Source organism: Priestia sp. 10L35, from assembly GCF_056395685.1.
The window spans coordinates 1-230,686 of record NZ_JBFTKA010000006.1 but is presented as its reverse complement, the minus strand read 5'-3'; the positions used below and the strand labels follow the sequence as shown (position 1 = coordinate 230,686).

Below are 230,686 nucleotides of genomic sequence, written 5' to 3'. Positions count from 1 at the left end.
TCTCCGCGCAGGTTAAGCAGCTGAAGGAGACGCTGTTTATCAATAGAAGATAGATTCAAATCTTTTACATGATTACGATAACCCACGTAATTTTTCTCATATAAAAAGCGGCGAAGCACGTTAGCACGTTCTTCATTTCCGACAATTTCTAAAAAAAGCGAATTAACAAACCCGATGTGGCCAATTGCCACTTTAAATGATTTAAGTCCCGCTCTTTTTAACGCGCCGATCATGAGAGCAATCACTTCAGCATCGCTGCTCATCGTAGCGTCTCCAATTAGCTCAACGCCTATTTGTTCAAACTCCGCCGGGCGGCCGCCCTCACGCTGCTGAGCTCGGAATACATTTGCTTCATAAGCTAAGCGCAAAGGAGAATTATTTAAAAGTTTTGAAGCGGCCACACGTGCAAATGGCGTTGTTACATCCGGTCGCAGCACAAGCGTATGCCCTTCTTTATCTAAAAGTTTAAACAATTGTTGATCTAAAATAGCTGATGCGCTTCCTACCGTCTCGTAGTATTCCACAGTAGGCGTTGCCATATATTGATAGCCCCAGCTGCTGATTTCATCTGCCAGCTGATTGCGAACTTGTTTTTTTCTTTCAAAAAGAGCTGGCAGGGTATCTCTCATTCCAAGGGGTTTTTCAAACATAAATAACTTTGACATTCCGACACGTCCTTTAAGCTTGATTTTATCTATTATTGATAGGTTGATTTCGCTTTATTACGCTAATGTATTAGCGAAATAACAAATTAAAGTTATTGATAGTTTACACCCGATAAAGTCAGCCGTCAACCGCCAGCTGTTCAAATTTACAAAAAAAACCACAGCTTAGTTCTTGCTAAGTTGTGGCTTTAGGCTCTGCTTCCTTGCGCTTTTCCATTTCTTCTTTTGTATAGATGACACGCATAGGGTTACCTCCAACAAAGAAACCGGGTGCTACATCTTTATGAACCACCGTTCCAGCCGCTACAACCGCTCCGTTGCCGATTGTTACGCCTGGAAGGATGGTGCTATTTGCTCCAATCATCACTTCATCCCCAATGATGACATCTCCAAGACGATATTCCGTTATCAGATATTCATGAGCGAGAATAGTTGTATTGTATCCGATAACCGTATTGCGTCCTACTTGTATTTTTTCAGGAAACATAATATCGAGCATCACCATAAGGGCAAAGGATGTTTGAGGTCCTACTTTCATCCCTAAGCACGCTTTGTACAGCCAGTTTTTCATCGAAAGAAAAGGCGTATAGCGAGCGCATTGAATGATTAGGAAGTTGCGCACTACTTTCCAAAAAGGCACGGTCTTATAGACATGCCAAAGGGAATTAGCTCCTTTAACCGGATAGCGCGTCGTTTTTCTCACTGACGTTCTCCTTTTAATATATCAATTAAATCCGTCATATTCTCTAAAATAATATCAGGATTATAAGAAGCGATATGATCTCTTCCTTTTGCGCTCCAAGCAACTCCAGCTGTTTTCGTATAAGCTCTTTGGCCAGAAACGATGTCATGATGGTTATCTCCCACCATCAGCGCTTCTTCAGGTTTAGCATTAAGCAGCTTCAGTGCTTTTTCTACTGGCTCAGGATGCGGCTTTGCATTTGTTACGTCTTCAATTGCAACAATCGTATCAAAGAACTGGTCTAACTTTGTTAACTTAAGCCCCATCATGACCGTATTTCTTTGCTTTGTTGTGACAATGCCTAATTTATAATTCTGCTCGTGCAGCCATTTAACTGTTTCAAGTACGCCTTCAAATTCTTTAACAAGCAAATCATGATTAGCTAGATTATGCGTGCGATACATCTCAATCATTTCGTTTACTTTCGTTTTATCCATTTCTACAAACGTGTCGTATAAAGGAGGTCCCATAAACTGTAAAATATCTTCACGAGTATATTGTTCAGGATAATAGTGATTAAGCGTATGAGTAAACGAAGCAATAATTAATTCATTTGTATCAATTAACGTACCGTCTAAATCAAACAAAACCGTATTAATCGTCATTATTCATTTCCTTCCCTTGCGTCAAATCAAGTTTGTGTAAATCTTGTAGCTTTTCTTCATTTACGCCTTAGATTGTGCTTCTTCATTCTCTAAGTATTTCTGTTTACTCATGCCCGTCACGCGGCGGACAATAATTAAAATAATGGCTATTACAATCAGTGCGAGTGAAACAACTTGAGCGATTCTGAGTGTATGCGTCAGCATTAAACTATCCGTGCGAAGCCCTTCTACAAAGAAGCGTCCAACTGAGTACCAGATTAAATAAGATAAGAAAATTTCTCCTTTTCGCAGACTGGTGCGGCGAAGTACCATCAACAGGATAAATCCGGCAAAATCCCATAATGATTCGTATAAAAACGTAGGATGGTAGTATGTACCGTTAATATACATTTGGTTAATGATAAAATTTGGAAGGTGCAACCCTTCTAAAAAAGCACGGGTAACCGGGCCCCCATGTGCCTCTTGATTCATAAAGTTTCCCCAGCGCCCAATGGCTTGGCCAAGGATTAAACTAGGCGCAGCAATATCAGCCAACTTCCAAAATGAAATTTTTTTTACTTTCGAATACACAATGGCAGTTAATACGCCTCCGATTAAGCCCCCATGAATGGCAATCCCACCTTGCCAAATCTGAGGTATTTCATTTAAATGCTTTGAATAGTATCCCCATTCAAAGGATACATAATAAATTCGTGCACAAATAATAGCTATTGGCACAGCAAATAAGATAAGATCAACAAATGTATCTTTTGATAAGCCTCTTCTTACACTTTCTCTTGTCGCAATATAAAGACCTAATAGAACACCTGCACCGATAATTACGCCGTACCAGTAGACCGTTAGAGGGCCAATTTCAAGGAAAACGCGATCTAACGGCTGAATAGTTGCTTCCACAAGTTAACACCCTTTCTTATAAATCTTCACGATCTCCTTCTTCAATTACATCTGTTAGACGTGCAGAAAATTGTTCTGCTGCGTTAATACCCATACGCTTTAAGCGGAAGTTCATTGCCGCCACTTCAATGATAACAGCTAAGTTTCGTCCCGGACGTACTGGCAATGTAATTTTTGTAACGTCTGTATCAATAATTTTCATTTTATCTTCTTCTAAACCAAGGCGATCATAATGTTTCTGCTGATCCCATGTCTCTAACTGAATAACAAGTGAAATTCGCTTATAGCTTCGTACAGCTCCTGCGCCGAATAGCGTCATCACATTGATGATCCCTAGTCCTCGAATTTCAAGCAAATGCTCGATTAAACCAGGTGCATTTCCTACAAGCGTGTCTTGATCTTCTTGACGGATTTCCACACAGTCATCGGCTACTAGACGATGTCCCCTCTTAACAAGCTCTAGAGCTGTTTCACTTTTACCAACGCCGCTTTTTCCCATGATTAATACACCAATTCCGTATATATCAACTAATACGCCGTGCATGGCAGTAGTAGGTGCTAGCCGGCTTTCAAGAAAATTCGTTAAATGGCTGGAAAGTCGCGTTGTTTTAAAGCTTGAACGCAGCACAGGAACTGATTCACGCTCTGAAGCTTCGATAAGTTCTTTCGGTACATCCATTTCGCGCGAAACAATGATAGCCGGCGTGATATCTGTACACATCTTTTCCATTCGAACTTTTTTTTGTTCATCATCTAATTGTTTAAAAAATGATAGTTCTGTTTTACCTAACAGCTGGATACGTTCTGCTGGGTAATATGTAAAATAACCTGCCATTTCAATACCTGGACGTGAAATATCACTTGTTGAAATAGGGCGGTCGATTCCTTCTTCTCCGCTAATAAGTTCTAATTTAAATTTCTCAATGATGTCTTTTGTACGTACTTTAACCACCGTGCATCCTCCTTTTATGAACAGTCATATACCTGTTCATGTCTACAGTATATCCAACTCTCGCTTTTATGTCGCGTTTGGTTCTAGCCATTTTATTTTATCATTAATACGGAAAGAAAAGAAAAAAAAGATGGCATAGGCTGCATCACCTTACCATCTTTTTTAGAAAATTAAATATTGCAAGAAAGTTATCTTCTATTTTGAAGCGGTTCAACAATCACTCGTTGAATAAGCGCATTTAAAAGCGACATAATTACTGAGGCTAAAAGCGCTGTACCAAACCCGTCAATATTAAAAGAATCTCCCATAACACTTTGTGTAATCATCAGCGTAATGGCATTAATGACGAATAAAAACAGCCCAAGCGTAAGAAATGTCACCGGCAGGGTAAGTAAAATTAAAATCGGCTTAACAAACACGTTCAAAATAGATAGAATCAAGCTCGCGATAATAGCTGCACTGACTGATTCCAAGTGGAAAGTGTCGATATAACCTGCAATTACGATTAATACGAGGGCATTGATTAAAATACTAATGATTCCACGCAATAACATTTTTAGAAATCTCCTTCTTCATTTGGAACTAAAAACACAAAAATCATATATAAGATGACCGGAGTACCTACTGTAAAAAATAAACTGATGATAAACAATACGCGGAGTAGTGAAGCATCTATTCCGATATACTGAGAAATACCGCCGATAACACCCGCAAGCTTGCGATTTGTTCGCGAACGATACAACTTTCGCACGTTAATCATCTCCTTTGTTTTTTTACTAAAACAAGCGTTTTCTATTTTATAACAATTGAGCCCGTTTTGGATTCAGCTAACAATTTATAGCCTTTGGGCGAAGCGACATTTGCTTTGAAACGAAGTTGTTTCATCACCGTTTCTTTTTTCTCATCTACTATTTCCATCTCAGGAAGTGTACAAGTAAAATTCCCAAAGTTAGATTTCAAATCTCCATCAACGGAGAGATGAGGCGGCGTATAGAGCGTAATGCTTCCTGTAGTCGTTTTAAAAAATGCTTTTTCAATGCGCTCTCCTTTTAAATACGTATCAATATCTCCGTTAAATGTCTGAACATCAATCTTTTTTGTATCTCCATCAAATTTAACCGTTCCATTGATTGTTTCAAGCTCACATTTCGAAGCGAGTATTCGAGAAAGTTCCATGTGCCCGTTTGATGTCTCCATTTCGAGAGAATGGCTGTTCACATCGTAAAAGCGGATGGTACCATTAGCTGTTTTGGCTTTCAGGTCTCGTACGCTTAGTCTTTCCCCATCGATTGAACCATTAAACATACGGAGCTTGACGCGTTCATATTCCATTTCTGGAATATAAATAATCGCTTTCACTTTCATTTGCTTTTGCTGAATTGAAAAGCGCAATTTGCCATTTTCAATGGAAAACGCCGTATGCTGCAAGAAAGTGCGGCGTGCTTCATCCGAATTCTCTACTTTGTAGATAGCAGCTTCACACTCTATTCGTACTTCTGTACTTCCCCAAGGTCGGAGTTGGACGCTTCCATTTGCTAAATCTACGTCAATCTCTTGAATATATGCTTCTGATTGTTGAAAGATGTGCTGAACGTCAATCGAAGGACCAAAGTTAAAATCTAAATCTCCTTCTTTTACTTTTTTTACCGTTTGATCTACAAATGTAAATAATTTTTCCTTTAAAGAGCTTTGAGATGACTTAGAAGCGTACGTTTTTTTCTGTTTTCCTCCTACATAAGGGGATAGCTCAGCTTTATCAGGCGTAGCATAGGAAGAATCATTAGCTGAGTCTTTTTCCAATGAATTCAGCAAAGTTAAAGCCTCATCTACGCTAAGTTTCCCTTCTTCTACCATCTGTAAAATTTGTTTACGCTTTTCACTCATACCTTCCATCTCCTCTTTACGTTTTAGTCATTTAACTTTTATCTGCTTAATATTTGTATCCCTTTTACAATATTCCATACAAACACAACAACATTAACTAAAGAAACAACAACTAAAGCTACAATTAAAAGAATAAATACCGTTCCACTAGAGCCAGTAAGAGCAGGAAGCAAGAAAAATAAGAACAAGATCGCTGTAGCGATAGGTAATAAATGTGACAAAAATGCAGTTTTTGCATGTTTCTTTACTTCTATGTTATGAACAACAAAATAAATAATAATAGGTAATAAAAATGGTGCAAAGAAAACGCTAAAATAATTTAAGGAAGATAGTATGCGATTTCCTTCCATAATAATCAGCTCCTTATATCATGTATTACGGTTTAATGAGTTAAAAAGTTTCATTCTTTATAAAAAAGACACCAATGCTGGTGTCTTTTAACGAGTTAATGCCTCTGCTTTTTCAACTTTTTTCTCCATACGCTTGCGGTCACGTTCTAAAATTGGCTTCAAATAATGACCAGTATAGGATTCTTTTACTTTTGCCACTTCTTCTGGCGTACCCGTAGCCACAATTTGTCCGCCTTTATCTCCACCTTCAGGCCCTAAATCAAGCAGGTAATCAGCTGCTTTGATGACGTCTAAATTATGTTCGATCACTAAAACCGTATCTCCATTTTCAACTAAACGCTGGAGCACTTTTAATAATCGTGCAATATCATCGACATGAAGACCGGTAGTCGGTTCGTCTAAAATGTACAGCGTTCTTCCTGTTGAGCGGCGGTGAAGCTCTGAAGCTAATTTTACACGCTGTGCCTCTCCACCGGATAAAGTAGTAGCCGGCTGTCCAAGGGTGATATAGCCAAGTCCTACATCGTAAATTGTCTGCAGCTTCCGCTTAATCTTTGGAATGTTTTCAAAGAAGTGAAGCGCGTCTTCAACGGTCATATCCAACACATCTGAAATGTTTTGATCTTTGTATTTCACTTCTAAAGTTTCACGGTTATATCGTTTGCCGTGGCAGACTTCACAAGGGACGTATACATCTGGCAAGAAATGCATTTCAATCTTGATAATACCGTCTCCTCGACAAGCTTCACAGCGGCCGCCTTTCACGTTAAAGCTAAAACGGCCTTTTTTATATCCGCGCACTTTTGCTTCGTTTGTTTGGGCAAATACATCTCGGATGTCATCGAATACACCTGTATAAGTTGCAGGGTTCGAACGAGGCGTACGGCCTATGGGAGACTGATCAATATCGATGACTTTATCTAAGTGTTCAATGCCTTTGATTTCTTTATGTTCTCCTGCTTTGCTTTTTGCTTTATGCAGCTTTTGCGCCAATGATTTATGAAGGATATCATTTACCAGCGTACTCTTACCTGATCCAGATACACCTGTAACAGCCGTGAACATACCTAACGGAAGCTTTGCTTTTACATTTTTTAAATTATTTTCTTTTGCTCCTATAATTTCAATCATCCGATCTTTATCTATTGACCGTCTTTCCGCTGGAAGAGGAATAAACTTCTCTCCTGATAGATATTGACCCGTTAAAGAGTTTTCATCCTTCATCACTTCCTGAGGCGCACCTTGAGAAACAACAGCACCTCCGTGTACGCCGGCTCCTGGTCCGATATCAATTAAATAATCAGCTGCCATCATCGTATCTTCGTCATGTTCTACAACAATCAACGTATTTCCAATATCGCGCATATCTTGCATCGTGCGAATTAAGCGATCATTATCACGCTGATGAAGACCGATAGAAGGTTCATCTAAAATATAAAGAACCCCCGTCAAACGAGAACCAATTTGAGTAGCTAAACGGATCCGCTGTGCTTCTCCTCCCGAGAGAGTTCCAGCAGAGCGGTTTAATGTTAGGTAATCAAGCCCCACGTTAATGAGAAAGCTTAGACGCTCACGAATTTCACGCAGTATCATATCCGCAATCTTCATGTCTTTTTCAGATAGGCTGAGACTTTCAAAAAAATCATATGCTTCTTTTACGGAGAAGCGGGTTGTATCTCCTATATGCTTTTCGTCAATAAGCACCGCTAAGCTTTCGCGTTTTAAGCGATTTCCTTTACATTTTGGGCAAGCTTGCTGAGCCATGTACTTTTCCATTTGCTCACGGATATAATCTGAACTTGTTTCATGATAACGGCGCTCTACATTCCGAAGCACGCCTTCAAATTCGATATGATTTTCTCTTACTTGGCCAAAATCATTTTCATAGCGAAAGTAAATTTTTTCTTTACCGCTGCCATATAATACTTTATCAAATAAATGTTCCGGGATATCTCGCACCGGCACGTCCATATCGATGCCGTAATGTGTACATACGGCTTCAAGCAGCTGCGGATAGTATTGAGAACTTGTTGGCTCCCAAGGTGCAATTGCGTGCTGACGAAGCGTTAAGTCATAGTTAGGAATAACTAAATCTTTGTCCACTTCCAATTTCGTTCCTAACCCGTCACACGTTGGACACGCCCCGTACGGACTATTAAATGAAAACATGCGGGGCTCAAGTTCTCCAATGGAGAAACCACATTTTGGACAAGCATGATGCTCACTAAAAAGCAGTTCTTCTTCACCTATCACATCAATAATTACTTTCCCTTCTCCGAGGCGAAGAGCTGATTCCAAAGAGTCCGACAAACGAGCGGCTACACCTTCTTTTACAACAACGCGATCAATTACTACTTCAATGGAGTGCTTTTTGTTTTTTTCCAGTTCAATTTCTTCTGTTATTTCACGCATTTCTCCGTCTACTCGAATGCGAACGTACCCTTCCTTTTTAATATCTTCTAACACTTTTACGTGGGTACCTTTTCGGCCAGATACCACAGGTGCCAGTACTTGAAGCTTTGTACGTTCAGGGTACTCTAAAATTCTATCTACCATTTGCTCAATCGTTTGAGATGTAATTTCAATTCCATGATTAGGACAAATCGGCTTTCCTACACGAGCAAACAAAAGGCGCAAATAGTCATAGATTTCGGTCACAGTTCCGACGGTTGAACGAGGGTTTCGGCTCGTTGTTTTTTGATCGATTGAAATAGCAGGCGACAATCCTTCGATTGAATCTACATCGGGCTTATCCATTTGACCTAAAAACTGTCTTGCATATGCCGAAAGCGACTCGACATAACGTCTTTGTCCTTCTGCATAGATTGTATCGAAAGCTAAAGAAGATTTACCAGAACCTGATAACCCTGTTAATACTACTAATTTGTCTCGCGGGATTTCAATATCGATATTTTTCAAATTGTGGGCTCGTGCACCTTTTACCACGATTTTTTCCATCGCCATGTTTTATCACCCTTCCGCTTTTAATTCTAGAATCAAGTCACGAAGCTCAGCTGCGCGTTCAAAGTTAAGCGCTTTGGCTGCTTCTTTCATTTCTTGTTCCATTTCTTCTACGAGCTTTGCTTTTTCTTTTTTGTTGAGCTTATCAAATGCCGGTGCTTCTTCATACGTTTCTGTATCTTCTGCTACTACTGTTGCACGAATTGAGCCTCGAACTTCTTTTTGAATCGTTGTCGGTGTAATACCATGCTCTTCATTGTAAGCTTCTTGAATACTTCTACGACGCTTGGTCTCATTGATAGCAATGTCCATGGAGTTTGTGATGCGATCTGCATACATAATGACATGTCCATTAGCATTTCGTGCAGCACGTCCGATGGTTTGAATAAGCGATCGTTCTGAACGCAAGAATCCTTCTTTATCCGCGTCTAATATGGTTACTAACGAAACTTCCGGAATATCTAAACCTTCACGAAGTAAGTTAATTCCTACAAGCACATCGTACTTTCCAAGCCGCAGCTCTCGGATAATTTCAATACGCTCGAGCGTCTTCACTTCAGAGTGAAGATATTGAACTTTAATGCCGATTTCTTTTAAGTAGTTCGTTAAATCCTCGGACATTTTCTTTGTTAACGTCGTAACGAGTACTCGTTCATTTCGCTTAATCCGGTCGTGAATTTCTCCAATTAAATCATCAATCTGCCCTTCAATTGGTCGAACTTCAATATTTGGATCCAATAATCCCGTTGGACGGATAATTTGTTCAATCACATCAGGTGCCTTCTCAAGTTCATAAGGACCTGGTGTTGCGGAAACATGAACAATTTGGTTAATATGCTGTTCAAATTCATCAAATTTAAGCGGGCGGTTATCTAATGCGGAAGGCAAGCGGAAACCATGGTCCACTAACACTTGTTTACGCGCTTGGTCCCCATTGTACATTCCTCTAACTTGAGGAATCGTAACGTGTGATTCATCCACAACAAGAAGGAAATCTTCAGGGAAGAAGTCCAGCAGTGTATAAGGTGTAGAACCAGCGGGACGAAGCGTTAAATGACGAGAGTAGTTCTCGATTCCCGAACAAAAGCCCATTTCTCTCATCATTTCTAGGTCGTAGCGCGTGCGCTGCTCCAAGCGCTGCGCTTCTAAAAGCTTGCCTGCTTCTTTTAGCTTCTCTAGCTGTTCTTCTAGTTCTTTTTCAATATTTTGAATGGCAACACGCATTTTTTCTTCTCTCGTGACAAAGTGAGATGCCGGGAAGATAGCTACATGTTCACGATCACCAATGATTTCTCCTGTTAGAGCGTCAACTTCTCGGATGCGGTCAATTTCATCGCCGAAAAACTCGACGCGAATACAGTGTTCATCTCGAGACACAGGGAAAATCTCCACAACATCACCGCGAACGCGAAACGTTCCGCGCTTAAAGTCAATATCATTTCTTTCGTACTGTACATCTACTAGCGTACGAAGCAGCTGATTACGCTCTTTTTCCATTCCTACTCGAAGAGATACGACCATTTCTTTGTATTCTTCCGGAGACCCTAAGCCATAAATACAGGATACGCTGGCAATAATAATGACATCTTTTCGTTCAAAAAGAGAAGAAGTTGCCGAGTGACGAAGTTTATCAATTTCATCATTAATGCTTGCATCTTTTTCAATAAATGTATCTGTTTGAGGTACATAGGCTTCAGGCTGATAGTAATCGTAGTAACTGACAAAGTATTCGACTGCATTATTAGGAAAAAACTCTTTAAACTCACTGTACAATTGACCAGCAAGCGTTTTGTTATGAGCCATAATTAGTGTCGGCTTATTTATTTCCTTAATAACATTAGACATGGTGAAAGTTTTTCCCGTTCCTGTAGCACCTAACAAAACTTGATGCTGCTTACCTTCTTTAATTCCTTTCACGATCTTTTCAATTGCCTTTGGCTGATCACCCTGCGGTTGATATGGGGATACTAATTCAAACTGATCTTTCAAATGAAGGCCTCCGTTTCTATTTTCTTGTTTTATCTATTTTTATTACGATATGTAAAAACCGAAAACACGAACTGATATTCGTATTTTATCACTTTATAATCATAAATGAAACTAATGAGTATTAATCTTATATAGTGTTTGTTTGTTTTTATTTTTTACCCTGTTACTTTATTACCCACTAAATTCTTATACTACCCTTTTCGAAGGGAATACAACTCTTTAGATGAAAGCAATAAAAGAAAGTAAGCTGCGTTATTGTTTGAAAAAGATAGGCTTTTGCGCCAATTTCTAAATTATGATACAGTATAAAAAATATGTACCGAGAGGGGTTTAGTATGGCAAGCGTTGATCAAGTTCTTATAAATAACTCCTTTATAACAGTTGAAGAATCAACTTCTTTAGCTAAAGTGACATCTGAACTTTCAAACTATGACTTCGTCGTAGTCACAGCAAGTACCTTTTATGTAATACAAAAAGATGAACGATACCTGTTAACAGGTCATGACGAGGCATCGTCCATAAAAAAAGTAATAGCGGATACAAATTGGCCTTCATCTTCTACTTCTACGTTAGCCAATTTACAAGGCAACACAAACTGGAACAGACCAGTCCTCATTCAAGCAGAAAACCAAGAAACCACAATAGGACTTGTAACACCTTCGCAGTGGATTACACATTTGCATAGCCAAAATGAGATATTAGCTTCCTATTTTGATACATTGGCAGAAACCATTAATGATGCAGTGACAGCGGTCGATAATGAAGGAAATGTAATCTTGTGGAATACTGCTGCGGAACATACGTATAAGATTCAGAGAGATGATATTATTGGTAGAAAAATCGGAGAGCATTTCAAAGATGAATCCATCATTCTACATACGATTCTAAATGAAGGGCGCCCTGTACGCGGAACGTATCATCGTCCTAATGAACAAACTCACGTGCTCATCAATGCATCTCCTATTATAAGAAACAATCGAGTCATAGGTGGAGTCGCAACTGAACATGACATTACCAATATTGTAAGATTAAATGAAGAAATTGATGTGTCTCTTCTCATTCCAAAAGATAATCCATTTTCTTCTTTCGCGGGTATCAGTCCTGAAATTAAGCAAGCCGTTGACATTGCCAAAAAAGTGGCATCTACAGATATGCCTATTTTATTAACAGGAGAACCTGGTTCTGGGAAAGAAATGCTGGCTCAGGCCATCCACTACGGTGGAGCCAAACATAAAGAACCTTTTTTATCTTTAAATTGCGCCACTATTCCATCGGGACTCCTGGAAATTGAGCTCTTTGGTCATCAAAAAGATGTCTTTTCAGAAGATCCAACAACCATTGCGGGAAAACTGGAGCAGGCTCACAACGGGACGTTATTTATTGAAGAAATTGATAAAATGCCTCTTGAAATTCAAGTTAAGTTTCTGCGTTACTTGGAAGAACGATCCTTTTATCACGTTGGAGGCACGGAAGAAATTCAAGTTCAAACCCGAATTGTAGCCTCTACCACGACGCCTTTGGAAGAGTTGCTAAAAGCCGGTGAATTCCATGAAAATCTTTACTATTTGCTGACCGTCATTAACATTATAATTCCGCCGCTTCGAGACCATAAAGAAGACATCGAAGCATTGACACAGCAATTTGTACAGGAATTCAGCAAGAAGTATAAAAAGAAGGCTCCTTTCATTACCTCTGAAGTTCTCGAAGCCTTTATGCAATACGATTGGCCAGGCAATATTCGCGAGCTGAGAAATACGATTGAACGAATGATTTTTCTAAGTGATCAGTCGTTGATTACCCTTACGCACCTTCCTGACAATCTGAAGGATGCAAGTTCTTTCACAGAAGTTCAAAAAGAAGAAGATTCTCTTCAAGAAGCTAGGCTAATAGAAGAGACTCTTCAAAAAACCTATGGAAACAAAAGTGCAGCAGCAGATTTGCTTGGCATTTCACGCGGCACCCTTTACAACAAAATCAAAGAATACGGACTAAACTAATCAAAAAATTCGACACGAAGCTCAGGGTACTTGTGTCGAATTTTTTATGTTTCTTTGACTGAACTTATTTGGAGAAATTTTTTAATACGAACCATACATTGGCGGGGCGTTCGGCTAGGCGTCTCATGAAATAACCAAACCAATCAATTCCGTAAGGAACATACACCCTTACTTTATATCCTTCTTTTACTAGACGGTCCTGCAGCTCTACGCAAATTCCATAAAGCATTTGGAACTCAAATTGGTCATTTGAAATACCATTTTCTCTTACTAATCGTTTTGTGTACTGAATCATTTCTTCATCATGACTTGCTACAGCTGTATAGTGACCATTTAATAAATGCATTTTAATGATTTTTTTATAGTTTTCATCTACGTCTTTCTTTTCTGGAAATGATACTTCTGGTGATTCTTTATAAGCTCCTTTTACTAGACGTAAATTAGCTTGATATTGATGTAAGTCATTCATATCTTGTTCTGTACGATGAAGATACGCTTGAATCACAATTCCAACATTATCAAATTCTTTGCGTAATTCTTTATACATATCAAGGGAGATTTGGCAGTGCAAGTAGTCTTCCATATCAATTCGAACAAAAATATTATTCATTCTGGCCGTGTGTAGAATTCTGCGCATATTTTCCATACAAAGCCCTTTGCTAATATCCAATCCTAAAGAAGTCACCTTTAATGATAAATTTGATTGAACGCCCGATTCTGCAATGGCTTCTAGTGTCTGAATGCACATGGCAGTAGACAACCTGGCTTCCTCTTCTGTAAAAACAAATTCTCCTAAATGATCAAGTGTAACAACTTTTCCACTATTGTTAAGCTCCTTAGATGTGTGAATTGCTGATTCGGTTGAGTCTCCAGCAACAAAACGAGCTGCTCCCATCCTCAATCCATACTTTTTAGCTAATTTGTTTATTGAATGATTTTTGCCAAGCGACTGAAACATCGTTCTCATTAATACTTCCATCAATCCTAAACCTCCTTTTATTTTTTAAAATCAAAAATAAACTAAATTTTCAGATTAATATTTTTTATTTTTCTATACCCTTCTCACATTTCTGTACACTTATTTAAATAAATTTATACATAAGTGTTTAAAATATTTTAAATATAAACATATTTGTCTAATTGATTTGATTATACTCGCTCATTAAATGAACCGAAACAATATTGTTATAAGTTCTAACTCACTTTTTTACACACAAAAGCTCTCCACGTTGTGCAGAGAGCTTTTGTGTACAGTTTAATAATAAGCGATTAACTTATCATCAAACCAAAAGTCTTTATTTTCCAGCTGCTAGCATGCTTTTTGCATATATAAAACCGATGGCTGCTGAAAGTAAATCTATTAAAATAATAAGCGGATAATCTGCGGACCCTTTATATACAGAAACAGCTATCAACAAAAGCGTCAGCGCTGTGGCAACATATAAGTTATATGTTACTCTAGCAAACAGAACAAGCAATATGGCGGGTAGAAAAACTGCGGCAATCGTTTTGACTTCCACAAACATTTCTCCTTTTTATCCGTCTTTTAACCAGCTTGTGAATCACGTTTTGTATAATTGTGTACAAACAAAATACCTAGTTCATGATGTTCGTTGTCATACAATGCTCGCTGAGTAAAGCGAACTTCTCCATTTTCGTCAATAACTTCCAGCTTACAAAAAGCACGGTTATTAACTTGTAATGCTTCATAAAATTTATGGACTTCAGATACAGCGATTCCATTTACCTTAATAATCACTTCTCCTACTTTCAAACCCATTTTCTCTGCCGGAGAATGAGGGATGATTCCTAATACAACCAAACCTTGTGTACGCTTAGTAAACAGTGCGGGCGCTTTTTCATCGCTTCGACGCTGCTGCAAACGAATCCACTCTCTTCCTATGATCGCTAGAATAACAACAGCTACAGCGGCAAGAGGATAAAAAATAGCAGCAATCGTAATGATCGTTAATCCCACGCCTAATGCTAATACACGCTTACCAGTAAATTCAATAGATTTAAACGGCACCATACTTTGAATTCGCTGATAAAAACCGATAGCAAAAGGAACAAAAAACAGGCTAAATGATGTTCCGTCAATAGATAACACAGGCCACCATGGAAACACAGACGTAATGGCGCTGCCTGGAATTAAGACAAAAAGCGGGACAACCCATAATTTTTGAGAGTAATGAGCTCCAATTTCCTGCCCTCTTTTACTTTTCACAATGGCTGGAGACGTACCTTTTGCTCCAAATTTCCAAATTAAATATCCTTCTGCTAATACAAGCAGAGACATTAAAATAGTCAGAGAAGGTAAATCTGCGTTATGAGCTTGCACAGACCACGTTTGAATAAATCCTTCACCGAAACCAGATGCCGGAATAAGCAAGGTTGCAAGCACAGCCAGTCCTACGGTGTAAGAAGGAGAAAGCCATTTAAACGTCCAAGGGCCGCTTATGATAAAAGTTAAAACAGCTACAAGTACAATCATTCCTATAGATACATAGACACCTAGCAACACGGTAACAACGGATAAAATCAACCCAATAATGATACCTGGAAAAAATAAATATTTTGCTTCTAAAATAAAATCAAACACGCGAACATGAAAATTCTGACGCTCTCTCTTGACGCGAGAAAGACCTACAAAAAACGAGACGAGCAGAAATAGATAAGTTAGCGGATGTAAAAACAAACGCCCGATACCTTTTAAGAGCTCTAATGCAAAATCCATTTTTTCACCACCTGTAATTTTTCACATTTTTATTACAACATTTACGATTGATTGTTATGTAACATAGGCTTCTTTATTTTATCAAAATGCATCACTAACCGACAATGTTGTTTTTACTAAAAAAGTTCCGTGCTTTGGAAAAGCACGGAACTTTTTCTACTTCTTATTGACTAGCTAGCTTTAAAGCCGTTTGAAGCTGACGATCTTCATCTTTTGATTTAATTTTTTCTAGAAGTTTTGTTTGTAAAAGCGCTGCTGTATCTTCATCGATTTCACCTGTAGCTTTTTGCTTATTGGCTTTTTGGAATGCAGTTACAGCTGTTTCTGTCTCTTTACTAAAATATCCGTCTGTACGTCCAGGTTCAAAGCCAAGGCCTTTTAGCATCACTTGAGCATTCTTCACTTGGTCACCTGTCATATCACGTGTTAATGGCTTTTTATCAACTTGAATTGGATTTGCATAATAATAATCCGGCTGCTTGACTTCTACTGTTGGTTTTATACCTTTTTCGTTAATCCAGTTTCCATCAGGCGTTAGCCATTTATAGAACGTTAATTTTAAATTACTGCCGTCTTCCATTGGAACAGCTTGTTGAACGGTTCCTTTTCCATAGGATTTTTCACCGACTAGCTTGTATCCTCCTGCTTCTTTTAATGCCCCGGCAAGAATTTCAGAAGCGGATGCACTTCCTCCATCAATCAAGGCCACAATTGGATAATCCTTTTGCTTTTTCATTGAAGAAACCACTTTTTGACGTTCACCGTTACGATCTTCAATTTGGATATATGGCTTTTTATTCGTTACTAATTTATCAAGCATTTTTTCAACGCTCGTTAAATAGCCACCAGGATTTCCCCGAACGTCTAGAACTAAGCCATCAATATTTTTATTTTCAAGTTTTTTCAACTGTTTCGTAAATTCGTCTCCCGTTGATTCAGAGAATGACGTAATTTCCATGTAGCCAATTTTTTTATTGTTTACATTTTTAACAGAAGAATAGACGGTTTCAATTGGAATCTCATCTCTTACAACTTTTACTTTCATCGTTTCTTTCACGCCCGGTCGTTGAACATCTAATGTCACGGTAGAGCCTTTTTTACCGCGAATTTTTAATACTGCTTCATTCAATTCCAGACCCGCGATACTTTTACCATCGATCTTTAAAATCTGATCATTTGGTTTTAATCCTGCTTTTTCCGCAGGAGATTGTTTAAACGGAGCTACGATTGTTACTTTTCCATCTACCATGCTTACTTCAGCGCCAATTCCCTCAAACGATGAATCAAGAGACTGCGTGAATTGCTGTGCCGTTTTCTTATCCATGTAAGATGAGTGAGGGTCTCCTAAGGTTTGTACCATTCCTTGGATTGCGCCATCTAATAATTTTTTGTCATCTACATCTTTGTAATATTTTGAAGATATCAGTTCATAAGCTTGCTTGATTTTGTCTAGCTCTTCCTTTTCCACTTTACTATCATTTGAAGAAGTTGTAAGGGGGGTACTGACCGTTCCAGCATTTGCATACTGAATGCCAAAATATGTACCTGCTGCTCCAACAACTAAGGAGAGTGCCATTAATAGTGCAACGATTTTCCGATTCAAGTTCTTTCATCCTCCTCAACCTTAAGCCATCTCTTCTTATTATAATAGATACAACCAAAACTATGTAATAAAAAGGATGCATGTGTTATTTGTAGCAAAAGGCACCACACAAATCAAGTGCGATGCCTTTTTGTTAAACTATATGTTGAGCTTGTACCACGTATGCTAGGAACTTAAAATTTAATATAACTTTCAGGGTTTACAGCGGAACTTTTACCTTTCCAATCGCCTTTATGCAATTCAAAATGCAGGTGAGCACCAAACGAACGTCCTGTGTTCCCTATATAACCTAATTGTTGACCTTTATTGATAGATTGACCGCTTGAGACGCTGTAGCTCTCTAAATGAGCATAAACTGTAACCCACGTCTGACCTTCTACATTGTGACGAATAAATACGGCATTACCAAAAGAAGAAGAATGATATGCTCTAATTACCTTTCCGCTTGCCGCGGCTACAACTGGCACACTTTCTCCTCGCTTTCCAATATCAATACCGTAGTGTCCTCTTCCAAACGTTTCTCGATACCCAAAATGAGATGTTACCGGGCCCTTTGCCGGCCTCATAAACGACCCGCTTGTAACAGGGGGTGCCTCCTCTGTTGCCCCGGCTTTTTCAATTTCTTGCTGTTGAGCTTGTGCTGCATTTTTTTGATCAGCTAAAATAGAAGCTTGCTCTTCTAATCCAACGGCTTCTTCATTAAATTCTTTTTCCTGATCTTTGAGCGTTTGCATGAGCTGATTCTTTTCATCCACTTGTTTTTGCAGCTGCGCACGAAGATTTTTAAGTTCTTCAAGCGCTTGACTTACTTCCGTTAGCTTGTTTTGAACTTTTGTTTCTTTCTCTTCTTTTGCCTTTTTATCGGCTTCATGCTGCATTAACAAATCACGGTCAGCCTCTACAATTGTCGAAACCGCACTCACTCTGCTAATAAAGTCTCCGAAGCTTTCAGAGCCTAGCAGTACATCTATGTAATCCACAGACCCGCCATTTTCTTGTAAAGCACGAGCACGTTTTTTTAATAGCTCATTTCGTTTTTCAATTCTTTTTTTTACAACGTCAATCTCGCTTTTCAGCTTCTCGATGTCTTGCTTTGCTTTTTCTACTTCAGATTCACGGCTGCGGATATCTGCATTCGTTTGTCCGACTTCTGAATCCAAGCGCGCGATCTCAGCTTCTTCGTTTTTTTGCTTTTCTTGAACCTCTTTTAATTTCTCTTTATTTTGATTAATATTTTGGTTCACATCATCACTTTTTTTCTCTAAATCACTGAGTTTAGTAGTGCTGGCACTTTGTGCATAAGCAATTTTTTCATCACCTATCCAAACCGCACTTAGTCCAACTAAAACTGCTGCTGTCATTACTAATGTCTTACGTGTCATTTGTTTCTCCCCATCTGCACATATTTCCCCGTATAAACGGGCATTAGCAAGACCCCCATTAGCATTTTTTTCTATTTTTATGTGTAATTACACAACAACCTCACATTTGATAAACATCAAATGTGAGGTTGTTGTAATCTATTATGTTAAAAATCTATTCTTATTTTCGCAAGAACTTACGGATGGATAATGTACTTCCCCACATCCCAATTAGACCGCCGATCACTAGTAATAATAGCGACACTTGAAGCACGAATGGAAAGGCAGGTAAAAGTTCAAAGAATCCATCAAACTTAGGTTGAACTTCATTATATAAAACGCTGTACACACCGATAATAACTGCAATTGGCACAATAGAACCAAGCACTCCTAAAAACAGACCTTCAATAAAGAACGGCCAGCGAATAAAGGAGTTCGTGGCTCCAACTAAGCGCATAATTTCAATCTCTTCACGGCGAGCTACAATCGTAATTTTAATTGTATTTGAAATTAGGAACATTGCTGTAAATAGAAGCCCTAAAATCAGCACTACTCCGATATTACGAGCTACTTTCAGCACTTTAAATAACTTTTCAACTTGATCTTGTCCGTATTGAACTTTTGCTGCATACGGATATTTCTCAATTTGTTTAGCTACTTTTGCGACATCAGTCGGCTCTTTTGTTTTAACAACAAATACATCATTTAATGGGTTTTGCTGTTCAAACGGTTCAAAAGCTTGTCCTTCATCACCCATACTATTAATTAAATCTTTTAACTCTTTATCTTTAGAAGAAAACGTCACCGTATCAACTTGCTTAATTGCATCTAGCTTTTCTTTCATTGCTTTTCGATCCTCTGCTGTAGCTGCAGCATCAACGTGAACGCGAATTTCCACATCATTTTCAATCAATTTGGCAATGTGGTTTAAATTCATCATCAACATAAAAAATACGCCTACAAGCAAGAGCGTCACGGTAACAGCACTTGCAGATGCGAATGTCATCCAGCCGTTTCTTCCTAAACTTTTAGATCCTTCACGTAAGTGGCGACCGAATGTCCTAGCCTTCATATCCGTATTCACCTCTTACTTCATCGCGCACAACATTTCCATTTTCAATCGCAATTACGCGCTTTCGAATTGTATTTACAATTTCACGGTTATGCGTTGCCATTAAAATAGTCGTACCGCGTTTATTAATCTCCTCAAAGATATCCATAATTTCCCACGAAGTCTCCGGATCAAGATTCCCTGTCGGTTCGTCGGCGATGACAACCTTAGGACTATTCACAATTGAACGCGCAATAGACACACGCTGCTGCTCTCCTCCAGATAGTTCATCAGGGAAAGAATCCATTTTACCCTTTAACTTAACAAGCTCTAGCACCTTTAGCACTCGCTTTTTAATTTCTTCGGGACTTTGCTCAATTACTTCTAGTGCAAAAGCAATGTTTTCATAGACCGTTAATTTTGGAAGCAGCTTGAAATCTTGAAAGACTACACCAATATGACGTCTAAAGATAGGAACTTTGCTATCTTTTATTTTTGCTACATTTGCACCGTTTACAATGATATTTCCTGAAGAAGGCTTTTCTTCACGATACATCATTTTAATAAAAGTGGATTTTCCTGCTCCACTTGGTCCTACGATATAAGCAAACTCACCTTGATTAATCTTGATGCTAATGCCATTGATTGCTTTTACACCGTTCGGATACGTTTTATATACATTTTGCATTTCAATCATAAGTAATCACCTAATCAAGTGTGTTATTTTAATACTATGTAAAACTTGTCAAAATACGACAAAACTCTACAATTCAAACCAAAAATTCGACTCTTCTCACGCGCTTTCTCATTATAACATCACTCTTCGTGAAAATAAGCCCCAAAAATATTACATTTTTATTTCAAATATGACATAAGTAGGATATTTTTAGCAAGGTATGAGAATTTATCCTTATTTTTAATTCTGTTGTTTTTGCTGTGCATTTTTTTACGAATATCGTTAGACAAAGCACATTCATGTCTACTTTTTTCACAAACAAGGTATGATAAATAAGAAAAACGATGAGGAGAGATAACATGATCACCATTTATGGAAGTTCACGAGAAAACGGAAATACGGAGGAATTAGCTAAAGTAGTGTTAAAAGATATCAATACGGAAGAAGTTTACTTGCGCCGGCATACCATTAACCCTATTACTGATATGCGTCACGATGAACTTGGATTTACCAATCAACAAGATGATTATTATGATATAGCGAAAAAGATGGCAGCGCACGACACTATTTTATTTGTTACGCCTCTTTACTGGTACGGTATGAGCGGATTAATGAAGAACTTTGTGGATCGTTGGTCTGAAAGTCTTAGAGATTCGACAATCAACTTTAAAGAACAAATGAAAAATAAGCGCGTGTATGTATTAGTAGTGGGGGGCACAGGTGCATCTATAAAAGCTCTTCCTCTTATTATGCAATTTCAATACATTGTCGATTTTATTGGCTCTTCCTTTAGCGGATACATCATTGGAGAAGCAAATGCACCTGGAGACATAGCAAAAGATGTCAAAGCTCAAAAGCAAGCCATTGTCTTAAACCAAGAATTAAAGCAGCTTTAACACAAAAATAAGACGGATACCCGTCTTATTTTTTCTTTGCCAGCCAAGCAGCAACTTTTTTTGCATCTTCTTCATTGATTAGTCCTTTTGGCATACCGCCTTGACCATTGTTAATAATGTTTTCAATTTCAGCTTCTGAGTGCTTGCTGCCTACATGCTGCAAGCTTGGCCCATTCGCTCCTCCTAAATCTACTCCGTGACAGCCTGTACAGTTTTTCTTCACAATGTCTTCTGCACTCGCTGAAGATTCACCAGCAGATTCATTTTTAGAGCTTCCTCCGCCGCACGCAGACAAAACAAGCGCTAGACCGATTGTTAACGTCAGTAATACTTTTTTCAAGCCTTCTCCCCCTTGCTGTAGAGTTTTCACTCTATTATAACCTACTCCAGAATGTTTAAAACACTCTGTTTACAAGGACTTTGTTTCAATTTCATGAATTCTCTCATCACACTTATGTATACGATTAAGCAATTGATTCGTTTCCTAAACGTTTTTTGTATACTACGCGTGAAATTGTCACACTGAGCTCATATAAAAGCAGAAGCGGAACAATGACTAAAATATCCGAAATAAAATCAGGAGGAGTAATAAGTACGGATATCACAATTAAAGCAAAATATGATAGCTTCCTTGCTCTAGCTAACCTTAATGGATTTAGAACCCCTAGGCGCGTTAAGAATAGAACAACTAAAGGCATTTCAAATAAAAACCCAAACGGTAAACAAAGATTAAGCATAAAACGAAAATAATGCTCAGCCGTAAACATCAGTGAAAACTGATCATTCGACAAGCCCGTTAAAAATGCTAAAACCATTGGAAATAAAACAAAATAACCAAACCCCAGCCCGCTTACAAACAAAAGAAAAAAGAATGGAATGAAGGTAATCAGAACCTTATATTCTTCCTTTTTTAAACCAGGTGAAACAAACCGAAATACTTGATAAGCAGCTACTGGAAGTGTAAAAGCAAGCGCAAAAACAAATGCAATCATCATATAAATCCATACGATTTCACTTGGTCCAAGTACCGCAAGCTTGCCGTCCAAATCTTTTACTAGCCACTGATAAATATCTTGCACAAATACAAAACTGACAATAAGTAAAACTACAAATGCACAAAGTGTTTTAATAATACGAACACGCAATTCTTCAAGGTGCTCCATCAAGCTCATTTCTCCCATTGTCTTTCTCTCCTTTCTCACAAGTAGAAATAGACGAGTTTCCTCGTCTATTTCCTTACTTACGATGTGGATTCATTCCCTTTTTGTTCAGAAACGGTTGCGGTCTGCTTTTCTTTAACACTTTCATCATCTGATACGAGCCCTTTTGCTGCTCCTTTAAATTCAGTTAATGTTCGTCCAAACGCTCGTCCAACTTCCGGCAGCTTAGACGGTCCAAAAATTATTAACGCAATGACTAAAATAATAACCAAACCAGGGATTCCAATATTAGAAAACATACTTGACCTCCTTTTTCTTACTTAGTTTACTGCTGAACTTTTTCTTTCTTTTTCAACTCTTGTTTTTCATGTGCTTTCCCGTGTGCCCGCATACGATCTTCCTCTACTTCCTTAGAAATCTTTAGTCCACGCGGCACGTTATTTACTTCAACTTCCGTCATACCTTTTCCATCTTTTTTATATTGAAAGGAAGCTCGAGTTGAAATTTCTGCACCAGGCTCTGTTACAAAAGGCACAACGCGATAATCGGCTTGCCATATATCAGGAGTTACCGTACACCTTACATATCCTCTATAATCATTAAAAAATGTGAGGTGTGGATTTTGACTTAAAATTTTATCCGTGTCTGCTCGTTTATCTGCTCCGTTCCCTCCGGAAGTGATGGAGGTGCCGATGAACTCTGCACCAATAACTCTTGAATTAAGGTTAGCAAAATCCGCGTATAAGTTAGAAGCCCAGTTAGCGTGTACATCTCCAGTTAGTACAATGACGTTGTCCAACTTTTTCTTTTCAATAAAATCAATGACGCGCTGACGATTCGCCGTATACCCATCCCATGCATCCATGCTGTATGTAGGCTTAGCAGCCGTTCCAAATTTTCTTGGCGCAAAGAAAATTTGTTGAGCCAGTACGTTCCAATGACACGCTGACTTTTCAAGATTAGTAAACAGCCATTTTTCTTGTTCATTCCCCAATAGCGTACGTTTGGGATCAAGAGATTCTGGCGTTTGTGGCTTTGTTCCGTCTCCGTTTGCTTGATCGTCTCTGTATTGACGCGTATCCAACACTTGAAAAGAAGCTAATTTCCCATATGAAAAGTCACGATATAATCTCATATCCGCTCCGTGAGGCAAGGATGTTTGACGCAAAGGCATGTGTTCGTAATAAGCTTGATAAGCTGCCGCACGGCGTTGAATAAATGCTTCTACTGATTGGCCTTTTTCAGGAATTACATTTGCATAATTGTTTTCTACTTCATGGTCATCCCACGTCACAATCCATGGAAAAACAGCGTGAGCAGACTTCAAATTGGCATCTGCCCTGTACTGAGCATGCCTGTTTCGATAATCTTGCAGCGTTTGAATTTCTGCGCTGCTGTGAGTACGAACGTTTCCGCTTGCAGCCACGTACTCGTTTGGTCCATATTCATAGATGTAATCGCCCAAATGAACGACAAAATCTAATTGTTCTTTAACCATATGCTCATAGGCTGTAAAGTACCCATGTTCATATTGCTGACACGAAGCAAATGCAAACGTCATACTGGCTACTTCTTCATTTGCTGAAGGAAGTGTTTTTGTTTTTCCAACCGGGCTTAACTCATGGCCGCTTTTAAATCGATAATAATAAATATGACTCGGCTTCAATCCTTTTACATCAACGTGAACCGAATGAGCAAGTTCAGGTCTAGCCACTTCTGTTCCTCGTTTGACAATTCGATGAAAGTCTTCATCTTCACTAAGCTCCCATTTTACTGGAATAGGTTGATTAGGCATTCCCCCGCCATTCAACGGGTCTGGTGCTAATCTTGTCCAAAGAACAATGCTATCTGCTAAAGGGTCTCCTGATGCGACGCCTAGAGTGAACGGATAACTTGAAAATTTAGGCGCTGCAGCTGAAACTTCTACTGCATTTAAACCAACAGACTGAGCAATTGTTAAGCCAAGTGATACTCCCGCTACTTTTCCAGCTCCTTGTAAAAAACGCCGTCTATCAAACCCTTTACTCGAAGAAAAGCTATTTTGTTTCACTTGCTCTATTAATTCGTTTAACGATTTATTTTCCACTGCACATGCCCCTTCCTCATGATTTAACTCAAATTATAAATACTGTTTGTAAAAGGAATATAAAAGATTGTAAAGAAGCACTTACTGCAAAACAGGTATTTTTAACCATTTTATTTCATTGACAAAATAAGTGAACTGACGACAGCAACCTTTAAATTTCTATATTTTCTTAATTTTCTTTTTAACAATAGTTCTTTACGCTCGTTTTTCTTCATCCAAATTTTACAAAGTTCAACAACTAAAAAAAGGCAGCATACCTAAGTATGCTGCCTCTTAATTAAATATGAGAACGTAAATACGCATCGATAAACGGATCTAGATCTCCATCCATTACGCTTTGCGTGTTTCCGACTTCCGTATTTGTGCGGTGATCTTTTACTAATGAATACGGATGGAATACGTACGAACGAATTTGACTTCCCCATCCAATATCTTTTTGTTCTCCGCGAATTTCAGCTAGCTGTTCTTGCTGCTTTTCAATTTCTAATTGATACAGCTTAGATTTTAACATCTTCATTGCTTGCTCACGGTTTTTAATTTGTGAACGTTCCGTCTGACAAGATACGACTACATTAGTTGGGAGGTGAGTAATACGAACAGCTGAATCTGTTGTATTGATATGCTGACCTCCCGCACCACTTGCACGATACGTATCAACCTTCAAATCTTCCGTACGAATATCAATTGAAATTTCATCATTAAATTCCGGCATTATGTCGCACGATACGAATGATGTATGACGACGGCCTGATGAATCAAACGGAGAAATACGAACGAGACGATGAACGCCTTTTTCAGCTTTTAAATACCCGTACGCATTATGACCTTTAATTAAAAGCGTTACACTTTTAATACCAGCTTCATCTCCAGGTAAGTAATCAAGCGTTTCTACTTTGAAACCTTTTTTCTCCGCCCAGCGCGTATACATACGTAGTAACATTGAACCCCAATCCTGTGATTCTGTTCCACCAGCACCTGGGTGCAGTTCTAAAATGGCATTATTTTTATCATACGGCTCGCTTAAAAGCAGCTGTAATTCAAAGTCATTCATGCCTGATATAAGCTCTTTTAATTCACTAACTAGTTCTTCTGCTAAATCTTCATCGTATTCTTCTTTTACAAGTTCATGAGACACTTGCAAATTTTCATATGTTTCATCCAAGTGGTTAAATTGATTTACTGCATCTTTCAAACCATTGGCTTCATTAATAACAGTCTGAGCTGCCTGCTGGTCATTCCAAAAATTTGGATCAGCCATAGTCTCATCTAATTCATCGATACGAGCTTGTTTTGTATCGAGGTCAAAGAGACCCCCTAAAGTCCGCTAATCGCTTAGCTGTTTTGTCAAGTTCTTGCTTAATTTCTACTAAATCCATGAGTTGAACACCTCTATTTTATTTTTGACGCACAGGAAGGAAATGAGAAGACTCATTTCCTTCCTGTACTAATTCATTCTATACTAATTGACTCTTACTTTATGATTCTTTACCGCAGCAGTTTTTATACTTTTTGCCACTTCCGCAGATACAAGGATCATTTCGGCCAACTTCTATTGCATTTACTTTTGGCTTCTTCTTAGCCGGCGCGTCTCCTTCTTTTGGATGAACAGCCGCCTGACCTTGCGCTACCTCTTGACGCTCAAGGTTGTTGTTAATTTCTGCTTTCATGATATACTTCGTCACTTCTTCTTCAATGCTTGCAATCATATTTTCAAACATCGCAAAACCTTCCATTTGGTATTCGCGAAGAGGATCTGTTTGGCCGTACGCACGAAGGTGGATACCTTGGCGAAGCTGATCCATCGTATCGATATGATCCATCCATTTAGAATCAACTGCTCTAAGAACAACAACTTTTTCAAATTCACGCATTTGTTCTTCAGGGAGCTGCTCTTCTTTTTCATTATAACGAGCTTTTGCATGATCTACCAGCAGTTCTACCATTTCTTCAGGCTCTTTACGGCGAAGATCTTCTTCTGTGACTTCACCTTCCTCAAGAACATTAGCATTTACGTAATCAATAATCGCTTGTAAATTCCATTCTTCTTCTAATTCTTCACGCGGTGTGTTTACTTCAACCACACGCTGTAGAGTTGATTCAATCATACGTTCTACAATCGCACGCAGGTTGTCTGAATCAAGTACTTCAAAGCGCTGTTTGTAAATAACTTCACGCTGTTGACGAAGCACGTCATCATATTGAAGCAATTGTTTACGCGCATCAAAGTTATTACCTTCAACGCGTTTTTGAGCGGATTCAACAGCTCTTGTTACAATTTTACTTTGAATTGGCTGTGAGTCATCCATACCAAGGCGATCCATCATTGCCATCATATTATCTGAACCAAATCGGCGCATTAATTCATCTTCCATGGATAGATAGAATTGAGATACCCCTGGATCCCCTTGACGTCCAGCACGTCCGCGAAGCTGATTATCAATACGGCGTGATTCATGACGCTCTGTACCAATTACAGCAAGGCCTCCAGCTTCAACGACACCTTCACCTAGTTTGATATCCGTACCACGACCGGCCATATTTGTTGCGATTGTTACCGCACCTTTGTGACCCGCATTTTCGATAATATCCGCTTCACGCTCATGCTGTTTTGCATTTAAAACGTGATGGGGAATGCCTTTTTTCTTTAATAAAGCTGATAAAATTTCAGATGTTTCAATCGCAACTGTACCAACAAGAACAGGCTGTCCTTTTGCGTGGCGCTCGGCAATATCTTCTACTACCGCATTAAACTTGCCTTCCATTGACTTATAAATTAAATCTGCTTTATCATCACGTGAAATTGGCTTGTTTGTCGGAATAACAACAACGTGCATATTGTAAATATTACGGAATTCTTCTTCTTCCGTTTTAGCTGTACCCGTCATACCTGATAATTTTTCATACATACGGAAGTAGTTTTGGAATGTGATCGTAGCTAACGTCATGCTTTCATTTTGAATCTCAACATTCTCTTTAGCTTCGATAGCTTGATGCAAGCCGTCGCTAAAACGTCTTCCTTTCATTAAACGACCAGTAAATTGGTCAACGATTACGACCTGATCTTCATCAATTACGTAATCCACATCATTTTGCATCGTTACATGTGCTTTAAGCGCTTGGTTGATGTGATGGTTTAGCGCTACGTGTGAAATATCAAATAAGTTTTCAATGCCAAATGCGCGCTCTGCTTTTGACATACCTTCTTCGGTTAGCTGAACGCTTTTTGTTTTGATATCAAAAGTAAAATCGGTTTCTTTATCAAGCGTGCGAACGAATGCATTAGCTTGAATATAAAGAGCAGTCGATTTCTGCGCGCTGCCGGATATAATAAGCGGCGTACGTGCTTCATCAATTAAGATAGAGTCAACTTCATCGATTACGGCAAAATGAAGCGGACGTTGAACCATTTGTTCTTTGTAAAGCACCATGTTATCACGTAAATAGTCAAATCCGAGTTCATTATTTGTACTATACGTAATATCCGCTGCATATGCTTCTTGCTTTTCTTCACGCGTTAAATGGTTTAAATTTAAACCTACTTTCAAGCCTAGGAATTCATATAAACGACCCATTTCACTAGCATCACGGCTCGCTAAGTATTCATTGACTGTTACTACATGTACACCTTTTCCTGTAATGGCGTTTAAGTATACAGGCATAGTAGCTGTCAACGTTTTACCTTCACCCGTTTTCATTTCCGAGATATTCCCTTCATGCAGAGAAATACCCCCCATTAGCTGAACTTTGTACGGATACATGCCTAACACACGTTTCGCTGCTTCACGTACAACCGCAAAAGCTTCATCTAATAGGTTATCGAGCGATTCGCCATTTTGGTAGCGTTGTTGAAATTCAGCCGTTTTTTCACGAAGCTGATCGTCTGTTAAAGACGCTATTTCAGGACCTAACGCATCAATTTGGTCCGCCATTTTTTCTAAACGGCCGATTTGGCGCTGATTGCCGTCAAACACTTTTTTAAATAATCCAAGCATATTAAAACGCTCCTCTATTTATAATCAGTACATTTTATACTATTTTCATTCATATCTGTATCTTTCATTATAAAACATTCTGAGTAAAATTGTAACATTGCAGCTAAACAAGTAGCAACTTGTACCCTTTTTCGTCTGTCTCTTTACTAGTACTACTCTATTAACAAGTTATTTTCTATTGTGATTTCCCCTGCCTCACTCTTACAATAAAAAAGGGGAATGTAGAATGAATGTTCAATCGATTACAAAAGAACAAGCTTGGGAAGTCCGACATACCGTCATGTGGCCTGATAAAGATTTCAGTTATATTCAGCTGAAAGATGAGCCATTAGGCATTCACTATGGACTGTTTGAAGAAGGAGAGTTAAAATCAGTTGTTTCCTTATTTATAACAGGTAATGAAGCTCAATTTCGAAAATTTGCTACTCTCAAAGAAGAACAAGGAAAAGGATATGGCAGTCGTCTACTAAAGGAGGTTTTTCTCAAAGCTAAGAACCTTGGGGTACGAAAGATCTGGTGTAACGCACGAGAAAATAAAGTCTCTTTTTATCAGGCATTCAACATGAAAGAAACCACGCGTGTATTCACCAAATCTTCTACGCGCTATGTAGTGATGGAACTATTTTTTTAAGCAGCTAAAAAGCAGCGTGCGGAGGCACGCTGCTTTTACTTTACTGCTCTTGTTTAAGAGAGCCTATAATCTTAGTTTGGTTCAATCAATCCATATCGTCCATCTTTTCTTCGATATACAACGTTTGTAATGTTGGTCTCAGCGTTTGTAAACACAAAGAAACTATGTCCTAACATATTCATTTGCAAAATAGCCTCTTCACTATCCATTGGCTTTAAGTTAAATCGTTTTGTACGAACTAGCTCTAATTCATCTTCTTCAGTTGCAACTGCTACGTTCGCTTCACTTTCTAATGCTGCGAACAGATACTTCTCAGCGCCTTTTTCACGCATTTTTCGATTTACTTTTGTTTTATGTTTACGAATTTGACGCTCTAATTTATCTAGGACAAGATCGACAGCTGCGTATAAATCACTGTGTGTCTCTTCAGCTCTCAATACGAGATCATTCATTGGGATTGTGACTTCTATTTTTTGATCGTTATTGTAGACTTTTAAGTTTACATTTACGTCAGCAGTTGGTGTTTCGTCGAAATAACGCTCTAACTTACCAAGCTTTTTCTCTACGTATTCCCTAATTGCTGGAGTCACCTCAATGTTTTCACCGCGAATGTTATACATCATGTTCGAACTCCTCCTTTAATCCATTGCTATACCTCTACAATTCTACAATACCCGACACAATCCCTTCCTAAACTATTAAAATTTTTTGAAAATTTAGTGAAAATTTATGGAACCTGAGAAAAGTTTATGAAAAAACCAAAAAAATAGACCTTCTTCATAAGAAGAAGGGTTGTATTTTTTTACGCAGGATTAATTTTTTTTATCATAAAACATTCCATCAAACGTTTTTGTTTCGTAAGGGTTTACATAGCTGTTACTATGCTTTTTTTTCGCTTTCAGCAAACGGAGATCTACCATAATTTGATGCCGAATTAAGATGAGCTTTTGATCAATTTCCTTATTCATTTCGACAATTTTCTTACCAATCGATTCATTATCCCTACTTTTTGGCGGCAGTTTCTCTATGAGGTCACGTCTTTTTAATAGAAGATACTCTAACTTTTGAATGCCTTCTTCTCGATTTTTGTCAGAAAATGTTTGAATAAGCCGATAAATCTCATCAGTTAGCTGATATAGGTCGTTAATCATATTTATGCTTGACCGCCGCTTCCATGGACTTGCTGGCGGTGAAGCTGCACAACTTGCTTCCATGTATCGCGGAATTCTGTTACGTATTGTTCCGCTTCATCCAAGCTTGCTGTGTCATTTTTTGTATTTGCTTCAATTAAACACTGGTTAATATAGTCATACATAGCCATCATAGACTTAGCAACTTGCACGTTTGTATCAAGGGTAATCATTAATTCTTGAATAATATTTTGTGCTTTTAACAGATTCGTATTTTTCAGCTCAATATTTTTTTCCTGTATGCCTGTTCGTGCAAGTTTGATAAATTTTAAACACCCGTTATACAGCATAAGCGTTAACTCTCCTGGAGAAGCAGTCTGAACAGCTCCTTGCTGATACGCTTGATATGGATTATTTGCTGCCATAAACGTTCACTCCTTCTTAACTAAAATATTGCGATAACTGCGCGCTTTGAGCATTTGCATTTTGAATGGCTTTTTCCATTGCTGTAAACTGACGATAATACCGGTCCTCCACTTGTGTGAGCCTGCTTTCAAAACTAGTGATTTGGCTATTTACGCTTTTTAAATTCCGCCCAAGCAAAAATTGTTCACTTGTCCATGTTGAACGGCCAGCGCGCTGCTCAACTTTGGATACGGTTTGAGTAATCGTATCTCGTAAACGTCGTACAATCCCTTTTTCACTTGTTGTACTTCCACTTTTCATAAATAAATCCATCACAGACTGCGGATCTTTTTCAATTGCTTCTTTTAATTTAGTTCCGTCGCCTTCTATGACTAGCTTGCCTCGATCGCTATAGTTTGCGCTAGTTGAAATGCCAATGTCGGTTAGTTGCGAAAATCCTCCGCTCACTCCTGATACAGAGGCATACCAGTTAGAACGCATTTGGTTTAGACCGCTTGATAAAATTGAGTCTCCTTTTAACAAACCGCTTTTCGCCTTAACATCCCACTGCTCAGCTTGTTTATCCATTAGTTTTTCTCTTTCTTCATCAGTCAAAGGCTGATAGTTCCGGTCTCTTTCTTCCGTAATCTTTCCGTTAATCTTTTCAATCAGTTCATTGTATTTGGTCACGAAATCTTTAATTGTATCAAATACTTTTTGCGTATCATTGCTTACGTTAACGCGCACATCTCCTGTGAAATTGTTTTGAAGGGTATAGGTAACGCCTCCAGTAGTAAATGTATTGGACTTACGAGTTGTTTCTAGACCGTTTAGCGTAAATTTTGCGTCTGTTCCTTTGGCATCACCGGCGAGCTGTAAAAAGCCCGTCAAAAATCCTCCTGAAAAAACCATGTTTGAACCATCCCCATTATCAGCAGAAGATAAATTTCCTGTATCTTTACGAGTCATGACAACTTTATTTGTTCCTTCATCGAAAAAGGCTGAAATGCCTACTTTTGAATTGCTGATTTGTGTGAGAAGGGTGTTTAATGAGGTGGAACCGTCAAATTCAAATGGCGTACTTCCATCTGTATTATCACCCGTTGCTTTACCGTTGCTGTCATAAGTTGTAATAGAAAACTTCAATACATTTTGCTGATACGAAAATGCTTCAATTGTACTGCCGCTTGTTAGTGTGGTACCAAATGTCATTTCACCTGTGTCTTCGTTAATGAAGACTTCATCAGAACCTAATGTTTCCGCCTTTGTTCCTATTGTCACTTTATACTCTTTACTTGTACCATCCGTGGTAACAGATATAGAGTTTAAAGTGCCTGTATTCTGATTTACAGCAGAAATAGCACCTTTAGCTAATTTCACTGTACTAGTATCCGCACTTAATGTTATGGCAGCTTGTTCCACTGTTTTCTCAGTCCACACACTTGAATCCATCGACCCGCGTTGAGACCACAAGCTTTTCGTCGGATCCATACTAGAATCAATACTAGTGCTAATACTCTGCGCAGCAGTCGCCATTGTCACGTTTGAAAGAGTATAAGAGGCATTTGCTGCTGAGGAAGTAGCTGCTGCTTTTACTTTCGTTTCATCCGATGAAGATACCGTTTTGGATGAATAAGAAGACTGCAAGGTCATATTAAAAGCGAGATTATTAAATTCTGATAACAGCAAGTTCATAGAGCGATAATCATCTCGCTGCCACTCTAACGTTTGCTTTTGTTTTTTCATTTTATCAATAGGCATACGTTCAGCCTTCATTAAATCACTGACGATTTGATCAATATCCATTCCGCTTGCTAACCCACTTACTCTTACCACTTACCATCACCACCGTTTTTTTATTCATCTATTCATCAACTGTTAGCCATGAAATATGAGTGTATTTTTTCGAATCTTCTTATTCGTTCATAGGTTCAACACTTCTCTATTTTGTATCGGTAAAACAAACATTTTTTTCATAGGTCAAATGATGCAAGATAGAAAAAGCTCACTTATTTTTCTACAATAAGTGAGCTTTTTATTATTGGCCAAGCAAGTTCAGTTTCTGGGATAAATTTCTTTGAATATCCTTAGGAATAAGGTATGGTGCTAGATTTATAATATCTCGTAACGAATCAATGGTTACAGAGGCAGATAAATTTATATATTCATCCGTTGTATCTGCTTGCTCAAACGAAATGGAGTCTGGCAAATTATTGAGCAGAGTAATTTCATTCATTTCTTTATCGACCGTGACATCAGAATCCTTATCAATATTTAAGCGATCCCATACAAGAGACATCGGAATCGGCATTCTTCCTAAATGCACGCTATTCACCTTTAAAACAAGCTTTCCATTTTCGGCATTTGGTGTTACGTCAACTACAAACTGTGATTCCATAAAAGATACTACATGTTTATTAATATACAATTTTATATGTTTTGGAAGCAACTCGGCTTCTGCTCCGTCAACCGTTTCATCATTTTCGTAAAGGTAGCTGCGCAAATAATCATTAACATCGCTCTCGCTTAATCGGTATCCTAAAATAGGAGCGCCTCCGTTCAGTTCTAGCGACGTCGCATGAGCGGACTTTTCTTGTGCCAGTGAAGATAATGAAGCAGTCTGATCAAGTTTTTCAATATTTCTCACTGGACTAACGAAAAAGTACAACCCAACTAAAAGGATAATAAATAGAAAAATAACAGCTATAAATTTTCTCAAACACACGCACCCTCTCAAACATTCTTCTTGGAATATAATACCGATTTCTCTTTTATCATACAAGATAAATAAGATGTATGTCGAAAATTTGTATAAAATGTACGTATATACCAGACATCCCAAACGGCGAATAAGTCTACAATGAATAAATCGAGTCTATTCCGACTTAAAAATCGACAATTTTAGTAACTTAAAGTCGATTTTTATAGGAATTTGATAATTGGCACACTTCTTGCTTATTATAAAGGTAAGGGGAGGAATTTCTATTTATATTTTCAGAATTTACTTTATTTTCTAATAGTCTTTCGATAATTTTAAAGGAGTGAATACGATGGGAAACAAAACAGAATCACACGGAAAGTTAAAGCAACGTCACGTTTCCATGATTTCCATTGCAGGTATTATCGGAGCCGGCTTATTTGTAGGAAGCGGATCCGTTATTAATGCAACAGGCCCAGCAGCAGTAGTTTCATATGCAGCAGCCGGACTGCTAGTCGTTCTATTGATGCGTATGCTCGGTGAAATGGCTATGGTAAACCCAGATAAAGGCTCATTCGCAACATATGCTCAGCAAGGAATTGGCGCGTGGGCAGGTTATGCTGTCGGATGGCTTTACTGGTTTTTCTGGCTAATTGTAATTGCGATTGAAGCCACTGCAGGAGGAGCAATTGTTCATGAATGGCTCCCTTCCGTACCAATTTGGCTTTTGAGCTTAATCTTAACCTTTGCATTAACTTTAACAAACTTGTTCTCTGTCAAATCATTTGGAGAATTTGAATATTGGTTTGCTATGATTAAAATTGTGGCAATCGTTGCTTTTATGGGAATCGGTTTAGCTATTATTTTCGGATTAATCCCAGGTACATCTTCACCTGGTCTAGCTAATTTAACGGGCCACGGAGGCTTTATGCCAAAAGGTACGAACTCTATCTTTTTGGGAGTTATTACCGTTATTTTCTCTTATTTCGGGGCTGAAATTGCGGCTATTGCAGCTAGTGAATCAGAAAACCCAGCAAAAGCTATCACAACTGCTATTCGCAGTGTCGTATGGCGAATTTTAATTTTCTATATTGGTTCAGTTGCTATTTTAGTAACTCTTTTACCTTGGAACTCAGCTGATTTACTAAAAAGTCCATATGTAACAATGTTAGAAATGGTCAATATTCCAGCAGCTGCACAAATTATGAATTTAGTCGTATTAGTATCCGTTTTGTCTTGCTTAAACTCTGCTTTGTACACGAACTCACGAATGATTTTGTCATTAGCTCAAAAAGGACAAGCTCCTCGCGCTTTAGCAAAAGTAAGCAAATCAGGCGTGCCGGCAAGAGCTGTATGGATTAGCACAGCTGCTGCATATGTATGTGCTATCTTTAGCTTCGTTTCGCCGGATAAACTCTTTTTATTCTTAGTTAATGCATCAGGAGCCATTGCTCTTATTGTGTACTTAGCTATCGCTATTTCTCATTTACGCCTGCGTAAGAAAATGAATCGAGCAAACCAGCCAATTAAAGGGATGAAAATGTGGTTGTTCCCGTATTTAACATACGTAACAATTGCTATTATTACAGTGATCTTCTTATCAATGGCATTTATTGATTCGATGCGCTCACAGTTTTTCTTAACTCTTGGATTAACCGCTGTGGTTCTTCTTTCATACTCGTTCATCAAAAAAACAAACAACAAGCGACCTGACGATCAATTTTCCGAGTCAGAAAATATTGCAAAATAAAAAAGCCGCAGATGCGGCTTTTTTATTTTGCTTTTGATTATTTCTCAACCGATATGTCACGATGAAGATTTCGAAGCGGCTGAGGAGGGCAAATACGTCGCGTCGCGTAGGAAACGATAAAAATAGTTAACAACCCGCCTACCATCGCAAATGTGCGAAACGGAAACATGACCACTCCGTCTTCAATCATCGGATACGGAAGCAGCGCTTTTAAATGAAGCATCGGTTCTCCTCCACCTATTCGAAGAACAAGAGACACAATAAACCCAGCCAAAGATCCGTACCAGTTAGCTCCTTTAAAGAATAAAGCACAAACCAACTGCGGAAAAAGTATACAATACACGAGGTCCCCTGATAAATACCATAAAGAGTAGACACTCTCAGAGTTCAAAGCAATTAGAGTTGCTCCCGTTCCAATGATAATGATAGAACGTTTAATAACTTTATCTAACTGCGCCTGTGTCGCATTTGGTTTTACAATCGGACGATACACGTTCCAGGCTGCCATCCCCGACGCTGAAAGCAACGAAGCCGCTACTGCAGCCATAACGGCAGCAGCTAGTCCTCCAAGTGCAATCGCTCCTACTAAATCGGGCGTTAGGTATTTAAATACATACGTTAAAATCATGGACGCGCTCTCAGGGCTTGACGCTCCAAATGAAGACCAGTCTGCACTATAACCTATCATTCCTATTAAAGTTGGAGGCAAGGCCGCTAACGCGCAAAAGATGCCGGCTGTAATAGATAGCCACATTGCTGCTTTTTCGTTTTTAGCAGATAACACGCGCTGAAAATAAATCTGCCATGGAATACCACCAAAAATAAGTAAAAATGTGCTATCCCACCATTGCCAATATGTATTTCCCCATTTCGGATCTTCCCAGCCTTTTATTGGAGGAAATAAATGAAGAGAACCAGTCATGCCTTCTGAATAAGTAGAAAAAACGGCTCCCACCCCTCCCGTATTCGAAAATGCAAAGGGAAGCACCAGAAATAGTCCTAAAAACATAATAGAAAGCTGTAAGATATCGGTATGTGCTACTGCCCACAAGCCGCCAATCACGGTGTATGCAATGGCAATAAGTGCGGAAAGAATGATGGAAATTGAAAAACTGAGGCCTAAAATCACACCGAATGTTGTTCCTAAAGCAGTTAAGATAGCTGCGCTCCAAAACAGCTCTCCCAGTATAGCTGGAAAATAAAGAACCGTAGCCATTTTCTTACCAAAACGAGATTCTAGAGGATCGAGCATTGTCATAAACTCAAACCTTCTCATCTTTCTAGCAAAAAAGATACCGCCTAAAATCAAGCTGATTGAATAACACCATGGCGCTTGAGTCCATGTCAGCCCTGAGGAATAAACGGTTTCGGCCGTTCCAGCAATATACCCTCCACCTACCCAAGTGGCGGTCATTGTGAACATTGAAATCCATAGCGGCATAGATCTTCCTGCAACAAGCATATCATCTGATTTTCCTTTTTTACTTGCAGCGGCTCGAGCACCAATAAAATAAATAACACCATACATAATGAACATTAAAATGAGGCCTGGCCAATAGAGATCTGGATTATAGAGAGAATAGATAAATGCGACAACCATAAAGATGGAAAATCCTATAATAGTTGTCCATAAGGGGGTTAGTAGACGGTTGTTCCTGCTTGATTTCCCTGAAAAGTCAGAAGTCTCATTCGACTTTTCAGGCCTGGCTTGTTGTGTGTCTGAACGAAATGGCTTTTTAGCATTTTGCATCGTCTCACATCCTTTAAATTGATAAAGAAATCTAAAGACATAATTGTCCTCTATTCCTTTTTCCTACCAGCATACAATTAAACCTAAAAATAGATTTTTCAGAATAAAATATAAATAGTTGGATTATAAATACCAATGCGAAGGGGAGAAATTACGTTTATATAATTATATTAAAATAATTTAAATTTATTTTTTTTATTATTTTGCTAAGAACTCATAATTATTTTCATCTTCTATCTAAACTCCTTTCTTAATTTCCACATTCAAAATCCTTTGTTTCTCAAGGTTTGTATGCAAGCAGATATAGTACTATGGTTAATATATCTGAATGTTTAGGATATTGTCAAAAAAGTTTGAGTGTTTTCATATAAAAAAAGAATAATATTCTCATAGCTCGTACATAAAAAAACCTTTTGTATCAAGGGACATAGCAATCAGTGATTTTTTATTACTTTTTGTTAAATTTTTTCTTAATATCCGAATGATTAGTCTCTTCCAGAGAAGATAATCTAATAAATTCTGAACATTTGGGTTTTTTGGGTTTGACTAAATTAAATAACCGATGCTATAATTCGAATTGTTAAGAACGTTAAATATAAATTTAACAAATTCTATTATTTGGAGGTCGATGCTATTGGAACAAACACTTACGCTTGAAAAAATGCACATAAACGGCGAATGGGTTGAAGCACGCAGCGGCGAGAAAAGAGAGATTATAAATCCTTTTAACCAAGAGGTTATCGCTGTCGTTACAGAAGGAAATCGTGCTGATACTGTAGAAGCTATTGAAGCAGCTAGAAAAGCTTTTGATGCAGGTGAATGGTCTAAATTTACAGCGGCCCAAAGAGGTTCTTTACTATTTAAAGTAGCGGAAGAAATTCGTAATGATCGTGAAGAACTCGCTAAACTTGAAACCTTGAATACTGGAAAAACCCTCGTTGAAAGCCTGGCAGACATGGATGGAATTGCTGATGTCTTTCAATACTATGCTGGATTAGCAGATAAAGATGGTGGACAGATGATTGAGTCACCTAATCCCGATTCTGTTAGCCGCGTTGTCCGCGAACCTGTAGGTGTATGCAGCCAAATTACTCCTTGGAATTACCCTTTATTGCAAGCCTCTTGGAAATTGGCTCCGGCACTTGCTGCTGGGAATACAATTGTTATTAAACCAAGCGAAATCACCCCTTTAACAACTATTCATATGATGAAAATTTTTGAAAGAGTTGGCTTTCCATCAGGCGTCATTAACATTGTACTCGGCCCGGGTGCGACCGTTGGACAAGAAATGGCAGAAAGTCACTTAGTAGATTTAGTTTCCTTTACAGGCGGCGGTGTATCTGGACGTAAAGTCATGCAGGCTGCCGCAGGCAACTTTAAAAAAATCGCTCTTGAACTCGGTGGGAAAAATCCGAATATCGTCTTTGCTGACGCTGACTTTGACACTGCGGTTGACTATGCATTAAATGCGGTCTTCTTTCATGCCGGTCAAGTTTGTTCAGCTGGTGCGAGATTACTCGTTCAAGATGATATTCACGATAAATTTGTTTCAGCAGTTATTGAACAAGCCAAAAAAATTAAGCTAGGAGACGGCATGGATGAGGCCACTCAAATGGGACCCGTCATCTCAAAAGAACACCTAGCTAAAGTGGAACATTACATTGAACTTGGGAAACAAGAAGGTGCTTCCCTTATTTTAGGAGGCAAACGTCCAACTCAAGAGTCTTTACAAAAAGGTTTATTCATTGAACCAACTATTTTTACAGACTGTCATGGAGATATGAAAGTTGTCCAAGAAGAGTCATTTGGTCCAATTATGACCATTGAGCGCTTCAGTACTGAAGAAGAAGCGGTGGCACTTGCTAACGATACAATCTATGGATTAGCTGGAGCCGTTTGGACAAGTGATATGAATCGAGCTGAACGTGTAGTGAAAGCACTCCGTATGGGAACAACTTGGATTAACGATTATCATCCCTACTTCCCGCAGGCTCCTTGGGGAGGTTATAAGCAATCTGGGATCGGAAGAGAGCTTAGCCACATTGGGCTAGAAGAATATACGGAAATTAAACATATTTATACGAATACAAATCCACAGCCAATGCGCTGGTTTCAATAAAATTCAAGGGGGAATGTAAAGATGTTTATGCGATTTGAAAGAATGGAACGTTTAAAAAGTTTTGAGATGCCAACGGTTGTAAAACATGGAATTGGTGCTGTTAAGCATACTGGAGAAGAAGTAAAAAACCTAGGTGTATCTAAGGTTTTACTAGTAACAGATCCTGGTGTAAAAAAAGTAGGTTTAGCAGATCCTGTAATCGCTAGTTTAAAAGAAGCGGACGTAGACGTTATTCTATTTGATCAAGTAGAAGCCAACCCTTCTATTCACGTGGTAGCAAACGGCACAAAAATGTACAAAGAAAATGGATGCAACGGACTAGTAGCTGTTGGAGGCGGAAGCTCAATGGATACGGCAAAAGCTATTGGTGTAGAAGTAGCTCATAATGCTCCCGTCTTAGATTATGAAGCAGCTGAAGGAAAAAAACCTTTAACAAAACGTATCCCTCCTTTAACAACCATTCCTACAACTGCGGGTACAGGAAGTGAAGTCACACAATGGGCTGTCATTACGGATCCTGTTCGTGAGTTTAAGTTTAATACAGGTGGACCTTTAATTGCTGCCCACTTAACAATTATTGATCCAGAACTTCACGTATCTATGCCTTCACATATTACGGCCGGTACAGGAATTGACGCATTAGCTCATGCAATTGAATGTTATACATGTCATTTTGCACAACCAATGACAGACTCTGTTGCTTTGTTGGCTATTGAGTACGTTGGAAAATACTTACGACGTGCAGTTGCAAATGGACAGGATATCGAAGCACGCTATGGAATGGCGCATGCAGCTATGCTTGCTGGCCTTTCATATGGAAGTGAATCTGCAGGAGCAGCTCACGCGATGGCTCAAACATTAGGAGGCATTTATCCAATTGCCCATGGCCCTTGCGTAGCAGCAATGCTAGGTCCTGTAATGGAATATAACTGGATGGGCGAGCCTGAAAAATTTGCGCGCATAGCTCAAGCTTTAGGAGTTAATACACACGAATTAACGCTTGAAGAAGCAGCTCAAGCAGCTGTTCGTGAAGTATATCAACTAGTTAAAGATGTACAAATCCCTTCTTTAGAAGAACAAGGTGTTCCAAAAGAAGCGGTTTCTCGCTTAGCTCAAGAAGCATTTAATGATCCACAAACAGTTGGTAACCCTCGTGATTTAACTGTAAAAAGTTACGAATGGATTTATAATCGCTGCTTCGAAGCTACACCATTAACTGTATAAAAATGATAAAAAGGCTGTTGATTTTTCAACAGCCTTTTTTATTTACTCTTTCGCTAATTCTTCATTTAAAATATCGATGATTCTTCGGTCGTCAAAAACTTTCACTACTTTTTTCAAGAAATGATAATAATGTTTGGACTCTATAATCTGCGCTAAATTACGCTTTGCTTTTACTGCGATCTCCTCAGGCACATCTTCATCATTTAAGAGAATCTGCAGCTTGTTTTCCGCTTCTTCGATTGCCTCTAAATTAACTGAAATTTCTCTTTGCCACTTCTTACAGAAAAATGAAAAAAAGGACTTAGAAAAATCTTTTTCTGCTTCATATAAGTCTTTTCGAACACCTTTTTTCCACACTTTGTGGACCATATCAATATTTTGCAGTGAACGAATGGATGTACTCATCGTTGGTTTACTCATACCCAATTCTTCACTCATTTGATCTAATGTAACAGGCTCATCCATAAAATAAAGCATGCCATACAGCCTTCCTACTGAAGGTGTGACCCCATATAAATCCATCGTATCAGCTAAAGCGCTGACAACTACATCTTCTGCTTCTTTTAATAAATCATGATACTCTTGAACATCACTCATTTACTCTTCTCCTCTTTTGTTAAATTCATTTGAATTATACTTAATAAATTTAATGATACACGATAAAAAGGAAAAAAACAGAAATTCAGTTCAATTTTTTTGATAAAAAAGAAGCCTTTCTCTTAAAGAGAAAGGCTTAAGACATAGTGGGGAATACTATATGTTTATCTTTCCCGATTTAGATATTATTTATACCGTATATTTTTGATTATTTTCAACCCGATCGTTTTATTTCTTTTTCGGTAATTGTTTCAGCATATCAATAGCATGTAATGTAATTTGAGAAGCACTTTTATTTTCGTTACGTATTTCTTCATAAATCTCTTGTCTATGAATATCTACAGATTTTGGAGCTTGAATTCCTAACTTTACTTGATCACCATTAACTGCAAGGACGGTCACTTCAATTTCATCACCTATTTTGATTGTTTCATTTAACTTTCGTGTTAAAACAAGCATGGACTCACTCCTTATCTTATTCCTCTTACTCAAATAACCTGTGCTTCGTTTCATAAGCTGTATTCATTAAAATCACTTGCTTAGCAAGCTGTTGCTTTGTATTAATAATAACAGGAGCCTGCAAATTAGCCGTTATCTTTTCCATAGAATCTGACATCGTAAGCAATACGTAAACAGCTGCATCTTCCGCTTGTTGTAATTGAAGCTTTTCGATTTCCTGAGGTTCTAGGTGAAAATCATAATCTAAAAAAAACTGAAATGGATCCGTGATAATAAAAGCTAATTCTTTGGTTTGAATAGACTGCAGAACTTGGAAAGCTTCGGCTTCTGGAAGTGGTAAAATAACGAACTCAGTTTCTTCCAAAAAACCTGGAATCCCTTGATTGAATGTCAGTGTTTGCTGATTATCTATTTCTATATCTCCATGATAGCTTGTTGAAATTTTCATCTCATCACACCTTTGCTAATTGATTTTTTCTTGTTATCTTTTTTCATTATAAAAAAGCTCCTTCTGTTTAGAAGGAACTTTTTAACGCAAGAAATCTAGCAGCGTAGGCTGAATAATTTGAGCTCCTACTCCCAAAGCAGCACGATGCACGCTTTCTTGTACGGTTAAATCCGTAATGACTTTTTCAATATCTGCATCTTCATTATTTGAAAGCATCTTAGTAGCCGTAATTTCCTGTGAATCAAGGCGGTTTTCGATCAGCTCAAGCCGATTGCTCCTTGCTCCCAATTCAGATCGCTCCGCTAATAGCGTAGACAGCTGCGTGTCTACCTGTGTAGAGAGATCTTTTAGTGAGTTTACATCGTTTTGTTCAAAAGCTGTTTGAACATTCTTCATTAAGTCGAATGCTCCTTGTCCAAAAATGTTTTCAGGATGAATATTGACTCTCAGCTGGATACCTTTTGATACTTCAACTGAAAAAGGATCCAGGTTAATTTTCGATTCTATCACACCGCTTTCATTCTCACTTATAGGCGGTGCTCCTACATTTACACCGTTAAAGATATAGTTTCCTGCCACCTGCGTATTGCCCACTTGCATATAATCCAGCTTTAACTGTTCGATTTCACGTGCAATCGCTTGGCGGTCATCACTTTCATTCGTACCGTTTAACCCTTGCACGACCAGCTCCTTAGTGCGCTGAAGAATGGAATTGACTTGTTCAAGTCCTGATTCAGAACTATCAAACCAAGACTGTGCTTCTGTTAAATTACGTTTATATTGATTTACTTCAGAAAGATTCGAACGATAAGCCATTCCTTTAGTAGCCACTACCGGGTCATCAGAAGGACGAGTAATTTTCTTTCCCGTCGATAATTGGTTTTGAAGTGTTTCCAGCTTATTATAGCTATTGCTAATCTGTTTTAACGAATTAGCCGCTAACATTCCTTGTGTGACGCGCATCTTTACCTCCCTCCAGTTCCAAGACCGTTTACAATTTTATCAAGCATTTCATCAATCATAGTCACCATACGGGCACTAGCGTTATATGCATGCTGAAACTGAATCATATTGGTCATCTCTTCATCTAATGAAACTGCACTGGTAGACTGGCGCCTTTGCTCTACAGCTCCCTGAAGGGTTTCTGAATTACTTTTTAAGCGGTTGGCTTGTTGGGCATCTACTGACATTTGGCCAATAACAGATTGATAAAAGCCATCTAGGGAAACAGCTTGATTCCCGGAATTAATAAGCACCTTTTGACGAAATTGAGACAATAGCTGAGCATTTTTTCCATCTCCTTTGCGGCCAGTTCCATCATCCCCAGAGGAGGCCGAAGAAGCAGCAGCAATATTGTTTGTGTTTTGTTTAATTTTATCAGCAATAACAATTCCAGTTGCAGCCCCTTCTTTCTGAGAAATCTCATTAAAAAAGGACATACCAGGATCACCATCTAGCGTGACACCTTGTTGGTGCTTATCATTAAACCAATTTACAAATTCATATGCCATTTCATCTAAATCATCAATCATTGAAGCGTAAACACCTGTTTTATTACCACTATTATCTATATATCCAGAAGCCTCAATTAACCCTTTAAGTTTTCCTTGAGGAAATGACTCAGGGTTCCGTATCTCATCCCCTATATGAATTTCCGTCACATAGGAATCTTGATTTGTTTTCAAACTGATGGCATTTACTTGATGAATTTTCCCATCTAAAAGAGTAATAGCCCCCTGAGACGTTTGAAGCTGAACCGTTACCACTCCTTCTGACGTTGCAGAAGCGTTCCCGCTGCTTTTTGTATACTCTAAAGAAACCGGCATAAATTTAGAAATCTCATCTAGCAGCCGATCTCTTTCATCATACAAATCATTAGGCAAATAGCCATTCGGTTCTACGCTTTGTATTTGTTGGTTCACATTACTTATTTGCTCTAACAAAGAATTCACTTGTGTTACCGCTACGTCACGCTCGTTTTGTAAATCACCTTGAACCGTTTTTAAAGAAGTAGATAAATAAGAGAAAGTATCGCCTACTGCTTCAGCTCGTTCAATCATAACAGACCTGGCTCCTGCTTCTGAAGGGTGTGAAGCTACATCTTGAATGGACTCAAAGAATTGATTAAAAACAGCTGAAAGTCCATCTTCAGTAGGTTCATTCATAATTTCCTCCATTTTTTCAAGAGCGCCAGCGCGCGCATCCCAATACCCCACTTTAATGGTTTCATCTCGATACTGGGTATCTAAAAATGTATCACGTATTCGCTCTACCGTGCTGGCTTCTACTCCCATTCCTATTTGGCCCGCAGTTCCAGTCTGATTCATCCCTGGGGCTGGATAAGCTGGGAACGTTTCTAAACTTACTCGCTGACGCGTATAGCCCGGCGTATTTGCATTAGATACGTTATGGCCAATTGTGTAAAGAGCCGCTTGTTGGGCATCCATTCCTCGTTTAGCCACCTGCAAACCATGAAATGTTGAACTCATTCTGCTTTCCTCCGTTCTTTATGCCTTCGAATTAAAAATAGAGTTGGACTGAAACGATCTATTATTTGTTTTTGTGTAATTGAACGAATCCTCTCGTTTCGATGGAACAAGAAGGTCTAGTTCGGTATGAATCAGCTGCAAAGACTGTGTGAGCAGCTGATTGTTTAAGTCATTTGCATACTTTATATCTTGAATTATATCTATTAGCTGTTTTTGAAAGGGTATCAAGATGGAGTACTCAGAGAATGAGCCTGCTATTTCTTCAATGGAGTGAGCAGCATGTCCGCTTTTTTCCATCGCCTCTATACGTTTTGTTTCCAGTGCAGAAATAGCAGCTATATGAGATTGCTCTTTTTGCAAAGAAGCCGTCAATGCCTTTACATCTTGTTTAATAATAAAGTTCGTTTTCTCTTTAACAATAACAGACAAACTTTTGTGAAGCGTTACTTGTTTTTCTAGTATCGTTTGAATTTCTTGCACGTTCAATCAATGTCAGTCCTTTTATTTTTTATAGAAATCTACAATACTTTTAGCAATTTCTTTTCCGTTAATTTCGTATGTTCCGCTGTTAATTTGCTGTTTTAGTTTCTCCAATTTTTCAAGTCTTTCTGGAGATGGTTCATTTCCCTGAAGTTTCTTCGCCTCAGATGAAATATGAATCTGATCTTGTGGATTCTTTTTAGAGACCTGTTCTGTTTTTTCTGATTGTTTTTTGTACGGATTTATTCCAAATAAGTTCGACGGGTTAATCTTCATCTCTCTCACCTCTTTTTATATTTGTATCCGTTATCTCTATTCATTATATCGGAATTTCCGCCTAAACCTTTAGCATCGGCAAGGAAGTTGAGACCATTTTCACAGTCCACCTTAAACATAGGTCTATAGATAGAGAATCTGCAAACACTCCGCACACTTTTACTCTTTTTTCCTTTCGTTAGAACGATAGGTGGGACGCGTCGGCTCTTCATTTGAACGAATTATCTCACGATTATGCTTTTCTAACCCATGTCTAATTTCTTGAGAGCATGAATGACAGAGTTTACCTTCTCGAATCTGAGCGTTGCATTGCATGCATGGATAGCTTATGTTTGGAAAGTTCGTTAGCACTAATCGACCTTGTCGAATAAATTGATGAATTAACGAATCTGAAACGCCCGTTTCTTTCATTACTTCGTAAGTCGTTGCTGTACGATTTGCTCTCTTCTTCAAGAATGAAGAAACACGTTGAAACAGAGCTTCTTCTTTGTCAAAACATGATTTACATATGTTTATTGATCCACTTTTTACAAATAAATGACCGCATTCCCTGCAATTATCTAACGTTCCCATATTCGAAACTCCTCATTTGTTTTTTATTTTACTATCGGTCAAAGTTTTAAATTATACATCTTCATGCACGAATTAAAGTGAGCGAACGAACTGAACGTGCCCCAGCTTCCTGCAAACAATTTGCCGCTTGGCGCACGGTTGCTCCTGTTGTATAAATATCATCAATCAAGAGAAATTCTTGATTCGTAACCATTGAGGAATTGACTACTTTAAATTCCAGTCTTTCTGCCAGCCGACTTCGCCTATTTTTCTTTGATTGCTTTGTTCCTGAACAGCGAACAAGAGGCATTTCTATGTTGTCACTGATCAGTTCAGCTAGCGCTAAAGATTGGTTAAACCCTCTCTCATATAATCTCTCGTCCGTTAAAGGTATAGGAACTAGTATAGCTTTTGGATTACATTCTTTTTTATAGAACTTATACCACTGCTCCTTGAATGCTTGAATAATTTCATAATCTCCTTGAAATTTAAAACGTTCTATTATGCTTTGCATAAAATCATTGTACGTATAAAGAGAACGGTTGAAAAAAGAAGCATCATTCCATTTCTGACAGTCCATACATGTGTCTAGCTCATAATGAGAAGAAGCGAGGTCTGCAAGAGAACGACCGCATCCCCTGCAAATGCTACTGGTGATGATGGGACATTTTTGCAAGCAAACAGTGCAAATTCTGTCCGTTGAAGAAGGTTTTAACAATGACCTCCAATCGAAAGAAGAGACAAGAGGTTCAAAACAAATCAGACATATTGTCATCGATCAACCAGCCCTTCCTTATAAGCTAGAGCATTCATATATTCAATATGCTCTTTTGCTTTTCGCATAGACAGAGACTGCCCATAATGAAAAAAGACCACGTCTCCCGTTGGAAATTGAGCACTCCTCCCCACTCTTCCTGAAATCTGAACAAGAGCACTTTCAGTAAAAATCGTTTCTTCTGCTCCCAATACTGCAACATCTATGTTGGGAACCGTTACGCCTCGCTCTAATATTGTTGTCGTTACTAAAATAACGAGCTGCCCTTCTCTAAATTTCATTACTTTTTCTTTTCGCTGAGAATCTTCAGCATGGACACCGTCTACCTTTTCCGTCAGCTTCCTAATCATGTCTGTGATCGGAGCAATCCACTTAATTTGCGGGACGAAAATAAAGCATTGTTTTCCTTCATTTATTCTTTTTTTCAGCCATTTCTCAACATTAGCAGGCAAAGTATCTGTTTTCATTTTTTTCTTCCAATTGCCACACCATTCAAACCGAGGAACAGGAATAAGCATTCGATGATAGCGGGCTGGAATTTTGACTACTTGTTTTTTCCCTTGCTCAACGTCTTTTTTTAATGATTCATTTGGAGTCGCTGTTAAATAAATCTTTGATGCAGCGTGTTTAGCTGCTTTTGCAACAGCATAGTGCAGCATAGGCTCCGTCGAATACGGAAATGCATCTACTTCGTCAATAATCAACACATCGAATGCTTGATAATAATGCAGAAGTTGATGAGTGGTGGAAATAATAAGAGAGGATTCATGAAAACGGTCTTCGCTGCCTCCGTACATAGCCAGCACAGACATATCCGGGAATGCCGATTGAATTCTTGGCTTTAACTCAATAACTACATCTGTTCTTGGAGTAGCAATACAGACTTTCTTTCCGCTGTTCAACGCTGCTTCAATACCTTTAAATAAAATTTCCGTTTTTCCTGCTCCGCAAACAGCCCAAATTAACAGCTCTTCATCTTTTTTTATAGCTTGAATGAGTTCATTTGAAGCACGTTCTTGAGCTTTAGACAGCATCCCTTTCCAATTCATCACGCTGCTTTTTGGCAGAACATTACTTGTTGGTCCTTCCCAGTTTATAAAAGGTGTGCACTCACTTACTTTCCCCATCACAATACATGCTCGGCAATAGTAGCACTCCTGGTGACATCTACTGCATGGAAATGAAGCAAAATAAAAGGGGCTATCACTTCCACACCGGTTGCATTTATATCCGTTTTCTTTCTGGGTAAGTGCTTTTTGATAGGAAATATATCCGTTTAGATAATGTTCATGAATGAGAGATAAAGGATAGGGAGTCTGAGTTAGTAGAAGCTGCTTTCCGCTTAGAGAGCGCTGAAGATCTAAAGAGTAGGGGTATGAAGGATTTAAAGGCGGAGTTCTCCACGTATCGATTTTTGAGAGAGGAAAAGCAGCTGGGCTAGGTACTTGAACGGGATTTAGCAATTCTTGTTTAACAGTAAAAAGCATATCTTCATTCCTTTCGATGTTTATCGTACACATCTATATACGCAAAAAAAGGTGTTTTTTCCTGCAAAAAAACCAAATCAAATGATTTGGTTTTCGATTACTTTTTATACCACCCTATACCGATGGCACCTTCACCTAAATGCGTGCCAATCACAGCGCCAAAATAAGAAAGACTCCATTCAATATGAGGATATTCTTGTTCTAAGTCTCGCTGAATTTCTTTTGCTTCACTTTCACGATTAGAATGAATAACTACAGCTTTCATAGGTACATTTTCTTTTGCATCCTCATCAAGAAGCTCCGTGATTCGTTTTAACGCTCGCTTACGCGTACGAATTTTTTCAAACGGAACAATTTTTTTAGATTCAAAATGTAGCACTGGCTTTACTTGAAGCAGACTGCCGATAATAGCCTGAGCAGCATTTAGGCGACCTCCACGCTGCAAGTGAGATAAATCATCTACCATAAAATACGCACGCATTGATAGTTTCATCTCTTCAAAACGCGCAATGATTTCGTCAGGATGTTTATTTAATTGGACCATCTCGGCTCCTTCAATCGCATAAAAGCCTTGAACCATACAGCTGATTTCTGAATCAAATACGTGCACGTCAAAGTCTTCTACCATGCTACCTGCCGTCAAAGCACCCTGATACGTTCCGCTAATTCCACTAGATAACGTAATAACGATAGCAGCATCGAATTGATCTCGTTTTAACTGTTCAAACAACTCTACAAATTCTCCGATAGCAGGCTGAGAAGTGGTTGGAAGATTTTTTGCTTCTTTAATTTTTTCAAAATATTGATCTGCAGTCATATCTACTTCTTCACAATATGTTTCTTCACCGAAAATAACGCTTAGCGGCACCATATGTATATGATAGTTTGATCGAATTTCCTCTGATATATAGGCGGTACTATCTGTAATAATTGCTGTTTTCATAAGATAGGGATCCATCCTTTGTTATATAAAATAATTTCACTCTATTCTACAACATTTAGGATTAAAATGCATGTAACGAGAGGTTTACCTATTAGTAAAAGCTCCCTTACGTATACATATTAATTAACAAACCTTGAATTTCTCCAACCCGCTTGAGTAAATTTAAACTGTCTTTTTCTTTTTGAAGGATATCATTTGTCAAGTCAACTAGTTTCGTATCCACTTCTTTCACTAACTTATATACTTTAGTCGTTCCTCTATGATTAAATCCTCTTTCTTCATGAAGTTCAAAGCCATTTTTAACGACTTCGTTCATAAACTGCTTCACAAGCGTCTTGTATTTCCGCAAAGAATCAATAGTTTGACTTTTCACTAACTGCTTTCCCTGTTCTTCAACTTTATTTATCACTTGAGTTAAATGTTCATAGGTTAGTTCTTTTTGTTTCTTGACCATTACTCCTGTAAATGAAACCGAACCACTTACTTCTTTTTCTCTAATGAGATTCATGGAAGAAGAAAGACTGTTAATTCGCTGTACCTCCACTATGCATCTCTCCTTTCTCTGTTAGTATACACTCCATTCAATTTAGACTTTTAGATGTGCTAGCTGAAAGTTTCGAGAGGCATCTGATGCGTGGATATGATGATTACCCTTTAGCTAACAGTGATGCTTATGTGCTGTTCATAAGAAGACAGCTTGTTTTTTCGGAGCGAAGAGGTAACTTTAGGCGTCGCTTTTAACACTTCATTCCAAGCGTTAGAAAGCTTCTTCATCATTTGTTAAACTTCACATAAAATAAACGTATCTTTTTTAAAATTAGCCATAATTAATCGCTCAGACATATAGTTGTACAGGGTATCTAACTGCTCTGCAATGATACCTGCTTGATATGTTAAGCCAATTCCTAGCCGATATAAAATATCGTTGCACTGTTTAATTTTTTCATTCGCTGTAAAATAATCGCTGTGTTGAATTGCTATAACAGCTTCATCAATATTTTGAATGAATTTTTCATACATCATAGCTGTTAGCTCTTGCGGAGATTTATGATAGATTAATTCTTCCGTTATAAAATTCAGCTTCATCACCTTCTTGTCTTCTTTAAATCAGTTTTCTATTTATTTCACTAAAAGCTAACTTATAAATTTTTAAAGGACACCAGTTGAGGTTTGAATAAATTCTTCTAAGACCTCATATGTATCTGAATGTATTAAAGACCTTTTTTTACAAGAGCATGCATCAACTTGATGGACATTATTTTGAGGTATGAATGCTTTCGTCGAAGGTTGTAGGATCCTTAAGATTTCCTTTATGCTTAAGCGAAGTTAAAGGACGAGTAAATGTGTAAAGGTATCACCCTTTTCCTTCCTAAAAGATATTTTCTCCCCTTAACTTATCGGTTGTTTTACTTTCTCATTAAATATGACTTTTTACCTACAATTTCAAAAAAATTTATAAAAAAGAAAAAAAAGTCCGATATACCTAGTTGTATATCGGACTTTTGAACTTATCTTACTTCTACCCAACCGTTTTTGATTGCCACAACAACAGCTTGAGTACGATCATTTACATTCATTTTTTGCAAAATATTACTCACATGGTTTTTAACGGTTTTTTCACTAATATATAATGCTTCTCCGATTCCTCGGTTACTTTTACCATCAGCTAACAGTTGTAGCACTTCGCACTCACGACGTGTTAACAAATGTAGTGGACGGCGAATCTCAATTGGTTCGTGCGGATAAGAAGACGATTGTCCTTGAGCTGCTAGTCGACGGTACTCTTTTACTAAACTATGCGTTACTTTCGGGTGTAAATATGAACCACCTTCTGCAACTACTTTCACCGCCTCAATTAACGCATCCGCATCCATTTCTTTTAGCAGATAGCCTCGTGCACCTGTTTGTAAGGCGTGAGTTACATATGTCTCATCATCATGGATAGATAAGATAATAACTTTAGCGTCCGGATTTACTTCTACAAGCTTTTTCGTAGCTTCTACACCATTTACAGCCGGCATGTTAATATCCATGATTACAACATCAGGTTGATGTTCTTCTACAAGGTCAATAACTTCGCTACCGTCGTCACCTTCTGCAACTACTTCAAAATCTTTTTCGAAATCTAAAATTCTTTTTACTCCTTCACGGAATAATTGGTGATCGTCGATTATGATAATTCTTGTCTGCATGTTTGATTCCTCCCCAAATCGAACAACAAATATTTTACTCTATATTGACCCCTATTTATATACATATCTCTGCCTTTTTAAGCGGCTATAATCGGTACTTTAATCATAACAAGCGTGCCTTGGTTAATTTTTGAATGAACAGAAATAGTCCCATCTAACAAATCAACACGCTCTTTCATTCCTATTAAGCCGAACGAATTCTCTTTTTTCTCTTCTTGATTAAAACCGCAGCCGTCATCTTTGACAAGCAAAATAGCGTGTTCATTGTTGAACTCTATCTTCACTTGGATTTCCGTCGCGTCTGCATGTTTTAATGCGTTCGTTACAGCTTCTTGCACTAGACGAAACAGTGCTACTTCTAATTTTGAAGCAGTTCGCTTCTCTTGTCCAATGGAAATAAACGTAATCCGAGGCTTGCCCTCGTTATAATCTTCGATTGTATCAAGATATTTACGCAGCGTCGGAATTAGACCTAAGTCGTCAAGTGCCATCGGTCTTAAATCATATATAATTCGACGCACTTCGTATAGGGCAGAACGAACCATTTTTCGTAAATCTCGAATTTCCTCCATTGCTTCTTTTGCACTACGTTCCCGGTAAATTCGGTCAATTAATTCCGATCTCATCATAACATTTGCAAGCATTTGAGCTGGGCCGTCATGAATCTCTCTTGACAAACGTTTCCGTTCCTCTTCCTGAGCTTCAATAATCCGAAAGCCAAAATACTCTTTTTGAATGGCATCTTCTACTATTTCCCCTACTTGTTTTAAATCACTTGTTAAATAATTTAACACAACGGAAATTTGACCTACTAGGTGATCTGCACGTTTAATCGTTTCTTCTAATGTAAGCAAGCGTCTTTCTAGTTCATCTCGACGATTACGCAGCTGATATTCGCTTTGCTGATTCATCAGCAGCTTGGTTTGTAATTCGTGTGCTTTTTCATAAGCGTCTTTTACTTCAGGCTCTGAATAAATTTGAAAATGTCGGCTCACATCAGACAAACGCTTTCGAGCCAACCTTGCCTGAGTTTCCAATTTATCGCCTTGCTCTATCGTCTCAAGAACTTTCCCTTTTAACACTTCTAACTCTTCTTTTATTTGCTGATATTCTTGTCTGGCATCTTCAGAAAGACGATAGACTTCATTTTTACTATCTCCCACTGTGCCAATAATCTTCTCAAAAATTTCATCAAGTGCCTTACTTGTTAATTTATGTTTCGACATTTACTCACCCCAAACTATACTCACATTCGGAGAAATGTCTATACGTTCATGCTATATATAGTATTCGTATGACCTATCTGAATTGTGAGGATAAGATCCATATTTTCTCCCTATCTGACTTTTTATATCCAAAAAGTAACGGTTGTTTTTAGTACCCTCAAACTCGACATCAATCGACGCTTGACTCGCGTTATTTGAATAGATTACCATTTACGCTCACTCTTCAACAGTGACTAACTGCCTGTTTAAACCATTTCATTATTTAGCTATACAAGCCTGCACACTCTTTTATTATAACGTATATTCTGTATAGCTTGTTCAAGTGATGTTGAATTTGATTAATTGATGTCTTTTCATAAACATTTTATACTAATAGCAAGTAAACAGTACGTAAATACCCGTTTTTCTTCTATTTATAACGCTAAGGAGGATTTTTTGATTGTTATCACAATATTATACCGTAAAACAAGAAGGTTCACATGAAATCACTATTCAAAAATCTAGATTCATTTGTCATATGAAACGTGTAACAACTGAGGAAGAAGCTCAGCAATTTATTCAAGACATTAAAAAACAGCACTGGAATGCTACTCATAACTGTTCAGCTTACCTAATTGGAGAACGAGATCAATTTCAAAAAGCAAACGATGATGGAGAACCAAGTGGAACAGCAGGCGTACCAATGTTAGAAGTGCTTAAAAAAAGAGGCTTAAAAGATACGGTGGTCGTCGTTACGCGCTATTTCGGAGGCATTAAATTGGGCGCAGGTGGCTTGGTGCGCGCATATGGGAAATCTGTTTCCGAAGCGTTAAATGAACTAGGTACAGTCAAACGAACTCTCATGGCGGTTATGCACACAACCGTCGACTATACATGGCTTGGAAAATTAGAAAATGAGCTTCGCAGTTCCGTTTATCTATTAAAAGAAATCCACTACGCAGATATGGTAGAGATTGAAACATTTGTAGAGGAAGCTCAAACAGAAGCATTTACTGAATGGATGACCGAGCTAACAAACGGCCAAGCAGATATTCGAGCAGGTGAGACGACCTATTTAGAAGAAGATGTAGAATGAATTATTTACTCTTATTAAAAAACATTGTACAATTGATAAATAGCGCAACTATTCTGATGGTTGCGCTACTTGTCAATGAGTAAAAACCTCGTACAGATGCATAGCTTTGACGAGTTTGATTCATACATTCCAATTTATAACACATACTAAGTGTCACAATAAGTGTTCGAATATACGAATAAAAGGAGAAACCGTATGGCTCAATATAGACGTTTTCAAAAAAGAGTAAACAAACGGAAAAGAAAACGAAGGCTTTTTACATTTTTTCTGTTACCTATCCTTATTTTAGGGCTTTCTGCAACCGCTTATGGCTCTTATTTGTTTGTTAAAGCTAAAACAGTAGCTTCTGATTCTTATGAAGGACTCGGAGATCGCGATAACTCCCCTATGCGTGATCGTAAAATCGATCCCAAAAAAGATGATATATCCATTTTATTTATGGGCGTAGATGATAGTGAAACCAGGAAATTCGGAAAATCAGCCCGTACGGATGCTTTAATTTTGGCGACCTTTAACGAAACCAATAAAACCGTAAAGCTTGTAAGCATACCTCGAGATTCGCGGGTTTATATACCTGAAGTGAACAGAAAAGATAAAATTACTCATGCGCATGCTTACGGAGGTCCAAAAGCAACTGTAGAAACGGTAGAACAGCTGTTTAATGTCCCTGTTGATTACTATGTTAAAGTGAATTTTAAAGCTTTCACAGACATTGTAGACTCACTTGGGGGAATCGATTTTGATGTACCTTATGCGATGAGTGAAAAGGACTCAAAAGATCGTCATAATGCTATTGTCTTAAAACCAGGAAATCAACATTTAAATGGCGAAGAAGCGTTAGCTGTTGCTCGAACACGAAAACAAGACAACGATATTGAGCGAGGAAAAAGACAACAGCAGTTGATTGAAGCTATGATTAAAAAAGCTGCTTCCATTGGATCACTAAATAAATATGGAAATCTTATCGAAGCTGTTGGCGATAATATGAAAACGAATTTAATGTTCGGTGAAATGCTTTCGTTTTATGATTATGCTTCGAAAAAAGTAGACATCGAAACCATTAACTTAGACGGCAGCGATGAAAAAATTAACGGCGTGTACTACTTTAAACTAGACAATGATTCAGTGGAAAAAGTAAGTGAAAAGCTCCGCAAGCATTTAGGCATTGAATCAACTTCAGATACAACAGAATAATTAAAAAGACCTCTTGGATATCCAAGAGGTCTTTTTAATTAATTTTTTAAACGAAGTCCACGAACCATGTTGAGAATTGGCCTATATGTCTTATCAACTAGTCCTATCTTTTCAACGATAATTTCAATCGCTACAAGGAGGATAGCTAGTACAAGAAAAGACCCCCACATTGTTTGTACCTTTGAGAAGATAACTGCCGCTAAACCAAATATCGCACTCATTCCATAAATAATTAAAACCGTTTGTCTATGGCTGTACCCTAAGCGCAACAAGCAATGATGCAAATGAGATTTATCAGGAGCCGATAGCGGTTGATTTTTTACGATTCGGCGAATAATAGCAAAGAACGTATCTGAAATTGGTACCCCTAAAATAATAACTGGAACAATGAAGGAAATAACCGCTACATTTTTAAATCCTAACAGAGACAATACAGAAATCATATAGCCTAAAAATAGTGCTCCTGTATCACCCATAAAAATCTTAGCGGGGTGAAAGTTGTAAAATAAAAATCCGAGCGTACTTCCCAATACGATGAAACCCATGCTTGTCACAAACACATTGCCCATCATAATAGCCATACCCGAGATGGTAATCAATACAATAGAGGAAACGCCGGCAGCTAATCCATCCAATCCATCAATTAAATTAATAGCATTGGTAATTCCTACAATCCATAATACCGTAATTGGAATACTTAACATTCCGAATTCTAATTTTCCGCCAAACGGCAAGTTAATGAAGTCAATTTGGACTCCACCGTATACAACAACAATTAATGTCGCTACTAGCTGACCGCCTAATTTGATTTTAGCGGATAGCTCAATCATATCATCTAAGACACCGGTAATGATGATAATGATGCTTCCGATTAAAATCGGCAGCGCATATTTACTGTCAGGCTGTAAAACGAGGTATCCAATAAGAAAACTAAAAAATATCGCCAAACCTCCAAGGCGAGGCATAATTTTTTGATGAACTTTTCGTTGATTTGGTTTATCTGTTGCACCTATTTTAAACGCCAGCTTCTTAACCAGCGGAGTGATCAGAATAGATGTAATAAAACAAATAAACAAGGTCAAATATAGCATGGAGACCCTCCTCAGGTTTATGTTAACCAAAACCATAAAAAATGTATCCAACTTTATATAATTGGATAGTATTTCAAATTGCGTATAACAATAATTACTTACTTATTCCCAAAATGGATTATATCACAATGATTCTACTACTTAAATAGAAATTTATTCTCAAAAATTAGCACATTTACAAACTATCAATAGAAAAGAACTGTATTTTTTGGTGTATAAACAGCTGATTTACTTTATTCTTATGTGGTTATTTTATGTAGAACATTTTCTTTACTATACTTTATTAAAATATATGCGAACTCCCCCCTTTTCGTCTAATTTATTCGTCATCTCTAACTCTTTTTCCTTTTTATTAAGCATATTTAAACCTTTATTTTTATTTCACATGGCCCCACTCATTATATGAACAAACTTTTGACCTATGCATATCCACTATTTCAAACCACATTCACTGAATCGTTGTCCTTATCTTATATCATTTAAAAGTTAAAATATAGTGAAATGGATAGAGATAAAATTAAACAAAAAAAGGAATTTTATCAAAAAAAATGAAACTTTTTTTGATGGGGTTCGTAATACATAGTAGGAACAGCATCAATCATCTTACATAAAGGGGGTGTTGAATGAACTATGTTCGGTCTATCTGTTCAAACAGTGTATTTGTATGGATTAATTATCTGCGGAAGTCTCACCTTCTTATACATTTTATTTAGCGATTTGTTAGATGGATTATCTGAAGCGATACCTTTTTTTAACCCCACTCTTCTTTTTTCTTTTTTAACATTCTTTAGTGCCAGTGGATATTTGTTCGCCTATACGTCATTGCAAAATTATTGGATTATTTCGATTTCCGCTCTTATTGCCCTTCTACTCGTTATTTTGCTCAACGTTTTTGTATTGATTCCTTTATCATCGGCTGAAGAATCTCTTGCTTTTACTGAAGATTCGTTAAAAGGAAGACTTGGTACCATTATTACTTCCGTTCCTGCAGATGGTTATGGAGAAGTATTTATCGAAGGGGTTAGCGGCACTATCTCTAAACCGGCTGCCAGCTTTAAAAACACTGCTATACCTTTAGGCAGCAAAGTGCTTGTTGTAGATATACAAAGGGGCAACGCACTCGTTGTGATTTATGAAGAAGTTATGACCAATCACTCATTATAAATAGTATTAGGGGGAGTTTTATGTTTTCAACACCTATATTAGTTGTCGTTGGAATTGTTGTTTTTTTATTAATTGCGCTGATTGCCGTATTTATTACAAAATACCGTACAGCAGGTCCAGATGAAGCGTTAATTGTAACAGGAAGCTATCTAGGAAATAAAAACGTGCATGTCGATGAATCCGGAAACCGCATTAAAATTGTTCGCGGAGGCGGTACGTTTGTGCTGCCAGTTTTTCAGCAGGCTGAGCCTCTGAGCTTGTTGTCAAGCAAACTGGAAGTATCTACACCTGAAGTATATACAGAACAAGGTGTTCCTGTTATGGCTGATGGGGTATCAATCATCAAAATTGGAGGTTCTATTTCAGAAATTGCAACGGCCGCTGAGCAGTTTTTAGGCAAAGCAAAAGAAGATCGCGAAACCGAAGCTAGAGAAGTCTTAGAAGGTCACCTTCGCTCGATTCTTGGTTCTATGACGGTAGAAGAAATTTATAAAAACCGTGAAAAATTCTCTCAAGAAGTACAGCGCGTAGCTTCACAAGATTTGGCTAAAATGGGATTAATTATTGTATCGTTTACAATTAAAGACGTTCGGGATAAGAACGGCTATCTAGAATCTCTAGGGAAACCTCGTATTGCTCAAGTTAAGCGAGATGCTGACATTGCAACAGCGGAAGCTGAAAAAGAAACAAGAATCAAGCGTGCTGAGGCTCATAAAGATGCCCAAAAAGCGGAGCTTGAGCGAAATACAGAAATCGCGGAAGCTGAAAAAATGAATCAGTTAAAAACCGCTGAATATCGTCGCGAACAAGATATTGCCAAAGCTCGTGCTGACCAAGCATATGATCTAGAAACAGCTCGCGCGAAACAAGATGTAACAGAACAAGAAATGCAAATCCGCATCATTGAACGTCAGAAACAAATTGAATTAGAAGAAAAAGAAATTCTTCGTCGTGAGCGTCAATACGATTCTGAAGTAAAAAAGAAAGCAGATGCAGATCGTTACTCTGTTGAGCAATCCGCAGAAGCTGAAAAAGCAAAACAGCTTGCTGAAGCAGACGCCAACAAATATCGAATTGAAGCAATGGCTAAAGCTGAAGCTGAACGCGTTCGAATTGATGGTTTAGCAAAGGCTGAAGCTCAGCGTGCCCAAGGTGAATCTGAAGCTGAGATTATCCGCTTAAAAGGTTTAGCTGAAGCTGAAGCTAAACAAAAAGTAGCTGAAGCATTCGAGCAGTTCGGTCAAGCGGCTATTTTAGATATGATTATCAAGATGCTTCCTGAATATGCAAAACAAGTTGCAAGTCCTTTAGCAAATATCGACAAAATTACGGTTGTGGATACAGGAAGCAACGGTGAAAACAGCGGAGCTAATAAAGTGACTGGCTATGCAACAAACTTAATGTCTTCTCTTCAAGAATCGCTGAAAGCATCCTCAGGTATAGATGTGAAGGAATTGATTGAAAACTTTTCTGGAAAAGGAAATGTGCGACAAAGCTTGCACGAACTAACGGATGAAATCAAGCAGCAAAACAAGAAAGAAGATATCTAAAAATAAAAAGCATGCGGATTATATCCGCATGCTTTTTTAACCTCTTAACACTCGAAGAAGAAACCTAGGTAATTCTAACTGACGCTTCCATCTCCATGGTTCTTTTAACAGTCGATAAAGCCACTCTAAACCAAACTTTTGAAAAACAGCAGGTGCTCGGTTCAATCGTCCTGAAATAACATCGAACGAGCCCCCTACGCCTTGATAAACAGAAGGATTAAGTTTCTCTTTATGAGCAATAATCCAATTTTCTTGGGCTGGACTGCCTAAAGCCACAAAAACAATTTCTGCTCCTGAATCATTAATCGTACGTTCAATGACTTCTTCATTTTTTTCATAGCCATTTAATGTTCCAACAATTAAAATCCCTGGAAACATCTCTTCCAACTTAGCTTTGGCTTCATCTGCAATTCCAGGCTTGGCTCCGTATAAAAAAATTCTTTTACCGTTATTTGTTGCTTCTTTACACAGCTTCAGCATCATATCAATACCCGTTACACGCTCACGAATACGTCCCTTTTTGAGCTTTGAAGCTAAAATCACACCGATCCCATCTGGAATTTGATAAGTCGCTTGATTTAATAGTGACTTTAATTCCCTGTCTTCTTGTGCTTTCATAATTTTTTCAGGGTTGATTGCTACAATAAATGATTTTCGGCCTTTATCTATATCCTGAAGTAACTTTACCGCTAGCTCATCGTACGTGTCGCTACAAACGTCTATTCCTAAGATGTTTTCCTTCATTAAATCACCCGTATGTTGATTTTTTAGTTTTTTACAAACGAAAGACAGGCTGTTCAGCCCGTCTTTTTATAAAGTAGAAACTTTTGAATCACCAAGTAACACTACGTCAAAGCCTGCTGCTTTCCATTGATCACGCTGAATGCAGTTTTTCGTATCAAAAATAACTTTTGTACGCATGTGATTTTCAACAGCTGATGGAAGAAGCTCTTTGAACTCATTATGATCTGTTAAAATAAGAATCACATCCGCATGTGCAACAGCTTCATCCAAACTTTGCGTCTGACGTTCGATTTTATTCTCTTTGATATGAGGATCAAATGCTGTGTAATCAACGCCCAGTTTTTCTAAATGATGAAGTACATCCGTTGATGGACTTTCACGCATATCGTCAATATTTCCTTTAAAAGCTAAACCTAAAACAGCTACACGTCCATGTTGAATGCCCTTTTCATCTAGTAGGCTTTTCGTTTTCAATGCTGTATATTCAGGCATTGAATCATTTGTATGACGAGAAAGAGAAATAATTTTTGCCAGTTCTGGCTGAAGCTCCGTTAAGAACCAAGGGTCAACAGCAATACAGTGGCCGCCTACACCAGGACCTGGTAAATGAATGTTTACACGTGGATGATAGTTCGCTAACTTAATCGCTTCCCACGCATTTACACCAATTTTTTCACTGATTTTTGCCAGCTCATTTGCAAACGCAATGTTCACATCACGATATGTGTTTTCGATTACTTTCACCATTTCAGCTGTTGTAGCATCCGTTACGTGAATATTTCCTTTTACAAATGTTTTATAAAGCTCAACAGTCAAACGACTAGACTCTTCGTTAATACCACCGACAATACGGTCATTATTTACTAATTCCTCAAATACTTTTCCTGGAATAACGCGTTCAGGTGAATGAGAAACAAATAACTCACTGCCTAATTCTAAACCCGTTTCTTTTAGCACAGGTAGCATGACGTCTTCTACTGTACGCGGAGGAACTGTGGATTCTAAAATTACTAAATTTCCTTTACGAACGTAAGGGACAATCGATTTTGTCGCTTCTCGAACATAGTTCAAGTTTGCCGTTTTATCTTCATTAATTGGTGATGGTACAGCAATAATAAAAATATCCGCCTCTTCAGCTGTTGTGCCTACCGTGAAGTGGCCGTTGTCAACTGCTGATTCTAAACGTTCTTGTAAGCCGTTTTCTTCTATATGAAGTTGCTTATTTTTAATTAATTCTACTGCTTTTTCATTTACGTCGACACCATGTACATATAAGCCGTGATTGGCAAACATAACAGCTGTCGGTAAACCTATATATCCTAAACCAACTACACACAATTTCTTTGTCATTGCAGAAAATCTCCTTTATATGACATGCTTAATAAATAAAACCTATCTGATATTATATCGAAAAATGTCATTTCATGATAGCATTTATATAAAAACATGAAATAATTTCTTTTACTTATTATTATGTAACATTTTATGAGAATTCATCAATAAACGATATAACCATCTTTTGTACAGCGAGCTCTAACCCAAAAGAACTATTGAAAATCTCCTTGATTCCCAATAGTTCCCTTAGTAAATATATTTTACATATGCCCTTCTTTTTCGACAATTTCTCTAAAATAGCTCACTAACTCTTCTCGCAGCGGTTCTCTTTGCAGAGCTAAATCAATTGTTGCTTTAATGAATCCAAATTTATCTCCAACATCATAACGCTTTCCTTCAAAATAGTAAGCAAGAACACGTTGGAATTCATTCAGACGTAAAATAGCATCTGTTAATTGAATTTCTCCTCCTGCGCCAATCTCTTCTCTGCTCAAGATATCAAAAATTTCCGGTGTTAAAATATAGCGCCCCATAATTGCATAGCCTGAAGGGGCCTCTTCTGGATTCGGTTTTTCAACGAGCGTTTCTACGTCTAATAACCCTTTTTCAAGAGGCTCTCCTTTAGGACCTACAATTCCGTACTTTGAAGTTTCTTTTCTAGGCACCTCCTGTACACCAACTACAGCGCATTCATATTTTTCGTATACGTTCATTAACTGTTTCAAACAAGGTGTTTCTGATTGAACTACATCATCGCCTAGCATAACAGCAAAAGGTTCATCTCCGATAAAACTTCTTGCACAGTGAATGGCATGACCTAATCCTTTAGGTTCCTTTTGACGAATGTAGTGAACATTAGCCAAATTCGAAATCCCCTGCACTTCTTCGAGCATGTCCCACTTTTCCTTTGCAGCCAATGTTTCTTCTAACTCATATGATTTATCAAAATGGTCTTCGATTGCTCGTTTTCCGCGACCGCTTACAATTAAAATATCTTCAATACCTGATGCTACTGCTTCTTCCACAATGTATTGAATCGTTGGTTTATCTACAATTGGCAGCATTTCTTTAGGCTGTGCTTTTGTAGCCGGCAAAAAGCGTGTCCCTAATCCAGCTGCTGGAATAATAGCTTTACGAATTTTCACTTACTTTTCCTCCTGTCAATGTCAATCGTGCTTATTGGTTATAGTATAGTAAGTCTGCGATTGAGTATGTACACAAAGTCATGTTGAATCCATTTCTTTTTATAAAGAGTCATGTTGAATCCATTTCTTTTTATAAAGAGTCATGTTGGATTCTGCTTTATCATAACAAAAGATTTTGTATAATTCTATTTTTATCATTTATAATGAAAAGAAAATTAATCACTTATAAATATAATTTTATGCTCCACTTATGTATAGAAAGGAATGGGATTATGAGTTCGTTTTCAGATCACTTACAGCACCAATTTATACAGCATTTCCCGTACAGTGATGCACGCTATCGCACAAATGCCCAAGCAGGGCTAGACCTTTACCGTACCCATTCATTCTTCATTTTGCACAATGATGAACAGATATTAAACGTTAAAATCGATTCGTTTTATGTGGAACTAAACAAGCAGTTGCTCCCTGAAAGTACCTGTTCTTGTCAGCATAACGGATTTTGTGAACACTGCTTTGCAGCGTTTTTTTATATGTACTCATTAATAGAACCGCTTGCGCCTCTATTCAAAGAATGGCGAAACCATGAAAAAGCAGCTTTGACTATGCTATCTGCCAAACAAGTGTTAAAAAAGCCGAAGGCAACTTTTCAAGAGTGGAGACAAACTTTTGAGGAGCAGTATACGCTTTTTATGCAGGGGCGGAACGAAAATGACCGTTCCATTTATCATGAATATTATCAGTACTATTACCGTGCTTTAGTGAAAAAGGCTCCTGAGCACCCATTGCTTTATGCTTTATTTTGTATGTATGGAGCGGTTCATACATTCTATAAACTATCAGCTCAATTACAGGCACATCAGCTTTCTACTAACATCGAGGAATCATTCGTATATAGTCACGTCTACAAAATAACAAATGAAATTTATGCTACCGCTGATTCGTTAAAGCAAATGAAATACGATGGAGATGCATTATCTATTATAGAGGACAGCATTCCATACATCCGAGAATTATTGCATAAAGATATGCCTTTACAATATGAACGTATTGAGATCTATCGCGTTATTTGGCAAAAAATCTTCACGTTAGAAAAGTGGCGAAAAATTGAGGAAAGCAAATTAAAAGCTAAGTACGGTTCTTTTATAAACAATACAGCTCTTTCCTATCTTTTATTCCTTCAAGAAAAAGATGGCGAAGCAAAAGAACGTTTGAGCGATGAAACACTACAAATGATTCCCTATCTTATTCCTTGGTTAAATGATTTATTGCATGAAAAAGAAACTGACCGCTTTGCTCAGTGGGGCTCTTATATAATGACCTATATAGGAGATTACGTACGCACCGTTCCGACTACTTATCAAGGAAGCCGAAACATGGTCTCCATGATTGTAAATTTATTTCAGCACTATAAAGACTTAACGAACGATCAAACTTTGTATACTGAAGCATTGCAAACGTTACTTCCCTATAGTTTTATTGAATACAGTGATTTTCTATATGCTTCTGACCAATTGAAAAAGTGGGTTGAATTACAGGTGCTTCTTCAATATGACAGCATCAAATATGACGAGCAAACGATAGAAGCCTTAAAACAAAAAGATGAAAAGCTGGTTATTCCTCTTTATCATCAAATGATTTCAAAGCTGATTTATGAAAAAAAGAAAAGCAGTTATCAAGAAGCCTATATCTACTTACAAGAATTAAAGAGACTTTATCTACAAATGAATCGCTCTCTACTATGGGAACATTATATGGAAGAATTAGCGATAAAAACAAAGAAACAGCGCTCGTTTCAACAACTATTAGAAAAAGGAGATTTACTGAATGTTTGATTTGTTTCATTTAACACTTGAAGTCGAACCTGTACACGGTGACTTTTTTCTCTACTGTGTATCACCTAGCGGCCAAATTTTGCTCCCTGATACATGGAAAGATGCGCTGTTTCTATGGCATGAACAGACCTATTACGGAAGCGAAGCCACACAGGTTGAGATTAATGGGAAAAAAGGAATTCTTCTTTCTGCATGGCAAATGTTCACTTTCATACAATTACCTATTCAACAGCATGTGTTGAAACCGGCTTTGTCCGCTTCAGCGGAAGCTTATCAGCAAATTGCAGTCGATATGGCAAAGAGGATTATCAAAGGGAAATTTCATTCTCTTCCTTTAAAAAAACAAATGACTGGATCGCTTTCACAAGCTGATGAGCAAGAGTGGCGAGCACAAATTAAAGAGAACCTGTTAAAAAAAGAAGGAAAGGACTTTTTAATAAGCATAGAAGGCGAGAGCTATAATCCTCCCTTTGACCTTTCATTGCGTATTGTAGAGCCAACGACCGATGGAGATGTATGGACGGCTGAAACATTCGTGATTCCCCACGATGAAGCCAAAGAACCTTTTATACTTGGAAGAACGCTTCCTAAAGAGTGGAACCACTACGAATCATATATCGCTTACGAACACGAACGATGGAAAGCATTGGCTCCTACTTTATACCAAAAAGGAGCTTTTATTCAGTCTGTCCTAGCAGATGAGGAAGTATGGGAATTTCTAACTCAAGATAGTGCAGCATTGATTAAACAAGGTGTCTCTATCCATTTGCCAAGCTGGTGGGAATCATTAAAAAAAGCCACCATCAAAGTATCTGGCACTATAGAAAATACTTCATCTGCATTATTTGGTAAACAAGCTATCAGCAGCTTCCGCTGGTCATTTTCTATTGGCGATCAAACTTTCTCAGAAGAAGAGTTTCGGAAATTAGTCGAACAAAAACGCCGATTATTATCTATTAACGGACAGTGGATTCAACTGGATTCTAGATTAATTAAACAAGCGCAGAAAATTGTTAAAGAAGCTAGTAAAAAAGGCGTCTCAATTCATGAAATTTTAAAAACGAAGCTAACCTACATGGCAGACAGTAAAACCGATGAAGAAGAGGTAAAAGTTGAGTTCCAACTACCCGCTTCCTTTCAATCATTTATTACATCCTTAACGGATTTAGAACGGCTGCCGGAAGTGCTGCCTCCCTCTGAATTTAAAGGTACATTAAGACCTTATCAGCAGCAAGGTTTGAATTGGCTCATGTTTTTGAGAAAGTTTAACTTAGGAGGATGTCTAGCAGATGACATGGGGCTAGGTAAAACCATTCAATTAATTAGTTATTTAACAAATATTCATCCGTTACATAGCTCTCCTTCTCTTATCGTTTGCCCAACTTCTTTAATTGGAAACTGGGAAAAAGAATTACAGAAATTTGCCCCTTCTCTTCGTGTTCATGTTCATTACGGGCCGAAAAGAACCAACGGATACGCATTTGAGAAGATATGTGAAAGTACTGACGTTGTGATCACGACTTATCAAGTTGCTCTTTTGGATGTCGAATTGTTGAAAGGGTTTATGTGGAACAGCATTTCCTTAGACGAAGCACAACATGTTAAAAACCCGCAGACTAAACAGGCGAGAGCTATCCGTCAGCTACAAGGAAGACACAAAATTGCGCTTACTGGAACTCCAATTGAAAACCGTCTGCTGGAACTATGGTCATTATTTGAATTCATCAATCCTGGTTACTTAGGAACAATCAATTCATTTAAAAATCGATTTGTAGCAGGCATTGAAAAAGGCGAGAAACCTGAACGAACTGTTGAGCTTAAAGCACTCATTCAGCCTTTCTTATTAAGAAGAACAAAACAAGATAAAAACATCGCCCGCTCACTGCCTGATAAACAAGAACAAAAAGAATATATCCCGCTGACAGCGGAACAAGCTTCACTTTACCAGGAGCTAGTTCAAGGAATGCTTCAAGAAACAGAGGAAAAAACAGGATTTGAACGAAAAGGCATGATTTTGCAAACACTAAATAAGCTAAAATTATTATGCAACCATCCAGCTTTGTACTTAAAGGAAAGTACAGCTAAACAAACGGTACGGCGATCTCATAAAAGTCAAAAAATTATTGAACTCGTAGAGAGCATTCGCACACAGCAAGAAAGCTGTTTAATCTTTACTCAGTATATTGAAACAGGACTCATGCTGCAAAGAACCTTAGAAAAAGAAATCAACGAGCCGGTTTTATTCCTTCACGGAAGTTTGTCAAAAGAACAACGAGATGCAATGGTTGCTCAATTTCAAGCAAGGAAAAAAGCCATCTTTATCCTTTCTCTTCGCGCAGGTGGAACTGGATTGAATTTAACAGCTGCAAATCACGTTATTCATTTTGACCGATGGTGGAACCCAGCCGTTGAAAACCAAGCAACCGATCGCGCCCATCGAATTGGGCAGAATAAATTTGTTCATGTTCATAAGTTTATTACAAGAGGAACGATTGAAGAAAAAATTGATGAAGTAATCAATCAAAAACAACATCTAAACAATGAACTCATCCAAGGAGATCAATGGGTAACAGAACTTTCTAATAAAGAACTACAAGAGCTTCTTGCATACAGAAATGAATAAGAAAAATTATAAAATGTGTTACAACGTTACTAAAAAGAGGACTTTTTTACTTGTCCTCTTTTTTTATTAGATCATTCGACACAAAAAAATAAGTGTAAATCAATCTCCAGCTACTGATAAAGATACAAAAAACGCAATAAATAGCGTTTTTTGAATAAAAAGGTATTTTTATAGCGAAAAAGACCCTTTACTTTCTCTTTAAATTCCAGCATATTTATACATATAATATTTTTGTAATTTAATAGACATATTAGAAAAATAAACACGGAACATTTACATAATTAGGGGGATTTATTAATGAAAAAAAGGCAGCTCGCTTTATCTCTAGGCGCCATTGTTGGCGGGACATTCTTATATCAAGCTTCAGCTGAAGCATCTGCTTCAACTGTTCAAGTAAAAGCTGGAGATACACTTTGGTCATTATCTACCAAATACCATACAACGGTAGAAGCTTTAAAAAGCGTAAATAAGTTATCTTCAAATACAATTCACATAGGACAAACGTTATCGATTCCTTCTGCTTCAACCTCTCAACCATCTAATAAGGAAGAAAAGCCTTCAGCTCCTGCTACTGGTTCGACTTATAAAGTTCAAAGCGGCGATACCCTTTGGAAAGTTGCTACTCGTTTTAATATGAGCGTAGAAGAATTAAAACGTTTGAACGCTCTTTCTTCTAACATTATTTATATTAACCAAACGTTAAAAGTAAATGGAAGCAATAGCGCATCGACTCCAACTACGAGTAAACCAGCAGAAACTCCTTCTAAGGATGCAAACGGAACTTACAAAGTTCAGCGTGGAGATAGCCTATCTAAAATAGCTTCGACATTTCACATGAGCGTGAGTGAGCTAAAACAAATAAACGGATTAACATCTAATACGATTTATGTAAATCAACAATTAAAGGTATCAAAAAGCAGCCAAACAACTACGCCAACAACAAAACCAAGTACATCCACACCTTCAACTTCTAACGGAACATTAAATGTATCGCAAATGATTTCAGATGCAAAACGTTATATAGGTGTTCCTTACAGATGGGGTGGCACAACTCCTTCTGGTTTTGACTGCAGCGGATTCATTTATTACGTAACGAAACAACAAATTTCTACAACGCGCTATACGACGGCTGGTTATTGGAGTGTATCAACACCCGTCAGTAATCCACAGCCTGGAGACTTAGTGTTTTTTAATACATATTCTAGCGGTCCTACACATATGGGCATTTACCTTGGTAATCGTCAATTTATTCATGCTGGATCTTCTACGGGTGTAACCATTGCAAGCTTAGATAACAGCTACTGGAGCAAGCGCTACTTAGGTGCAAAAAGATTTTCTAAATAATTGATAGAAGCTGAAACAAAAGTATTTTAGTTGAAGGAAGATCCGAACGAGTTTGATTCTTGATGGAGAATCAAACTCGTTCGGATTTTTTCATTGGTAGGGTCGACGTAGGTTTCATATATGTAGGTGCTTCTAGCTGTTGAGCGGAGGGCAAAGCGAAGACTCCTGCGAGAAAAGCAGAATAGATGAAACCGCGCGCAAGTGACGAGGAGGCTCATCAGCCGTCCGCGGAAAGCGAAGCCTTGCACGGAAATCAACAGTGGTGTAACAAATGATCCATACTAGCTCACCCCATTTGTTTGTCTTTAGATTGCATTAATTCAGTTATGTCTCAATCTCTTATATACAGAAAAAAACCGTTAAATGATTTAACGGTTGAAATAGAGGAATAGTTCGGGGATAGTGAATACTTTAGTTTTCTCTCTTGAGAACATAGAAAGAGCATTGCTCTTAAAAAGGATCTATCTTCTATTATGATAGATAAGAGGAATTAAAACCTTAGCTGAACTAATCACCCCCTTTCATACTAGATAACTTTATTCTTCTTGTTGATTTGAATCAAATGAAGAAAAACCGGATGGCTTTCCACTTAAAAACTTAACAGCATCAGCCACAACGTCGGTCATATATACTCGTTGCTGAAGATTATTTTCAAATGTGCGCGTTTGTACACGCCCTACTACACCTACAACCGCTCCTTTATCACAGTAAGCAGCCGTATTTTCTGCATTTTTTCTCCACAGAGTAATGTTGACAAAATCAGCATCGTATTCACCTTCAACATTTCGAAACGTTCGATTAATTGCTAAAGTAATAGTAGATACTGCAATCCCTTCATGGGTATATCGAAGCTCGGGTTTTTTTGTCAGTCTTCCTACAAGAACAATATGGTTAATCATAGTCTACCACTCCAACTGATTGAATAATGGGAATCTTTAAGCTCATTCATGTTATAATATGGATAACCTACTATTTACGTAAAGGAGGAAACATCAATGAAAACATTTAAACTTGTGTCATTTCAATTGGTTGATGATCAAGAAAAGCGTCAGTCTGTCTCACTCACTAATGGCCTTATTATTAATAAAGAAGACGGCGAAAATAACTGGATTTTAGAAGCAGTTATCGATAAGAAATGGTACGATGAATTTCATGTTTTGTTGAAAGATAAACAAAAAATGACGGTAGAAGCTAAAATTACGAAAGAAACAAATGATCCGGCTACCTTTATAGCTACCGTGGCTTCCATTACTTCAATTGGTGAAAATCGTATTAGTTTGTTGATGAAAGGTGTTTTAAAAGAACGGAGACTTCATTATGCTGAAATGCTCTTAGAGGATTTAATTAACCAAGGGTTATCAGGTCAAGAATTACTTCAACAGTTCAAACTGCAGCTTCGAAACAGACCGATAAAAAGTACATCTAAAAAATAAGTCAAGTCATCTCAAGGTGTCTGGATTTAAAAGAGAGGATTATTGTTTGCGGTCTTTTTCGTTGGTGCATGAGAAGGGTAAAGAAAAGAGAACTCACTGGAGAGGTACCTTTCTTTTTTTCCTAAAAATAAATGAGCACAATTAGAACGTTTGAAGCGATTATCTCTTATGCGAGCGCCTTGCCTTTTCAAATAAAAATTTGTCATTTTTTCACTCCTTTTTCTTTGTAATTCGTATATTAATGCATTTTCCCCCGTTATTCAACCATTTTTTTCAATATACCGAACAAAAAATAGGATTTTTTTACTATAAAAACCTTTATTTTTGTTCTTTTTTTTATATCCATGCAGAAAAATGAATCTTTTTAGAGAAAAAAAAGAAATAAAAACAGGTTTTATTCCCTTTATTGCAGAAGGTAAAGTGTATATGTTTCATATTGTGCTAATTTAGCATATTACAAAGAATATGAACTACATTCGAACAATAAGACATATATTTATCTTTACGAAATCAGGTGATGCATATGAAGGATTTTGGAGAAAGAATTAAGCAGTTCAGACTAAAAGGAGGGTTTTCACAAGAAGAATTAGCAAATCAGTTGAATGTTTCTCGTACAACTATTTCAAAATGGGAATGTTCAAAACAAACTCCTTCCATTTTTGATTTTTTATCTCTATGTAATTGTTTTCAAATTACGCTGGACCAACTTATTGAGCCTTCCTCTTATAAACAAGATCATTTACATGACTTCCAACTTCTTTACTTAACAAGAAAATGTGAATCGGATTCACACGACGAGACCATTTTAACCCTCATAGATAAACAGCCCTTATTGAAACATGTGCTCTTACAATTTTCATCTCTGTCACCAACACTTCAAAAAGAGTTGCTAACGGATATTATACCTTTATTAAAGAAACTTTTTTCTGCTTTGCAGCGCCAATAAAAAAAGCTGCATCAGCAGCTCTTATGTACTATTCTTTTTTATCGCCTAAAGCAAACATAATATCTGTTTCGCAGACTAACTCTCCATCTACAGTTGCGATACCTTTTCCTTTGCCAATAGATCCACGCGCACGTACAATTTCAACCTCTAAACGCAGTTGATCACCAGGTCTTACTTGCTTTTTAAAGCGGCAGTTGTCAATGCCTGCAAAAAATGCTAAACGTCCTTGATTTTCTTCTTTTTTTAGCATAGCTACTGCTCCTACCTGAGCCAGAGCTTCTACAATTAAAACCCCTGGCATCACAGGATAGTCAGGGAAATGCCCGTTAAAAAATTCTTCATTGGCAGATACGTTTTTTAAACCAACTGCTTTTTTTCCCTCTTCCACTTCTAAAATACGATCGACCAATAAAAATGGATATCGGTGTGGAATAATTTCTTTAATTTGTTCAATATCAAGCATAAATAAGTCTCCTTTCAAACCGCATGTAACATACGATACTATTATCAATATACAGAATGCTCAATTGAGAAGCAACTACTTGCTTAAGCTCTGATCCCATTAACTAAGCCCATCATTTGATCTGCAATTGAAATAGAGCGGGAATTAAATTGATACGCACGTTGAGCAATGGACATATCAGTAAGTTCTTTACTCAAATCTACATTTGACTGTTCCAATTTCCCTTGCTCTACGCCTGCTGTTTCTCGAGCTTTTCCAGTCAAATCTGTAAACATATTCGGTTGGTTCATCCCTGCTGGAAAGGCAAATAGATTTTCTCCTTTAGCTTCGAGCACCTGCGGCTTTTGGACATTTGTTAACCCAAGTGTAAACTGGTCAACACCCTTATTCATAGTAACCGTTATCGTTCCACTTCCATCAATTTGTATATCTTTGAACGCGTTACTGAAAATAATAGCTTGACCATTTTCCCCCAGCACATCCTGACCAGAACCGTTTACTAATTTAACATTGTTCGGGCCTTCAGGGCTAAGATGAAAAGAACCATCTCTCGTATATTGTACAGGCTGTTGGGAATCGTTTACGGCAACTTGAAAATAAACGTTTGGATTTGATGCAGCTACATCTAATAGTTTATCTGTATTCTGAAAAGCACCCTGCGTCATATTCAAGCTCGTTTGATCTAAATAAGCGCCTGTGCCTTGCCGAATTCCAGCTGGCGTAAGCCGCTTTTCTGTTCCCTTATCTTCTTGATTGTTTACTTGTTGATACAGCATATCATTAAATGAAGCATCTCTCGCTTTATATCCTGTCGTATTTGTATTAGATAGATTATGACCAATGACATCAAGCTGCTGCTGCAGCTGTCCCATCGTATTGGCCGCTGTTATCATTGTACGGTTCATCCTTCTCATCTCCCCTGTTGCTTTTAGCGCACACGCCCAATTTCATTTGCCGCTTTATCCATGCTTCTATCGTAAGCTTGCATTATTTTTTGATTTGCCTCAAAAGCTCTGTAAGCCGTTAGTAAATCAGTCATACTTTGAGCAGCATCTACATTGGAACGTTCAACAAATCCTTGCTTTAACTGATAAGAAATGCCTGGATTATTTCTTGCTGAAGGCAAGGGCTGATTGTTCAGCGTTTCATACAATCCATTCCCTGCCTTTTTAATCGTTTGTAAGTCACTAGCATAAGCAATATCGATTTGTGCGACCTGCTGATTATTTTCCGTTACGTTACCTTGTGAATCAACTGTAAAGTTTTCACTTTTTAGTTGAATTGGTTGATTATTTGTATTTAATACATAAGCTCCGGTAGACGTAGTTAAAAACCCTTCCTGATCTAATGTAAAATTACTGTTTCTTGTATATTGAGGCGTATTATCAGGGCTTTGTACCACAAAAAATAGTCCGCCCTCTTTTGTAGGCATATTTTGCTCCATCAATGCAATATCAGTTGATTGAGACGTTTGCTGAAGATCACCTTGTGTAAAATTTGGAACTGTTTCTTGCATATACACGCCCGTATTAATCGTACCTATTTCTTTTTTGTTCTGAACAGAGATGCTACGGTCAGTAGGTAAATCTTCAGATTCCATTCGCTGCAGCAACATATCAGGAAATGCCTTTAACGTACCTTGATCTGCTTTAAATCCTGGCGTATTAGCATTTGCTATGTTATTCGTTAATAAGTCAGTTTGACGCTGTTGAGACAGCATACCCGCCGCTGCCGTGTAAAACCCTTTAAACATACTTCATCCTCCTTACAAGTAAACGTTGCTCGTTATAGCCAGCTCACAGAGTATAATAGATAAAAGAAGAGACTCCTCTGTATGAAACGAGCCAATAGAGGAGTCTTCATTTATTTAAACAATATTGCGACGAGATAGTTTATCAATATTATCGAGCATAATACCTGTTCCAACAGCTACACAACCCATTGGATTTTCTGCAATTAGCACAGGCACCTTTAATTCTTCCGCTAACAGCTGGTCCATACCGTGAAGCAATGCTCCACCGCCAGTTAAAATAACGCCTCTGTCTATAATATCGGCAGAAAGTTCAGGAGGTGTACGCTCTAATACACTTTTCGAAGCTTGTACAATGACGCTGACAGACTCTCTAAGTGCCTCCTCTACTTCTTCAGAATAAACAGTAATCGTACGAGGTAGGCCTGAAACCATGTCTCGCCCTCGAATGTCCAGCTCTTCATTACGAGCTTTAGGAAACACCGTACCAATTTTCACTTTAATTTCTTCTGCTGTACGCTCCCCGATTAAGAGCTTATATTTTTGCTTAATGTACTGCAAAATTTCGGCATCAAAACGATCACCAGCCATCTTAATAGAAGCTGCTGTTACGATATCGCCCATTGAAAGGACGGCCACATCGGTTGTACCTCCACCAATATCTACGACCATATTTCCGCTCGGCTGAAAGATATCCATTCCAGCTCCAATTGCCGCGACTTTTGGTTCTTCTTCCAAATAAATGGTTTTTCCACCGCTCTTTTCAGCAGCTTCGCGAATGGCTTTTTGTTCAACAGAGGTAATATTTGTTGGACAACAAATTAAAATGCGAGGCTTGGATAAAAAACCTTTTACATTTAATTTGTTAATAAAGTGTTTGAGCATAGACTCTGTAATTTCGAAGTCAGCGATAACACCATCTTTTAAGGGACGAATGGCAATAATATTACTGGGCGTTCTTCCTACCATACGTCTCGCTTCTTCCCCTACTGCTAGCACTCTATTTGTATTTTTATCAATCGCCACAACAGACGGTTCATTTAACACAATTCCTTTGCCTTTAACGTGAATTAAGACGTTAGCTGTACCTAAATCGATACCAATGTCTTTTGCTAACATACCTTAAATCCTCCTTCTATTTACATATCTTTGCATGATAACCATTCTTTTTTCCTAATTTACTATTTTATCACAATTTGTATATGTATGTTGTTATTAGCAAAAATATTTATTATATACCTATTTTATCCAAAAAATAAAATGCCCTATACTACCTCTATAAAAAAGGCAATATTGGGCATTTTTTCATTTTACAGTTTCTTCTTCCTTTTTGTACTTTAATTTTGTTGCTTCTCCTCCACGCAAATGCCGAATAGATTTATGATAATCAAGAATTTCTTTTACTTCATTTGCTAACTCAGGATTTATTTCTGGTAGACGCTCTGTTAAATCTTTATGGACAGTACTTTTCGAAACGCCAAATTCTTTCGCAATTACACGAACTGTTTTCTTTGTTTCTACAATATACTTTCCAATCTTGATAGTTCTCTCTTTGATGTAATCGTGCACACTACTCGCCCTCCCCAAATTGGATATGAGAAGTATCCAAGGGAATGTATATATTATCCCTTTTCTAACATTCTCTTTATAGGTTTGTAACAGTTTATTAGCTTGTGTGCAGATATATGCTAGAAAAGTCAGTAAGGACAAGTGATTTCTTATATTTTTTTGAAAATTTAGTGTTTTTTATTTACTTTTTTAACATAATGCATCTCATTTTAGAAAAATTCATAAAAAAAGAAGCTCGATTTTATCCAGCTTCTTTTCGTATTTATGGTCTTGCCTTATGCATTTGGTTTAGACGTATCTGTTGAAGGGTGTTTTGAATCTTTATCTTCTTTAGTCTTTTCATCAGATGATTTTTCGCTATCCTTTGATTCTTCAGAAGAAGAGTCGTCTTTTGGTTCTGTTACTTCAGCTGCTTTGACTTCTTTGATAGAACTGACAGATTTTCCAAAATAACTGCTTGGATTAATTGCTACACCATCTTTACGAACTTCAAAATGTACATGTGTTTTTGCTTCTTGATTATATAAGCTTTTTCCAGCTTTTGCGATCGTTTGGCCTTGTTTAACAATATCTCCTACTTCTACATCAGCTTTCTCAAGAGATTGATACTGTGTGACTAAACCATCTTTGTGATCAATTTCTACTACATAACCTAGTAAAGGATCTTTTGTTGCTTTTGTTACTGTACCGCTAGCTGCTGCTACAACATCAAATGATTTATCTCCCTTAACAGCTAAGTCAACACCTGTGTTTGGATGATACGTATTGTTGTAGAAAACTAGTGCTTCTTCTTGCTGTTTTTCAGATGCTTGATCGTCGTAGAAAGGCTTTTTCACGATAGCTGATGCTTCACTAGCAACTGGCATTTTTAAATTTTCAAGCGAAGCATTTACCTCTACAGCGTCGTCTCGATAAGCCGTACCGTCTTGGCTATAGCCGCTTTTGTCTTCTTTGCTAATATCGTTTCCATTAGCTTGAAACCAAAGGACTGCTGTAAGAATAATTGCTGCACTCGCTAAATAGATAGCCGGGAACACCCAACGCTTTCTAACTAATTTTTGAACTTTCGATTTTGGAGAAGTACGTTTCTTTTCTTCCTCTCTCATATATCATCACCTCAGCAATCAGTCTGAACACAATTGAATGAATATATACACAGCGATAAAAAATTTTTTTCGATTATTTTTCAACAGATGACTCTAAAATATACATTTTATTTAAAAAAAGTGAAAAACATAAAAAAAGACCCTGCTATAAGGGTCTTTGAATTAGCGTTTAGCTGTCAATTGTGCAACAAACTGATCGTTAGGGGTAATCGCAACACCTGTATAATAATGAGTAACAATATCTTTATAGGTTTTTCCTTCTAGTGCCATACCATTTGCTCCGTACTGACTCATCCCAATACCATGTCCATATCCTTTTGTGTTGATGATAATTTCATTACCTTTTTTTGTCCAATGAAAGTCGGCTGACGATAAACCCAGTTTTTCCCGAACATCTTTTCCCGACAGTTCTTTACCGTTTATCTTTACGTAATCTACGCGCTGCCCCGGCGTTCTAGAGACGATTTCACCTACTGATCCACTGTTTAATTTCACTCCAAGCCTCTGTTCAAAGCTAGCAACAGACATTACTTTCTGATTTGTAAATTCAGGGGACTTTTTATCCCATGGACTAGCTACACTTTTTAGATAAGGAATGGAATTCTTCCAATACGCTTCTGAGTTTTCAGTGTAACCATTGCTGGTAGAAAAGAACGTAGCATTAATTGGCTTATTTTTATACGTAAGAATTTGACCTTGGGTGTCCTTCACTGCTTCCTGAATTTTTTTGATTTTCCAATCATAGTCTTTGTTCCATCTGCTTCTTAGCTCATCTTTATTTAAATATACTTGGTACTCTACGGTATCAGTCACATCCGCTCCTTGGGGAAGATGACTATTTCCATTCATCATAGTTTGCACAATATAGGTTCTGGCTGCCAAACTTTGAGCCTTAAGTGCTTCAAGCTCAAAAGTAGCAGGCATTTCAGCTGCTACTACCCCTACAAGATAGTCTTCGAGCGGCAGTTTTTCTACTTTTTTCGTTTCCGTACGATAAACACTGACGTCAAGAGGAGACGTTGTCACTTTTTGTAGTTTTTCGGTTTTTGGGGTCTGTTTGACATTTTCATGTAGCTTTCCATCTGTCTTTTCAGTAAAAGGAACAACGAGAAGTGTTGGGATGAGTAACACAACGAAAAAAAAGATGACTCCTAGTACGACGATTGGCTTTGCTTGTTTCATGAACGCCTAGCCTCCATATCTATTATTTTGACAAGGAACACCTATATCCCTATATCCCATATGTATGGAGGTGGACAACCTTTTATGACAGCAAACCGGCCATAAGGGTCGTCCAACGACAAAAAAAGCATCTCGCTATGAGATGCTTTTTTTATGAAATATTTACTTGACGTCTGAAGCCTGTTGAGTTTGTTCTACTTGCTTTGTTTCGTCATTTACACGTTCAATATCAGCGCCCAAAGCGGCTAATTTATTGTGGAAATTTACATAACCACGATCAAGGTGTTTTAATTCCGTTACACGCGTATAGCCGTCTGCTACAAGTCCTGCTAATGTTAACGCTGCTGCTGCACGAAGATCTGTTGCTGCTACTTCAGCGCCTTGTAGTTGAGTAGGTCCGTTAATAATAACAGAGCGCCCTTCAATTTTAATATCAGCGTTCATGCGGCGAAACTCTTCTACGTGCATAAAGCGGTTTTCAAAAACTGTTTCTGTAATCATACTTGTGCCTTCTGCTGCTAATAATAATGCCATCATTTGAGATTGCATATCCGTAGGGAACCCTGGATGAGGCATTGTTTTAATATCTACTGATTTTAGCTTTTCAGGTCCTACAACACGTAAGCCGTCGCCTTCTTCAGTAATTTCAACACCCATTTCTTCCATTTTAGCAACAAGTGAACTGATGTGCTCTGCTACTGCACCGCGTACAAGTACGTTTCCACCTGTAATAGCTGCTGCTACCATGAATGTTCCAGCTTCGATACGATCTGGAATAATTGCATGTTCTGCACCATATAATTTATTAACACCTTCAATACGGATCGTACCAGTTCCTGCACCGCGAACTTTAGCGCCCATTGCGTTTAAGAAGTTTGCTAAATCGACAATCTCAGGTTCTTTTGCTACGTTTTCCATAATTGTAGTGCCTTCCGCTAATGCTGCTGCCATCATAATATTTTCTGTGGCGCCTACACTTGGGAAGTCTAAATAAATTTTAGCACCTTTTAGTCTTCCTTCAACTTTTGCATCAATAAAACCATTTCCTACTTGAACTTTAGCACCCATTGCTTCAAAGCCTTTAAGATGCTGATCAATCGGTCTTGATCCAATTGCACATCCGCCAGGTAAAGCTACACGAGCCTCACCTGTACGCGCCAATAAAGGACCCATTACAAGTACTGAAGCGCGCATTTTTCTTACATATTCAAAAGGTGCATCTGTTTTTAACTCTCTTGATGCATCTACAACTACACGATTTGTTTCAAAATCTACTTCTGCATTCAGATGTCTTAAAACTTCGCCAATCGTAAATACATCGGAGAGAGCTGGTACATCATTTAGAATTGTTTTTCCTTCACTAGCTAATAAGGTTGCAGTGATAATAGGTAAAACGGCGTTTTTTGCTCCTTCAACTTTAACTGTACCGCTTAATCTATTTCCACCGCGGACGATGATTTTTTCCAAGGTATTCCCCTCCGCGTCCATTTTCTCTATATTAATATTCAGACGTAATGATAGGTGTGCCAACAACTATGGTTGTTTGACCGCCCATTCTTGTCTTGCGTAATGCAATTTGTAAGTTCATTTCCTGCTTTTTCGTTTGAAGAGCTTCTTTCCACAGTCCAGTATATGCTGAAACAGAGGTAAATGACTCTTCCACTAGAGATTCCACTGGTTTAGCATTGAAAGCTCGTAATAGGTCTTGAATTTCAACAGACAAAACACTTTCCATCTTATCATTGATTTCCCCAGTTGCACAAGAGAAAATTATGGGTTCTGATAGGAAAATTTTTTCATAATTTGTCTGAAATACATTTTGAAAATGGGTCATATTTTTTTCTTTCAAACCTTGTCCCGTTACATGATACGATATGTACGCATTGCTGTGTTCATCGATCGCATAAGTTAACAGAATGACTTCGTTCACATCTTCACTTTTGCGTGTACCTATTGCTTTCCATAGGTCTCTTTCCCTCTTCACTTCCCATTTAAAACCTCTAAAATTACTTTTAATACTTTTAGCTTGCGAATAAAAGGTTTTTTGGTCAGTAACAGCTTTTACTTCTTCTCTTGCATACAACGATACTTCAGTTAACGAAACATGCTGCTTATTTAAGGTGTGAACAATCTTCTCAATAGTAGTTTCATTGTTTTGGGCATTGCTCACATAACTTCCATGATATACGAATAAGCCAGTAATGAAAATAGCCAAAAAGACACTAATTTTTTTAAACATTTCGCCACTCCCTCTCCGTACTCATCAGTCTTTCCAGAAGGCGATGATACATACATGAAAAGGGTCGTCATATTTAGACATAGCGACATACATTAGCGTATAAATTCGTATATCTTCAATGAATGAACGCCTATTTTATCATAGACTCATAGCTTGCCAATCATTGAAAAAATGAGGGAATGCGCTGTGACCAAAATAAATAATCCAAAAAGAAATTACTTACTGTTGATGAAATCGTAATGGTCAATAAAATAAGCATTAATTTTGCTTGAAACACATGATTAGGTTTCATCAGCTTTTCAATTTGAAAGCCTTGCAAAGCATACCAAGTAATCACAATAAAAATCAAATGTGAAATCATGGTTAGTAACGTTTGCTGTTCAATTCCTCCAAACAATAAAAGCACTCCTTTTAAACACCATATGAAAAGAAGAGACGATCATCGTCTCTTCTTTTCATATTAAAGCACACTTATGCAAATTCGTAAACGGTAACATGAAAAACATTTATTTTATTCCCTATTTTAAGATCCTTTTCCACTATTGAGCAAAATAAAGAAGATAGATGCGCTTAGTTAAATGGAATATATAATCATAGATCAATGCTATTTGCTCTTCCCTTTTTGTATAATAGAGCAAAAAAGCCCTCTCATTCGTTTGAGAGGGCTTTTTTTAGAACTTACGTTGACTAATATCTAAACGATTGACTGCCCGTTTTAAGGCAATTTCAGCACGCTTAACATCAACGTCATCTTGTTTGCTATCAAGGCGCATTTCAGCGCGCTTTTTCGCTTCTTCTGCACGAGCTATGTCAATCTCTTCAGCTGTTTCAGCAGCCTGTGCAAGAATTGTTACTTTGTCAGGTCTTACTTCAAGAAATCCTCCGCTAACAGCCACAAGTTCTGTACTGCTTGCTTTCTTCAAGCGGACGGCTCCAATTTGTAAAGGAGCAACCATCGGAATATGGCCATGTAAAATACCAAGCTCACCACTCTGTGCTCGGGTACTTACCATTTCCACTTCTGATTCGTAAACTGGGCCATCAGGAGTCACTACACTGACATGGATTGTCTTCATTTAAAAAACCTCCTATGTCCCTTAAATTAAACTTCTACTCCCATACGTTTCGCATTTTCAATAACTTCTTCAATGCGACCAACTAAACGGAACGCATCTTCAGGTAAATGATCGTATTTACCTTCCAAGATCTCTTTAAATCCTTTAACAGTTTCTTTTACAGGAACATAAGAACCTTTTTGACCTGTAAATTGTTCTGCTACGTGGAAGTTTTGAGACAAGAAGAATTGAACGCGACGAGCACGTTGTACAACAAGTTTATCTTCATCAGATAACTCATCCATACCTAGGATTGCAATGATATCTTGTAACTCTTTATAACGCTGTAACGTTTGTTGAACTTGACGCGCAATTGCATAGTGCTCTTCTCCAACAATTTCAGGAGATAAAGCGCGAGATGTAGATGCTAATGGATCTACCGCAGGGTAAATACCCATCTCTGATAATTTACGCTCTAAGTTTGTTGTTGCATCTAAGTGAGCAAATGTTGTCGCTGGAGCTGGATCCGTATAGTCATCGGCTGGTACGTAAATCGCTTGAATCGATGTTACAGAACCTACGCTTGTTGACGTGATACGCTCTTGAAGCTGACCCATTTCTGTCGCTAATGTTGGCTGATAACCTACTGCTGATGGCATACGGCCAAGTAATGCTGATACTTCTGAACCCGCTTGTGTGAAACGGAAGATATTATCAATAAAGAATAATACGTCTTGACCTTGTTCGTCACGGAAGTATTCTGCCATTGTTAATCCTGTTAATGCAACACGTTGACGTGCACCAGGTGGCTCATTCATTTGTCCAAATACCATAGCCGTCTTCTTAATAACACCAGAATCTGTCATTTCATGGTATAAGTCATTACCTTCACGCGTACGCTCACCTACACCAGCGAATACTGAAATACCGCCGTGCTCTTGAGCAATGTTATTGATTAATTCTTGAATCAATACTGTTTTACCTACACCGGCACCACCGAATAGACCGATTTTTCCACCTTTAATGTAAGGAGCTAATAAGTCTACTACTTTAATACCTGTTTCAAGAATTTCAGCTTGTGTAGATAGATTTTCGAACTTTGGTGCTTGACGGTGGATTGGATCACGACGTGCACCTGCATCGATTGGGGCGTCTAAGTCGATTTTTTCACCTAATACGTTAAATACACGACCTAACGTAACGTCACCAACTGGTACTGAGATTGCTGCACCTGTATCTTCTACTTCTAATCCACGAACTAAGCCGTCAGTGGATGACATTGCTACTGTACGAACTGTGTTATCACCTAAGTGAATCGCAACTTCTAATGTTAATTCGATTGCAACTTCACTTGCACTGCTCGGTTTATGTGAAATTTTAAGGGCGTTATAAATTGCCGGAAGGTGTCCGTTGTCAAACTTTACGTCTACAACTGGACCCATGATTTGAGTAACGCGTCCTTTTGTCATCGTGTTCCCTCCTAACTTGCTTTTCCATTAAACTTTCTATTCTAACGCTGCCGCTCCGCCAACAATTTCCGTAATTTCCTGGGTAATTGCCGCTTGACGTGCACGGTTATATGACAATGTAAGATTATTGATAAGATCTTTTGCGTTGTCTGTTGCACTTTTCATCGCTGTCATACGAGCAGCATGCTCACTTGCTTTTCCATCAAGTAGGCCGCCGTAAATTAAACTCTCTGCATACTGAGGAAGTAATACTTCTAAAATCTCTTCTTGTGATGGTTCAAATTCATAACCAACAAGTTTACCAGAAGGTTGAAGATCTGTTAGAGGCAATAGCTTCTTCTCCGTCACTTCTTGTGAAATCGTATTGATAAAGTGATTGTAGTATAAGTAAAGTTCATCAAACGTACCGTCTGCAAACATTTGAACTGTTTGTGAAGCGATTCCTTGAATGTCAGCAAAAGCTGGCTGATCTGCTAAGCCTGTGATTTCAAGCAAAACCGGAATGCCGCGTTTCACGAAGAAATCTCTCCCTACTCGTCCAATTGCAATCACACCGTATTCATCAGGTGATTGATGGCGTTCTTCAATAGCTTGAGATACTTTTCGCAAAATATTACTGTTATATGCTCCTGCTAGACCGCGATCTGAAGTGATTACGATGTAACCAGTCTTCTTCACACTGCGCGCAGTTAGCATTGGATGTGAAGCGCCTCTGCTGCCTAGGGCTACGCTTGAGACTACTTCTTGAATTTTTTCCATGTATGGAACAAACGATTTTGCATTTTGTTCCGCTCTATTCAGCTTTGCAGCTGAAACCATTTCCATTGCTTTCGTAATCTGGCTCGTTTTTTTCGTCGATGTGATTCGAGTTTGTATATCACGTAATGATGCCAAAGGTTTCACCACCTTGTTTTAGAAGATCACGTGGTATGAAAGGTGAACAAATGTTCACCTTCACCTTATTGAAAGATTGTCTTAACATACCATGCTGACAATATATTATTCAGATGCAATAAATGTTTTCTTGAATTCTTCAAGTGCTGATTCGAATACGCCAGCTTCAGGAAGTCCACCAGTTGTACGGATTGATTCAAGTACTTCTTTACGGTTTGACTCTAACCATGTTAAGTACTCGTCTTCAAAGCGCGTAATATCTGATACCGGAACATCATCTAAGAAGCCTTTTGTTAATGCGTAAAGCACAGCTACTTGTTTTTCTACGCGAAGCGGTTTGTGTAAACCTTGTTTTAAGATTTCAACTGTACGCGCTCCTCGATTTAATTTTGCTTGAGTTGCTTGGTCAAGATCAGAACCGAACTGAGCAAACGATTCAAGCTCACGATAAGATGCAAGGTCTAGACGCAGTGTACCTGCTACCTTTTTCATCGCTTTAATTTGTGCAGATCCCCCTACACGTGATACAGAAAGACCAGCATTAATCGCAGGACGCACGCCTGAGAAGAATAGATCTGACTGTAAGAAAATTTGTCCGTCTGTAATCGAAATTACGTTCGTTGGGATATAAGCAGATACGTCTCCTGCTTGCGTTTCAATAAATGGAAGAGCTGTTAATGAACCTCCACCTTTTGCGTCCGATAACTTTGCCGCACGCTCTAATAAACGAGAGTGCAGGTAGAATACATCCCCTGGATACGCTTCACGACCTGGAGGACGGCGTAATAGTAATGAAAGTTCACGATAAGCTGATGCTTGTTTTGTTAAGTCATCGTAAATAACAAGTACGTGCTTACCGTTATACATAAACTCTTCACCCATTGTTACCCCAGCATATGGCGCTAAGAATAATAGTGGAGCTGGTTGTGAAGCTGATGCTGTTACAACGATTGTGTAATCTAGAGCACCGTGTTTACGTAATGTCTCTACTACGTTACGAACTGTTGATTCTTTTTGGCCAATCGCTACATAGATACATACCATATCTTGATCTTTTTGGTTTAAGATTGTATCGATTGCTACCGATGTTTTACCCGTTTGACGGTCACCGATAATTAACTCACGCTGTCCACGACCGATCGGCACAAGTGCGTCAATCGCCTTGATACCTGTTTGAAGCGGCTCATGTACTGATTTACGATCCATAACGCCAGGTGCAGCACCTTCAATTGGACGTGTTTTTGTTGTTTCTACTGGGCCTAAGCCGTCTACTGGCTGACCTAATGAGTTAACAACACGACCGATTAACTGCTCCCCTACTGGAACTTCCATGATGCGTCCTGTACGGCGAACTTCGTCACCTTCACGAATTTCCGTATATGGTCCTAAAATAATGATACCTACATTGTTTTCTTCTAAGTTTTGTGCCATTCCCATGACACCATTTGAAAATTCAACCAGTTCTCCAGCCATGACATTGTCGAGGCCATGAGCACGTGCGATACCGTCCCCAACTTGGATAACAGTACCTACATCACTCACTTTAATCTCAGACTGATAGTTTTCAATTTGCTGCTTGATCAGCGCACTAATTTCTTCAGCTTTGATGCTCATGAATTTCACCCCTATCTACGATCTGTGTGCAAGAAGTCCTCGGTGGATCGTTTCTAATTTGCTGCTAATGCTGCCATCATAGATACGATTACCAATGCGAAGCTTCACGCCGCCGATTAGGCTTTTATCTACTATATTTGAAATATTTAACGTATGTTTTCCAACTTTAGAAGCAAATGATTGTGAGATTGCTCTTTTCTCATCTGCACTTAAAGGTTTGACAGAATAAACAGTTGCATCTGCCACGCCACGTACTTCGTTCGCTAGGAAACGATACTCTTTTACCATCTCGCTAACAATTTGAATGCGGTGACGCTCTAATAATAGAAGAACCGTATGTTGAACAGTTGGTGAAAGTTCAGCAAATGCCTCACTTACAAACTGTTTTTTTCGCTCAATTGTAATTTTTGGATGAGTTAATACATCCATTAATTCAGGTGTTTTAGCAAACACCTCTTCAACGATTTGTAGCTGGTCTTGCATTTCATCGATCATCTGTTTTTCTGTTGCTAATTGAAAAAGAGCTAGTGCATAGCGCTTGGCTACAGCTGGTTGACTCATCGTACATCCCCTACTTCTTGGATATATTCATGAATTAACTTCTCTTGATCTTGTTCAGAAAGTTCTTTTTCAATAACTTTCGACGCAATTAAAACAGATAATGAAGCAACTTGCTCACGTAACGCAGCAACTGCTTGATCTTTTTGCTGTTCGATTTCTTGTTTTGCTGCAGCTTTTAGACGCTCAGACTCTTCGCGTGCTGCCGCAATGATTTCTTCTTTTTTATCTTCTGCAGACTTTCTAGCGTTTTCCATCATTACTTGCACTTCTTGACGAGATTGCTTTAAGATTTCACGCTGCTCTTCAACAAGCTTCTTCGCTTCCTCATTTTGCTTTTCTGCTTCATCAATCTCACCGGCAATATGCTCTTCACGTTTTTTCATGATTCCCATTACAGGACCAAACGCGAATTTTTGAAGTAACGCAAGTAGGATAAGGAACATCACTAATTGGAAAAGAATATCTCCACCATTAATGCCTGCTGCTCCTAACACAAACATGTTCGACACGGCCATGTTCACTCCCTTCAGAGACTCCACATATATAATTTACTTATTAAAGACATAAAGTAATGGCGAAGGTTCTTTTGAATGATCTTCGCCACATGTAACACATTATTATTTACCTTGTACCATGAATGCAATAACTACGGCGATAATTGGAAGCGCCTCAACTAAAGCAACCCCAACGAACATCATTGAAGTTAATGTACCACGTGCTTCTGGTTGGCGAGCTGTGCCTTCAATCGTCTTAGAAACGATAAGACCGTTACCAATACCAGCACCTAGTGCCGCTAAACCAATCGCAATTGCAGATGCTATTAAACCCATTTTATAAAGTCCTCCCTTAATATATATGATTTTGTTTAACTAAGTTTTGTTTTGTCCAAATTGGGTATTACTTGAACAAAGCTTTATAAATTAATGGTCGCTACTCACTTTGTGAGATAAATAAACCATCGTTAACATTGTGAAAATGAAGGCCTGAATTGCGCCTACAAAAATACTGAATCCTTGCCATAAAAGCATTGGAATAGCAGCTCCAATTGTACCTAGGAAGCCTGTTGTTGCTAAACCAGCTAGCAAGCTTAACAAAATTTCCCCAGCATAAATATTACCGTAAAGACGAAGGCCAAGCGTTAACGTATTGGCAAACTCCTCGATAATCTTAAGCGGGAATAAAAATGCCATTGGCTTGAAGTAATCTTTCGTGTATGCAGAGAACCCTCGCATTTTAATACCATAGTAATGTGATAGTACAACTACCATAACGGCTAACGTCAGCGTAATTGCTGGATCAGCGGTTGGCGATTTCCACCATAAGTTATGGTCAATCACGATGGCAAATGGAAGACCCAACATATTTGACACAAAAATGTACATAAGTAAAGTTACACCTAGCGTCAAAAAGCGGCCACCTGTTTTCCAATCCATATTGCTATTAACGAGTCCTTTAACAAAATCTAAGACCCATTCAATAAAGTTTTGTGCACCGCTTGGCTTCATAGCAAGAGTACGAGTACATAAAACTGCAATTAAGAATACAATAACAGAAGCTACGGTAACCATAAGCAAGTTACTTTGACTAAAAGTAAGGCCTAGAAACTCTATAGTTGGTGATTCATGACCCAACTGTGTTCACCTCTCTTTCTATCTTCTACGCATATTTTGAACAACTAAATCTATGATAATGACAACGTAATACGTCATTAATCCCACAACTACACTAATAATATGAAAGGTTTTTGGATAAGAGATGGTAATCACAACTGCGAGAGCAGCTGTTGCAAATCTTACAACAGTCCCAATTGAACGGGGCTTTTTCCCCTCATCCAACGCCTGTCCAAACTGCTCAAACTTTCTTACTAAGTTCCACAAATTATACAAACTCAGGGCGGTTCCTAAAATTAAACCTGCAAAAACAGCCTTATAACTTGTAAATCCCCAGCCGAGAACGTATAATGCTAACAAATACAATATGTATGAACGAAGTCTTGGAAAAACGTGCTGCAAATCCTGCATGAATTATTAATCTCCTGAAAAAAAATGGTGGACTGTCCGCAGCATCATAAAAACACCTGCTGCTAGCCCTGAAAGAAGGCCTAAAATCAAAAATAGTGGTTCGGTGTCAAGCCATTGATCAGCCCATCTTCCAGAGAATAAGCCAATTAAGACTGAACCTGCTAACTGTGATAGAATGATTGACACTAATGCCATCGCTTGCAAAGGATGACGGTTGCGATCTTTCATAAGCTCATACCCCTTTTGCAAAATTTTCTTTTTTCCGAATTCTCTATCGTTTTTATAGCTCAATATATGATAGAAAGGCAAAAAAAATTGCTAAAAAAGGTAAAAACAGCTAATAAAATACGCAGAAATATCAACGGTTTTCACAGATTGAAAACCTTATCATTTATATTCCCTGTAAGCATACAATAGCGTATATTTAATGTCAATGTGTTTAAGCTAAAAACTTCACAATCTCTTCTTATTGTTCACATTTCTGCCACACATAAAACCTCTTCAAATGAAAACATTTAAAGAGGTTCATTCAATCGTTATTGTACTGTTTACAACATGCTCTTGTCCATGCTTTTTCACAAATGCAAATATTTGGTACGCTCCCGGTACAAGCGATTCATCGATCGTTATTTTCCGTTTTCTCATGCCTCTTTCTACATCAACGTCAACATCTAAATACGATATAAACTGTAAAGACTGCTTATCAAAAAGAGCAACGCCTAACTCATCTGCTCCTTCAGGCAAAAACAGTTCATAACTATACGTATTTTTCTCTTTTTCCGCTGCTACTTGCAATCCCATGACACGGGGATAATCTGGAATGCTAACCATGTACATATAAGGAAGCGAAAATGTTTCACGTGAATCATTTATTTCCAAATATCCGTCATATATACCTTTATTTTTAAAACGGGGCTGCACCGATAAAGTGACAGCTATTTCTTTTGTCTGATGGGGCTGCACGGTGACAGGTAATGGAACATCCCAATTCACTCCTTCATCCCTTTTCGGAACGTTCAAGCGATACGTTTTTGCTTTATCAGACTGGTTATCAATTTTAAATGATAAGACTTTCTTTGATGGGCGCGTAAAAATACCGAAAGATAAAGAAGATGGATAAAATAAAGAGTCTGCTGTGACAGCTTTTGCTATTTGAATTCTCCCGGCTCCTTGTTCATATACGTGATACGTTTTACCATTTAGCTGCTGCATTACTTTACTTGTGTTCATCAATGAAGCTTTGACTTGTTCAGGAGACCAGTTCGGGTGAGCTTGTAAAATAAGAGCGCACGCTCCAGCTACATGGGGCGCAGCCATACTTGTTCCATGCATGCGTTCATATCCCCCAGGAACTGTACTATTAATGAAGTAACCAGGTGCGACGACGTCCGGCTTGATTCCCCAAGTAGTCGTTACAGGTCCTCTTGAACTGAAAGATGTGAGCAAGTCTTGCACCACTTGCTTGCCAGTGCGTAAGTATGGCTGTTGAGACTGAATGTATTGATTAATGGTATCACCGTTTTTTTTACTTACCCATATCACTGGAATATTTACTGATTCTTGTAGTTTACCGATTATGTTTTTTTCAGTCGGACTATATAAAATAACGGCTTTTGCTCCTGCCTGTTCAGCTTGTTTAATCTTTTTTTCAACCGCATTTCCTTCTGCTTTTAGCAAAATGACGTTACCCAACGCATGCTTTTGCTCTTTGAAGTATTCTTCATTTATTACACGCAGCGTTTGATTAAACGTCCATGGACGAGACCCTTCTACTGGCGCCATCATAATTTTTTCTTTGTTAAATCCAATTGTTAGAAATTGAACTGTTGTCGGGGAAACAGAAGCGCCAACCGAAATAGCTTTTCCCGCTGTACCTGGAGAGCCCACGGTCCATAAACCTGGACCTGAATTGCCGCTGGATGTAACCGTTACAATTCCTTTTTCAACAGCTCGATCTAACGCTAAGCTTGTTGGTAAATCAGGGCCATTCACATCATTTCCTAATGATAAATTAATAATATCTACATCATCTTGAATTGCTTTTTCGATAGCTAGAATAACACTTTCAGACGTTCCAGCTCCACCAGGTCCAAGAGCTCGGTATGCGTAGATCTCCGCCTGAGGTGCTACACCTTTAATATTTCCATTTGCTGCAATAATACCAGCTACATGAGTGCCATGCAGAGTAGGCTCTCCTTGCTCCCGAGTGGTTTCCATCGGCTCATAATCTTTATCTATTACATCATACCCTCCCCTGTAGGTTTGTTTTAAATCGGGATGAGAATAATCAACACCCGTATCGATGACGCCTACTTTGATCCCTTTTCCTGTTAAGCGCTGATTATGAGTATCAAATAAGCCTCTTACCTGTTCTGAGCCAATGAAGGTTACACTATTTTCTTCTGCAACCTGGTAGTTTTTAATAGAATGTGAACCAATAATAGAAGGATTATGAGATAGTTTTTCCAAATCCGAGATGGAGCCGTTTAATGAAAGTCCTGTAAATACCGTGTGAAATTCGCTCTTAATCTTTATATTAGGATAATTTTTTTGTAGCTGACTTTTAAATTCCGCGAATTTTTCTTTTTCAACCATGACAATTATTGATTTTTCCTGATGATTCATTTCTTGTTTTATAGAAGGAAATGTCGGATTGAGCAACATTTGCCCTCCCCCGCTCCCTAATATAAAGCTAAGCATTAACCATTTAATCCACATAAAAAAACACCTCTCACACTATCGTGTCTCAAAGAGACACTTTTCATGTGAAAGGTGTTTAGAAATCTTACGAAAGCGGATTAAAAGCTTCCGGTCTGTTTTCACGGCGGTTGAAATAGTAGCTAATAGCATCACAAATACGTTTAGAAGCTAAGCCATCTCCGTAAGGATTCGATGCTTGTGACATTTGCTTATATACGTCTTCATCTATTAACAGCTCTTTTGCTAGCGTATAAATTGTTTCTTCTTCCGTTCCTGCTAGTTTGAGCGTTCCTGCTTCAATTCCTTCCGGTCGCTCTGTTGTATCACGAAGTACCAATACAGGTACGCCTAATGAAGGAGCTTCTTCTTGAACACCGCCCGAATCTGTCAAAATAATATGAGCGCGCTCAGCGAAGTTATGGAAGTCAATTACATCTAACGGTTCAATTAAATGAATGCGTGGGTCATTTCCTAAGATATCGTTTGCTGTTTCTCTAACTACCGGATTCAAATGAACAGGATACACAACTTGCACATCTTCATGTTCATCCACAATACGTTTAACCGCACGGAACATGTTTTTCATTGGTTCGCCTAAATTTTCGCGGCGATGCGCCGTTAATAAAATAAGACGATCATCTCCCAATTTCGTTAACACTTCATGCTCATATGTCTCTTTTACTGTCGTTTTTAACGCATCGATAGCTGTGTTTCCAGTCACAAAGATTCGCTCTTCTTTTTTATTCTCTGCTTGCAAATTAGCTGCAGACTTATCTGTCGGAGCAAAGTGCAAATCAGCAAGAACGCCTGTAAGCTGACGGTTCATTTCTTCCGGATATGGAGAATATTTATTCCATGTGCGCAAACCTGCTTCAACATGTCCCACCTGAATTTGATTATAAAAAGCTGCTAGTCCGGCAATAAACGTCGTAGTTGTATCGCCGTGTACAAGTACGATGTCCGGCTTTACTTTTTTCATTACGTCGTCCAAACCTTCTAATCCTCTGGTCGTTACGTCCATAAGAGTTTGGCGATCTTTCATAATGTTAAGGTCATAGTCAGGCTGAATGTCAAAAATGCTCAATACTTGGTCTAACATTTCACGGTGCTGAGCCGTTACCGTCACAATCGCTTCGAACTCCTCAGGTCGCTTTTTAAGCTCTAGCACTAGAGGGGCCATTTTAATTGCTTCTGGTCTTGTCCCGAATATCGTCATTACTTTAATTGGCTGCTTCATGTTCATCACCCGAATCTACAAATTATTTTGTACCGAATAAACGATCCCCTGCATCACCTAAACCTGGAACAATATATCCATGGTCATTTAATTTTTCATCTAATGCCGCAATGTAAATATCTACGTCAGGGTGTGCTTCTTTTACGATTTCCACGCCTTCAGGAGCAGCAATTAAACACATAAATTTAATGTTTTTAGCGCCTCTTTTTTTAAGAGAGTTGATTGCTTCTACAGCTGACCCTCCTGTTGCAAGCATAGGATCTACTACAATAAAGTCACGCTCTTCTACATCATTAGGCAGCTTTACATAATATTCAACAGGCTGTAATGTTTCTGGATCACGATATAAGCCAACGTGTCCAACTTTAGCAGCTGGCATTAGTTTTAAAAATCCATCTACCATGCCGATACCAGCACGAAGAATTGGAACGATACCAAGCTTTTTCCCTGCAATAACTTTTGACTTTGTTTTGCAAACCGGTGTTTCAATTTCAACGTCTTCTAGCGGTAAATCACGTGTCGCTTCAAAAGCCATTAAGCTTGCCACTTCATCAACTAATTCACGAAACTCTTTCGTTCCCGTTTTTACATCGCGTATGTAAGTTAATTTGTGTTGAATAAGCGGGTGATCAAATACGTATACTTTGCCCATTGATATCTCTCCTTATATATAAAGATGTACACATTAAAATACCATTCAACGAATTGAATGGTACGTACTAGTAAAAACATATCTCTTGCTAATTAAATTTATACATTGCATTCATTTTACAGAAAAAAGTTTTTGAGTTCAAGCATTATTCAAAAAATGATTGAATTGCTACCACTTTCTCCATAAAAAAACAGGCACAAAGGCCTGTCTCTCTTACAGTGATTTATACATTTCAAACTTGCTTGTTAAAGCTTCAACGCGTGTTTTAGCTTCAGCTAGCTTTTCTTCATCTTCAATATTTTTAAGCGTTAATCCGATGATAGAAGCAATTTCATCCATCTCTTCTAAGCCAAATCCGCGAGTTGTAACCGCAGCTGTACCAATACGGATACCGCTTGTTACAAATGGGCTTTGCTCATCGTAAGGAATTGTATTTTTGTTTGTTGTAATACCTACATCATCAAGTGCTTTTTCAGCTACTTTACCTGTCAAATTCATTGAACTTACGTCGATTAACACAAGGTGATTGTCTGTTCCTTCAGATACAAGAGCAAATCCTTCTTTCTTTAATCCTTCTGCTAAACGATTAGCATTGTCGATGATATTTTGAGCATAGTGCTTAAATTCATCTTGTAATGCTTCACCAAATGCTACTGCTTTTGCAGCGATAACGTGCATCAATGGACCACCTTGAATACCAGGGAAGATTGACTTATCAATCTTTTTCGCAAATTCTTCTTTACATAAAATCATACCGCCACGTGGTCCGCGCAGTGTTTTATGTGTTGTAGTTGTAACGAAATGAGCATGTGGCACAGGATTTTGATGAAGTCCTGCAGCTACTAGACCAGCAATGTGAGCCATGTCTACCATTAAATAAGCTCCTACTTCATCAGCGATTTCACGGAAACGCTTGAAGTCGATTGCGCGTGGATATGCGCTTGCACCAGCCACAATTAATTTTGGTTTATGTGTACGAGCTTTTTCTAATACATCATCGTAGTTAATGCGATGTGTTTCACGATCTACGCCATATTCGATGAAATTGTACTGAACACCACTAAAGTTAACAGGACTTCCGTGCGTTAAGTGACCGCCGTGCGATAAATTCATACCAAGTACTGTGTCTCCAGCCTCTAAAACTGTGAAGTATACAGCCATGTTTGCTTGTGCACCTGAGTGAGGTTGAACATTCACGTGCTCTGCTCCGAAAATTTCTTTTGCACGATCACGAGCTAAGTCTTCTACTACGTCTACGTGTTCACAACCACCGTAGTAACGTTTAGCTGGATAGCCTTCAGCATATTTATTTGTTAAAACTGAACCTTGTGCTTCCATTACCGCTGTTGTTACAAAGTTTTCTGAAGCAATTAGCTCAATCTTAGTACGTTGTCTTTGTAATTCATCCTTGATCGCATTATAAACTGCTGGATCTTGTTGCATTAGTTGTTTCTCCATCAAAATCCTCTCCTCATTTCGTATTCGCAATGTTCGTTATTTGTTGATTCAACTACATTGTAACATGATTTATTTAGAATAAAAAAGAAAAAATGTGTATTATTTTAATATATTTAATTACGAAAGTTCGTAAAACGCTCTCATTCCACCAATTAGTTTTGGACGCGTCTTTGCTAAAGTAACATGAGCGTGTCCAACTGCGTTTAACGTACAACGAACGGGTACTGCGACATGCTTTAAATGCATACCAATGAATGTATCTCCAATATCAATACCGGCATCAGCTTTAATAAACTCTACCAAAACAGGATCTTTAAGCTGGCCATAGGCCTGTGTAGCCATCGCTCCGCCTGCTTTATGAATAGGCACAACACTAACCATTTCTAAACGCTCTTTGCGAGCTAATTCTCTTTCTACTACCAGTGCTCGATTGAGATGTTCACAGCATTGAAATGCTAAGTGAACACCCGTCTTTTTTCGAAAATCTGATAGTGCATCAAAAATCATTTCTGCGACTTCCATTGCGCCTGCGGTTCCTATTTTTTCACCAATTACCTCGCTTGTACTGCATCCAATGACAAGTGTATGTTCTGAAGACAACTGCACTTGTGCTAAAAAATCAGATAAAACTGTTTCCAACTGCTCTTTCCATTTCGTAAGTTCAGACACGTTTTTCTTCCTTTCTTTCATTGAATACGTTCACATTATACAGTTAATGTTGCATCACTTTGCTGCTCATACTGTTTAATTTTATTCACGCGATTTTCATGTCGGCCGCCTTCAAATTCTGTCATTAACCAAATTTTCGCAATTTCACGTGCAAGTCCCGGCCCAATGACACGTTCACCCATTGCCAAAATGTTGCTATCATTATGTTCTCTTGTCGCTTTTGCACTGAACGTATCATGCACTAGAGCACAGCGAATTCCTTTTACTTTATTAGCTGCTATACTCATACCGATGCCTGTTCCACAAATAAGAATGCCTCGGCTTACTTCTTGGCTCGCCACTTTTTGAGCAACGGGAAGTGCATAATCCGGATAGTCTACGGACGCTGTGCATTCACACCCTAAATCCACATATTCAATATTTAATTCTTCCATTAAAGAGATAATTTCCTGTCGCAAATTTATACCGCCGTGGTCAGATGCAATAGCTACTTTCATCTTTGTTTCCTCCTCATACGTACCTTCGTCTTATATTAAATTTCTGTTCATTTTAAGTCAGCAAAAATTTATGGGACCTTTTATAATTTGTCGACTATTTTGTTAATCATACGCTCTAACTCTTCTAAAGTCTGTTCGTACGTCTGTAATGATCCGCCAAACGGATCAGATACTTCACCTTGCTCGTCGGCAAATTCTTTTAGCGTAAATAATTTATCACTTACGTATGGAGCTTGGTTCAAAATCAGCATTTTATGCTGCTCCGTCATCGTAAAAATATAAGTAGCCCACATCAATTGTTCTTCCGTTAATGCTGCCGAAGCATGAGAACAAGCTATGCCTTTCTGGTGAAGGGCAACTTGTGCATGAACAGAAGCTTCACTTCCATTTGAAGCGAATACGCCTGCAGACTTCACGTTTATTCCATCTATCTCTTTAGCTTTGAGCAACGCTTCTGCCATAGGGCTGCGGCACGTGTTTCCTGTACATACAAATAAGATGTTTTTCAAGATACATCCTCCCTTGCTTTCACTATGTTCGACTATGTTGATATTCCACCCTATTGTATCTCTATTGCCTGCATAAATCCAGTTAGCTTTTTCGGGTATTTTTTATCCATTATCGCTTCATGCATCTCGAAAAAACGACTTCGCTTTGCTTCTTTTATCACTGCAATCTAAAAGAAGCAAAAAAAGACCATAACCTGCATGGTCATGATCCTTTACCTATTTATATATAGTTAAAAAGGTAGTAACAATTTGATTCCAAAAGCTAATAAAATGCTCCCGCCCAGTGCCTCACTATATGAACCAAGCCAACCTTGTACTCTTCTGCCTAACAGCAGTCCTAACCAAGTTAATAGCATACTCACTACGCCAAAAACAATAATGGTCAAAAACGTTCTTGCCCCAAAAATACCTAAGCTAAGTCCAACAGAAAAACTATCTAGACTCACGCTGAGCGCAAAAAATAACAGTCCAAAGCCAACTGGTTTGATAAACGGCGTATCGTCATGCTTAAAGGAGGAATAAATCATCTGCGCCCCAAGAATCAACAATAAAATTCCACCGCCATAGGTAGCAAACATTCCAAGTTTATCAGACAAAAGTCGTCCAATAAACATGCCTAACAGCGGCATCCAAATATGAAATACACCGATAACAACACCAATGTAGAAAATTTGGCGAAAGCGTAAACGAATTAATCCCATTCCCAAACCAACTGAGAAAGCATCCATTCCTAAGGCAAACGCCATAATGACTAACGTGATCATTTCACTAATTAACTGAGATACATTCATCTTTACCCTCCTCGGACGTGCTCCTATTTCAAAATATGCACATTCGAAAAGGTTTAGAAGATGAATTTTATTGCTTAATCACGTGATGTCCTGCAGCTTTCATTAATCGGTTCATAACGGCATGACCGACTCCTTCTTCAGAAAAACTTTCACTAACGATAACATCTACGTCACACTCATTAAATGAACGAAGCGACTCGTATAAGTGGCTAGCAACCGTCTCTAAATTTGAACGAGATCCACATGTGATAACCGCATCCGCTTTATACGCATCTTCATGTTCAGATGTCGTTAATACCCCTACTCGCTTACCCTGATCTTTATAGCGATCGATAATAGATTGGAAAAAATCTGAACTGCCGTCAACAATGACAAGCGGTGCATCAGGTGCGTAATGCGTGTATTTCATACCTGGAGATTTTGGCGCTTCTTTATCACTTAGTAACGCTCGATCTACTTTTACGGGACCAATGACATTTTCCAACTCTTTCTGAGTAATGCCGCCCGGACGTAAAATGATAGGAATCTCTTCGGTACAATCAAGGACAGTCGACTCTACTCCTACCCCTGTTGCTCCTCCGTCTACAACTCCGCTAATACGCCCTTCTAAATCATTCATCACATGATGAGCTAGAGTGGGACTCGGCTTGCCGGAAAGGTTTGCACTAGGAGCTGCGATAGGCAAAGCCACTTTTTTTAATAATGCGAGGGCTACTGGATGTGATGGCATTCTCACTGCAATGCTGCTTAAACCAGCCGTAACCTTATCTGAAACTCGATCTTTTTTGGGTAATATTACTGTAAGAGGACCCGGCCAAAAAGCATCGATCACTTTCTCTGCTTTTGAAGGAATCGACTCTACAAATGTATGAAGCTGCTCTTTATCTCCAATATGAACAATAAGAGGGTTATCACTAGGACGTCCTTTCGCTGCAAAAATTTTATCCACAGCTTTATCCGATGTTGCATCTCCTCCTAATCCATACACCGTCTCTGTAGGAAAAGCAACCACTTCGTGATTGCGCAGCAAATCTGCTGCTTCTTCTATCTGTGGATAAATATCTTTTTCGTTCGTAAAATTATCCACAACCCATAACTTAGTTTCCATCTTCTTCAACTCCTTTTTCTTTCTATATCTAGGTTTTTTTTACTTTAAAAGTACAATATGTATCATAGATAGTAAAATACCTGCATTCATTATATCAACAAACAAGCTTTATCCACAAAATGTGGATAAAGCTCATATTTTTGTGAATAACATTGTGGATACCCCTTTAAAATGATTTATCCACATTTTCTTTTAACTAGCTGCATAAAACATCACATAGACATCCTGAGGGTTTGGTAACTTTTTTAAATAAGAATGTTCTTTTAACAACTCAGGCAGTGCACTGTAAGATGTTTGCTGAAAATTCATCATTTGAAAAAAATGTAGAGAAGATGCCTTATTTGTTAGTAAATATAGTTGCTTCACGCCATGCTTTTGAGCCAGCTGGACGATGCTTTTAAATAGCAGCAGAATATCAGATTGCATTAAAGAAGGAGACACGACAAGGGAGCGGAGAATTCCATCCACACCTTCTTTTTCAAACCCAACTGTTGCTAGCAGCTCGCCTTCTTCATTTTCCATTATGACAAATTGATGAATATGCTCTTCCACACCTGCTGTGCTGATGCCCGCTTTTTGTAAAAACTGCTGAATTCGAATATAATCATTTTCACTGGCAATTTTTAATTGTTCTCTCATTTTAATCACCTCAACTTGTTTTCTAGTAACAAATCTATGAGATGATTAAAAAAAGTAGAACTGAATTTTATTTTTAATGATTCTATTAATTAAATACTGACGATACCCATTCTACTACAAAAAACTTAACTTCTACAGAATCTTCTTTTGATTTAGAATCAGCTTTTTTCTTAGATGAAATAGACTTTTCAGCTTCTTTACTTTCCTTTTTTTCAGCCTTAGCACTTGTTTCTTCCTTTACTGTGCTTGTATCTTTTGCAATTGCTTCTTTAGAAGATACTGTTGGTTGAGAAGATTCCTCAGCTTTCTGCTCAATAGAATCTGATGTAATAGTTGCAGATTGAATTTCTGTTTTCACTGCGGGCTCTTTACTTTCAGCCGATTTGTCATCTGTTTTGTCTGCAGATTTTGATTCAGAAGCTGCTGGTTTCTCTTTTTCTTCCTTTGGCTCTTCTTCAGATGGCTCCGGCGCTTTTACCGCTTCACCGTTTGAGAAATCTAAGAAGCATAAAGGAGGAAATAGTACGCACCACCAGTTTGCTCCCTCTCCTTTGCCAAGAGTAATAAGCACGGCTTCATACTCACCTGCTGGATATAAAAACTGACCGTACAACTTAGTAGGAAACTCTACTTTTCCGAATTTAACATGAACAGATTCATTTACACCTTCTTCTTTTAGCACTTCTTTCGCAATTGTTTCAAGCGCCGGCAAATTTTCTTTAATTGTTTTTCGAGCTACAGTTACAGATGTTAAATCTTTTACCCATTCTGTGATTTGTTCGTTCACGCGGTCACGAATCAGACGTTTTACGTACTGGTCTTTTTCACCGTCGCTGTTTGCTAAAATGCGCAGTCGAATTGCCTCGTCTGGAATGACTGCAGGCTGATCTGCCTGCACTTGGTTATGTGTATATATAAGTTGAGCATTTGCTCCAATAATTAATAAAATAAAATAAATGATAGCATATTTCTTCATTTCGGCCACCGCCCTTTCATAGGAACAGTATGGCCGAAAGCAAGATATCTTAAACTAGTAATTTAGTAAAAAAATGCATGATTTTCAAAAATCAAAGGGAAAATCATTCCCTCTGATTTTTTTAGTTCTCGCGAAGTTGTGCAAAAACCATTCGATCTTTTCCATTAATATCATATACACATTCTACAAAAGCTGTCGGAAACGTTTTTTGCAGCATCTCAGCTACATCTTTTGTCTGTCCGGCCCCGACTTCAAATCCAATAATACTATTTGACTTCGTCACATATGGCAACTCTTCCATGAAACGCCGATAAAAATCCAGGCCATCTTTTCCACCAAAAAGAGCTCGGTTTGGCTCATGATCTTTTACCACTGTGGACAACTCATCATCTGCTGGAATATAAGGCGGATTAGACACAATTACATCAAATTTCTGATTCGATAATAGAAATGGTTGTAATAGATCTCCCTGTATAAACGTGACAGCAGCGTCCAGGTTTTGAGCATTTTCTTTGGCTACGCTTAAAGATTCTATAGCTATATCTGTTGCTGTAACTTCCACTCTGTCAACCTCCAAAGCTAAAGTGATAGCAATTGCCCCACTTCCCGTTCCAATATCTACAAGCTCAATAGGCTGGTGTTGAAATTCTTTTTTTATTCGAGAAATCATTCCGTATACCAGCTCTTCCGTTTCGGGTCTTGGAATTAATACATGTTCGTTTACAATAAATGAACGCCCGTAAAATTCTTCTGTCCCGATTAGATATTGTACAGGCATACCTGCTTTATGAGCATGGACATCTTGTTCAAATCTTTTTAGAATTTCTTCTTCTAGTTCTTCCTGCAGAGCACCTAGCAAATGAGTTCTCGTCATCTGCAAGTGATGGCGAAGCAAGAGTTCTCCCGCGTTTTCATCTCGCTTTGCCTCTTTCAAAAAAGAAGAAGCCCACTTAAGGGCTTCAAATACTTTCATTAGTTCGAATCTTCCATTCGGCGCGCTTGGTCTTCCATGACTAATGCATCGATAATTTCATCAAGCTTGCCTTCTAAGATTTGATCTAGCTTTTGAATCGTCAGACCAATACGGTGGTCCGTTACGCGATTTTGCGGGAAGTTATACGTACGGATACGCTCGGAGCGATCTCCAGATCCAACTGCTTGTTTGCGCGTTGCATCGTACTCTGCTTGTGCTTCTCGCTGGAACTTATCGTACACGCGAGCGCGCAATACTTTCATTGCTTTTTCTTTATTTTTAATTTGAGACTTTTCATCTTGACATGATACCACTGTATTTGTTGGTAAATGCGTTAAACGAACGGCTGACATCGTCGTATTAACACTTTGGCCACCAGGTCCACTTGAAGCAAATGTATCTACACGGATGTCTTTTTCATGAATGTCCACTTCGACTTCTTCCGCTTCAGGAAGACATGCTACCGTTGCTGTAGATGTATGAATACGACCGCCTGATTCTGTTTCAGGAACTCGTTGAACACGGTGTGCACCGTTTTCAAATTTCATCTTTGAGTACGCACCTTTACCGTTAATCATAAAGATAATTTCTTTATAACCGCCTACTCCAGTAGTCGTTGCTTCCATTACTTCTGTTTTCCAGCCTTGTGATTCAGCAAAGCGCGAATACATTCGGTACAAATTAGCTGCGAATAATGCTGCTTCATCTCCACCAGCCGCTCCACGAACTTCCATGATTACGTTTTTATCATCGTTTGGATCTTTTGGAATTAATAAAATACGTAGCTTTTCAACTAGCTCTTCTTGCTGCGTTTCTAACTCGGCAATTTCTTCTTTTACCATGTCACGCATATCTGCATCAAGCTTATCTTCAAGCATCGTTTTCGCTTCTGATAACTGCTCTTTTACATCTTTGTATTCCTGATAAGCTGCTACCGTTTGTTGTATATCTGATTGTTCCTTCGAATATTCTCTCAACTTAGAGGGGTTGTTTACGATCTCAGGGTCACTCAGAAGTTCGTTTAACTTCTCATAGCGCGCCTCTACCGCTTCTAAACGATCAAACACGTCATTCACCTCATTCTTTATCCATAACATTGTAATTATAGTATAGCTTTAAAATAGAGTCAAAACCTTGTTAATACACGTATATGAACAAAAAAACAGAACTGCGCGTTCTGTTTTTATCATCATAAAATTCTTGCTTTATTTTTCGACCATTTCGCTTGAGTCCACAGACACAGCTTGTCCTTTAGACTTTTGCACAACGTGGCAATGACGACATCTTGGTTCGTACGATTCAGACGCACCGACTAAAATAATAGGGTCGTCATAAGAAGCAGGCTCACCGTTAATCAAACGCTGCGTACGGCTCGCAGGAGAGCCACATGAAGCGCACACAGCCTGTAGCTTTGTTACCGACTCTGCAATAGCCATTAACTGCGGCATTTGTCCAAAAGGTTCACCTTTGAAGTCTTGATCTAACCCCGCTACAATCACACGAAAGCCTTGATCCGCTAAAGATTGAACAATTTCTAAAATATTTGTGTCAAAAAACTGTACTTCATCTATCGCTACTACGTCTGTCTCTTCATCTACTCGCTTTAAAATATCGCGCGATGCCGAGATTGAATAAGCCATAACAGATGTACCATTATGTGAAACGACCGCTTCTTCGCTATATCGATTATCGATTGCAGGCTTGAACACTTGTGCTTTTTGTTTAGCAAACTGCGTGCGGCGCACACGTCGAATTAACTCTTCTGATTTCCCTGAAAACATACTGCCACAAATTACTTCTATCCAACCGCTTTGTTTCATTACGTACACCACTGCGGGACTCTCCCTTCTTCTCGTTCCGTTCCTGAGCGAACCGCTACTAACTTAATCTACGTCTTCTATGTAGATCTTATTCCTATGATAAAGTACCCACTTTTTTATCAAGCAGACACTGTTTTTCTACTTTTATAAGCAAAAAAACAGGCAAGAAGTTAAGCTACTTGCCTGTTTGTTTCGACAATGTGATTATTTAAGACCGTATTTTTTGTTGAAGCGATCAACACGGCCACCAGCTTCAGCGAATTTTTGACGACCAGTGTAGAATGGGTGACATTCAGAACAAGTCTCAACGCGGATCTCTTCTTTTACAGAACCACTTTCAAATTCGTTTCCGCAAGTACATTTAACCATAACTGTTTTATAGTTTGGATGAATTCCTGTTTTCATTCGTTTCATCTCCTTCCGCCCTGAATCATTCTGAAACAGAGTTTATTGATAAAGATAGTGATGAAATAATAACTATTTCACTGTGTACTTTATCAACACACATGATGAAATTATAACAAGGGTTGTATGCTTTTGCAACCACATGTTTTATAACTTATCGTTTATTTGCTAGAAGTGTTTTTTTCTCTTCCGTTAACATCGAGAAGAACTCTTCATTTGTCTTTGTTTGACGTAAACGTTTTAAGAATTTTTCTGCAAAATCAGGAGCATCTGCCATTGATTTACGAATTGCCCATAAGTGGTCTAAATGCTCTTTTGGAATTAACAGCTCTTCTTTACGTGTGCCTGAGCGACGAATGTCAATCGCAGGGAAGATACGTTTTTCAGCTAGTGAACGATCTAGATGCAGTTCCATGTTACCTGTACCTTTAAACTCTTCATAAATAACATCATCCATACGAGAGCCTGTATCAATTAAGGCTGTTGCCAGAATGGTTAAGCTGCCTCCATCTTCAATGTTACGAGCCGCTCCAAAGAATCGTTTTGGACGGTGAAAAGCAGCCGGGTCAATACCCCCTGATAGTGTACGACCGCTCGGTGGAATAACTAAGTTATAAGCACGAGCAAGTCTTGTGATGCTGTCCATCAAAATGACAACATCTTTTTTGTGTTCAACTAATCTCATCGCACGTTCAAGTACAAGTTCCGCTACTTTAATGTGGTTTTCTGGCACTTCGTCAAATGTAGAACTGACAACATCACCGTCAACCGAACGCTCAATGTCCGTCACTTCCTCAGGACGCTCATCGATAAGAAGAACAATCAATTCTGCATCAGGATGATTCGTTGTAATGCTATTGGCAATTTCTTTTAATAGCATCGTTTTACCTGCTTTTGGCGGCGCGACAATTAGTCCCCTTTGCCCAAATCCAATTGGTGAAATCAAGTCAATAATACGCGTAGAGAAACTTCTTGGCTGAGTTTCTAGCAGCATTTGTTCATTTGGATAAATTGGCGTTAGCGCTGGAAAATGCACGCGATCTTTTGACGTTTCTGGATCTTCTCCGTTTACTGCTTCTACATGTAATAATCCGTAGTAGCGCTCATTTTCTTTTGGAGGACGAACTTTCCCCGATACCTTGTCTCCATTACGCAGATCGAAGCGACGAATTTGTGAAGCTGAGATATAAATATCTTCTGAACTCGGTGAATAGTTAATTGGTCGTAAGAAACCGAATCCTTCTGATTGAATAATTTCAAGAACGCCTTCCATAAATAAAAGCCCATCTTGTTCAGCTTGAGCCTTTAAAATAGCAAAGACAAGTTCTTTTTTCGTTAATTTACTATAGTACGAAACTTTATACTCACGAGCATGTTCATACAGCTCTTTTAATTTCATATTTTCTAAACTGGATAATGTTAAGTTCATTAGGACACCACGCTTTATAATGAATAATTTTTAACCGTTCCTCCCATATTAAATTCAAATTCAAATATAAAATTGAGAGATGATATGGATGGAATAAATCTGTGAAAATGGAGAATATAACCTTTGAAGTATAATAAGTAGAATCAATTGATTAACTATACACTTTTAGAAGAATAATTCCGACATAAAACCATTTATATTATCTTGATAAATTTAACGTAGCAATTTATATTCTAACCTTTTTCTATCTTTTTAATCAATCTTTTTTTACTTTAGAAGATGAATAAAAAAAAGGAAATTTAATAGCTTACGAGAAGCGAGGAAAACCTTTTCATAATTTCACATTAAAGGAAATAAACTGGACGTTAAAATAAGAAGTGAAATTTACCTTTTAGCTTCCCTTTTTATCTATTTACCCTATTCATAAATATATAAGCTACACAGAGATAGAAGAACGCTCCTACGCCTGTGTAGCTTATTAAAAAGCTCATTTCTAAACTTTGCTTTCATGACTGTGGCACCGATTTGCCTTTATGAATTTTGAAATTGCTCAATTTCCTCTTGAGTCATCTCTTCACGCCAAATCATTGCCCCTAAATCCGATAGCTTGTCTACTAAATGACTGTAACCTCGGTCAATGTGCTCTAAACCCGTTACCTCTGTAATCCCTTTGGCCATTAAGCCAGCGGTTACGAGAGCTGCTCCTGCCCGTAAGTCCGACGCTTTCACACGTGCACCTTGTAAGTGAATGGGACCATTAATAATAGCAGAACGCCCTTCTACCTTAACAGATGCATTCATTCGTCTCAGTTCATCAATATGCTTAAACCTTGCACCATAAATTGTATCTGTCACAACGCTTGTACCAGACGCTCTTGTTAGAAGCGTCGTAAATGGCTGCTGTAAATCAGTTGGAAAACCTGGATATACTAGCGTCTTAATATCTACGGGCTTCAATAGCTGACGAGTCGCTACAAGAATCTGATCTGAGCTTGTTTCGATATGAATACCCATCTCACGCATTTTAGCCGTTAATGACTCCAAATGCTGAGGGATAACGTTGTCCACAACAACTTCTTTTCCCATACTCGCTCCCATGATCATATATGTGCCTGCTTCAATTCGGTCTGGAATGATGGAATGACGGCATCCTTTTAATTGATCTACTCCATCAATTCGAATAACATCCGTACCTGCACCTTTAATACGGGCACCCATACTTGTCAGCAACGTAGCTACATCAATAATTTCAGGCTCTTTAGCAGCATTCTCAATAACGGTACGCCCTTTTGCTCTTACAGCAGCGAGCATAATATTGATTGTTGCTCCTACGCTAACAACGTCTAAATAAATTCGAGCACCAATCAGTTCCTCAGCTCGAATGTAAATAGCTCCTTGTTCATTTGTTACTTTAGCGCCAAGAGCTTCAAAGCCTTTAATGTGCTGATCGATTGGTCTAGGACCAAGGTAACAGCCTCCTGGAAGCCCAACTACCGCTTTTTTAAAGCGTCCCAACATCGCCCCCATTAAATAATAAGAAGCGCGTAATTTTTTTACTTTTCCGTTCGGTAAAGGCATTGCAACCATTCCGGATGGATCTACTGTTAATTCGTCGTTATCAATGGTTACTTTCCCACCAATTTCTTCAACTAAATCCCCTAATAACTGCACGTCTGAAATATCGGGCAGACCTTCAATTGTAACAGGTGACTCGGCTAAAATTGTTGCTGGAATAAGCGCAACGGCACTATTTTTAGCACCACTGACGCGGACGGATCCACTTAAGGTAAAGCCACCTTGTATTTTTAACTTTTCCATTTATAGCTCCCTTCTAGTGAAAGAAAGTTTCTCACCTAGTAATTGAGGAAAATTTTGGTACAAAGAATACCTAAAAGAATGGTTATTTTTCCTATTACCTACTAGTGTACACGAAAATGAAAAAATCATGTATAGTTTCGACAAGATAAAAGAAAAATATGGCATTCACCTGTCAGGATGGTAAACACCACACAAATTTATACATGTTTAGACATTTCGTTTTTCCCAATCTGCCAAAAATTGGTCAATTCCTGCGTTTGTTAACGGATGTTTGAACAATTGCATTAAAACTTTGTAAGGAATTGTCGCAATATGTGCTCCATTTTTTGCAGCTTCTGTTACGTGCATCGGATGACGAATAGATGCTGCAATAATTTCTGATGGAATGTCATGAATCGCAAAAATATCTGCGATATCTGAGATTAAATCGAGACCATTAAAACCAATATCGTCTAATCTTCCTAAGAAAGGCGATACGTAAGTAGCACCTGCTCTTGCTGCCATTAACGCTTGGTTAGCTGAGAAAATAAGCGTAACGTTTGTCTTAATACCTAAACTAGTAAATTCTTTTACTGCTTTTAAGCCATCTGGAGTCATCGGTACCTTGATTGTGATATTCGGCGCAATCGCAGCAAGCTCTTTTCCTTCGCGAATCATGCCTTCTGCATCAAGCGCAATCACTTCTGCACTTACAGACCCTTCAACGAACTCTGTAATTTCACGAAGACGATCTTCAAACGTGATGTTCTCTTTAGCTACTAAACTAGGATTTGTTGTAACCCCCGCTAACAAACCCAATGAATGCGCTTCCTTAATTTCGTCTAAATTAGCCGTATCAATAAAAAACTTCATGAATGCCATCCCCCTGTGTTATGTATTCAGAATGATAAGAAAATTATAGTAAAAATAAAACCGCCTTACAATGAAAATAAGACGGTTTTATTTTTCAGACTCAACTAACTGCAAACAGGCAATCCGAAGATTTCAAATTATGCTTTGTTAGAAGAACCGAATTCACGCATTTTACCTTGAACCGTTTCTTTGATTGCTTCGCGAGCAGGTCCTAAGTATTTACGTGGATCATATTGTTCAGGTTGCGCAGCTAATACTTCACGAACAGCTTTAGCTGAAGCAATTTGGTTTTCAGTGTTTACGTTGATTTTAGCAGTACCTAAAGAAACTGATTTTTGGATATCTTTTGTTGGAATACCAGTTCCACCATGTAAAACTAATGGTAAGCCTGTACGATCTCCGATTTCTTTCATTTCAGCAAAACCTAGGTTTGGTTCACCTTTGTATGGTCCGTGAACTGATCCTAATGCTGGAGCTAAGCAATCGATACCTGTACGGTTAACAAGTTCTTCACACTCGTTAGCATCTGCATAGATAACGCCCTCAGCAATAACGTCGTCTTCTTGTCCACCAACAGTTCCTAGTTCTGCTTCTACAGATACTCCGTGGAAGTGAGCTAGTTCAACTACTTTAGAAGTAATTGCAATGTTTTCTTCAAATGGATGGTGAGAAGCATCGATCATTACAGAAGTGAATCCAGCATGGATTGCTTTTGCACATGATTCAAAGCTTGAACCGTGGTCTAAGTGAATTGCAACTGGTACTTGAACGGCGTAATCTTCGATTAGAGCTTCAACCATTGCTACAACAGTTTTGAAACCGCCCATGTAGCGTGCTGCACCTTCAGATACACCAAGAATAACTGGAGAGTTTTCTTCTTTTGCTGCTTGAAGAATAGCTTGAGTAAACTCTAAGTTATTTAAGTTAAATTGACCTACTGCATAGCCTTGTTCTTTTGCTGTAATAAGCATTTCTTTCATTGATACTAAAGGCATATTGAAATCCTCCTTAAAATCAACCTTAGATTAGATGCTAACCAAAAGGCACACTCAAATAGTATGCTCTTGAATTGAGTGTTTCATGTAGAAACAACGCGCATCTTTACATAATAGATTGTCGAATTATGAATACAGTAATTAGGATACCAACTAACAATGAAAACAGCAACATTTTTAGGTTGATATTCAAAATTTGTTAGGATGAAAACCCTACCAAAACCTTAATTAGACTTTACTGGTATATATTCCCTAACAACTTTTCGGATTTCATCAATATCAAACGGTTTTGCAAAGTGTGTTAATGCTCCTAAATCTTTTGCTTCTTGAATCATATCCAATTCACCATAAGCGGTCATAATAATGACTTTAATCGTTTCATCGTGCTGCTTTAACCTTTTTAAAATTTCAATTCCATCCATTCCTGGAATTTTCATATCTAATAAGACAAGATCCGGTGCTTGCTCTTTTGTAATATCAATCGCCTGGAAGCCGTTCGCCGCTTGAAATGTCGTATAGCCTTCTTTTTGCAGCACTTCCGTTAATAAAATACGTATACCATACTGATCATCAACAATTAAAATTTTCTCTGCCAATATAATCCCACCTTTTATATTCCTCTTCTACAGACAAAACTAACATATGTATTTCGCCTTTAAAACAAAAATCCCTGCTTATTAGAGAAATTGTTACAAAACATAGCTTTTTTTGTCATCCATCCAACTTCATTGCACTTTACTTTCATTGTAGCTCATTTCAAGATAGAATACAGATAGCTTTTTTCGTTATAATGTGTAGATAGACGGCTTTAGCCGCTTAAATCGAAGGGAGATTCTATGCTTAAAATTTTCACAACTCAACTTTCAGGTTTTTTTAAACGAATTGAAGAACAAGAAGAATTCCAATTTGAAGATGCCGCGCGTATTTTAGCACAGGCCTCTGTCGGAGAAGGATTTATCTATATTTATGGTGTAGAAGAAATGCACGCCATTACGCTTGAAGCACTAAGCAGTGCAGAACCTTTAAGTCAGGCAAAAGCTTTGCCTTTACATGAATTAGATCAGCTGACTAGCGTTGATCGCGTACTGCTTGTCTCTCGATTTTCAACAGATAATAAAGCAGTGGAAATAGCTGAACGTTTAAAGAAACGGGATATTCCATTTGTTAGCATTGCTGCTGTTCCTAAAGAGATAGCCGAACCTTCTTTAACAGCACTCGCAGATGCTCATATTGATACAAAATTGTTAAAGCCGCTTATTCCTGGAGAAGACGGCTCAAGATTTGGTTTTCCAGCAATGATGGTCGCTTTATACGCGTACTATGGTTTAACTTTCACATTAAAAGAAATCGTAGAAGAATATGAATAAAAAACACGCTGTCTAAAGACAGCGTGTTTTTTATTTCACTTATTTGTTTTGGCCTGACTCCATTGATGCGCGAATAAATTCTCTGAACAATGGTTGCGGTCTTGTTGGACGAGAAGTAAACTCTGGGTGGAATTGTGAAGCCAAGAACCATGGGTGGTCTTTTAGCTCTACAATTTCAATTAAACGGCCGTCTGGGCTTGTACCAGAGAAGATAAAGCCTTTCTCTTCCATTTGTTGACGGTATTCGTTATTAAATTCATAACGGTGACGATGACGCTCATATACCACTTCATCTTGATATGCTTCATATGCAAGCGTATCTTCAGACAATTTACAAGGGTATAGTCCTAAACGCAATGTACCGCCTAGGTCCTCTACGTCTTTTTGCTCTGGTAATAAGTCAATAATTGGATAATTGGTTCCAGGTGCAATTTCCGCTGAATGTGCGCCTTCTAAGCCTAATACATTACGCGCAAACTCAACTGATGCCAGCTGCATACCTAAGCAAATACCTAAGAATGGAACCTTTTGCTCACGTGCATATTGTGTTGCTACAATTTTACCTTCAATTCCACGATCACCAAATCCACCTGGAACTAAGATACCATCTACATCACCAAGTAAATCTTGAACATTTTCTTTTGTTACAAATTCAGAATTTACCCACTTGATGTTTACATCTGCATCGAATGCATATCCAGCATGTTTCATTGCTTCTACGACAGAAATATAAGCATCTTGAAGCTCTACATACTTACCAACCAATGCAATTTTTGTCGTATTTGAAAGTCCTTTTACTTTCTCAACCAGTGCTTTCCACTCAGTCATTTCTGCTTCTTTGCAATCTAATTTCAAGTGATCGCATGTGATTTGATCTAGGTGCTGCTCTTGTAAAGATAGTGGAATTTCATATAATGTTTCAGCGTCTGCACACTCAATAACCGCTTTTGGATCAATGTCGCAGAATAAAGCTAGCTTGTCTTTCATATCTTCAGAAATTGGCATTTCTGTACGAACAACGATAACATTTGGCTGAATGCCTAAGCTACGTAACTCTTTTACACTATGCTGTGTTGGTTTTGTTTTCATTTCACCAGCAGCTTTTAAATATGGCACAAGTGTACAGTGGATATACATAACATTGTCACGGCCAATATCACTTTTGATTTGACGAATAGCTTCTAGGAAAGGAAGTGATTCAATATCTCCTACCGTTCCGCCGATTTCAGTAATAACAACGTCCGCATTTGTTTCTTTACCTGCACGGAAAACGCGTTCTTTAATTTCATTTGTGATGTGCGGAATAACCTGAACTGTTCCGCCTAAATAATCACCGCGACGCTCTTTTTTCAATACCGTTGAATATACTTTACCTGTTGTTACGTTGCTGTAGCGATTTAAGTTGATATCGATAAAACGCTCATAGTGACCTAAGTCTAAGTCTGTTTCCGCGCCGTCATCCGTTACGAATACCTCACCGTGTTGGTATGGACTCATTGTTCCTGGGTCTACATTAATGTATGGATCAAACTTTTGAATCGTTACGTTCAACCCACGGTTTTTTAATAAACGGCCTAAAGAAGCTGCTGTAATCCCTTTTCCTAGAGATGATACAACACCGCCTGTTACGAAAATATACTTTGTCATCTATACTTCCCCCTCTAAATAATTTGAACTGTACAATATTAAAAGTTTTCACATAAACAATCACAATTCATTCATTGTGCATGCGAAATTATAAGAAACCTTATGAATGTGAAACGTTCAAGAACCAAAAGAAAGTTTCTATCAAGGATTTATAAGAACATATCGGGGTGTAAAACATGGATAGATAAAATAAAAAAATTGCTCCCAATACCAAAACTGGATTGGGAGCAATAGTCTATTTTAAATAAAAACTTTTTAAATGCTTGTTTAAAGAGCCCAAAAAAGATTCTACCTACTTCGCTTGAAAAAGTCAAGAAGGATTATTTTTCTTTTTCGTCCTCATAATCTTCTTCTTCGTCTTCCTCATCATCGTCTAGATCATCTTCTAAATCGTCAAAATCGTCTTCTGCAAGATCTTCTTCATCTTCTTCTAGCTCGTCAATGTCTTCAAAATCTTCTTCTTCGTCTAGATCATCAACATCTTCATAATCCAAATCTTCTTCTAAATCATCAAAATCTTCAACTTCTTCAACAACAGCTTTTTTCGCTTTTTTCTTTTTAGGTTTTGCAACCGGAATAACTTCTTCTTCAGCTTGGTCAAAAGGATACCATCCACGAAGACCCCAGTGGTTGTCCCCTACTGTTAAAAAGCGACCATCAATATTAATATCTGTATAAAACTGAGCTAATCTCGTTTTTAATTCTTGATCTGACATTTCAGCTGCTGCTTTAATTTCAGCAATAATTTCTTGGAATGACATTGCTTGACGATCTGTTTTTTCTTCTAGAAGTGCATAAGCAATCTCAATCATCGACATTTCTTTTAAATCCGTTTTTGAGTACTGTGCTAAACTCAAATCTGGCACATCCTTTCTATGACTATGTATATCGAAAATCTATTAAATCAATTCATCATATGTGTAAATGATGGAAACGAATAAATACATACCATTCATTATAAACAAATTCAATACATTTATGCTAGCCTCGTTTCTAAAATTCTCGAGAATTTCGCATAAAACAACGAAAAAATAGACATTTTATCACTATAATACATTCTATTTAATACGCCAATAACATCCTTTGATCAAAAGGAATTCACCATCAGTTATTCTGACTCCGCTAGGGTTAGGTCTATAAAAGCCGAGATGACCCACAAACGGTCATCTCGGCTTTTAATATATCACTATATACTAACGATACATTATTACATATTTCGGCGATATTGCCCACCGCATTCATATAAAGCTCGCGTAATTTCCCCTAAGCTGGCTACTTTAACGGTCTCCATTAACTCTTTGAAAATGTTCTCTCCTTCTGTTGCAGCTTTCTTTAACCTTTTCAGCGCATCTTCTCTTTTTTCTTCATGCTGCTGTTGAAACTTCTGAAGCTGATTAATTTGATGATTTTTTTCTTCTTTTGATGCGCGGGCTAACTGCATGTCATCAACTGAGGAATTTTCCTCTTCATTTGGATTAATATACGTATTTACTCCTATAATAGGTAAATCTCCCGTATGTTTTTGCATCTCATATTCCATCGATTCATCTTGAATCTTACCTCGCTGATACTGCATTTCCATCGCACCTAAAACGCCGCCTCGATCATTTAAGCGTTGGAACTCAGCCAATACCGCTTCTTCTACCAAGTCTGTTAGTTCATCAATAATAAAAGAGCCCTGTAGTGGATTTTCATTTTTAGTTAATCCATGCTCTTTTGTAATGATTAATTGAATGGCCATCGCTCTTCGTACAGATTCCTCTGTCGGCGTTGTAATTGCTTCATCATACGCATTGGTATGAAGAGAGTTGCAGTTGTCATGAAGGGCCATTAAGGCTTGCAGCGTCGTACGTATATCATTAAAGTTAATTTCCTGTGCATGAAGCGATCGGCCGGATGTTTGAATATGATACTTAAGCTTTTGACTGCGTTCATTCGCGCCGTATTTATCACGCATCACAATTGCCCAGATTCTTCTCGCTACACGTCCAATAACTGTGTATTCAGGATCAAGTCCATTACTAAAGAAAAACGATAAATTAGGAGCAAAATCATCAATGTGCATGCCTCGACTCAAGTAATATTCCACGTACGTAAAACCGTTGGCCAATGTAAAAGCTAGCTGAGAAATCGGGTTAGCACCTGCTTCAGCTATATGATAGCCTGAAATAGAAACAGAATAATAGTTGCGCACTTTCTCGTCAATAAAGTACTGCTGAATATCTCCCATCATTTTTAATGCAAATTCCGTGGAAAAAATACACGTATTTTGTCCTTGGTCTTCTTTTAAAATATCCGCTTGAACAGTTCCTCTCACTTGTTTCAACGTACCCGATTTTACGTCCTCGTATTCCTCTTCTGTTAAAGGGCGCTTCAGCTCCTCTTCCTTCTTTTCCACCTGCTGACTGATAGCTGTATTCATAAACATAGCTAGTAATATTGGAGCCGGCCCATTGATCGTCATCGAAACGGAAGTCGACGGATGGCAAAGATCAAATCCTTTATACAAGAGTTTCATATCATCAAGCGTACAGACATTTACGCCGCTTTCGCCAATTTTCCCGAAGATATCCGGCCTTGGATCCGGATTTTCTCCGTAAAGCGTTACAGAATCAAACGCTGTACTTAAACGCTTAGCCTCATCATCTTTTGACAAATAGTGGAAGCGGCGATTTGTTCGTTCTGGTGTTCCTTCGCCTGCGAATTGACGCTTAGGATCTTCACCTTTTCGTTTGAATGGAAAAACACCTGCTGTATAAGGAAACGCACCTGGCACATTTTCTTTATAAAGAAAACGAAGAACTTCCCCGTATTCTTTAACTTTTGGAAGGGCCACGCGCGGAATACGCAGTCCTGATAGGGTATCAACTTGCAGAGAGGTTTTAATTTCTTTATTTCTTATCTTTGTAATAAGTTCTTCTTTCCCGTACTGACTTTTTAATTTAGGCCAGTTTTCCAGCTTTTCAATCGATTCAGCCGTTAGCTGTTTTTGATATTTCTCCTTTAGCTGAGTGAGCTCTTGCTTGGCTGTTTCTGTTTCCACTTCTTCCAGAGCACCCTCTAGCTGATAAAATTTACGCGCTATTTGTACTTGAACATCCGTATTGCGGTGATAAGAGCGAACGCTGTTTACAATCTCCTGTAAATATTGCTGTTGATCATTAGGAATGATGGTATATTTCTTTTCACTTACGCGCTCTGATGATTTTTCTACGTGCCAAGACGTACGGCATGTTTGATGCAGATGATTTACAAGATCTTCAAATAAAATATTTGTTCCCCCGTCGTTGAACTGGCTCGCAATTGTTCCGTAAATTGGCATCGTAGAGAGATTATTTTCAAACAGCTGATGATTACGCTGATATTGACGCTGCACTTGTTTTTTTGCGTCTTCGGAACCTTTTTTTTCAAATTTATTGATTACAATAAAGTCTGCGTAATCAATCATTTCAATCTTTTCTAACTGCGACGGCGCGCCAAATTCGCTTGTCATTACATACAGAGAGACGTTTGCAATATCTTTGACTTGAGCATCAGCTTGCCCGATGCCGCTTGTTTCGACAATGATAATGTCGAAACCCGCTTTTTTCACGACGGCAATTCCATCTCGAATGGCCGCCGATAGCTCATGTCCAGATGAACGCGTGGCCAAACTTCTCATATACACACGAGGAGACGCAGCGATGTTCATACGAATTCGATCCCCAAGAAGCGCTCCTCCGGTTTTTTGTTTAGTTGGATCGACGGATAAAACAGCTACATGAATATCTGGAATATGTTCAATAAACCTTCTTACTAATTCATCCGTAAGCGAACTTTTCCCCGCTCCTCCTGTTCCTGTGATTCCAATAACCGGTATTTTTTGATCCGTCTCGCTTTCGATTACACTTTCTCGGATTTCTTCAAGAGCAGCTGCGTGCTCTTTTGTGTATTCATAGGCTTCATTTTCAGCGCATGTAATAAGCTGGGCAATTAAACGGTCATTAGCCGGCGTTAAGGTTCGATCCTTCGGCAGTGCAGGGGGATTTGTGTAATAACAATAATCGATCATGAATTGAATCATGCCTTCTAACCCCATTTTTCGTCCATCTTCCGGAGAAAAGATTTTAGAAATGCCGTAATCATGAAGCTCTTGAATCTCACTCGGAATAATGACCCCTCCTCCTCCGCCATAAATTTTAATATGAGAAGCCTGTTGTTCTTGGAGTAAATCATACATATACTTAAAATATTCTACGTGGCCGCCTTGATAAGAAGAAATGGCAATCCCCTGAACATCCTCTTGTATGGAAGCGTTAACAATTTCTTCGACAGATCGGTTATGCCCCAGGTGAATGACTTCTACCCCCTTGGCTTGAAGAATTCGTCTCATAATATTAATGGACGCGTCGTGGCCGTCAAACAGGCTAGAAGCGGTTAAAAAACGAAGCGGTCTTTTGCTTGTATTCAAACTGTCTCCCCCTCACACAGTTGTTGAAATGAAAAATTTTTAAGTAAAAAATCTAACTGCATATTTGTATATTCTTCTAATGAATAATGCTTTTGCAGCCACCATCTGCGAAATGCCCACATCTGACCTTGAACAAATAAATGATGAGCAAACAGCGAAATTTCTTTATCCGTAAGTGCAAATTGATTGTTTTCTACGCAGCCTTCGATAATAACCTTAAACATTTCAACCATATCCAGCTCTTTTTTTAATACATATGGAAGCGCATCTTTAGAAAGCGATTTCGCTTCTTGGTACATGACTAATACTTCATCTTGAAGCTCATCCACAACTTTAAAATAGTGCTGAATCGCTTGTTGAAGCTCAGAGATTGTATAACGATCCACTACCATCTCTTCTAATCGCTCTCTCACTTCATCATAAATATTGTCACATACAAGATATAAAACATCTTCTTTAGACTGAATATATTCGTAAAGCGTACCAATGCTAAACCCAGCGGCTTTGGCAATCTCCCTTGTTGTTGTTCGGTGAAAACCTTTTTCCTTAAATAGCGTGACGGCCCCTTTAATCATTTGATTACGACGCTCTACAATCAGCTTTTCATCTTTAATGGATGTGAGAACTTCTCTCTTTTTCATTTTTCCACCTCTCCTACAACAAGTATTTTATTTAGCAAGATACCTAGAAATGACGAGACGCTGAATCTCTTGTGTGCCTTCATAAATTTGCGTGATTTTTGCATCTCTCATAAAACGTTCTACTGGATAATCTTTTGTATAACCGTATCCTCCAAATACTTGAACAGCTTCTGTCGTTACTTTCATTGCTGTATCCCCAGCATATAATTTTGACATGGCTGATTCTTTGCCATATGGCAGCCCTTGAGACTCCAGCCAAGCAGCTTGATAGGTTAACAGTCTTGCAGCTTCTATACTCGTGGCCATGTCGGCTAGCTTAAAAGCAATTCCTTGCTGAGAAATAATTGGCTTACCAAATTGCTGACGTTCCTTGGCATAAGCTACGGCCGCATCTAATGCCCCTTGAGCAATTCCTACCGCCTGTGCTGCAATGCCATTTCGGCCGCCATCTAGTGTCATCATGGCAACTTTAAATCCTTCTCCTTCATTTCCCAGCAAATTTTCTTTTGGAACACGGCAGTCCTCGAAAATAATTTCTGTGGTAGGTGAAGAGCGAATACCCAGTTTCTTTTCTTTTTTACCAACTGAAAATCCCGGCATATCTTTTTCAATAATAAAAGCGCTCGTGCGTTTTTCATTGGGGTCGATGCGAGCAAATACGACGTAAATATCCGCTTCGCCGCCGTTTGTAATAAAGATTTTAGAACCATTTAAAATATAATCTTCTCCGTCTTTTACAGCGAGCGTTCTCATTCCTCCTGCGTCTGATCCAGCACTCGGTTCGGTTAACCCATAAGCACCTATTTTCTCACCCGTTGCCATAGGTTTCAGGTATTTTTGTTTTTGTTCTTCTGTTCCGAATGTATAGATTGGCCAGCCGGCAAGAGAAGTATGAGCCGACAAAGTAACGCCTGTTGATGCACATACTCTAGACAGTTCTTCAACAGCAATGCAATAAGCTAGATAGTCACTGCCAATTCCTCCGTATTGCTCCGGCCATGGAATACCTGTTAATCCTAGATCAGCCATTTGCGTAAAGATTCCTCTGTCAAAACGCTCTTCTTCATCTCGTTGTGCAGCTGTCGGAGCCACTTCGTTTTTGGCAAAGTCCCGCACCATTTTTCGAATCATTTCGTGTTCTTCTGAAAGTTTAAAAAACATGATTATTCCCCCTATAATTGACTGCTAATGACGATGCGCTGAATTTCGCTTGTACCTTCGTAGATTTCGCATACTTTGGCGTCACGAAAATACCTCTCTACTGGATAATCTTTCATATAACCATAGCCTCCCAAAACTTGAATCGCATCGATTGCTACATTCATGGCCGTTTGGGAAGCAAATAATTTAGCCATTGAGGCTTCTTTTTTACAAGGAAGTTTTTGATCATATAAAAAAGCGGCTCTATACATTAAAAGCTTCGCTGATTCAACAGCCGTTTCCATATCAGCCAGCTTAAAGGCAATACCCTGCTGAGATAAAATCGGTTTTCCGAATTGATATCGTTCATTTGCATAGTTTTTAGCTGCCGTTAACGCACCTTCAGCAATTCCTACCGCCTGAGCAGCAATACCAATTCTTCCGGCATTTAAATTAGCCATCGCAATTCGAAAGCCTTCACCTTCTTCTCCGAGACGATTTTCTACAGGCACCTGTATATTTTCAAAGTGAAGTTGAACCGTTCGAGAACCGTGAAGGCCCATCTTATGTTCATCTTTTCCTATCGAAAATCCCTCCATCGTCTTTTCAACGATAAAAGCGCTCATTCCTCTCGACCCGCGTTCGGGATTCGTTTTAGCAAATACAATATACGTATCTGCTTCGCCGCCGTTTGTAATGAAAAGCTTTGAGCCATTTAAAAGATAGTGGTCTCCTTTTCGTTCTGCCTTTGTTTTTAAGCTTGCAGCATCAGACCCTGCACTAGGTTCTGTTAAACAAAAAGCACCTAAATATTCACCTGTCGCCAGTTTTTTTACATATTTTTGTTTTTGATCTTCCGTCCCAAATACGACAATAGGATTCGTACCTACAGAAGTATGAACAGACAAAATGACGCCGAGGGCTGGACTTACTTTTGATATTTCGTGGATGGCAATCATGTACGACACAAAGTCCAGTCCGCCCCCTCCGTATGCTTGAGGAACGGGAATGCCCATCAGGCCAAGATCAGCCATCTGCTTTAATAAACCTCGAGGAAATTCACCCTTTTCCATGTTTGGCACAGCCGCAGCGACTTCTTTTTCACTAAAATCAGCTACCATCTTTTTAATCATGTGTTGTTCAGACGTAAAAAAGATCATTTCGCCACTCCTTTATGTTTCGTACGTAAAAAATCCTTTTCCTGTTTTTCGACCAAGCCACCCTGCCTTTACATATTTCCTAAGCAATGGACAAGGACGATATTTGTCATCACCAAACCCTTTATGGAGCGTTTCCATAATAAACAAACATGTATCGAGGCCGATGAAATCTGCTAATGTCAAAGGTCCCATTGGATGGTTCATTCCTAGTTTCATCACTTGATCAATATCCTCTTCGCTTGCTACCCCTTCATAGAGCGCAAACACAGCTTCGTTAATCATTGGCATTAAAATTCGATTTGAAACAAACCCTGGAAAATCATGAACTTCCACCGGGGTTTTATTTAATTTTTTCGTTGTTTCATAGACTGCTTGATACACTTCATCGGTAGTAGCCAGCCCTCTAATAATTTCAACGAGTTTCATCACCGGAACAGGATTCATAAAGTGCATGCCAATTACTTTTTCAGGTCGAGTGGTCACAGCTGCAATTTCAGTAATAGGAAGCGAAGACGTGTTGGTTGCTAAAATAGTATGACTCGGGGCTAACGAATCCAACTCCGCAAAAATGGCTTGTTTGACTTCCATCTTTTCCACAACCGCTTCGACGATTAAATCTGCTTTTTGTGCTGCCGTTATTTCATTTGCCAGCTGAATGCGCTCCATAATCCCTTCATGTTCCTTAGCTGAGAGAGAACCTTTTCCCACCTGCTTTTTCAGACGTTTATCAATACCTTCTATTCCTTTTTGTGTATTTTTTTGATCAACGTCATACAAAGAAACTTGATATCCGCTCGCAGCAAATACTTGCGCAATTCCTGCTCCCATCTGTCCTGCTCCAATAACCATAACTGTTTCAATATTCAAGTTGGTATCCCCCTTTTACACTTCTACCATGATGGCATCACCTTGGCCGCCGCCGCTGCAAATAGAAGCAATGCCTAGTCCGCCGCCTCGTCGTCTTAATTCATGAATGAGCGTTACAACAATACGGGCGCCGCTTGCTCCAATCGGATGTCCAAGTGCTACAGCCCCGCCGTTCACATTTACTTTTTCAGCCGGAAGCCCTGCAATTTCCATACTCATCAACGCTACCGCTGAAAAAGCTTCATTGATTTCAAACAGCGCAATATCGTCTACTGTTTTATTTGTTTTTTGCAATAGCTTATTAATAGCAAACCCAGGCGTTTTCGGAAATTCCCTTGGCTCCATCGCAAGAGAAGTATGGTTTACAATCGTAGCCAACGGCTCATAGCCATTTGCTTTTGCCACATCTTCATCCATTAGCATGAGCGCAGCTGCTCCGTCATTCACACTAGGTGCATTTCCTGCTGTAATGGTTCCGCTGTGACCAAATACAGGCCGAAGAGACGAGAGTTTTTCTAACGACGTATCTTTTCTTGGTCCTTCATCTTTTTGAACCGTTATCGTTCCTTTTTTAGACGGAATATCAACTGAAATTCTTTCTGCAGTCCATCTCCCTTTCTCTTCTGACTCTACCGCCAATTGATGACTGCGAAGGGCCCATTCATCCTGCTTTTCTCGGGAAATATTCATTTCAGAAGCGATTTCATTTCCATACGTACCCATTTGAACCCCTGTAAAGCTGCATGTCAAACCGTCATGAACCATCAAATCCGTCACAACGCTATCTCCCATACGGAACCCCCACCTTGCTTTTGGAAGAAGATACGGCGCGTTACTCATCGATTCCATTCCACCTGCAATGATTGTTTTTGCTTCTCCTAATCGAATCAGCTGATCAGCAGTTGTAATGCTGCGCATGCCCGATGCACAAACTTTATTAATGGTTTCTGTCTCTACTTGCCACGGTAAACCTGCATAGTGCATGGCTTGCCTAGAAGGCAGCTGTCCTTGGCCCCCCTGCAGCACGCACCCCATAATAACGGAATCAATTTCTGTACGTCCCTTTGAAGCTGCTTGAATCGCTTTCCCGCCTAGTTCTGCCGCTTTTAGTCCACTTACAATGCCACCTAATTTTCCAAAAGGTGTTCGAACTGCACTCACAATAACTGTTTTCCCCACTATTGTTTCCTCCTTTTTCTTCCTCTTTGTCCTCGCCGATTGAACGCTTGCTCAATTTCCTTTCTGTAAAAAGTAGAGATGAAGACCATCTCTACTTCTCCTTTATGAAACCTGTTCTTGCACGTCGCCATAAATTGACTTTTCAAGCAGTTCTGCTACGTCATACGTATGAACCTTTTCTTCTACTTCTTTTGCTTTTGTTCCGTCACTTAGCATCGTTAAGCAGTATGGGCAACCTGAACTGATAATGCTTGGGTTAACGGCCAAGGCTTGTTCCGTGCGTGCTACATTAATGCGCTGGCCGGTCGTTTCTTCCGTCCACATTAACCCTCCTCCTGCTCCACAGCACATACCATTTTCACGGTTGCGATCCATTTCAATCAAACGAACACCTGGAATCGCTTTCAAAATTTCTCTTGGTGGACTGTATACTTCGTTATATCTTCCTAAATAACAGGAATCATGGAAGGTAATTTTTTCATTAACCGCATGTTTTGGTGACAGCTTACCTTCTTTCACCAACATAGCTAATAATTCTGTGTGATGATACACTTCTCCTTCAAAACCGAAATCTGGATATTCATTTTTGAAGATATTGTAAGCATGTGGATCAATCGTAACAATTTTTTTGATTTCATTTTTTTCAAATTCAGCGATGTTTTTAGAAGCTAACTCTTGGAATAAAAATTCATTGCCCAACCTGCGCGGCGTATCACCAGAATTTTTTTCTTTATTTCCTAAAATCGCAAATGAAACACCCGCTTCATTGAGAAGCTTTGCAAACGATAGAGCGATTTTTTGGCTGCGGTTATCATAAGATCCCATCGAACCTACCCAGAACAAATACTCAAACGTTTCACCGGCTTTACTTACTTCTTTAACAGTCGGAATGTGAACATCTTCTCTTACATGTCGCCATTCTTCACGCTCTTTTCGGTTTAATCCCCAAGGGTTTCCCTGACGTTCAATATTCGTCATGGCACGCTGAGCATCCGCGTCCATCTTTCCTTCAGTTAATACTAAAAAACGTCGTAAATCTATGATTTTATCTACATGTTCGTTCATTACGGGACATTGATCTTCACAGTTTCGGCACGTTGTACATGCCCAAATTTCTTCTTCCGTAATGACATCTCCGATTAAAGCGGGATTATATTCCGCTGTTGCTGCAGCCTCTGCTCCGCCTTGGCCGGCCGCCATCATCGCCAGCTGATTTCCTTTTGTTTTGGAGAATGCATACGTAGGAACCCAAGGTGCCTTAGATGTCACAACCGCTCCTTTTTCTGTTAAGTGATCGCGCATCTTTAAAATTAAATCCATTGGAGATAAAATTTTCCCTGTACCCGTTGCCGGACACATATTCGTACATCGACCGCATTCCACACAGGCATATAAATCAATAAGCTGATGCTGCGTGAATTCTTCAATCTTTCCAACCCCAAACGTCTCCTGGGTCTCGTCTTCAAAATCAATCTTTTCAAGCTTACCTGGCTTAGAAACACGGTTAAAAAATACATTAGCCGGTCCAGCCAGTAAATGAGCATGTTTTGATTGAGGAACATATACTAAAAACGTCAATAATACGGCTAAGTGGATCCACCATGAAACATAAAAAATGGAGATAGCGGCAATATCATTGATTCCCTTAAACAAGATCGCAATCGATGACGCAATCGGTTCTGTCCATGACGGTTCATGATTATGCCAGATGATTGACATACCGTTTCCGACAAGCACTGACAGCATAAGTGCTCCAATAAAAATCAGTACTAAACCAGATTTAAACCCTCTTTTTAAACGCACAAGCTTTTCTACGTAGCGACGGTGAAAAGCCCAGACAACTGCTACTAAAATCAAAAACGTCACAATTTCTTGAAAAAATGTAAAACCGGGATATAAAGGTCCAAGCGGCAAATGTTTACCTGGAAGCAAACCTTTTATAATGAAGTCTAACGCGCCGAACTGAACTAAAATAAACCCATAAAAAAACATGACGTGCATAATTCCACTTTTTTTATCTTTTAACAGCTTCTTTTGTCCAAACACGTTCACCCAAATTTTTTGCAGTCTTTCTTTTAACCGCTGATCAAATTCAACTTTTTTCCCTAATTGAATATACTCAATGCGTGTGCGAATTAAATATACAAACAAAGAAACAGCGTAAGCGGTTACAATAATAAAAAAGAGAAAATTCACCCACAGCAACCCTGTCATCTCGTCCCCTCCTTGAATAGTTTGTTACCTTTCTTTCCTCCTGACGACTAAATTTTCTGATAATATATCTGTTTTCATTGTATATAATGAATGAGCATTCAGTCAATATCTTTTCGTTCTTTTGTTCATATTCTATTTAAACAAGGTGACACTAAGAACAACATAAAATGTATTTACATCGGGAAAAGAGGTGACATGATGAGCGGCATGGTTGTAATTTTACTTTTTATTATTTTTATTGCTTGGCTTGCAATTGACCTTGGCGTTGGAAAGAAAGTATTTTCTCAGGCTGAAAATACTTTTCCAAAGCGCCGTGCTTCTCTTTTTTTGTTCGCAGACGGGAATGTCTTGTATAAAGATTTATTTCAAGAAATAGAAAATGCCTCTTCGTTTATCCATTTATCGTTTTACATCGTACAAAATGATGAAATTAGTCAAGATTTTTTAGATTTACTAGTCCAAAAAGCACAGCAAAATATTGAAGTCCGGTTATTGGTAGACCGTGTGGGAAGCTATAAAATCAAGAAAAACAAAATTGCATTCTTAAAGAAACAAGGTGTTCATTTTGCTTACAGTCGAACGCTACGGTGGCCTTATTTGTTTTATACACTCAACGCACGCAATCACCGTAAAATGGCCGTTATTGATGGGAAAGTTGGCTACATTGGCGGCTTTAATATCGGAAGAGAATATTTAGGGCTCGACGCCAAGCTTGGGGTGTGGAAAGATTACCACCTGCGTATGGAAGGTGAAGGTATCCAAGATCTTCAAATGCAGCTGTTAAACGACTGGTATGCTGCTACCGGCATAGACCTGCGTAAAGTGGAAAGATACTTTCCACCAACCTCTGAAGGAGACTATGTTATTCAGCTTTCTTCAACTGAAGGTTTTTCACTTGAAGAAAGCTTTTTATCGATTATCAACCAAGCCAATAGGGAATTGTACATAGGTACTCCTTATTTTATTCCAAGTGAACCTTTGATGAATGCTTTACTGCAAGCTCGTGCACGGGGAGTACAAGTTCATATTTTGATTCCAATGCGTGCAGATCAACCGCTTGTTCATCATGCTGCATTTGCCTATCTTCCTACATTACTTCAAGCAGGCTGTATGATTTATCAATATTATTACGGTTTTTACCACGCAAAAGTATTAATTGCAGACAATGTTATCTGCGATGTAGGAACGGCTAATTTTGATAAAAGAAGCTTGTTCTTAAACGCTGAAATCAACTGTTTAATCTACGATGCCACATACATTGAAGAGGTAAAGAACAGCTTTAAAGCTTGTATGGGGGAATGCCCAATTTTGTCTTTGGAAGACGTCAAAAACCGAAAATGGAGTGAAAAACTAAAGCAAGGATTTGCAACCTTTATTTCTCCGTTACTTTAATGAACGAAAAGAGGAAAACTTATAATGAAAATTAGATTTGGCTATGTATCACATGCCCTGTCGCTTTGGGACTGCTCACCTGCGAAAACTTTCACGTTTACTAGATGGGAAAAAATGAAAAAAGATGAGAGGCTGGATAAGCTTCATTACGTCACAAAACAAAATTTGAATCATACTAAGCGCGCTTTACATTTTAATATTGCCCATGAAATTATGCTGTATCGATTATCATCTTCTCTTGTCCCTTTAGCTACTCATCCTGAAGTAGATTGGAATTACATTGATGCGTTCCAAGACGATTGGTCAGAGATAGGAGACTTGATTCGGAATCATCAGCTGCGCGTGAGTTTTCATCCCAATCAGTTTACATTATTTACAAGCGACAAAAAACATATTACAGAAAATGCGGTAAAAGATATGGATTATCACTATAGAATGCTTGAAGCGATGGGAGTAGCCGATCAAGCTCTTATTAATATTCATGTAGGAGGAGCCTATGGCAATAAAGAAAAGGCGATCGGTCGATTTCATGAAAACATTCAAACGCTGCCACCTGTCATTAAAAAGCGCATGACTCTTGAAAATGATGATAAAACATACACAACTGAAGAAACATTAGCTGTATGCGAAAAAGAGAAAGTCCCTCTCCTCTTTGATTATCACCACCACAAAGCAAATGAAGGAGAAGAACCTCTTGCATTATTGCTCCCTCGTATCTTTGACACGTGGAAACATATCGGGTTAAAACCAAAAGTACATATCTCTTCTCCTAAATCTGAAAAAGAATTTAGAAGTCACTCTGATTATGTCTCAACTGATTTTATCGCACCTTTTTTGCAAATGGCTAAAGATATTGGACAAGATTTTGACGTAATGATTGAAGCAAAGTTAAAAGATAAAGCGCTGCTAAAATTAGTGGAAGATTTAGCATCAATGAGAGGAGTAAAGCGTACAGGAGGTGCCACACTTGTTTTTTAAATAAAAAAGAGCCAAGAGGCTCTTTTTTTGTTACATTTTTTCAGGTGCTGAAACACCAATTAGTTTTAAGGAGTTTTGAAGCGTTACTTGAACAGCTTTCACTAGTTCAATACGTGCTTTACTTGTTTCTACATTATCGCTGTCTAATACTTTTTCTGCATTATAGAAGCTATGGAACGTAGAAGCAAGATCAAATACATAGTTTGTAATGCGGTGCGGAATACGTTTTGTTGCTGCTTCCGCTACGGCCTGAGGGAACTCTCCGATTTTCTTCAGCAGTTCCATTTCTTTTTCTGCACTAATTAATGAAAGGTCAGCGCCAGATGTTGATTGAATCCCCATCTCTTCACCTTGACGAAGAATACTGCAAATACGGGCATGAGCATACTGCGCGTAGTATACAGGGTTTTCATTAGATTGAGAAACAGCTAAATCTAAATCAAAGTCTAAATGTGTATCTGCACTTCTCATCGCAAAGAAGTAGCGAGTTGCATCAAGGCCTACCTCTTCTACTAGATCACGCATTGTTACTGCTTTACCTGTACGTTTGCTCATCTTCATTTTTTCGCCATTTTGATACAGTTGAACCATTTGAATGATTTCTACTTCAAGCGTATCTTTTTCATAACCAAGCGCTTGAATCGCCGCTTTCATACGAGGAATATATCCATGGTGGTCGGCTCCCCAAATGTTAATTAGCTTATCAAATCCGCGTTGAATTTTGTCTTGGTGATACGCAATATCTGGTGTTAAGTACGTAAATGAACCGTCATTTTTAATTAACACACGGTCTTTATCATCACCAAATGTCGTAGAACGGAACCACGTAGCACCTTCTTCTTCATATACATGGCCTTGTTTTTTCAGCGTTTCAAGTGCAACTGATATTTTATCATTTTTATAAAGAGACGTTTCAGAATACCATACGTCAAATTTCACACGGAACTGTTCAAGATCACGCTTTAATTTAGCTAACTCATAATCTAACCCGTATTGACGGAAGAATTCAAATCGCTCTTCTTCAGAGGCATTTACATACTTGTCTCCGTGCTCTTTTGCTAGCTCTTTTCCGATGTTTATAATGTCAGCACCATGATAGCCGTCTGCAGGCATTTCTTTCTCTAAACCAAGAGCCTGCATGTAGCGTGCCTCTACTGAATAAGCCAGGTTATTAATTTGGTTACCAGCATCATTAATATAGTATTCACGTGACACATCATAGCCTGCTTTTTCAAGAACATTACATAATGAGTCTCCAACTGCAGCACCGCGGGCATGTCCTAAATGTAAATCCCCTGTCGGATTAGCTGAAACAAACTCAACTTGTACTTTTTGTCCGTTCCCTACGTTTGTTTGACCGTAAGCTTCACCAGCTTTTACAATCGTTGGGATAAGCTCTGTTAAATAAGAGTTATTCATATAAAAGTTGATGAATCCAGGGCCTGCAATGTCAATTTTCTCGATAGATGCTTTTGATTTATCGAAGTTTGCTACAAGCTCTTCAGCGATAACACGCGGTGCTTTTTTGGCAATACGAGCTAGCTGCATAGCCATATTGGTAGAATAATCACCATGTGTTTTATCTTTTGGGGTTTCTAATAGAACTTCTGGAAGTTCTGCTTTTTCAGCAAGTCCTGCTTTGACCACAGCATCTTGAATTTCAGCTTTTAATTTTTGCTGCACTTGTTCGACGATGTTCATTTTTTCTCCTCCTTGAATGTAATGGTTAACGCATATTTCCCGGTAGGCTGACCCTGTACTTCTAGATCATACGTTAAAAATAATCGACCCTTTTGAGTCATTTGTTTATATTCAATGTTATGAGCGAATGTCAGTAAATCCATACGTCCATAAGGGCTTATATAAGTTCCTTCGATCTGTACCTTTTTACGAAACGATTGCTTCATTTGAACAGCACCGGTTCGATTAATTGATACTTCATCTTCGCTAATTTTCACCATTGTTCTAATATCTCCGATTTCCTCTTGGCACTCTGTGTATGTAAGATAAATTTTCGATCCTTTTTCATAATACATACCTTTTGCATTTACCGATGTTGTCTCTTTTCGGTGACCATCGCGGATATCCGTCACAATTTTAACTTCAATGGGTTTCTTGACTTCTGAAGCGTTACTCACAAAAGACACTTCCTTATTAAAATGAATACGTTATAACTTAAATAGTATAAACATTCTAAAGAAAGAATTCAATAATACTTCAAAGGAAATATGATAGATACGCCGAGAATTCACCTTTTTACAGTACGTGAAGCATTCACATATTCCAAATAAAAAAGGCAGCCACAGCGGCCGCCTTTTACTTTATTTATTTCTTTTGTACCCAGCCTAAGATCATTTCGCGAATAAGCTTGCTTGCTGTATTAGCTGTTTGTTCAGACGGATCATAAATTGGAGCTACTTCTACTAAATCTCCTCCGACAATGCGAAGATCTGATTTAGCAATTGCGTGAATAGAAGCTAAAAGCTCTTTTGATGTGATACCGCCCGCATCTACTGTTCCTGTACCAGGAGCGTGCGCTGGATCTAATACATCGATATCAATTGTTACATAAACAGGACGACCTGCAAGTGTTGGTAGAATCTCTTTTAACGGCTCTAGAACTTCAAATTTTGAAATATGCATGCCGTTTTCTTTTGCCCATTGAAATTCTTCTTTCATTCCTGAGCGAATACCAAATGAATAAACATTCTCCGGTCCGATTAGTTCTGCAACTTTACGAATCGGAGTGGAATGAGAAAGTGGTTCTCCTTCATACTCTTCACGAAGGTCTGTATGAGCATCCATATGGATAATGGCCAAATCCGGGTATTTTTTATACATAGCTTTCATAACAGGCCAAGAAACCAAATGCTCTCCGCCCATGCCTAATGGGAACTTGTCTGCTGCTAAAAGCTGGTCGATATACTCTTCAATCATATTTAAGCTGCGCTGAGGATTCCCAAATGGAAGTGGAATATCTCCTGCATCAAAATATTTTACTTCCTCTAGCTCTCGATCTAAATACGGGCTGTATTCTTCTAATCCAATTGATACTTCACGAATACGAGTTGGGCCAAATCGTGAACCTGGACGATAGCTAACTGTCCAGTCCATTGGCATTCCGTAAAGAACCGCTTCACTTTCTTCAAAAACAGGGTGACTGCCGATAAATACATTACCTGAATAAGCTTCATCAAAACGCATATTTTGTTCCTCCTTCATTATTCATAGAAAAGATGCCAGCCTTAAACCTCTGGCATCTCACTTGTATGTGGTAACTTATTTAATAAGATCTTGCACAAATTTAGGTAAAGCAAATGCGGCTTTGTGCAATTCTTTTGTGTAATACTTTGTATCAATATCGAAGAAACGATCTTCGCTTACTTCTAATGGATCATGTTTCTTTGAACCCATTGTAAATGTCCATAAACCGCTTGGATATGTTGGAATATTTGCTACGTATAGACGTGTAATCGGGAAGATTTCTCTTACATCACGCTGAACATTTGAGATAAGCTCTGGCGTGAACCAAGGATTGTCCGATTGAGCAACAAAGATACCATCTTCTTTAAGTGCTTTTGAGATACCTGCATAGAATCCTTTTGTAAATAAATTCACAGCTGGACCTACTGGCTCTGTTGAGTCCACTAAAATGACATCGTATTCGTTCTCGCTTTTAGCGATGTGCATAAATCCGTCATCTACTTGTACATCAACACGAGGATCTTCTAGTTTGCCCGCAATTGAAGGTAAGAATTTTTTCGAGTACTCAATAACTTTTCCATCGATATCAACTAACGTCGCTTTTTTTACGCTTGGGTGTTTTAAGATTTCACGGATTACGCCTCCGTCTCCTCCACCTACAACTAGTACGTTTTCTGGATTTGGATGCGTAAATAACGGTACATGCGCAACCATTTCATGATAAACGAACTCATCTTTTTCCGTTGTCATAACCATACCGTCAAGTAGGAGCATGTTACCAAACTCTTCTGTTTCAACCATGTCTAATTTTTGAAACTCCGTTTGCTCTGTATGTAAAGTGCGATTAATTTTAGCTGTAATACCAAAGTTCTTTGTTTGCTTTTCTGTGAACCATAATTCCATTTCAAACTCTTCCCTTCTATTTTGAGAATTAACCTATGCATAGATTACCCTAACATAATTTATACAAACATGAAAAAAGTATAGATGAATTCAGCAAAAAAGCAAGTAAAATTTTTAGCAATGGAGGTTTAAAACCACCTTTTCTATTTCATACTGATGATAGATACAAGCTTTAGAATCTACTTGCATCGCTCTTTTAATAGAATTTTGTTGTGTTGAAAACAACATGTACGGTGCATAGTGACACATATTGGTGGTGAATAGAAATGGAAACGGTATTAACCGAACATTTAAAAAAGGCAAGACGCATCTTCCGAATTCTTCTCGTCCTTGGTATATTAGCGGGGGCTTTATTATTGTTTGCCTACATAAGCATCTTTCTCTACGCCAAAATCGCTGGTCCCCCTCCGCTAAACGTTTCTCAAACAGCTGTTTTCTACTCAGCAAACGGTAAAGTTCTTGATGAAGTTCACAATGGACAAAAGCGCTACTGGGTTTCACTTAATCAAATTTCACCTTACGTAAAAGATGCGACTTTAGCCGTTGAAGATAAGCGCTTCTATGAGCATCACGGCTTTGATATGCATCGAATCGCCGGAGCAGTTGTAGCTGATATAAAAGCTATGGGGAAAGTACAGGGTGCGAGTACCATTACTCAGCAGTATGCACGAAACTTGTTTTTAGAGCACGACAAAACGTGGACTCGAAAGCTTCAAGAAGCTCTGTATACGATTCGTTTAGAAATGAATTATAGTAAAGACCAAATTCTAGAAGGCTACATGAATACGATTTACTACGGCCATGGAGCTTATGGAATTGAAGCAGCAGCTAGGCTGTATTTTGATAAGCATGCCAAAAATTTGACGTTAAGTGAAGCGAGTATGTTAGCAGGTATTCCAAAAGGCCCTAGCTACTACTCTCCTCTTATTCATCAAGAAAATGCAAAAAAACGACAAAATATCATTTTATCTCTTATGAAAGAGGATGGAATTATCACAGCCAAGCAAGCAACAAAAGCGCTTGTAACACCTCTAGCATTCGCAAAGCCTGCCGAAAAAGATCCTAATAAAGAAGATGCCTCTTACTTTATGGATGCAGCGCTAACAGAATTAAAGCAAGATTTAGGCATTGATGAAACCATGATTTACACAAATGGACTTCGCGTTTATACAACGCTGGATGAAAAGATGCAGCGAACAGCTGAAGAAAAAATGAAGGATGTTATCAGCAGCTCTTCAGACGTACAAAGTGCATTTGTTGCGATGAATCCTAAAAATGGACAAGTGAAAGCTCTTATTGGTGGAAGAGATTATGAAAAGAGCCCGTTTAATCGCGCGACTCAAGCAATAAGACAGCCTGGTTCAACGATGAAGCCATTTTTATACTATGCGGCGTTAAAAGATGGTTTTACTGAATCTACTCCAATGAAAAGTGAAGAAACGACGTTCAAATTGGAAGATGGCGTTTCGACATATACGCCTAGCAACTATCACAATTATTATGCGGATGCTCCTATTACAATGGCCCAAGCCATCGCACTTTCAGATAATATTTATGCCGTAAAAACACATTTGTTCATTGGGGAAAACCGCTTAATTGAAACTGCTAAAACACTTGGAATATCATCACCTTTAAAGAAAGTTCCATCTTTAGCTCTTGGAACTTCGCCTGTGAAAGTTATTGATATGGTTAATGCGTACGGCATCTTTGCTAATGGCGGAAAAGAAATTCGTCCAACATTTATTAAACGAATTGAAACCCATGACGGAGAAGTTGTTTATCAAGCTCCTTCCGAACAGAAACAAGTCATTGATAAGCGCTATGCTTTTCTTACTACCCATTTAATGACAGGCATGTTTAATCAAAAGCTAAATGGCTATACAACCGTCACAGGAAAGCCTATTTCTAAATATGTATCTCGTCCTTACGCGGGAAAATCCGGCACAACCTCTACGGACAGCTGGATGATTGGCTACTCTCCGCAGCTCGTTTCAGGCGTTTGGGTTGGATATGATCAAGGAAGAACAATGGATGATGTAGCTGAAAAAGGATACGCCAAAAAAATGTGGGCATTATTTATGGAAGAGGCTTTAAAAGGGAAGAAAAAAGAAAAGTTTAAAGCACCAAACGGATTAATGAGCGTAAACATTAATCCTCAAAATGGAAAGTTAGCATCCAAATCATGCCCTGTTCAATATAAAGCTTATTATTTAACTGGAACACAGCCAAAAACATATTGTACTGATCACATCGATCATGCAGCAAAAACGAAGAAAAAAGAGCGTGAAAAAGAAGATAAAAAGTTTCACTGGTTCCCCAAATGGTTTGATTAAAAAAAAGCTTAAGGCCAAGGCCTTAAGCTTTTTTTAGCATTACGATGTTTGAAGCGCTTCTTTTAAGTCATCATTAGATAACGTCCAAACTTCTTCATTATGAGACTTCAAAAACTCACGAAGCAAATCCTTAGACTTGTTATCCATTTCTTCTACCATAATGCGTCGTTTTAAGGATTTATCCATTTTGTTCACGTGTTCAGGAAGTGACTTATAGCCGCGGCGAATTTCACGATCAACGGTCATTTCACATGCTGTCATACCTGCGTAGTAAGGTCCTTCTTGCTTGCGATCAATCGTTACCCACACAAGCCAATATAACTTGCCGTTTGGCACCTCGTCTTTATTCGGTAAGAACTTAATTCCTTTTTCCACTACACTTCTTGCATGCATCGCACCGATATCTACAAATACTTCTTCGTCGCTCGGACAAACAAAAACGGGTGAAATGTTTTCTAAACTTAACGCTCCAACCCCGTAACCGCCGTGGCCGTCGGTTGAATCGTCTTTTATGATATTAAATCCTATACTTTTCTTTTTTGGCTGAGTCATAGTAAGCCTCCTCTATTCATTAAATCAGTGGTGCTAATATCTGCTGAAAGATATTCATAACAAACGTTGCTGCTCCGTTTAGAAGCGGCCAGATCACAATTCGATCCAGAGGTGTAATCACAAGAATTAAAAATACAAAAATGCCCCAAGACTCATACTGCGTCATCTTGGCTCGCGTAGACGGCGGAACGAGGTCTTCAATCACGCGGTAGCCGTCTAAAGGCGGAAAAGGCAACAAGTTAAATACACCTAGCGTTAGGTTTATTTGAATAAACAATGTAACAAAACGATAAAGCGCATCGTTGTCCACTGCGGCGTTATTCATCAAATAATAAATAAGCAAGCCAATAAATGCCAACACCAAGTTACTAAACGGTCCCGCTATCGATACTAGAATACCAGCTAAACGAGGCTTTTTAAAGAAATAGCGATTAACAGGAACCGGCTTCGCCCACCCAAAACCTGCGATGATTAACAAAAGCGTTCCAAATGGATCTAAATGAGCCAGCGGAGAAAGCGTTAGCCTTCCTTGCTTTTTAGCCGTGTGGTCTCCAAATAAATAAGCCACATACGCATGTGCAAACTCATGCAGCGTGAATGCAACAATAAGAGTCATTACCACGTAAGGAAGGTCTTGCAATGCAAAAGCTAAAAAATGTTCCACTCTTTATCTCCTTTATTTTAAAATAATTTCTACCTATCACATCTACTAGATGAATCTTTTTTTGCGTTAAGAAGGATACAATTTTTTTCAAATATGCCCTAAAAGTTCTCAAAGACCAGCAATGGGCCTCCTTTGGGCACACCTGTTTTTTTATATCGATGTTATTATAAAAGTATACTACAGATTATGTCCTTCATCACTATCTCATACTGTCATTTTATTCAGAAAACGGGTACACTAATCATATAATGATCAAAAAGGAGTGTACACATTATGCCAGTTGTAACTGTTAAAATGCTTGAGGGCCGTACAGATGATCAAAAAAGAGCTCTTGTTGAAAAAGTAACGGATGCTGTGGTGGAAACAACAGGTGCAGCACCTGAAAAAGTATCTATTATCATCGAAGAAATGTCTAAAAACCATTACGCTGTAGCGGGCAAGCGCATAAGCGATCAATAACGCCTACATAAAAAAAATGCCATAGGAGTGAACCTATGGCATTTTTTTAATGGACAGACAGCGTTGCCTGAAGTTTTTCAATATATTTGTATGCTTCTGAAATGTCTTCTTCTGTATAGTTTTGCTTACGCTTTAACGTAAACACTTTTTCTTTTACTTCTTCTTTCGGTAAATTATCAAAATATAAAATCGTAGAGACAAGCTCCAAAAATTTAGAGCTTTGTTCGTTCATATCCTTCATACATTCCTGCAAGTAAGGAAGTTCTAAGTCATAGTGGCTTAAAAATCCTTCCCCCGCTTCTGTTAATACGTAGCGATACTGCATATACCCGCCTTTTTTCTCTTTAATTTCACTTAAAAAGCCTAAGTTACATAGCTCTTCAATTCGAAGCGTTAATTCTTCAGAATAAGGTCCAAAAAAGTGAAAATTATACTTTTCATAAAAAGGAAACTTCAGCTTTTTTCCGATAAATATCATCTTTTGTAACTTTTTTCTGCCAACAACTTCTCCCGCCGCGGAAAATACTTTCACAATCTTTGCGTGATCGTTTAACACAGCCCCTTCAACTCCTATACTATTTAACTCTGATCTCCTTTTAGTAAGTTTATAATCTGATCTTTAACTTTTCGCTTAGACGACAATTGATCAATGAGATCTTGTGGAAAATATAATTTATGATCGGTTCTCTTTTTCCCTGAAATTGCTTCAACAATCTCCGACTGACGTGATAATTCACGCACTTCATTATTTGGCATCAACAGATGAATCGGCAAACGTTCTTCCTCTTCACCCGGTCGATAAAAATCGTATGGTAAGTCGCTTGAAGAATCGACGACTAAATAATAATCTGGGTTAATACCCGCTTTTTTAAATAATGTTGTAAGCTCCATCCACATCTTCATTTGTGAATTCGGATTAAACTCAATGTATTTAAAAAGCTGACGATTCATAAATCTTCGGCATAGATCAGATAAAATTTCATCCTCTTCTTCTTCCCACGCTTGAAAATAAAATAAAATAACAGATTCATCTAATTTCAAATACTCTTTTAGCGATATTTCCTCTTCAAAAATCGAATAAAAATGAGTTGGCTCCTGCTTGAACTCATAGTAATGATGATGGAGCTCTTTTGCACGATGTAAAATTTTTGTCAAAATCACTTCAGCACTTCTCGTAACAGGATGAAAATACACTTGCCAGTACATTTGATAGCGGCTCATAATATAATCTTCAACCGCATGCATACCGCTGTGTTTAATCACGGCTTGGTCTTCCCTAGGACGCATCACGCGCAGAATTCGTTCCATATCAAAGTGACCGTAGCTTACTCCTGTGTAATACGCATCACGCTGCAAATAATCCATGCGATCTGCATCAATTTGACTGGAAATCAAACTAACGACAAGCTTATTTTCATATGTTTTCGCAATTACTTCAGCCACTTTTTTAGGAAAATCCTTTCCTACTTTCGTTAACACTCGATTTACCTCTGTGTCGCCTACGATAATAGCTTGTGTAAATTCTTCATGGTCTAAGTGGAAAACCTTCTCAAACGAATGGGAAAACGGACCGTGACCTAAATCGTGCAGTAAAGCAGCACAAAGACAAAGAAGACGCTCATCTTCATTCCATTCAGGGCGTCCTTGAAAACCGTCATCAATAATACGGCGCACAATTTCATAAACACCTAAGGAATGACTAAAACGGCTGTGCTCAGCCCCATGAAACGTTAAGTATGTCGTTCCTAGCTGTCTAATGCGACGCAACCTTTGAAATTCGGCTGTCCCAATTAGCTCCCAAATAACACGATCTCTTACATGGATATAGCGGTGAACAGGATCTTTAAATACTTTTTCTTCACTGAGTTTTTCATTAGGATATGTCATTTACATACCTCTCTATCTTCACTTTGTTGTTGCTATAATTTTTCGACACTCACTTCCTATTTTCCTATTCAGAATAAAAAATCACCTTGTCAAGCAACCAAGGTGATTTACCTAACAAACAAGGCGATTCTGTTTGTAAGAAGCTCGTTCGACAAATAAGTAGCAGAAAAGCAGCTATTTATTGTTTCACTATCTATTTTTTTACTTTTTTCTCAATCTTCTCGATTAATTCATCCTCTGTTGGCGCTGCTACAGGACGGTTGTTTACAAATGCAAATGACTTTTTACGTCCGGGCCCACAGTAAGACTGGCAGCCGATTTGTACTTCAGCTTGTTCATCTATTTTTTTAAGTCGAGGTAACAACGTTTTGACGTTTGTTGCCTGACAATCATCACAAATTCTAAATTCATTTGCCATGTTGACACAATCCTTTCAAAATTGGTTCATCATTTTGTCTAAGGGGTATTTTACCCCTATTTGAAGTCCGATGCAAGTTAAAGAAGGAAGCAAAATCTATCATACTCCTAGAAGAAATGGTATAAAGTATGGATTTTTTGTACATGATGATACTACAAAACATGATTACTATGAGTCATGGAAAATAGAGGAGTGAAAAAAGTGAAAGATAGACAAGATGCTTGGACAGAAGAAAACGACTTATTATTAGCTGAAACAGTACTGCGCCATGTCCGCGAAGGAAGTACGCAGCTGAATGCGTTTGAAGAAGTGGGAGATGAATTAAATCGCACTTCAGCAGCATGTGGATTCAGATGGAATGCTGTGGTACGCCATCAGTATGAAAAAGCACTTCAGCTAGCCAAAAAACAGCGAAAACAGCGCATGCGTGCACTTGGACAAGAGCAAGGCAAAAAGAAATTATTATATACGCCACCAGCATCTGTAGAGCATGTGGAAAAAATGATGTCTGCACCTACAGCAACATATAGCTTATCTGAAACACAAGTAGAAAAAAGCAGCAGTGAGGAGCTTTCAATGGCTGACGTTATTCGCTTTTTGCAAACAATGCCAAATCAAGCGAGCAATTTACAGGCATTGCAAAGCGAAAACAAACGCTTGATGCAAGAAAATACAGAATTAGCTAAGAAAAACACAGAGTTGGAAAAACAAATCAAACATCTCGAGGCAAATGCTACTACTATTCAAGAAGACTATGAAACATTGATGCAAATCATGAACCGTGCGCGAAAGTTAGCTCTATTCGATGAAGAAGAACGTTCTTCTACTACATTTAAAATGGATCGTAACGGAAATCTTGAGAAAATGGCTGAATAAGCTACATGAACGAAGAAAGAGGGATGTCAAACTTGGCTCTTCTTTCTTCTTTTTCTATTTTACAGCCAATGACACGACGCCTTTATGCTATAATATGTTCGTTTACTGTTTATAAAGGGGTTTGAGATATGCAGCAGAATAGTTTAAAGCTTTTAGCACAGCCCGCTTGGCGTATTATTGATCAATCCAGTCTAGGTCCTCATTTTGATGCCCGTCATTCTTTTGCCATCGATGACACGCTTTGTACAACCGTTGGAAGAGGTGAATCTCCAGCTGTCATGCGCTCTTGGGTGCATCACGATACGATTGTATTAGGCATCCAAGATACAAAGCTACCTCATTTAGCTGAAGGTGCAGCTTATTTACATGAACAAGGATATAAAACAATCGTCCGCAATTCAGGCGGCCTCGCTGTCGTACTTGATCAGGATGTTCTAAACATTTCTTTAATTTTTCCTGATGCAGAAAAAGGAATTGATATTGATCGTGGATATGAAGCCATGTTTGATTTGATTAAGGTCATGTTTGCATCTTACGGGACAGCAATTGAAGCGAAGGAAATCGTAGGCTCTTATTGTCCCGGCAGCTTTGATTTAAGCATTCGCAATCAAAAGTTTGCGGGCATTTCACAGCGACGCGTTCGCGGCGGAGTAGCTGTACAAATTTACTTATGCGTTAAAGGAAGCGGTTCTAAACGTGCTTCTCTTATTCAAGAGTTTTACAAAAAAGGTCTCCAAAACACGGAAACTAAATTTTCATACCCAGATATCGAGCCTCACACAATGGCTTCTCTATCTGAACTATTACAGATTGAGTTAACCGTATCTGATGTCATGCTGCTTTTATTGCAAACACTGAATAGCATGAGCTCTTCTCTTATAAATATGCCTTTAAATGCTACCGAACAAGAGCTGTTTGAGACGCAGCTGCAGCGCATGTATGACCGCAACGAAAAAGCATTAGGTTCATTAGCCGAATAAAAAAAACTCCGCCCGAGGACGGAGTTTTTTTATTACAGTGCTTGAGCTGCTGTGATTAAAGCAAGCTTGTACACATCTTCTTCGTTACAACCGCGAGATAGATCGTTTACCGGTTTGTTTAGACCTTGTAAGATTGGACCTACTGCTTCGAAGTTTCCTAGGCGCTGTGCAATTTTGTAACCAATGTTACCTGCTTCAAGGCTTGGGAATACAAATACATTTGCATCTCCTTTAATCACTGAACCTGGTGCTTTCTTTTCAGCTACAGAAGGAACAAATGCTGCGTCGAATTGGAATTCGCCGTCTAATGTTACGCTTGGTGCTAATTCTTTTGCAATTTCTACTGCGTTTGCTACCTTTTCTGTTTCCGGAGATTTTGCTGATCCTTTTGTTGAGAAGCTTAGCATAGCAACTCGAGGATCGATGTCGAACATTTCAGCTGTACGAGCACTTTCGATAGCAATTTCAGCTAAATCTTGGCTGTCAGGTGAGATGTTGATTGCACAGTCAGCAAATACGTATTTTTGATCACCGCGAACCATGATAAATACGCCAGATGTTTTCTTAACACCTTGTCTTGTTTTGATAATTTGTAGAGCCGGACGTACTGTGTCTGCTGTAGAATGAGCAGCTCCGCTTACAAGACCGTCCGCTTTGTTCATATGAACAAGCATTGTGCCAAAATAGTTTTCATCTAATAAAATTTTGCGAGCATCTTCTTCTGTTGCCTTACCTTTACGACGCTCAACAAACGCTGCTACCATTTCATCAAATTCAGAGTAGCTTTGAGGATCTAGAACCTCAACACCGTCTAATTTTACGTTTAGTTCTGCTGCTTTTGATGCTACAGCGTCTTTGTTTCCAACAACGATAGGCTTTAAGATATTGTCGGCAGCTAAACGAGAAACAGCGCCTAATACGCGCTCATCTAATCCCTCTGGGAATACGATTGATACATCGCTAGCTGATACTTTTTGTTTTAAACCTGTAAATAAATCACTCAAAGTAAATCCTCCTCGATATGTAAAAAACTTTTCTCATAATAGGATACTCCACTTTTTTTAAAAATCAAAGGCATGTCCTTCAAGAATCCATGATTACAAAAAAGTCTTTTAATTCTTAATTTTCCACTAACACCTAAAATGAAACCTGTTTTTACTTTGCGACAATTGTTTAAAGTTTAGTCACAAAATCACAGGTTTTTCATTCCAGTTCTTCGGACAAACTATGATATAGTAGAATTGGAATTTATCATAATCGGACAATAGGAGTGAAACGAAATGGCAGAAGCAGCACAAACATTAGACGGTTGGTATGCACTTCATGATTTCCGTTCAATCGATTGGAGCGCTTGGAAGCAGTTATCAAGCGACGATCGCCAAGCGGCTATCCATGAATTTTTAGGGTTGATTGAGAAATGGAAAGGAACTGAAGCTGAGAAGCAAGGCAGTCATGCTTTATATACCATTGTCGGCCAAAAAGCAGACTTTATGCTAATGCTTGTTCGTCCTACTATGGAAGAACTAAATGAAATTGAAACAGAATTTAATAAAACAAAGCTTGCTGAGTTTACCATTCCTACTTATTCATACGTATCAGTAGTTGAATTAAGCAACTACTTACCTGCTGGGGAGGACCCTTATGAAAATCCTCAAATCCAAGCTAGACTATATCCAACTTTACCAAAAGCTAGTCATGTTTGCTTTTATCCAATGGATAAACGTCGTCAAGGAAATGACAATTGGTACATGCTTCCTATGGAAGAACGCCGCAGCTTAATGCGCAGTCATGGAATGATTGGACGTCAATACGCTGGAAAAGTAAAGCAAATCATTACGGGTTCTGTTGGTTTTGATGATTACGAGTGGGGCGTTACTCTTTTTGCAGATGACGTACTTCAATTTAAAAAATTAGTATACGAAATGCGTTTTGACGAAGTAAGTGCTCGCTACGGGGAATTTGGCAGCTTCTTTGTCGGAAATTTACTAAAAGAAGAAGCTATTGCACGCTTTTTACACGTTTAAACTAAGCCGCAAAAGCGCTCATCGCTTTTGTAACGCCTAGAGCAATAAATATCCATGAGCTTTATCTAAAAAAACCTGTTTCCACTTGGAAACAGGTTTTTTATTTTCTAGCCATGGCATATTCGCACTTACAGGACCATATATATACAACAGTGTCACAAGTAAGCGAGGTGGGATAATGGCAGTCGTTGCACACAACGAAGAAGATGTTAAGCTCCTAGCCAGACTCATTCGAGCTGAAGCTGAAAGTGAAGGAAAACAAGGGATGTTACTGGTAGGAAATGTAGGCGTGAACCGCGCTAAAGCTCCCTGTTTAGATTTTAGAAATATAAGAACCATTCGTCAGATGGTGTTTCAAAACCCAGGCGGATTTGAAGCAACTCAAAAAGGCTACTTTTATCAGCGTGCCCGCCAGTCTGAAATTACACTTGCACGACGTGTATTAAGAGGGGAACGTTTTAATCCCGCGGAAAACTCACTGTGGTTTTTCAAGCCCAGCGGCAACTGTCCTGCTCAATGGTATAACCAAAATAACACAGGACGATTTAAATCTCACTGTTTCTTTGCACCAACTCAAGCTGATTGTCCAGGAGTTTACTAATTTCTTTTTGTTTGAAGGAGGTTCCTATGAAAAAACCAAAATCTAATCAACCGCAACAGCAATATATGCAAAATCCGTATATGAGTCCAAACTACCCTTATTATATGCCTCAGCCGCAGCAGCCCCAGCCAGGCGGCCAGCAGGTTCAAGGGCAAACACAAGGAGGTCCGCCCCCTACCTCTTCTGGAGGCAGCGGTGCCCCGCAAGACCCAAATCAACTGCCCATTGAAGAATCATATATTGAAAATATTTTACGTTTAAATCGAGGAAAAATAGCGACTGTATATATGACGTTTGAAAATAATACACAGTGGAACGCTAAGGTCTTTAGAGGGGAAATTGAAGCAGCCGGACGCGATCATATCATTTTAAGTGATCCACAAACTGGCACTCGTTATGTGTTGCTTATGGTTTATCTCGATTACATCACTTTTGAGGGTCCAATCAAATATAACTATCCGTTTAGCGGTGGAGGCCAGCAGTTGAGCAATTATTCTCCGCGTTAAAAAAACCCCTTTTCAGGGGTTTTTTTATAGCCATTTTACAGCTGCAACAACAATTAAAATCCAAGCTACAATAAACGCAACTCCACCTAGCGGAGTAATCGCGCCGAGAACTTTAATACCGGACGTACTTAATACATAGAGACTGCCCGAAAACAGCACAATCCCCGCGAACATAATCCAGCCCGAAGCTGTTAACAAAGAAGATTGAGGAAATTTGCTTAATAGAAATGCAATGACAAACAGCCCCATTGCATGGAACATTTGGTACTGCACTCCCGTTTTCCATACCTCTAAATACTTCTCTGAAATTTTCCCTTCTAACCCGTGTGCTCCAAAAGCACCAAGAGCAACCGCTAACATTGCATTGATTGCACCGATTATTAAAAATAGTTTCATGTTTTTCTCCTCACTTTAGAAATCAAACAGACTATCGCCGTTTGCATCATCTGATTTCAATTTCGTTCCTTCAAAATTAGGTTTGGATGACTGAATAATCTGTTGCTGCATAATCTCAGGCGATTGCATCATTTCCGGTGAAGACATTACAACAGGTTTTGAAACCGAGACAGGTTTCGATACTGAAACCTCTCCATTTTGATCTAATGCAAGCTCACATAGTGCTTTTATGGCAACCAATTGATCTCGAACGTTCGCACTATTCGAATGGTGCTTTGCTTTTTGTACTTCTGCACTAATTTTATCAAGGAGCTGCGTCATTTTTATATCCATGTAGACACCTCATCTTACATTCAATATGACTTTATACAGCTATTTTATCAAAAGATGAAATAGGAGGCTATGTCTGAAGCTAATCTTCATGAAATGCTCACTTTTACACATCGTCAATTTGCCAATCAATAGATTGACGTCCTTGTTGGAGCAAAAACTCATTTGCTCGTTGAAAGTGATTATTGCCAAAAAAGCCTCGATTAGCCGAAAATGGGCTAGGGTGCGGGCTTTCCAAAATTAAATGGTGCGAATGATGAATAAGCTCTTTTTTAGCTTGTGCATGCTTGCCCCACAGCAAAAACACGACTGGCTCCTCTTTTTGTGCCACTAATTCAATAATACGATCCGTCAGCTGTTCCCACCCTTTTCCTTTGTGAGAGTTCGCTTCTCCTCTTCTAACTGTTAAAACAGTGTTAAGCAAAAGAACACCTTGTTCTGCCCATTTGACTAAATAACCATTATTTGGAATATGATAATCCATTTCACTTTTCAGCTCTTTGTAAATATTCACTAAAGAAGGCGGTGTTTTTACTCCTGGTTGAACAGAGAAGCTCAGTCCATGCGCTTGATTTGGTCCATGATAAGGATCTTGTCCCAATATGACGACTTTTACATTTTTATAATCTGTATAGTGTAAAGCATTAAAAATATCATATTTATCAGGGTAAATGGTGTGGTGATTATATTCATCCACTAAAAACTCTCGAAGCTGTATGTAATAGTCTTTTTGAAATTCTTCTTCTAATAAAGGAGCCCAGTCATTTTTTAAAATACTCATCGCTTATCACCTCATAATAATCTTTTTTGTTATTTTATCGTAAACTCTGCCCCCTGCTCAAACGTTGCCTGCTTTAAATATGCTAAGAGCCTGGGCATATTTTAATATTGTCATGTTCAATGAAACTTTGTATACACTTATAAAGAGTGTATTTTTATATTAAAGGAGGGATTCCATATGATCATTAGCAATCCCCACCAAATAGATGTAACCTACAGCCTGGGTGTTACACCCGTTGAACCAATGATACCAAGAAAATACACCGTTTTCCCAGGTCAACACACTTCTGTTCCTTCCATTCAAATCGGCATTGAATTTGCCTACGATCATATGCAAAAAGAGCGGAACGAATATTTAGCATCCTTCGTCTTTGATAAAGGTTTTTATTCCCTTACTGTGTATTATTACATCGGTGCGCATACATCAACAGATGAAACCATTACACGCTACCTTCACTTTTTAGAACAGCTCCCTGTCATTCTATCGTCCATCTATCACGCTGATGCTTCTTTTTTCGAAAAACATCCACTTTTAATGCACTGTCCTATTTTTATCATCGCCGATAGTCCTGACTTGCCATTTTCAACAAAAAAATCTATCGGTTCCCTGTATCAATATAAATAAATGAGAAAAGCTACTGTTAAAATAACGGTAGCTTTTTCTCCGTATTCGAAACAAAATACTTTTAAACTTGTTAAAAACATGGAATAATAACTACAAATTGTTTTAATCTATTTGCGTTAACCCTTTAAAATCGTTACAATTTATTAGTAGTTCTATACATAAAGGAAAAGGTAAACAAGCAATCATTCGTTTGTTTATAAAGGCCGAGTTTAACGGGCAATGAATCCCCAGATTTCATTTAAGTGTTGTCTGTTAAAGCGGAAAAAAATTGAACGTAACTACGACAAAGTGAGGTCCTAGAAGTAATGACAAATGTACAACCAAAATCCATTATCGTAATTTTTGGCGCTACAGGTGATTTAGCAAAACGTAAGTTATTCCCCTCTATTTTCCGCTTATATAAAGCGAACAAACTATCGGAAGATTTCGCTGTTGTTGGTGTCGCAAGAAGACCTTGGACTAATGACGAATTACGCGAAAATGTAAAAAAATCAGTGAGCAGTTTCAAAAACAGTGACGCTGACATTGAAAAGTTTGCTTCACATTTTTATTACCAACCGTTTGACGTAACAGATGTCGCTTCTTATCAAGAATTAAAAAGCCTAACAGAAAGCCTTGATGAGCAATACAACGTGCCTGGAAATCGTATTTTCTATCTAGCAATGGCACCTGAATTTTTCGGAACAATTGCTTCGAATTTAAAAAATGAAGGTTTAACACAAACAGACGGTTGGAGTCGCCTAGTCATTGAAAAGCCGTTTGGTCATGATTATCCTTCCGCTAAAGAACTAAACGAACAAATTCGCCATGCATTTAAGGAAGATCAAATTTATCGTATCGACCACTACCTCGGTAAAGAAATGGTGCAAAATATCGAAGTTATCCGTTTTGCAAATGCTCTATTTGAACCGATGTGGAACAACCAATACATTTCAAACATCCAAATTACGTCTAGCGAGACGCTTGGTGTAGAAGATCGTGGCCGTTACTATGAATCTTCAGGTGCCCTTCGAGATATGGTACAAAATCATATGCTTCAAATGGTAGCATTGCTTGCAATGGAACCGCCAATTAAATTAACACCGGAAGAAATTCGTAGTGAAAAAGTAAAAGTACTGCGTGCTCTTCGCTCTTTATCAGTAGATGAAGTAGATGATTATTTTGTACGAGGCCAATACGGCAAAGGTGTACTTGAAGGAGAAGAAGTGATCGGCTACCGCGAAGGAAACTCGGTTGATCCTGAGTCTAACACCGCTACATTTGTTTCTGGTAAGCTTATGATCGATAACTTCAGATGGGCTGGCGTACCAATTTATATCCGTACAGGTAAACGCATGAAAGAAAAAGCAACGACAATTGTTGTACAGTTCAAAGACTTACCAATGAACCTGTACTTCAATAAAGATAAAGAAATTCATCCAAACTTGCTTGTCATTCATATCCAACCGGAAGAAGGCATTACGCTTCACTTAAACGCGCGTAAAACGCCGGGTGCAACATCGTCCACACCAATTAACTTGAACTATTGCAATAACTGTGGAGATAAAATGAATACACCGGAAGCTTATGAGCGCCTTATTTATGATTGCATGCTTGGAGATGCAACGAACTTTACTCACTGGGATGAAGTAGCCCTTTCTTGGAAGTTTGTTGATACCATTTCAGAAGCATGGGAAAGCACAAAAGCACAAAACTTCCCGAACTACGAATCAGGTTCAATGGGACCAAAAGAATCAGACGCATTGCTTGCTGAAGACGGTTTCCACTGGTGGCCAGTCGGAGAAGACAACTTCTCACCTAAAGAGTAAATAAAAAAAGCAGCTGTAGTATACAGCTGCTTTTCTTGTTTTTTATTTTAACCACTCAGTATGGAATACGCCCTCTTTATCAACACGTTGATATGTGTGAGCTCCGAAGTAGTCACGTTGCGCTTGTAAAAGGTTCGCTGGTAACGTTTCTGTACGGTAGCTGTCATAGTAAGCTAATGCACTTGAGAAACTTGGTACAGGAATACCTTGTTTAACCGCAATTGAAATAACTTCACGAAGAGCCGACTGATAGCCTTCTACGATATCCTTGAAGTATGGGTCTAATAATAAGTTTGTTAGATCTGCATCGCGATCGTAAGCTTCTTTAATTTTTTGTAAGAATTGTGCACGGATGATACAACCACCACGGAAGATCATTGCAATATCACCGTACTGTAAATTCCAGTCATATTCTTCAGAAGCTGCTTTCATTTGAGCAAACCCTTGCGCATATGAACAAATTTTACTCATGTACAATGCTTTACGGATTGCTTCTACTAATTCGGTTTTATCACCTTCAAATGCAGCTGCATTTGGACCGCTCAATACTTTGCTTGCTTTTACACGTTCTTCTTTCATAGCTGAAATAAAGCGCGCAAATACAGATTCCGTAATGATTGGTAGTGGTACACCTAAGTCAAGCGCACTTTGGCTTGTCCATTTACCTGTACCCTTTTGACCTGCAGTGTCTAAAATAACGTCTACAAGTGCTTTACCTGTTTCTTTATCTTTTTTCGTAAAGATATCAGCTGTGATTTCAATTAAGTAGCTATCTAGCTCGCCTTTATTCCATTCAGCAAATACTTCATGTAGTTCATCTGTTTCTAAACCTAATACGTTTTTCATAATGAAGTATGCTTCACAAATTAACTGCATATCGCCATACTCGATGCCGTTATGAACCATTTTCACGTAGTGACCTGCACCATTTGGTCCAATGTATGTGCAGCAATCATCGCCTTCAACTTTCGCTGAAATAGCTGTTAAGATTGGTTTTACAAGTTCATATGCTTCTTTTTGTCCGCCAGGCATGATTGAAGGTCCTTTTAATGCGCCTTCTTCTCCGCCGGATACGCCTGTACCGATGAAATGGATACCTAATTCTTCTAGCTCTTTGTTACGACGAATTGTATCCTGGAAGAATGTATTTCCGCCATCGATTAAAATGTCGCCTTTTTCTAAGTATGGTTTTAACGAATCAATTGTTGCATCTGTAGCAGCACCAGCTTTAACCATTAATAAAATTTTACGCGGTTTTTCAAGAGAATTAATAAACTCTTCCACACTGTATGTACCTGCAAAATTTTTACCTTCTGCTTCTGTTTTTAGGAACTCTTCTGTCTTTTCAGGAGAGCGGTTATAAACTGAAACAGAATAGCCTCTGCTCTCAATGTTTAGCGCCAAGTTTTTCCCCATAACCGCTAAACCGATAACACCGATTTGTTGTTTTGCCATGTTAAATTCTTCCCTTCATGTGTAATATGAATTGGTCAACCTAATCGTAACTGAACATATCATAAAGAAAGTTACAGATTCAAGTTTGATATAACCATAATCATACGTTTTATTATACACATTTGAAAAGAATCATGCTCACCGAACATTGATTATTTTGAAGAAAATTTCGATAAAATAAGCGAAATGAACGCAGTTACTAATCATCCGTACATTCTTAACTACCTTTAGACGCATTTTAACATTTTCTTAAACAATTACTTTTGTTAAAATATTAAGCAGTTAATCATTTCAATGAATTGATGATCAACACGGTTGTTACCGTTTTACTATATTTATTGTAGCTAAAAAGCTGTACTAGTACTTATTTTGTTTTATGAAGAGGGATTTTATATATGACGAAACCAATCAAAGATCCGTTCAAGGAAAATTTTGATACGCTTGAAGAATTCGCTGATCGCATTAGCGAAGTATTGAACTGTCCTATTACCATTGAAGATGCTAATCATCGCTTATTAGCTTATAGCACCCATGACGAAAGAACGGACCAGGCGCGTATTGCCACAATTATTGGAAGAAGAGTTCCGGAAAAAGTCATCAACAACTTATGGAAAGAAGGCATTATTCCTAAACTGCTTGAGACAAATGAACCTGTGCGTGTGAAAAATATAAATGAAATTGGGCTTGGAGATCGTATAGCTATTTCCATCTGGAAAAATGAAGAAGTTCTAGGATTCATCTGGGCTGTTGAAATTGAGAAAGCCTTAGGCGACAAAGAAGTAGAGCTATTAAAAAAAGCTGCGAATGTATTAAAAAATAAATTGCTACAGCTTCAAATTCGAAAGTATAAACGAGAGGAACGTTCACAAGAATTTTTCTGGAAATTATTAACTGGTCACATTAAGTCTCGCCAAGAAATTTCAGAAGCGTTTTATGAAGCTCAAATTACAGCTCCATCAACATTTTCCATTGCTATCTTCCGCTTCCAAGAAGATATTACGCCTGAAGCTGAACGTCAAATCTCGTATATGCTAAAAACGATGCATCGCTTGAAAATCGTTCTTTATACGATTGATTGCAATGACTTAATCTTACTGCTTTCTTTGGATGCGGTTGAAAACCCTCTTGATGAACAGCGAGATTTTGTAGACTATTTTAGAGGCAACATGTATGAACGCTTTGATGTTACTCAAATTAAAGCCAGCTGCAGCAGTATTTATTCATCGCACGATCATATCGAAAAAAGTTATAAAGAAGCCTTGAACGTATTAGATATGAAAAGTAAGTTTCCAGAAGAAACGAAAGAGATTATTAACTATCAGGAATTAGGTATTTATCAATTTCTTGATGTTATTTTAGAAAAGCGCGTGCAAGATCAATTTGAAAACCATTCTTTAAAGAAGCTAACTGATTACGATCTTCGTCATAATAGCAACTTGGTGGAGACTCTTGAAGTATTTTTAAATAATGATAATAACATTAACGAAGCAGCAAAAGAATTAAATGTGCATATGAATACACTTAGCTATCGATTAAAGCGAATTTCAGAGATTGGTGATATTAACTTAAAGGACGTTAATCAAAAAATGACTCTTTATATTGATATTAAGTTAATGAAATATAAAAAATAACAGATAATGTAACTTCTTTTAACATTGAGCTATTCGTTTATTTTCTAATAAACAAATAGCTCTTTTTTTACTTTTTATTTCCTTATGATGTTAGATGACCTTACATAAAAATTAAAAATTCTGATAAGTAAGCGTTTACATTTGTGTGTTTAAACAAAAACCACTTCTTCAATTCTTCTTTCTAGACAAAGAAATTTCATAAAACTTTCTTTATACTAAAGGTACACAAACGACCAAGGGGGAAATTAATCATGATTATTGGCGTACCAAAAGAAATCAAAAACAACGAAAACCGAGTAGCGATTACACCAGCAGGCGTAGCATCATTTGTTGGTACAGGTCATCGTGTATTAATTGAAAATGAAGCGGGTATTGGAAGTAACTTCACAAACGAAGATTATGTAAAAGCTGGAGCTGAAATCGTTGAGACAGCAGCTGACGTTTGGGCACAAGCTGAAATGGTTATGAAAGTAAAAGAACCATTAGCAAGTGAATACGGCTATTTTAGACCAGGTCTTATCTTATTCACATACCTTCACTTAGCAGCTGAACCAGCACTAGCAAAAGCATTAAAAGATAGCGGCGTAACAGCCATTGCTTATGAAACAGTAGCAGTAAATCGTACATTGCCTCTATTAACACCTATGAGTGAAGTAGCAGGACGTATGGCTGCTCAAATCGGTGCACAATTCCTTCAAAAATCAAACGGTGGAAAAGGAATTTTATTAGCGGGTGTTCCTGGAGTTAGCCGCGGAAAAGTAACGATTATCGGAGGCGGCGGTGTTGGTACAAATGCTGCAAAAATCGCAATCGGTCTCGGTGCTGATGTAACAATTATTGATTTAAGTCCTGAACGCCTACGTCAATTAGACGATATCTTTGGCAACCAAATCAATACGCTAGTGTCAAACCCTTACAATATTGCAGATGCAGTAGCAGAGTCAGATTTAGTGATTGGCGCAGTATTAATCCCAGGTGCAAAAGCTCCAAAACTAGTAACGGAAGAAATGGTGAAAACAATGAAGCCAGGTTCTGTTATTGTTGACGTAGCAATCGACCAAGGCGGTATTGTTGAAACAATCGACCACATTACAACACACGATCAGCCGACTTATGAAAAGCACGGGGTTGTACACTATGCAGTTGCAAACATGCCGGGAGCAGTTCCTCGCACATCAACAATTGCTTTAACAAACGTAACCGTACCTTACGCACTTCAAATTGCTTCTAAAGGTGTTCACAAAGCAATCGCTCAAAACGAAGCGTTAAAATTAGGAGTGAACGTTGCAAACGGAGCCATTACGTACGAAGCAGTTGCACATGATTTAGGTTATGATTACGTATCAGTAGACGTAGCTCTTGAAAAAGAATTAGCTTCTATCTAATAAATAGTGAAAAACGTCCTTAACCCGCTGTTAAGGGCGTTTTTATTTTATATGAACAACAATTAGCTATAAAAAACACGACTATTTAAAGCTTTGTGTATCTGTTCACTGGTAATCTCCGGTACTATTGGCCAGAATTCAGGAGTAGGAAACATAAGGTTACTAGGCGTTCTATTATGATTTCCATCTAGTTCATGAAAAGGTTCTGGATCATCCGTCTCGTTAAAACGATTCGTAATAAACATAAAATGACCTAATTCATGTGCGAGAAGATACTCATCTGTACTTGCATTTGTCATAATAATAAGCGGAAAAGAATTATAAGTTACAGCGAGAGTAGATGAATAATCAAAATTAACAGGCCCAAATCTATTTCCATTCATGTAAAATACATACACATCAGCATTTTGACAAACTTTTCGGCCAGTTTTAAGCATTGCTTGTACCATTGTAAGATGACTAGCCCCTCCAATTGGAAAATTTTCCGCATTATTAACAATGCCACTGATGTTTTCCAAAAAAACAACTGAACGTGTAATAGTAAATGTAACACCTTGGATTAATCGGTTTTTCTCATATTGTTTCCATATTTTATTAGCAGCGGCTATGTCTCTTTTTACACGATTGGGAACTATAGACTGATTATCTGTGGAGTTTCGATCAACTTTAGCTCCTGGTAATACAATTATACAAACATTTAAAGTGCCTGCCTTAACAGTTCTGAAGTGATCATTTGTTAAATTTGAATTCATATAATAATCTTTGTGGTTTTTTTTGCGAGGTTGTGATTTATTGAAAGCATACGAATCGTCTTTATAACTGTCATGATTAGAATGTTTTTTTATGTGAATCACCCTTTCTTAAGTTTCTCTTTATTTTATTCATGAAAAGAAAGAGTGCTTGTACCATAAGGTAAAAGAGGCTAAGACAAAAGTATACACTTAGGATTCATACAGTTTTTAGAAATTGAATATCTACATTAAAAGCGATAAAATAAAAGAAAAAGTGAAAAGTGAATGGAAGAAATTTATCTAAAACACATTGGGCAGCTAAAAACCGACCGGTGGAAGTTTTACTCTATTTTCTCTATGAACTTAAAATACGGGAGGATTTTTTATGACAATGAATAAAGCATTAACCATTGCGGGTTCTGACAGCAGCGGCGGAGCTGGCATTCAAGCGGATTTAAAAACATTCCAAGAACTGGGTGTTTACGGAATGACAGCTTTAACAACAATTGTAACAATGGATCCCGATAACAGCTGGTCTCATAACGTATTTCCGCAAGAAGTTTCAACTGTTGAACAGCAGTTGAAAACAATTGTAAAAGGCGTAGGCGTACAAGCTCTAAAAACAGGTATGCTTGGCTCAGTGGAAATTATTGAACTAGCCGCAAAAACAATTGAAGAATATGGTTTAAAAAATGTCGTAGTAGATCCTGTGATGGTATGTAAAGGAGAAGACGAAGCGCTTCACCCGGAAACAACTGTCAGCTTGCGTGATGTACTAGTTCCAAAAGCAACAGTCGTAACCCCTAATTTATTTGAAGCTAGTCAATTAAGTGGACTTGGTCCTATCAAAACGGTCGATAAAATGAAAGAAGCAGCCGTCAAGATTTTTGACCTTGGTGCCGAATATGTATTGATTAAAGGCGGAAGTAAATTGGCGCATGAAAAAGCAATTGATTTGCTTTATGATGGAAAAACGTTTGAGATCTTAGAGTCTGAACGTATTGAAACAACATTCACGCACGGTGCTGGATGCACATACTCAGCTGCGATTGCTGCTGAATTGGCAAAAGGCAGTGACGTCAAACAAGCTATTTATACAGCAAAAGAATTTATTACAGAAGCAATTCGTCATTCATTTGCTTTAAATCAATATGTTGGACCGACAAATCACGGTGCATACCGTCGTAACAAGGAGAAAGTAACAAACTAAAAAGCATGCCTAAAGGCATGCTTTTTAGTTTGCTTATTGTTTAACTGTTTCAAGCGCATTTAAAATAGCTTGAGCTACGCCGTGCTCGTCATTTGTTCCTGTTACGATATGGGCAAACTCTTTAATTTCTTGAGGGGCATTCCCCATCGCTACAGCACGTCCAACTCGCTGAAACATCGATACGTCGTTATAATTGTCTCCAATGGCCATCGTTTCTTCTAGAGAAATATGGCGTTCTTGAACAAATGATGTAACTGCAATTCCTTTTTGAGCATTTTCATCATTTATTTCAATATTTTCTTTACCAGATGCACTGACTGCAATCGAATCTAACTTCACAAGTTCTATTTTTGCCTGTTCTAACTTTTCTTCGTCAAAAGAGAAAGCAAGCAGCTTATAAATGTCCTTGTTTGGATCTTGAAATAACGCTTCATACTCTTCAATAAGCTTTACTCTGCCGCTATTGAAACGCTCTTTTGCCGCTTCTAACGATTTTTCATAATTATCTTTTAAGCTAGCGCTTAAATAAATATCCATTAATACCGACAAAGCTTTTTCATAGTCATTTGAATACGTGCCTTCACTTGTATAGACTTCAAAGTACAGCTGAAACTTCTTAAAAATACCCTCTACTTCGCGAATAGATTCCATCGTCATGCCTACTGAATATTGTTTTTCTCCTTGTGGATTCCGAAGCTCTGCTCCGTTTGCACAAATTAAATATGTATGAAGTCCTGCTTCTTCTAAAACATAACGGGCCTCTTCATAAGAACGTCCCGTAGCAACAACAACTTCCACCCCTGCCTTTTGAGCTGTCTTAATCGCTTGGGCATTTTCTTTACTTACAACTTGTTCACTATTTACTAAAGTTCCATCCATATCGATCGCAATACATTTAATCATGATGTACCCCTTCCTATGCAGCTTTGCTCTCTTATTTTATTCTAGCATATGTTTTTTTGCGCTTTGCTACTTGCATGTAAAAGATTTACTAATTTTTTGTATACGCGCTGTTATAATCTGTTCCTTTTCTTGCTTTTTCGAAAACCTCTTTGATCGTCTTTAAATGCAAATCAGCTGTTGAATATACGTGAAAACTCACATCCTCTTCCTTCAGATGCTTACCAACGCCGATAGAAACCATATCTGTTTGATTAATAGCTTTTATACCGGCCTCTCCATCTTCTATGCCCACACATGAATAGGGTTTTACTTGTAATTGATCGGCAGCTGTCAAAAATATTTCTGGATCTGGTTTTCCCTTCTTTATTTTTCTCACATCCACAATGCAATCAAAAAAAGAACGTATTCCTAGCGAATCTATTACAGTATTTGCATTTGAACTAGAAGAAGCAATTCCCATTTTAATGCCTTGCTTTTTGCAATCCTCTAACAACAATTGTATTCCTGGAAGTAGATGATCCTTTGTCATTTCCCTTATTAATGCTTGGTAATGCTTATTCTTTTCATCAGCAAGCTGTTCTTTTTTTTCCACTGTGAGACGTACGTTGCCTTGTGCAGCAATGAGCTCTACAGTTTTCACTCGGCTGATCCCCTGCAGCTGCTGATTCAGTTCTTCAGAAAATGAAACGTTAAGTTGATCTGCTACTTTTTTATTTGCTCTATAATATAAATGTACCGTATCTGCAATAACACCGTCTAAATCAAAAATAATCGCTTGTAGCCCTTCTTTTTTCATATTATCCTCCTCTGCACTTGTCTTTATGCCATTACTTGAATGCTTTGATTACATTCTATCGTGTTAAAATACCGGTAATACTGTTCACTTTATCATAAAATTTTTTTCATCATTTATGATTCATGAATAAATTTTTCAAAAAAAGAGAAATTACAGTCTTGCATTATGAAAGCCCTTTTATTACAATAAGGTTATGCAAACGGTTGCACTATCTTTGAAATATAGTTTATCAAAAAATAAAATGAAAACCCATACATAGGGGAAGGGGAAAAACTATGAAGAAGTTCTTTTCATTTGATTTTTGGCAGAAATTTGGTAAGGCTTTATTAGTAGTAGTAGCGGTTATGCCCGCAGCTGGTATTATGATTTCACTTGGAAAACTAGTTGCAATGACTGGGGGAGACATCACTGCTGTACAAACAATTGCACGCGTGATGGAAGACATAGGCTGGGGTATCATTACAAATCTTCATATTTTGTTCGCTGTTGCCATCGGGGGCTCTTGGGCAAAAGAACGTGCTGGAGGTGCATTTGCTGCACTCATCGCATTCATTCTTATTAATCGAATTACAGGAGCCATTTTCGGAGTTAAAGCAGAAATGCTCTCAGATTCAAAAGCAACGGTTCAATCACTGTTTGGACAAGAATTAGTTGTAAAAGACTACTTCACATCTATTTTAGGATCTCCTGCTCTTAACATGGGAGTGTTCGTAGGAATTATCGCTGGGTTTTTAGGTGCGAATTTATTCAATAAATATTACAACTATGATAAATTGCCTGAAGCCCTTTCGTTTTTTAACGGCAAGCGCTTCGTACCATTTGTGGTCATCGGTGGTTCAGTTGTAACGGCACTGCTTTTATCCATTGTATGGCCGTTCATCCAAGGTTCATTAAACAGCTTCGGACAGTGGATTGCAACATCTAGAGACACAGCTCCTATTCTAGCACCATTTATTTTCGGAGCATTGGAGCGCCTGCTTCTTCCATTTGGTCTTCATCATATGCTGACAGTTCCTATGAACTACACGGAGCTAGGCGGAACGTACAAAATTTTAACAGGTTCTGGAGCAGGTTCCACTGTTGCCGGTCAAGATCCTTTGTGGCTTGCTTGGATTGCAGATTTAAATAATTTCCGCGCTGCAGGAGATATGGACAGCTACAAACAGCTCTTACATGACGTTACACCTGCACGATTTAAAGTAGGACAGATGATTTTATCTTGTGCGTCATTAATTGGAATCGCTTTAGCAATGTATCGTAACGTAGATCCTGACAAACGTTCAAAATATCGTTCAATGTTCTTTTCAGCTGGACTAGCTGTTTTCTTAACAGGCGTAACAGAACCAATTGAATTTATGTTCATGTTCGCAGCACCTCTTTTATATGTCGTATATGCAATTATGACTGGACTGGCTTTTGCCATTGTTGATATTGTTCATGTTCGCGTACACTCCTTTGGCGTAATTGAACTATTAACACGTACACCAATGATTATCAAAGCCGGACTATGGGCTGACTTAATGAACTTTGTCATCGCCTGCCTTGTATTCTTTGGCTTGAATTTTGGAGTGGCAAACTTCTTAATCAAACGTTTTAACTTCCCAACGCCGGGACGTAACGGAAACTATATCGATGAAGAAACAACTGCAACAAGCAGCAAGCAGGTGAAAAATGATTCGCTTGCCCCAGTCATTATTGGACTGCTTGGCGGAGAAAACAATATTGAAGACGTTGATGCTTGTATGACTCGCTTACGTGTAACGGTAAAAGATATACATGCCGTTGCAGGAGAAAGTGAGTGGAAACAAAACGGAGCCCTTGGTTTAATCTTGAAAGATAAAGGGGTACAAGCTATTTATGGACCTAAAGCGGATGTTTTGAAATCCGACATTCAAGATTTGTTAGGAGCTTAACATAATGAAGCTATTAACGTTAAATTGCCACTCTTGGCAAGAGGAAAATCAGCTAGACAAGTTATCTTGTCTAGCTGAAGTAATTAAAAAAGAAAAATATGATGTCATTGCTTTACAGGAAGTAAGCCAAAAAGTAGACGCACCTTATGTATATGACTACATTCGCAGCGATAATTACGCTTTGCTTTTAGCAAAAGAACTGGGTAAGCAAGGTGAAGACTATCAATTGGTATGGGATTTATCTCATATAGGCTATGAAGTGTATGAAGAAGGAATTGCCATTTTAACGAAACACCCTATTATTGAAGAGCATTCATTTTTTGTTTCACAAACGTCAAATATTGACTATTGGAAAACGAGAAGAATTGTTGGAGCCACAATCGAATATGAAAAAGAACTCCTTACGTTTTATTCTTGTCATCTTGGCTGGTGGGATGACGAGGAAGAGCCGTTCAAGCAGCAAGTTGATACGCTGCTAGCTCATGTACACAAAGATAACCCATTTTTCCTACTCGGAGACTTTAATAATGACGCTCATAGACGAAATGAAGGTTACGACTACCTGTTGAGCCAAGGCCTCTATGATACGTATACTCTATCGAACAAAAAAGACAGCGGTATTACAGTTAAAGGTAACATTGCTGGATGGGATGATAATGAACGGGCACTGCGCCTTGATCTAATTCTATCGAGTCATGCGCAGGATATTCAGTCATCAACTGTGGTTTTTAACGGCATACATTATCCCGTTGTTTCCGACCATTTTGGGGTAAGCGTTGAAGTGAAATAAGTGACATAAAGCGAACGAATAGCGTTCGCTTTTTTTCGTGTGATTATGATGATGTGAAAATCATCTTCTTTACTGCTTTATCTATCGTTTTGGAAGTGTCCGATAAACTTTCGCATTTTAAAAAGTAGGTGTGCTATAATATTGTGATGTTGGCGATATGCAACCCATTTTTGCATGTTTATCAATGAAATCGCTCAACTTAATAGTAAGATGATACATGTAAGCTCTATTTAAATGAACACCCGTTGTCATTATCATAAACTAATAAAGAAAAATAGGTGTGAAACAATCATGAAAATTTTGTTGATTTCAAATATGTATCCTTCGGAACAATTCCCTAGCTATGGTGTATTTGTTCAAAACACTGAAAAAATTTTAGTTCAACATGGTATTCAAGTTGATAAAATTGTCATGCAAAAAAAGACAAGTAAATTAAGCAAGCTTTTTAGCTATGCTTCTCATTATGCTAATGTCGTCTTGACGGGCTTGACAAAAAACTACGACTACCTTTACGTACATTATGCATCTCATAATGCTCTTCCGCTGCTGGTTCTTAAAAAGCTAAAGAAGAATGTGAAGATTGTGACAAACGTGCATGGTTCAGACGCTGTACCTGAAGTACCTTCACAGGAAAAGTATCAGCCTAGAGTAAATGACTTATTGCACCATTCTACTAAAATTATTACTCCTTCTCCTTATTATAAAGGGCTCGTTGAAGAGAAATATAAGGTTCCTAACCCAATCTATATTTTTCCAAGCGGAGGAGTGAATAAAGATCTGTTTCACCCTTATGCAGATAAAAGCAAAGCTTATCAAGAACTAAACTTGGACCCTACTATCCGTTATCTTGGATGTGTAAGCCGCATCGATGTGGGTAAAGGATGGGAATACTATCTGCAAGCAATTGCAAAAGCTGAACAACAAATGCCCACTTCTTACAAATACCTATACGTTGGAAGCGGAAAAGATGAAGCTGCATTTAAAGAAATGATCAAGACTCTGGGCCTAGAGGAAAAAGTCATCCATTTCCCTCTCCTTCCTCAGTCCTCTCTTGCTTACGTATATAATGCAATTGAAGCATTCGTGTTTCCGACCGTAAGAAAGGGAGAAAGTTTGGGCTTAGTCGGCCTCGAAGCTATGGCTTGCGGAGCACCCGTAATTGGGAGTCAGATTGGTGGTCTAAAAGATTACATTATAAACGGAAAGAATGGTCTATTCTTTGAACCTAAAAATGTAGACGAACTAGCTTCACAGCTACAGGCTTTTATTAATCTTCCTGAAGATGTGAAACAGCAAATGTCTCAACAGGCGTTACAAACAGCAAACCGCTACACAGTAGATGTAATTGCTGAACAACTCCCAACAATTTTTTTTGATGAGGTGGAAAAATGAAAGTCGCAGTTTTAATTCCTTGTTATAACGAGGAAGTAACAATTGGAAAAGTAATTGACGATTTCAAACGCGAACTGCCTAGTGCAGATATTTATGTGTACGATAACAATTCAAAAGATCGCACAAGTGAAATTGCACTTGAACACGGGGCAATCGTCAAAAAAGAATTCAAGCAAGGAAAAGGAAACGTTGTACGTTCGATGTTTCAAGAAATTGATGCAGATTGTTATGTCATGGTAGATGGGGATGATACGTATCCTGCAGAATTTGTTCATCAATTAATTGAGCCTATTAGAAATCGAGAAGCTAACATGGTCATTGGAGATCGTTTATCAAACGGAACGTATCTCGAAGAAAACAAACGTGCTTTCCATAATTTCGGAAACAACTTAGTACGTTCTTTAATTAACGGCCTGTACAAAAGCAACATTAAAGATATCATGACAGGTTATCGTGCGTACGATAAATTATTTGTAAAATCAATACCTGTGATGAGCCCGGGATTTGAAATTGAAACAGAAATGAGTCTTCACGCGTTAGATAAACGCTTCCGCCTAAAAGAAATCGCGATCGATTATCGCGATCGACCTGAAGGCAGCGAATCGAAACTTAATACGTTCTCTGATGGATTTAAAGTGTTACGAATGATTTTTACGTTATTTAAAGAGTACAAGCCGCTTCAGTTCTTCTCCATTTGGACAGTGTTATTTATTGTCGCAGGATTAGCTGTTGGTGCTCCAGTACTTTATGAATTTTTTGATACAGGCTTTATTACCAAAGTACCTTCATCTATCTTAGCAACTGGATTGATGGTGTTAGGTGTTTTATCTTTCGTCTGTGGATTAATTCTAGATACAATCGCTTCATTAAATCGCAAGCAATATGAATTAGAACTAAATAAAAAAATTGAACAGATTGAACAAGTAGGAGAATAACAATGATGAAGAATAAAAAAAGTATTTTGCTGCTTACAGTAACAGCTTTAATTATTCTTATCGGTTTAAGTATTGGTAATCCAGATGGTGTTCACTATCTTTCCCTTTTTGCTGCACTTGTATTTACCATCATAAGCTCTATTTTTATTTATAAAAATAGAGCTTATGCTTCATTTAAACCGCTAGAATGGCTATTGCTGATTGTTTTTTCGTTTATCGTACAGTTTTCTCTTTTAGATAACTTACATATGACGAGCTCAACTATTTTCTTACTCGTTTTGTATGCCGTCAGCCGTACTTTATTGGCAATGCTGCTAACGGCCGCTGTACTCAGCGCTATCAAACAGATAAACGATTTTCACTATACATTTGCACACCCAAAGCGTTACCTAGGAATTGTTACGATTCTTATTTTAGCTGTTAGTCTATATTACTGGTTCGCCTTTTTCCCAGCGGCCATGACTCCCGATTCATTAGCACAGTGGAGACAGGCACATAACGGAGAATTTAACGATTGGCACCCTATTATGATTACGTGGCTGATTATGCTGCTGACAAAAATATGGGATAACCCAGGAATTGTAGCATTCACGCAAATTGTTGTTGTAGTAAGCATATACGCCTATACGTTCGATTTTTTCATTAAACGCAAAGCACATCCTGTTATGATTGGACTTTTAACAGCTATTATTGTCATTATTCCAAGCTTTTTAATCTTTTCAATTATTATTTGGAAAGATATTTTATACAGTGCTTTTCTGCTGTTTTTTACGGTGAATATTGCAAAAATCTATTTGTCAAAAGGTGCTTGGATTAAAAGTAAAGCAGGCTTTTTCTTACTTTTACTTTCTGCATTTGGAGTAGCTTTCTTTAGACATAATGGTTTTCCTGTATTTGTTTTGACTTTCCTTTTAATGATCGTCTTATTCAGAAAAAATTGGAAACCTCTTGTCACGATTTTCTTAGTTGTCTTTATTTTACAAAAGATTGTTACAGGCCCTGTGTTCACGTGGCTTGATGTACAGCCTTCGGATCCCAATGAAGCTTTGTCTATCCCAACTCAACAAATTGCAAACATCATTTCAAATGATGGGGAGATGTCAAAAGAAGAGCGCGAATATTTTAATAAAGTGCTTCCTATTGAATTGTGGAAAGAAAAGTACAATCCATATAAAAGCGATCCTATTAAATTCACTTGGAAATACTACGACCGCGAGTTTATTTTTAATGATCTAGGTCTTTACTTTAAGAATTATGCTAGCATTGTCATCAAAAATCCTTATCTAGCAACGGAAGGGTTTCTCAAACAAACGGCTTTGGTATGGCAAATCAATCCTTTTAAAGATGGCTACACAGATACGTATGTAACCAACATTTATTACGGCAATGATTTAGGTCTTAAAAATAAAGTAATCGAGCCGTTTATTACGCATACTGCCAATGCTTACTTAGCTATTTTTAAGCACCCTGTTTTTACATTCTTATGGAAACCAGCTTTTTATCACTGTGTCATTTTATTATTTTCATTAATGCTAGTGATTCGAAGAGGAATTACGTCACTTATTATCGTCATTCCTTGGGCTCTTAACACGCTTTCTGTTCTTGCGGCATTGCCGGCTCAAGATTTTCGATATTTATTAGCAAGCGTATTTGTGTCTTTCTTCTTTATTGGTCTTCCTTTTATCCGATTTGATCAGAAAGAAAGGGATGTGACCTCCTGATGGAGAGCAATTACAACAAAAAGCTAGGAATCACACTCATTATCGTGGCTTCCCTGTTTACAGCTGTTGGACAACTTTTTTGGAAGTTGTCCGAAGCTTCATTTAACTTAAATTTAATTATTGGTTTTTTTCTTTATGGATTAGGAGCGGTTTTTATGATTGCCGCTTTTAAATTTGAAAGAGTTTCCTTGCTTCATCCATTTTTAAGCCTAGGATACGTAATCAGCATTGCTCTTGGTTTCTTTCTATTAAATGAAACCATTAGCCCTATGAAGCTGGTCGGTACTCTTATTATTATCGTAGGTGTAATTTTAGTAGGTGGCCAAGATGAATAGTATCCCGCTTTTACTTATTATGACTCTTTTAGGTTCAGTTGGAGCTGTCTTTTTCAAGTATATTTCTACGTATTTAAATGAAAAAAAGATAAAGCTAGCGCTTATTTGCTTTGTGGGTGGCGGCCTTTTTTACGGGGCGGCAGCTCTGCTTAATGTGTATGTTTTAACGCTGTTACCTTATTCTATTGTATTTCCGCTCACGTCTATTACGTATATTTGGACATTAACATTCGGTTACTTTTTAATTAAAGAAAAAGTTACAACAAAACAAGTTATCGGCTGTATTCTTCTAATTGTCGGATGCTTCTTTATTGCTAATAGTTGATGAGATAACTTGAAAAGGTAGGAGTTTCGCATGAAAAACTTAAAATTCGCGAGCATTTTACTGCTCATATCAACATTATTTTTGAAATTTTCTAGTATGATTCGTGATTTAGTTATTGCTAACTATTTCGGTACAAGTTATATTGTCGATTCATACAACGCAGCAATGATCATTCCAAACGCTTTTATTTTATTTATGCTAACGGGGATGAAGGATGCATTTATTCCTAGTTATTTACGCTATGAAAAAGAAAATAAAGGAAAGGTTCATTTGACTAATATTGTTAAATCAACCTTTCTTATTTGTTTCATTATTTCGGTTCTCGGATCAATTGCCGCTTTCTTTTACTTTCCCGCTTCGTATTCTAATTTTTCCAAAGCAGCAATTGAACTAGGAATTTATACGGGCGTTATGTACTTCTTATCTCTTTCACTAGTTGGAGTGAATGCAGTATACGAAGGTGTATTTGATGCACGAAGTCAATATTCTTTCTCTGTGTTTTCTCAAACGGTTGTTGTACTATTTACGATTTTAAGTACAATCCTATTACATTCAATTATGGGCGGCTATGCAATTGCTCTTGGCTATTTTGTAGGAACAATTGCTTCTTTCTTAATTAAAGTTGTCTATTTTAAACCGCAGCATCTGCTGTTATGGAAGCAAAAAATTGACCGTGATGAAGTGGTGGCTTTTTATAAAGTATTCATCCCTGTTGGTGTGACCATTATGGTCGGTCAAATTAATTTAACTGTAAACTTCTTCTTTGCTGGCTCCTTTGGTGAAGGTGTTATTTCATACTTAAATTACGCCTTCAGACTTGTAAGTATTCCCCAGGCAATATTCGGGGTTACGGTCGCAACCATTATTTATCCGCTGATTGCCAGAGCCATTTCTGAAAAAGATGAAGAACGCTTTAAATCTGGAATTGAAAAAGGGATTACGTTTATGCTGATGCTGCTGATTCCGACGATTGTTATTATGATCTTTTACATGAAAGACATTGTAATGATTGCTTATCAGCGCGGTGCATTTGACGCAAATTCAACGTTAAAAACAACCGATGTATCTTATTATTACCTAGGTTCGGTGTTTTTCTATTCGTTGCAAGCTGTTCTTGCAAAAGGATTTTATTCTCTTCAAAAAGGTTATCTTATTATGAGAGCAGGCTTATTATCCATTGTGTTAAACATCATCTTTAACATGATTTTCACTAAATTTATGGGATACCAAGGATTAGCACTTTCCATGTCAGTGGTTGCCTTTTTCTATACGGCCATCGTATTCGTTATGCTGGCAAAACAAATCAATCACTTCCATTACGGATATCTAGTGAAAGAAACAGGAAAAATTCTTTTAGCTTCTGTACCTGTTGCTATCCTCATGTTCTTCTTGAAGGACATCGCATTTTTGAATTCATTACATGTTATCTTACGATTTGGTATTGTCTGTCTTGCAGGTGGTTTAGTATACTTAATGTCGACGCTATTATGCAGAGTAGAAGGTGTTATGCTTTTAGTTAAAAGAAAACGTTAATTCACGTAAAACAGGAGAGTACTATATGAAGAACACATACTGGTTATTTTTTCTGTTCGTTGGTTTTATTTCAATTCAGCCAATTATTGATATGCTAACGACGTACATGGTTTTGAACATGGATAGTGGTCTCTCAATTGGGGTTGTTATTCGCTTTCTATATATGATTTTTGCAGGTGTCCTACTTTTAGTGTTTGCTAAACAATCAAAATGGGCTAGATATTCGATTATCTACCTTATTGTTTTTGCACTCTTTCTTGGACTCAATATCTACTTAAATCATCAATGGAAAGATCCTTATTATATTGGGCAAGAAATTAAATTTTTCAATAAGGTTGTTTATATGAACGTTACATTACTTGGAATGATTGTGATGTTTTCACATTATCGATCGTCTTTGGATGTAAAAAGAATATTGAGCAAAAACTTATTGACTGCTTCACTCATCATCAGTATTGTTTTTATCGGTACAATGCTAACAGGTACAGCACTAGAGAGTTATCAGTATAATAAAATCGGATTCAAAGGCTGGTTTTATGCAGCGAATGAGCTAGGGGCAACCATTGCTATTTTGCTTCCTCTCACACTGCTTTTAGCTTTAGATAAAGTACGTTCGTTTTCAAAAGCTTATTACTGGATTCCTTTTATATTGTTAGCTGTTTCGTCCATCATGCTTGGAACGAAAGTAGGCTTAGGTGCCGTTATTCTTTCTTTAGTTGTAGCAACAGTTGTCTTATTTGCAAAATTATTTACGAATAAACGCAGCTTAATTAAAGCCAACTTAGTAATCTCGATTCTGCTTTTAATTGTAACCGGAGCAACCACTCCGATTTCTCCAGCTTATAAAAACACATATACGCACATCGATATGTTAGAGGCTAAAAAAGAGAAAACAAAGCAAGAAAAGCCGGAAAAGAAAGAAAAAGAAAAGCCGGCTAAAAAGAAAAAGCAAAAGGAATCAAATTTAGATGACAAAGATATTCAAAATCTGATTCTAAGCAGCCGTGAGCAATTTTTAGCTCATCATAAGGAAGAGTATGCAAAAGCACCTATTGCAAGAAAAATGATAGGTATGGGCTTTTCTGGTGACTATACAAAACAGCTTCCGCCAAAGATGATTGAAATGGATTTTTATGACCTGTTTTTCTCTTTAGGTATCATCGGATTTTTACTATGGGTTCTTCCACTTCTAGTAGTTGGTTTAACCGTACTGGTTCGATTATTTAAAAACCCGTCACAGCTTCTTGATGAAAGCTTTATGATGTATAGTACAGCAATTGTATTAGCTCTTGGAATTGCTTTTGTAGCTGGGCATGTCTTCACCGCACCAGCTGTTACTATCTATTTTGCAGCAGCTGCTGCTTATCTGTTCGTCATTCATTTTAAACAAAGACAAGCATAAAAAAACAGGCCACTGAAGGCCTGTTTTTTTATCTTTTTAACGGCTGAAGGCTTAACACCGTATCACCCGCATTAACGTTTATTTCTTGATCATGAGCAAAAAAACTCAATGCCTTTCCTTGCTTGCTCACTGCTAGTAAAAGAGAATCATCGCTTTTCTCCTCAAGATATGTTTCATACGTATATTCATCCGTAATTTTTGTATTGTAAATCGTATGTCCATGCTTCATTTTATGATGTAGAAACTCCCACGTAATTCCTTTCTTAAAGAGCATGCGTCCTCTTACCGTGTGCATAATTTCATCGACATCTTCTCTTGAATCTTCTTGATCACGAATACTCAATTGAAAAACATTGTTCCGTCCCATATCTTGAAGAAAAGCAGTACAAACAAGTGCATTATATGCATCTAACTCAGTTGCAGCAATCACGTATTCATAAGGAGTTAAATCTAGATGATATTCCGTTTGCTCAGCTAGAACTTCTCCGTGATACACATCTACTTCCGCTCTGCGCGCAACTCTTAACCGCTCCCACGAAGAATCAGCAACTAACACTGGATAGCCCAGTTGCTTTAACTTGGAAGCAAAGGCAACCGTAAAATCATTGCTTCCTACAAGCAAAATACCAGGTTCTTCTCCAATTGATAAATCAAGCTTCTTAGCTAGCCAGGAAAGGGAAAAACCGTGTGCACAAACCGTAGCAAATACTAAAGCAAATGTCAGTGTTGTTAGGATGGAAGCATCTTTAAATCCTTCATCGATTAGTACTTTCGCAAAGTAACTTGAGACCGTTAACGCCACAATGCCGCGCGGGGCAATCCAGCCAATCAGTATTTTTTCTTTTATAGATAAATCTGTCCCTACCGTTGATAAAAAGATGGAGACAGGTCTGACAATAAACAGCATAAGTAAAACAAACAAAATAATATTCCAATGAAAAATTTCAGTAATGGTCTTCATCGTCAGTCCAGCCGTTAACATGATAAAAATAGTAGAAGTCAATAGAACCGAAATGTTCTCTTTAAAATGTCGCATATCACTAATAGATGAAATATGCATATTAGCAAGGGTAATCCCCATCGCTGTCACTGCTAGAAGACCTGTTTCATGCTTAATTTCATCAGCTATCGTAAAGCAGGCAATAACAACAATAAATACGACCGGAGATTTTAAATACTCTGGAATATGCCCCTTTTGAAACATCCATCCTATTCCACGGCCAAGAAGCCATCCTATTAAAACAGCAATAATAGAGGCTACAAAGAAAAAGAGAATTGTTTTTCCACTGACTTCTCTCAGCACTAAAAATTGAACAATTTCAAACGAAAAAACGGCCAGGAGTGCACCAAATGGATCAACAATAATACCTTCCCATTTTAAAATCGCTGCTGGTTTTGGTTTTAATTTAGCTTGTCGTAAAAGAGGTAAAATCACGGTTGGACCCGTCACAATAAAAAGCCCTCCGATAACAATTGCCACCGCCCATGATAAATCCGCTATATAATGAGCAGCTAAAGAGCCTAAAATCCAAGCTAGCATGGCTCCGAGCGTCACAATGCGAAACACGGGCTTTTCGATTCCCCTTACCTCTCTCATGTCTAAGTTCAAGCTGCCTTCAAATAAAATAACAGCTACAGCAATCGATACAAAAGGATCAAAAAGCTGAGCAAATTGTGCTTTAGGGTCAATTAAACCTAAAATAGGGCCTGTTAGCAGTCCGATAATTGACATCACGACAATTGCTGGTAACTTAAATCTCCAAGCCAGCCACTGAGATAGAACTCCTAGTCCCACTACGAGCGTGATATGTATAAGCATAGGTTCCATTGTATCTTCCTTCTCTCGTTCGCATAATGTGTATATATTTTCCCTAAAATAAACCGATGTTATACAGGAAGAAACAAACACTACCTTGTTTTACCACTTTTTCAAAAATACTAAACGCATACTCTTTTCTTTGAATCCAAGCTGTTTTCTTTCATTCGACACATATTTTACTCGTGTTTGTCGAATTTCACTTTATGATCAAATAATAAAAAGCCTTTAGCTCCTGCTAAAGGCTTTTTACCGGATGATCCAATTCATATAGCTTTTGATAGTGACTGTTCGTCGCAAGTAATTCATCATGCGTTCCTCGAATGGCTATCTTACCATCTTGTAAAAATAAGATTTCATCCATTTTTTCCATCCCAACTAAATTGTGCGTAACCCAAATTAAGGTTTTATCTTGAAGAGTTTCAAAGATAGTGGATAATAGACGCTTTTCAGTCATAGCATCCAACCCTGCAGTTGGCTCATCTAGCATAACAATTGGCGTATGCTGAAGCAGAACGCGTGCTAACGCAATCCGCTGACGTTCTCCTCCCGAGAAGCGCTGACCTGTTTCGAGCATCGGCGTTTGATATCCTTGGTGCAAACCTTCCACAAGGGAGTGCATATTCACTTGCTTCATGACCTCAATTACTTCTTCTTTTGTAGCTTTTTCATTAGCTAGTAATAAATTGTTGGCTACGCTTGTATTAAATAAATAAGGATTTTGATTTAATACAGAGATGAGTTTTGGTACATCTTCACGAACTTCAGCAACAGACTGACCGTTTAGTTGAACTGTGCCTTCTGTAGGTACTAAGGAGCCTTGCAGCAACTTTAATAGAGTCGATTTTCCAGCTCCACTCTTGCCAAGAATCGCAATTTTTTTCCCTTGCTCGACTTGAAATGAAAGATCATGAATGACTGGCTCCTCCTCATTACTATAGCGAAAGCTTACATGCTCAACTTTTAATCTAACCGAATTCCATGAACCTTCATAAGGTAGAGAAAGAGTATGTTTTTTCTTTTCGTTCACATCTTCCCAGTTCTTTTCCATTGCCTGTACTCTATTTAATGATTCTTCAAACTGAGGAATCTTTTCTATTGCATTGGATACTGGCAGCAGGGCTTCAGATAAAGGAAATACTACTAAAATAAAAGCAGCAATAAACACACCTGCAAGCTCTTTATCTGCAAAAAGAGAAGCTCCAAACCAAATCATTGTGACAATTAAACCTGCTACAATAAGTTGTCCAAACAATTCTCGGTAATACGTCCATAGTTTAAGCTTACGATCCATGCCGTCTAACTCATTTTCTGTTTTGTCATACGAATGAAAAAATGACTGCTGCTGACCGCTTAACACCCAATCAGCAACTCCTAAAAAGCCATCTGTGACCTTGGCATATAACTGTGCTTTGCTTGATTTATATCGCTGATTGGCTGCCTTCATATGCCAAAGGGAAAAAAGCGGCATTACTACTACTAATAAAAATAAATAGATGGCAATCAAACATGCAAACTTTAGGCTAAAGAATCCTAAAGCTACAATCGAAATAACGTATAAAATAACAGCTGAAATTGTTGGAAGAATGGTACGCAAGAACAAGTCTTGTAAACTTTCAATATCTTCCGCGAGAACTCCTAAAACATCTCCTGTTTGATAGCGAGATGTAGCAATTAACGGTTCAATCAAATGATAAAGACGCGTACGCATTTTAGCTAAAATGCGAAGAATAAAATCGTGACTGACAAGACGCTCCGCATAACGGAAAGCGGCTCGGCTTAAACCAAATGTACGCACAAGTACAATTGGAACATACACCAATAAAATTGTTTCTGGCCGTAAGGAAGAAGCTGAAATCAAATAACCTGACGTGAACATTAGCGCGCAAGCAGAACCAATCGTTAACAAGCTTAGTAATAAGATAGAAAAGATACGATATTTATATGTTTTAAAGTAGGGCCATATCCAACTTTTATATTTCATCATATCTCCTCCTCTTCATGTAAAAATTGATAGTAAGCTCCTTTTTTTTGAATCAGTTCTTGATGATTACCGATTTCTGCAACCTTTCCGTCCTCTATTACAACAATGAGATCCATGTCTTTCATCCAATGCAGACGGTGCGTAGCTAAAATAAATAACTTGTCTTGGAACATCGTTAAAATATCTTGCTTTATTTCATATTCCGTTTCAATATCGACTTGTGCCGTTGGTTCATCAAGCATAATAATAGGACGGTCGCTTAGAAACGCCCTTGCTAGAGCAATCCTTTGAGCTTGGCCGCCGCTAAGCTGTCGCCCCCCATCCCCTATCATTTCATTTTCCTTCTTAGGCATCTGTTGAACCGTTGATAAAAGTCCTGCTTTCGTTAAAGCATCTTCATAATCATATGAGCCGCCTCTGTCTTGATAAAATTCAATATTTTCTTTTACTGTTCCATTAAAAATAAATGGGTGCTGAGGGATATACGTAATCTGCTTTTGCCAAGCATCTGAGCGTAAATCAATTGGCACGCCGTTTACTTCAGCAGAGCCTTCTGTAGATTGTACAAAGCCGCTTAGTATATCAATAAGCGTCGATTTTCCAGCTCCGCTTTTTCCGATGATTCCAATTTTCTGCATTCCTTTAACATGCAGTGACACATCTTCAAGAGAAGGTGGATGCTCTTCGTCATATTTTACAGTGATATGCCTTAATTGAAGTTCACTATTTTCAGTCCAACTAGGAACATCTTCTTTTTTAGCCGGCGATTTTTCAGCCTGCTTCACAATCTTAAGTAATGCATCTCCGGATTCTTTTCCGTCTAATGTTGCATGGTAATCATTTCCGACTTCTCGTATCGGCAGGAAATATTCAGGCGCCAGCAATAAAATCATAAGTGCAGGCTCTAATGTCATAGACCCGTTTACGAGCCGCAAACCAAGCATAACAGCCACGATGGCTACAGATAACATCGTAAAGAAATCTAAAGCAAACGTAGATAAAAAAGCAATTCGGAGCGTTCCCATTGTCGCTTTTCGATAACGGTCACTGACTCTTTCAATCGTTTCAACATGCTCCTTACTTTTCCCGAGAAATGTTAAAGTTTCTAACCCTCGAAGCGAATCTACAAAGTGGTTGGACAACACGTGATATGTCTCCCATTGGCTGTCTATTTTTTTTTGTGCAGCCAATCCAAGCAAAATCATAAATAAAATTAAAATTGGCATGGTCACAAGTAAAATAATGCCTGAAAGCCGATCATGGTACCAAACGAAAGCAAGCACCAGCCAAGGTGTTACGCTAATGGCAGCCAGTTTAGGCAAAAACAGCTCGAGATAAGCACGAAGCTTCTGTACGCCTGTGGTGATGAGCGTCACCAAGTTTCCTGTTCCTTCATCTTTGGTAAAACGCGGTCCTAATGAAAAAATGCTTTGCATGACTATCAAACGAAGTTCCTGAGTCGTTTTGACTCCAAATTGATATGCTGTTTTTTTTACTATAAAACCTACGATCTGACGAATCATAAAGGCAGACAAAAACAATCCGATTGCTTTTGTCTGCGAGGTTAAACTTTCACCATGAAAAAGAGCGGTAATTACTTCGGCGAGCCACTTAGCTTGAAAAATAATAGCTACACTTTGAATAGTAATAAGCCCTATTAACATGGCAAGAACCATTTTTATTCCGTTGTAAACCATTAAATTTCTACCCATTAATACTCCATATGCTCCTTATGATCTACACGTTTTCTGAAAACGTAGTAGCTCCAAATTTGATAACCTAACACAAAAGGCAGTAATGCAATAGCAGCGTAAGACATAATTTTTAAGGAATAATTCCCTGATGCTGCATTATGAATCGTTAAACTATAGCTTTCATTGATTGAACTAACCAAAACGGTTGGAAACAATCCTGCAAATATAGAGGAAATTGATAAAATTAAAATTAAGCCAGACATAGCAAATGCCCATCCGTCTTTTTTACGTGTAAGGAAAAATCCTGCTAGTAAATACACGAAAATACCGATGAAAAATGTATATAGCATCAAGCGGCTATGATTACTGAATAAATCTGTTTCAAAAAACGTCATGCCTGAAAAGATAAGAAGTAATAAAGCATTTATAGGCAAAAGCTTCATAGCGACCTTCCGTGAACGATCTCTAATATCGTCCATCGTACGGATCGTGGCAAAAATAAGTCCGTGCCATAAGCAAAGCATTGTTAACGTAACGCCGCCTGTGATGGTATATAGATTAACAATATCCGAAAAGCCGGCATTCATTTGCATATTGCGCTCAACAGGCAGTCCTTTCATTAGCGCTGAAAATAAGATACCAAAAATGAGCGGTGGAAAAAGACTTCCAAAGAAGATAACCCAATCCCATGCATTTTTCCACGCTTGTTTTTCAACTTTCCCTCGAAATTCAAATGCTACACCGCGGCCAATAAGCGAAAGCAAAAGAAGAACAAAAAGAACATATGACCCGCTTAATAGCGTTGCATACCAGTTTGGAAAAGCGGCAAACATAGCACCGATTGCTGAAATTAGCCAAACTTCATTTGCATCCCAAAAAGGACCGATTGTATTAATAAAAGCTCGTCGCTCTAAGTCGTTTCTTCCTAAAAAACGAGACACCATTCCAATCCCAAAATCAAAGCCTTCTAAAAAGATAAAACCAACAAACAGAATGGATACTAGTAAATACCAGAATTCATTAAGAGAAAACATTGTATCCCTCCTTGGTAAACGGATCAGTTGATACTACTTTTGTATGTGCTTCGTGATCGTGATCTGGACCTTTTTTAATTTCTTTAACGAACAAGAACACCATAATCACAGCTAAAATTAAATAAAAGAATGAAAACGAGATAATAGAAAACAGCAATTCACCTGCTGTTACACCAGGAGACACGGCATCTTCCGTTTTCATATAGCCAAATACAACCCAAGGCTGACGGCCAATCTCTGTCATAATCCAACCTGCTGAGCTTCCAAGGAACGGAAAGGCAATGGCAATCGTCATAATACGTAAAAATAGTTTGCTTTCTTGAAGTTTTTTACGAGAAAGCAAGTACGTGCCCCAAATGCCTAATGCACATAATACGCCACCTAGACCAGCCATAATGCGGAAACTCCAAAATGTTGTCCGAACGGGTGGAATATAATTTCCTGCTCCATATTTCGCCGTATACTGCTCCTGTAGCTCGTTCATCCCAGGAACGGAACCTGAAAATTTCCCGTATGATAAGAAACTTAATAAATAAGGTATTTTGATTTCCCCCGTATTTTTCTTTTCATCTGGGTGAATATTTGCTGTCACCGTCCAAGCGCCTGGACTTCCGCTGTTTTCCCATAATCCTTCACTTGCGGCCATTTTCATCGGCTGTGTCTTAACTAAGTATCCAGCCTGTTCATGACCAGATAACGCAATTCCCACACCTGAAACTAACTCTACAATAATGGCAACTTGAAATGATTTTTTGGCAAAAGCCAAATGTTTTTTCTTCAAGAGCATAATGGCACTGACACCCGTGATAAAAAAGGCGCCTGTTGCAAACGAACCTAAAATGGTATGAGGGAATTCAACCCACAGCTGACCGTTTGTTAACAATTTAAAGAAGTCATTCATTTCTAAACGGCCATTATTCAGCTCCATTCCAACCGGATGCTGCATAAAAGAATTAGCCGTTAAAATGAAGAACGCCGAAAAAATAGTACCTAGACTAACAAGCCAAATACATAGACAGTGCAGCCATTTAGGCAAACGATCCCACCCGAAAATCCACAGTCCAAGGAAAGTGGACTCCATAAAAAACGCGAGCAGTGCTTCAATAGCAAGCGGCGCACCGAATACATCTCCTACAAACCTTGAGTACTCTGACCAGTTCATGCCAAACTGAAATTCTTGTAAAATACCTGTTACGACTCCGACAGCAAAGTTAATCAGGAATAAGTGCCCCCAAAACTTTGCCATCTTTTTATACTGTTCATCTTTTTTTACTACGTACATCGTTTCCATGATCGCTACTAAAAAGACAAGACCGATAGATAGCGGTACAAAGATAAAATGAAACAGCGTCGTTGATGCAAATTGAATACGTGATAGTATAACTGTATCCATCTTCTTTCTCCTTTCATATATAAGAACATTCATCATTTCCATAGATACTTTGCTCATTTCTGAGCATCTTTTACTTACATTGTGAAACATTGAGCATAATAATCCGAGAGATATGCTCAATGTTTCACATATATATGTAATATCTCTCTTTCTATTTACATAGTATAGTCTATTTTTTTAGCTGTGCACGGACTTTTTTTGAACGTTTTTAGACTAAAACGTGACTTTCTTGTGACAAAAAAGTGAAGGATCTCTTTATTTTTTTCATAAAAAAAGCACGCTCTGATTTGAGCTTGCTTCTCTATGGTCGATATTTTGCTTTGGCATTTAATTTAGACTGACGAATGATTTGGTTGATGACTTCAGAAAACACAATACCAATGGCAATTGAACCTGAAATCATAAAGGCTTTTGCTGCAAGACTAATCGCTTCATTATAGTTATTTTCTACAAAATTACGCATGGCATCGTATGCTGTTCCTCCCGGAACTAGCGGAATAATACCTGCTACGGTGAAAATAATGATCGGCGTTCGATAAATTTTTGCGTAAATTTGACTAATAATAGCAATAAAGAAGGCCGATGCAACTGTGCTTGGAATTTCATCTACGCCATAGAACGTTAGCAAATAGTAAATGAGCCAGCCAATCATTCCGACAAAGCCACTTTTTAATAATGATTCACGTGGAACATTAAAGATGATCCCAAATGCTGCTGAAGCAATAAAACTTGTAATTATCTGCTCTACGATATGCATATGATGCCTCCCTTCTATAGAAGTGTAAATACAATGGCAATACCTGCACCGATAGCGAATGCCGTCAGAAACGCTTCTGCTCCTTTTGATAATCCAGACAGTAAATGTCCCGCCATTAAATCTCGCACTGCATTGGTAATGGATAAGCCAGGAACGAGTGGCATAACGGATCCAATAATAATTTTATCGATTTGCGTGCCTAGTCCTGAAGCGACTAAAAGAGCTGATAAAAGTCCAATAACTAACGAAGCGGTAAACTCAGCAAAAAAGCGAATCGGAATAAGACGGTGGAAATACACCACGGTTAAAAATCCGAGACCTCCTGAAAACATAGCTGGAATAAAGTCCGTCCATAAACCTTGAAACATGATTAAAAAGCATCCGCTAGAAATGGATGCAGCTGCAAGTTGAACCCATAGTGGAAAAGCTACGTTTGTTGCTTCAATTTCTTGTAGCATTTCATACGCTTCCTCCAAGGAGATGTTTCCTTGACTGATTGTTCTTGAGACGCTATTTACCATGGTTACTTTTTTTAAATCTGTCGTTCGTTCGGAAATACGAATTAACTTCGTTTTCGTCGGTTCTTTCGTTTCAAGTGAAAACATAATCCCTGTTGGCGTCACATAGCTGTGGGATTTTTTTATACCGTAAGACGCTGCAATCCGCATCATTGTGTCTTCTACTCGATACGTTTCTGCTCCGCTTTCTAACATAATTTTACCTGCTAGTAAGCTAACGTCCATAATTTCATATTTATCTAATTTTTGTTGTGTCATCAAATCGCTCCAAACATATTAAAGCTTGGTTTTTTCCCCCTACAGCATACAGTGTATAAGAAAGAGGGAAGTGGACGCAATGGTTAATGCAAAAAAGTGTGGACTTTTTGTCTCACACTTTCAGGAATAGTATATACATTCCTTATCAATTCATACGTTTTGTGGTCTCGCGCTCTACTAATAAAGGTGCCATTTTATACTGTATCTGATCTATTTCTTGCTGATCCTGAATTTGTTGAAGTAAGAGGTTTACTGCTTTTTTAGCCATTTTTTCCATCGGTTGACGGATAGTTGTTAGTGGAGGATGTGCTTCACTAGCTTCTGTAATATCATCAAACCCTATAACAGATAAATCTGCTGGAACGTGAAGCCCGTTTTGCCACGCACAGTGTATCACTTTCAGAGCAATGTAATCCGTAGCACAAATAAGCGCAGTTGGAGGCTCTGGATGATGAGCTAGCTCATTTATAAACTGATATAGTTCATCTGAGTTATTCATATCTTCTTTCACAAACTTTGCGTTTGCTGACGGTACATACTGATAAAAAAGGGACAGACGGTGCTCGACTCCGCTTACAGCTTTTCCAACGAACCCTATATTCTTATGACCAAGGTCCGTTAAGTGAGCAACAGCTAATTGCATTCCCACCGCATCATCTACATGTACAATCGGCCAAAGTGCAGAAGAGGCGTCTCCTGTAAGAGAAACGTAAGGCGTTTGATATTGTTTTAATACATCTACAAACGGATGCTGAGCAGCTACATAGTCTAATAAAATGACCCCATCAAACCAATGGTTCATCATAGCATTTAATTGACGCTCAGCCGTTGTTTCTTCGTAATCCGTGTGTCCAATAAGAACGTCCATCCCTCGACTTTGGACTTGTTGCTGTACCTTTTTTAATAGTTCAATTAGAAACGGATCTTTTAAATCTCTAATTAATATCCCGATAATCCCTGTTTTTTGGGCCCGAAGAGCTGCCGCAAATGGATTCGTCTGATACCCCAAATGAGCTGCTGCTTTTAGCACTTTTTGTTTAGTTGTTTCACTAATTTTAATTTTACCTTCTTTATTATTGAAGATTCTTGATACCGTAGCTAATGAAACACCCGCTTCTTTTGCTACTTCTGTAATCGTGACTTTTTTTCTCCCCATTCGTACCGACTCCCATTTTCTTTTAGTCTATCGACCAAGTAAACATTTTTCTTTATTATACTACTAGAAGCCGGCACCACTGAAAACTACCTTCCCTACTTTTCACTAAACAGCCACTTTAACACATCTTGAATTTTTTGATCCCAATATGCCCAGTCGTGACTTCCTTTTCCTTCTTCATATGTAAAACAAATAGGCTCTTGCTTACAACGCTCGGAAAAACGTTTATTTTCCTGATATAAAAAATCTTCCGTTCCACAGCATTGATAAATACGCGGAGTCACTTCTCCATAGCGCCGGCGATTTTCAAGCAGCCAGAAAAGATCATCCTCAGGTCTAATAACAGGGGGCATGCCAAAAATCAAAGGATAATCTAAGAACTGAACTTCTCCTCGCCCTCCAAGCCCTTCAACGTCCGTCACTCCTGATAAACTGGCAGCTGCAGAAAATTGATGTGGTTTGCGAAACGCCCATTTTAAAGCGCCATACCCTCCCATAGAAAGGCCAGCTACAAAATTATCTTCTCTTTTTTCCGATAACGGAAAGAATGATCTAGCCAAGTGAGGAAGTTCTTCTGTTACAAACGTCCAATACTTCTTTCCATAAGCCATATCTCTATAAAAGCTGCGATCTACATTTGGCATTACAACTGCAAGTCCTAATTCTGATGCATAGCGTTCAATCGAAGTTCTTCTCATCCATATCGTATGATCATCAGAAAGACCGTGTAATAAATAGAGCGTAGGGTGTTTCTCACTTCTTGTATTGGTTTGTAAACCAATTTGAGATTTTGTGTGCTGCGGTATCAAAACGTTCATTGAAGTACTTATTTGCAATACTTCTGAAAAAAAATCACATTGCATAAACGCCATATTTCTCTTCCCCCTATTTTTTCTTCCCTATTGGTTGATAACAAAACGTACATAATTCATATAAAAGGCGAAAAATAGTTTGATTATTTACAATTTTTAGTTTAACATAAAAACATCTTTTATGAAAACGTTTTACGTATAACGTTTTTTTAATTGAAATAGTGACGGTGATTCAAAGGAGGAATTTATATGGGGATAGTAAAAGTAACTTCTGACGAGTATAAGGAGCAAAAAGGAAATCTATTTTTCGTGATTTTCATTTCATGTGCAGCTGCTTTTGGAGGGTTGCTTTACGGCTATGACACAGCCGTCATTTCAGGAGCTATTGGGTTGATGAAAGTACATTTTAATCTTGGTCCAACGATGGTAGGTTTTGTTGTATCTAGTCTGCTGCTCGGTGGTGCCATTGGGGTACTTGCTTCAGGAAAACTGAGTGATCGATTCGGTAGAAAAAGCATCTTACTTTTAGCAGCTTCTTTATTTGTCGTATCCGCAATTATGCAAGCGCTATCTTCATCCATCTCTTTTGTGATTATTTCTCGAATTATTGGAGGACTAGGCATTGGTATGGCTTCTGTTCTTTCTATTACCTATATTTCTGAAATAGCCCCTCCGCACATGCGTGGCCGCTTAGGCTCTCTATACCAATTTGCTGTTGCCGTTGGGATTGTTTCTGTCTATTTTGTAAATGACTACATTTTATCTATTGGGGAAGACGCTTGGCAGAATTCCACGGGATGGCGCTACATTATCGGTGCTTCTGGTATTCCAGCTCTTTTATTTCTTCTTATTCTTTCTCCTGTTCCTGAAAGTCCGAGGTGGCTGGTAAAAGCAAACCGCACTTTAGAAGCTATGGACAATTTAATTAAAATCAATGGTACACACATTGCACGCCAAGAGCTGTATCATATTGAGCAATCGTTAAGAGAAAATCAACCAGCTTCTCTTTCGCTTTTTAAAGACGCCTGTCTTCGAAAAGCGCTGCTTATTGGTATTCTACTTGCAGCCTTTCAACAGCTTGTCGGAATTAATGCCATTATTTATTACGCCCCGCAAGTTTTTAAAGCAGCTGGAGCTAGAGGAGATTTATCGCTCCTTGTTACGTCTATGATTGGTGTGGCTGCCTTTTTAGGCGTTCTTTGTTCCATGTGGCTTATCGACCGGATTGGCCGCAAAGCTTTATTGCTTATTGGCACAGCTGGTATGGCCGTTACGCAGCTTCTCGTTTCCTTTGGGTTTCATTCTCAAGGTACTGAAGGGTTGACTACTAGTTTACTTATTGTTTTTTATTTATTTCTTTTTAATATTTCTATGGGACCGGTTGTATGGGTTGTGATTTCTGAAATTTTTCCTAATCACGCGAGAGGCTATGCAATGTCTATTTCTACGTTTTTCTTGTGGATAGCTAATTGGTTTGTATCTCAGTTTTTCCCTATCCTTTGGAACAAAGCTGGAGGATCTTTTACATTTTTATTCTTTATGTTTATGTGTCTCGCTTCATTTTTGTTTATATGGAAGTGGGTTCCGGAGACAAAAGGAAAGTCACTTGAAGAAATTGAACGTATATGGAAATAAGAGAAGCCTGGGCATATGCCTCAGGCTTCTTTTTTATCGAATTTGTCCATCTCCGTAAATAATATATTTTAGCGTTGTTAATTCCTTTAATCCCATCGGTCCACGCGCATGAAGCTTTTGTGTACTAATTCCGATTTCTGCCCCGAAACCAAACTCTTCTCCGTCCGTAAATCTCGTTGAAGCATTCACATAAACAGCGGCTGAATTAACGCGCTGTAAAAAACGCTGAGCATGAGCATAATTTGTTGTTACAATCGCTTCAGAGTGATGTGAACTATGAACATTAATATGAGAAATCGCTTCATCGATATCATCTACGATTTTAACCGCCATGATGAAATCCAAGTATTCTTTTTTCCAATCCTCATCCCCTGCGGGAACAAGATCTGGAACGATTGTTACCGCACGTTCATCACCGCGTACTTCTACATCTTTCTCTCGTAGCGCTTGAATAATAATCGGCAAAAATTCATGAGACGCTCGTTTATGGATAATCAGCTTTTCGGCTGAGTTACACACCGCTGGACGAGATGTTTTTGCATTAATGACAATATTGGCCGCCATGTCACCGTCATATTCTTCATCGACATAAATGTGGCAGTTCCCAGTTCCTGTCTCAATAACGGGAACCGTTGCATTTTTTACCACTGCTTCAATTAAACCAGCACCGCCTCGAGGAATTAATACATCGATATATTCATTTAATTTCATTAACTCCAGTGCTGTTTCTCTCGACGTATCTTCAATAAGCTGTATGCTATGCTCAGGCAACCCTGCACTTGCCGCAGCTTGAGATAATACAGAAACAATCGCTTGATTCGAATAAAACGCCTCGCTGCCTCCGCGCAAGATAACTGCATTTCCTGCTTTTAAGCATAAGCCTGCTGCATCACACGTAACGTTTGGACGCGCTTCATAAATAATTCCTATGACACCAATAGGTACACGCTGCTGCCCAATTTGTAAGCCATTTGGTCGCTTCGCCATAGACAGCACTTCTCCTACTGGATCCGCAAGCGCAGCTACTTGGCGCAGGCCGTCTGCCATTCCGTGAATCCGCTCTTTATTTAAAGATAGGCGATCCAACATCGCTTTTGATGTGCCTTTTTGAACGGCTTTTTCTATGTCTAATTCATTGGCTTTTAAAATCGCTTCTTGCTGATTCAATAAAGCAGCCGCCATTTTATAAAGTGCCTGCTGTTTTTGTTCGCTCGTTACATTTCCTAAGAAATAAGAGGCATCTTTTGCCTGCTTTCCTTTAAGCTGCAATTCACTCATTTCATTACTCCTTCAGCTTGTTTTAAGAATAACGTTCCAATTTCTTGGCCTTCAATAATATCTCGCAAAATATTTGGCTCTTTACCATTTGCTAAGATTAAGCTTACGCCTGCACTTGTAGCTGTTTTAGCAGCGGTAAGCTTTGTGACCATTCCGCCTGTTCCAACGTCAGTTCCACTATCTCCAGCAAAATTCTCAAGCTCTGGTGTGATGCCATCTATTACTTTCATTAATTTAGAGTTAGGGTTTTTTGTGGGATCTGAATCAAAGAAACCGTCAATATCAGATAAAATAACAAGTAAATCTGCGTGAATCAAAACTGAAACAATGGCAGATAAATTATCGTTATCGCCGAAGCGCACGATGTTTTCAATTTCATCGATTGCAACCGTATCGTTTTCATTCACAATAGGAATTACTTTGTCTTCAATTAATTTTTCAAACGTATTCACAACGTTATTGCGCACATGTTCATCTTCGATTACATCCTTCGTTAACAGTACTTGACCAACGATGTGGCTGTACTCACCAAAGAATTTACTATAGATATGCATAAGCTCACATTGCCCGACAGAGGCCGCTGCTTGTTTTTCTCGAATAGAAGTTGGCTTTTCCTTTAACTTTAGTTTTTTTACTCCCACTTGAACGGCACCTGATGTAACAAGCACAACTTCTTTTCCTGCATTCATTAAATCGGATAAAACACGCGCTAGTTTTTCAATGCGTGCTAAGTTAATATCTCCATTATCATAGGTCAACGTAGATGTCCCTACTTTGACTACGATACGCTTGCTATTTTGTAACTCTTGACGATGGTTCACTCTTTTCATCTCCCTAACTAAAACACCTAAATGCGTACTAATTTTTTTAAAAATTATAGCAGAGATTATGCGAAAAGTCTTATAGTTTTTCAAAGGGAATTTGAACTTTCTAATTTTTTAAATAATTAAGGGAAAAACTGGTGATAAAAGCGCTTTCTTCTTTTATAATGAAAGTTGTAAGGGGAACACACAATTACATAACGTTGTGTAGTAGTACAAACATCAGACAACTAAGGGATAGGGGGATTTGTAATGAATGCGGTTACGATTGTTATTGGATCTATCTGTATTTTAATGATTGCGTATCGGCTATACGGAACATTCATGGCTGTTAAGGTCTTGAAACTAAACGATTCGCAAAAAACGCCAGCACATAAACTTGAAGATGGGAAAGATTATGTGCCAACCAACCGATGGGTAACATTTGGTCATCACTTTGCAGCTATTGCAGCTGCTGGTCCGCTTGTTGGACCTATTTTAGCAGCTCAGTTTGGCTATTTGCCCGGACTGCTCTGGCTTTTAATAGGAGCTGTAATCGGAGGAGCCGTTCACGATGCGGTTGTGTTATTTGCATCTATGCGCCAAAAAGGCCAGTCGCTTTCCGAAGTGGCTAAAAAAGAGCTAGGACCTGTCGCTGGTTTTTGTACAGGTTTAGCTATGCTTTTTATCATTACCATCACAATGGCCGGTTTATCTATGGTCGTGCTACACGCACTTGAGAAAAACCCTTGGGGTACATTCGCTGTTGGAATTACGATTCCGATCGCAATGGGGGTAGGTATTTACCACAAAAAAACCGGTAATTTAAAAGCGGCTTCTACCGTCGGCTTCATTTTAATTTTAATCGCCGTATTTAGCGGTCCTTATATTCAAGGAACAGCTTTAGGAGATTTTTTAACGCTAGATATTAAAACACTTTCAATTATTCTTCCCGTTTATGCATTTTTCGCAGCGGCCTTGCCCGTTTGGCTGCTTTTAGCACCTCGAGATTATTTAAGCAGCTTTATGAAAATTGGTGTCTTTATCGCGCTGATTGTAGGCGTGTTTTTCGTAAATCCAGCAATTCCATTTCCTGCAGTTACTGAATTTATTCACGGAGGCGGCCCTATTTTAGCAGGACCCGTGTGGCCGTTCATTTCCATTACGATCGCCTGCGGTGCTATTTCCGGCTTCCATGCATTTGTTGGTTCAGGGACAACCCCTAAGATGCTCGACCGTTGGAGTGACATTAAAGTTGTAGGCTTCGGGGCGATGTTAGTCGAATGCTTGGTAGGAATTATGGCATTAATTGCCGCAACAGCTTTACATCCTGGAGACTATTTTGCAATCAACTCTACACCTGAAGTGTTCAAAACGCTCGGCATGAACGTGACAGCTCTTCCTCAGCTTAGCCAAGAGATTGGTCTAAACTTAGAAGGCCGTACAGGCGGGGCTGTTACACTGGCCGTAGGAATGACATATATCTTCACAGAAATTCCTTGGTTCAGCCACCTGTCTTCTTACTTTTTCCAATTCGTCATTATGTTTGAAGCAGTGTTTATTTTAACTGCTATCGACGCGGGTACACGCGTTTCCCGCTATTTAATTCAAGACTTTTTCGGTGAATTTTATAAGCCATTGAAGCGAGTAGACTGGCTTCCGGGGTCCATTTTTGCAAGCGCCCTAGCCTGTTTTATGTGGGGGTATTTATTGTTCTCAGGAGATATTGGCTCAGTTTGGGCGCTGTTCGGCGTATCGAATCAGTTAATGGCCTCTATTGGTTTAATTATTGGAGCAACCGTTATTCTTAGAATTGCAGATAAACGCTCCTATATGCTTACTTGCCTTATTCCACTAGCCTACCTTTACGTAACGGTTAACTACGCAGGTTATTGGATGGTTAAGAATGTCTATTTAAATGAAGCTGCGGCAGGTTACAGCATATTAAATGCAACTCTTTCAATCATCATGCTTATACTCGGTCTCATTATTATAATTGCTGCGATTCAAAAATGGACGCAGCTTTGGCGCACGCCTCAGGCTGAACTGGCAGCGAAAGCAAACTTATCACAAAATATATAAAACGAACACGCTTGCTTATATAAATAAGCAAGCGTGTTTTTGATATGGTAATAGCCGGTCAAAATAATTGCACACCAGGCATTTTTATTATTAAACTAAATATACTATACAGAAAATTTTTTAAATAGTTCGTACACTTCACATGTTATATACTCCATTGACTACATCTCAAAATTAACAATTTAAATTATAATAATTATAATTTAGTATTGATTTTTTATTTAAAAATGTTATTATTATTTCTAACATAATAAAATTCAAATAAGAGGTGGTTCTAAGATGACAACAAACAAGAATAACCTGACGACTAGTTGGGGAGCTCCGGTTGGAGATAATCAAAATTCAATGACCGCTGGTTCACGCGGACCTACTTTAATTCAAGATGTTCACCTTTTAGAGAAATTAGCCCATTTTAACCGAGAGCGAGTTCCTGAACGCGTCGTACACGCAAAAGGCGCCGGTGCTCACGGCTATTTTGAAGTGACAAATGATGTTTCAGCCTATACAAAAGCAGCTTTCCTTTCTGAAGTAGGAAAACGAACGCCTCTATTTGCTCGTTTTTCAACAGTAGCTGGTGAAAACGGCTCAGCAGATACCGTTCGCGACCCTCGCGGATTTGCTGTTAAATTTTATACAGAAGAAGGAAACTACGACTTAGTCGGAAATAATACACCTGTATTTTTCATCCGAGATGCGATTAAATTCCCTGACTTTATTCATACACAAAAACGCGATCCACGCACACATTTAAAAAACCCGACGGCCGTTTGGGATTTCTGGTCTTTATCTCCTGAATCTTTGCATCAAGTTTCTATTTTAATGTCTGACCGCGGTATCCCCGCAACTTTACGCCATATGCATGGATTTGGCAGCCACACATTTAAATGGGTTAATGCCGAAGGAGATGGCGTTTGGGTAAAATATCACTTCAAAACAGAGCAAGGCGTAAAAAATCTGTCTCCAAACGTAGCTGCAAAGCTAGCTGGTGAAAATCCAGATTATCATACTGAAGATTTATTTAATGCCATTGAAAAAGGCGATTTTCCTTCATGGAAGCTGTACGTTCAGATTATGCCATTAGAAGATGCTGATACGTATCGCTTTGATCCGTTTGACGTAACAAAGGTTTGGTCACAAAAAGACTACCCGTTAATTGAAGTAGGTCGCATGGTCTTGGACCGCAATCCAGAAAATTATTTTGCCGAAGTGGAGCAAGCTACATTCTCACCTGGAACGCTTGTGCCGGGAATTGACGTATCACCTGATAAAATGCTGCAAGGTCGACTATTCGCATACAGCGATGCACATCGCTACCGCGTGGGTGCTAACCATCAAGCGCTACCGATTAACCGTCCGCGCAGCGAAGTAAATAACTATCAGCGTGACGGCCAAATGCGCTTTGACGATAACGGCGGCCGTTCTGTTTATTATGAGCCAAACAGCTTTGGGGGCCCGACAGAATCACAGGAAAACAAACAAGCAGCATACCCTGTTTCAGGCGTTGCCGATAGTGTTGCATATAATCATAACGACCACTACACGCAAGCAGGTGACTTATACCGCCTTCTAAGCAAAGACGAGCGTACACGACTAGTTACAAACATCGTTGAAGCTATGAAACCTGTAGAAAAAGAAGAGATTAAACTGCGTCAAATTCAACACTTCTACAAAGCGGATCCAGAGTATGGAACACGCATTGCAGACGGTTTAGGATTATCTGTTCCGCAGCAAGTAAAATAAATTTATCCGTTTTCTAAATGAAAAAATAAGATTATTTTTCTCATTTTAGATTATCATTTATTCTCAATTAGTTTAACATTTTATCACTAAATAAGTATCCATATTTTATGGATACTTATTTAAATTCTTGTAAAAAGAGGAAGGGATGAAGAAATGATTGGACAAGAAATAAGATGTAATCAGTGTGATAGAGAAATAAAAGTACTAAAACACAGTACGCTTTGCGGTTGCGGAATAAAATTACGAACGCTAAAAAAAGAGAAGCAACCAGCATAATGAGGTTGCTTCTCTTTTTTACTAGATATGCTGTTTATATTCACTGACATTAAAGAGTAATCGTTACTTTAAATAAATCTCCGTCAATTTCAATATTCAGTTCTCCTCCGTGCAAATCAATAATTGACTTAGCAATAGCTAACCCAAGTCCGGAGCCATCGGTTTGTCTTGAAGTGTCCCCTCTTTTAAATCGTTCAAACAGCTCATCTGCCTGCTCATTTAGTTCATATTTACTTACATTTTTAAAGGTTAGTTTCACTTGTTCGTTTATTTCTTGAACAGAAATATAGACACGCGTTTGTTCAAGTGAATATTTCAATATATTCTCTATCAAATTGTCAAATACTCTCCATAATTTTTGACCATCTACAGTAGCAAATATCGGCTTTTCGAGAGATTGAATACGAAATTGCAGAGTTGAATCTTCAATTGCTTCATTATATTCAGCTAAAGCCTGATGAAGAAGCTGGTTAATATCAATTTTGTCTTTATGCAATTCTACATTTCCACTTGCCATTTTTGACACTTCAAATAAATCATCAATAAGTGTCTGTAAACGTTTTGATTTACGGTCAATAATTTCAACGTAAGCATGTTGTTCGTCCGAAGTAAGATCTTGTGACTTTAGCAACGCTGTATATGTCATAATAGAAGTCAATGGTGTTCTTAAATCGTGACTGACGTTGGTAATTAACTCTGTTTTCAAGCGTTCACTTTTAACTTGAACATGCTGAGATGTTTGAATCTGCTGCTGGATATGATTTATGTTTAGCGCTGCTTGAGTCAAAGCTGATTTTCCTTTGATAGGTAACGGCTCTTTCCACTCGGCTGTGGCAATTTGATCAATTGAGATAATAATTTTATTTAAATAATTAACTCGTAGCATAAGCAGTATCAAAGTAACCACTCCTACAACACTGCCTATAGCTAAGTACAGTATGGATACTTGTTCTGCAAACATAGATCCACTAGTCAATAGAGCTGCAACAGCAAACACGGCAAACACTAAAAGCAGCACTACAACCATTATATGCATGCCAATATGTCTGATAATAAAAATAGATTGAAGAAAATAAATTACTTGATAAACACACGTTCTTTTATATTCTTCTTTTATATCATCTATTGTACGTATACGCTGAAACAGTAGAAATACTTGAAGTGCCCATAGAGAAATAGCTATAGATATTGCTATCATATAAAAGAAGAACGTAGCAACATGCTTATATGATTCTAATACAGAAGCAGGATAGCCGTTCAGAACTAGACTTAATGTAAAAAATGAGTATAAAAGAAAAACAATTATACAAATATCTAAAGGTATTTTTTTATAAACCCTCTGTACTGCAGTTTGTCTTGTTATTTCTTTTAAATGTCCAGTTATTGTTTTTTTATAAATAAAGTAACCTATTAACAGAGCTAGTATCCCTGAAAATGCATACACGAGAAATGCTACATTTTGATGATGATAATAGTTATATTCATCAAATAAAGGACTAATGAAGGTTTCTTTTTCAGGAACAGCAATTATACCCGTAAACTTCTGCTTTAAATACCAGGTTGGGATCTCTGAGTCTACCTCACTGCTTAACGATGAATTTTTATATTCATCTGCTTGGAACACAAGCGGTGATTGAGCTGAATAAGTATGTTTATACAATATATTTTTCTTTTTTACTAATTGATTAACATCTTCTTTGCCTGCGTTTTGGATGTTCGTATATATTTTGTTTGTGTTCCTATCTTTTAAATAATACACGATGTCTTTTTTATATTGAGATAATGTTTCTTGTCGATCAAAAGCTTCGTCATATAGTTTCTTCATTTCGAGTTTTTTGTTTTTCGCTATTTCTTCTCGAACGAATTGATCATCTTGAAACTTTTTTTGAATGTTTTTAACTTCTAGATCCTGCTGCTTTATATAGGCATCTTCAACGTTTTTGCTCTTTGCTTGCTTAGCGTCTTCTATTTTTTCTTCATATTTATCGTGCACGTTTTTTATTTGTTCTGTTAATGTTCCTTCCGTATATCGATACGACTCAATCTCTTCTCCTGTTATCTTATTTGCATTAACGGTATTCTTATCTTTTTGTGTCAATTCTAAAAGGTAGAGATCATTTGTAAAACGACTTATTTGCTTTTTGAAGTCTTCTGATTTTACATAGCTGCTTTTTTGTAAATAGTTTGTTTTTAATAGATTATGCACGTTACTAATTGAAGAAATAGTTGCTCCTAAACCAAATAAAAACAAGATAATCCCTATAGCTGAAATGACGCTACTTTTCCATTTTGTATCCAAGTCCCCACACAACCTTTACATACCTCGGATTTTTTGGTTCAATCTCAATTTTTTCTCTTATTTTTCTAATGTGTACCGCTACTGTATTTTCTGCGTTGTAGCCTGGTTCATTCCATACGCGTTCATAAATATCATGTATAGAAAAAACTCTCCCTGCATTTTTCATTAATAACTCTACAATTTTATACTCAATGGGAGTCAGCTTAATGAACACCCCGTCAAGAGTGACGGACTTAGCCTCAATATCAAGTACGAGACCTCGGATATCAATCGTCTTTGTTTCCTCATATGTACCTAATGTTACATATCTTCTTAACTGTGATTTAACTCTAGCTATCAGTTCTAATGGATTAAAAGGTTTTGTCACATAATCATCTGCTCCTACCTGCAGACCGAGCACTTTATCTGCATCTTCGCTTTTAGCGCTCAGCATAATAATCGGGATATTTTTTTGTTCTCGGATTTTAAACGTCGTTGAAATGCCGTCTTGCCTTGGCATCATAATATCAAGAATAATTAAGTGAACTTTTTCTTTATTTAGTATCTCTATGGCTTCGATTCCATCTTTGGCCGTAAAGACTTTAATGCCTTCATTTTTCAAATAAATAGCAATGCCATTACGGATTTCTTGCTCATCGTCTACGACTAAAACCACATATTCGTTCATTGATTTCTCACACTCCTTTCAAAAGTATATCATGGGTCATTTCGTCTATGGATTTTATTGTAAACCGCATTTCTTAAGAAAAAGGAAGGGGAAATCTTAAGATTTTCTTAAGCTTCATATGTTGAAAAAGGTTTAAAGAATAGGGATAACAGGAACGTTAAAAGAAAAAATATAATCAATTCCTCATTTGATTCTAAAGAACTATCCGTGAGCGATTATATCTTTTTATTTAAAAGGAGGATGATTTAACTTGGAACGGAATCATACAATTATGCAATTTTTCGAATGGCATGTGCCAGCTGATGGCGAGCATTGGCAACGCCTTAAAGAGCTCGCTCCTCAACTAAAAGAACAAGGAATTGATTCCGTGTGGATTCCCCCGGTTACAAAAGGTGTTTCATCAGAGGATAATGGCTACGGCGTTTACGACTTATACGATCTTGGCGAATTTGATCAAAAAGGAACCGTTCGTACAAAGTATGGAACCAAGCAAGAGCTGCATGAAGCGATTGATGCCTGTCATAATCATGGAATTAATGTCTATGTGGATATTGTAATGAACCATAAAGCTGCAGCAGATGAAAAAGAAACGTTCCACGTCATTGAAGTGGACCCCATGAACCGAACAGAAGAAATTTCTGAACCTTTTGAAATTGAAGGGTGGACAAAGTTTACATTTGAAGGGCGCGGCGATCAATATTCTTCTTTTAAATGGAACTTTAATCATTTTAACGGCACTGATTACGATGATAAAAATGGAAAAGAAGGCGTTTTTCGTATTGCCGGAGAAAACAAAAGCTGGAACGAAAATGTGGATCAAGAGTTTGGCAACTACGATTATTTAATGTTTGCGAATATTGATTACGATCATCCTGAAGTTCGAGAAGAAATGATCAAATGGGGAAAATGGTTAGCAGACACTCTGCAGTGCGACGGTTATCGATTAGACGCCATTAAACATATTAACCACGATTTTATTAAAGAGTTTGCCCACGAATTGTCCTCTTCTCAAGAAAAGCCCTTTTATTTTGTGGGAGAGTTTTGGAATCCAGAGTTAACAGCCTGTCAGGAATTCCTAGACGTGATTGATTATCAAATCGATTTGTTTGACGTATCGCTGCACTATAAACTGCATGAAGCCTCTCAGCAAGGAAGAGATTTTGATTTAACCACGATTTTTGATGATACATTAGTCAAGACTCACCCTTTGAATGTTGTCACATTTGTAGATAACCATGACTCTCAGCCAAATGAATCTTTAGAATCTTGGGTAGAAGATTGGTTCAAACAGAGTGCTTACGCTCTAATTTTACTTCGTGAAGACGGTTATCCTTGTGTGTTTTACGGAGACTATTTTGGGATAGGCGGAGAGCACCCAATTGAAGGAAAAGAAAAAGATATTTCCGCTCTCTTGCATGTACGCTATGACAAAGCATACGGCCAGCAAGACGATTATTTTGATCACCCGAATACTATTGGATGGGTAAGGCATGGTGTAGAGGAATTTGAGAAGTCTGGATGCGCTGTGGTGATGTCAAACGGTGAAGATGGCGAAAAGAGAATGTTCGTCGGCGAACACCGAAGTGGACAAACGTGGATTGACTTCACAAACAACCGAGAGGACCAAGTTGTGATTGAAGAAGATGGCTACGGACAGTTCCCTGTAAATGGCGGCTCTGTATCCGTTTGGGCTGAAGCATAAAAAAAACAGTGGCCTGCGCCACTGTTTTTTTACCATAGACCTAGCAGTTTCCACCACAAGCCGCCAATTCCAATCCAAATGATAATATGAATAATTGAAATTAAAAAGCCGAGCGACCACCATTTTTGCTGCGTTACATATCCACTACCGAAGAACACCGGTGCCGGTCCACTTCCGTAGTGAGTTAAACAGCCAAATAAATTGCTAAAGAACGCTAAAATTAATGCTGACAGTAACGGAGGCGCACCAGCGGCCACGATGACAGATAAAAATGCTGCGTACATAGCGCTGACGTGAGCCGTGTTACTCGCAAAAAAGTAGTGAGAATAAAAATATGCAATAGCTAATACAATCAACGCCGTCATCCAAGACATATGGCTAACAGTGCCTTTCATCAGATCACTGAACCAAGGAATCATGCCTAGATCATTTAAGAAAGTTGCCATCATAACCAAAACAGCAAACCAGACTAATGTATCCCATGCTCCCTGTTCTTTTTTGATGTCCGACCAGCTTAACACTTGCGTTAAAAGCAGCGCACATAGACCAATAAAAGCAGTTGTTGTTGCATTAATATTTAAATTAGCGCCAAAAATCCACAGCACAAGAAGAAGTAAAAATACGCCAATCATGTACCATTCTTCTTTCTTTAGCGGACCCATTTCATTTAGTTTTTTTGCTGCAATTTCAGATGCTTCCGGCGTTTCTTTTAATTCTGGCGGATACAGCTTATAAATAACGAGCGGAATAACGATTAAACTAATAATTCCAGGTACGATTGCAGCCGCTGCCCAGCCAACCCATGAAATAGTTTTGCCTGTAATTTGTTCCGTCATTTTAACCGCAAGAGGATTGGCCGCCATTGCTGTTACGAACATAGCGGATGTGATCATATCTCCTTGAAACGATACTTTTGTTAAGAAAGCACCGACTCTGCGCTCCGTACCGTCACCAGTTCTCGATCCGTATGTTTCGGATAAAGAACGAATGATTGGAAGAATAATTCCTCCAGCTCGTGCTGTATTAGACGGCATTGCAGGTGATAAAAGTAAGTCACTTACGATAAGAGAATACGATAGTCCCAACGTCTTTTTACCGAACAAACGAACGAAGATATAGGCAACCCTTGTTCCTAGACCAGTCTTAATAAAACCTCTAGAAATAAAGAATGCAATAACGATTAACCAAATCGTCGTATTTTGAAAACCGCTGAGCGATTGTTCAAGTGTTAATGTATTAGTTAATACAATAATGGTTAAAGATAAAATAGCTACACTGCCCAATGGCAATGGTTTAATGATAAGCCCTACGATAGTAGCCACAAAAATAGCGAATAAGTGCCAAGCCTTCAAATCAAGTCCGGACGGAGGTGTAATAAACCATAAAATAAGTCCGATTGCCAGACAAATTAATAAAGGAATAAATTTCACTTCGCCGGCAGGCTTTTTTGTTGTTTCAGCCATAATCTTTCTCCTTTCATGTTTTTAAATAATAGTAATAGTATGCTCTTTCCACTTCGTACTCAATACTTATCCCATTTAAAATAAAATAATTGTAAAAATACGTTTCGTAAGGATGATATTGTAAAATTGTGAAGTGTTGAGCATAATTCCTTTATTATTTTATCATATATATTGACAATATTTATCTCTTACCTTCATTTTATTCCCTTCAAAATAGCTTGTAAGCGTTATTTTTTTAAAAATAAATAAACTGCATGAATTCATCATGCAGCCTTGCATTTAGCGATTTACTTTTTGAATAAACACGACTTTTAAATAATTACCTGACTTAAATTCTTTTATTGTTTTAAAATCAGCTGGAAGAGCGAACTGCTCCATCATTTTGTACTGTTCTCCTTTTTCATTAAAAGCTTTTTCAATAAACGAATGGAATTTTTTCATATCAAAATTGCTTGCGTTCGTAGATGCTACAATGACACCATTTGGCTTTGTAAGAGCAATGGCTTCTTTTAATAAATCTTTGTAGTCTTTTGCCGCGCTGAACGTATGCTTTTTCGACTTGGCAAAGCTCGGCGGATCTAGCACCACAAGATCGAAGGTCATGTTCTTCTTGACCGCATATTTAAAATACTTGAAAACATCTTCTACGATAATGTCCTGTGCTTCGTGATCAATTCCATTTACACTAAATTGCTCAATTGTTTTAGCCAAGCTGCGATTGGCTAAATCGACACTTGTTGTTTTCGCAGCTCCTCCAAGAGCGGCCGCCACTGAAAATGCGCCTGTATACGAAAACATATTTAGCACGGTCTTTCCTTTTGCATATTTATCTCGAATCGTTTTACGGACGTCTCGCTGATCTAAAAAGACTCCCACCATCGCTCCGTCATTTAAGTAAACGGCAAAACGAATACCATTTTCTTTTACAATTAAAGGAAATTCACCTTTATCCCCTGCTACAAAATCATCTTCTTCAATATACTGCCCCTTTACGTTAAAACGTTTTTTCTGGTACAGCCCTTTAAAGTTAGGCGCAGACTTTAAGGCTTCAATGACGTATTCTTTAAATTGATAAATTCCTTCACTATACCAACTCATGACGTAATATCCGTCATAATAATCAATAATCAAGCCGCCGATTCCGTCACCTTCACTATTAAATACGCGAAAAGCAGTTGTGTCTTCAGACGCATAAAAGTCATGACGAGACGAAATAGCTTGCTGAATTTTTCTAGCAAAAAACGCCGCGTCAATTTGCTCATTTTTCTTCTTCGTAAGAATCCATCCGTAGCCTTTGTTTTGTTTTCCATAATAGCCTTTGGCTAAAAATTGATTCTTGGGAGTGACTAAGTTAATAATAACCCCTTCTTCTTGCAGTTTATGACCATCAACAAGCGCATCTTTTTCAATGAGTGGATAACCCTTGTTCACTTTTTTAATAAAAGCTTCTTTGGCTATAACTTGTACTTCTTTTCTCATGTGTACACCCTATCTATTTGATTTATTTCATTCTAGTTCTATCCACTTTACAACAATAATCTACATTTATCTTAACATAGATAAACAGCCCCGTTTCTAGTTATAAATAGAAAAGCAGAGGATGCCTTGAAACACCCTCTGCTTGATATGAATAAAAAATGAAATGTATGTTTTATGTTTTAAGATAAAAAATTATGAGCACTCTTGCCCCGTATAAGCATCGAACTGAGTGACGTTTTTTTCTGCTAAAATACCTTTCAATTTTGCTGTACGAGCCAAAGCGCTTCTTGTCGCCTTTAGCTATGTCTTTATTGTAAGAGCGGCACATGAATGCACTGTGAAGCCCGGCTGAATGCTATCTGAACAAATTCTGAAAGATAGCTGAATAACTTCTAGTTAAACTTGTCATATAAATGTTCAACGTTCTTAACAACAGCTCAACAAATCCAGCGCTTCTCTTTATATTTCCTCAACAATCAAATGATTTAATAAGTGTATGAATACAATTTGGAGGTTATCAACCATGAAAAAACGAGTATCTCTTGGACTATCTCTCACCCTTTTAGCTTCTAGTGCCGCTTCTGCTTTTGCAGCAGAGCATCACCCAGTTCAACATCCAAAACAAATCAAAAGCGTCGAGTTTCAGCCAATGAAAGCACCTACTACGATTGAAAATATGATTAAAACGTATACAGAGGCATCTGTAAAAGTAACGTATAAAGATGGAAGCGTTGAAGAAACGCCGCTTAACTATAACCAGCTCTTTCTTTCAAAAGATAAAATTGTCGATAATACAGGGGAATTAATCGCCGCAGGTACACCGATCGATGCAAACGGGGATCCGATTATTGACCGAAGCGTTCCCGATAAGCCATCACCGTACGTATCAGACGCACCGGATTCAAACAGCTTTATCACCATCAACGGTAAGTCTTATATTATTTCACATTATGAATATGAATCTGTTAATAATGCTGGAAAAGAGATTTCCGGTCTTCCCGCTTCAATGACGCTTACACAAGTTGACCGAGATGATAAAACAGGAAAATTAACGGTCAACCATGCTAAAAAAATTGATTTTTCCAATGTAAATGGTTTGTGGACGCCGTGTAATGGCTCTACAACGGATTGGGGTACTCACCTTGGTTCAGAAGAATATGAGCCCGATGCACGTGCTTTTGAAGATCCTTCATCCAGCTCTTATAAAGACGTCACGAACTTCGCTAAGCTTTATTTCGGCGACACGTCAAAAGCAAATCCTTACTACTACGGCTGGATTCCAGAAATTTCAGTGGATGAAAGCGGCCATGCATCCGTCGTAAAACATTACAGCACAGGCCGTTTTTCACACGAAATGATGCAGGTACTTCCAGATAACAAAACCGCTCTTTTTGGAGACGATGGGTCTAATACCATGATGTTTATGTATGTAGCAGATAAGGAAAAAGACTTCTCAGCAGGAACTCTTTATGCGGCGAAGTTTAAACAAACGAGCACAGAAAATGGAGGTAAAGGCGACCTTCAGTGGATTAAGCTTGGCCATGCAACAGACAATGAAGTGAAAACAATAATCGACAAAGGCACAAAATTTAGTGATATTTTTGAAACAGCTGACCAGCCTAAAAAAGGATTTAAAGCTGTGAAAACCGCTGCAAGTAAAAAAGTTGAATACCTAAAAGTAAAGCCTGGTATGGAAAAAGCAGCTGCCTTTTTAGAATCACGCCGATACGGTGCAATTTTAGGTGCAACATCTGAATTCAACAAGATGGAAGGACTAACGGTTAACAAAAAAGACAAAAAAGCGTATATGGCTATTTCTTACCAAAATAGTGCCATGCTAAAAGAATCTGGCGCTGTACAAGATGATATCCAGCTTCCAAAATTAGAGTCTGGTGTGACCTACCAGCTGAACTTAGGATCGCATCAAAAAGACCAAGCAAACGGCAAGATTAACAGTCGCTACGTTCCTGCAAGCATGGAAGGGCTACTGATTGGACAAGATCTAGAAAAAGCAGATGCATACGGTAATACAGCGGACCCAAATAAAATTGCCAACCCTGACAACCTTACGTATTCAAATGACTTAAATACACTGTTTATCGGAGAAGACAGCTCACTGCATACAAACAACTTCGTATGGGCTTATAATGTAAAAACTAAAAAACTATCACGCATCCTTTCAGTTCCAGTGGGAGCAGAAGCAACAGGACTTCGTGCAGTAGAAAACATTCAAAACTCTCGCTACGTACTAAGCAACTATCAGCACCCGGGCGAGGACATCAGCGACAAAAATATTACCGCTGTTGATAAAGAAGAGCTAGCTAATGCAATGAAAGAAAGCATCGGCATTCAAGAAACTGGTGGTGTCGGATACATTTCTGGACTGCCTTCTAAGGACGGCGCTCCTTACAAAAAGCATTAATACGTAATGAAGCCACGTCTGTTGTGCAGTGACAGACGTGGTTTTTTATATAGTCGAAGTTTTTTATATAGTCGAAGTTATTTATAAAATCGTTTATCGTAATCATAATTATGGTGAATACTTTATAATATCCTTGGAGAAAGTGCCTACACACAAACCAAATGCTTTAGGATATTTATTCGCGGGTATCCGGTACATGCCTTCAAGCTTGCTTTTAATTGCTTACACCCCACTAATACTAGATATAAAAGTTGTTTCAATAAGTATTTCCAGCAAAACAAAACCACTCGTTCCCTTGCACTTTTCGTTCCATACCATTAAAGTATATATTGGTTGAAGTTTATACTGGCATTCAGCCTGATAAAAGAAATTACACTTTTTAATTTTGGGAATACGTTTTCCCTAAAAGAAAGGGTTTAGATATAAGATGAAAGATAATTTTTGGCATGAGTTGCCGCGTCCGTTTTTTATTTTGGCACCGATGGAAGCTGTGACGGATGTCGTTTTTCGCCATGTTGTGACCGAAGCAGCACGACCTGACGTATTTTTTACAGAGTTTACGAATACGGAAAGCTACTGCCATCCGAAAGGAAAAGATAGCGTAAAAGGACGTTTGACGTTTACAGATGATGAACAGCCAATCGTTGCGCACATTTGGGGAGACAAGCCTGAGTACTTCCGTCAAATGAGTATCGGCATGGCTGAAATGGGATTTCGCGGCATTGATATTAATATGGGCTGCCCTGTGCAGAACGTTGCAGGAAATGGAAAAGGTTCTGGTCTGATTCGCCGTCCAGATACTGCGGCTGAGATTATCCAGGCAGCCAAAGCTGGAGGGCTTCCAGTAAGCGTAAAGACTCGTCTTGGCTATACGCAAGTTGACGAGTGGTACGACTGGCTGAAGCACATTTTAGAACAGGATATCGTGAACCTTTCTATTCACCTTCGTACGAAAAAAGAAATGAGCGATGTTGACGCGCACTGGGAGTTAATTCCGGAGATCAAGAAGCTTCGTGACGAAATTGCGCCTCATACGCTACTAACAATTAACGGTGATATTCCTGACCGCCAGAAAGGTCTTGAACTTGCTGAAAAGTATGGCGTTGATGGAATCATGATTGGACGCGGGATTTTCCATAATCCGTTTGCGTTTGAAAAAGAAAAGAAAGAGCACACAAGCGAAGAGCTATTAGAACTTCTTCGCCTGCAGCTAGATCTTCATGATAAGTATTCTGAAGAATTAGAGCCGCGCCCTTTCAAACCGCTTCGACGCTTTTTCAAAATTTACGTTCGCGGATTCCGCGGTGCAAGTGAATTAAGAAATCTACTCATGAGCACGGAAACAACTGACGAAGTGCGTGCGTTGCTTGATGAGTTTAAAGACAGAGCTGGAGTGAAAGAAGACGAAGGTTTTTCTGTTTCTTAAATAAGATCTCGTTTGCTTAAACTCAATTGTTCTAACATTTTATCGGAGAGAAGAACCTCTTGTTCTTTTTTATAGACGTATGCTATTTATCCACATATGATAAAAGCTGAGGCAGAAGGTTTTACATTTCCTTCTGCCTCAGCTTTTAATGAAAAAATATCTACACGATCTATTTATGATAAGGTTCATTTCGAATAATACGAAAAGCTCGGTAAATCTGTTCTACTAATACTAGGCGCATAAGCTGATGAGGAAACGTCATCTTTGAAAAAGAAAGGGCTGCGTTTGAGCGTTTCATTACTTCGCTGCTTAAACCAAGCGACCCGCCAATGACAAACGCTACTTTGCTTTTTCCGTAGGTAGCTAATGAATCAATTTCTTTTGCGAGTTCCTCGGAAGACTTTTGTTTTCCGTTAATAGCTAATGCGATCACATAAGTATCGTCTGAGATTTTCGCTAAGATGCGCTCTCCTTCTTTTTGTTTTACCTGTTCCATTTCAGATTCACTTAAGTTTTCTGGCGCTTTTTCATCTGCAAGCTCAATAATTTCTACTTTTGCATAGCTTGATAAACGCTTTAAATATTCTTGAATGCCTTGTTTTAAGTATTTTTCTTTTAGCTTTCCAATGGTTATAATAGAGATATTCACAGGCTATTCTCCTCTCCTTTATCTCTTATCCACAGATATTATCCACATATCCACATGCTGTATCCACATTTTGTATAAGAATATCAGTTCCCTACTACATATACAGCTTCATTGTCACAATATTCACAGCTTTTTTTGTCAGTGGAATTTTCTATTTTTTCAAAAACCGGCGCTAGCTCAATCTCATCTACCATTACATCCAGCGCTAGTTCTGTATGTTCTAAACAGCAATATATCTTCATGTATTTATCTTCCTTTCTCTATTCTTTTCATTAAAAAACCACAGGAGTTTATCCCCTGTGGATAACTTTTCTTTCACTTCATTTGACGCGTTAATTTTACTTCTGTGGATTTCTTTTTGCCGTCTCGATAGAACGTTACGTTCATTTTATCGCCAATTTCTTTTTCAATGTAGAGGTGTTTGCGAAGTGTCGCAATGTCCCTTACTTTGCTGTGATCTAACTCAACAATCACATCATATTCCTTTAATCCGGCTTTAGCGGCTGGCGAACCTGGCTCAACTTTTAGAACAGCGACTCCGTTTACTACATCATGCGGTAACTTAAGGGTTTCTTTTAAATGATACCCTGATACCTCACTTAATGATAGTGTACTAACTCCAAGATATGGACGTCTGACTTCACCATATCGTTCTAAGTCATTAATAATGGGTCTAGCCATGTTGATTGGAATCGCAAGACCAATGCCTTCTACTGCTTCTTGGGCAATTTTCATGGAATTAATACCGATTAATTCACCATCAATATTAACAAGAGCACCCCCGCTATTACCAGGGTTAATGGCGGCATCTGTTTGAATAACTTCTGATTGCCAATCAGGATTTCCATCGCCATTCAAATCTTGAGGAATGACACGGTTAACCCCTGAGACAACTCCTTGTGTAACGGAGCCAGAAAATTGAAGGCCTAGCGGGTTTCCGATCGCAATCACTGGTTCACCAGCTTTAAGCTTATCAGAATTTCCGAAGGTAGCGACTTTTGTCACGTGGCCTGCGTCAATTTCAAGAACTGCTAAGTCCATTAAATCATCGCTGCCAAGAATTTTAGCCGATACTCTTGTACCGTTACTGAAGCTCACTTCAATTTCGTTAGCGCCTTTAATGACATGATAGTTTGTCACAATATAAGCTTTGTTGCCTTGCTTTTTGTAAATAACACCTGAGCCCGTCCCGGCATCAGTTCGTTCATCATTCCAAAAGCTTTCAGAGTTCTGAATGTTTACAACTCCTACAACTGCTGCATTGACTTCAGAAACAGCTTTTGTGACGGCCGTAGTGACGTCAAGAGAGACTGATTTTTGAATGGTAGACCCTGTTTGTTCATCTCCATTTTCATCATCCATCCATCCGTATGGCAAAATCCCGTTCCTCACCAAGGCTGGCATAAGAAGCAGTACAATAAGTGCACCTATAATAGCTCCAATCAGAGCAGAAGCGAAATATCCTCTGCGGCGTTTAGGCGGCCGACTATTTGGCTCTTGGCCTTCATCATAATGTTCCACACTATCACCGAACCCTTCATTTATCATCGTGAATGTCTGCATTCACGTACTAAATGAAGTTATTTTTCGCTTCCTTTCTAGAGACTATACATAAACAATATCAGTTGGTCTTTTTGGATCTGTATCACATAGGAGAATATTGTCCTCTACACTGATGTCTTTCTGTTGTAACACTTGCGCAACAGACATGCGGGCAATTTCCTTCATGTTATTGTCTTGACTCAAATGCGCTAAGTAAATGCGTTTGGTTTGATCTCCAATCACATCTGCCATTGCAAGAGCCGCGTCTTCATTTGATACATGTCCCACGTCGCTTAGAATTCGTCTTTTAATGCTCCAAGGGTAGCGCCCCATTCTCAGCATTTCAACGTCATGATTGCTTTCAAATACGTACATATCGCTATTTTTAATCGTACCTTTCATGCGGTCACTTACATAGCCGGTATCCGTAATAAGGGTTAATTTTTTAGGTCCTTGATGAAAGACATAAAACATAGGCTCTGCAGCATCATGCGAAACGCCAAAAGACTCCACTTCCAATTGACCAAACGATTTCGTTTGGCCAATTTCAAAGTGAAACTTCTGTTCCGTATCAATGTTGCCGATCAAGCCATCCATTGCGTTCCACGTTTTTTCATTTGCGAAAATAGGGAGCTTATATTTACGTGCCAGAACACCTAGTCCTTTAATATGGTCACTATGTTCATGAGTCACTAAAATTCCTGATAAATCTGGGATATTGCGATTTACTTGTTGAAATAGAGCTTCCATTTGTTTTCCGCTCAGCCCTGCATCAACTAGTAAGGAATGTTCTCCATCACTTACTAAAATCGCATTTCCTGTGCTCCCACTCGCTAGCACGCTGAAATGCAGGCTCATTTATCTCACTCCAAATACTTATTTATTTCCTTTTTTAATAATCTGCCCTTCAAAGGCATTTACAAAATAACTCGTATCTCCATTTACAATAACATGCCAAGTTGGTGCTAAAACTTGAGAATTTAGTAGCGGCAGATCAAACGTATAGTACCCAAACTCTACTTTTGTTACAGAATCTTTCTTTTTCAATTCACCCTTCAAAAACAAATTTTCTAATGCTTTTAAAGGCGTTAAAACATCCTGCTCATCATCTAACGTTTTCACAGAACCTAGCATTGTTTGTTCATACGAAATAATTTCACCTTTATCATTTAAATGAGCAATAATCATGCCATTTTCATTATCAAAGATTTTATGCTTCTTATATTGTTGAAAGAATGTAACTGTTTTTTTCTCTTTATTAACATTCCATAGCTCATAATCCTTACCCGAGAGCACATACCGTTTTAGAAATTGACTTAGCTTTGCTTCGGGACTTTTTTCAGGTACTGAAAAAGGTTTGTCTAGTACACTTCGAATTGTTTTTTCCTCAAGCAGCGCTGCTTTTTGCTCTTTCAGCTTTTTCAAGTCTTCTTCTTTAAACAGCTTACTTTTAGCATTTAGCGATGAAGCTTCTTTCACATCTATAGGTAAATGTTTATATTCAATGCCTTCACTCGTTAATTGTTCTTCAACGCTCGACTCTACAAATAGAGAGTACTGATCTTCTTGATGAGTCTTAAAAATCTGATAGCCTAAGTAAATATTAAGGATCAAGAAAGTGAAAATAAAGATGGTTTTTGTTCTATTCCAATCCATCGTTATCGCCTCCTTCGGTCGGCGGTGCAATTCGATACCACTTACTATTATAATAATAGAACCAAGAAGGAACGAGTTTGACAGAGTTAGAATTAAACTCAACCGTCTTTTCACCGGTTTTTGGCTGCTGGGAGACTTCTTCTAGCTGATAGCCTATTGAAATATCTTTTAACAGATTCGGGTCAAAGTTTTGGTGTTTTTCAATTAATTGAATCACCTTTTGAGATGACTGCAGCTTTTCTACACTCGAATCCTGTACTCTCACAAAACGATAAAGAGGACGACGGTAATTTAAAATCTCCGCATTTCCCCATCTTTGATATATTTCAGTCATTCCCTGATTGCTGTACACTGGATAGTTATCTTTATAATAACGATAGCTAATTTCTTTTGTAATACGATTCCAGCTGTTGAACCTGTAATTAGATTCCGTCCAGCCGCCGTGGTCATTAACGAAGCTAAAGCTGCGGTTTATTAAATTATAATCTTCCATTACTTCGGTCGTGGAATTTACAAGATTCACATATTCCATCACATCTGTCTTCGTATTAACATTAATCACTTTTGTACCTTCGGTGTAGACATCTCGGTTTGTAGACGTTTCTTTCCGTGCATAGTCTGGGTTGTTAAAAAGCGCTTCCTTATATTTTTCAATATCTAAATGCCTCATGCTCGTATAGTAGACTTCACTATTCATCGTGATATTGTTTTCCGGAAGGAAGATATACCGATTTTTGTTTTCTTTATATACAAAGCTCGGGGCATACGTACGTTTCATCTTATCTTCTAATTCTTTGATATCATCTTTGGCCAAATTCTTGACTGTAACCGAATAAATCTTTTTTTGCTCATAATTCACAAGATACACACTCACGAAAAAGGAAGGTGTACGCTTAATTTTAATGAGTACACGGTCAAATGTTTGATTAGGCAAAGACGTTTGAGAAAATGAAAAAAGCTGTTGAAATGTTTTCAAAGGCAGCGCGTCTGGATACAACACTTCAATAGAATTACTTCCATGGACATAATTTAAAAATCCATCAGGAGAAATAGCATCCGAAACGTCCGTCACATTCGAAAATTTCCACTTTTTCATTTCATTTACCCATTTGTTTACATCATCTTCGTCGTGAGACATGTAGTGATTATCGTTTCGATGATAGAGAACTTCTGTTGGAAGAATATGATCTTCTATTTTACTTTTTGAACTGACTTCAACTTCCTGCAAATGTTGATTTTTTGAAATGACCTTATAAGAAGGCTGATACGTCCATATATGATACGTCATAATTAAACTGGAAGTGACGAGAACAACTAAGATGGCCGTTTTGATATGTTCATACCTCATTCCCATTCGTCATCATTCTCACTTTCAATCGGAAGAGTAAAGTAAATCGTTGTTCCTTTTCCTTCCTGACTATCTGCCCAAATACGTCCATCATGTGCTTCAATAATTTCCTTGGCAATAGCAAGCCCTAATCCTGTTCCGCCTAATTTACGCGTTCGTGCTTTGTCTACACGATAGAAGCGTTCGAAAATTTTAGCTAAATTTGATTTTGGAATTCCCATACCTTGGTCTTTAATGCTCACAACAATTTCATGCGTATGCTGAGCAATTGAAAATGTAATGGTTCCGCCTTCAGGTGAATATTTTATTGCATTGGAAATAATGTTATCTAATACTTGTGTAATTTTATCTTGATCGATAGCGACATAGATTGCTTCATTTGGCAAGTCGCGCACGAACGAAATACCTTGTTCAATTGTCATTTCAAAGCGATCAATGATGTAATGATAAAACTTCACAAAATTGATTGGGTCACGACTAAATCGGTAGTCTTGGCTATCTAGCTTAGATAATTGAAGCAAGTCGTTAACGAGACGAATCATTCGTTCTGTTTCCGTTTGCGTTACATTTAAAAATGTTGGAGCTAAGTCCTTATCTTCCCATGCTCCTTCTGCAAGCGCATCTAAATAACTGCGCATCGTTGTTAACGGCGTACGCAATTCATGTGAAACATTCGCTACGAATTCTCGGCGATCTTGATCAATTTTCTCCTGCTCTGTAATATCATGCAAGACAATGATAATTCCGTTAATAAAACCGGTCTCTTTTTGAATAGCGGAAATGGTAGCTCTTAAAATAAAGGGATCCGATTTTGTACTAAAGTCCAAAATCAATGACTCTTGATTAGCGAGCAAGCTTTCAAACGTATGCGTTTCTTCAAGATCTAGTAGGGAAACAACTGGGTCAGATAAAACCGTTTCACGTGAAACATTTAGCATAGCTGCGGCTGGATCATTAATTAAAATTACTCTTCCCTTTCGATCCGTCGCAATAACGCCGTCCGTCATATGAGCTAATACTGAACTAAGCTTACGGCGCTCCCCTTCTGTAGTTGCTTGTGCTTCTTGAAGCTTTCTTGTTAAGTTGTTGAATGTGAGAGCTAGCTGACCAATCTCATCATACCCGTATACCTTAGCTTTTCTCGTAAAATTCCCTTTGGCCATCTCAAGTGCTTGTTTTCTCATTTCAGACATTGGACGAGTAATCGTCTGAGCTAAAAAAACGCCTAAAATAGCTGTAATAAAAAGAGCAATCACCGTACCTGCCTTAAAGATCTGATTGATATTACTCATTTGATCGTAAACAGGCTCCATGGAAGCTGTTAAGTAAATAGCACCTAAGATTTCTTCGCTAGACTGAACTTTTCCATTTTTATTAGTTGAATTTGATTGACTGGCACCTACTTTATCCTGTAAACGAATAGGCTGTATCATAACTCTGATTCGCTGTCCGCTTTGATCAACAAATACATTATCAGAGTTCGTTCCTGCTAACAACGCATTTGTAATCGCTAAATCATTAGTCTTTTTACCTATGATCTGTTGAGGATTTGAGTTCGATGTAGCAATGATTCTTCTATTTTGGTCAATGACTCTTACTTCAGAGATGTCATTCATATCATTTGAAGCTAAATTGGGTCTTGAAGCAAAATCTCGTAAAATAGTCTTTAAGTCTTCCTCAAGAGTGGGTGAATCATCATCACGATTTTTCACCATTTCTTGTCCAATATTATACGTCAGCAAGTCTGTCCGCTCTTGAAGAGACGTTCGAAAGTTGTTAACTAATTCTTTTTCTAATTGTCGTGCAAAATAGACCCCAATAATTTGCATCGCAATTAAAATGAGCAGCACATAAATCAATACAAACTTTAAATGAATAGATTGCAGGAGCCTTACTTTCTTCATCTAAAATTACTCCTGCTCTGGGCTGCGTAAATAATAGCCTACTCCACGTCTTGTTACAATCCACATTGGATGGCTTGGATTATCTTCAATTTTTTCACGTAATCTTCGAACTGTTACATCTACCGTACGCACATCACCAAAATAGTCATAACCCCATACAGTTTGAAGCAAGTGTTCACGCGTCATGACTTGTCCAATGTGCTTCGCTAAATAATGCAGCAGCTCAAACTCACGGTGAGTCAGTTCAATCGTTTCTCCGCGCTTAGACACGATATAAGCATCTGGGTGAATAACAAGTGCTCCAATCGTAATTTCATTCGTTTCGCTTTCTTCCGTTGGAACAGCTACCTGCTGATGTCTACGTAAATTAGCTTTTACACGTGCTAATAATTCACGCGTACTAAACGGCTTAGTTACATAATCATCTGCACCTAATTCTAGACCTAAAACTTTGTCAATTTCAGAGTCTTTTGCTGTTAACATGATAATTGGCATATCATATTTTTTGCGCACTTCTCGGCAAACTTCCATTCCATCTTTCTGAGGAAGCATAATATCTAATAAAATCATTTCAGGCTGTACTTCTTCCACTTTTTCAAGTGCTTCTACGCCATCATAAGCACAAAATACTTCGTAACCTTCTTTTTGCAAATTAAACTTTAAAATATCTGCAATCGGCTTTTCGTCATCTACGACTAAAATACGTTTATCCATGATCATCGTTCTCCTTTATTAGTTGAAGCAAAATATAAAAGATAGTATTCATACTGTTTGAATACCGTAGTTTTATTATACTTGATAACCCTTGAAACGTCACAAGTTCATCCTCTACTATACATGAAGATATATGATTTTCAACCATCTCTAAATACAAAAGTAATATATTACCACAAAAGAGATACAAAGCAAATAACGTTTTCTTTTAAATGTAAATAAAAGAAAAAAGCATGACTTTAAATAAAGTCATGCTTTTTGATGGCTCGGGACGGAATCGAACCGCCGACACAAGGATTTTCAGTCCTTTGCTCTACCAACTGAGCTACCGAGCCAAAATGGCGGTCCCGACGGGAATCGAACCCGCGATCTCCTGCGTGACAGGCAGGCATGTTAACCGCTACACCACGGGACCTCAGTCTATATGCTATGTATTAAAAAATATTAAAAATGACCCGTACGGGATTCGAACCCGTGTTACCGCCGTGAAAGGGCGGTGTCTTAACCGCTTGACCAACGGGCCACGTTGTAACAAAAGTGAGCCATGAAGGACTCGAACCTTCGACCCTCTGATTAAAAGTCAGATGCTCTACCAACTGAGCTAATGGCTCATGTTATATCTCTTAGCGACGCTTATTATAATAACATGATATTTCATATGAATGCAATAGTTTTTTTAAAACTTTCTTTTTATTATTGAGCTTTTTTAAAAAATCTTGTTAACAAAGCACCAATTATAAATAAAAAAGGTTAGCTCACGAGGAGCTAACCTTTTTTATTTAGCTATATACACCACGTAATACATTTGTTTGTGTACGATCTGGACCTACAGAGAAAATAGATAAAGGAATACCTGTTAATTGAGACACGCGCTCTAAGTAGTGGCGAGCGTTATCAGGTAACTCATCTAATGTTTTCACACCCGTAATATCTTCTGTCCAACCTGGAAGCTCTTCATATACAGGTTCGCATTCTGCAAGTGTTTTTAAGCTAGCAGGGAATTCTTCCATAACTTCCCCTTTATAACGGTAAGCTACGCAAATCTTTAATGTCTCAATTCCCGTTAATACATCAATTGAGTTTAAAGATAAATCTGTGATTCCGCTAACGCGACGAGCATGACGTACAACTACACTGTCGAACCAACCTACACGGCGAGGACGACCAGTTGTTGTACCATATTCACGTCCTACTTCACGGATTTGATCACCGATTTCGTTTGTTAATTCAGTTGGGAAAGGACCGTCACCAACACGAGTTGTATATGCTTTTGATACACCTACAACGTGTTTGATTTTAGATGGACCTACACCAGAACCAATTGTTACTCCACCCGCTACTGGGTTTGAAGATGTAACAAATGGATATGTTCCTTGGTCGATATCTAACATAACACCTTGTGCGCCTTCAAATAGTACACGACGTCCTTCGTCTAACGCATCATTTAATACTACTGATGTATCAACAACATATTTTGCAACTTGTTGACCATACTCATAGTACTCATCTAAAATTTCTTCTAATGTAAAGCCTTCTACTTCATACATTTTTTCAAGAAGGCGGTTCTTTTCAGCTAAGTTTTGTGTTAATTTTGCTTCAAATACTTCACGGTCTAGTAAATCGGCAATTCGAATACCAACACGTGCTGCTTTATCCATATAAGCTGGTCCAATACCTTTTTTCGTTGTACCAATCTTATTTTCACCTTTACGTTCTTCTTCAACTTCATCTAATTTTAAATGATATGGAAGAATCACATGAGCTCGGTTACTAATACGTAAGTTTTCTGTTGTTACACCGCGATCATGTAAGTATTTTAATTCTTGAACAAGCGCTTTTGGATCGACAACCATACCGTTTCCAATTACACACGTTTTGTCATTATAAAAAATACCTGAAGGAATTAAATGTAACTTATAAGTTTCACCATTAAACTTAATTGTGTGACCTGCATTGTTCCCACCTTGGTAACGTGCAATCACTTCTGCATTTTCTGATAGGAAGTCTGTAATCTTCCCTTTTCCTTCATCTCCCCATTGTGTTCCTACTACAACGACTGAAGACATATCTTAAGCACCTCCGCTTAGTAAGCAACAGCTCACTACGACATAATTTAACCATGGATAAGTGTATCAATTTATCACACTAAAGTCAATTAAATCCGAACGATTTAACAAAAGTTATTACAAATATATCGTATTTTGCGGAACGAATACGATAACAATAAAATAAAACCTCTCATATTGAGAGGTTTTATGCACCAGGCGGCACTCCTGCGTCATCAAAGCGCCGCTCGAGATTAACGAATTTATTGTACTCTTTTACAAAGGCAAGCTGTACGGTTCCAACTGGACCGTTACGCTGCTTGGCTATAATAATCTCGATAATATTTTGATTTTCTGTATCTTTTTCATAATAGTCTTCACGATATAAGAAAGCTACGATATCGGCATCCTGCTCAATACTTCCGGATTCACGGATATCAGACATCATTGGCCGCTTATCTTGTCTTTGCTCTACTCCACGGGAAAGCTGTGATAAGGCGATAACAGGAACTTCTAATTCACGAGCTAAAGCTTTTAACGCACGAGAAATTTCAGATACTTCCTGCTGTCGGTTTTCTCCGCTTCGTCCATTTCCTTGAATGAGCTGTAAGTAGTCAATTAAAATCATCCCAAGCCCGCCTTCTTGTTTCAAGCGACGGCACTTAGAACGGATTTCACCTACACGAATACCCGGTGTATCATCAATATAAATCCCTGCATTGGACAAAGATCCCATTGCCATCGTGAGCTTTCCCCAGTCATCAGCTGTAAGCGAACCTGTACGCAGCCTTTGTGCATCAATATTTCCTTCGGCACACAGCATCCTCATAACAAGCTGCTGAGCCCCCATCTCTAAACTGAAGATGGCTACGTTCTCATCCGTTTTCGTTGCAACGTTTTGCGCAATATTTAAGGCAAAAGCCGTTTTACCTACCGATGGTCGGGCCGCTACAATGATTAAATCATTTCGCTGGAACCCTGCTGTCATTCTATCTAAATCACTAAACCCGGTTGGGATACCTGTAATGTCACCTTTTCGATTGTGAAGAACTTCGATATCATCGTACGTTTGTACAAGTACATCTTTGATATTTTGAAACACACCGCTGTTTTTACGCTGTGCTACTTCTAAAATGTTTTTTTCCGCTTCATTTAATAAAACTTCCACTTCGTCTTCCCTTGCATATCCTTCTGAAGCAATATGCGTTGCAGTACGAATTAAACGGCGTAAAATCGACTTTTCTTCTACGATTTTACCGTAATACTCTACGTTTGCAGCCGTTGGAACAGAGTTAGCTAAATCACTTAAATACGATACGCCGCCAACTTCTTCTAGGATTTTTTGGTCAGCTAATTCAGACGTTACCGTTACCAAATCAACCGGTTCACCTTGGTCAGAAAGTTTCAGCATACATGTAAAGATTTTCTGGTGCGATGCCCGGTAAAAATCTTCAGGTATTAGCAGTTCAGATGCTAAGGTTAAAGAAGAAGGCTCTAAGAAAATGGCCCCTAATAGCGCTTGCTCTGCTTCAATATTCTGAGGCGGAAGACGATCAGCAAAAAGATCACTCATATTTCTATGCCCCTCTTATATTCTTTCAGTATTTTCTTTCATCATAAATGTTGGCGCGAACAAATACAAGTCCGCGCCAACCCTTTATATTATTTACTTATTTCTCAATCTTACGTTTATTTTTGTTCAGTCACGTGTACCTTTACCGTAGCCGTTACTTCCGGATGTAATTTAACTGGTACATTTGTGTAGCCTAATGCGCGAATTGCATCATTTAATTCAATTTTACGCTTATCTACTTTAATTTTGTGCTTTTTCTTTAATTCTTCAGCAATTTGTTTGCTTGTGATAGAACCGAATAAACGGCCACCTTCACCAGATTTTGCTGTTAATTCAACTGTTAGTTCTTCAAGAGTTGCTTTTAACTCTTTGTTTGCTTGAAGTTCTGCAGCTGCATCTTTTTGCTCTCTATTTTTTTGTGCTTCTAATACTTTCACATTACCGCCTGTAGCTTCAACAGCATAACCATTTTTTAATAAGAAGTTATGTGCATAACCGTCTGAAACATTTTTCACTTCACCTTTTTTGCCTTTTCCTTTTACATCTTTTAAGAAAATTACTTTCATGATTTTTTACCTCCATCTAAGTACTCATCAATTGCTTGTTTAAGCCGTTCTTCAGCTTCATCCAAACTAATGTCTTGAAGCTGAGTAGCAGCATTCGTTAAATGGCCTCCGCCTTGGAGACTTTCCATAATAACTTGTACATTGATATCTCCAAGCGATCTAGCACTAATGCCAATTAGATTATCCCGTCGCTTAGAAATAACAAACGAAGCAACCACTCCGCTGATTGAAAGCAGCGTATCTGCAGCCTGCGCAATTAACACTTGATCATACATTTTGTTTGGTTCAGCTCGTGAAATAGCAATACCTGCTGTATAAATCTCTGCATGTTCAATAAAGCGTGCTCGCTGTACATATTGCGTGATATCTTCTTTTAAAAACTTTTGAACAAGAACCGTATCTGCGCCTTGAGAACGTAAAAAGGACGCTGCATCAAACGTACGAGATCCCGTGCGTAATGTAAAGCTTTTTGTATCGACAATAATACCGGCTAAAAGTGCTGTTGCTTCTAGCATATCAATTTTAAATCGTTTTGGCTGGTATTCAAGAAGCTCAGTAACGAGTTCTGCTGTCGAGGAAGCATATGGCTCCATATAGACAAGAAGAGGATCTTCGATAAAGTCTTCTCCTCGTCTATGATGATCAATGACCACGACATTTTCAATACGATTTAATAACCTTTCTTCAATAACGAGCGACGGCTTATGCGTATCTACTACTACTAAAAGAGTATCATCACTCACAAGATTTAAGGCTTCTTCAGGCGTAATAAATCGTTCCCACAGGCCTTCTTTCTTTTTAATCTCTTCTAGCATTCGCTGAACACCTGTATCAATATGATCAGGATCTAATACGATAAAACCGTCTTTCTGATTGACTTGCGCTACTTTTAATATCCCAATAGCAGCTCCTACAGCATCCATATCCGGATACTTATGACCCATGATAATCACTTTTCCACTCTCTGTAATGAGCTCTTTTAACGCGTGAGAAATAACCCTTGCACGCACGCGCGTCCGTTTTTCCATTGGGTTTGTCTTGCCCCCAAAGAATTTTACTTTTCCATTCGGCTGTTTAATTGCTACTTGATCTCCACCTCGACCTAAGGCCAAATCCAAACTAGATTGAGCTAAAGCACCCAGCTCAGGTAAATCAGCAGCACCAGCTCCGATACCAATGCTCAATGTAAGCGGTATATTTTGTTTAGACGTCTCTTCTCGAACTTGGTCTAAGATAGAAAATTTGCTTCGCTCTAAATGAATTAAGATTTGTTCATTCATAATCGCAATAAATTTCTCGGAAGACGTACGTTTAATAAAAATACCGTATTCTTGAGCCCAACTATTTAACATAGAGGTTACTTGGCTATTCAAGTTACTTTTAACTTGATCATCCATTCCTTGCGTTAGTTCATCATAATTATCTAAAAAGATAATACCTAAACTTGTTCGTTCTTCTTCATACAATTTTTCGATTTCTATTTGCTCTGTAATATCAAAGAAGTACAGTAAGCGCTCGTCTCGTTTAATCACCACTTTAAATTTCCGATCATGCAACGTGACAACTTCTGTTTCCACTTCTTGTTTGATCAGTGGAATAATACTTTCGGCTACATCGTATAATGATCTTCCCACTAGTGTGTCTTCACCGAGACAAGATGCTAGAAAAGGATTGGTCCATTCAATTTGATATTCATCATTAAACAGCATAATCCCAATCGGCATTTCCATTAATGCCTCTTCGCCTACTTTTTTCAGCCGATGAGACAGCATTGAAATATAGGTTTCAAACTCATCGGACAGCATTCGCTCCATTCTCATGTATAGAAAAAGACAGGCTAATAGTAATATAAAGCCTATCATTCCTATGATCCAATTATGATAGGTCACGATACCTACTAAAATCAGAGCTATACTATACAATGAGTAAAATGGATAGCGAATGACGTTCTTTTTTGTAAAGACAGGCATCCATTTCAGCTCCTACTTTTTTAAGTTCCACAATATCTACTTTTTTGTGTCTAATTGTTTTCTTAAATTAAATCCTAAATCAATTATACCTAAGATGCGCACAATTTGAAGGATAATTGGAATAATTAATGCTAAAATTGTTACAACAATTGGAATTGCTTTGGCATACCCTTTTTGATGTGAGAAATAGAAAATAAAAGAGATCCCTTGTAACACGACTAGCATTTGCAGTCCCATCACGATGTTGATAATAGCTACGTACATAAATGTACCTTGTTCAATATTAAAAGATGGGAAGGATAAAATTAATGCAATCAAATAATACCATAGAATACTTTTAGGAAGTTTAAATTCACGAAAAGGCGGGAATGCTTGCACCTCATAACCTGTTCTTTTAAGAATAGGCGTAGCAATAAGCTGAGAGAAAAAGGCCAGAATAACTCCACCCATAACAATTAATAGAGGCAACAGATTTTTAAACATATCAAATGCATCTCTCATTTGGTCAATTTGAGATTCCTTAACGTCTTGTCCTAAACTTTTCATCATTTCAATACTTTGATTAATCGATTGATCTAAAGCATTATTTATTTGCTCCATTAGATTAACATTAAAAACGATGTTTGCTCCTACGAACAATAAAAGTAAACCTAAACTAAATGCAACCGTGCCGCCTAGTAAAATGGTATACCTTTTTTGTTTTTGTCGGTAAAGCATTCCTATTGCTAATCCACCAATACCAAATACAAATGTAAAAGGAAGAGTCAACACATTTCCAAATAACAAAGTCAATAACAACCCTACTACTAAAAATAATATTGCCTTTTTCCACCCATGACGAACGGTATACACAATAAATGGAACAGCTAGCGCTAGTTGAAAAATGGTTCCCACAACAGGTATGTATAGTGAAAAAAGCAACAGCGCCACAAACAGCGCTAAAAGAGCTGCTCCTTCTGTAATATATCGAATTCCTTTCACAACTTCACCTCGTTGATATAGACTATTATTTATTTTATCGATTCAATTCATAAGAAGCAACTATTTGACAAAAGAGCACCTATGTAATGTAAAAAGAGGCAGTAAGGGAATCCTTACTGCCTCTTTTTATACCGTTCATTATTCACCAGAAACATATGGTAATAATGCCATTTGACGAGCGCGTTTGATAGCGATCGTTAATTTACGTTGGTATTTAGCGCTTGTTCCAGTTACACGACGAGGTAAAATTTTACCACGCTCTGAAACGAATTTTTTAAGCATATCTACATCTTTGTAATCGATGTGAGTGATGCCGTTTGCTGTGAAGAAACAAACTTTACGACGTCTGTTGCGTCCACCTTTACGTCCACCTGCCATTTTGATACGCCTCCTTCCGCTTAAAAGTTTCTATAAAATTTTATACTCCGGATAATCTACTGCGAATTAAAACGGTAAATCGTCATCTGAAATGTCAATTGTCTCGCCATTATTTGCAAATGGATCATCATCAACGCGAGTATAACCTTGATTACCTGAGTTACGGTTCTGATTATCTCCAAATGGAGAGCCTTGTCCAGATCCTCCAGTGTTAGCAAAGTTACTGCGTTGCGTATCCCCACCGCCACTTTTCGGCTCTAAAAATTGCACACTTTCCGCTACAACTTCCGTTACGTATACGCGACGACCGTCTTGTCCTTCGTAACTGCGAGATTGTAGTCGACCATCAACACCAGCTAAACTTCCTTTTTTAAGGAAATTGGCTGCATTTTCAGCCTGACGACGCCATACAACACAGTTGATGAAGTCAGCTTCACGTTCACCTTGCTGATTTGTAAATGTGCGGTTTACCGCTAAAGTGAATGTTGCAACCGCTGCTCCACTCGGGGTATAACGTAATTCAGGATCTTTGGTTAAGCGTCCTACGAGAATTACGCGATTCATCATCAGAACCACTCCTTAAGGAAATAAAACCCAATTTATTTAAACGTTTAATTATGCTTCTTGTTTAACAACGATATGACGGATAATGTCTTCGTTGATTTTCGCAAGACGATCAAATTCAGAAACTGCTTCTGAAGTAGCCGCCACGTCAAGAATCATGTAGTAACCGTCACGGAAATCATTGATTTCGTATGCTAAACGACGTTTACCCCATTCTTTAACATTTGCGATTTCAGCACCATTATCAGTTAATACGCCGTTAAAGCGCTCAACTAATGCTTTCTTTGCTTCGTCATCAATGCTTGGACGGATGATGTACATTACTTCATACTTTCTCATCACTGTCACCTCCTTTTGGTCTAACGGCCCGAAATGGGCAAGGAGCAATAAAATATTACTCACGAATTAAAATTATAGCATACTACCATAGGCAAAGCAATACGCATTGCGGGCTGTTTCGTAAATATATGCTAATATTTTAGCCAACGACAAAAGCCGAAAGAAGATATCTCCTTTCGGCTTTTAATCTTATACGTTAAAGCGGAAATGCATAACGTCTCCGTCTTTTACGATGTATTCTTTTCCTTCTAAACGTACTTTTCCAGCTTCACGAGCTGCTCCCATTGTTTTGGCAGCTAATAAGTCTTCATATGATACCGTTTCTGCACGAATAAATCCGCGTTCAAAATCTGTATGAATAATACCTGCACACTCAGGAGCTTTCATACCTTGTGTGAACGTCCATGCGCGTACTTCTTGCTCACCAGCTGTAAAGTACGTAGCTAATCCAAGTAAGTCGTACGCTGCACGTACAAGCTGATCTAGACCTGACTGTTCAATGCCTAGTTCTTCAAGGAACATTGCTTTTTCTTCTCCTTCAAGCTCAGCAATTTCAGATTCAATGCGTGCACAAACAACAATTACTTCTGCACCTTCACTTGCCGCATAATCACGAACTTTTGCTACATATTCGTTAGCAGATGCATCGGCTACTTCGTCTTCAGAAACGTTTGCTACATAAAGAATAGGTTTGATTGTTAGCAAATGAAATTGTTTTACTAGTTTCATTTGTTCTTCTGTAAATGATACAGCACGAGCTGGCTGATCACTTTCAAATGCATTCTTTAGTTTCTCTAGAATTTCGTATTCATACATTGCTTCTTTATCTTTTTGTTTAGCCATTTTTTGAACACGGCCAATACGCTTCTCTACCGTTTCTAAATCTGCTAAAATCAACTCTAAATTAATTGTTTCAATATCTGAAATAGGATCTACTTTTCCTGAAACGTGCGTGATGTTTTCATCTTCAAAACAACGCACAACGTGACAAATCGCATCTACTTCTCGAATATGAGATAAGAATTTATTTCCCAGTCCTTCACCTTTACTAGCACCCTTTACGATTCCAGCGATATCTGTGAATTCAAATGCTGTTGGAATTGTTTTTTTAGGTTTTACAAGCTCTGTAAGTTTTTGAAGACGATGATCAGGTACTTCTACAATACCTACGTTAGGATCAATCGTACAGAAAGGATAGTTCGCAGATTCTGCGCCCGCTTGTGTAATTGCATTAAATAATGTTGATTTCCCAACGTTCGGAAGACCAACAATTCCAGCTGTTAAAGCCATATATTTATTCACTCCTCTTTATATATCCGAAACAAGTTAACCTGTCACAATTATAGTGAGTCAACTTTTGAAATACAAGTTTAATAAAGAACCTTTAGTAACACCGCTTTAAGATGCTTCATTTTGTCCCACCTTACAGTATAAGGCATAAACATAGAAAATGCATGAGGTTATTCCTCATGCTTTACAAGAATTTTTTTCATTTTACGTGCAAAATCACGTCTTGGAATCATTACGCTATGGCCGCAGCCTTCACATTTAATGCGGATATCCATTCCCATTCGAATGATTTTCCATTCATTTGTACCGCAAGGATGAGGTTTTTTCATTTCCACAACGTCATTTAAACCAAATTCTTTTTCCGTCATCAACTCTCTCCTCCTTATTTCCCTTTCAACGTCGACGAATGCTGTGCTTCTTCTGTACGATTATACATAACCATACGAGGAAATGGAACTTCAATGCCATGTTCATTTAGCCTTGTACGCACTTCTTTACGAATCATACGAGAAATATGGAAATGTCTCATTGGTTTTACTTCGCTTGTAATCCTCATTGTGACTTCAGTTGCATGGATATTTTGAACCCCCAGCAATTCAGGCGTTTTAACCATATCTTCATAGCGGCTTGGTAATTCTTCTAGCAGCTCTAAAATCACTTTTTCTGCTTTTTGTATGTTTTCTTCATAAGAAATGCTTACATCAACAAAAGCTACGCTGTTATGTAATGAAAAATTAGTGACCTCCACAATACTGCCATTGGGCAAGATATTAATCTCGCCTGTCCAACTCTTAATCTTTGTTGTTCGCAGACCGATTTCTTCTACAGTTCCCTCAAATGTTCCTACTCGAACATAATCCCCAACGGAGAACTGATCTTCAAAGATAATAAAAAATCCCGTAATGATGTCTTTCACTAAGTTTTGAGCACCAAACCCTACCGCGAGCCCTACGATTCCAGCCCCCGCTAGCAATCCTCGAACATCTACCGATAATGTTTCTAAAATCATAACTCCCGCAACGAAATAAATAGCATAAGAAAAAACATTCTGAAGCAAACGGACCATCGTAGCTTCTCGTCGCTCAGAAATACGCAGAGGGCTATTTGTGCGAACCTCTACAAATTTATTTAACGCTTGCTTCCCAATTCGAATTAAAAACATGGAAATAAGCAGAATCAACAGAATTTTTATGAAGCCTTCTCCAATATGTGCCCACGTTTCTTCTTGAAAAAATGGCTCAAATACGTTCTTAAAAACTGACGTCAACGAATTCATACTACATGTAGCTCCTATCGTAACATACTCTACATACGAGAAAGTTTTAATCTATTGTAGCAAGTTTCTACGAACTTTTGTAGCGATTTCGAAATGGATACAATAGAACAGCTGTTACTAAAAATAAATTGACGATTCCATACATTGGATACAAAACGGCAATCAAAGTAGAAAAACCTAACTTTGTAAAGGGAATCATTAAAAGTAGCCAGCAGGCTGCCAGTTTCCAAAGAGATTGCACTCTTTCAGTATGAAAACGCGCGGTCAGTCCTAAGATTCCCGATACGGCTGTTGTATAAATTGCAATGAGCAAAACAATGCTCATCAAAAACAGCATCGTATAAGGAAAGTCTTTCAGAATAGCGAATAATGGAATTTCATAAGAAGAAAGAAGGCCTGAAACTTGAATAAGCGATTCATTATAAATAAAGGAGAGCCCTCCTAATAAAAAACCACTGCCAACACTTGCAATATAAATCTCTTTTTTGCTTTTAATTTCCTTTCCAATTGTAGATAATACCGCGACAAGAGGAAGAATATTTAAAGCCGTAAAGGTAAAAGCAGCAGGCCAATTATGCTGAAGATGCCAATCAGTTACTCCAGGATGACGTAAAACAAATGTAAGAAGTACGCCAGCTAGTCCAATCATTAAAATTGGCATAACGAAAGAATTGATAGAAAGAAGCCCATTTAATCCTCTTGAAAAAACAAAGACGATAAACGCACTAAGAGCGCCAATTCCCCACCAGTAAGGAACATGCCACATTTCCAATGTCGCCCCGCCGCCCGCGATCATAATCACCGTCGTCGTAAACAAATAAAAAACGATTAAAACATCGTAGGCTGCAGCCCATCTCTTTCCTATTAATTCAATTAGTACTGGATAAAATTGATTGGTTCGGTAGCGATAGCTGATTTGCATAATCACATTGCAAGAAATCGCAAAAATAATAGAAAATAGAAAAATAGCAAGTCCGCTTTCTTCGCCAAAGAACTGCCATAGCTCTCTCCCTGAAGCATACCCAGCGCCTATCATGGTTCCCATAATTAAGAATATCCATTTACATCCTGCTCTCCACATCGATTTTCCCCCAATCCATGAAATATATGTATAGAATCTTCAAAATCTTCGTATACTGTTACTATTATGTATAAGGAGTGGACCCTATGAATTTAAAATCTCCCTTCTTTGAGAAGACACAACATTCAACCCGCGTATTTCATGATGAAGAATCTGCTACAAAGAAGCTGAGTACACAGTTACTATCTTTACTTCCAGCACAGAAAGACAGACCAATTGTTTTTGTATGTATTGGAACGGACCGTTCAACTGGGGACTCATTGGGTCCATTAGTCGGAACGAAATTGAATGAAAAGAAGGTTTCGTCTTTTCACATTTTTGGAACGTTAGAAGAGCCTGTTCATGCTGTTAATTTGAAAGAAACGTTAAAACATATTCAAAAACTTTTCCCGAATCCTTTTATTATTGGAATTGATGCTTGTTTAGGTCGTATGAAAAGCGTAGGCTCTGCATCACTTGGAATAGGACCCGTTAAACCAGGAGCAGGAGTTAATAAAGAATTGCCGCCAGTCGGGGATATTCATATAACAGGGGTTGTCAACGTGAGCGGATTTATGGAGTTTTTCGTCTTGCAAAATACGAGGCTTCACCTCGTTATGTGCATTGCCGATTTAATCGCGAAAAGTATTGAGACTGCGCACAACGAACGAGAGAAAGAGTTTAATAATTCTTCGGTTTACCAACCTGTAAGACATTATAAACAATAAAAAAGGTTGTCCTAAAACTAGGACAACCTTTTTTATACAGAAGATTTGTTAGTCTGAGAAAGATCGTTAAATAATTCAAGAAGACGGTTTAAATCTTCTTTAGAGAAAAATTCGATTTCAATTTTTCCTTTTTTCTTGCTTTGTGTAATATGAACAGAGGTACCAAAACGCTCACGAAGCTGTGTTTCACTTTGTTTTATAAATAAATCTTTATCTTTTTTAGTTTTTGATGTTTCACGTGGAACGGCTTTATTTAAGTGGGCAATATAAGCCTCTAGCTGTCTAACATTCAATTGTTCCTTGCGTATTTTTTCAACGACTTTAGGTAGAAGAGCTTTATTTTTCAAACCGACTAGCGTACGGCCGTGGCCCATAGACAATTCATTAGTAGAAATGAGGGTTTGAATTTCCTCAGGCAACTGCAAGAGGCGAACATAGTTAGCAATATGAGGTCGGCTTTTTCCCAGTCGTGTAGCAAGTTGCTCCTGTGTCATATCGAGCTTATCCATAAGCAATTGATAAGCGGTTGCTTCTTCAATTGGCGTCAAATCTTCACGCTGTAAATTTTCTAACAAAGCTAGTTCCATCATTTGCTTTTCTGAAAAGTCTTTTATAATGACAGGAACAGTAGCAAGGTCGGCTTCTTTAGCAGCTCTAAATCGTCTTTCACCCGCTAAGATTTCATAGCCTTTAATGCTTTTGCGAGCTACAATAGGCTGTAAGATGCCATGATGTAAAATGGATTGCTTTAACTCATTAATTGCTTCTTTATTAAACGTTTTACGTGGTTGATAGGGGTTGGGTCTGAGTTCGTGAATAGCAACTTCCTGAATTGAATCATCAGCCTGTGCATCTAAGCCTGAAAATAAGGCATTAATTCCTTTCCCTAATCCTTTCGCCATTATAAATCACTTCCTTTGCAAGTTCCGTATAAACTGCGGCCCCTCTAGATCTTGCATCATATAAGATAATTGGTTCACCATGACTAGGTGCTTCGCTCAAACGAACATTTCGAGGAATAATCGTTTGATAAACGCGATCCTGAAAGTACTTCTTCACTTCTGCTGTTACCTGAAGTCCTAAATTTGTGCGTGCATCAAGCATAGTCAGTAACACACCTTCGATACGCAGTTGATTATTCAAATGTTTTTGGACTAATCTAACGGTATTTAGCAGTTGACTTAACCCTTCAAGCGCATAATATTCACACTGTACAGGTATTAAAACAGAATCAGCTGCCGTTAACGCATTTAATGTCAGTAAACCAAGAGAAGGGGGACAATCAATAATAACATAATCAAAGTGATCTTTCACCGTTTCTAAAGCTCTCTTAAGTCGAACTTCACGTGAAATGGTGGACACTAATTCAATTTCTGCACCAGCTAATTGAATGGTCGCGGGAATGATTGATAAATTTCCGACGGCTGTTGAACGAACAACGTTCTTAGCTTCCATATCTTCCACGATTACATTATAAATACATTCATCTACATCTGCTTTATCTATGCCAACTCCACTCGTAGCGTTACCCTGGGGATCTCCGTCTACAAGTAGAACCTTTTTTCCTTGTTCAGCTAAACAAGCTCCTAAATTAACAGCGGTTGTTGTTTTTCCAACTCCGCCTTTTTGATTCGCAACTGCCACAATTTTCCCCATGTTGTCACCTACTTTCATTTCCATCCCATTTGTCCAGACAGTTTAATTGCTCATTGAATTTTCTGACGAAAAACTTTGATAAAAAAGCCTCATCAAAAAAAGATGAGGGCTATTTCTTTATTTTTTCGGAATCTTAATAGTAAACTGAAAATACTCATCAAACTCTTCTTCTTCCGTGTTTAATGAAATACCGCTGTCACTAACCATTGTCAAGGATTGACGAATTGTATTCATTGCGATGCGCGTATCTTTACTAAACGCTTTTCTTTTTGCTTTTGGCTTTTTAACCTGCGTTTCTAACAATTTAACTACTCGATCTTCCGTTTGTTTTACATTTAATTGTTTTTCAATAATTTCAGCTAATACTTGAAGTTGTTTTTCTTGATTTTTGAGGGGAATGAGCGCTCTTGCATGTCGCTCTGTAATCAATTTTTGTTTGATTGCTTCTTGTATTTCAACAGGAAGCTTTAACAAACGAAGCTTGTTTGCAATTGTGGATTGGCCTTTTCCTAAACGTTGAGCTAATGCCTCTTGGGTAAGATTATGTAACTCAATTAACTTTGCGTAGGCTAGTGCTTCTTCGACAGCCGTTAGCTCTTCACGTTGTAAGTTTTCTATTAAAGCCACAGAGGCCGTTTCTGTATCGTTAAAATGTTTCACAATTGCAGGAACCGTATCCCATCCTAAGCTTTGTACAGCTCTCCAACGGCGTTCTCCAGCAATTAATTCGTATTCTTCGCCCTCAGTCGGTCGAACCACAATAGGTTGAATGATACCGTGTGTATGAATAGTCAGAGCTAGCTCTTCAATTTTTGCTTCATTAAACACAGTACGCGGCTGGTAACGATTTGGAATAATACTTGAAACCCTAATTTGTTTTACTTCATCTCTTAAAACTTTTTCGACATTTTCATCTTGGACAGTTTCAATCTCTACATGAATATCCTCATCTTTTTCCTTTAAATTAAAAAAACGTGAAAAAGCAGATTTCATAGTCCCACACCACCTTCAGGAAAATCCCGCCTTAAACTAATTCGATGTTTTTTAACCATATCCTGCTTTCTAAACAGAAAATATAGAGAAGAAAATGTTTCATATGAAACATTCTCTTCTCTATCTATTTAATGCCTACTCTAGTGGAAGCTTAACTGGGGTACCAGGTTTTCTAGGATATTTTTTAGGCGTTTTCTTGATTTTGTCTATTAAAATAATGTAACGTTCACTTTGCTCCAAAGGCAATTGGAAATGTTCAATCGACTTCACTTTTCCGCCTAATACTTGGAATGATTTTTCTCCATTTTTCAATTCCTCTGGGGCAGAAGCACCTTTCATTGCTAAAAAGCGTCCTTGTTCTTTAACAAGCGGTAAGCAAAATTCATTAAGAACCGAGATACGTGCGACGGCTCTTGCCGTTACAAGATCGAATGACTCGCGAATCGTTTCTTTTTTACCAAATGTTTCAGCTCGATCATGACATAGTGTGACATTGTCTAGTTCAAGCTCATTTACAAGATGCGTTAAAAACGTAATACGCTTTTGTAACGAATCAACGATTGTTACATGCAAATGCGGGAAGCAAATTTTGATCGGAATACTTGGAAATCCTGCTCCTGCACCTACATCACACATGGATTCAATTTCTGTAAAGTCTTGAAAAAAAGCAGCTGAAATAGAATCGTAAAAATGCTTTTCATACACTTCACCGTGATCAGTGATAGCAGTTAAATTCATTTTTTCGTTCCATTCCACTAAAACTTGATAATACTTTTCAAATTGATTCAGCTGTTTAGAAGAAAGAGAAATTCCCTTTTCTTCTAATAGCTGTTGAAACTGTTGAATATTCATTGAGTTTCCCTTTCTTCGCGCCTAAGAGTTTTAATCATTTGATACTTTAGCGATGCGCCCTTGTTCAATATAAACAAGCAAGATTGAAATATCAGCTGGGTTGACTCCAGAAATACGTGAAGCTTGCGCTACCGTTAGTGGCCGCACTTGGTTTAATTTTTGACGTGCTTCTGTAGCTAAACCGTTAATTGCATCATAATCAATATAATCAGGAATCTTTTTGTTTTCTAACTTCTTCAAGCGTTCAACTTGCTGAAGTGATTTCTGAATATATCCTTCGTATTTCACCTGAATTTCTACTTGTTCAGCTACTTCAGGATCTACCGTCTCATCAGCTGGTGCTAATTGATGAATATGAGTATATGTCATTTCAGGACGGCGAAGTAAATCTGTCGCACGAATGCCATCTTTTAATTCGCTGCCGCCAGCTTCTTTAATCAGTTGTTGAACAGCTTCGTTCGGCTTAATAATAAAGGAGAAAAGACGTTTCTTCTCTTGCTCGATTTCCGCTTTCTTCTGTTCAAATTTAGCATAGCGCTCATCGCTGATTAATCCTAGTTCACGACCAATTTCAGTAAGGCGTAAATCAGCGTTATCATGACGAAGCAATAAACGATATTCTGCACGAGACGTTAACAGACGATACGGTTCATTTGTTCCTTTTGTTACTAAATCATCCACCAATACACCGATGTAAGCATCAGAACGTCCTAAGATGACTTCTTCTTGTTCCAGGGCTCTTCTTCCCGCGTTAATTCCAGCAAGAAGACCTTGGCCTGCAGCTTCTTCATAACCAGAGGTTCCGTTAATTTGTCCAGCCGTATAAAGATTTTTAATTTTTTTCGTTTCAAGCGTTGGCCATAACTGAGTCGGAACAATTGCATCATATTCAATAGCATAGCCCGCACGCATCATTTGGACTTTTTCAAGACCCGGAATTGTCGCAAGCATTTGACGCTGTACGTGCTCAGGAAGACTTGTTGATAGTCCTTGAACATATACTTCTTGCGTGTTTCGTCCTTCTGGCTCTAAGAAAATTTGGTGGCGCGGTTTATCATTAAAGCGCACAACCTTATCTTCAATAGATGGACAGTAGCGTGGTCCAGTACCTTTGATCATCCCAGAATACATAGGAGATAAGTGAAGGTTATCATCAATAATTTGATGAGTTTGTTCACTTGTATATGTTAACCAGCAAGGCAGTTGATCTGTAATGTACTGTGTTGTTTCGTATGAGAAAGCACGAGGCACATCATCCCCAGGCTGAATCTCTGTTTTGCTGTAATCAATAGTTGAGCTATTAACACGAGGTGGAGTTCCTGTTTTAAAACGGACCATGTCCAGCCCTAACTCCTCTAAGTGTTCAGAAAGCTTAATAGCCGGTTGTTGATTATTAGGACCGCTTGAATATTTTAGTTCACCTAAAATAATTTCCCCGCGTAAGAACGTCCCTGTCGTAATAACAACTGTTTTAGCTTTATACACAGCTCCCGTTTGAGTGACAACGCCCGTACATACACCGTCTTCTACGATTAATTGTTCTACCATACCTTGCATAAGCGTTAGATTTTCTTCGTTTTCTAACGTTTTTTTCATTTCATGCTGATAAGCAAATTTATCCGCTTGAGCTCTAAGTGCTCGAACAGCTGGACCTTTTCCTGTGTTTAACATTCTCATTTGAATATGAGTTTTATCGATATTTCTACCCATTTCTCCGCCAAGAGCATCAATTTCACGTACGACAATACCTTTTGCAGGACCCCCTACAGAAGGGTTGCAGGGCATAAACGCCACCATGTCTAAGTTGATGGTCAACGTTAACGTTTTAGCACCCATACGCGCAGAAGCAAGTGCCGCTTCACAACCTGCATGACCTGCTCCAATGACAATAACATCATATTGTCCACCTTCATATTGCATAATAGTAGCCTCCTTTAATAATCTATTTTCCTAAACAGAATTGAGAGAATAACTGATCAATTAAGCTTTCGTGAACAGCATCACCAATAATTTCACCTAATAGTTCCCACGTTCTTGTTAAATCAATTTGGACGATATCGATTGGAACACCACTTTCAATGCCTGTGATGGCCTCATCGATAGCTCCTCTTGCTTGCGTTAAAAGCGCAATATGTCTCGTATTAGATAAATATGTTAAATCTTGAGATTCAATTGTTCCTCCAAAGAAAAGAGCTGCGATTGCTTCTTCAAGCTGATCTACTCCTTGTTCTTGAAGAAGCGAAGTCGTCACTATTGGATGATTACCAGCAAATTGCTGCACTTCCTCTAGATTAATTTTTTGCTCAAGATCTGTTTTATTCACAATCACGATAACGTCCATGCCTTTTACAGCTTCAAATAGCTTTTTATCTTCGTCCGTTAGTTCTTCATTAAAATTCAACACAAGCAAAATTAAATCTGCTTCTTTCAAGTACTGACGGGAGCGTTCCACACCAATTCGTTCTACAATATCTTCTGTTTCACGAATTCCAGCTGTATCAACTAATCGCAGAGGAACTCCTCGCACATTGACGTACTCTTCGATTACATCTCGCGTCGTTCCAGGAATGTCTGTGACAATGGCCTTTGCATCTTGCACTAAACTATTTAAAAGAGAAGATTTCCCTACATTAGGACGTCCAATAATAACCGTAGCCAATCCTTCTCTTAAAATTTTTCCTTGATGAGAGGTTTGAAGAAGCTTATCAATTTCTTGGCGTACATTTGAAGCTTTTTCGATCAATACTTGGTGAGTCATTTCCTCTACATCGTCATATTCTGGGTAGTCAATGTTTACTTCTACATGGGCAAGTGTTTCGAGAATTTCCTGCCGTAAATGACGTACTAGCTTGGACAAACGCCCTTCCATTTGGCCAATCGCCATATTCATCGCTTTATCTGTTTTGGCACGAATTAAATCCATGACAGCTTCTGCTTGTGACAAGTCTACTCGACCATTTAAAAACGCTCGTTTTGTAAACTCACCCGGCTCAGCTAAACGGGCACCATTTGCAATAACTAACTGCAGCACACGATTAACGGATACAATTCCTCCGTGACAGTTAATTTCAATAATGTCTTCTCTAGTAAATGTCTTGGGACCTTTCATAATGGAAAGCATCACTTCTTCGACGACTTGCTCTGTCTTGGGATCTACGATATGACCGTAGTGAATAGTATGAGAAGCTACGTCTGTTAATCGTTTGTTCGAAACGCTTTTAAAGATACGATCTGCAATCGTAATGGCTTCTTCACCACTCAGGCGGACGATGGCAATAGCTCCTTCTCCCATTGGTGTAGAAATGGCCGCAATTGTATCAAAATCTAGCACCAACTTCACCTCATTTCATTTTATAAACCTTTTATTTTAAACGATGTTATATACTATCATCGTTAACAATTTTCCACGAACAAAAACATCTATTTTAAGGCCCGTAATTTGTATGAACCAAATAAATAGAATACCACAATTCACCGATTTGGAACATCTCTAACGTTCTTCTGTTATACACAGTAAGAAAAACAGGCAGTATGTACTATTTTAACTTATCCACATGTGAATAACAACGTATGTAACTTGATTTTTTGAACGCTAGCTTGATAAAAGTAAACATAAAAAAGCACTAGCGCATTTTGCTAGTGCTTTTTTCCGACGGGCTGAACCAAAATACTTCTTTTTGGTTCTTTTCCGACAGAGTGTGTCTCAACCAAAGAATTTTTAGCTAACACTTGGTGAATCATTTTTCTTTCATGCGAAGGCATTGGTTCTAGTTGAACAGATCGATTCGTTTTAATCGCCTGATTTGCTATTTTTAATGCCAGTTTTTCGACCATTTCTTTTCGTTTTTCTCGGTAGCCTTCTGGGTTTAATACAACATTTAAAAATTGCTGACTGTATCGATTAGCTACCAGTTGTGTGAGAAGCTGGAGCGCATTAAGGGTTTGTCCATGTTTTCCAATCAACATTCCCGCAGAATCGCTACTAATCTCAATTATGCAGTTTCTCGAGGTTTTTTTGACGTTCGTATGAATCGAAATCCCCATTTCACGGCTAACATTTGTAATAAAATGAACCGCTTCCTCTACAGGGTCAACTATTTTTGTAACTTTTACAACTGCAGGTTTTCCCTTAAAAATTCCTAAAAATCCTTTTTTGCCTGGTTCAATTATTTCTACATTTGCTTGATTTCGCTCTACTTCTAAAGCATCTAATGCTTCTTGAACAGCAGCTTCAATCGTCTGGGCCGTAATTGTGATTTCGTTCATTTTTTAACCCCTTCAATATTCGCTTGTTTTAAGTCTGGCCCTTTAATGAAGTAGGTTTGAATAATCATAAATAGATTTCCCACTACCCAATAAAGAGATAAGGCGGCTGGAAAATTGATTGCAAAAACCACAATCATAATCGGCATAACCCAAAGCATCATAGCCATTTGAGGATTTTGATTTGCATTTCCGGCCATCATCATCTTTTGCTGAATAAACGTTGTGATTCCTGCGACAATTGGTAAGATAAATAGCGGGTCACGCGCACCTAAATCAAACCATAAAAAGCTGTTGTTTGCGATTTCTGACGTTCGTGTAATCGCGTGGAAAATCCCAATAAGAATGGGCATTTGAATTAGAATTGGGAAGCACCCAGCTAAAGGATTTACTCCGTAAGTTTGGAATAATGCCATCGTTTCTTTCTGCAATTGCTGCTGCGTCTGGGCATCTTTTGAACTGTACTTCTCCTTTAACTTCTGCATTTCGGGCTGAAGTGTCTGCATTGCTTTCGTGTTTCTCATCTGTTTAATCATAAGCGGTAGAATAAGTAAGCGAATCAGGATTGTGACAACGATGATCGCAACTCCATAGCTTTTAAATACCTCTGCCAGATACGTAATGACTAATGACAGCGGATACACAACATACTCATTCCAAAAACCTTTACTATCATCTGTAATAGGTTGGTTAATTTCCGTACAACCCGCTAAAACAGTTAATAGAAAGATAAGCGTTATCCCTAAAAACAACTTCTTCTTCACCTGTTTTTCCTCCTTCTACATGTTCACCTTTCAATTCTGAAAGTGCGTCAAAATCCATTATATAAGGATGCGGTAGAAAAACAACAGCTATTAAAGGCTTTTCTTCTATTGTTTATTAATCGTTTTGTCTATGTGTAAGTAATTTGCCACGCTTAAAGACATGCTGCAAGCTACTTTTAATTTCTTCATAGCTCATTGTTGCAGCAGGCTGCCTTGCAATTACAATATAATCTTTGTCTTGCTTCAAATACGGTGTGAATTCAAACATAATTTGTTTAGCAAGGCGCTTAACTCGATTACGAGTCACGGCATTTCCAATCTTTTTGCCCACGGAGAATCCTACGCGGAAATGTTCTTGATCCGGTTTGTCTAGAACATACAAGACAAATTGGCGATTCGCTACGGACTTGCCCTTTTTAAAAACTGTTTGAAATTCATCATTCTTTTTTATACGATATCTTTTTTTCATTTTTAACAACTCCTGCCCTTTTTCAGGTCATGCTTTTATGTAGTCCCTACAGGAACAGAGGTGATTTTAGTCTTATAAAGCGAAAAAAGACCACTGGCGTCAGTGGTCTATTATGCTGATAATACTTTTCTTCCTTTACGACGACGACGAGCTAAAACTTTACGTCCATTCGCTGAGCTCATACGAGCGCGGAAACCGTGTACTTTACTGTGCTTACGTTTGTTTGGTTGGTAAGTTCTTTTCATCTATAAACACCTCCTCGAGGAATAACTGAAAAAGACAGTCCTTGCAATTATAATGAAAAAACTAAGAAGATGTCAATGTTATTTAAAAAATAAAATTTTCAATCTCTTGGTTTCATTATCTGTTTTACTCAATCTTCTTCATTCTAATATCTTTATAACCCAATTGTCTATACCTAATCAATAAAATTCATTGATTTATTAAAGAAAAAATTTTTCCTTTTCATCTCTTTTTCTTTCTCTACCAGCTGTGATCGCATCGTTACTGAACAAAACTACAACAATAAATGTTATAAAAAGCCTCTTTTTTATTCAAATTCTTTTCTTAAACCTTTGTGGATAAGTTTTTTCGACATTTTTCTACTTTTCCATTTCTTATCGACAACTCATGCACACTATCTTGTGTTGTGGAAAACTTTTCTCCACAAGGTGTAGTTATTGTGGATAAGTTTCGAAAATTCATTGCATCATGCCGAATTCTTTGATATTATATTTTTGTTTTCACTCTTAATTACTTTTCCACAGTTGATTTTTATCCACAGACTGTGGACAACTTGTGGACATCATTTCCACTATCACTGTATAAAGTTATCCACACCATGTGGAATCTGTCGAATAGTCGGCTTTCTTCTATAATATATATTTACCCACATAATAGCAATTGTATAAATATAAATTTTTTATGCATAAGGTTTTGTACAGGTTGTACAAGAGTTGTACAAAGCGCATAAAAGCTAGAAAAAGGAGGGATTGCTCGTTGGAAAACATTCATGATTTATGGAATAGAGCTTTAGATCAAATTGAAAAAAAATTAAGCAAACCTAGTTTTGAAACGTGGCTCAAATCGACAAAAGCTCATGCTTTACAAGGAGACACGCTCATTATTACTGCGCCTAATGATTTTGCACGGGACTGGTTAGAATCTAGGTATTCTAATTTAATTGCTGAAACGCTTTATGATCTTACGGGGGAAGAGTTAGATGTAAAATTTATTATTCCTCCTAACCAGGCCGAGGAAGAATTCGATATTCAAACTCCTAAAAAGAAAGTCAATAAAGACGAAGGAGCAGAATTTCCTCAAAGCATGCTAAATTCGAAGTATACCTTTGATACATTTGTTATCGGATCTGGAAATCGGTTTGCGCATGCAGCTTCTTTAGCAGTAGCAGAAGCGCCGGCTAAAGCGTATAATCCGCTTTTTATTTACGGGGGAGTAGGATTAGGTAAAACACACTTAATGCACGCCATAGGCCACTATGTGTTAGATCATAATCCTGCCGCGAAAGTCGTGTACTTATCATCTGAAAAATTCACAAATGAGTTTATTAACTCTATTCGTGACAATAAAGCAGTAGAATTCCGTAACAAATACCGTAATGTAGATGTTTTACTGATTGATGATATTCAATTCTTAGCAGGTAAAGAGCAGACACAAGAAGAATTTTTCCATACGTTTAATACGCTTCACGAAGAAAGCAAGCAGATTGTCATCTCAAGTGATCGACCGCCGAAAGAAATTCCTACACTTGAAGATCGACTTCGCTCTCGCTTTGAATGGGGCCTTATTACAGATATCACACCACCAGATTTGGAAACACGAATTGCTATTTTGCGTAAAAAAGCAAAAGCGGACGGCTTAGTTATTCCAAATGAAGTTATGCTTTATATCGCCAATCAGATTGATTCAAATATCAGAGAATTAGAAGGCGCACTTATTCGTGTAGTAGCTTATTCTTCACTAATTAATAAAGATATAAACGCTGATTTAGCAGCAGAAGCATTAAAAGATATCATTCCTAGTTCAAAACCTAGGGTTATTACGATTCAAGACATCCAACAGATTGTTGGACAAGAATTTAATATAAAATTAGATGATTTTAAAGCGAAGAAACGTACAAAGTCAGTAGCGTTTCCTAGACAAATTGCCATGTACCTTTCTCGCGAACTAACAGATTTTTCGCTGCCTAAAATTGGAGAAGAGTTTGGCGGGCGAGACCATACTACTGTCATCCATGCTCATGAAAAAATTTCAAAACTTGTTCAAACAGATACTGACCTACAAAAACAAATTAAAGAAATAAGTGAATCACTAAAAATATAGGCTTTTTTTACTTGTATTTTGTGTATAAGTGAGTTAGGATTGTACACAGTCTGTCCACATGTGGATAGGCTGTGTTCTCACGTTTTTAGGGGTTATCCACATTTCCACAGCCCCTATTACTACTACTATCTTAAAATATAATAAATAATAAGCTTTTAAACCTACTTTTAAGGAGGATTAATTATTATGAAATTTATCATACAGAAAGACTATCTAGTTCAAAGCGTTCAAGACGTTATGAAAGCTGTATCTTCTAGAACAACCATTCCAATTTTAACGGGGATTAAAATTGTAGCGACTGAAGAAGGTGTTACCTTAACAGGAAGTGATTCCGATATCTCGATTGAATCGTTTATTCCAAACGAAGAAGAAGGAAAAGAGATTGTTGATATCCAAAAACCAGGGAGCGTTGTTCTCCCAGCTCGTTTCTTTAGTGAAATCGTCAAAAAGCTTCCTAAAGACATTGTAGAATTAGACGTCCAAAGTCACTTCTTAACAATCATTCGTTCAGGAAAAGCTGAATTTAACTTAAACGGTTTAGATGCAGAAGAGTATCCTCATTTGCCACAGATCGAAGAAAACAATATGTTTAGATTACCGACAGACTTATTAAAAAACATGATTCGACAAACTGTCTTTGCGGTGTCCACCTCAGAAACACGACCTATCTTGACAGGTGTAAACTGGAAAGTCGATGGCAAAGAATTAACGTGTATTGCCACTGACAGCCACCGCCTAGCTTTGCGAAAAGCGACCATTGAAACTGGAAATGAAGCAACGTATAATGTGGTTATTCCAGGTAAAAGTTTAAGTGAATTCAGTAAGATCCTTGATGATTCTCATGAATTAGTAGACATTGTTATCACGGAAAATCAAGTATTATTTAAAACAAAACATTTACTATTTTTCTCAAGATTGTTGGACGGAAATTATCCTGATACTTCAAGATTAATCCCAGCTGATAGTAAAACGGATGTTATATTGAACGTAAAAGAATTCTTGCAATCGATTGACCGCGCTTCTTTATTAGCTCGTGAAGGAAGAAACAACGTAGTAAAACTATCTACGCTGGATGAGGGAATTGTTGAAATTTCTTCTAACTCTCCTGAAATCGGAAAAGTAATTGAAGAGGTACAAAGTCAGTCTATCTCAGGAGAAGAATTAAAAATTTCTTTTAGCGCAAAATATATGTTAGACGCATTAAAAGCGCTCGAAGGAACAGATATCAAAATTAACTTCACTGGTGCGATGCGTCCATTTGTCATTCGAACATTAGAGGATGATTCAATGCTGCAGCTGATTTTACCAGTGCGAACATATTAAATCTCAGAAAGCTACTAGCATGCCGTACTAGTAGCTTTCTTTTCTCAAGGAGAATTATTTAGTAAAATAGAGGTACATCATTAGAAAGTGAGAGAGTCGCATGAAAACAGAAGTTAAAATTTCAACTGAATACATTACGCTTGGCCAGTTTTTAAAACTAGCAGACGTCATTCAAACAGGCGGAATGGTAAAATGGTTTTTAAGTGAGCACGAAGTATATGTAAACGGGGAGCTAGAAGAGCGCCGCGGACGTAAATTATATGCAAATGACGAAGTGGATATACCGGCTGCAGGATCATTTGTTGTCATTACTTAAAGTTGGTGAAACGTTTGTATATTAAAGAAATTACTTTAACAAATTACCGAAACTATACGAAGACAACGATTCCTTTTGAAAATAAAGTAAACGTCATTTTGGGTGAAAACGCACAGGGTAAAACAAACGTGATGGAATCGATCTTCGTATTATCTATGGCTAAATCTCATCGTACATCCAACGATAAAGAATTAATTAAATGGGACTGTGAGTATGCAAAGCTATCTGGCATTGTAGAAAAGCATAGAGGGCCTGTTACACTGGATTTAGTCATCTCAACAAAAGGGAAAAAAGCAAAATATAATCACATTGAGCAGAAAAAACTCAGTCAATATATAGGGTCAATTAACACTGTCATGTTTGCTCCGGAGGATTTGAACTTAGTTAAAGGGAGTCCGCAAGTAAGGCGCAAATTTATCGATATGGAGATTGGTCAAGTTTCGCCTGTTTACATGCATGATTTAAGCAGGTATCAAAAGATTTTGCAACAAAGAAATCAATATTTGAAGCAGCTGCAGACAAAAAAACAAACGGATCTTTCACTTTTAGACGTACTTACGTTACAGTTAAGTGAAATGGCGGCGAAAATCTTAAAAAAACGTTTTGAGTTTTTACGGTTACTCCAACAGTGGGCAGAGCCTATTCATAAAGGGATCAGTCGAGACTTAGAAACACTAAAAATTGAGTATAAGAATTCAATTGATGTATCAGAAGATGCAGATTTGTCGAAAATGTTAGAAGCATATCATCAAAAGTTTGATAAAATAAAAAGTAGAGAAATTGATAGAGGTGTCACCTTAGCAGGACCACACCGTGATGATCTTCTTTTCTACGTTAATGAAAAAGACGTTCAAACATTTGGTTCACAAGGGCAACAGCGGACGACTGCTTTATCGTTAAAGCTTGCTGAAATTGAGTTAATTCATCAAGAAGTAGGTGAATATCCAATCTTGCTTTTAGACGACGTATTGTCTGAATTAGATGATTTTCGTCAATCACACTTGCTAAATACCATTCAAGGAAAAGTTCAGACGTTTGTAACGACAACGAGCATTGAAGGAATTCATCACGAGACCTTAGAAAAAGCCGCTACATACCACGTAGAAGCTGGCCAAATTCAAAAGGTCAAATAGCAATTGATCTGTCTAAAAACTTTTCGCAAGGCAATCTAACTGAAATATGATATCATTATAGTTTTAAGTCTATATATTTCAACTCGTACCCTCGATTATGAAAATTTTGTGCGTAAGTAAACAAATTGCAAATACATTAAAGGCTCCGTATTATTTCCACATAATATTCGAAAAACATAATACAAAATGATAAATACAGCAGTTTGCTGTTAAAAAAAAGTGTAGGTGATACATTTGACGATGGAACAAAAAGAAGTACAAGCATATGAAGCTGATCAGATACAAGTATTAGAAGGATTAGAAGCTGTTCGTAAACGTCCGGGGATGTATATTGGATCGACGAGCGCAAAGGGTTTACATCATCTTGTATGGGAAATTGTAGATAATAGTATTGATGAAGCGCTGGCCGGCTATTGCGATGAAATTAATGTTATTATCGAAAAGGATAATAGTATTACAGTCAAAGATAACGGTCGTGGAATTCCGGTTGGTATTCAAGAAAAAATGGGCAGACCTGCCGTTGAAGTTATCTTAACGGTTCTTCATGCCGGAGGTAAATTTGGCGGCGGCGGCTATAAAGTATCTGGTGGATTACACGGTGTAGGTGCCTCAGTTGTTAACGCACTTTCTACCTCTTTGGAAGTGCACGTACATCGTGACGGTAAAGTTCATTATCAAAAATATGAACGAGGTGTACCGGCTGCTGACTTAAAAGTAGTTGGAGAAACAGATAAAACAGGTACTGTTATTCAATTCCGTCCAGACAGTGAAATTTTTACAGAAACGCTTGAATACGATTTTGACACGTTAGCTAATCGTCTGCGTGAGTTAGCTTTCTTAAATCGCGGCATTAAAATTACGATTGAAGACAAACGTGAAGAAGATAAAAGACGTGAATATCACTATGAAGGCGGAATTAAGTCTTACGTTGAACACTTAAACCGTTCGAAAGAAGTGATTCACGAAGAGCCCATCTATATTGAAGGTAATCGAGACAACATTTCTGTAGAAATTGCTATTCAATATAACGATAGCTATACAAGTAATTTATATTCTTTTGCAAACAACATTCACACATATGAAGGTGGAACGCACGAAGCAGGATTTAAAACAGCGTTAACGCGTGTAATTAACGACTATGCACGTAAAAACAGCGTATTTAAAGACAGTGACGCCAATCTAACGGGTGAAGATGTTCGTGAAGGAATTACAGCTATCATCTCTATTAAGCACCCAGATCCGCAGTTCGAAGGACAAACAAAAACAAAGCTGGGAAATAGTGAAGCAAGAACAATTACTGACTCTGTGTTTGCAGAACACTTAGAAACTTACTTGCTAGAGAACCCTATTGTGGCGAAAAAGGTAATTGAAAAAGGTTTAATGGCTGCAAGAGCAAGAATGGCGGCTAAAAAAGCTCGTGAGCTTACACGCCGTAAAAGCGCGCTTGAAATTTCAAACTTACCGGGTAAATTAGCAGATTGTTCATCAAAAGATCCTTCTATTAGCGAACTTTATGTAGTAGAGGGTGACTCTGCAGGAGGTTCAGCTAAGCAGGGAAGAAGCCGTCATTTCCAAGCTATTTTGCCTTTACGTGGTAAAATTATCAACGTAGAGAAAGCGCGTTTAGATAAAATTTTATCTAATAACGAAATTCGTACAATCATTACCGCTCTAGGAACGGGTATTGGTGACGATTTTGATATTTCGAAAGCCCGCTACCATAAAATTGTGATTATGACAGATGCAGACGTAGACGGTGCGCATATTCGTACGCTTCTTCTAACGTTCTTCTATCGCTATATGAGACAGATTATTGAGCACGGATATGTTTACATTGCCCAGCCGCCTCTTTACAAAGTTACACAGGGTAAAAAAGTGGAGTACGCGTACAACGATCGTCAATTAGAAGAGGTATTAGCTTCTTTCCCTGAAGGCGCAAAACCAAACCTTCAGCGTTACAAAGGTTTAGGAGAGATGAATCCTGAACAATTATGGGAAACAACAATGGATCCAGAGTTCCGTACCCTTCTTCAGGTGAACTTGCAAGATGCAATTGAAGCTGATGAGACATTTGAAATTTTAATGGGCGACAAAGTAGAACCACGCCGTAATTTCATTGAAGAAAATGCTCAGTACGTAAAAAATCTTGATATTTAAATGAACGGTAATACCCTTTATATTTTTTATAAAGGGTATATAAACGTCAGGATAGAGATAGGTTCTATCCTGCGTTTACATATATATGAATTACTATACTGAACTTCGCGAAGGAGGTTCTTATCGATGTCAGATAAACCAAACTCTCAAATAAGAGAAGTAAATATTAGTCAAGAAATGCGCACATCCTTTTTAGATTATGCAATGAGCGTAATTGTATCGCGTGCTTTACCAGATGTAAGAGACGGACTTAAGCCTGTGCACCGTCGTATTTTATATGCAATGAATGATTTAGGTATGGGATCGGATAAGCCATATAAAAAATCAGCTCGTATCGTAGGAGAAGTAATTGGTAAGTATCACCCACACGGTGACTCAGCTGTATATGAAACAATGGTTCGTATGGCACAAGATTTTAGCTATCGTTATATGCTAATTGACGGTCATGGAAACTTTGGATCTGTTGATGGAGATGCAGCAGCAGCTATGCGTTATACAGAAGCAAGAATGTCAAAAGTTTCGATGGAACTGCTGCGTGACATCAATAAAGACACAATTGATTACCAAGATAACTATGACGGTTCTGAACGTGAACCAATTGTATTACCTGCTAGATTTCCAAATTTACTTGTAAACGGTTCAGCCGGAATTGCGGTAGGTATGGCGACAAATATTCCTCCGCATCAGTTAGGGGAAGTCATCGACGGCGTTTTAGCTGTAAGTCAAGACCCTGATATCACAATTGCAGAGTTAATGGAGATTATTCCAGGTCCGGATTTCCCAACTGCAGGACAAATTCTTGGCCGCAGCGGAATTCGTAAAGCTTATGAAACCGGAAAAGGTTCTATTATTGTTCGCGCAAAAGTAGAAATTGAAGAACAAAGCAATGGTAAACAAACTATTCTTGTTCATGAACTTCCATACCAAGTAAATAAAGCAAAGCTAATTGAAAAAATTGCTGAGCTAGCCCGTGATAAGAAGATTGATGGAATTACGGATTTACGAGATGAGTCTGACCGTTCAGGTATGCGTATTGTTATTGAAGTAAGGCGTGATGCAAATGCAAATGTTTTATTAAACAATTTATATAAGCAGACATCTCTTCAAACAAGTTTTGGTATTAATACCCTTGCATTAGTAGATGGACAGCCAAAAGTATTGAACTTGAAGCAATGTCTACAGTACTACTTAGACCATCAGGTAGTGGTTATTCGTCGTCGTACTGAATTTGAACTTCGAAAAGCAGAAGCACGTGCGCATATTTTAGAAGGTTTAAAGATTGCTCTTGATAATTTAGATGCTGTTATTGCTTTAATTAGAGGTTCTCAAACAACAGATATTGCACGTGAAGGATTAATGACGCAGTTTTCGTTATCTGAAAAACAAGCGCAAGCTATTTTGGATATGCGCCTACAGCGTTTAACAGGATTAGAGCGAGAGAAGATTGAAGCAGAATATCAATCTTTATTAGCGCTAATTGCTGAATTAAAAGCTATTTTAGCAGATGAAGAAAAAGTATTAGAAATTATTAGAGAAGAACTAATAGAAGTAAAAGAAAGATTCAATGACGGCCGTCGAACAGAAATCGTAAGCGGAGGAGCTGAAATTATCGAAGACGAGGATCTGATTCCTCGCCAAGATATTGTTATTAGCTTAACGCACAACGGCTATATTAAACGTTTGCCTGTTTCTACGTATAAGAGTCAGCGAAGAGGCGGAAGAGGTATTCAAGGAATGAATACAAACGAAGATGATTTTGTTGAACATCTTCTAACAACTTCTACTCATGATACGATTCTCTTCTTTACAAATAAGGGAAAAGTTTACCGTACGAAAGGATACGAAATTCCAGAGTACGGAAGAACGGCTAAAGGGATACCTATTATTAACTTGTTAGAAGTAGACAAGGGTGAGTGGGTAAATGCCATCATTCGCGTCGATGAATTTGTAGACGATTGGTATCTATTCTTTACTACAAAACAAGGAATTTCTAAGCGTACACCTTTATCTTCTTTTGAGAACATTCGAAATAGCGGACTTATCGCCTTGAATTTAAGAGAAGAAGATGAATTGATTTCTGTTAAATTGACAGATGGTAAGCGCGATATGGTTATTGGAACGAAGAAGGGTATGTTAATTCGTTTTAATGAAAATGATGTTCGTTCAATGGGACGTACAGCCACTGGAGTTAAAGGGATCACTCTCGATTCAGAAGACGAAGTAATCGGTATGGAGATTCTCGAAGAACAATCAGATGTCTTGATCATTACAAAAAATGGTTACGGAAAACGTACGCCGATTGAAGAATATCGTGTACAAACAAGAGGCGGTAAAGGTTTAAGAACATGTAATATCACTGATAAAAATGGTGATGTTGTCGCACTGAAATGCGTATCTCAAGAAGAAGATATTATGCTTATCACAGTAAGCGGCGTTCTTATCCGTGTTTCTGTTTCAGATATTTCACAAATGGGCCGTAACACACAAGGTGTCAAAGTCATCCGTTTAGGAGACGAAGAGTTTGTTTCAACGGTTGCAAAAGTACAAACTTCAGAAGATGAAGACGAAGTTTTAGATGAATTAGATGAACATGAAGAGACAGATATAATAATTGAAGCTGAAGAAACAGAAGAATAAAAAAAGCCCCTGAAAAAGCAGGGGCTTTTTTTATGTAAAAAACCTTGCCATAGGCTTTTGATTTTGGTAATATATAAAAAGTCAGCAAAACATATATGAGTTTTTTAGTAGTTTTAAAAAAGTTATATAAAAGTGTTGACAACGATTCTTATAAAATGTTATTATATAGGAGTCGCTTTAAGACAAGAGTTCTTTGAAAACTGAACGAAATAGTAAACGTCAACGTTAATTTTTATTTTTTAAATTGAGCAAGTCAAACATTTCTTCGGAGAGTTTGATCCTGGCTCAGGATGAACGCTGGCGGCGTGCCTAATACATGCAAGTCGAGCGAACTGATTAGAAGCTTGCTTCTATGAYGTTAGCGGCGGACGGGTGAGTAACACGTGGGCAACCTGCCTGTAAGACTGGGATAACTTCGGGAAACCGAAGCTAATACCGGATAGGATCTTCTCCTTCATGGGAGATGATTGAAAGATGGTTTCGGCTATCACTTACAGATGGGCCCG

The 230,686-nt window shown here is 38.2% G+C and carries 212 protein-coding genes, 4 tRNA genes, 1 rRNA gene and 1 pseudogene (1 of these 218 cut by a window edge); 53 read left to right on the top strand and 165 right to left on the bottom strand.

The window, feature by feature from the left end; genetic code table 11:
- From AC1DEF_RS21415 to uvrB, 11 genes are all read right to left on the bottom strand, one after another.
- Nucleotides 1-665, bottom strand: partial view of an ATP phosphoribosyltransferase regulatory subunit gene (locus AC1DEF_RS21415; RefSeq protein ID WP_043977360.1) — the 5' portion only. It extends 517 nt beyond the left edge of the window; the window shows 665 of its 1,182 coding nt (coding positions 1-665); it begins with the start codon at nucleotides 663-665; the stop codon falls past the left edge of the window.
- A 175-nt stretch (nucleotides 666-840) separates the two neighbouring features.
- Entirely contained in the window at nucleotides 841-1,368 is a 528-nt protein-coding gene (locus AC1DEF_RS21410; protein ID WP_097824890.1) for an acyltransferase, read from the bottom strand.
- A complete protein-coding gene (gene ppaX, locus AC1DEF_RS21405; protein ID WP_028409653.1) occupies nucleotides 1,365-2,012 on the bottom strand; it encodes a pyrophosphatase PpaX in 648 nt (215 codons plus the stop codon). Before ppaX ends, AC1DEF_RS21410 begins: the two co-directional genes overlap by 4 nt.
- Before the next feature lie 60 nt (nucleotides 2,013-2,072).
- Complete coding sequence (gene lgt / locus AC1DEF_RS21400; protein ID WP_013085403.1) at nucleotides 2,073-2,906, bottom strand: prolipoprotein diacylglyceryl transferase; 834 nt, start codon at nucleotides 2,904-2,906, stop codon at nucleotides 2,073-2,075.
- A 16-nt stretch (nucleotides 2,907-2,922) separates the two neighbouring features.
- A complete protein-coding gene (hprK, locus tag AC1DEF_RS21395) occupies nucleotides 2,923-3,858 on the bottom strand; it encodes an HPr(Ser) kinase/phosphatase (RefSeq protein ID WP_013085404.1) in 936 nt (311 codons plus the stop codon).
- 188 nt (nucleotides 3,859-4,046) lie between these two features.
- Nucleotides 4,047-4,412: a phage holin family protein gene (locus AC1DEF_RS21390; protein ID WP_013059727.1), complete on the bottom strand. Its 366-nt coding sequence runs from the start codon at nucleotides 4,410-4,412 to the stop codon at nucleotides 4,047-4,049.
- 2 nt (nucleotides 4,413-4,414) lie between these two features.
- Entirely contained in the window at nucleotides 4,415-4,609 is a 195-nt protein-coding gene (locus AC1DEF_RS21385; RefSeq protein WP_013059728.1) for a PspC domain-containing protein, read from the bottom strand.
- 41 nt (nucleotides 4,610-4,650) lie between these two features.
- Nucleotides 4,651-5,742 (bottom strand): DUF4097 family beta strand repeat-containing protein, encoded by a 1,092-nt coding sequence (locus tag AC1DEF_RS21380; RefSeq protein ID WP_043977367.1) that lies wholly within the window; start codon nucleotides 5,740-5,742, stop codon nucleotides 4,651-4,653.
- Between the two features lie 38 nt (nucleotides 5,743-5,780).
- Nucleotides 5,781-6,092, bottom strand: coding sequence for a hypothetical protein (locus tag AC1DEF_RS21375; protein ID WP_013059730.1), 312 nt, complete (start codon nucleotides 6,090-6,092; stop codon nucleotides 5,781-5,783).
- Nucleotides 6,093-6,179: 87 nt separating this feature from the next.
- A complete protein-coding gene (gene uvrA, locus AC1DEF_RS21370) occupies nucleotides 6,180-9,056 on the bottom strand; it encodes an excinuclease ABC subunit UvrA (RefSeq protein WP_043977369.1) in 2,877 nt (958 codons plus the stop codon).
- Between the two features lie 6 nt (nucleotides 9,057-9,062).
- Nucleotides 9,063-11,042, bottom strand: a complete 1,980-nt coding sequence (uvrB, locus tag AC1DEF_RS21365) for an excinuclease ABC subunit UvrB (protein WP_013059732.1) — start codon at nucleotides 11,040-11,042, stop codon at nucleotides 9,063-9,065.
- A 335-nt stretch (nucleotides 11,043-11,377) separates the two neighbouring features.
- Between uvrB and AC1DEF_RS21360 the strand changes: the two genes are divergently transcribed.
- Nucleotides 11,378-13,039 carry a sigma-54 interaction domain-containing protein gene (locus AC1DEF_RS21360; RefSeq protein WP_097824891.1) on the top strand — a complete coding sequence of 554 codons (1,662 nt, stop codon included), beginning with the start codon at nucleotides 11,378-11,380 and terminating at the stop codon, nucleotides 13,037-13,039.
- Between the two features lie 64 nt (nucleotides 13,040-13,103).
- Here AC1DEF_RS21360 and AC1DEF_RS21355 read toward each other — a convergent pair whose 3' ends face one another.
- From AC1DEF_RS21355 to ftsE, 7 genes are all read right to left on the bottom strand, one after another.
- Nucleotides 13,104-14,018 carry a proline dehydrogenase family protein gene (locus AC1DEF_RS21355; RefSeq protein ID WP_477727541.1) on the bottom strand — a complete coding sequence of 305 codons (915 nt, stop codon included), beginning with the start codon at nucleotides 14,016-14,018 and terminating at the stop codon, nucleotides 13,104-13,106.
- A 316-nt stretch (nucleotides 14,019-14,334) separates the two neighbouring features.
- Complete coding sequence (locus tag AC1DEF_RS21350) at nucleotides 14,335-14,565, bottom strand: DUF2198 family protein (RefSeq protein WP_255255797.1); 231 nt, start codon at nucleotides 14,563-14,565, stop codon at nucleotides 14,335-14,337.
- A 20-nt stretch (nucleotides 14,566-14,585) separates the two neighbouring features.
- Nucleotides 14,586-15,776, bottom strand: coding sequence for a PDZ domain-containing protein (locus tag AC1DEF_RS21345; RefSeq protein ID WP_025752562.1), 1,191 nt, complete (start codon nucleotides 15,774-15,776; stop codon nucleotides 14,586-14,588).
- 163 nt (nucleotides 15,777-15,939) lie between these two features.
- A complete protein-coding gene (locus AC1DEF_RS21340; protein WP_013059738.1) occupies nucleotides 15,940-17,379 on the bottom strand; it encodes a S41 family peptidase in 1,440 nt (479 codons plus the stop codon).
- 173 nt (nucleotides 17,380-17,552) lie between these two features.
- Entirely contained in the window at nucleotides 17,553-18,761 is a 1,209-nt protein-coding gene (locus AC1DEF_RS21335; protein ID WP_477727540.1) for a murein hydrolase activator EnvC family protein, read from the bottom strand.
- Between the two features lie 160 nt (nucleotides 18,762-18,921).
- A complete protein-coding gene (gene ftsX / locus AC1DEF_RS21330; RefSeq protein ID WP_043977384.1) occupies nucleotides 18,922-19,812 on the bottom strand; it encodes a permease-like cell division protein FtsX in 891 nt (296 codons plus the stop codon).
- A complete protein-coding gene (ftsE, locus tag AC1DEF_RS21325; RefSeq protein ID WP_377575573.1) occupies nucleotides 19,802-20,488 on the bottom strand; it encodes a cell division ATP-binding protein FtsE in 687 nt (228 codons plus the stop codon). Before ftsE ends, ftsX begins: the two co-directional genes overlap by 11 nt.
- 338 nt (nucleotides 20,489-20,826) lie before the next feature.
- Here ftsE and AC1DEF_RS21320 point away from each other — a divergent pair, with 338 nt between their 5' ends.
- Nucleotides 20,827-21,363: a flavodoxin family protein gene (locus AC1DEF_RS21320; RefSeq protein WP_097824895.1), complete on the top strand. Its 537-nt coding sequence runs from the start codon at nucleotides 20,827-20,829 to the stop codon at nucleotides 21,361-21,363.
- Nucleotides 21,364-21,388: 25 nt separating this feature from the next.
- Here the strand turns inward: AC1DEF_RS21320 and cccB are convergent, their stop codons facing one another.
- The 6 genes from cccB to secA form a co-directional block, all read right to left on the bottom strand.
- The gene (gene cccB / locus AC1DEF_RS21315; protein ID WP_013059743.1) at nucleotides 21,389-21,703 is read right to left on the bottom strand and encodes a cytochrome c551; all 315 of its coding nucleotides are present in this window, start codon (nucleotides 21,701-21,703) and stop codon (nucleotides 21,389-21,391) included.
- A 124-nt stretch (nucleotides 21,704-21,827) separates the two neighbouring features.
- Nucleotides 21,828-22,544: a twin-arginine translocase subunit TatC gene (gene tatC / locus AC1DEF_RS21310; RefSeq protein WP_097824896.1), complete on the bottom strand. Its 717-nt coding sequence runs from the start codon at nucleotides 22,542-22,544 to the stop codon at nucleotides 21,828-21,830.
- A 59-nt stretch (nucleotides 22,545-22,603) separates the two neighbouring features.
- Entirely contained in the window at nucleotides 22,604-22,822 is a 219-nt protein-coding gene (locus AC1DEF_RS21305; RefSeq protein WP_016765885.1) for a twin-arginine translocase TatA/TatE family subunit, read from the bottom strand.
- Between the two features lie 26 nt (nucleotides 22,823-22,848).
- Nucleotides 22,849-24,582 carry an alkaline phosphatase D family protein gene (locus tag AC1DEF_RS21300; RefSeq protein ID WP_411970503.1) on the bottom strand — a complete coding sequence of 578 codons (1,734 nt, stop codon included), beginning with the start codon at nucleotides 24,580-24,582 and terminating at the stop codon, nucleotides 22,849-22,851.
- Between the two features lie 304 nt (nucleotides 24,583-24,886).
- A protein-coding gene (gene prfB, locus AC1DEF_RS21295) for a peptide chain release factor 2 (protein WP_114324550.1) occupies nucleotides 24,887-25,985 on the bottom strand; the annotation gives its coding sequence in 2 pieces (ribosomal slippage) (nucleotides 24,887-25,921 and nucleotides 25,923-25,985; 1,098 coding nt in all).
- A 99-nt stretch (nucleotides 25,986-26,084) separates the two neighbouring features.
- Entirely contained in the window at nucleotides 26,085-28,601 is a 2,517-nt protein-coding gene (gene secA / locus AC1DEF_RS21290; RefSeq protein ID WP_016765888.1) for a preprotein translocase subunit SecA, read from the bottom strand.
- A 226-nt stretch (nucleotides 28,602-28,827) separates the two neighbouring features.
- Between secA and AC1DEF_RS21285 the strand changes: the two genes are divergently transcribed.
- Nucleotides 28,828-29,232, top strand: a complete 405-nt coding sequence (locus AC1DEF_RS21285; RefSeq protein ID WP_097824900.1) for a GNAT family N-acetyltransferase — start codon at nucleotides 28,828-28,830, stop codon at nucleotides 29,230-29,232.
- A 71-nt stretch (nucleotides 29,233-29,303) separates the two neighbouring features.
- Here AC1DEF_RS21285 and hpf read toward each other — a convergent pair whose 3' ends face one another.
- From hpf to AC1DEF_RS21260, 5 genes are all read right to left on the bottom strand, one after another.
- The gene (gene hpf / locus AC1DEF_RS21280; protein ID WP_013059750.1) at nucleotides 29,304-29,855 is read right to left on the bottom strand and encodes a ribosome hibernation-promoting factor, HPF/YfiA family; all 552 of its coding nucleotides are present in this window, start codon (nucleotides 29,853-29,855) and stop codon (nucleotides 29,304-29,306) included.
- Between the two features lie 189 nt (nucleotides 29,856-30,044).
- Entirely contained in the window at nucleotides 30,045-30,383 is a 339-nt protein-coding gene (fliT, locus tag AC1DEF_RS21275; RefSeq protein WP_043977402.1) for a flagellar protein FliT, read from the bottom strand.
- Nucleotides 30,384-30,385: 2 nt separating this feature from the next.
- Nucleotides 30,386-30,787 carry a flagellar export chaperone FliS gene (gene fliS / locus AC1DEF_RS21270; protein ID WP_025752547.1) on the bottom strand — a complete coding sequence of 134 codons (402 nt, stop codon included), beginning with the start codon at nucleotides 30,785-30,787 and terminating at the stop codon, nucleotides 30,386-30,388.
- 16 nt (nucleotides 30,788-30,803) lie between these two features.
- The gene (gene fliD / locus AC1DEF_RS21265; RefSeq protein WP_477727539.1) at nucleotides 30,804-32,603 is read right to left on the bottom strand and encodes a flagellar filament capping protein FliD; all 1,800 of its coding nucleotides are present in this window, start codon (nucleotides 32,601-32,603) and stop codon (nucleotides 30,804-30,806) included.
- Between the two features lie 202 nt (nucleotides 32,604-32,805).
- Complete coding sequence (locus tag AC1DEF_RS21260) at nucleotides 32,806-33,492, bottom strand: hypothetical protein (protein WP_309225837.1); 687 nt, start codon at nucleotides 33,490-33,492, stop codon at nucleotides 32,806-32,808.
- A 325-nt stretch (nucleotides 33,493-33,817) separates the two neighbouring features.
- On the opposite strand from AC1DEF_RS21260, the gene AC1DEF_RS21255 reads away from it, so the two are divergent.
- Nucleotides 33,818-35,215, top strand: a complete 1,398-nt coding sequence (locus tag AC1DEF_RS21255) for an amino acid permease (RefSeq protein ID WP_043977411.1) — start codon at nucleotides 33,818-33,820, stop codon at nucleotides 35,213-35,215.
- A 37-nt stretch (nucleotides 35,216-35,252) separates the two neighbouring features.
- Here AC1DEF_RS21255 and AC1DEF_RS21250 read toward each other — a convergent pair whose 3' ends face one another.
- Complete coding sequence (locus AC1DEF_RS21250; protein WP_097824902.1) at nucleotides 35,253-36,965, bottom strand: high affinity choline transporter 1; 1,713 nt, start codon at nucleotides 36,963-36,965, stop codon at nucleotides 35,253-35,255.
- 628 nt (nucleotides 36,966-37,593) lie between these two features.
- Between AC1DEF_RS21250 and betB the strand changes: the two genes are divergently transcribed.
- Both betB and AC1DEF_RS21240 read left to right on the top strand, forming a co-directional pair.
- Complete coding sequence (betB, locus tag AC1DEF_RS21245) at nucleotides 37,594-39,084, top strand: betaine-aldehyde dehydrogenase (protein WP_176521338.1); 1,491 nt, start codon at nucleotides 37,594-37,596, stop codon at nucleotides 39,082-39,084.
- A gap of 21 nt (nucleotides 39,085-39,105) precedes the next feature.
- Complete coding sequence (locus tag AC1DEF_RS21240; protein WP_043977419.1) at nucleotides 39,106-40,308, top strand: iron-containing alcohol dehydrogenase; 1,203 nt, start codon at nucleotides 39,106-39,108, stop codon at nucleotides 40,306-40,308.
- 42 nt (nucleotides 40,309-40,350) lie between these two features.
- Here the strand turns inward: AC1DEF_RS21240 and cudC are convergent, their stop codons facing one another.
- The 15 genes and pseudogenes from cudC to AC1DEF_RS21165 all read right to left on the bottom strand — a co-directional run bounded on the left by cudC (nucleotide 40,351) and on the right by AC1DEF_RS21165 (nucleotide 52,232).
- On the bottom strand, nucleotides 40,351-40,905 hold the full coding sequence (cudC, locus tag AC1DEF_RS21235; protein ID WP_028409671.1) for a choline uptake/conversion transcriptional regulator CudC: 555 nt from the start codon (nucleotides 40,903-40,905) through the stop codon (nucleotides 40,351-40,353).
- Between the two features lie 228 nt (nucleotides 40,906-41,133).
- Nucleotides 41,134-41,364 (bottom strand): carbon storage regulator CsrA, encoded by a 231-nt coding sequence (gene csrA / locus AC1DEF_RS21230; RefSeq protein WP_013085431.1) that lies wholly within the window; start codon nucleotides 41,362-41,364, stop codon nucleotides 41,134-41,136.
- A gap of 25 nt (nucleotides 41,365-41,389) precedes the next feature.
- Nucleotides 41,390-41,812 carry a flagellar assembly protein FliW gene (fliW, locus tag AC1DEF_RS21225; RefSeq protein ID WP_043977425.1) on the bottom strand — a complete coding sequence of 141 codons (423 nt, stop codon included), beginning with the start codon at nucleotides 41,810-41,812 and terminating at the stop codon, nucleotides 41,390-41,392.
- Between the two features lie 81 nt (nucleotides 41,813-41,893).
- Entirely contained in the window at nucleotides 41,894-42,775 is an 882-nt protein-coding gene (flgL, locus tag AC1DEF_RS21220; protein ID WP_097824903.1) for a flagellar hook-associated protein FlgL, read from the bottom strand.
- A 2-nt stretch (nucleotides 42,776-42,777) separates the two neighbouring features.
- Nucleotides 42,778-44,301: a flagellar hook-associated protein FlgK gene (gene flgK / locus AC1DEF_RS21215; RefSeq protein ID WP_097824904.1), complete on the bottom strand. Its 1,524-nt coding sequence runs from the start codon at nucleotides 44,299-44,301 to the stop codon at nucleotides 42,778-42,780.
- Between the two features lie 18 nt (nucleotides 44,302-44,319).
- On the bottom strand, nucleotides 44,320-44,781 hold the full coding sequence (locus AC1DEF_RS21210) for a flagellar protein FlgN (protein WP_229754667.1): 462 nt from the start codon (nucleotides 44,779-44,781) through the stop codon (nucleotides 44,320-44,322).
- Nucleotides 44,782-44,802: 21 nt separating this feature from the next.
- On the bottom strand, nucleotides 44,803-45,057 hold the full coding sequence (flgM, locus tag AC1DEF_RS21205; protein WP_014457790.1) for a flagellar biosynthesis anti-sigma factor FlgM: 255 nt from the start codon (nucleotides 45,055-45,057) through the stop codon (nucleotides 44,803-44,805).
- A 159-nt stretch (nucleotides 45,058-45,216) separates the two neighbouring features.
- Nucleotides 45,217-45,630 (bottom strand): TIGR03826 family flagellar region protein, encoded by a 414-nt coding sequence (locus tag AC1DEF_RS21200; protein ID WP_097824905.1) that lies wholly within the window; start codon nucleotides 45,628-45,630, stop codon nucleotides 45,217-45,219.
- A gap of 61 nt (nucleotides 45,631-45,691) precedes the next feature.
- Nucleotides 45,692-46,189 (bottom strand): ComF family protein, encoded by a 498-nt coding sequence (locus AC1DEF_RS21195; protein ID WP_035335757.1) that lies wholly within the window; start codon nucleotides 46,187-46,189, stop codon nucleotides 45,692-45,694.
- A 191-nt stretch (nucleotides 46,190-46,380) separates the two neighbouring features.
- The gene (locus AC1DEF_RS21190) at nucleotides 46,381-47,871 is read right to left on the bottom strand and encodes an ATP-dependent helicase ComFA (protein ID WP_097824906.1); all 1,491 of its coding nucleotides are present in this window, start codon (nucleotides 47,869-47,871) and stop codon (nucleotides 46,381-46,383) included.
- A gap of 97 nt (nucleotides 47,872-47,968) precedes the next feature.
- Complete coding sequence (locus AC1DEF_RS21185; RefSeq protein ID WP_097824907.1) at nucleotides 47,969-48,814, bottom strand: DegV family protein; 846 nt, start codon at nucleotides 48,812-48,814, stop codon at nucleotides 47,969-47,971.
- Nucleotides 48,815-48,920: 106 nt separating this feature from the next.
- Nucleotides 48,921-49,358 carry a YaaR family protein gene (locus tag AC1DEF_RS21180; protein ID WP_097824908.1) on the bottom strand — a complete coding sequence of 146 codons (438 nt, stop codon included), beginning with the start codon at nucleotides 49,356-49,358 and terminating at the stop codon, nucleotides 48,921-48,923.
- 110 nt (nucleotides 49,359-49,468) lie between these two features.
- A pseudogene (gene fliS, locus AC1DEF_RS21175) lies at nucleotides 49,469-49,900 on the bottom strand (flagellar export chaperone FliS).
- Between the two features lie 422 nt (nucleotides 49,901-50,322).
- Nucleotides 50,323-51,006 carry a response regulator gene (locus AC1DEF_RS21170; protein WP_013059772.1) on the bottom strand — a complete coding sequence of 228 codons (684 nt, stop codon included), beginning with the start codon at nucleotides 51,004-51,006 and terminating at the stop codon, nucleotides 50,323-50,325.
- Between the two features lie 77 nt (nucleotides 51,007-51,083).
- Nucleotides 51,084-52,232, bottom strand: a complete 1,149-nt coding sequence (locus AC1DEF_RS21165; protein ID WP_013059773.1) for a sensor histidine kinase — start codon at nucleotides 52,230-52,232, stop codon at nucleotides 51,084-51,086.
- Between the two features lie 439 nt (nucleotides 52,233-52,671).
- On the opposite strand from AC1DEF_RS21165, the gene AC1DEF_RS21160 reads away from it, so the two are divergent.
- Together AC1DEF_RS21160 and AC1DEF_RS21155 are read left to right on the top strand one after the other, a co-directional pair.
- Complete coding sequence (locus AC1DEF_RS21160) at nucleotides 52,672-53,307, top strand: YigZ family protein (RefSeq protein WP_013085443.1); 636 nt, start codon at nucleotides 52,672-52,674, stop codon at nucleotides 53,305-53,307.
- A 195-nt stretch (nucleotides 53,308-53,502) separates the two neighbouring features.
- Entirely contained in the window at nucleotides 53,503-54,501 is a 999-nt protein-coding gene (locus AC1DEF_RS21155) for an LCP family protein (RefSeq protein ID WP_013059775.1), read from the top strand.
- A 38-nt stretch (nucleotides 54,502-54,539) separates the two neighbouring features.
- Here AC1DEF_RS21155 and AC1DEF_RS21150 read toward each other — a convergent pair whose 3' ends face one another.
- Nucleotides 54,540-55,592: a glycosyltransferase family 4 protein gene (locus AC1DEF_RS21150; RefSeq protein WP_013059776.1), complete on the bottom strand. Its 1,053-nt coding sequence runs from the start codon at nucleotides 55,590-55,592 to the stop codon at nucleotides 54,540-54,542.
- A 630-nt stretch (nucleotides 55,593-56,222) separates the two neighbouring features.
- On the opposite strand from AC1DEF_RS21150, the gene AC1DEF_RS21145 reads away from it, so the two are divergent.
- Nucleotides 56,223-56,756 (top strand): NfeD family membrane protein, encoded by a 534-nt coding sequence (locus AC1DEF_RS21145; RefSeq protein ID WP_013085444.1) that lies wholly within the window; start codon nucleotides 56,223-56,225, stop codon nucleotides 56,754-56,756.
- Between the two features lie 20 nt (nucleotides 56,757-56,776).
- Nucleotides 56,777-58,306: a flotillin family protein gene (locus AC1DEF_RS21140; RefSeq protein ID WP_013085445.1), complete on the top strand. Its 1,530-nt coding sequence runs from the start codon at nucleotides 56,777-56,779 to the stop codon at nucleotides 58,304-58,306.
- A 36-nt stretch (nucleotides 58,307-58,342) separates the two neighbouring features.
- Here AC1DEF_RS21140 and AC1DEF_RS21135 read toward each other — a convergent pair whose 3' ends face one another.
- The 3 genes from AC1DEF_RS21135 to galU all read right to left on the bottom strand — a co-directional run bounded on the left by AC1DEF_RS21135 (nucleotide 58,343) and on the right by galU (nucleotide 61,530).
- Nucleotides 58,343-59,050 (bottom strand): WecB/TagA/CpsF family glycosyltransferase, encoded by a 708-nt coding sequence (locus tag AC1DEF_RS21135; RefSeq protein WP_013059779.1) that lies wholly within the window; start codon nucleotides 59,048-59,050, stop codon nucleotides 58,343-58,345.
- Nucleotides 59,051-59,116: 66 nt separating this feature from the next.
- Complete coding sequence (locus AC1DEF_RS21130; RefSeq protein ID WP_013059780.1) at nucleotides 59,117-60,400, bottom strand: nucleotide sugar dehydrogenase; 1,284 nt, start codon at nucleotides 60,398-60,400, stop codon at nucleotides 59,117-59,119.
- Between the two features lie 245 nt (nucleotides 60,401-60,645).
- Nucleotides 60,646-61,530 (bottom strand): UTP--glucose-1-phosphate uridylyltransferase GalU, encoded by an 885-nt coding sequence (gene galU / locus AC1DEF_RS21125; RefSeq protein WP_016765909.1) that lies wholly within the window; start codon nucleotides 61,528-61,530, stop codon nucleotides 60,646-60,648.
- A 272-nt stretch (nucleotides 61,531-61,802) separates the two neighbouring features.
- On the opposite strand from galU, the gene AC1DEF_RS21120 reads away from it, so the two are divergent.
- The 3 genes from AC1DEF_RS21120 to AC1DEF_RS21110 all read left to right on the top strand — a co-directional run bounded on the left by AC1DEF_RS21120 (nucleotide 61,803) and on the right by AC1DEF_RS21110 (nucleotide 67,332).
- Complete coding sequence (locus AC1DEF_RS21120; RefSeq protein ID WP_097824909.1) at nucleotides 61,803-63,365, top strand: replication initiation protein; 1,563 nt, start codon at nucleotides 61,803-61,805, stop codon at nucleotides 63,363-63,365.
- Entirely contained in the window at nucleotides 63,358-65,988 is a 2,631-nt protein-coding gene (locus AC1DEF_RS21115) for a DEAD/DEAH box helicase (RefSeq protein WP_097824910.1), read from the top strand. The genes AC1DEF_RS21120 and AC1DEF_RS21115 overlap by 8 nt, the downstream gene beginning before the upstream one ends.
- 297 nt (nucleotides 65,989-66,285) lie before the next feature.
- The gene (locus AC1DEF_RS21110; protein ID WP_097824911.1) at nucleotides 66,286-67,332 is read left to right on the top strand and encodes a C40 family peptidase; all 1,047 of its coding nucleotides are present in this window, start codon (nucleotides 66,286-66,288) and stop codon (nucleotides 67,330-67,332) included.
- 536 nt (nucleotides 67,333-67,868) lie between these two features.
- Here the strand turns inward: AC1DEF_RS21110 and ssb (AC1DEF_RS21105) are convergent.
- The gene (gene ssb / locus AC1DEF_RS21105) at nucleotides 67,869-68,231 is read right to left on the bottom strand and encodes a single-stranded DNA-binding protein (RefSeq protein ID WP_016765913.1); all 363 of its coding nucleotides are present in this window, start codon (nucleotides 68,229-68,231) and stop codon (nucleotides 67,869-67,871) included.
- A gap of 96 nt (nucleotides 68,232-68,327) precedes the next feature.
- Here ssb (AC1DEF_RS21105) and AC1DEF_RS21100 point away from each other — a divergent pair, with 96 nt between their 5' ends.
- Nucleotides 68,328-68,765, top strand: a complete 438-nt coding sequence (locus AC1DEF_RS21100) for a YwpF-like family protein (protein WP_097824913.1) — start codon at nucleotides 68,328-68,330, stop codon at nucleotides 68,763-68,765.
- Between the two features lie 523 nt (nucleotides 68,766-69,288).
- Nucleotides 69,289-69,711 (top strand): helix-turn-helix domain-containing protein, encoded by a 423-nt coding sequence (locus tag AC1DEF_RS21095; RefSeq protein WP_034648293.1) that lies wholly within the window; start codon nucleotides 69,289-69,291, stop codon nucleotides 69,709-69,711.
- A gap of 28 nt (nucleotides 69,712-69,739) precedes the next feature.
- On the opposite strand, the gene fabZ is transcribed toward AC1DEF_RS21095, so the two are convergent.
- The 40 genes from fabZ to AC1DEF_RS20895 form a co-directional block, all read right to left on the bottom strand.
- The gene (gene fabZ, locus AC1DEF_RS21090; protein WP_013059788.1) at nucleotides 69,740-70,174 is read right to left on the bottom strand and encodes a 3-hydroxyacyl-ACP dehydratase FabZ; all 435 of its coding nucleotides are present in this window, start codon (nucleotides 70,172-70,174) and stop codon (nucleotides 69,740-69,742) included.
- An 83-nt stretch (nucleotides 70,175-70,257) separates the two neighbouring features.
- Nucleotides 70,258-71,079, bottom strand: a complete 822-nt coding sequence (locus tag AC1DEF_RS21085; protein ID WP_097824914.1) for a flagellar hook-basal body protein — start codon at nucleotides 71,077-71,079, stop codon at nucleotides 70,258-70,260.
- A gap of 23 nt (nucleotides 71,080-71,102) precedes the next feature.
- A complete protein-coding gene (locus AC1DEF_RS21080) occupies nucleotides 71,103-71,927 on the bottom strand; it encodes a flagellar hook-basal body protein (protein ID WP_097824915.1) in 825 nt (274 codons plus the stop codon).
- Nucleotides 71,928-72,041: 114 nt separating this feature from the next.
- Nucleotides 72,042-73,043, bottom strand: a complete 1,002-nt coding sequence (gene mreB / locus AC1DEF_RS21075; protein ID WP_013085455.1) for a rod shape-determining protein — start codon at nucleotides 73,041-73,043, stop codon at nucleotides 72,042-72,044.
- 186 nt (nucleotides 73,044-73,229) lie between these two features.
- Complete coding sequence (spoIIID, locus tag AC1DEF_RS21070) at nucleotides 73,230-73,493, bottom strand: sporulation transcriptional regulator SpoIIID (RefSeq protein ID WP_013059792.1); 264 nt, start codon at nucleotides 73,491-73,493, stop codon at nucleotides 73,230-73,232.
- 275 nt (nucleotides 73,494-73,768) lie between these two features.
- Nucleotides 73,769-74,599: a stage II sporulation protein SpoIIQ gene (locus AC1DEF_RS21065; RefSeq protein WP_016765919.1), complete on the bottom strand. Its 831-nt coding sequence runs from the start codon at nucleotides 74,597-74,599 to the stop codon at nucleotides 73,769-73,771.
- Nucleotides 74,600-74,761: 162 nt separating this feature from the next.
- Nucleotides 74,762-75,781 carry a stage II sporulation protein D gene (gene spoIID, locus AC1DEF_RS21060; RefSeq protein WP_097824916.1) on the bottom strand — a complete coding sequence of 340 codons (1,020 nt, stop codon included), beginning with the start codon at nucleotides 75,779-75,781 and terminating at the stop codon, nucleotides 74,762-74,764.
- Nucleotides 75,782-75,943: 162 nt separating this feature from the next.
- Nucleotides 75,944-77,248, bottom strand: a complete 1,305-nt coding sequence (gene murA, locus AC1DEF_RS21055) for a UDP-N-acetylglucosamine 1-carboxyvinyltransferase (RefSeq protein ID WP_013085458.1) — start codon at nucleotides 77,246-77,248, stop codon at nucleotides 75,944-75,946.
- Between the two features lie 31 nt (nucleotides 77,249-77,279).
- Nucleotides 77,280-78,020: a YwmB family TATA-box binding protein gene (locus AC1DEF_RS21050; protein WP_013059796.1), complete on the bottom strand. Its 741-nt coding sequence runs from the start codon at nucleotides 78,018-78,020 to the stop codon at nucleotides 77,280-77,282.
- A gap of 160 nt (nucleotides 78,021-78,180) precedes the next feature.
- Nucleotides 78,181-78,417 (bottom strand): DUF1146 family protein, encoded by a 237-nt coding sequence (locus AC1DEF_RS21045; RefSeq protein ID WP_013059797.1) that lies wholly within the window; start codon nucleotides 78,415-78,417, stop codon nucleotides 78,181-78,183.
- 274 nt (nucleotides 78,418-78,691) lie between these two features.
- Nucleotides 78,692-79,096, bottom strand: a complete 405-nt coding sequence (locus AC1DEF_RS21040; protein ID WP_013085460.1) for a F0F1 ATP synthase subunit epsilon — start codon at nucleotides 79,094-79,096, stop codon at nucleotides 78,692-78,694.
- Between the two features lie 26 nt (nucleotides 79,097-79,122).
- Complete coding sequence (gene atpD, locus AC1DEF_RS21035; protein ID WP_013059799.1) at nucleotides 79,123-80,544, bottom strand: F0F1 ATP synthase subunit beta; 1,422 nt, start codon at nucleotides 80,542-80,544, stop codon at nucleotides 79,123-79,125.
- A gap of 36 nt (nucleotides 80,545-80,580) precedes the next feature.
- On the bottom strand, nucleotides 80,581-81,438 hold the full coding sequence (locus tag AC1DEF_RS21030; protein WP_013059800.1) for a F0F1 ATP synthase subunit gamma: 858 nt from the start codon (nucleotides 81,436-81,438) through the stop codon (nucleotides 80,581-80,583).
- Between the two features lie 105 nt (nucleotides 81,439-81,543).
- The gene (gene atpA / locus AC1DEF_RS21025) at nucleotides 81,544-83,052 is read right to left on the bottom strand and encodes a F0F1 ATP synthase subunit alpha (RefSeq protein ID WP_013085461.1); all 1,509 of its coding nucleotides are present in this window, start codon (nucleotides 83,050-83,052) and stop codon (nucleotides 81,544-81,546) included.
- Between the two features lie 15 nt (nucleotides 83,053-83,067).
- On the bottom strand, nucleotides 83,068-83,613 hold the full coding sequence (locus tag AC1DEF_RS21020) for a F0F1 ATP synthase subunit delta (RefSeq protein ID WP_013059802.1): 546 nt from the start codon (nucleotides 83,611-83,613) through the stop codon (nucleotides 83,068-83,070).
- Nucleotides 83,610-84,128 carry a F0F1 ATP synthase subunit B gene (locus AC1DEF_RS21015; RefSeq protein WP_013085463.1) on the bottom strand — a complete coding sequence of 173 codons (519 nt, stop codon included), beginning with the start codon at nucleotides 84,126-84,128 and terminating at the stop codon, nucleotides 83,610-83,612. The genes AC1DEF_RS21020 and AC1DEF_RS21015 overlap by 4 nt, the downstream gene beginning before the upstream one ends.
- Nucleotides 84,129-84,230: 102 nt before the next feature.
- Complete coding sequence (atpE, locus tag AC1DEF_RS21010; RefSeq protein ID WP_013059804.1) at nucleotides 84,231-84,443, bottom strand: F0F1 ATP synthase subunit C; 213 nt, start codon at nucleotides 84,441-84,443, stop codon at nucleotides 84,231-84,233.
- Between the two features lie 90 nt (nucleotides 84,444-84,533).
- Nucleotides 84,534-85,244 (bottom strand): F0F1 ATP synthase subunit A, encoded by a 711-nt coding sequence (atpB, locus tag AC1DEF_RS21005; protein WP_013059805.1) that lies wholly within the window; start codon nucleotides 85,242-85,244, stop codon nucleotides 84,534-84,536.
- Between the two features lie 18 nt (nucleotides 85,245-85,262).
- Nucleotides 85,263-85,634, bottom strand: coding sequence for an ATP synthase subunit I (locus AC1DEF_RS21000; RefSeq protein ID WP_013059806.1), 372 nt, complete (start codon nucleotides 85,632-85,634; stop codon nucleotides 85,263-85,265).
- A 6-nt stretch (nucleotides 85,635-85,640) separates the two neighbouring features.
- The gene (locus AC1DEF_RS20995) at nucleotides 85,641-85,862 is read right to left on the bottom strand and encodes an AtpZ/AtpI family protein (RefSeq protein WP_013085464.1); all 222 of its coding nucleotides are present in this window, start codon (nucleotides 85,860-85,862) and stop codon (nucleotides 85,641-85,643) included.
- A gap of 297 nt (nucleotides 85,863-86,159) precedes the next feature.
- Entirely contained in the window at nucleotides 86,160-88,352 is a 2,193-nt protein-coding gene (locus tag AC1DEF_RS20990; RefSeq protein ID WP_097824917.1) for a S8 family serine peptidase, read from the bottom strand.
- Between the two features lie 67 nt (nucleotides 88,353-88,419).
- Nucleotides 88,420-89,571, bottom strand: coding sequence for a non-hydrolyzing UDP-N-acetylglucosamine 2-epimerase (gene wecB, locus AC1DEF_RS20985; protein WP_016765923.1), 1,152 nt, complete (start codon nucleotides 89,569-89,571; stop codon nucleotides 88,420-88,422).
- A 22-nt stretch (nucleotides 89,572-89,593) separates the two neighbouring features.
- Nucleotides 89,594-90,223, bottom strand: a complete 630-nt coding sequence (gene upp, locus AC1DEF_RS20980) for a uracil phosphoribosyltransferase (RefSeq protein WP_013059810.1) — start codon at nucleotides 90,221-90,223, stop codon at nucleotides 89,594-89,596.
- A gap of 213 nt (nucleotides 90,224-90,436) precedes the next feature.
- Complete coding sequence (locus AC1DEF_RS20975) at nucleotides 90,437-91,681, bottom strand: serine hydroxymethyltransferase (RefSeq protein WP_013059811.1); 1,245 nt, start codon at nucleotides 91,679-91,681, stop codon at nucleotides 90,437-90,439.
- A 117-nt stretch (nucleotides 91,682-91,798) separates the two neighbouring features.
- On the bottom strand, nucleotides 91,799-92,350 hold the full coding sequence (locus tag AC1DEF_RS20970; protein WP_377575631.1) for a TIGR01440 family protein: 552 nt from the start codon (nucleotides 92,348-92,350) through the stop codon (nucleotides 91,799-91,801).
- A 35-nt stretch (nucleotides 92,351-92,385) separates the two neighbouring features.
- Nucleotides 92,386-92,847: a ribose 5-phosphate isomerase B gene (gene rpiB, locus AC1DEF_RS20965; protein ID WP_013085468.1), complete on the bottom strand. Its 462-nt coding sequence runs from the start codon at nucleotides 92,845-92,847 to the stop codon at nucleotides 92,386-92,388.
- Between the two features lie 80 nt (nucleotides 92,848-92,927).
- Nucleotides 92,928-93,356, bottom strand: a complete 429-nt coding sequence (locus AC1DEF_RS20960) for a low molecular weight protein arginine phosphatase (protein WP_025752493.1) — start codon at nucleotides 93,354-93,356, stop codon at nucleotides 92,928-92,930.
- 230 nt (nucleotides 93,357-93,586) lie between these two features.
- Nucleotides 93,587-94,147 (bottom strand): manganese efflux pump MntP, encoded by a 561-nt coding sequence (locus AC1DEF_RS20955; protein WP_013059815.1) that lies wholly within the window; start codon nucleotides 94,145-94,147, stop codon nucleotides 93,587-93,589.
- Between the two features lie 67 nt (nucleotides 94,148-94,214).
- Entirely contained in the window at nucleotides 94,215-95,255 is a 1,041-nt protein-coding gene (locus AC1DEF_RS20950; RefSeq protein ID WP_043977484.1) for an L-threonylcarbamoyladenylate synthase, read from the bottom strand.
- Between the two features lie 192 nt (nucleotides 95,256-95,447).
- On the bottom strand, nucleotides 95,448-95,894 hold the full coding sequence (locus AC1DEF_RS20945) for a GNAT family N-acetyltransferase (protein WP_013059817.1): 447 nt from the start codon (nucleotides 95,892-95,894) through the stop codon (nucleotides 95,448-95,450).
- An 85-nt stretch (nucleotides 95,895-95,979) separates the two neighbouring features.
- The gene (gene spoIIR, locus AC1DEF_RS20940; protein ID WP_025752486.1) at nucleotides 95,980-96,870 is read right to left on the bottom strand and encodes a stage II sporulation protein R; all 891 of its coding nucleotides are present in this window, start codon (nucleotides 96,868-96,870) and stop codon (nucleotides 95,980-95,982) included.
- 121 nt (nucleotides 96,871-96,991) lie between these two features.
- On the bottom strand, nucleotides 96,992-97,843 hold the full coding sequence (prmC, locus tag AC1DEF_RS20935; protein WP_043977488.1) for a peptide chain release factor N(5)-glutamine methyltransferase: 852 nt from the start codon (nucleotides 97,841-97,843) through the stop codon (nucleotides 96,992-96,994).
- Nucleotides 97,843-98,910: a peptide chain release factor 1 gene (gene prfA, locus AC1DEF_RS20930; protein WP_013059820.1), complete on the bottom strand. Its 1,068-nt coding sequence runs from the start codon at nucleotides 98,908-98,910 to the stop codon at nucleotides 97,843-97,845. The genes prmC and prfA overlap by 1 nt, the downstream gene beginning before the upstream one ends.
- A 138-nt stretch (nucleotides 98,911-99,048) precedes the next feature.
- Nucleotides 99,049-99,663: a thymidine kinase gene (locus tag AC1DEF_RS20925; protein ID WP_411970504.1), complete on the bottom strand. Its 615-nt coding sequence runs from the start codon at nucleotides 99,661-99,663 to the stop codon at nucleotides 99,049-99,051.
- A 204-nt stretch (nucleotides 99,664-99,867) separates the two neighbouring features.
- Nucleotides 99,868-100,068, bottom strand: a complete 201-nt coding sequence (gene rpmE / locus AC1DEF_RS20920) for a 50S ribosomal protein L31 (RefSeq protein WP_013085477.1) — start codon at nucleotides 100,066-100,068, stop codon at nucleotides 99,868-99,870.
- 154 nt (nucleotides 100,069-100,222) lie between these two features.
- Nucleotides 100,223-101,497, bottom strand: coding sequence for a transcription termination factor Rho (rho, locus tag AC1DEF_RS20915; RefSeq protein WP_013059823.1), 1,275 nt, complete (start codon nucleotides 101,495-101,497; stop codon nucleotides 100,223-100,225).
- A gap of 531 nt (nucleotides 101,498-102,028) precedes the next feature.
- Nucleotides 102,029-103,315 (bottom strand): UDP-N-acetylglucosamine 1-carboxyvinyltransferase, encoded by a 1,287-nt coding sequence (locus AC1DEF_RS20910; protein WP_013059824.1) that lies wholly within the window; start codon nucleotides 103,313-103,315, stop codon nucleotides 102,029-102,031.
- Between the two features lie 207 nt (nucleotides 103,316-103,522).
- Nucleotides 103,523-104,167 (bottom strand): fructose-6-phosphate aldolase, encoded by a 645-nt coding sequence (gene fsa, locus AC1DEF_RS20905; RefSeq protein WP_013059825.1) that lies wholly within the window; start codon nucleotides 104,165-104,167, stop codon nucleotides 103,523-103,525.
- Between the two features lie 137 nt (nucleotides 104,168-104,304).
- Nucleotides 104,305-105,162 (bottom strand): class II fructose-bisphosphate aldolase, encoded by an 858-nt coding sequence (locus tag AC1DEF_RS20900; RefSeq protein ID WP_097824920.1) that lies wholly within the window; start codon nucleotides 105,160-105,162, stop codon nucleotides 104,305-104,307.
- A gap of 224 nt (nucleotides 105,163-105,386) precedes the next feature.
- Nucleotides 105,387-105,761, bottom strand: coding sequence for a response regulator (locus tag AC1DEF_RS20895; protein WP_087944205.1), 375 nt, complete (start codon nucleotides 105,759-105,761; stop codon nucleotides 105,387-105,389).
- A 237-nt stretch (nucleotides 105,762-105,998) separates the two neighbouring features.
- Here AC1DEF_RS20895 and AC1DEF_RS20890 point away from each other — a divergent pair, with 237 nt between their 5' ends.
- The gene (locus tag AC1DEF_RS20890) at nucleotides 105,999-106,529 is read left to right on the top strand and encodes a DUF2529 family protein (protein WP_025752481.1); all 531 of its coding nucleotides are present in this window, start codon (nucleotides 105,999-106,001) and stop codon (nucleotides 106,527-106,529) included.
- Between the two features lie 39 nt (nucleotides 106,530-106,568).
- Here the strand turns inward: AC1DEF_RS20890 and AC1DEF_RS20885 are convergent, their stop codons facing one another.
- The 9 genes from AC1DEF_RS20885 to AC1DEF_RS20845 form a co-directional block, all read right to left on the bottom strand.
- Nucleotides 106,569-108,176: a CTP synthase gene (locus AC1DEF_RS20885; protein WP_034648257.1), complete on the bottom strand. Its 1,608-nt coding sequence runs from the start codon at nucleotides 108,174-108,176 to the stop codon at nucleotides 106,569-106,571.
- Nucleotides 108,177-108,496: 320 nt separating this feature from the next.
- Nucleotides 108,497-109,033 carry a DNA-directed RNA polymerase subunit delta gene (rpoE, locus tag AC1DEF_RS20880; RefSeq protein ID WP_043977497.1) on the bottom strand — a complete coding sequence of 179 codons (537 nt, stop codon included), beginning with the start codon at nucleotides 109,031-109,033 and terminating at the stop codon, nucleotides 108,497-108,499.
- A 350-nt stretch (nucleotides 109,034-109,383) separates the two neighbouring features.
- On the bottom strand, nucleotides 109,384-112,626 hold the full coding sequence (gene icmF, locus AC1DEF_RS20875) for a fused isobutyryl-CoA mutase/GTPase IcmF (protein WP_097824921.1): 3,243 nt from the start codon (nucleotides 112,624-112,626) through the stop codon (nucleotides 109,384-109,386).
- Nucleotides 112,623-113,267 (bottom strand): TetR/AcrR family transcriptional regulator, encoded by a 645-nt coding sequence (locus tag AC1DEF_RS20870; RefSeq protein WP_013085484.1) that lies wholly within the window; start codon nucleotides 113,265-113,267, stop codon nucleotides 112,623-112,625. Before AC1DEF_RS20870 ends, icmF begins: the two co-directional genes overlap by 4 nt.
- A 27-nt stretch (nucleotides 113,268-113,294) precedes the next feature.
- Nucleotides 113,295-114,428, bottom strand: coding sequence for an acyl-CoA dehydrogenase (locus tag AC1DEF_RS20865; protein ID WP_013059833.1), 1,134 nt, complete (start codon nucleotides 114,426-114,428; stop codon nucleotides 113,295-113,297).
- Between the two features lie 11 nt (nucleotides 114,429-114,439).
- Nucleotides 114,440-115,567 (bottom strand): acyl-CoA dehydrogenase, encoded by a 1,128-nt coding sequence (locus AC1DEF_RS20860; RefSeq protein WP_097824922.1) that lies wholly within the window; start codon nucleotides 115,565-115,567, stop codon nucleotides 114,440-114,442.
- A gap of 12 nt (nucleotides 115,568-115,579) precedes the next feature.
- Nucleotides 115,580-116,434, bottom strand: coding sequence for a 3-hydroxybutyryl-CoA dehydrogenase (locus AC1DEF_RS20855; protein WP_043977505.1), 855 nt, complete (start codon nucleotides 116,432-116,434; stop codon nucleotides 115,580-115,582).
- A 15-nt stretch (nucleotides 116,435-116,449) separates the two neighbouring features.
- On the bottom strand, nucleotides 116,450-117,613 hold the full coding sequence (locus tag AC1DEF_RS20850; RefSeq protein WP_097824923.1) for an acetyl-CoA C-acetyltransferase: 1,164 nt from the start codon (nucleotides 117,611-117,613) through the stop codon (nucleotides 116,450-116,452).
- 102 nt (nucleotides 117,614-117,715) lie between these two features.
- Nucleotides 117,716-119,827, bottom strand: coding sequence for a (Fe-S)-binding protein (locus AC1DEF_RS20845; RefSeq protein ID WP_097824924.1), 2,112 nt, complete (start codon nucleotides 119,825-119,827; stop codon nucleotides 117,716-117,718).
- A 195-nt stretch (nucleotides 119,828-120,022) separates the two neighbouring features.
- On the opposite strand from AC1DEF_RS20845, the gene cls reads away from it, so the two are divergent.
- Together cls and uvsE are read left to right on the top strand one after the other, a co-directional pair.
- Complete coding sequence (cls, locus tag AC1DEF_RS20840) at nucleotides 120,023-121,219, top strand: cardiolipin synthase (RefSeq protein ID WP_255255798.1); 1,197 nt, start codon at nucleotides 120,023-120,025, stop codon at nucleotides 121,217-121,219.
- A gap of 24 nt (nucleotides 121,220-121,243) precedes the next feature.
- A complete protein-coding gene (gene uvsE / locus AC1DEF_RS20835; protein ID WP_097824926.1) occupies nucleotides 121,244-122,197 on the top strand; it encodes a UV DNA damage repair endonuclease UvsE in 954 nt (317 codons plus the stop codon).
- 30 nt (nucleotides 122,198-122,227) lie between these two features.
- Here the strand turns inward: uvsE and argS are convergent, their stop codons facing one another.
- The 4 genes from argS to speE form a co-directional block, all read right to left on the bottom strand.
- On the bottom strand, nucleotides 122,228-123,898 hold the full coding sequence (gene argS / locus AC1DEF_RS20830; RefSeq protein WP_014457737.1) for an arginine--tRNA ligase: 1,671 nt from the start codon (nucleotides 123,896-123,898) through the stop codon (nucleotides 122,228-122,230).
- Entirely contained in the window at nucleotides 123,895-124,335 is a 441-nt protein-coding gene (locus AC1DEF_RS20825) for a YwiB family protein (protein ID WP_230184042.1), read from the bottom strand. The genes argS and AC1DEF_RS20825 overlap by 4 nt, the downstream gene beginning before the upstream one ends.
- A gap of 187 nt (nucleotides 124,336-124,522) precedes the next feature.
- Nucleotides 124,523-125,401, bottom strand: coding sequence for an agmatinase (gene speB / locus AC1DEF_RS20820; protein WP_013059842.1), 879 nt, complete (start codon nucleotides 125,399-125,401; stop codon nucleotides 124,523-124,525).
- A 75-nt stretch (nucleotides 125,402-125,476) separates the two neighbouring features.
- On the bottom strand, nucleotides 125,477-126,304 hold the full coding sequence (speE, locus tag AC1DEF_RS20815; RefSeq protein WP_013059843.1) for a spermidine synthase: 828 nt from the start codon (nucleotides 126,302-126,304) through the stop codon (nucleotides 125,477-125,479).
- Between the two features lie 266 nt (nucleotides 126,305-126,570).
- On the opposite strand from speE, the gene AC1DEF_RS20810 reads away from it, so the two are divergent.
- Nucleotides 126,571-128,637, top strand: a complete 2,067-nt coding sequence (locus tag AC1DEF_RS20810; protein ID WP_097824927.1) for a transglycosylase domain-containing protein — start codon at nucleotides 126,571-126,573, stop codon at nucleotides 128,635-128,637.
- Nucleotides 128,638-128,676: 39 nt separating this feature from the next.
- Here the strand turns inward: AC1DEF_RS20810 and AC1DEF_RS20805 are convergent, their stop codons facing one another.
- Together AC1DEF_RS20805 and AC1DEF_RS20800 are read right to left on the bottom strand one after the other, a co-directional pair.
- Complete coding sequence (locus AC1DEF_RS20805; RefSeq protein ID WP_025752469.1) at nucleotides 128,677-129,189, bottom strand: YwhD family protein; 513 nt, start codon at nucleotides 129,187-129,189, stop codon at nucleotides 128,677-128,679.
- Nucleotides 129,190-129,208: 19 nt separating this feature from the next.
- Nucleotides 129,209-129,853, bottom strand: coding sequence for a site-2 protease family protein (locus AC1DEF_RS20800; RefSeq protein ID WP_043977515.1), 645 nt, complete (start codon nucleotides 129,851-129,853; stop codon nucleotides 129,209-129,211).
- A 273-nt stretch (nucleotides 129,854-130,126) separates the two neighbouring features.
- Here AC1DEF_RS20800 and AC1DEF_RS20795 point away from each other — a divergent pair, with 273 nt between their 5' ends.
- Complete coding sequence (locus AC1DEF_RS20795) at nucleotides 130,127-130,312, top strand: 2-hydroxymuconate tautomerase (RefSeq protein WP_097824928.1); 186 nt, start codon at nucleotides 130,127-130,129, stop codon at nucleotides 130,310-130,312.
- Between the two features lie 46 nt (nucleotides 130,313-130,358).
- Here the strand turns inward: AC1DEF_RS20795 and AC1DEF_RS20790 are convergent, their stop codons facing one another.
- The 3 genes from AC1DEF_RS20790 to AC1DEF_RS20780 all read right to left on the bottom strand — a co-directional run bounded on the left by AC1DEF_RS20790 (nucleotide 130,359) and on the right by AC1DEF_RS20780 (nucleotide 132,617).
- Nucleotides 130,359-130,868, bottom strand: coding sequence for a YwgA family protein (locus AC1DEF_RS20790; protein WP_097824929.1), 510 nt, complete (start codon nucleotides 130,866-130,868; stop codon nucleotides 130,359-130,361).
- Nucleotides 130,869-130,891: 23 nt separating this feature from the next.
- Complete coding sequence (locus AC1DEF_RS20785; RefSeq protein ID WP_043977517.1) at nucleotides 130,892-132,199, bottom strand: HD domain-containing protein; 1,308 nt, start codon at nucleotides 132,197-132,199, stop codon at nucleotides 130,892-130,894.
- 193 nt (nucleotides 132,200-132,392) lie between these two features.
- Entirely contained in the window at nucleotides 132,393-132,617 is a 225-nt protein-coding gene (locus AC1DEF_RS20780) for a YuzB family protein (RefSeq protein WP_013059850.1), read from the bottom strand.
- Nucleotides 132,618-132,818: 201 nt separating this feature from the next.
- On the opposite strand from AC1DEF_RS20780, the gene AC1DEF_RS20775 reads away from it, so the two are divergent.
- Nucleotides 132,819-133,493, top strand: coding sequence for an RsfA family transcriptional regulator (locus AC1DEF_RS20775; RefSeq protein ID WP_043977519.1), 675 nt, complete (start codon nucleotides 132,819-132,821; stop codon nucleotides 133,491-133,493).
- Between the two features lie 128 nt (nucleotides 133,494-133,621).
- On the top strand, nucleotides 133,622-134,473 hold the full coding sequence (lipL, locus tag AC1DEF_RS20770; protein ID WP_043977522.1) for an octanoyl-[GcvH]:protein N-octanoyltransferase: 852 nt from the start codon (nucleotides 133,622-133,624) through the stop codon (nucleotides 134,471-134,473).
- A 32-nt stretch (nucleotides 134,474-134,505) separates the two neighbouring features.
- Here the strand turns inward: lipL and pta are convergent, their stop codons facing one another.
- Nucleotides 134,506-135,477, bottom strand: a complete 972-nt coding sequence (pta, locus tag AC1DEF_RS20765; RefSeq protein WP_013059853.1) for a phosphate acetyltransferase — start codon at nucleotides 135,475-135,477, stop codon at nucleotides 134,506-134,508.
- A 276-nt stretch (nucleotides 135,478-135,753) separates the two neighbouring features.
- Here pta and hemQ point away from each other — a divergent pair, with 276 nt between their 5' ends.
- The 3 genes from hemQ to gerQ all read left to right on the top strand — a co-directional run bounded on the left by hemQ (nucleotide 135,754) and on the right by gerQ (nucleotide 137,604).
- Nucleotides 135,754-136,497 (top strand): hydrogen peroxide-dependent heme synthase, encoded by a 744-nt coding sequence (gene hemQ, locus AC1DEF_RS20760; RefSeq protein ID WP_043977523.1) that lies wholly within the window; start codon nucleotides 135,754-135,756, stop codon nucleotides 136,495-136,497.
- A 178-nt stretch (nucleotides 136,498-136,675) separates the two neighbouring features.
- The gene (locus AC1DEF_RS20755) at nucleotides 136,676-137,098 is read left to right on the top strand and encodes a cell wall hydrolase (RefSeq protein ID WP_097824930.1); all 423 of its coding nucleotides are present in this window, start codon (nucleotides 136,676-136,678) and stop codon (nucleotides 137,096-137,098) included.
- Between the two features lie 26 nt (nucleotides 137,099-137,124).
- Nucleotides 137,125-137,604 (top strand): spore coat protein GerQ, encoded by a 480-nt coding sequence (gerQ, locus tag AC1DEF_RS20750; RefSeq protein WP_097824931.1) that lies wholly within the window; start codon nucleotides 137,125-137,127, stop codon nucleotides 137,602-137,604.
- Between the two features lie 24 nt (nucleotides 137,605-137,628).
- Here the strand turns inward: gerQ and AC1DEF_RS20745 are convergent, their stop codons facing one another.
- The 3 genes from AC1DEF_RS20745 to AC1DEF_RS20735 all read right to left on the bottom strand — a co-directional run bounded on the left by AC1DEF_RS20745 (nucleotide 137,629) and on the right by AC1DEF_RS20735 (nucleotide 139,111).
- The gene (locus AC1DEF_RS20745; protein WP_013059856.1) at nucleotides 137,629-138,000 is read right to left on the bottom strand and encodes a DUF423 domain-containing protein; all 372 of its coding nucleotides are present in this window, start codon (nucleotides 137,998-138,000) and stop codon (nucleotides 137,629-137,631) included.
- 15 nt (nucleotides 138,001-138,015) lie between these two features.
- Nucleotides 138,016-138,333 (bottom strand): YwdI family protein, encoded by a 318-nt coding sequence (locus AC1DEF_RS20740; protein WP_043977526.1) that lies wholly within the window; start codon nucleotides 138,331-138,333, stop codon nucleotides 138,016-138,018.
- A 103-nt stretch (nucleotides 138,334-138,436) separates the two neighbouring features.
- Nucleotides 138,437-139,111, bottom strand: a complete 675-nt coding sequence (locus tag AC1DEF_RS20735) for a uracil-DNA glycosylase (RefSeq protein WP_097824932.1) — start codon at nucleotides 139,109-139,111, stop codon at nucleotides 138,437-138,439.
- Nucleotides 139,112-139,288: 177 nt separating this feature from the next.
- On the opposite strand from AC1DEF_RS20735, the gene AC1DEF_RS20730 reads away from it, so the two are divergent.
- Both AC1DEF_RS20730 and zwf read left to right on the top strand, forming a co-directional pair.
- The gene (locus AC1DEF_RS20730; protein WP_025752460.1) at nucleotides 139,289-139,735 is read left to right on the top strand and encodes a staygreen family protein; all 447 of its coding nucleotides are present in this window, start codon (nucleotides 139,289-139,291) and stop codon (nucleotides 139,733-139,735) included.
- Between the two features lie 305 nt (nucleotides 139,736-140,040).
- Nucleotides 140,041-141,543 carry a glucose-6-phosphate dehydrogenase gene (gene zwf / locus AC1DEF_RS20725; protein ID WP_013059860.1) on the top strand — a complete coding sequence of 501 codons (1,503 nt, stop codon included), beginning with the start codon at nucleotides 140,041-140,043 and terminating at the stop codon, nucleotides 141,541-141,543.
- 42 nt (nucleotides 141,544-141,585) lie between these two features.
- On the opposite strand, the gene gndA is transcribed toward zwf, so the two are convergent.
- Entirely contained in the window at nucleotides 141,586-142,998 is a 1,413-nt protein-coding gene (gene gndA, locus AC1DEF_RS20720; RefSeq protein ID WP_097824933.1) for an NADP-dependent phosphogluconate dehydrogenase, read from the bottom strand.
- A gap of 395 nt (nucleotides 142,999-143,393) precedes the next feature.
- Between gndA and AC1DEF_RS20715 the strand changes: the two genes are divergently transcribed.
- Entirely contained in the window at nucleotides 143,394-144,629 is a 1,236-nt protein-coding gene (locus tag AC1DEF_RS20715) for a PucR family transcriptional regulator (RefSeq protein WP_097824934.1), read from the top strand.
- Nucleotides 144,630-144,880: 251 nt separating this feature from the next.
- Entirely contained in the window at nucleotides 144,881-146,014 is a 1,134-nt protein-coding gene (ald, locus tag AC1DEF_RS20710; protein WP_013059863.1) for an alanine dehydrogenase, read from the top strand.
- Between the two features lie 62 nt (nucleotides 146,015-146,076).
- Here the strand turns inward: ald and AC1DEF_RS20705 are convergent, their stop codons facing one another.
- Nucleotides 146,077-146,766 carry a hypothetical protein gene (locus AC1DEF_RS20705; RefSeq protein WP_255255799.1) on the bottom strand — a complete coding sequence of 230 codons (690 nt, stop codon included), beginning with the start codon at nucleotides 146,764-146,766 and terminating at the stop codon, nucleotides 146,077-146,079.
- Between the two features lie 364 nt (nucleotides 146,767-147,130).
- On the opposite strand from AC1DEF_RS20705, the gene pdxK reads away from it, so the two are divergent.
- Entirely contained in the window at nucleotides 147,131-147,955 is an 825-nt protein-coding gene (gene pdxK, locus AC1DEF_RS20700) for a pyridoxine/pyridoxal/pyridoxamine kinase (RefSeq protein WP_013085513.1), read from the top strand.
- Between the two features lie 33 nt (nucleotides 147,956-147,988).
- On the opposite strand, the gene AC1DEF_RS20695 is transcribed toward pdxK, so the two are convergent.
- Nucleotides 147,989-148,858 (bottom strand): Cof-type HAD-IIB family hydrolase, encoded by an 870-nt coding sequence (locus tag AC1DEF_RS20695; RefSeq protein ID WP_074896224.1) that lies wholly within the window; start codon nucleotides 148,856-148,858, stop codon nucleotides 147,989-147,991.
- 88 nt (nucleotides 148,859-148,946) lie between these two features.
- The gene (gene pgmB, locus AC1DEF_RS20690; protein WP_097824936.1) at nucleotides 148,947-149,654 is read right to left on the bottom strand and encodes a beta-phosphoglucomutase; all 708 of its coding nucleotides are present in this window, start codon (nucleotides 149,652-149,654) and stop codon (nucleotides 148,947-148,949) included.
- 275 nt (nucleotides 149,655-149,929) lie between these two features.
- Here pgmB and AC1DEF_RS20685 point away from each other — a divergent pair, with 275 nt between their 5' ends.
- From AC1DEF_RS20685 to AC1DEF_RS20645, 9 genes are all read left to right on the top strand, one after another.
- Nucleotides 149,930-151,567, top strand: a complete 1,638-nt coding sequence (locus AC1DEF_RS20685; RefSeq protein ID WP_025752447.1) for a PTS transporter subunit IIBC — start codon at nucleotides 149,930-149,932, stop codon at nucleotides 151,565-151,567.
- Nucleotides 151,568-151,571: 4 nt separating this feature from the next.
- Entirely contained in the window at nucleotides 151,572-152,357 is a 786-nt protein-coding gene (locus AC1DEF_RS20680) for an endonuclease/exonuclease/phosphatase family protein (protein WP_097824937.1), read from the top strand.
- A 291-nt stretch (nucleotides 152,358-152,648) separates the two neighbouring features.
- Complete coding sequence (locus tag AC1DEF_RS20675) at nucleotides 152,649-153,749, top strand: glycosyltransferase family 4 protein (protein ID WP_477727538.1); 1,101 nt, start codon at nucleotides 152,649-152,651, stop codon at nucleotides 153,747-153,749.
- Nucleotides 153,746-154,684 carry a glycosyltransferase family 2 protein gene (locus tag AC1DEF_RS20670; protein ID WP_013059871.1) on the top strand — a complete coding sequence of 313 codons (939 nt, stop codon included), beginning with the start codon at nucleotides 153,746-153,748 and terminating at the stop codon, nucleotides 154,682-154,684. The genes AC1DEF_RS20675 and AC1DEF_RS20670 overlap by 4 nt, the downstream gene beginning before the upstream one ends.
- Nucleotides 154,685-154,686: 2 nt before the next feature.
- On the top strand, nucleotides 154,687-156,405 hold the full coding sequence (locus AC1DEF_RS20665) for a DUF6020 family protein (RefSeq protein WP_318331355.1): 1,719 nt from the start codon (nucleotides 154,687-154,689) through the stop codon (nucleotides 156,403-156,405).
- Complete coding sequence (locus AC1DEF_RS20660) at nucleotides 156,405-156,740, top strand: EamA family transporter (protein ID WP_013059873.1); 336 nt, start codon at nucleotides 156,405-156,407, stop codon at nucleotides 156,738-156,740. Before AC1DEF_RS20665 ends, AC1DEF_RS20660 begins: the two co-directional genes overlap by 1 nt.
- Nucleotides 156,733-157,065 (top strand): EamA family transporter, encoded by a 333-nt coding sequence (locus AC1DEF_RS20655; protein WP_016765961.1) that lies wholly within the window; start codon nucleotides 156,733-156,735, stop codon nucleotides 157,063-157,065. Before AC1DEF_RS20660 ends, AC1DEF_RS20655 begins: the two co-directional genes overlap by 8 nt.
- Before the next feature lie 30 nt (nucleotides 157,066-157,095).
- A complete protein-coding gene (murJ, locus tag AC1DEF_RS20650) occupies nucleotides 157,096-158,598 on the top strand; it encodes a murein biosynthesis integral membrane protein MurJ (protein WP_016765962.1) in 1,503 nt (500 codons plus the stop codon).
- Nucleotides 158,599-158,623: 25 nt separating this feature from the next.
- Complete coding sequence (locus tag AC1DEF_RS20645; RefSeq protein ID WP_043977555.1) at nucleotides 158,624-160,000, top strand: O-antigen ligase family protein; 1,377 nt, start codon at nucleotides 158,624-158,626, stop codon at nucleotides 159,998-160,000.
- Between the two features lie 28 nt (nucleotides 160,001-160,028).
- Here AC1DEF_RS20645 and AC1DEF_RS20640 read toward each other — a convergent pair whose 3' ends face one another.
- The 9 genes from AC1DEF_RS20640 to AC1DEF_RS20600 form a co-directional block, all read right to left on the bottom strand.
- Entirely contained in the window at nucleotides 160,029-161,828 is a 1,800-nt protein-coding gene (locus AC1DEF_RS20640) for a cation:proton antiporter (RefSeq protein ID WP_477727537.1), read from the bottom strand.
- 226 nt (nucleotides 161,829-162,054) lie between these two features.
- Complete coding sequence (gene cydC / locus AC1DEF_RS20635) at nucleotides 162,055-163,803, bottom strand: thiol reductant ABC exporter subunit CydC (protein ID WP_097824940.1); 1,749 nt, start codon at nucleotides 163,801-163,803, stop codon at nucleotides 162,055-162,057.
- Nucleotides 163,800-165,512, bottom strand: a complete 1,713-nt coding sequence (cydD, locus tag AC1DEF_RS20630; RefSeq protein ID WP_097824941.1) for a thiol reductant ABC exporter subunit CydD — start codon at nucleotides 165,510-165,512, stop codon at nucleotides 163,800-163,802. The genes cydC and cydD overlap by 4 nt, the downstream gene beginning before the upstream one ends.
- Nucleotides 165,512-166,528 carry a cytochrome d ubiquinol oxidase subunit II gene (gene cydB / locus AC1DEF_RS20625; protein WP_043977563.1) on the bottom strand — a complete coding sequence of 339 codons (1,017 nt, stop codon included), beginning with the start codon at nucleotides 166,526-166,528 and terminating at the stop codon, nucleotides 165,512-165,514. The genes cydD and cydB overlap by 1 nt, the downstream gene beginning before the upstream one ends.
- Nucleotides 166,515-167,921, bottom strand: a complete 1,407-nt coding sequence (locus AC1DEF_RS20620) for a cytochrome ubiquinol oxidase subunit I (RefSeq protein ID WP_477727536.1) — start codon at nucleotides 167,919-167,921, stop codon at nucleotides 166,515-166,517. Before AC1DEF_RS20620 ends, cydB begins: the two co-directional genes overlap by 14 nt.
- A gap of 301 nt (nucleotides 167,922-168,222) precedes the next feature.
- Nucleotides 168,223-168,678, bottom strand: coding sequence for a threonine/serine exporter family protein (locus tag AC1DEF_RS20615; protein WP_013059882.1), 456 nt, complete (start codon nucleotides 168,676-168,678; stop codon nucleotides 168,223-168,225).
- Nucleotides 168,679-168,692: 14 nt separating this feature from the next.
- Entirely contained in the window at nucleotides 168,693-169,454 is a 762-nt protein-coding gene (locus tag AC1DEF_RS20610; protein WP_013085528.1) for a threonine/serine exporter family protein, read from the bottom strand.
- 145 nt (nucleotides 169,455-169,599) lie between these two features.
- The gene (locus tag AC1DEF_RS20605; protein ID WP_097824942.1) at nucleotides 169,600-170,610 is read right to left on the bottom strand and encodes a LacI family DNA-binding transcriptional regulator; all 1,011 of its coding nucleotides are present in this window, start codon (nucleotides 170,608-170,610) and stop codon (nucleotides 169,600-169,602) included.
- Between the two features lie 95 nt (nucleotides 170,611-170,705).
- Nucleotides 170,706-171,482, bottom strand: coding sequence for an alpha/beta hydrolase (locus AC1DEF_RS20600; protein ID WP_097824943.1), 777 nt, complete (start codon nucleotides 171,480-171,482; stop codon nucleotides 170,706-170,708).
- Nucleotides 171,483-171,671: 189 nt separating this feature from the next.
- Between AC1DEF_RS20600 and AC1DEF_RS20595 the strand changes: the two genes are divergently transcribed.
- Nucleotides 171,672-173,057 carry a sugar porter family MFS transporter gene (locus tag AC1DEF_RS20595; RefSeq protein ID WP_097824944.1) on the top strand — a complete coding sequence of 462 codons (1,386 nt, stop codon included), beginning with the start codon at nucleotides 171,672-171,674 and terminating at the stop codon, nucleotides 173,055-173,057.
- 33 nt (nucleotides 173,058-173,090) lie between these two features.
- On the opposite strand, the gene AC1DEF_RS20590 is transcribed toward AC1DEF_RS20595, so the two are convergent.
- Both AC1DEF_RS20590 and proB read right to left on the bottom strand, forming a co-directional pair.
- Nucleotides 173,091-174,335, bottom strand: coding sequence for a glutamate-5-semialdehyde dehydrogenase (locus AC1DEF_RS20590; protein WP_097824945.1), 1,245 nt, complete (start codon nucleotides 174,333-174,335; stop codon nucleotides 173,091-173,093).
- Nucleotides 174,332-175,165, bottom strand: a complete 834-nt coding sequence (gene proB / locus AC1DEF_RS20585) for a glutamate 5-kinase (RefSeq protein ID WP_043977576.1) — start codon at nucleotides 175,163-175,165, stop codon at nucleotides 174,332-174,334. Before proB ends, AC1DEF_RS20590 begins: the two co-directional genes overlap by 4 nt.
- A gap of 243 nt (nucleotides 175,166-175,408) precedes the next feature.
- Between proB and cstA the strand changes: the two genes are divergently transcribed.
- Both cstA and katA read left to right on the top strand, forming a co-directional pair.
- Nucleotides 175,409-177,217, top strand: a complete 1,809-nt coding sequence (cstA, locus tag AC1DEF_RS20580) for a carbon starvation protein CstA (protein WP_477727535.1) — start codon at nucleotides 175,409-175,411, stop codon at nucleotides 177,215-177,217.
- Between the two features lie 279 nt (nucleotides 177,218-177,496).
- A complete protein-coding gene (gene katA / locus AC1DEF_RS20575) occupies nucleotides 177,497-178,957 on the top strand; it encodes a catalase KatA (RefSeq protein WP_097824948.1) in 1,461 nt (486 codons plus the stop codon).
- Between the two features lie 325 nt (nucleotides 178,958-179,282).
- Here katA and AC1DEF_RS20570 read toward each other — a convergent pair whose 3' ends face one another.
- Nucleotides 179,283-181,532, bottom strand: coding sequence for a sensor histidine kinase (locus AC1DEF_RS20570; RefSeq protein WP_477727534.1), 2,250 nt, complete (start codon nucleotides 181,530-181,532; stop codon nucleotides 179,283-179,285).
- Nucleotides 181,510-182,199, bottom strand: a complete 690-nt coding sequence (locus AC1DEF_RS20565) for a response regulator transcription factor (RefSeq protein ID WP_025752427.1) — start codon at nucleotides 182,197-182,199, stop codon at nucleotides 181,510-181,512. Before AC1DEF_RS20565 ends, AC1DEF_RS20570 begins: the two co-directional genes overlap by 23 nt.
- A 250-nt stretch (nucleotides 182,200-182,449) precedes the next feature.
- Here AC1DEF_RS20565 and AC1DEF_RS20560 point away from each other — a divergent pair, with 250 nt between their 5' ends.
- On the top strand, nucleotides 182,450-183,901 hold the full coding sequence (locus AC1DEF_RS20560; RefSeq protein WP_014457695.1) for an alpha-amylase: 1,452 nt from the start codon (nucleotides 182,450-182,452) through the stop codon (nucleotides 183,899-183,901).
- Nucleotides 183,902-183,930: 29 nt separating this feature from the next.
- Here AC1DEF_RS20560 and AC1DEF_RS20555 read toward each other — a convergent pair whose 3' ends face one another.
- Both AC1DEF_RS20555 and AC1DEF_RS20550 read right to left on the bottom strand, forming a co-directional pair.
- Entirely contained in the window at nucleotides 183,931-185,364 is a 1,434-nt protein-coding gene (locus AC1DEF_RS20555) for an anion permease (protein WP_043977584.1), read from the bottom strand.
- Nucleotides 185,365-185,643: 279 nt separating this feature from the next.
- Entirely contained in the window at nucleotides 185,644-186,843 is a 1,200-nt protein-coding gene (locus tag AC1DEF_RS20550) for a class I SAM-dependent rRNA methyltransferase (protein ID WP_043977586.1), read from the bottom strand.
- A gap of 523 nt (nucleotides 186,844-187,366) precedes the next feature.
- Between AC1DEF_RS20550 and AC1DEF_RS20545 the strand changes: the two genes are divergently transcribed.
- Both AC1DEF_RS20545 and AC1DEF_RS20540 read left to right on the top strand, forming a co-directional pair.
- Complete coding sequence (locus AC1DEF_RS20545) at nucleotides 187,367-189,265, top strand: PhoX family protein (protein ID WP_097824950.1); 1,899 nt, start codon at nucleotides 187,367-187,369, stop codon at nucleotides 189,263-189,265.
- A 427-nt stretch (nucleotides 189,266-189,692) separates the two neighbouring features.
- Complete coding sequence (locus AC1DEF_RS20540) at nucleotides 189,693-190,691, top strand: tRNA dihydrouridine synthase (RefSeq protein ID WP_014457691.1); 999 nt, start codon at nucleotides 189,693-189,695, stop codon at nucleotides 190,689-190,691.
- A gap of 169 nt (nucleotides 190,692-190,860) precedes the next feature.
- Here AC1DEF_RS20540 and rlmH read toward each other — a convergent pair whose 3' ends face one another.
- From rlmH to AC1DEF_RS20420, 24 genes are all read right to left on the bottom strand, one after another.
- The gene (gene rlmH, locus AC1DEF_RS20535) at nucleotides 190,861-191,340 is read right to left on the bottom strand and encodes a 23S rRNA (pseudouridine(1915)-N(3))-methyltransferase RlmH (protein ID WP_043977590.1); all 480 of its coding nucleotides are present in this window, start codon (nucleotides 191,338-191,340) and stop codon (nucleotides 190,861-190,863) included.
- An 83-nt stretch (nucleotides 191,341-191,423) separates the two neighbouring features.
- Nucleotides 191,424-191,582, bottom strand: coding sequence for a CxxH/CxxC protein (locus AC1DEF_RS20530; protein WP_013059901.1), 159 nt, complete (start codon nucleotides 191,580-191,582; stop codon nucleotides 191,424-191,426).
- A 73-nt stretch (nucleotides 191,583-191,655) separates the two neighbouring features.
- Nucleotides 191,656-192,888 (bottom strand): S1C family serine protease, encoded by a 1,233-nt coding sequence (locus AC1DEF_RS20525; protein WP_097824961.1) that lies wholly within the window; start codon nucleotides 192,886-192,888, stop codon nucleotides 191,656-191,658.
- A 57-nt stretch (nucleotides 192,889-192,945) separates the two neighbouring features.
- Nucleotides 192,946-193,740 (bottom strand): MBL fold metallo-hydrolase, encoded by a 795-nt coding sequence (locus tag AC1DEF_RS20520; RefSeq protein WP_097824952.1) that lies wholly within the window; start codon nucleotides 193,738-193,740, stop codon nucleotides 192,946-192,948.
- Between the two features lie 18 nt (nucleotides 193,741-193,758).
- Nucleotides 193,759-194,538, bottom strand: a complete 780-nt coding sequence (locus tag AC1DEF_RS20515) for a two-component system regulatory protein YycI (RefSeq protein WP_097824953.1) — start codon at nucleotides 194,536-194,538, stop codon at nucleotides 193,759-193,761.
- Nucleotides 194,525-195,892 (bottom strand): YycH family regulatory protein, encoded by a 1,368-nt coding sequence (locus tag AC1DEF_RS20510; protein WP_097824954.1) that lies wholly within the window; start codon nucleotides 195,890-195,892, stop codon nucleotides 194,525-194,527. The genes AC1DEF_RS20515 and AC1DEF_RS20510 overlap by 14 nt, the downstream gene beginning before the upstream one ends.
- Entirely contained in the window at nucleotides 195,883-197,790 is a 1,908-nt protein-coding gene (walK, locus tag AC1DEF_RS20505; protein WP_097824955.1) for a cell wall metabolism sensor histidine kinase WalK, read from the bottom strand. Before walK ends, AC1DEF_RS20510 begins: the two co-directional genes overlap by 10 nt.
- Before the next feature lie 6 nt (nucleotides 197,791-197,796).
- Nucleotides 197,797-198,504, bottom strand: a complete 708-nt coding sequence (yycF, locus tag AC1DEF_RS20500) for a response regulator YycF (RefSeq protein ID WP_013085552.1) — start codon at nucleotides 198,502-198,504, stop codon at nucleotides 197,797-197,799.
- A 262-nt stretch (nucleotides 198,505-198,766) separates the two neighbouring features.
- Nucleotides 198,767-198,839: transfer RNA gene (locus tag AC1DEF_RS20495), tRNA-Phe, on the bottom strand.
- A gap of 4 nt (nucleotides 198,840-198,843) precedes the next feature.
- Nucleotides 198,844-198,919: transfer RNA gene (locus AC1DEF_RS20490), tRNA-Asp, on the bottom strand.
- A 36-nt stretch (nucleotides 198,920-198,955) separates the two neighbouring features.
- Nucleotides 198,956-199,027: transfer RNA gene (locus AC1DEF_RS20485), tRNA-Glu, on the bottom strand.
- Between the two features lie 15 nt (nucleotides 199,028-199,042).
- A tRNA-Lys gene (locus tag AC1DEF_RS20480) sits at nucleotides 199,043-199,115 on the bottom strand.
- Nucleotides 199,116-199,283: 168 nt separating this feature from the next.
- A complete protein-coding gene (locus AC1DEF_RS20475) occupies nucleotides 199,284-200,570 on the bottom strand; it encodes an adenylosuccinate synthase (protein ID WP_013085553.1) in 1,287 nt (428 codons plus the stop codon).
- Between the two features lie 187 nt (nucleotides 200,571-200,757).
- Nucleotides 200,758-202,122, bottom strand: a complete 1,365-nt coding sequence (gene dnaB, locus AC1DEF_RS20470) for a replicative DNA helicase (protein WP_013059909.1) — start codon at nucleotides 202,120-202,122, stop codon at nucleotides 200,758-200,760.
- Between the two features lie 116 nt (nucleotides 202,123-202,238).
- Nucleotides 202,239-202,688 (bottom strand): 50S ribosomal protein L9, encoded by a 450-nt coding sequence (gene rplI / locus AC1DEF_RS20465; RefSeq protein WP_013059910.1) that lies wholly within the window; start codon nucleotides 202,686-202,688, stop codon nucleotides 202,239-202,241.
- Entirely contained in the window at nucleotides 202,685-204,658 is a 1,974-nt protein-coding gene (locus AC1DEF_RS20460) for a DHH family phosphoesterase (RefSeq protein WP_025752414.1), read from the bottom strand. Before AC1DEF_RS20460 ends, rplI begins: the two co-directional genes overlap by 4 nt.
- 36 nt (nucleotides 204,659-204,694) lie before the next feature.
- Nucleotides 204,695-205,639 carry a YybS family protein gene (locus AC1DEF_RS20455; RefSeq protein WP_043977601.1) on the bottom strand — a complete coding sequence of 315 codons (945 nt, stop codon included), beginning with the start codon at nucleotides 205,637-205,639 and terminating at the stop codon, nucleotides 204,695-204,697.
- Between the two features lie 138 nt (nucleotides 205,640-205,777).
- Entirely contained in the window at nucleotides 205,778-206,017 is a 240-nt protein-coding gene (gene rpsR, locus AC1DEF_RS20450) for a 30S ribosomal protein S18 (protein ID WP_013059913.1), read from the bottom strand.
- A 66-nt stretch (nucleotides 206,018-206,083) separates the two neighbouring features.
- A complete protein-coding gene (gene ssb / locus AC1DEF_RS20445; protein WP_013059914.1) occupies nucleotides 206,084-206,584 on the bottom strand; it encodes a single-stranded DNA-binding protein in 501 nt (166 codons plus the stop codon).
- A gap of 48 nt (nucleotides 206,585-206,632) precedes the next feature.
- Nucleotides 206,633-206,920, bottom strand: a complete 288-nt coding sequence (rpsF, locus tag AC1DEF_RS20440) for a 30S ribosomal protein S6 (protein ID WP_013059915.1) — start codon at nucleotides 206,918-206,920, stop codon at nucleotides 206,633-206,635.
- A 189-nt stretch (nucleotides 206,921-207,109) separates the two neighbouring features.
- Complete coding sequence (gene ychF, locus AC1DEF_RS20435; protein WP_047931292.1) at nucleotides 207,110-208,210, bottom strand: redox-regulated ATPase YchF; 1,101 nt, start codon at nucleotides 208,208-208,210, stop codon at nucleotides 207,110-207,112.
- Between the two features lie 170 nt (nucleotides 208,211-208,380).
- Nucleotides 208,381-208,578, bottom strand: coding sequence for a DUF951 domain-containing protein (locus AC1DEF_RS20430; protein ID WP_013059917.1), 198 nt, complete (start codon nucleotides 208,576-208,578; stop codon nucleotides 208,381-208,383).
- 14 nt (nucleotides 208,579-208,592) lie between these two features.
- Nucleotides 208,593-209,486, bottom strand: coding sequence for a mechanosensitive ion channel family protein (locus AC1DEF_RS20425; protein ID WP_013085559.1), 894 nt, complete (start codon nucleotides 209,484-209,486; stop codon nucleotides 208,593-208,595).
- A 67-nt stretch (nucleotides 209,487-209,553) separates the two neighbouring features.
- Nucleotides 209,554-210,567, bottom strand: coding sequence for a YkvI family membrane protein (locus AC1DEF_RS20420; protein ID WP_043977603.1), 1,014 nt, complete (start codon nucleotides 210,565-210,567; stop codon nucleotides 209,554-209,556).
- An 86-nt stretch (nucleotides 210,568-210,653) separates the two neighbouring features.
- On the opposite strand from AC1DEF_RS20420, the gene yyaC reads away from it, so the two are divergent.
- A complete protein-coding gene (gene yyaC / locus AC1DEF_RS20415) occupies nucleotides 210,654-211,274 on the top strand; it encodes a spore protease YyaC (RefSeq protein ID WP_013059920.1) in 621 nt (206 codons plus the stop codon).
- Nucleotides 211,275-211,306: 32 nt separating this feature from the next.
- On the opposite strand, the gene AC1DEF_RS20410 is transcribed toward yyaC, so the two are convergent.
- The 10 genes from AC1DEF_RS20410 to rpmH form a co-directional block, all read right to left on the bottom strand.
- Nucleotides 211,307-212,176, bottom strand: coding sequence for a ParB/RepB/Spo0J family partition protein (locus AC1DEF_RS20410; RefSeq protein WP_013059921.1), 870 nt, complete (start codon nucleotides 212,174-212,176; stop codon nucleotides 211,307-211,309).
- Nucleotides 212,148-212,930, bottom strand: a complete 783-nt coding sequence (locus tag AC1DEF_RS20405; protein ID WP_013085563.1) for a ParA family protein — start codon at nucleotides 212,928-212,930, stop codon at nucleotides 212,148-212,150. Before AC1DEF_RS20405 ends, AC1DEF_RS20410 begins: the two co-directional genes overlap by 29 nt.
- A 117-nt stretch (nucleotides 212,931-213,047) precedes the next feature.
- On the bottom strand, nucleotides 213,048-213,923 hold the full coding sequence (noc, locus tag AC1DEF_RS20400; protein ID WP_013059923.1) for a nucleoid occlusion protein: 876 nt from the start codon (nucleotides 213,921-213,923) through the stop codon (nucleotides 213,048-213,050).
- 135 nt (nucleotides 213,924-214,058) lie between these two features.
- Nucleotides 214,059-214,775, bottom strand: a complete 717-nt coding sequence (gene rsmG / locus AC1DEF_RS20395; RefSeq protein WP_013085565.1) for a 16S rRNA (guanine(527)-N(7))-methyltransferase RsmG — start codon at nucleotides 214,773-214,775, stop codon at nucleotides 214,059-214,061.
- A 30-nt stretch (nucleotides 214,776-214,805) separates the two neighbouring features.
- Nucleotides 214,806-216,695, bottom strand: coding sequence for a tRNA uridine-5-carboxymethylaminomethyl(34) synthesis enzyme MnmG (gene mnmG / locus AC1DEF_RS20390; RefSeq protein ID WP_013059925.1), 1,890 nt, complete (start codon nucleotides 216,693-216,695; stop codon nucleotides 214,806-214,808).
- A gap of 22 nt (nucleotides 216,696-216,717) precedes the next feature.
- The gene (gene mnmE, locus AC1DEF_RS20385) at nucleotides 216,718-218,106 is read right to left on the bottom strand and encodes a tRNA uridine-5-carboxymethylaminomethyl(34) synthesis GTPase MnmE (RefSeq protein ID WP_097824956.1); all 1,389 of its coding nucleotides are present in this window, start codon (nucleotides 218,104-218,106) and stop codon (nucleotides 216,718-216,720) included.
- A 305-nt stretch (nucleotides 218,107-218,411) separates the two neighbouring features.
- Nucleotides 218,412-219,041: an RNA-binding cell elongation regulator Jag/EloR gene (gene jag / locus AC1DEF_RS20380; protein ID WP_097824957.1), complete on the bottom strand. Its 630-nt coding sequence runs from the start codon at nucleotides 219,039-219,041 to the stop codon at nucleotides 218,412-218,414.
- Nucleotides 219,038-219,802 (bottom strand): YidC family membrane integrase SpoIIIJ, encoded by a 765-nt coding sequence (gene spoIIIJ, locus AC1DEF_RS20375; protein ID WP_013085568.1) that lies wholly within the window; start codon nucleotides 219,800-219,802, stop codon nucleotides 219,038-219,040. The genes jag and spoIIIJ overlap by 4 nt, the downstream gene beginning before the upstream one ends.
- A gap of 115 nt (nucleotides 219,803-219,917) precedes the next feature.
- Nucleotides 219,918-220,271, bottom strand: a complete 354-nt coding sequence (gene rnpA, locus AC1DEF_RS20370; RefSeq protein ID WP_013059929.1) for a ribonuclease P protein component — start codon at nucleotides 220,269-220,271, stop codon at nucleotides 219,918-219,920.
- A gap of 110 nt (nucleotides 220,272-220,381) precedes the next feature.
- Complete coding sequence (rpmH, locus tag AC1DEF_RS20365; protein ID WP_013059930.1) at nucleotides 220,382-220,516, bottom strand: 50S ribosomal protein L34; 135 nt, start codon at nucleotides 220,514-220,516, stop codon at nucleotides 220,382-220,384.
- Nucleotides 220,517-221,270: 754 nt separating this feature from the next.
- Here rpmH and dnaA point away from each other — a divergent pair.
- The 7 genes from dnaA to AC1DEF_RS20330 all read left to right on the top strand — a co-directional run.
- On the top strand, nucleotides 221,271-222,614 hold the full coding sequence (dnaA, locus tag AC1DEF_RS20360; RefSeq protein ID WP_028411911.1) for a chromosomal replication initiator protein DnaA: 1,344 nt from the start codon (nucleotides 221,271-221,273) through the stop codon (nucleotides 222,612-222,614).
- 186 nt (nucleotides 222,615-222,800) lie between these two features.
- A complete protein-coding gene (gene dnaN / locus AC1DEF_RS20355) occupies nucleotides 222,801-223,937 on the top strand; it encodes a DNA polymerase III subunit beta (protein WP_013054821.1) in 1,137 nt (378 codons plus the stop codon).
- Between the two features lie 100 nt (nucleotides 223,938-224,037).
- The gene (gene yaaA / locus AC1DEF_RS20350; RefSeq protein WP_013054822.1) at nucleotides 224,038-224,253 is read left to right on the top strand and encodes a S4 domain-containing protein YaaA; all 216 of its coding nucleotides are present in this window, start codon (nucleotides 224,038-224,040) and stop codon (nucleotides 224,251-224,253) included.
- A 14-nt stretch (nucleotides 224,254-224,267) separates the two neighbouring features.
- Nucleotides 224,268-225,386, top strand: a complete 1,119-nt coding sequence (gene recF, locus AC1DEF_RS20345) for a DNA replication/repair protein RecF (RefSeq protein ID WP_043977615.1) — start codon at nucleotides 224,268-224,270, stop codon at nucleotides 225,384-225,386.
- Nucleotides 225,387-225,626: 240 nt separating this feature from the next.
- Nucleotides 225,627-227,543 carry a DNA topoisomerase (ATP-hydrolyzing) subunit B gene (gyrB, locus tag AC1DEF_RS20340; protein ID WP_025752397.1) on the top strand — a complete coding sequence of 639 codons (1,917 nt, stop codon included), beginning with the start codon at nucleotides 225,627-225,629 and terminating at the stop codon, nucleotides 227,541-227,543.
- 126 nt (nucleotides 227,544-227,669) lie between these two features.
- Nucleotides 227,670-230,180 (top strand): DNA gyrase subunit A, encoded by a 2,511-nt coding sequence (gene gyrA / locus AC1DEF_RS20335; RefSeq protein ID WP_477727533.1) that lies wholly within the window; start codon nucleotides 227,670-227,672, stop codon nucleotides 230,178-230,180.
- Between the two features lie 262 nt (nucleotides 230,181-230,442).
- Nucleotides 230,443-230,686 (top strand): 16S ribosomal RNA (locus AC1DEF_RS20330); the annotation flags it as partial.

Bases quoted from the DNA above. Each gene is read 5' to 3' on its own strand.
- ppaX (WP_028409653.1), bottom strand. From the start codon at position 2,012: ATGACGATTAATACGGTTTTGTTTGATTTAGACGGTACGTTAATTGAT.
- AC1DEF_RS21390 (WP_013059727.1), bottom strand. From the start codon at position 4,412: ATGTTATTGCGTGGAATCATTAGTATTTTAATCAATGCCCTCGTATTA.
- AC1DEF_RS21380 (WP_043977367.1), bottom strand. From the start codon at position 5,742: ATGAGTGAAAAGCGTAAACAAATTTTACAGATGGTAGAAGAAGGGAAA.
- AC1DEF_RS21375 (WP_013059730.1), bottom strand. From the start codon at position 6,092: ATGGAAGGAAATCGCATACTATCTTCCTTAAATTATTTTAGCGTTTTC.
- uvrA (WP_043977369.1), bottom strand. From the start codon at position 9,056: ATGGCGATGGAAAAAATCGTGGTAAAAGGTGCACGAGCCCACAATTTG.
- AC1DEF_RS21360 (WP_097824891.1), top strand. From the start codon at position 11,378: ATGGCAAGCGTTGATCAAGTTCTTATAAATAACTCCTTTATAACAGTT.
- AC1DEF_RS21355 (WP_477727541.1), bottom strand. From the start codon at position 14,018: ATGGAAGTATTAATGAGAACGATGTTTCAGTCGCTTGGCAAAAATCAT.
- AC1DEF_RS21350 (WP_255255797.1), bottom strand. From the start codon at position 14,565: ATGTTTGTGGAAGTCAAAACGATTGCCGCAGTTTTTCTACCCGCCATA.
- AC1DEF_RS21345 (WP_025752562.1), bottom strand. From the start codon at position 15,776: ATGGATTTTGCATTAGAGCTCTTAAAAGGTATCGGGCGTTTGTTTTTA.
- AC1DEF_RS21335 (WP_477727540.1), bottom strand. From the start codon at position 18,761: ATGACACGTAAGACATTAGTAATGACAGCAGCAGTTTTAGTTGGACTA.
- ftsX (WP_043977384.1), bottom strand. From the start codon at position 19,812: ATGAAGGCTAGGACATTCGGTCGCCACTTACGTGAAGGATCTAAAAGT.
- ftsE (WP_377575573.1), bottom strand. From the start codon at position 20,488: ATGATTGAAATGCAAAATGTATATAAAACGTATCCGAACGGTGTAAAA.
- AC1DEF_RS21320 (WP_097824895.1), top strand. From the start codon at position 20,827: ATGATCACCATTTATGGAAGTTCACGAGAAAACGGAAATACGGAGGAA.
- tatC (WP_097824896.1), bottom strand. From the start codon at position 22,544: ATGGGAGAAATGAGCTTGATGGAGCACCTTGAAGAATTGCGTGTTCGT.
- AC1DEF_RS21305 (WP_016765885.1), bottom strand. From the start codon at position 22,822: ATGTTTTCTAATATTGGAATCCCTGGTTTGGTTATTATTTTAGTCATT.
- secA (WP_016765888.1), bottom strand. From the start codon at position 28,601: ATGCTTGGATTATTTAAAAAAGTGTTTGACGGCAATCAGCGCCAAATC.
- AC1DEF_RS21285 (WP_097824900.1), top strand. From the start codon at position 28,828: ATGAATGTTCAATCGATTACAAAAGAACAAGCTTGGGAAGTCCGACAT.
- hpf (WP_013059750.1), bottom strand. From the start codon at position 29,855: ATGATGTATAACATTCGCGGTGAAAACATTGAGGTGACTCCAGCAATT.
- fliT (WP_043977402.1), bottom strand. From the start codon at position 30,383: ATGATTAACGACCTATATCAGCTAACTGATGAGATTTATCGGCTTATT.
- fliS (WP_025752547.1), bottom strand. From the start codon at position 30,787: ATGGCAGCAAATAATCCATATCAAGCGTATCAGCAAGGAGCTGTTCAG.
- AC1DEF_RS21255 (WP_043977411.1), top strand. From the start codon at position 33,818: ATGGGAAACAAAACAGAATCACACGGAAAGTTAAAGCAACGTCACGTT.
- AC1DEF_RS21250 (WP_097824902.1), bottom strand. From the start codon at position 36,965: ATGCAAAATGCTAAAAAGCCATTTCGTTCAGACACACAACAAGCCAGG.
- betB (WP_176521338.1), top strand. From the start codon at position 37,594: ATGCTATTGGAACAAACACTTACGCTTGAAAAAATGCACATAAACGGC.
- AC1DEF_RS21240 (WP_043977419.1), top strand. From the start codon at position 39,106: ATGTTTATGCGATTTGAAAGAATGGAACGTTTAAAAAGTTTTGAGATG.
- cudC (WP_028409671.1), bottom strand. From the start codon at position 40,905: ATGAGTGATGTTCAAGAGTATCATGATTTATTAAAAGAAGCAGAAGAT.
- csrA (WP_013085431.1), bottom strand. From the start codon at position 41,364: ATGCTTGTTTTAACACGAAAGTTAAATGAAACAATCAAAATAGGTGAT.
- fliW (WP_043977425.1), bottom strand. From the start codon at position 41,812: ATGAAAATTTCAACAAGCTATCATGGAGATATAGAAATAGATAATCAG.
- flgL (WP_097824903.1), bottom strand. From the start codon at position 42,775: ATGCGCGTCACACAAGGAATGTTAGCGGCTAATTCGTTAAAACAGATT.
- flgK (WP_097824904.1), bottom strand. From the start codon at position 44,301: ATGAGTTCAACATTTCATGGTTTGCAGGTGGCTAAACGAGGAATGGAT.
- flgM (WP_014457790.1), bottom strand. From the start codon at position 45,057: ATGAAGATTAACCCGTCGAACTTATTTGGAATAAATCCGTACAAAAAA.
- AC1DEF_RS21200 (WP_097824905.1), bottom strand. From the start codon at position 45,630: ATGGGAACGTTAGATAATTGCAGGGAATGCGGTCATTTATTTGTAAAA.
- AC1DEF_RS21195 (WP_035335757.1), bottom strand. From the start codon at position 46,189: ATGGACTGTCAGAAATGGAATGATGCTTCTTTTTTCAACCGTTCTCTT.
- AC1DEF_RS21190 (WP_097824906.1), bottom strand. From the start codon at position 47,871: ATGCTTTTTACTGTTAAACAAGAATTGCTAAATCCCGTTCAAGTACCT.
- AC1DEF_RS21185 (WP_097824907.1), bottom strand. From the start codon at position 48,814: ATGAAAACAGCAATTATTACAGATAGTACCGCCTATATATCAGAGGAA.
- AC1DEF_RS21170 (WP_013059772.1), bottom strand. From the start codon at position 51,006: ATGCAGACAAGAATTATCATAATCGACGATCACCAATTATTCCGTGAA.
- AC1DEF_RS21165 (WP_013059773.1), bottom strand. From the start codon at position 52,232: ATGTCGAAACATAAATTAACAAGTAAGGCACTTGATGAAATTTTTGAG.
- AC1DEF_RS21155 (WP_013059775.1), top strand. From the start codon at position 53,503: ATGGCTCAATATAGACGTTTTCAAAAAAGAGTAAACAAACGGAAAAGA.
- AC1DEF_RS21150 (WP_013059776.1), bottom strand. From the start codon at position 55,592: ATGCTATATTTGACCTTGTTTATTTGTTTTATTACATCTATTCTGATC.
- AC1DEF_RS21145 (WP_013085444.1), top strand. From the start codon at position 56,223: ATGTTCGGTCTATCTGTTCAAACAGTGTATTTGTATGGATTAATTATC.
- AC1DEF_RS21140 (WP_013085445.1), top strand. From the start codon at position 56,777: ATGTTTTCAACACCTATATTAGTTGTCGTTGGAATTGTTGTTTTTTTA.
- AC1DEF_RS21135 (WP_013059779.1), bottom strand. From the start codon at position 59,050: ATGAAGGAAAACATCTTAGGAATAGACGTTTGTAGCGACACGTACGAT.
- AC1DEF_RS21130 (WP_013059780.1), bottom strand. From the start codon at position 60,400: ATGACAAAGAAATTGTGTGTAGTTGGTTTAGGATATATAGGTTTACCG.
- AC1DEF_RS21120 (WP_097824909.1), top strand. From the start codon at position 61,803: ATGAGTTCGTTTTCAGATCACTTACAGCACCAATTTATACAGCATTTC.
- AC1DEF_RS21115 (WP_097824910.1), top strand. From the start codon at position 63,358: ATGTTTGATTTGTTTCATTTAACACTTGAAGTCGAACCTGTACACGGT.
- AC1DEF_RS21110 (WP_097824911.1), top strand. From the start codon at position 66,286: ATGAAAAAAAGGCAGCTCGCTTTATCTCTAGGCGCCATTGTTGGCGGG.
- ssb (WP_016765913.1), bottom strand. From the start codon at position 68,231: ATGATTAACCATATTGTTCTTGTAGGAAGACTGACAAAAAAACCCGAG.
- AC1DEF_RS21100 (WP_097824913.1), top strand. From the start codon at position 68,328: ATGAAAACATTTAAACTTGTGTCATTTCAATTGGTTGATGATCAAGAA.
- AC1DEF_RS21095 (WP_034648293.1), top strand. From the start codon at position 69,289: ATGAAGGATTTTGGAGAAAGAATTAAGCAGTTCAGACTAAAAGGAGGG.
- fabZ (WP_013059788.1), bottom strand. From the start codon at position 70,174: ATGCTTGATATTGAACAAATTAAAGAAATTATTCCACACCGATATCCA.
- AC1DEF_RS21085 (WP_097824914.1), bottom strand. From the start codon at position 71,079: ATGAACCGTACAATGATAACAGCGGCCAATACGATGGGACAGCTGCAG.
- AC1DEF_RS21080 (WP_097824915.1), bottom strand. From the start codon at position 71,927: ATGTTTAAAGGGTTTTACACGGCAGCGGCGGGTATGCTGTCTCAACAG.
- mreB (WP_013085455.1), bottom strand. From the start codon at position 73,043: ATGTTAGCAAAAGACATTGGTATCGATTTAGGTACAGCTAACGTCTTA.
- AC1DEF_RS21065 (WP_016765919.1), bottom strand. From the start codon at position 74,599: ATGAGAGAGGAAGAAAAGAAACGTACTTCTCCAAAATCGAAAGTTCAA.
- spoIID (WP_097824916.1), bottom strand. From the start codon at position 75,781: ATGAAACAAGCAAAGCCAATCGTCGTACTAGGAGTCATCTTTTTTTTC.
- AC1DEF_RS21050 (WP_013059796.1), bottom strand. From the start codon at position 78,020: ATGTTTAAAAAAATTAGTGTCTTTTTGGCTATTTTCATTACTGGCTTA.
- AC1DEF_RS21040 (WP_013085460.1), bottom strand. From the start codon at position 79,096: ATGAAGACAATCCATGTCAGTGTAGTGACTCCTGATGGCCCAGTTTAC.
- atpD (WP_013059799.1), bottom strand. From the start codon at position 80,544: ATGACAAAAGGACGCGTTACTCAAATCATGGGTCCAGTTGTAGACGTA.
- atpA (WP_013085461.1), bottom strand. From the start codon at position 83,052: ATGAGCATCAAAGCTGAAGAAATTAGTGCGCTGATCAAGCAGCAAATT.
- AC1DEF_RS21020 (WP_013059802.1), bottom strand. From the start codon at position 83,613: ATGAGTCAACCAGCTGTAGCCAAGCGCTATGCACTAGCTCTTTTTCAA.
- AC1DEF_RS21015 (WP_013085463.1), bottom strand. From the start codon at position 84,128: ATGGCCGTGTCGAACATGTTTGTGTTAGGAGCAGCAGGCATTAATGGT.
- atpE (WP_013059804.1), bottom strand. From the start codon at position 84,443: ATGGGTTTAATAGCATCTGCAATTGCGATTGGTTTAGCGGCACTAGGT.
- AC1DEF_RS21000 (WP_013059806.1), bottom strand. From the start codon at position 85,634: ATGCAGGATTTGCAGCACGTTTTTCCAAGACTTCGTTCATACATATTG.
- AC1DEF_RS20995 (WP_013085464.1), bottom strand. From the start codon at position 85,862: ATGAAAGATCGCAACCGTCATCCTTTGCAAGCGATGGCATTAGTGTCA.
- AC1DEF_RS20990 (WP_097824917.1), bottom strand. From the start codon at position 88,352: ATGTGGATTAAATGGTTAATGCTTAGCTTTATATTAGGGAGCGGGGGA.
- wecB (WP_016765923.1), bottom strand. From the start codon at position 89,571: ATGAAGCAGCCAATTAAAGTAATGACGATATTCGGGACAAGACCAGAA.
- upp (WP_013059810.1), bottom strand. From the start codon at position 90,223: ATGGGCAAAGTATACGTATTTGATCACCCGCTTATTCAACACAAATTA.
- AC1DEF_RS20975 (WP_013059811.1), bottom strand. From the start codon at position 91,681: ATGGAGAAACAACTAATGCAACAAGATCCAGCAGTTTATAATGCGATC.
- rpiB (WP_013085468.1), bottom strand. From the start codon at position 92,847: ATGAAAGTAGCTATTGCATCTGACCACGGCGGTATAAATTTGCGACAG.
- AC1DEF_RS20955 (WP_013059815.1), bottom strand. From the start codon at position 94,147: ATGAATGTATCTCAGTTAATTAGTGAAATGATCACGTTAGTCATTATG.
- AC1DEF_RS20950 (WP_043977484.1), bottom strand. From the start codon at position 95,255: ATGGAAACTAAGTTATGGGTTGTGGATAATTTTACGAACGAAAAAGAT.
- AC1DEF_RS20945 (WP_013059817.1), bottom strand. From the start codon at position 95,894: ATGAGAGAACAATTAAAAATTGCCAGTGAAAATGATTATATTCGAATT.
- spoIIR (WP_025752486.1), bottom strand. From the start codon at position 96,870: ATGAAGAAATATGCTATCATTTATTTTATTTTATTAATTATTGGAGCA.
- prmC (WP_043977488.1), bottom strand. From the start codon at position 97,843: ATGAAAGTATTTGAAGCCCTTAAGTGGGCTTCTTCTTTTTTGAAAGAG.
- AC1DEF_RS20925 (WP_411970504.1), bottom strand. From the start codon at position 99,663: ATGAAACAAAGCGGTTGGATAGAAGTAATTTGTGGCAGTATGTTTTCA.
- rpmE (WP_013085477.1), bottom strand. From the start codon at position 100,068: ATGAAAACAGGAATTCATCCAAACTATAAAACAGTTATGGTTAAATGT.
- rho (WP_013059823.1), bottom strand. From the start codon at position 101,497: ATGAACTTAACATTATCCAGTTTAGAAAATATGAAATTAAAAGAGCTG.
- AC1DEF_RS20910 (WP_013059824.1), bottom strand. From the start codon at position 103,315: ATGGAAAAGTTAAAAATACAAGGTGGCTTTACCTTAAGTGGATCCGTC.
- fsa (WP_013059825.1), bottom strand. From the start codon at position 104,167: ATGAAGTTTTTTATTGATACGGCTAATTTAGACGAAATTAAGGAAGCG.
- AC1DEF_RS20900 (WP_097824920.1), bottom strand. From the start codon at position 105,162: ATGCCTTTAGTATCAATGAAAGAAATGCTTATTACAGCAAAAGAACAA.
- AC1DEF_RS20890 (WP_025752481.1), top strand. From the start codon at position 105,999: ATGCTTAAAATTTTCACAACTCAACTTTCAGGTTTTTTTAAACGAATT.
- AC1DEF_RS20885 (WP_034648257.1), bottom strand. From the start codon at position 108,176: ATGACAAAGTATATTTTCGTAACAGGCGGTGTTGTATCATCTCTAGGA.
- AC1DEF_RS20870 (WP_013085484.1), bottom strand. From the start codon at position 113,267: ATGAAAAAGAGAGAAGTTCTCACATCCATTAAAGATGAAAAGCTGATT.
- AC1DEF_RS20865 (WP_013059833.1), bottom strand. From the start codon at position 114,428: ATGTTTTTTAAACTTTCAGAAGAACACGAAATGATTCGAAAAATGGTG.
- AC1DEF_RS20860 (WP_097824922.1), bottom strand. From the start codon at position 115,567: ATGATCTTTTTTACGTCTGAACAACACATGATTAAAAAGATGGTAGCT.
- AC1DEF_RS20845 (WP_097824924.1), bottom strand. From the start codon at position 119,827: ATGACAGGGTTGCTGTGGGTGAATTTTCTCTTTTTTATTATTGTAACC.
- cls (WP_255255798.1), top strand. From the start codon at position 120,023: ATGATGAGCGGCATGGTTGTAATTTTACTTTTTATTATTTTTATTGCT.
- uvsE (WP_097824926.1), top strand. From the start codon at position 121,244: ATGAAAATTAGATTTGGCTATGTATCACATGCCCTGTCGCTTTGGGAC.
- argS (WP_014457737.1), bottom strand. From the start codon at position 123,898: ATGAACATCGTCGAACAAGTGCAGCAAAAATTAAAAGCTGAAATTCAA.
- speB (WP_013059842.1), bottom strand. From the start codon at position 125,401: ATGCGTTTTGATGAAGCTTATTCAGGTAATGTATTTATCGGCAGTCAC.
- speE (WP_013059843.1), bottom strand. From the start codon at position 126,304: ATGGAATTATGGTTCACAGAAAAGCAAACAAAGAACTTTGGTATTACA.
- AC1DEF_RS20810 (WP_097824927.1), top strand. From the start codon at position 126,571: ATGGAAACGGTATTAACCGAACATTTAAAAAAGGCAAGACGCATCTTC.
- AC1DEF_RS20805 (WP_025752469.1), bottom strand. From the start codon at position 129,189: ATGACTCAGCCAAAAAAGAAAAGTATAGGATTTAATATCATAAAAGAC.
- AC1DEF_RS20795 (WP_097824928.1), top strand. From the start codon at position 130,127: ATGCCAGTTGTAACTGTTAAAATGCTTGAGGGCCGTACAGATGATCAA.
- AC1DEF_RS20785 (WP_043977517.1), bottom strand. From the start codon at position 132,199: ATGACATATCCTAATGAAAAACTCAGTGAAGAAAAAGTATTTAAAGAT.
- AC1DEF_RS20780 (WP_013059850.1), bottom strand. From the start codon at position 132,617: ATGGCAAATGAATTTAGAATTTGTGATGATTGTCAGGCAACAAACGTC.
- lipL (WP_043977522.1), top strand. From the start codon at position 133,622: ATGCAGCAGAATAGTTTAAAGCTTTTAGCACAGCCCGCTTGGCGTATT.
- hemQ (WP_043977523.1), top strand. From the start codon at position 135,754: ATGGCAGAAGCAGCACAAACATTAGACGGTTGGTATGCACTTCATGAT.
- AC1DEF_RS20755 (WP_097824930.1), top strand. From the start codon at position 136,676: ATGGCAGTCGTTGCACACAACGAAGAAGATGTTAAGCTCCTAGCCAGA.
- gerQ (WP_097824931.1), top strand. From the start codon at position 137,125: ATGAAAAAACCAAAATCTAATCAACCGCAACAGCAATATATGCAAAAT.
- AC1DEF_RS20745 (WP_013059856.1), bottom strand. From the start codon at position 138,000: ATGAAACTATTTTTAATAATCGGTGCAATCAATGCAATGTTAGCGGTT.
- AC1DEF_RS20740 (WP_043977526.1), bottom strand. From the start codon at position 138,333: ATGGATATAAAAATGACGCAGCTCCTTGATAAAATTAGTGCAGAAGTA.
- AC1DEF_RS20735 (WP_097824932.1), bottom strand. From the start codon at position 139,111: ATGAGTATTTTAAAAAATGACTGGGCTCCTTTATTAGAAGAAGAATTT.
- AC1DEF_RS20730 (WP_025752460.1), top strand. From the start codon at position 139,289: ATGATCATTAGCAATCCCCACCAAATAGATGTAACCTACAGCCTGGGT.
- zwf (WP_013059860.1), top strand. From the start codon at position 140,041: ATGACAAATGTACAACCAAAATCCATTATCGTAATTTTTGGCGCTACA.
- gndA (WP_097824933.1), bottom strand. From the start codon at position 142,998: ATGGCAAAACAACAAATCGGTGTTATCGGTTTAGCGGTTATGGGGAAA.
- AC1DEF_RS20715 (WP_097824934.1), top strand. From the start codon at position 143,394: ATGACGAAACCAATCAAAGATCCGTTCAAGGAAAATTTTGATACGCTT.
- ald (WP_013059863.1), top strand. From the start codon at position 144,881: ATGATTATTGGCGTACCAAAAGAAATCAAAAACAACGAAAACCGAGTA.
- AC1DEF_RS20705 (WP_255255799.1), bottom strand. From the start codon at position 146,766: ATGAATTCAAATTTAACAAATGATCACTTCAGAACTGTTAAGGCAGGC.
- pdxK (WP_013085513.1), top strand. From the start codon at position 147,131: ATGACAATGAATAAAGCATTAACCATTGCGGGTTCTGACAGCAGCGGC.
- AC1DEF_RS20695 (WP_074896224.1), bottom strand. From the start codon at position 148,858: ATGATTAAATGTATTGCGATCGATATGGATGGAACTTTAGTAAATAGT.
- pgmB (WP_097824936.1), bottom strand. From the start codon at position 149,654: ATGAAAAAAGAAGGGCTACAAGCGATTATTTTTGATTTAGACGGTGTT.
- AC1DEF_RS20685 (WP_025752447.1), top strand. From the start codon at position 149,930: ATGAAGAAGTTCTTTTCATTTGATTTTTGGCAGAAATTTGGTAAGGCT.
- AC1DEF_RS20680 (WP_097824937.1), top strand. From the start codon at position 151,572: ATGAAGCTATTAACGTTAAATTGCCACTCTTGGCAAGAGGAAAATCAG.
- AC1DEF_RS20675 (WP_477727538.1), top strand. From the start codon at position 152,649: ATGAAAATTTTGTTGATTTCAAATATGTATCCTTCGGAACAATTCCCT.
- AC1DEF_RS20670 (WP_013059871.1), top strand. From the start codon at position 153,746: ATGAAAGTCGCAGTTTTAATTCCTTGTTATAACGAGGAAGTAACAATT.
- AC1DEF_RS20665 (WP_318331355.1), top strand. From the start codon at position 154,687: ATGATGAAGAATAAAAAAAGTATTTTGCTGCTTACAGTAACAGCTTTA.
- AC1DEF_RS20660 (WP_013059873.1), top strand. From the start codon at position 156,405: ATGGAGAGCAATTACAACAAAAAGCTAGGAATCACACTCATTATCGTG.
- AC1DEF_RS20655 (WP_016765961.1), top strand. From the start codon at position 156,733: ATGAATAGTATCCCGCTTTTACTTATTATGACTCTTTTAGGTTCAGTT.
- murJ (WP_016765962.1), top strand. From the start codon at position 157,096: ATGAAAAACTTAAAATTCGCGAGCATTTTACTGCTCATATCAACATTA.
- AC1DEF_RS20645 (WP_043977555.1), top strand. From the start codon at position 158,624: ATGAAGAACACATACTGGTTATTTTTTCTGTTCGTTGGTTTTATTTCA.
- AC1DEF_RS20640 (WP_477727537.1), bottom strand. From the start codon at position 161,828: ATGGAACCTATGCTTATACATATCACGCTCGTAGTGGGACTAGGAGTT.
- cydC (WP_097824940.1), bottom strand. From the start codon at position 163,803: ATGATGAAATATAAAAGTTGGATATGGCCCTACTTTAAAACATATAAA.
- cydD (WP_097824941.1), bottom strand. From the start codon at position 165,512: ATGGGTAGAAATTTAATGGTTTACAACGGAATAAAAATGGTTCTTGCC.
- cydB (WP_043977563.1), bottom strand. From the start codon at position 166,528: ATGTTTTCTCTTAATGAATTCTGGTATTTACTAGTATCCATTCTGTTT.
- AC1DEF_RS20620 (WP_477727536.1), bottom strand. From the start codon at position 167,921: ATGGATACAGTTATACTATCACGTATTCAATTTGCATCAACGACGCTG.
- AC1DEF_RS20615 (WP_013059882.1), bottom strand. From the start codon at position 168,678: ATGCATATCGTAGAGCAGATAATTACAAGTTTTATTGCTTCAGCAGCA.
- AC1DEF_RS20610 (WP_013085528.1), bottom strand. From the start codon at position 169,454: ATGACACAACAAAAATTAGATAAATATGAAATTATGGACGTTAGCTTA.
- AC1DEF_RS20605 (WP_097824942.1), bottom strand. From the start codon at position 170,610: ATGGGGAGAAAAAAAGTCACGATTACAGAAGTAGCAAAAGAAGCGGGT.
- AC1DEF_RS20600 (WP_097824943.1), bottom strand. From the start codon at position 171,482: ATGGCGTTTATGCAATGTGATTTTTTTTCAGAAGTATTGCAAATAAGT.
- AC1DEF_RS20595 (WP_097824944.1), top strand. From the start codon at position 171,672: ATGGGGATAGTAAAAGTAACTTCTGACGAGTATAAGGAGCAAAAAGGA.
- AC1DEF_RS20590 (WP_097824945.1), bottom strand. From the start codon at position 174,335: ATGAGTGAATTGCAGCTTAAAGGAAAGCAGGCAAAAGATGCCTCTTAT.
- proB (WP_043977576.1), bottom strand. From the start codon at position 175,165: ATGAAAAGAGTGAACCATCGTCAAGAGTTACAAAATAGCAAGCGTATC.
- cstA (WP_477727535.1), top strand. From the start codon at position 175,409: ATGAATGCGGTTACGATTGTTATTGGATCTATCTGTATTTTAATGATT.
- katA (WP_097824948.1), top strand. From the start codon at position 177,497: ATGACAACAAACAAGAATAACCTGACGACTAGTTGGGGAGCTCCGGTT.
- AC1DEF_RS20565 (WP_025752427.1), bottom strand. From the start codon at position 182,199: ATGAACGAATATGTGGTTTTAGTCGTAGACGATGAGCAAGAAATCCGT.
- AC1DEF_RS20555 (WP_043977584.1), bottom strand. From the start codon at position 185,364: ATGGCTGAAACAACAAAAAAGCCTGCCGGCGAAGTGAAATTTATTCCT.
- AC1DEF_RS20550 (WP_043977586.1), bottom strand. From the start codon at position 186,843: ATGAGAAAAGAAGTACAAGTTATAGCCAAAGAAGCTTTTATTAAAAAA.
- AC1DEF_RS20545 (WP_097824950.1), top strand. From the start codon at position 187,367: ATGAAAAAACGAGTATCTCTTGGACTATCTCTCACCCTTTTAGCTTCT.
- AC1DEF_RS20540 (WP_014457691.1), top strand. From the start codon at position 189,693: ATGAAAGATAATTTTTGGCATGAGTTGCCGCGTCCGTTTTTTATTTTG.
- AC1DEF_RS20530 (WP_013059901.1), bottom strand. From the start codon at position 191,582: ATGAAGATATATTGCTGTTTAGAACATACAGAACTAGCGCTGGATGTA.
- AC1DEF_RS20525 (WP_097824961.1), bottom strand. From the start codon at position 192,888: ATGATAAATGAAGGGTTCGGTGATAGTGTGGAACATTATGATGAAGGC.
- AC1DEF_RS20520 (WP_097824952.1), bottom strand. From the start codon at position 193,740: ATGAGCCTGCATTTCAGCGTGCTAGCGAGTGGGAGCACAGGAAATGCG.
- AC1DEF_RS20515 (WP_097824953.1), bottom strand. From the start codon at position 194,538: ATGGATTGGAATAGAACAAAAACCATCTTTATTTTCACTTTCTTGATC.
- AC1DEF_RS20510 (WP_097824954.1), bottom strand. From the start codon at position 195,892: ATGGGAATGAGGTATGAACATATCAAAACGGCCATCTTAGTTGTTCTC.
- walK (WP_097824955.1), bottom strand. From the start codon at position 197,790: ATGAAGAAAGTAAGGCTCCTGCAATCTATTCATTTAAAGTTTGTATTG.
- yycF (WP_013085552.1), bottom strand. From the start codon at position 198,504: ATGGATAAACGTATTTTAGTCGTAGATGACGAAAAGCCGATTGCAGAT.
- AC1DEF_RS20475 (WP_013085553.1), bottom strand. From the start codon at position 200,570: ATGTCTTCAGTCGTTGTAGTAGGAACACAATGGGGAGATGAAGGAAAA.
- dnaB (WP_013059909.1), bottom strand. From the start codon at position 202,122: ATGAGTGATCTTTTTGCTGATCGTCTTCCGCCTCAGAATATTGAAGCA.
- rplI (WP_013059910.1), bottom strand. From the start codon at position 202,688: ATGAAAGTAATTTTCTTAAAAGATGTAAAAGGAAAAGGCAAAAAAGGT.
- AC1DEF_RS20460 (WP_025752414.1), bottom strand. From the start codon at position 204,658: ATGCCTGTCTTTACAAAAAAGAACGTCATTCGCTATCCATTTTACTCA.
- rpsR (WP_013059913.1), bottom strand. From the start codon at position 206,017: ATGGCAGGTGGACGTAAAGGTGGACGCAACAGACGTCGTAAAGTTTGT.
- ssb (WP_013059914.1), bottom strand. From the start codon at position 206,584: ATGATGAATCGCGTAATTCTCGTAGGACGCTTAACCAAAGATCCTGAA.
- rpsF (WP_013059915.1), bottom strand. From the start codon at position 206,920: ATGAGAAAGTATGAAGTAATGTACATCATCCGTCCAAGCATTGATGAC.
- ychF (WP_047931292.1), bottom strand. From the start codon at position 208,210: ATGGCTTTAACAGCTGGAATTGTTGGTCTTCCGAACGTTGGGAAATCA.
- AC1DEF_RS20430 (WP_013059917.1), bottom strand. From the start codon at position 208,578: ATGACGGAAAAAGAATTTGGTTTAAATGACGTTGTGGAAATGAAAAAA.
- AC1DEF_RS20425 (WP_013085559.1), bottom strand. From the start codon at position 209,486: ATGAATTCGTTGACGTCAGTTTTTAAGAACGTATTTGAGCCATTTTTT.
- AC1DEF_RS20420 (WP_043977603.1), bottom strand. From the start codon at position 210,567: ATGTGGAGAGCAGGATGTAAATGGATATTCTTAATTATGGGAACCATG.
- yyaC (WP_013059920.1), top strand. From the start codon at position 210,654: ATGAATTTAAAATCTCCCTTCTTTGAGAAGACACAACATTCAACCCGC.
- AC1DEF_RS20410 (WP_013059921.1), bottom strand. From the start codon at position 212,176: ATGGCGAAAGGATTAGGGAAAGGAATTAATGCCTTATTTTCAGGCTTA.
- AC1DEF_RS20405 (WP_013085563.1), bottom strand. From the start codon at position 212,930: ATGGGGAAAATTGTGGCAGTTGCGAATCAAAAAGGCGGAGTTGGAAAA.
- noc (WP_013059923.1), bottom strand. From the start codon at position 213,923: ATGAAATCTGCTTTTTCACGTTTTTTTAATTTAAAGGAAAAAGATGAG.
- rsmG (WP_013085565.1), bottom strand. From the start codon at position 214,775: ATGAATATTCAACAGTTTCAACAGCTATTAGAAGAAAAGGGAATTTCT.
- mnmG (WP_013059925.1), bottom strand. From the start codon at position 216,695: ATGCAATATGAAGGTGGACAATATGATGTTATTGTCATTGGAGCAGGT.
- jag (WP_097824957.1), bottom strand. From the start codon at position 219,041: ATGAACGAAATCACAATTACGGCCCAGACGATTGAAGCTGCTGTTCAA.
- rnpA (WP_013059929.1), bottom strand. From the start codon at position 220,271: ATGAAAAAAAGATATCGTATAAAAAAGAATGATGAATTTCAAACAGTT.
- rpmH (WP_013059930.1), bottom strand. From the start codon at position 220,516: ATGAAAAGAACTTACCAACCAAACAAACGTAAGCACAGTAAAGTACAC.
- dnaN (WP_013054821.1), top strand. From the start codon at position 222,801: ATGAAATTTATCATACAGAAAGACTATCTAGTTCAAAGCGTTCAAGAC.
- yaaA (WP_013054822.1), top strand. From the start codon at position 224,038: ATGAAAACAGAAGTTAAAATTTCAACTGAATACATTACGCTTGGCCAG.
- gyrB (WP_025752397.1), top strand. From the start codon at position 225,627: ATGGAACAAAAAGAAGTACAAGCATATGAAGCTGATCAGATACAAGTA.
- gyrA (WP_477727533.1), top strand. From the start codon at position 227,670: ATGTCAGATAAACCAAACTCTCAAATAAGAGAAGTAAATATTAGTCAA.